This window comes from Annamia dubia NIES-4383 (assembly GCF_055394725.1).
Genome location: NZ_AP025630.1, coordinates 288,358 through 519,043, shown reverse-complemented (window position 1 = coordinate 519,043; position 230,686 = coordinate 288,358). Strand labels below are relative to the sequence as shown.

The window sequence follows — 230,686 nt, the reverse complement described above, 5'->3', positions numbered from 1 at the left end:
ATATTCCCTACGGTGTGGAAGGGGAAATCGGCTTAACTCGCCAAGCTATGGCCGATGCCAATGCTGGATCTCAAATCGTGACAAGGGGAACATCTAAAGTTTCTGAATTTTATAATAATGCTTCTTGGGACTTATTAGATGCTATTTCAGAAGAAGCAGTTAATTTAGAAACTTTAGAGGCGAATCAATTACCTCTTGAAATGCAAACTATGACAATAGATGAACAAAGAGAATATATAGAACAAAAACAAGATCAAAGGGTGCAAATTCAAGCTAGAATCAGGGAATTATCCCTTTTAAGGGAACAATATTTAGCTCAACAACAGGCTAATCAAAATCAAGAAGATACCCTTAATTTTGTGATGATTAGAACTTTAGAAAATCAATTAGAAAATCAAGGCTATACTATCAATAATTGATAATTGATAATTGATAATCAATAGTTTACAAATGACTAATTTATTTATTTCTTTTTACAGAATAGGTTAAAAAATCATAAGCTAATTTGGTATTAGGAAAAATTGCCCTCGCTTCCTCTAATAAATTATTTAATTGAATCGGATTTCCGGGGGCATAACGGGGGCTAAAATGGGTTAAAATTAATTTTTTTACCTGTGCCGCTAAAGCTACCTGCGCCGCCATCGTTGACGTTGAATGAAGGCGATCGAAAGCCATTTGAGCATCTTGATGGGAAAATGTGGCCTCATGGATTAAAACATCAGCATTTTGAGCTAGATCGATCGCCGACTCACAAAACACTGTATCCGTACAATAGACTACTTTTCTCCCAATTTCCGTTTCCCCACAAAAATCCGTACCCTTGATCACCCTCCCATCCTCAAGGGTGACAGTTTTACCCTGTTTTAACTTGCCATAAACAGGGCCGGGGGGAATATTCAACGCCTTCGCCTTTTCCAGATTAAAAGTACCCGGCCGATCCTTTTCCGTTATTCGATAGCCAAAAGCCGTCACCCGATGTTTTAAAGGTAAACAACTCACACTAAATTCTGAATCTTCATATAAAATTCCCGTTTGTGATACATGAACTTTTATAGGATAAGCAAAATGAGTTTGAGAATATTTAGTACAAGCACTCAGATAAGCCTCTAATCCGGGGGGGGCATAAATATCCATCGCTTCCACATTTCCCGCCAATCCACAACTGGCCAACAGCCCCATTAAACCGAAAATATGATCACCATGTAAATGGGTAATAAAAATACGCCGGATTTGAGAGGTTTTAATGTCACTGCGCAAAAGTTGATGTTGAGTGCCTTCCCCACAGTCAAACAGCCAAACTTCCGCCCTTTGAGGCAGTCTGAGCGCCACACTCGACACATTTCGGCTTTTTGTTGGTACGCCTGAACTTGTCCCTAAAAAAGTAATATCCACAATTAAAATTTAAAATTGACAATTCAAAATTGAAATAGCTATTAGCAATTAGCTTTAATTAGCAATAACCTGATTTTAGATGATAAACTTAAATTTTAACAAATTTCATTAACATTAATCAAATTTAATCATTTATGTCTAATATTTGGGAACTCGATTTTTATTCACGTCCAATTTTTGATGAAAATAATAAAAAAATTTGGGAAGTTTTAATCTGTGAAAGCCCTTTAACTGTTAATACTCCAGAGGATAATCTGTTTAAATATTCTCAATTTTGTTCTAGTAATGAAGTTAACTCTGTGTTTTTAGGTTCTGTTATTGAAAAAGCAATTGAGTTATCAGGTATTACTCCCAAAAAAATCAGATTTTTTCGCCGTCAAATGAATAATATGATTACTAAAGCCTGTGAAGATGCCGGAATAACCTCCGCACCTAGTCGTCACACCTATACTTTAGAAAAATGGTTAAAAGACAGAGCCGAAAATTTTTATCCCTTACAACAGGGTTATAATCAAGAAGCGGCCAACTCTCCATCGGTTCAATATCCAGATTTAAACGCCGTTGCTTTACCCGATGCAGTTAGAGGAGATAAAGGAGATAAATGGAGTTTTATGAGTCTTGAGGCAGAGGCTTTTGAGGAAATGCCAGAATGGGATATTAGTTTTGGTGAAGGTTTCCCCCTCTCAATGATGGGAATTACTCCTAATCTTAAAATTCCGGGTTTAATTATGTATTCAAAACGGGCTTTACCCTTAGCAGGATGGATGTCTGGCTTAGAGTTAGGCTATTTAATGTTAGAAGAAGGTAAATTTCCTCGAATACGTTTAGAAACCGGAGTAAGTGATAGTTGGATTTTAGCTAATTTAATTAATAACGATTTATTAACAGAAGCCCACAATTTTGAAAAGGCAAAAAAAGAAGCGAAAGGGGTACATTTTTTAGCAATACAAAGCGATCCTAATGCTGAATCTTTTGCAGGATTTTGGTTATTAAAAGATTAATTTTTTTGATTAAAAAGTTAGGTTTTGAATACTTAACTTTTTAATTTTTCCGATCATTTTACAGAAAAATATTAATTGATTTAAGATAACACACTAGAAGCCATTGCCACGTTTTTGATATGTTTTTCTGGCATTATAAGCATCTCTTAAATCTTCTCTTAATCGTAAAAAAGCATCTCTTTTTAAAAAAGGATAATCACCAATCCATAAATTATAACGGGGTAAATAAGCATCAGTAATTTGTTTAATATTAGCCAAATCTGGTTGATTTGATAAAACAATTAATTCCGCTTTTTCTCCAGATTTAATAACTTTATGAAGACGACTTAAAGGTGCTTTAATATTTGCTTTAAATCCCGTTTTATCAACTATTTCTAAGTTTAATTTTTTTTCTCTATTTTCCACAATAACTAATTGTCCTTTTTGATTAATTCTTTCCACTTCTTGCACCAATTCTTCTGTGATAAATACATCTAAAATTTGACATCTTAAAAAACCACTATAGGCAAAACTTCTCGATTTACTATTTTTAATACTAGCCCAATAAATAGGCGACCAAAACCAATATAAACCCCCGATTATTTGTAATAATAAAATAAATTGTTCTGCTGTTTTACCCGCAGGAATACCTAATAACAATAAAACAATTACAATCACAAATGAAACCAGCGATCTGCGTAAAAAATCATTTAATTTTCCCCAATAAAATAAATATTGTTGCCATGTGGCAATTAACGGCACAACATCTTCAAAAGATTGACGAGTAAGAGGAATTAACATAAAAATTAAAAAATTATCTTTCTTCTATCTAAATGCCGACAAAGTAGATCATTACACGAATATAGCAAAAAAACCACCCGTAGGGATGGTTTTTTTGTGTTAAAAAAGGAGCCTGGCATCGAACTATTTTCCCGTCCGGCAACCCGGAAAGTATCTTCGCCGCGCATTCGTTTCACCATCGAGTTCGGGATGGAATCGAGGTGGGACCAAAAGGCTCAAGACACCAAGCAATGGGTAAAAAACCCTCAAGATTACATAGAGTGAACAATAAGTCAGAAATTAAAATTAGGTCAAGCCCTCGGTCGGTTAGTAAGTCTCGACTTCATCCATTACTGGACTTCCATCTAACTCCTATCAACGGGTGGTCTGCCCGTGACCTTACCAGGTTAACCCTGTGAGAGTACTCATCTTGAGGTGGGCTTCCCACTTAGATGCTTTCAGCGGTTATCACCTCCGCACTTGGCTACCCTGCGTTTACCGTTGGCACGATAACAGGTACACCAGAGGTGCGTCCTTCCCGGTCCTCTCGTACTAAGGAAGACTCCTCTCAATACTCTTACGCCTACACCGGATATGGACCGAACTGTCTCACGACGTTCTGAACCCAGCTCACGTACCGCTTTAATGGGCGAACAGCCCAACCCTTGGGACCGACTTCAGCCCCAGGTTGCGATGAGCCGACATCGAGGTGCCAAACCTCCCCGTCGATGTGAACTCTTGGGGGAGATCAGCCTGTTATCCCTAGAGTAACTTTTATCCGTTGAGCGACGGCCCTTCCACTCAGTGCCGTCGGATCACTAAGACCGACTTTCGTCCCTGCTTGACTTGTAGGTCTTGCAGTCAAGCTCCCTTCTGCCTTTGCACTCCACGGCTGATTTCCAACCAGCCTGAGGGAACCTTTGTGCGCCTCCGTTACCATTTAGGAGGCGACCGCCCCAGTCAAACTGCCCACCTGAAACTGTCCTCCCCAGGTTGACGGGGGTGAGTTAGAATTCTAGCTTCCTGAGAGTGGTATCTCACCGTTGGCTCTGTTTTCCCCACAAGGAAAACTTCAACGCCTCCCACCTATCCTGCGCACAAGAAGCCCGAACACCATTCCAGGCTACAGTAAAGCTTCATAGGGTCTTTCTGTCCAGGTGCAGGTAGTCCGTATCTTCACAGACATTCCTATTTCGCCGAGCCTCTCTCCGAGACAGTATCCAGATCGTTACGCCTTTCGTGCGGGTCGGAACTTACCCGACAAGGAATTTCGCTACCTTAGGACCGTTATAGTTACGGCCGCCGTTCACCGGGGCTTCGGTCACTAGCTTCAGGATTGCTCCTGACCAACTTCCTTAACCTTCCGGCACTGGGCGGGCGTCAGCCCCATACTTCGTCTTACGACTTGGCGGAGACCTGTGTTTTTGGTAAACAGTCGCCTGGATCTCTTCACTGCGACCCCCTCTCAGGGGGTACCCCTTCTCCCGAAGTTACGGGGTCATTTTGCCGAGTTCCTTAGAGAGAGTTATCTCGCGCCCCTTGGTATTCTCTACCTCCCTACCTGTGTCGGTTTCGGGTACAGGCCTTTCTAATTTATGAAGTTTAGGGCTTTTCTTGGAAGCCTGAAATCATAGCACTTCCCCTCCTTAGAGGGTCGGACTCCCACCTTAGCTCAGTCTGTTTTCTCCAGACCTCATCACCTCGAATGGTTGCACTAGGTATTCCAACACCTAGCCACTTGATTCCTTCTCCGTCCTCCTGCTTCAATTAAAAAGGGTACGGGAATATTGACCCGTCGTCCATCGACTACGCTCTTCAGCCTCGCCTTAGGTCCTGACTAACCCTCCGTGGACGAGCCTTGCGGAGGAACCCTTAGGGTTTCGGGGTATATGATTCTCACATATATTTTCGCTACTTAAGCCGACATTCTCACTTCTATACAGTCCACATCTGCTCACCGCTAATGCTTCACCCCATATAGAACGCTCCCCTACCGATTTGTTGTTATACTAAATCCCACAGCTTCGGTAAATAGCTTAGCCCCGTTCATTTTCGGCGCAGGAGCGCTTGACCAGTGAGCTATTACGCACTCTTTTAAGGATTGCTGCTTCTAGGCAAACCTCCTGGTTGTCAATGCACTCCCACCTCCTTAATCACTTAGCTATTATTTTGGGACCTTAGCTGGTGGTCTGGGCTGTTTCCCTCTTGACGATGAAGCTTATCCCCCACCGTCTTACTGGTTAATTCCTCTGGGGTATTCTGAGTTTGCCTCACTTTGGTACCGCTCTCGCGATACGTGACGAAACAGTGCTTTACCCCCCCAGTCTTACTTTAACCGCTGCGCCTAAACACATTTCGGGGAGAACCAGCTAGCTCCGGGTTCGATTGGCATTTCACCCCTAACCACACCTCATCCGCTAATTTTTCAACATTAGTCGGTTCGGACCTTCACTTGGTTTTACCCAAGCTTCATCCTGGACATGGTTAGATCACCGGGTTCGGGTCTATAATCAGTGACTCTACGCCCTCTTCAGACTCGCTTTCGCTTTGGCTTCGTTCTCTAACTTAACCTGCCACTGACTATAAGTCGCTTACTCATTCTTCAACAGGCACACGGTTAGACGTTTAATCGTCCTTCCATTGCTTGTAAGCTAACGGTTTCATGTTCTATTTCACTCCCTTAACGGGGTTCTTTTCACCTTTCCCTCGCGGTACTTTACACTATCGGTCACACATTAGTATTTAGCCTTACCAGGTGGTCCTGGCTGATTCACACGGTATTCCACGAGTTCCGTGCTACTCGGGATTCACTCTAACTTAATTCAATTTTCGACTACAGGACTTTCACCTTCTTTGGTGTAGCTTTCAACTACTTCGTCTAACTGTTTTAAGCCGTTTTGAGTGTCCCACGACCCCAATCTCCTTAGACATTGGTTTAGGCTCTTCCCTCTTCGTCTCATGCTACTGGGGAATCACTGTTTTGTTTTCTCTTCCTCTAGTTACTAAGATGTTTCAGTTCACTAGGTTCGCTCGTTCCCACCTATGGATTCAGTGGGTCGTACAAGGGGTTTCCCCATTCGGATACCTCCGGCTCGATGCTTGTTTCCAGCTCCCCGGAGCGTTTCGTCGGTAACTACGTCCTTCTTCGCCTTTGTGTGCCTAGGTATTCCCCGTTAGCTCTTTGTAGCTTGACCTGTTTTTTGAGTTTCGTTCTTTGAGTTTTTTTGTTACTCTGTTTCGACTCTTTCTGACTTATTTTAGTTCTATGTAATTTTCAAGGTTCTTGACTGGATTTAACACCCAGCATTCGTTTTTTACAATTAAAAAAAACGGTGCTGAAGGTTCTTTTGGTGGAGGTTAGCGGACTCGAACCGCTGACATCCTGCTTGCAAAGCAGGCGCTCTACCAACTGAGCTAAACCCCCTTAGTGGGCCATCTTGGACTTGAACCAAGGACCTCACCCTTATCAGGGGTGCGCTCTAACCACCTGAGCTAATAGCCCCTTTGGTCGTACCCGACCTAATCTGCCGACCTAATCTATTGAAAACTTGATTACTGCCCTTGCCTGACCTTTGTTTTGTTGTCAGTTCTAGCTTTCTTACTTTTCCCTGACAAGAGGTCTCCTTTTAAGGAGGTGATCCAGCCACACCTTCCGGTACGGCTACCTTGTTACGACTTCACCCCAGTCATTGGCCCTGCCTTCGGCATCCTCCTCCTTTCGGTTAGAGTAACGACTTCGGGCGTGGTCAACTTCCATGGTGTGACGGGCGGTGTGTACAAGGCCCGGGAACGGATTCACCGCAGTATGCTGACCTGCGATTACTAGCGATTCCTCCTTCATGCAGACGAGTTGCAGTCTGCAATCTGAACTGAGGTAGGGTTTGCTGAGATTCGCTCACTTTCTCAAGTTGGCTACCCTTTGTCCCTACCATTGTAGTACGTGTGTCGCCCAAGACGTAAGGGGCATGCTGACTTGACGTCATCCCCACCTTCCTCCGAGTTCTCCCCGGCGGTCTCCTTAGAGTTCCCAACTTAATGATGGCAACTAAGGACGAGGGTTGCGCTCGTTGCGGGACTTAACCCAACATCTCACGACACGAGCTGACGACAGCCATGCACCACCTGTCACGATGCTCCCTAAGGCACTTTCTCCTTTCAGAGAAATTCATCGGATGTCAAGTCTTGGTAAGGTTCTTCGCGTTGCTTCGAATTAAACCACATGCTCCACCGCTTGTGCAGGCCCCCGTCAATTCCTTTGAGTTTTAATCTTGCGACCGTACTCCCCAGGCGGATAACTTAACGCGTTAGCTTCGGCACAGTCTGATTTGATACAGCCTACGCCTAGTTTCCATCGTTTACCGCTAGGACTACAGGGGTATCTAATCCCTTTCGCTCCCCTAGCTTTCGTCCCTCAGTGTCAGTTTCGGCCCAGTAGAGCGCTTTCGCCACTGGTGTTCTTCCCAATCTCTACGCATTTCACCGCTACACTGGGAATTCCCTCTACCCCTACCGCACTCTAGTTTTACAGTTTCCACTGCCTTTATGAGGTTAAGCCTCATCCTTTGACAGCAGACTTGTCTAACCACCTACGGACTCTTTACGCCCAATGATTCCGGATAACGCTTGCATCCTCCGTATTACCGCGGCTGCTGGCACGGAGTTAGCCGATGCTTCTTCCTTAAGTACCGTCAGAATCTTCCCTGGTAAAAGAGCTTTACAACCCTAAGGCCTTCATCACTCACGCGGCATTGCTGGATCAGGCTTTCGCCCATTGTCCAATATTCCCCACTGCTGCCTCCCGTAGGAGTCTGGGCCGTGTCTCAGTCCCAGTGTGGCTGATCATCCTCTCAGACCAGCTAAGGATCGTCGGCTTGGTAGGCCTTTACCCCACCAACTACCTAATCCTACGCGGGCTCATCCTTTGCCGATAAATCTTTGGTCTTTCGACATCATCCGGTATTAGCAGTCATTTCTAACTGTTATTCCGAAGCAAAGGGCAGATTCCCACGTGTTACGCACCCGTGCGCCACTAGACCCGAAGGTCTCGTTCGACTTGCATGTGTTAGGCATGCCGCCAGCGTTCGTTCTGAGCCAGGATCAAACTCTCCATTTTAACTAAATTAATTTCTTAAGTTTAGTTTTTGGTTTGAGTTGTTAAGCTCTTTTTTTAATTTGACTTTAGTCAAGTTTTTTGTTAAATTAGTTTGACTAAGGGCTAGTAATAAGTTTTCAATATATTGATTTGTCTAGGTTCGGTGCGCTCGGCTTCGTTTGTCTCTCTCAACCGCGCATTTATCAATATAGCCTACCTCTTTGGTTTTGTCAACACTTTTGACAAATTTCTTTTTTCTGTCTCTGTGTAAGCCTTTCAAGCTTTTTCTTCCTCTTTTTTCCTTTTTTTTGAGAATATTTTTTTTATTTGTTAGGTAAGCTTGTGGTTAAAAAGCTTGATTTATAAGCAATATAGGGTTTTAAAATTTTTTAGAAAATTTTTTTGGTTGTGCGATGAAACAAAAAAAAGCTGAAATCTGATACAAGTCAATTTCAGCTTGGGGCAAGTTAATTTATCTGATTGGGTTTTACATTCCCATTATTTCGTAGCCACTATCTACATAAATTATTTGTCCGGTGATGCCACTGGCTAGATCGCTACTTAAAAAGGTGGCGGTGTTACCTACTTCTAGTTGGGTAACTGTTCTGCGAAGGGGTGCGGTTGCTTCTACATGGTGGATCATATCTAAGATACCTCCAACGGCTGATGAGGCTAGGGTGCGGATCGGGCCTGCTGAGATGGCGTTAACTCTAATGTTTTTAGGGCCTAGTTCTGAGGCAAGGTAACGTACGCTCATTTCTAGGGCGGCTTTGGCTACACCCATAACATTATAGTTGGGGATCACTTTGACTCCCCCTAAATAGGATAGGGTGACGATGCTCCCGCCTTCTGTCATAAGGGGAACGGCGGCTTTGCTGAGGCTGGTAAGGGAGTAACTACTGATGTCTAGGGCGGTTTTAAATCCTTCTCGGCTGGTGTTAATAAATTCTCCGGTTAAGTCGTCTTTGTTGGCAAAGGCTAGACAGTGGATCAGGATGTCAATTTTATCCCAAATTTTGCCAATTTCGGTAAAGGTTTCGGCTATTTGTTGATCGTTTTGAACGTCACAGGGTAAGAAGACTGTAGGCTTAAGGGGTTCTACTAATTCTCCTACTTTTTTGGCAAAGCGTCCTTTTTCGTCTGGTAAATAGGTGACTCCAATATTAGCCCCAGCTTGATGGAGTTGTTGGGCTATGCCCCAAGCGATGGAGCGGTTGTTGGCAATGCCTGTGACAAGGGCATTTTTTCCGGTTAAATCTAACATAGTTTTTATATAATGAAAAAAAATAATGTTTTTTGTTAGGATGGTGAGTAGAATTTTATCATTGTTTTGTCAATAGCAATCGAATTTAGGGATTGAAAGGTTTTTTGGGGATTGGGAGCAGTGGATAGTAGCTTAAGTTTGTTATTTTTTGATCAGTATTTTTAAGCAAAAATGGCGCATATCTTGTTATTTTGTAAATGCTAGTTTAAGATAGCTAAAAAATAATTTTTTGATTTTTTATTTAATTTTTCCAGTTTTTGAGTGAATCCCCATGAGTCTTTCAGTAATTTCAGAAACAACTTTAGAAACGGTTTTTCGTCAAATCAGTAGTGGTGGTTATCCTCCGGTGGTGGAATTTTATGAGCGTGGTAAAACGATTTTTTTTCCGGGGGATCCGGCGGAAAAGGTTTATTTTTTGATGAAGGGGGCGGTTAAGTTATCGAGAGTGTATGAGGCGGGGGAGGAGATTACTGTGGCTTTATTGCGGGAAAATAGTGTGTTTGGGGTGTTGTCTTTGGTGACGGGGCAAAGATCCGATCGCTTTTATCATGCGGTGGCTTTTACTCCAGTGGAGTTGTTATCGGCGCCGATCGATCATGTGGAAAAGGCTTTAAATGAACATCCTGAGTTATCTATGTTGATGTTAAAGGGGTTGTCTTCTCGGATTTTACAGACGGAAATGATGATTGAAACATTAGCCCATCGGGATATGGGATCACGTTTGGTGAGTTTTTTATTAATTTTATGTCGTGATTTCGGCATTCCCACCAATGAGGGGATCCGCATTGATTTAAAGTTGTCTCATCAGGCGATCGCTGAGGCCATTGGCTCTACCCGTGTCACGGTGACAAGGTTATTAGGGGATCTAAGGCAGGATAATATGATTTCTATTTATAAGAAGAAAATAACAGTTCATAATCCGGTGGCTTTAAGTCAACAGTTTACTTAATAAACCCTAATTAATAGTTAATAATCTTTAATAAAGCTTCTTTTAAAGCCTCTATTTTAAGAGGTTTACTGAGATAGTCATTCATTCCGGCCTCTAAACAAATTTGGTGATCGCTTTCCATCGCATTGGCCGTCATGGCAATAATATAAGGTTGAGTTGAATCGTCAAAATGTTCACGAATCCAACGAGTAGCTTCTAAGCCGTCCATTTCAGGCATTTGCATATCCATTAAGATTAAATCGTAGGATTGTTTTTGTAAAGCGTTAATTACTTCTAATCCATTACCTACTATTTGCCCTGAATAGCCGAGTTTATTGAGTGTTAATAAAATAACTTTCTGATTTACTTTGTTATCTTCTGCTACTAATATTTTTAAATTATAATTGTTTTCCTCAGAAATAGTCGCAACAAAAGAAGAATTTAAAGAGTTTTGAGTTTGATTGACGTTGAATATTTGTAAGAAAATTTCATAAAGGTTAGATTGTTTAATTGGTTGAGTTAAAATATATTTTAAATTTAGTTGAGATTTTATTGAATCTGAAAGATGGGTAAAAGCATTTAAAATAATAATAGGAAAATGGCAAGTTTTAGGACTATTTTTGATGGTTTTGATTGTCTCTAAATTGTCTAAACTAAAATCTTGACAATCAAAAATAATTACGTCAAAATCTTGTTTTTGAGCGAGAATTACTAAGGCTTGATTAACTGTATTTGTTTCAGTATAAATCATACCTAATTTTGCAATTTGTTGAGTAATTAAATTACGAATGAGGGAATTTTCCCCGATAAATAAAATTTGTTTATTCTTAAAAATTTCAGAATTAAAAGTTACTTCTTGTTCACAATAATTCATTTTACTCATGAGTGTAAAGGAAAAAGTTGAGCCTTTTCCTAGTTCACTTTCTACCCACATTTGTCCACCCATTAATTCTGCTAAACGCTTACTAATAGACAAGCCTAAGCCTGTCCCTTCGTATTTTCGATTGCGGCCAGAGTCAACTTGAGAAAATGATTTAAACAGTTTATTTTGCCCTTCTTCAGATATACCTATTCCTGTATCTTTAACGGTAAATTTAATTTCACATTCACAGGTATTAGGATTACAACTAGGGCTAGAAATAGCTAAAATAATTTCACCTTTTTCGGTAAATTTTAGGGAATTACCAATTAAATTAACTAAAATTTGGCGAACTCTAGTAACATCTCCAATGAGTATTTTAGGAATGGAAAAATCCCAATAATAACCTAAGCCTAATTTTTTCTGGGCGGCCTGATGGGCAAATAAGTCTAAAACACCTTCAATACAATCTTGTAAATTAAAAGGATTTTTCTCTAATTCTAGTTTTCCTGATTCAATTTTTGATAGGTCTAATATATCATTAATAATAGTTAATAATGCGTCTCCACTATTACGAATTGTCTCCACAAAATCCTGTTGTTGTTCACTTAAAGAGGTGTCTAATAATAAATTTGTCATGCCGATCACCCCATTCATGGGGGTGCGAATTTCATGGCTCATCATGGCTAAAAACTCACTTTTAGCTCGGTTGGCATTGTCGGCTTCTTGTCGGGCTTGTTGTAAAGCCTCATTTTTGAGGGCTAATTCCTCTAAACGGATTTTTTCTTGTTTTAAGAGTTTTGACTGGGCGATCGCAATGCCTAACTGGGCGGCCACTTCTTCTAATAATTCTATTTCATCTTCTGTCCAATGACGGTAGCGATCACACTGATCCAAGCTGATCGCACCGTTGATCTGACCTTGGTAAAAAGTCCCGATCGCTAATAAGGATTTAATTCCCAATGCCTCTAAAAACTCTTTTTTTGGCTGTAATAAAGGACAATCATAGACGTTAGAAGCACAAATTGCTCGATCTTCTGAGATAATTTGTTGTAAATGGGGATTGCCTTCAACTGCTATTTTTAAACCAATTAAAGAGGGATAATTTCCATTTAAAGACTCAGATACGCATAAAATATGAGGTTCAGGATCATTAATATAGGTAAAAATAGTACAATAATTACTTTTAAAAACTTTCCCTAATTCAGAAGCGGCAGTTTGAAAAACCGTTTCAGGATCTAAACTTTGACGGATTTCATTGGTAATTTTCCTTAAGAGTAGGGCTTTTTCAAATTGGCGTTTTAATAATTCTTCACTCTCTTTACGCTCAGTTATATCCTCTGCATAGCCCGGCACTCGATAAAGTTGTCCCTGTTCATTGAAAACGGGAAAAGTGCGATCGTGAATCCAACGAATATTACCATCAGGTCTAATAATACGATAAATTTGATTAATTTGTTGTCCAGTTTCAAATCCATTTTGTGTATTGTTAATAACTGTGAGTCGATCTTCGGGATGAATAGAATCAAGCCAAGATAAAGAATTTTGATATAAACTTTCACAAGATTGACCCCAAATTTTTTCATAGGCGGGGGAAATATAAAGCGTTTTTCGAGTAGAATCAGTGAGGAAAAATACCTGATTAATATTCTCAGCTAATTCCCTAAATTTTTGTTCACTTTCGATTAAAGCTTGTTCAATTTTTTGTTTTTCCGTAACATCTTGAACAAGGGAAAGAATGGAGACAACTTGACCAAATTGATCCCTTAAAATTGAGTTATACCATTGACAATAAATCAGCCGATTATCTTTTGTATAATTACGATTATTACAGATAAAATGAATGGTATTTGTATTTAATGAATTGGTAATTATTTCTTCAACGGATTTGAGATCTTCTTGATGAACAAAATGCCAATCATTCCAATTTTTATTGAAAACTTCTTGTTCTGACCAGCCAAAAATTACTTCTGCTTGTTTTGACCATCTTGCTACTTTTGAGCCTAAACTCCATTCAATGGTGGCTAGGGGTGAATTATCAGTATGATAATTTAATTTTTGAATAAAATTATGTAATTCTTTTTCCTTTTCTTTCCTGTCTGTAATATCTAAAACAATGGCTAAAAATACCCTATCATCACCAATTTTTACTAACTGTAAATTAATTTCAACGGGATAGGAAGTTTGATCGGCTCTTTGATGAATTGTCTCAAAAATAACGATAGATTGTTGTTGGTCAATTAATAAATTAATGTTGGCTTCAAATTGCTCTATGGTTAAATTTTGAGTTAATTCAAAAGGGGTCATATTCTTTAAGGTTGCTAACTCATAGCCTAAATTTTTTAAAGCTCCTTGATTAGCATATTCAAATTTAAAAGTTTGAGGATTAAAGACATAAATTTCATTGAGACTAGCATCTAAAATATAACTTAATTGTGCTTGGATAAATTGACTTTTTTCATATTTTAAGTGTTCCTGTTCATATTTAATTTTTAATTCTTGTTGTGCCAGTTGTAATTGTTCAATTAACATCCCTTGTTTAATGCCAATTGTTAACTGAATTGATAAATTTTCTAAAAAATCCATTTCTTCTACTAACCAATAACGAAATTTCTCGCATTGATGCGCAACTAATAACCCCCATAATTTATCATCTATAATAATAGGAATAACTAAATTTGCTTTGATCTTAAATTTTTCTAAAAATTTAATATAACAATCACTTAAATTGGCTTGATAAATGTTAGAAATAGCTTTGCATTTAACGTAATTATATTTATGTTTTGTACATTGTTCTTCAAAACATAAATCCCTAATAATTTGATTAACTACGGAATATTCAGGCTTACTAAAAGCTTCCACTACAATTTCTCCTGACCAATCTTCTTTAAAACGATAAATTAAGACTCGATCGGTGCCTAAAAGTTCGTGAACTTCATTAACGGCGGTTTGTAAAATTGTTTGTAAATCTAAAGATGAACGAATCCTGAAAGCAATATCAGATAATAGTTTCTCCTGTTTTGATTGAATTTGTAAAATGTTATGTTGTTGATCAACTTTTTGTTGTAAATTTTGATTTAATTGTTCTAATAATTGATTTTTTTCTATTGTTAATTGTTGAACTTGTTCCCGTAAATTATTAATAATTTCATATAATTGTAAAGGATTAATTGCTTGTAAAATTGAAGTTTGTGTGATCAATCCTTTTAAAATTCCGCTTTGATCTACTACGATTAAATGCCTAAGTTGATGATCTAACATCATTTGATGAACTGTCCAAAGTGATTCATGGGGATAGGTTAAATTGAAACAATTTGTCATTACTTCCCCTACTTTAATTTTTGTAAAATCTAATCTTCTTTTTTGAAATTCAACTATATCTTTTTCCGTAATAATACTAACAGGAATAGGTTGATTAAATTGATTTTTTTCCGTGATGATAATACAATCAACTTGATATTCAACCATTAATTTAACAATCGTAATTAATAGTTCTTGTTTTCTTGCCGTAATAACTTCACTATTTAAAACTTCATTAACATAACGAGTTTTAAGAAGTTCGGGAGTTTTTAAAGTTTTTCTAATACTATCAGGAGTAATCACTGTAATGGGTTGATTATTATGATCTAAAATTGGTAAATGACAAATTTGACAACTTTCCATTAAGTCAATTAATTGAGTAATTGATGTTAATTGATCTTGATAATAGCTAATAACTGGATTAGTCATAATATCCTGAACTTTTAATTGTTCTAAATTAAAACCTTGGGCTGTTAAATTAACAATATCTTTTTGGGTAATTAATCCCTGTAAATGATTATTTTCCATGACTAAAATACAACTAGGTTTTACTTGATTGATAATTGATTTTTCTTCCAAATCAACAACAAAAGATGTATTGGTCATAATTGTAATTGCATCAAGAATTGAAGTATCAAAAGTGACCATCACAAAATTATTTTTCAATTGTTCTAGTTGTAATGACAACATAAGATTAACAGATTTCATTCTTTGAGTTAAAGATTTTAGGGATATTAATAAATAATAAATGAATTTAATCATAATTATCAATTGATAATTGATTAATAATGATTATTTTGTTACATTTTGGGGTAATAAGTTTTGGCTGAGTGGTTTTTTATTAATATTTAATATGTGCTATAAATAATTTAGGATTGCTATATTCAGGATTTAATACACAATAGTCAGTAGTATATCACAAAACAAGTTATATACTACCGACTATTTTTTATTTTGAAGATGATTAAAAATTTAGTAATTTTAATTAACGGATAAAATCCGCACATTTAAACCCTGTTCTGTTAATTCTTGTTGTAAATTTTCCGCACTTTGTCTATCTAAAAATAAACCTGCTTGTAAGACAACTTGATTATCAATTCTAGTACGAAAAGCATCGGGAGCAATGGTTTTAACTTTAGTTTCTTCTGCACTATTACGAGTATAAACGATGACCCGATAATTAAATCCTAAAGTAGAAGCTAAGGGGGAAGGAGAGGGGGTATTATTATTAGAATTAAGGGTTAATGGTGGCGGTTGGGGAACGGGTACAACATTAGGATTAGCACTAAAATCGGGGATTGTACGCTGATTACTATAATCAGTATTACTGTTTAAATTCTCTTGATTATTATTACCATAATCTTGATTTTCTTGGTTATTACTGTTATAATTATCTTGATTTATATTAGAATCATTACTATATTCTACCCAATTATTGTCTTGATTTGTATTGGTAGTAACTTGAATATTAGGAGTTAAATTATTAGAGGGATTAAAATTAGAATTATTGTTAAAATTTGAAGTAAAATTTTGATTTATGTCGGTGGAAACATTCGCAATTAAAGTATTAGAATTATCGTCATTTGTTAAATAAAAATGACCTAAAGTTTGACCTTCATAAACCCTTTTGGTAAAAGTCCAACCCTGATTTAAAATAATTTTAGAAAGATCATTACTAATACCATTAGTTTGACCAATTTCTAAACGTGGTAAAGAACGATCTTTAAAAGGAATACCAAATAATTTAAGATTATTTCCCACTTTGATAATTTGTAAACGATATTGATCCGCCATATCTTGGCCTCCCATTCTAATAGAATAACCATTACTATCCGTACTCCGTTCACAAATTCCTGTAAAATCAAATTGTAACAATAAAGGTACAACTGTAATAGGATTATTTCCGGCTTCTTGCCAACAGGGACGTTGATTACTAATTTGCTCAATAATAATTAAACTATAAGAGCCTCTGGCAGAGGGTTGAGCAATTGCAATTACTTGATTTTGATTCAATTGTGCATTATCAAAATTAAGGGCTATAGACTTTTTTCCCAAAGAATTACTAATAGTAAATAAGCTTAAACTAACAAAAAGTAATAATTTTTTTAGATTAAAATTATTGATCATAAATGTAAACCTCTAAATGAATTAATGATTGATTGTGAGAAAAGACGTTAATCTAAAATAATAAGTTTCATGATCAATTGTTAACTAAGTCAATTTTCTTATTTTTGAATTATTTTATGGTTTGAGTAGATTTTTCCCGAAAAAACTTAAACCTAATTCTGTCAATTGATAATTGTATTTTTTCCGGTATTTCAGGTATAACATTTGAAAAAGAACTATTAAATTTTAAATGGAGTTTGCTAAAATGTTAACAAAATGGACAAAAAAAGGATTGATTTTAAGCTTAATAACTGGGCTTTTTGCTAGTTTAGCTTCCAGCGCCCACGCACAAGATCAATTTGATAATAATGATATATCTTTTAGTCAGGATACCATTGTTGAATTTGAGTTTATTCGCTCTCACGGTTCAAATCAATCAACTTTTGGGGTTTTAAACATTACTACAGGGGTTGAAACTGTTTTCTTTCAAGAAATTAAACCCTATGATCAATATGGCAGTTATCGCCGTGATTTCCGAATAGAAGGACAAAATAATACCAATCAATCAATTGATTATGTAGGAACAATCGGTAATTCAGTTATATCCGGCCCTAATGTGACGGTTGTTAATTATCCAAATAAAACCAACGGAGCAGTAATTGAATTTTTATTTAAAGAAAATGAGAATTATGTCTTTTTTTTAGAGTCAAGAACACCTTATGGCCAAGTTCAAAGGACTTTTTTATCCACTCAAGCTTATACTCAGTTTGATGGGGATCTGGCCGGAGGGAATATGAGCGATCGCTACGGGCGCAATATTATTGGTAGTAGTATCGCATGGGAAGACGGAGGAGAAGAACTCCGAGCCGATTTAGATTTTGATGATTTTGTCGTAGAAGCGGGAGGAGTTTTAAGGGATAGTTGCAATTGTTATAACAATAATAATAATTTAATTACTCAATCCTCTTTAACTCAACAATATTATTTACCCTATTACTATTATAATCAGCATCAAAAACAACCGATGTATTATTATTATCAACCCCATTATTTATATTAAAAAAACTTTTTACCAAAATACAAAGTTCTGTTAGTCTCAAGTAAAGCCCCCATTGAGGGAAGACTCAGGAGTAATACTTCCCCACAGGGGCTTTAGCTCAGTATAACCTCCGATCAAAACAGCCTTTAAACCCATAAGTTTAACTTTACTGTCTCATTAGAAATTCTCAAAAAAAATTGATCTTTTTTGTCACTTCTCGTTTATGATTGAAAATTATCAATGAATTGTAACTATACATTGATAAAACTCAATGGTCAATTGAGAAAAAAATTATAGTAATACATTCTAATTAACTAAGCTTAAAATCTTAATTAGTAAATAATTACCTCAATTACAAAAACAAAAACAATTAACAATTTATCTGGAGATTACTAAAATGAAACAGCTAAAACTCAAAATTGCTCTGATTACCTCCCTTGCAGGGTTAACATTTGGCTCTATTTCCGTAGCGCAGCAATTAACCAATAACAATAATTTGGCGATGGAGTCACCCTCCGCCTCCACCACAACCTTAGTTAATTTAGCAATTACTGAGGCCGAAGTTTTAGCGGCTCAAGAAGCGTGGGGTGATGCTTTAGTCAAAATTTCCACCACCTACGAAGAAAAAGGCTTAGAAGCGGCCAAAGAGTTAGCACAGCAAGTTATTGATCAAGCTTATGGTTATGACTATGGCGCTGTGCTTTTCAAGCCAACTTTAACCACTGCCCCTCAAACTTTTCGCCTGACAAAAGAAGGAGCTTTAGCTTATTTTGTTGGTGATGATCCCAATTTCCCATCAGATAATGGTTTTGCCTTAAAAGGTTGGCGTGATGTTGAAATTAAAAATGCCGGAATTATTATTGCTGGAGATGTGGCAACTACAATGGGCAATGTTATGATTACAGATAAAAATGGTAAAGTCACAACAGTAGATAAAACTTGGCAATTTATCAAAGATGAAGAAGGTAAATTACGCATTATTCTTCATCATTCTTCTTTACCTTTTACTCCTAATTAAAATTAACTTTTTTGCCCTTTATTCTTGGGTTATGGCCTCTTTTGAGTTATTAATTTAATCCATAATTTAAACCAGAGGCCTCCCAGAATATAGATTAATCTAGTCAAATAAATTATGATTTTCTTAGAATAAATTAGATTACAAATTATTGCAGAAATTGCCCAGTTATAAAATTACTAAATAAACATTTAATTATGATTGTTTAGATGAGATCTAAAAAAATATTTTTGAAAAAGTTGAAGATTTGATCTGATAGTTTGCTACAATCAACAATGTTAATTTATGTAAAATTGTAATCTAAATGACTGCAACCGCAACCCGTCTTAATTACGAAATTAAAGACATTAATCTCGCTAATCAAGGTAAACAACGTATTGAATGGGCCGGACGTGAAATGCCCGTTTTAAAGCAAATTCAGGAAAGATTTGCCCAAGAAAAGCCCTTTGCTGGTATTCGTTTAATTGCCTGTTGTCACGTTACCACCGAAACAGCACACCTTGCGATCGCCCTTAAAAATGGAGGTGCTGATGCTTTACTGATCGCTAGTAACCCCCTATCTACTCAAGATGACGTGGCGGCGGCTTTAGTTAAGGAATACGGCATTCCCGTTTTTGCCATCAAAGGCGAAGATAACGCTACCTATCACCGTCATGTGGAGATCGCCCTTGATCACAAACCCAATATTATTATTGATGATGGTAGTGACGTTACTGCTACCCTTGTCAAAAATAGACAGAATCAGATTAAAGATATTATTGGTACTACAGAAGAAACTACCACAGGTATTGTACGTTTACAAGCCATGTTTAAAGATGGGGTGTTAAGTTTCCCCGCCATGAATGTCAATGACGCTGATACTAAGCATTTCTTTGATAATCGTTATGGTACTGGCCAGTCTACCCTTGATGGGATCATCCGTGCAACTAATATCCTTTTAGCAGGTAAAACGATCGTTGTAGTGGGTTATGGTTGGTGTGGTAAAGGTACAGCCATGCGCGCTAAAGGTTTAGGTGCTAATGTCATTGTAACTGAAATTGACCCCACCAAGGCAATCGAGGCGGTAATGGATGGTTTTCGTGTCATGCCCATGAGTGAGGCCGCGCCCCAAGGTGATCTATTTGTTACCGTAACAGGGAATAAGCACGTTATTCGTCAAGAACATTTTGATGTGATGAAAGACGGCGCGATCGTTTGTAACTCTGGACATTTTGATATTGAAATTGATCTTAAATCTTTAGGGGAAAAAGCAACCGAAATTAAAGAAGTTCGTAACTTCACTCAACAATATTTATTACCCTCTGGTAAGTCAATTATTGTATTAGGAGAAGGACGTTTAGTTAACTTAGCGGCCGCCGAGGGACATCCTTCTGCTGTAATGGATATGAGTTTTGCTAACCAAGCTTTAGCTTGTGAATATTTAGTTAAAAATCAAGGTAATTTAACCGCAGGTATTCATTCTATTCCTGAAGCAGTGGATAAAGAAATTGCTCGTTTAAAATTACAAGCAATGGGAATTTCTATTGATAGTTTAACCCCCGAACAAATTGAATATATTAATTCTTGGACAGTGGGAACATAAACCATAAATAATAAACAGTTATCAATTATCAGTTATCAGTTATCACCAAAATAATTGGCAAAATTGAACTATTTTTTTGATAATTTCTCTCAAAACTTGTTAAAATTGTGATAGGAATAAAATCCTGTTAATAGTTATCCTAATTAAACAAGTTGAAAAGTTATCAAAAAGCAGTTTGTTTTGTTTCTTTTAAATTTCCAAAAGTTGTGACTGTGTTGGGTAAAGTTAGTTTCTTAGAAATTCAGATTTTCAAGTTATTAATGTCACAAGTAATTAGATTTTATTCGGTTGTAGGTCATAACTTTATCAGTTAAAAATTGACAATTAACATTTAACAATTGTCAATGTTTGAACAGTTAATATTAATTAAATAATATTAATTTAATTAGGTTAAAAAACGCCAAAATGGGCAAAAATGAAAAATTATCTTTTAATTCCTTTATTTTTCCTAATATCTAGCTGTAATACCGCTGTTTTTTTAACTCCAACTATTCCATCGGGAGGAATTAATAGTAATGGTACAGATGAATCACCATCCTACAGTGGGGATGGGCGTTTTTTAGCTTTTACCTCCGATCGCAACGGACAAAAAGATATTTATTTACATGATTTACAACAAAAAACACTAATTAATTTACCTAATTTAAACCGTAGAGACTCAACTCAAGATCAACCGGCCTTAAACTTAGATGGGACTTATTTAGTTTATGTGTCTAATGAAAGGGGAAAATCTGATATATTGGTTTACAATCGTCAAAGCCAAAGATCAACCCTGTTAACAGGCAATATCAAAGGCTCAGTACGTCATCCCACCATCAACGCCGATGGCACTCAAGTGGCTTTTCAAACTAGCGAAACAGGCACATGGAAAATTGCGATCGTTGAAGTACCAAAAAATTAAAGATAGATTAATTTTTTACCCCAGAATAGGGCATAATAAGCTACAGGCTCGATATTATTGGAAATTATCAGGTAACTAAAGGAGACGAGAATGGATGCGGGAGAACTGTTAAAACGATATGCGGCCGGAGAAAGAGATTTTCGAGATGTCAACCTAGAAGGAGCGTTTTTAGGTGGATCAAATTTATCTGAAATAACTTTAAAAGAATCGGTGATGACTCGTGTTAATTTGGTTGGTGCATCCCTTATTAGAGCTAATTTTCGGGAGACGGATCTAAGTGGCTCTAGTTTACAAGCTGATTTTACCCAAGCGAATTTAATTCAGGTTAATCTGAGTGATTCTAACATGACGGCGGCCAAATTATTAGACGTGAGTTTAAGAGCTTCAAATTTAACTCGCACTAATTTAACCAAAGCGGATCTTAGTCGTGCTTTAATTAATGAGGCTATTTTAAGAGATGCTAATTTAAGTCGGGCTAAACTGATTCAATCTAGTTTAAGTCGGGCTAATTTAACTAAAGCTAATTTAGAAGGTGCTAATTTACAAGGTGCAAATTTAACTAATGCCATTTTAATTGATGCAAATTTGAAAGGTGCAAATTTAACTGATGCTATTTTACATGGTGTTAATGCTTCTGGTGTTAACGGTTGTGATGCAGATTTTAGTCGAGCAAATTTAAGTGGTGGCAACTTTACAAATGCTAATTTTACTAATGCTAATTTTCGTGCGGCCAGTATCTCATGGGCGACTTTAAGGGGTGTTAATTTTACTAAAGCTAAGTTATTTCGTGCTACTTTATATTGGTCAAATATGACCGGAGCGATCTTAGAAGAAACTATTTTAATTGATGCTCAATTAGATATGGTTAATTTTCGCAATGCTAATTTAAGTGGTGCTATTATGCCTAAAGGCGGAACACATCTTTAAATTAATTGATAATTAATAATTGATAATTGATAGTTTACAAATGACAAATAACAGTTGATAATTGACCAATGACCAAATTATATTTAGTAGGTACACCAATCGGGAATTTAGAAGATATTACTTTTCGAGCTTTACGCATTTTAAAAGAGGTTGATTTAATCGCTTCTGAAGATACCCGTCATACCGGAAAATTACTCCATCATTTTCAAATTGACACCCCCCAAATTAGTTATCATCACCATAATCGTCAACAAAGAATTGGTGAATTAATTGACTTAATTAAACAGGGGAAAACCTTGGCCTTAGTTAGTGATGCAGGGATGCCCTCAATTTCAGATCCCGGCTTTGAGTTAGTTCAAAGTTGTATTGAAAATCAAATTCAAGTAATACCTATTCCGGGGGTTACTGCGGTGATAACTGCTTTATCCGCTTCAGGAATATCAACCGAAAAATTTATTTTTGAGGGCTTTTTACCCCCAAAAACTCAAGCTAGATGCGATTATCTTCAAACTTTAAAAGATGAAACAAAAACCTTAATTTTTTATGAATCTCCCCATCGTTTAATAGATACTTTAGAGGATTTTTTAAAAGTATTTGAGCCAGAAAGAAAAATTGTTTTAGCAAGGGAATTAACCAAAATTCATGAAGAATTTTGGCGGGGTAGTTTACAAAATGCTTTAAATTTATATCACAATGAACGAAAACCGAAAGGAGAATATACTATTGTTTTAGAAGGAAAAAAAATAGTTAATAATTCCCTTGACGATGAAGAAATTAAGTTAGAATTGATTAAATTATTACAGGAGGGAATGAGTACATCTCAAGCTAGTCGTCATTTAGCTAATTTAACTAATCTTTCCCGCCGTCATATTTATCAAATTGCGCTTTCTTTATAGTTAATATTTTTTAAATTTTTAACCAATAATCAATCAAAAAATTATGTCTATTTTTAATACAAATAATCCAAAAATTTTAATTTTACAAGGAGATATTACCCAACAAAAAGTAGATGCTATTGTTAACGCCGCTAATACTTATTTAAAAGGTGGAAGTGGGGTTGATGGTGCTATTCATCGGGCGGCCGGGGCTGAATTATTAGCAGAATGTCGCACTTTAAACGGTTGTAAAACTGGTGAAGCGAAGATCACAAAAGGTTATAATTTATTTGCTAAATGGGTAATTCATGCCGTTGGGCCAATTTGGCGAGGTGGCCATAATAACGAAGATCAATTATTACAAAATTGTTATCATCATTGTTTAGAAATAGCGGTAAAAAATGAGATTAAAACTATTGCTTTTCCGGCCATTAGTACGGGTATATATTCTTTTCCTTTAGAAAGAGCAACTAGAATTGCAATGACAGAAGTTAAACAATTTTTAGAGCAAAATTCTACAATTGAAAAGGTTATCTTTGTCTGTTTTGGGGCAAAAAATTTTAACTGTTATTGTCAAATAAGTAAGGAAATTTTATCATAAAACAATGTTATATTTTGTAATTATTTTTAATCTTAGTTTAACGGTAATAAATATTTATATTTTACTCAAAGTTAGACAATGGACAAAAAATCTTAACATCACAAAGAAAGTATTAACTAACGTGGAATATCAGATCGATCGAGTCTTAAAACCTGCTCCAAAATCTGTTATGATCGCCCAAAAAGGAACTAATTATTTACGTTTTCGCTTACAAATTTTAGCCTATCAATGGCAACTATTACAAAATTTAGTTAATTTATTAATATGGTTGTCCCATCAAACTAAAATAAAAACATCTTCTAATTTAAAATTATAATATTAATCAAATTAATTATGAATAAACAAAAATCAAATGATCACTTAATTAAAGGTTTTTTGTTAGGTGGTGCGATTGGTACTATCATTGGTTTATTATTTTCTCCTCATCAGGGTAGGAAAAATCGCCAAATTATTAAAAAATCAATAGAATCTTTGCCACAATTATCTGAAGATTTAAGTTATAATTTACAATTACAGACTAAAATTTTATCAAAAAATACTTTGAAAAAATGGGATCATACGGTAGTACGTTTACAAAAAGCGATCGCCGCCGGAATTTCCGCCAGTCAAAAAGAGGCCGAAAATAAACATGATTAATTCAACTAATTAATTTCTCAATTATGACTTATTTTGATTTAAAATCAGCCTTGATCACCAATCCTTTAATGATCGAGTCGGATCGTCTTTTAACAGAGGCGATCGCCTTGATGAGTCAAGGCCAAAAATCAGATTATGTTTTAATCAAACAACAAGAAAAGGCGATCGGCATTATCACCCATAGTGATATTATAGATTTATTAATACAGCCACAATCTCTTGAGTTTTTAACAGTTAAAGACGTAATGAAATCACCCCTGATTACTATTTTTGAAACTGAAATAGCTGATTTTTTACACTGTTGGCAAATCTTAAAACAACATCAAATCAATCATTTACCCGTTATTAATCAAGAAGAACAAATTATTGGTTTATTAACATCAAAAAACCTACAAGAAATTAATTATTTAGAACAACAAAAATTACAACAAGAATTATCCAATTTAAAATATGCTTTAGATCAGGCCTGCATCGTTTCAATGACTGATGCTCAGGGTATTATAACTTATGTTAATGAGCATTTTTGTCAAATTTCTGGTTATACTCAAGAACAATTAATCGGTAAAACTCATCAATTAATTAAATCAGATTATCATTCACCTTGTTTTTTTCAACAACTTTGGCAAACGATTAGATCCGCAAAAGTTTGGCAAGGAGAAATTTGTAATCGCTCAAAATCTGGTAAACTCTACTGGGTAGAAACCACAATTGTCCCCTTTTTAGATCATAAAAATCGCCCGATTCAATATCTTTCCATTCGTTTTGATATTACCGCTACAAAATTAGGACAAAAAGCCGTTGATCAAGAAAATATTTTCCGGCGTAAAATTATGGAAAATATCGCAGAAGGTTTATGTGTTTGTCAAAGCATCACCGAATATCCTTATGTTCATTTTACCGTCTGGAATCAACAAATGGAAAAGATTACAGGCTATACCATTGAGGAAATTAATCGTTTAGGTTGGTATCAAACATTATACCCTGATGCGCAAATTCAAGCGAAGGTCATCGCTCGAATGGACAGAATGCGCCAAGGGGATAATATTAAAAATGAAGAATGGGAAATTCAATCTAAAGACGGGCAAAAACACATCATCTCTATTTCTACAACCATTTTGGCCGCTTATAATGAGCGCACCTATATTATGGCTTTAATGCAGGATATTACCGAGAGAAAACAAGCGGAAAAAGCCCTTAAAATCAGTGAAAATTGGTATCGTCAAATGTTTAATACCAGTGTGGTAGGAATGGTGATCGCCGATTTTCAAGGTAATATGATTGAAGCTAATGATTGTTTTTTAAAGATGCTTGGTTATACTAGGGCGGAGTTAGAATCGGGAATGATCCGCTGGAATGAAATGACCCCTCCAGAATATCACACCCAAGATCAAGCGGCCGTTGAACATTTTAAAAAATATGGTTATGTTAATCCTTGGCAAAAGGAATATTACCGCAAAGATGGCTCTCGTATTCCCATTTTAATCGGGGTGGCACTCTTGCCAGAGTCAGATCATGAGACTATTTCCGTGATCGTGGATCTGACTCAACAGAAAATCGCTCAACAGGAAAATCAAAAGTTAAAAGAAAGATTAGAATGGATCTTATGTACAACTCCGGCCGTTATTTATACTTGTCAACCTCATTCCCGTTCTAAAATCACTTTTATTAGTGATAATATTTATCATATTACGGGCTATCAATCAGAACATTTTTTATTAGAAGAAAATTTTTGGCTTAATCATGTTCATCCAGAGGATGCCAGTAAGATTTTACTTGATTTTACACAGATTTTTGAAAAAGGTTTATTTTCCTGTGAATATCGCTTTTTATGTGCCGATCAAACTTATCATTGGATCAGAGATGAATTACGTTTAATTAGGGATGATCAAGGTAATCCTTTAGAATTAGTTGGTTATTGTGCTGATATTAGCGATCGTAAAGAATATGAGGTAAAATTACAACAAACAAATTTAGAATTACAAAGGGCTACCCGTCTCAAAGATGAATTTTTAACTACCATGAGTCATGAGCTACGCACCCCTCTTAATGCTATTTTAGGCCTATCAGAAGCATTAGGAGATCAACTTTTTGGCACAATGAATGAACAACAATTAAAGGCGATTAAAACTATTATTGAAAGTGGCAATCATCTGTTAGCATTAATTAATGATATTCTGGATCTGGCTAAAATTGAAGCGGATAAAATTAAACTTAATCTTGCTCCCACTTGTATCAATAATTTATGCCAATCAAGTTTAAAATTTATTCAACAACAGGCTTTAGAAAAAAGAATTACTCTTAATAAGGAAATTCCCGAAAATTTACCAGATTTATTAATAGATGAACGGCGCATCCGTCAAGTTTTAATTAATCTTTTAAATAATGCCGTTAAATTTGCTCCCACCGGAGGAAAAATCTCTTTAAAAGTTGAGTTTTCTTCAGGTAATAATGATAGTTTAATAGTTAAAAATTCAAAATCAAAGCGTCAAATGTCTTTTACAATTACCGATAATGGCATTGGAATTAGTGAAGAAAATATAGCTAAATTATTTCAACCTTTCATGCAAATAGATAGCTCTTTAAATCGCCAATATAACGGGACAGGCCTAGGTTTGGCTCTTGTTAAAAAATTAGTTGAACTCCATGATGGGCAAGTTAAAGTAGAAAGTCAAATTGGAGAGGGCAGTAGTTTTACTTTTTGTTTACCTTGTGATCAATTATACTTAGAAAAGACTGAAAATTTAAAACAAATTACTTTAAAAAAATTAGAAAACAATCCAATTAATTATCAAATTAATCAAAATCCTTTAATCCTATTAGCAGAAGACAATGAAGCCAATATTTTAACCGTATCTAGTTATCTCAAAGCAAAAGGTTATCAAATGATTTTAGCTAAAAATGGTCAAGAAGCCCTTGATCTAGTTAATTCCCAAAAACCAGATTTAATTTTAATGGATATTTCCATGCCCAAAGTTAATGGTTTCACCGCTATTCAAACCATTCGTCAAAATTCTAATCCGGATCTTGCCAATATCCCCATTATCGCCCTAACCGCTTTGGCCATGCCCGGCGATCGACAAAAATGTCTTGAAGCGGGAGCTAATGATTATCTAGCAAAACCGATCAAATTAACTCAATTGTTTCATATAATACAAGAAGTATTAATCAAAATGAGTTAATAACAAATCAATTATGAATCAAGCTTCTATTTTAATTGTAGATGATGAGCCTCGTAATTTTGATGTAATTGAGGCATTTTTAAGCAATCAAAATTATGATTTACATTATGTTTCCAGTGGAGCCGATGCTTTTGAATTTCTTAATATTATGTCTGTAGATCTGATCCTATTAGATGTGATGATGCCAGAAATGGATGGGATTGAAGTTTGTCTGAAAATAAAAGCCAATCCTAAGATTAAACATACTCCTATTATCATGGTGACAGCTTTAACTGAAAAAGATGATCTCGCAAAATGCCTTGATGCGGGGGCTGATGACTTTATTAGTAAACCCGTTAATCAAATTGAACTTCGAGCTAGAGTCAATTCCATGTTAAGACTCCAAGAACAATATAAAAATATTCAAATGTTGTCTATTCTACAGGAGAATACCATACTTGTTTTAACTAAAAATTTAGAAGAATTAAGCAAAAATTTAACCACAACCTTACCCCATGAAATCAATACACCTTTAAACGGTGTTTATGGGGTTTTAGATCTATTAATTAATAAAAAACAAGAACTTTCTGAAGAAATAAATGATTTATTAATACTAGCCTTTGAATCCGTTAAAAGATTAAGAAAATTAACCCAAAGATTTTTAATTTATAGTCAATTAGAAATTAAAAATAGTAAAATTAATACTAAGCAATCAGTTGATTTAGAAATTCAAGATATTACTACTAAGAGTTTAATTGAAGATATTATTAGCTACCAAGCTAATAAAAATGAAAGAATCAATGATTTATTAATAGATTTTAACGATTTTCAAGCACCAGCTATTAAAAGTAAAGATTTCCAACATCTGATTATGGAATTAATAGATAATGCGTTTAAATTTTCTGAAGTTGGCACTCAAGTGACAGTCATTAGTAAAATTGTCAATAATCAATTTAATCTTACAATTACTAATCAAGGTAGAATTATGACAACAGAACAAATCGCTACTATTGGCCCTTTTAAACAATTTGAACGTCAATATTATGAACAACAAGGAGTAGGATTAGGCTTAAAAATTGCTTCTTTAATTCTTCAAATTTATCAAGGAAAATTATCAATTGTTAGTAATCATGAATTGGGTACAAAAGTTGAAATTCAATTACCTTTAATCAATAATTAATCATAATGAATGATCCCATTTTTTGGTTAGGTTTATCTATTTGTTTAGTGGCCATGAGTTTAACCGCCGTTTTAGTGGCGGCTTTACCTGCTTTACAAGAGTTAGGTAGAGCCGCCCGTAGTGCGGAAAAATTATTTGATACCCTCAGAAGGGAATTTCCCCCCACTTTAGAAGCGATCCGTTTAACAGGCTTAGAAATTAGTGAATTGACAGATGATCTCAATGAAGGGGTGAAAAATGCTTCCAATGTAGTCAAACAGGTAGATCAAAGCTTAAGCGAAACCAAACAGCAACTTAATAAAGTTAAACGTGGCACTCGTCAAGTGATCGCAGGGGTTAAGGCCGCCTATGAAACATGGCAACACGAAGGCCAAGGCACAAAGAAACAACTCAAACCCTTAAAATCGGCAAAAAATCAAGGTTTAGGTTTTTCCGCCCATCAACAGGATTTCATTAATTCAGATACCAATGAAAATGATGACTGAAATAAATTTTTAATATGCAATCTAATAAGATAGGGATCAACGGAGGTTGATCCCTAATCTTAATCATAATTATTATTTTTAATAATATTAAAAAACTATTAATCAAAAAGTTTTTTAATTTATTTTTAAATTTGTTTTTTAATTTATTTTTTAATTTAACTGGGGTGCTAGGATTCGAACCCAGGAATGGCGAGACCAAAACCCGCTGCCTTACCGCTTGGCGACACCCCACTGATGTCTTTCACGTTGATTAATATAACACAACCTACTGGGGTTTTGTCAAGGGTTTTTTAAAAAATTTTTTTAACTTTTTCCTTTAAAATAGAATTAAGTTAATTTAACCTTAAAACAAAAATGGTATCTATTGCAGTTATAGACTATGATATGGGCAATTTGCACTCTGTTTGTAAGGGTTTACAAAAAGCCCAAGCGACTACAAACATCACCGATCGCCCTGAAGATATTGAAAGCGCCCAAGCTATTGTTTTACCCGGTGTGGGTTCGTTTGATCCGGCTATGCAACATTTAAAAGATCGGGGTTTAGAAGAACCGATTAAAAGAGCGATCGCCAGTGGTAAACCATTTTTAGGAATTTGTTTAGGTTTACAGATTTTATTTGAAGCCTCAGAAGAAGGGCAGGAAAAAGGCTTAGGAATTATTGCGGGAAAGGTCAAAAAATTCAAGTCTGAGCCTAATTTAACTATTCCTCACATGGGTTGGAATCAATTAGAATTAAAACAAAAAGATTGCCCTTTGTGGCAAAATTTACCCACGGATCCCTATGTTTATTTTGTTCATTCCTATTATGTTGATCCCGTTGATCCCCAAGTAATTAGCGCTCAAACTACTCACGGTAGTCAAACCGTCACGGCGGCGATCGCTCAAAATAATTTAATGGCGGTACAATTTCACCCTGAAAAATCGTCTGATCAAGGTTTACAAATTCTCTCCAATTTTGTCAAATTAGCAAATAGTTGAATAAGTAATCGGGAATAGGTAATAAGTAGTAAATATTAAGTTAAAAGTTGACTAATGATCAATGACTAATCAAAATATGAGAATTAAAATTTGTGGGATTACAGATATTGAACAGGCTCAAGCGATCAGTTCAATGGGAGCAACGGATCTCGGTTTTATTTGTTATCCCAAATCTCCCCGTTATCTTGAGCTTAAATCAATCCAAATTATTATTAAAAACTTACCCCAATCTATAGGAAAAATTGGAGTTTTTGTTAATGAAAATATAACAATTATTGAAAAAGTTGTTAAAGAAACTAACCTAACAGCTGTACAATTACACGGAAATGAAACGCCCGAATATTGTGATCAAATTCGTCACATTCTACCAGAAATTGAGTTAATTAAAGCCTTAAGAATTAAAAATTCTAAATCATTAAAAATCGTTGAAAACTATTATAATCATGTCAACACATTATTATTAGACGCTTATCATCCCCAATTATTAGGAGGTACGGGTCATACAGTAGACTGGCAAATTTTACAACAGTTTAATTGTGCCTTGCCTTGGTTTTTAGCAGGAGGCTTAACTCCTGATAATATTCAAACGGCTTTAAGTGAACTTTCTCCTAATGGAATAGATCTATCTAGTGGAGTAGAAAAATCTCCCGGAAATAAAGATCTAAATAAAGTTTTTCAACTGTTTGAAAATTGCCTAATCTTAACGAAAAAAAATACTCTAAGTCCTTAGTTTGGGGGAGTTTTCAAGTTTAGAAAAAACCCCCTTCAACAAGGGAGGGAGAATTATTAAATAATTAAAATTCAGCCAATACAATTAATTTATCTTCAGGGCTAAATTTAATTAAATCTAATTTAGAAGGATTTAAGACAATACCATAATTTTTAGCTTTATTATTAGCATCGGCTTTGATTCGATAACCGATCGCCGATTCATTGCGTCTTTTCGCCGATTCCACCACCGTATAAAAATTAACAGTCTTTTCCACCATTATATAATTAGTGATGGGCTTTAAATAAATTTCTGAGCCTTCAGAGGTTAATAAGGATTGGAAAACTTGATTTAAGGTTTTAGTTTCGGAGATTTGAGCCATGAGTAAACTCACAATACGCTCACTAATTACAAAATCGTCAGGTCTAGCCACTGAAGCTAATTCTTGATTTCGCGCGTCTAACATTTCTGTAATAATTGACTGTGATCGCTGGGAATTTTTAGTTAAATTACGCAATTGTAACAGAGTAACTAAAGTTTGAGAATCAGCCAATTCTGGCTCAAGATAATCACAAGCCGTTAACAAAATTTGATTATATTTTGGTATATCTAATTGTGCTAACATCTCACTTTCAGTGGATTCTCCTTGATGATAGGTTAATTCTTGATTAACTAGATCACAGGAATTAATTTGTTTAATCGTTTGATCTTCAGGTAAACCTGCCATAATGGCGATAGAAGATCCCGCCTTAACATATTCATCTAATTGTTTAATCATGGCCGGAACTCTTAAATTCCATCCCAAAATTAAAGTATGTTCGGGCTGAGGGGCTGAGGGGGGGATAGTTTGAATGGCACTGGCATCAATTTGAGGTTTTAAAGCCGTAATTTGAGCGGTATCATCATCTTCAGCTAATAAAATTACCTGATCTTGTGCCGATAAAATTCGATCGCATGGGGGATTGATTTCAACTTCAGCTTGGGCATTTTTAAGACCAATTACGGCCGCATTTTGATAAGCTAAAAGAATTTCACCGTAAGTTTTACCCACTAAAGGCGAGGCCGATTGAACATAAATTTCATTACCGCTAAAATCAAATAAATCCATATAAACAGAGGATAAACCCGATTGACGACAGGTTTGGACAATAATGCGAGAAATAATATCATTTGTTAATAAAGTTTCTACTTGATTTCCTGCAATAATATTAATAATTTCTAAGCTTTTACTATCTTGAATTTCCGCTACAATATGATAGGGTTTAGAGTCAGTTCTAGGAATATTAGTAATACCTAAAAGGATTTTAATTAAATTAATATCACTATATTCAGAAGGGGGATTAAGAATAATAATTGAACGGGAATTTTGAATATTAACTAAGCCTAAATCACCTAAATCTGTACATTGACCAGTACGACAAACAATCCGATTGGGATATTTAAAGTTTAACCATTTTTGGATCGTTTCCTCCATTTCTACCTTATCTTCTTCACTTAAAATAACAATTACCCTTTCAGGATGATTAGCATTGGCCGCTAATAATTCCGATAACAAAGTAAAAATTTGATAAGACCAACCTAAAATTACAATATGATCATCTTCAATTACCCTTGATCTACCCTTGCGTAAATCCTGTAATTTGGCTTCAATACCACTACTGAGTAAACCGATCAGGGTACTAATAATGAAAATACCGCCAAAGGTCACAAATAACATAAATAGTCGCAATATCCACCCCTCATCACCCCCCACCGTGCCAGTATCAAGGGTACGCATTAACACCCCCCAGATCGCTTCAGGTAAACTATAACGGGGGGCATCAGGGGCTGAAATGCCTGTAATTACAATAAAAATGGCATTAGCCACAATAAAAATAGCGGAAACTAACGCTAAACCACCGATCAAAGAGACTGTCCCTTTTGACATAAAATTATCAAAAGCATAATGAAACCGATCTCTTAATTTAACTTTTTTCATCTTGGTTATAAATCATCAACAATTCTACCACTCAAATATAGTATGTTTCGGTGACAAGATCAGATTTTAGGAAAAATAAATTAACAAATTGTTGAGGGAAATATTATAATATTTTTGATCAAAATAGTTAAAATCTCAACTATGCTCTCTTAAAATTCAAAATTCCAAAATTAATCAGTCATAATTAATCTTAAACAATTGTCAATTTTCCACTGTTAACTGATAGAAATTTAGCCATTAACTTACATTTATGAACAGAGACAATCATCATAATTATTTAACCAATTGCGATCATAATTCTATTTATGATTATCCCGTTTTAAATAATATTGATTTTGGCAAACTTCAGGAAAAAATTAAAGAGCGTTGTCAAATAATTCAAGATGGGAAAAAATATCGGCGAGAATTATTTGGTTTGATGCGTCAAGCTGAAAATGTTAATTTTCAAGAGCGTTTTGACACGGTAAAAAATCTGATTCAAGATTATGATAATTGCTTATTATTAGTCAAGAAACATCGAGAAAATTATCAAAAATTTGTGGATCAATTAATTCAATATTTACAAACTAATTTTCTACAAGAAATTGAAAGTTTATTAGAAAAAGAGCAGAAACGTCAAGAAATGGAGCAAAGATTTCAAACGGATAATTTAGTCTCTGCTTTGAAAAATAAACATAAACAACAAATCTTAAAATTTCTCTTTCGTTTAGGGAGAATTGCTTTATTAAGTTTGGCCAAAATTGATTTATTAAATAAGAGAATTAACGTCTTAATTCAAGCTAATCAATCTCAACAAAAATTGGGCGATCGCTTGAAAAAACAAGTGAATGAATATGATGAATTTTATCAATTTCAATCAGAATTTCAACAAAAGGAAAATCAGGCTTTAATTAAGTTACAAAATATCGTTAATTTTGAAGCACATTTAAGCCCAATTTTAGGAGATTTTCAAAGTCTAACTAATCAATTACTTAATATAGATGGGCAATTACAACAAATAGTTAAAGATTTAGATAGTTTAGATCGTAATTTTCCTGATTTAGATTCAGAAGACTTACTAAGACTTGAATCTGATCAAATTTCCTATCAATTAATTAAACTATTAATTACCAATCAATTTAGTCAACAAAAATTGATTTTAGCATTAAAAGATTCTCCTACCCAAGACATTAATCTTGATCAATTTTCCTTAATTAATGATCTACCTTCTCTCATTAAAACAATTCAAACTTTTCAAGATTATTTGACTCAAAATTTTCAAAAATATCAGGGTAATTCTCCTAAATTAACTTCAAATAATCAACCAATTAATCAAAATAATTCTAATTCTAATTCTTCATTACCTGAAGTCAATTCTCAATCCATTCCTTTAATAAGTAAAAGTGGTATTAATTACAAAATATTAGAAGAATTATTATCACAAAATAAGTGGAAAGAGGCTGATTTTGAAACTTATAAATTAATGATCCAAGTTTTAAACAAAAAAGAAGGTGATAATATTTATCAAGAAGAATTGCTCAATTTTCCTTCAGAAGATTTTTTGATCATTGATCAGTTATGGATGAAGCACAGTCAAGGGCGTTTTGGCTTTACGAAACAAAAAGAAATTTGGTTGGATTGTGGAGGAAAAACAGAGGTTTATGAAGATAATATTGCTCAGATTTTTGGGGATCGGGTTGGTTGGAAACGGCGCAATTCATGGTTAAATTACAATGATTTAAGCTTTAATTTACAAGCTCCTTTCGGTCATTTACCGATTATTCGGGTGCAATATGGAGGTAAAAGTATTCTCTTTTCTCGCAAAATTATTTATATAATTGCTCAGAAAGTTGGGAAAAATAATTGATATTTTAGGAGTTAATCAATCTTTAATCGTCAATAATCGTCAATGGCTCAAAAATTCCTTTTTTCAGGGGAAGCAAATAACTTATTGAAATATATTTGCAATAATCTTGACAAAAATTATTAATAAGCCTATAGTAGTTATATCAAAAAAAGATTGTTCTTCTCTCAAGGATACAGCAGGTGAAGCCATCACCGAAAAATAGATGGTTTCTCTTGTTTATTTTTTTGGTTTTGATAGAATAAAAAAGTTAGAGATTTGTTGATATATTAAAGCTAATAATTAAAGTGAATTTTAAATTAAATTATTATGGTATTTTCCCTAACTCAAACCAGCGGCCGTCAAAGAGAAATATTAGAAATTATCCTCAGCAATGGCTGGGATTTTATGAAAGGAATTTTAACCAAAGGTAAAGCCGATCAACCTACTTTACCGCCTCCGGCCGTGTTGCGTAAAATATTAGTAGAATTAGGCCCTTTTTATGTTAAATTTGGGCAACTTTTAAGCACTCGCCCTGACTTGTTACCTCCCCAATATATCACTGCTTTAACGGCATTACAGGCTAGAGTGCCTACCTTACCTTGGAGTGAAGTTGAAGATGTTTTAAAGACGGAATTAAAGTTACCTTTAGAGGAGGTTTTTTCTAATATTAATCAACAACCGATCGCCGCCGGATCGATCGCTCAAATTCACAGGGCCACTTTAAAAAATGGGCAAGAAGTTGCGGTTAAAATTCAACGGCCGGGCATAGATTTAATAGTAGCACAGGATGTAAAATTAATTAAAGCAATTGCGGAATTAATCGCCTTAACGGATCTAGGAAAAGATTATGATATTGTGGCGTTAGCTAATGATTTTACCAGTGCGGTTGAGGCGGAATTAGACTTTAGAAAAGAGGGAGAATATACTAATCAATTAAGACAAAATTTAAAACAAAGTAAATGGTTTAATCCTGAAGATTTAGTAATACCAAAAATTTATTGGGAAATTACGACTAAAAAAATCTTAGGTTTAGAATGGTTAAATGGGAAGCCAATTTTAGAGGCTAATTTTTTAGAAATAAGCCCTTATCAAGGAATAGATCCACAAAGAAAAGATGTGACAACCCTTTTATTTAGGGCATTTTTTCAACAAATTTATGTTAATGGATTTTTTCATGCCGATCCCCATCCGGGTAATATTTTCTACTTAGAAAATGGTAAACTTGCGATGATTGATTGTGGTATGATTGGCAGATTGGATCCAAGAACTCAACGATTATTAACGGAATTACTATTAGCTATAGTTGATTTTGATGCGTTAAGATGTAGTGAATTAACGGTGGAATTATCAGAATCTGAATTAGAAACTACTAATTTAGAAAGATTAAAACATGATTATCAAAAACTGTTAAGAAAGTATTATAATTTAACCCTATCTCAATTAAATTTTAGTGAGGTATTTTATGAGATTTTACAGGTAGCAAGAAACAATAAAATTCAGTTACCAGGTAATTTAGGATTATATGCCAAATGTTTAGCAAATTTAGAAGGAGTAACTAGAAGTTTAAACCCAGAAGTTAATTTAATTGATGAATTTAAACCATTAATGACTGATATTTTTGCGCGTCAATTATTTGGAGATACCCCCACCCAAAGTTTATTAAGAATAGCCTTAGATCTGAAAGCGTTATCATTAAGATCTCCCCGTCAAATTGAGGTATTATTAGATCGTGTAAGTTCGGAAACTTTACAGTGGAATCTCAAGGTTAAAGAATTGGATAATTTAAGACGAAGTATTGATGATTCTGCTAATCGTTTATCCTTCAGTGTGGTGGTGGGATCTTTAATCATGGGGGCGGCGATTATTTCCACTGGTAGTAATATTAATAAATTTATTTTAATTAGTAATATTTTGTTTACAATTGCTAGTTTTTTGGGTTTTTGGTTGATTATTAAAATTATTAGATCAGGCCGTTTAAAATAAAAATAATTAATAAGTAATAATTAATTATTAATAATAACAAATGACTAATAACCCATTATATATATTTTTGTTGCAAATTTAGTAACAAACTCTTGTCAGTCATAAAAAATCTGGTATTATAGCAGTAACATCATCAAAATTGAAGAAAAATAATTAGGGATCAAAGGGATCACTTTTTAAAATAAAAAATACTGATTATAAATTATTGTTAAAAAAGGATAGGTGAAATGAGATGTCATCAGGAAAAGAAACACAATTAATTGATTTTTTGCAGAAAGAATTGGCTATTTCTCAAGATTCCATTGCCATCGCTCAACGAACAATGGAACAAAATTTAGGGCCTTTACCTATGGTATTATGGCAATATGGTTTAATTACCCTTGAACAATTAGACCGTTTATATGATTGGCTTGAACAGTAATCAGTCATTCTATGATATAAGTTGTTTATTTTGAATTATTGATATGGCTATAATACACGGGAATTGGATTAGTAATCACGGCAAAGAATACTTTTTGATCTGGGGTGAAACTTGGCGTAATTTAGATGATGAAATTATCGAGAATAATCTCATTAATTCTAAACTAAATAAGCAAGAATCATCTCAAATTTTTGCCCATCCTTTAACTTTAAATATTGAAGAAATAACAGAAATTATTAATAATAATAACTTATTAAATAAAGACATTTTCCCTTTAGAAAAAATACCAGAAAGACAGAAACAACAAATTATTACCCTGCCTAGTTACATCATTAATAAAAAGAAAAAAAACTATGCTTTACCCTTATTATCAGGGCAATTGAACAATTTAGAAATAACAGAAGATCAATTATTTTTAGCCAATTGGCAAATAGAAGGATTATATTTAACTCCCAAAGAAACAGTAAAATTAATTAGTAATTTGAAAATGGGAGAATTAAAAAATAATCCTATTTGGGGGGAAGAAATCTCTTTTTGGTGTCAAGTTTATCGCTGGAGTTTAGACTTGTTGGCTAGGGGTAAATTTATTCCTTCTTTAATTAATAAAAATGATGAACAAAATGAGGCCATTTGGTTGCCGATTTTAGATAGTTTTATTGATCAAACTCGTTTAGCAAAGTTTACTCAACAAATGCCCTCTATTTGTGTTAGTTATTGGCTAGAAAATGATAATTTACCGCCTAATCATAAATTCAATAATTGGGATCAAATTAAAGATGATCAAGCAATTTTATTAAATTATTTAAGTCATATTTTAACCAGTCAATTAAAAGATAGTCTCGACTGTAATATTCCTGTTAATAAAGAATTAATTACTTTACCTTGGTTGAAAGCCTTAAGTAAAAATAATTTAACTAATTTTAAACTAGATCAAAAAGACAGTAATAGATTAATTAATAGTTTTTATAATTGGGTATTTCCCATTAAAGATTATATCCCAAATCCTCAAACATTTCAACTTAATCAAACGGAATTTCGTACCGCTTTAAAATTAATTCCCCCCACCGAAAAACAAATCAATAATAAACAATTTAATTGGCAGTTAAACTATTATTTACAAGCGGTAGATCAAGAAGATTTATTAATATCAGCCGAGCAAATTTGGCAACATCCAGTAGATCAATTTATCTATCAAGAGCGAATTATTAAAAACCCCCAAGAAACCCTCTTAAAAGGTTTAGGTTTAGCCTCAAGAATTTATCCCCAAATTGCTCAAAGTTTAGAAAGTTCTAGCCCTAATTTCTGTCAACTTGATCCCATTCAAGTTTATGAATTTATTAGAACAATTGTCTGGCATTTAAAAGATAGTGGTTTAGGGGTAATTGTACCACAAGGTTTAGAATCTGGAGGTCAAGAAAATCGTTTAGGTGTTAATATTAATGCTCAAGTCATCGAGAAAAAAGGCACAAGATTAGGCTTAAAAAGTTTATTAAAATATAACTTAAATTTGGCCGTTGGTGATAAGATTTTATCTCAAGAAGATTTCCAAAAATTACTGGATCAAAAATCACCTTTAGTAGAAATAGATGGTCAATGGATTGCCTTACAACCGGCCGATGTGAGGGCGGCTCAAAGTATTTTAAATAAAACTAATGAAAAAATAGAATTATCCGTAGAAGATGCTTTAAGAATTGCCACCGGAGACACTAAAACTTTAGCAAAATTGCCTGTAGCGACTTTTAAAGCTGAGGGAATTTTAGAAGAATTGATCAATGCTTTTATTAATAATGAAACTATCAAAATTTTAGATACTCCTGAAACTTTAAAAGCCACTTTAAGACCCTATCAAAATCGAGGTTTTAGTTGGCTATCTTTCCTTGAAAAATGGGGCTTAGGGGCTTGTTTAGCTGATGATATGGGTTTAGGAAAAACAATTCAATTAATTTCATTTTTGTTAACATTACAAGAAGAAGAATTTTTAACTAATCCCGTTTTAATTGTCTGCCCTACCTCAGTTTTAAACAATTGGGAAAGGGAAATTAAAAAGTTTGCTCCCACTTTAAAAGTAATAATTCATCATGGGGAAAATAGAAAGAAAAATCAAGATTTTGTAAAGGAAGTTAGCTCAAAAAATGTAATTTTAACTAGCTATTCTTTAGTTTTTAGGGATGAGAAAACCTTAAATTTAATAGATTGGCAAGGGATAGTATTAGATGAAGCTCAAAATATTAAAAATTCCCAAGCAAAACAGTCTCAAGCGATTAGAAATATTAAGGCCGGTTTTCGTATTGCTTTAACAGGAACTCCGGTAGAAAATAGACTTTCTGAATTATGGTCAATTTTAGATTTTCTTAACCCTGGGATCTTAGGAAATCGGACATTTTTTCAAAAAAGATTTGCTATTCCTATCGAAAAATTTGGTGATCAAGATTCTTTAAAAACTTTACGATCTTTAGTGCAACCTTTTATTTTAAGACGCTTAAAAACCGACACTAATATTATTCAAGATTTACCCGAAAAACAAGAGATGAATGTTTTTTGTGGTTTATCATCTGAACAAGCCCAATTATATCAAAAATTAGTCAATGAATCATTAATTAAAATTGATGAAGCCACAGGTATTCAAAGACATGGTTTAATCTTAAATTTACTTTTAAAATTAAAACAATTATGCAATCATCCCGCTTTATTATTAAAAGAAAAACAATTAAAAGATAGCCATAGATCGGGTAAATTATTACGTTTAGAAGAAATGTTAGAAGAATTAGTTTTAGAGGGCGATCGAGCTTTAATTTTTACCCAATTTGCAGAATGGGGTAAACTTTTACAACCCTATTTAGCCAAAAAATTTAATTTTGAAATTCCATTTTTATACGGCTCAACTAACAGAAAACAACGTCAAGAAATGATCGATCGCTTTCAAAATGATCCCCAAAGTCCACCCTTATTTATACTATCCTTAAAAGCAGGGGGAACGGGTTTAAATTTAACCCGCGCTAATCATGTTTTTCATATAGATAGATGGTGGAATCCAGCAGTGGAAAATCAAGCAACCGATCGAGCTTTTCGCATTGGCCAAAAACGCAATGTTCAAGTGCATAAATTCGTCTGTACAGGCACATTAGAGGAGCGAATTAATGATATGATTGAAAGTAAAAAACAACTGGCTGAACAAACAGTTGATGCGGGGGAAAATTGGTTAACAGAAATGGATACTGATCAACTAAGAAATCTATTATTATTAAATAGTGAAACGATTATGGATGATGATTAAATTAGATAATTAAATTACAAATTATCTGTTAATTATTAATGATTAAATCGTAATGACGGGGGGTATAAAGCCATTGTTGATCGCCCTGTTTAACTAGGCGAGTTTGACTTGAGCCGATTAAAATTAGGGTGCGCATATCCCCATCGGATACCCTTAAATCAATTAAAGATTTAATGATAATTTTTTGTCCTGATCTACCTAAATTTTTGGCTAAAACGATTGGTGTTTCTGGTTTTCGCCATTTTAATAAAATTGCTTTCGCTTCTTCTAGTTGCCAAGTTCTTTCTTTTGAAACGGGGTTATAAAAGGCGATCGCCAAATCCGCTTGAGCGGCCAAATTAATGCGATCGCAGATCACTTCCCAAGGCTTAAGAATATTAGAAAGAGAAATCACACAAAAATCATGACCTAAAGGCGCACCCACTAAGGCGGCCGCCCCCTGCATGGCTGAGATCCCCGGACAAACTTTAATTTCCACTTCCTGCCATTTTGGATCGGCTTGATGATCTAAAACTTCAAACACGGCGGCCGCCATGCCATAAATACCCGCATCGCCAGAGGAAACAATCACGACTGATTTCCCCTCTTTAGCCAGATTTAAAGCATTTTCAGCCCTGATCAATTCTACTCGATTATCGGACTCATGACGAGTAATCTGAGGGTTTCTGAGGTGTTCCACTAAATCTAAATAGGTTTTATAGCCTACCCAGTCGGTAGCATGGAGTAATTCTTGATAAACTTGGGGTGACATCCATTCACGACTACCTGGCCCGATCCCCACAATGGTTAACTTTCCGGTTTTTTCCCTTGTATCTTTTTGATAAATTAAACAATTAGTTGAGGGGATAAATTCTGATTGATCTTCTTCACAAATAACAATAGTTAACTCACCATCCTCGGTAAATTTTAATTGACTATTTTCTAACCAAGGAGCATTACCTCTTAATTTAACTGATTTACCGCTTAATAAATCAGCAATAAAGCCTTTAGCCTGATCATGATTAACTAAATGATAACCTTTAGGGGGGTTAAGTAAGGTTGTTTGAAAACGAATCTCTCCGCTAGTGGTGATGGCCGGATCAACCCGTAAGATCACACTGATTTGACGGGCGAGATCGTTAACCCCCTGTAAACCTCCCAAGAGGGGAACGACCGCACTACCATCCTCTGCGATCGCTATGAGGGGGGGTTCTTGCCATTTATTTTGTAATAAAGGGGCAACAGTGCGAATTAAAATGCCACTAGCACAAATACCAATAATGGGAGTGCCATTTATAAATAAATCCCTGACTAACTCGCCAAACTGGTCATAAGTGCGATCGGCCGACACAGTACGACTAGCCAAACCATAAATAATAGCAGAAGGTAAAGCCATTTGTACCTGTCGAGCAATCTTAATACTTGTTTCGTTTAAAATAATAATTGCAGATGATGTCATAATAGCCTTACCTATTTCCTATTACCTGACTTTTAATTAGGTAAAACCCCACCCTCAACCGCTTGACGATAAGGTTCAACTTCTTTGGTATAATCAATTGGTAAAACAGCACAAACATTCTGATGGGGGCGAGGAATGATCACCCATGTTTCTAAAGTAGCACCTTCAGTACGTTTAACTGCTTCAATTCCGGCGTCCATTGCCGTTTTAACTTCAGAAACAGCCCCTCTAATATTGACCGTAAATCTAGCACTTCCGGCTCTAATATAACCCACAAGGGTAACTCGTCCCGCTTTCACCATTGCATCAGCCGCCGCTAATACCCCCGGAAAACCTTTTGTTTCAATTGATCCAACCGCAGATTGTGCTGGCATAAACTTTCTCCTTTAATATTTAATCTAAATGTCTTCAATTTATCATTAATTGGCAATTTTTTAGAAACGGAAAGGAAGATCCTGATCTGAATATTCAATGGGTAACACCCCTACCACGTTATCCGGTGGATTAGGTACAATATAATGGGATACCACTTCACCACCGAAGGTATTATTGGCCGCTTCGATGCCCTTAGTCATGGCTAGTTGGACTTCAGAGTTAGGGCCTCTGATCACCACCATAAACTCAGCCCTTTCCGCCAAACCATAATAAACAAGAGTAACTTTCCCACCTTTGACCATCGCATCGGCGGCGGCTAAGACGGCGGGAAAACCTACAGTTTGAATCACTCCTACTGCGTTTTGCATTGTTGATTTCCATACTTAAAATAATTTGAGTCAATCTTACCATTAATTGTCACCATTCTATGATCATGGTTTTAAGGTCATTTCCTCTCATACTACGGGTGTAGGAGGCTCAAGTCTCGAACCTCCTAAGCCCCCTCATCTAGTGATTATTGATTAATTCCTTGATCACCATTGGCGTTAACATTTCTACATTTTCTAAAACCACACAAGCCCCCACACTTTTTAAAAGATTGGCATAATTTTCCTTCAGACTTTGATCCTTTAAAACATGGGGCGGTAAAATGCCAACACCGATCCATAAACGATCAGGCTCTTTTTCTTTGGCCTGATTAACAGTATAAAGATCCGCCACCGTATCCCCCGCATAAATAACGGGAATTTTGTGATCACAATTAAGTTGATTCATCACCATAAATAAACCTGTGGGATCTGGCTTTTCTGGTGCGTCTTCCATGGCCACTAAAACAGGATTTTCTAAACCGATTCTTTTTTTCAAAATAAAATCCGCCGATCCTTGAGTCGCACCACTGAAAAAACCCCATTCAAAGTTATGATCCGTTAACATTTCAAAATAATTTTTAGTCGCTAACACAGGCTCACTGAGAATATAGCCATTAAAATTAACCGGATCCGTACCACGATAACGAGTTTGAAAAAATTTAACGATTTGTTCGTAATTTAAGTTAAGATTTTGACGAGTTTGGCCTTGTTGTTCAAAATAACGATAGGTTAATTCTTCTGACGCTTTCCAATCATTATTCCATTTTCCCTCTGATTTAATTTGATCAATATCGGTCATGGTAGGGCGATAAGCTTGATTGGTAAAATGTTCAACCGTATCGGCAAGCGCTCGGCGGTAGGATTGACTCACATCTCGGATCACCCCGTCAATATCAAAAACAATCGTTGCTAAATTTGTCATAGGTTATTCATTCTGGAAAATTACAAGATAGGTTACAATTAAGAGTTGTCAATTTTACATTTTATTAAATTATATTTGGAGGCTTAATTGTCAAGATTTTTATTAAAAGTTCTCTGGTTAGATAAAGACGTTGCGATCGCCGTTGATCAAGTTGTAGGAAAAGGAACAAGTCCTTTAACAGCTTATTTCTTTTGGCCTCGTAACGATGCGTGGCAACAATTAAAAGATGAAATGGATGCCAAACATTGGATCGCCGAGTCAGAAAAAATTGAAGTTCTCAACAAAGCAACAGAAGTAATTAACTTCTGGCAAGAACATGGAAAAACCACCTCTTTCGCTAGAGCGCAAGAAAAATTCCCTGACGTTGTATTCGCTGGTAGCAACTAATTTTAGTTACCAAAAACGATCTAAGCTTGTCCTGCAACGTCTGAGACAAGCTTAATTTTTTAGTTGTCAACTAATCAAGATTTTCTAATTCCCAACGAATTTGTTGAAGTTGAGTTTCTATTTTAATCTTCAGATCCGCAAAATTTGATTCTAAATTAATCTTTTCTTCAAAATTAAACCATTGATTTTGATCTTTATTTTCTAATTTTTGGAAAGCGATTTCAACCTGATCTAAAGGCCTTTTAGATAATAAACTATTTTGGGTTTCTAATTGCCATACCCGCTCCTCCATTTGCTCTAAAGCCCTAGATGAATGACCTTGTTTTAATTCAATTTTTAAAGCCTCAATTTCTTGAAATGTTAAAGCATTTTTATGTTGAGCTAATAACATTTCTTTTTTTCTTTTTAATTGATTATTTTTCAGTTCAAGATTACTTAAATCAACTTTTAATTTTTCAATCACATCTTTTTGTTGATTAATTTGTTTTTGTAAATTCTGAGCTATTTCTAAATCATATCTACAACGACTTAAGGCCAATTGTGCTAACTCTGAATTGTGTTGATTTAAAGCTAAATTAACTCGATGATACCAACTTTGAGCATCCTCTTGATATTGATTATAATGGCGTTCAGTCCGTTTTAAAGAAGCGATCGCTCCAGCAATGGCACTACGAATTAAAATTAACTCCTGTTGCATTTTAAAAAAAGAATTTTCTAATAATATTTCCGTATCTTCATTATTTTGATGCCAATTAGTTAAACTCGATCGTAAAAAATGCCAAAAAGTTTGTAATTTATTCATTTTCAGCTATCAATAATTATTTTTACTAAAAAAATTATAATAAAAATGATCAAAAATTAAATTTTGATTTAAAATTACCACAGAAATCAAAATAATTAACAAAAAATTCTATGGAAAATCAATTAGATTATTATACTCAATCTTCATTCAATTCATCCCTTGAATCATTAGAAAAATCACTTGAATCAATAGAAAAAGATGATTTAATCATTATAGACCTAGATGAAACTTTATTATTAAGAAATTCTACGGCCGAATATCTTAATCAAATTCAACCAAGATTGATCGGAGCAATTTTATATTTTTTACTTTCCTATCTTAAACCTTGGAATTTGTTACCCAAACCATATCAAGGAAAAATCTCAGAAGATTGGTTAAGAATCATAATTTTAACTTTAATTTTACCTTGGAATTTATGGTTATGGCAAGATCGAGCTAAACAATTAGCGATTAATTTTATCAATCAAGAATTAGCAGATTTACTTAAACAAAAGTCAAATCATAAAATTATTGTGGCCACTTTAGGATTTAATTTAATAGTTAATCCCATCATTAAACATCTTAATTTAAAAATTGATCAGGTTATTTCCTGCGATTTTTGGCAAGGCTTTAAAGATCGTCAAAGAGGAAAATATAAATTAGTACAGAAATACTTAACTAAAAATCAATTAAAAAATACTCTTTATATTACAGATAATGATAACAATGACGTTCAAATTTTAGCTACCGTAAAATCACTCCATTTAATTACTTTTGAAAATGCAGTTTATACCCATCCTCTAAGTAATATTTATTTGCCATTTTACTACATGGAAAAAGTTAAAAGACCTAATCAAAAATATGTTTTAACACATATTTTATTGGGAGACTTACCCATTATTTTAATTTCTTTTAGTTGGCTAAGTAATCAGCCAATTTTCCATAGTTTAAGTATGATCTTATTAACCTTATCTTTTTGGTGCATTTATGAAATTGGTTATTATGAAAATGATTTAATGGGAGAGCTTTATGAAGAAAAACCAATTTTATCAGAAGCCTATCAAAAATTTAAAAATCAAATTCAATTTGGAATAGCACCTTGGTTATTTTCTTTCTTCTTTGCATTTTTAGGGATTGTTATTTTAGAAAAAACCAAGATAAATTTACCTTTTGAGCAAATTTTAAACCTATTTAATGAGCAAAAATTAATTAATAATTTATTGATTGGTTTAGCCTCTTGGGGTGGATTTTTACTGTTAACAAGATTAATTTTTTGGATTTATAATCGAGTAGAAGTAGGAATAAGAATCGGAATTTATCCAATTTTACAAATGTTAAGATTATTTGGATTTAGTTTAATTACTATTACTAATTTTACTGGAGCAATTTTCCTAACCTCTCACTTAATAGGTAATCAATGGACACCTTATTTAGTATATAGATATGGTGGGAAAAGAGACATTATTTCTTCTCGATTGATCTGCTTATTTATTTTTGTCCTTTTAGCTTTAACCTTATTAATTGCTACTAGAAATTTAACAGTTTTTAATCCTATATTTCAATTTTTAATTGCATTAGGTTTTTTGACTTTTCGCAGTAGTAAAAATTTGATCAAAATCATCAATAATTTAAAAAGAAATAAAGCTTAAAAGATTAATTTTTTACCATTCTCACCATAAGTCTACCATAAAACGCCAAGAGACCCGTCCAAGGGGACAGGTCAAGGAATAAACAAGTGATTAATTTGGACTCCTGAAAAAATTGGTAAAACAAAAAATAGAATAAATTAGTTAAACAAAACGATCTCAACATTTTCCGGTTTTTTAATTATTAACAGGCCAACTCAGGCACTGATTATATTGAAAGGTTTATCTAGTAAAGAAAATATTGAGTGGACTTCGAGCCGATGGCACAAACTCTAATCCCTTCCTCTTTGGGAGTTCTTGTTTCTCCCCTGTGCCTTGATTTTTAATATAATCTTTTTTTTGCCCAATGGATCAATTTTGTTACAAAACTTTATATTTTGATCGGTTGACAGTTGACAATGGACAATTAACAATTAAAATTAATCAAAAATTATTATCTCTAACCTAAATTTTTAATGAATAATCAGATTTTAGTATTAATTGACGGACATTCCCTCGCTTTTAGGGCTTATTATGCTTTTATTAAAAATCCCCTACGCACTAGCCAAGGTATTCCTACTAGCGTTTGTTTTGGTTTTTTAAACTCTTTATTTGGGGTAATTAATGCTTATCAGCCCACAGCGATCGCCATTGCTTTTGATACTTCTGAGCCAACTTTTAGACATGAATCTGATCTTAATTATAAAGCCAATCGAAAAGAAACTCCTGAAGATTTTATCATTGATTTAGTCAATCTTCAAGTATTATTAAAAGCTTTTAATTTACCTGTTATTACCTATAGTGGATATGAAGCTGATGACATTTTAGGAACTTTGGCAATTGAAGGTAGTAAAGCCGGATATAATGTTAAAATTGTAAGCGGAGATCGAGATCTATTTCAGTTAGTGAATGAACAACAAAATATAGAAGTTTTATACCTAGATAAAAATGCAGTTAAAAGTACAACAAAATTAGGTATTACTGAATTTAATCCTGCTAAAGTTGAAGAAAGTTTAGGAATTAAACCACAACAAGTAGTTGATTATAAAGCCTTATGTGGTGATAAATCTGATAATATTCCCGGAGTGTTGGGTATAGGGGAAAAAACCGCAGTGAAGTTATTACAAGAATATGAAAGTTTAGAAAATATTTATCAAAATCTTGCTAATATTAAGGGTGCAATTAATAAGAAATTAGAAGCAGGGAAAGATAATGCTTTACATTCCCAAATGTTAGCCAAAATTATCACGGATATTCCCTTACAAATTGATGTTAAAAATTTAGAATTACAAGGGTTTAATTTAGAACAAATTAGACCAGTTTTAGGAGAATTAGAATTAAATAAATTTTTAAAAGAAATTGAAAAATTACAACAAAAATTAGGGGGAGAATCGGTTAAAATTGAAGAAGAAATTTTATTAGTTGAAAGTAAAACTAATTTAGAGGGTAATACCCAATTATCCCTATTTAATTCCATTAATAATAATCAGGAAACTTTAGCTGAAATTAGGCAAAATATCCCCATTAAACCAACTATTATTGATACAGTTGAAAAATTAGATCAATTAGTCAGTAATCTTAAAACATTGACTAATATTAATATTGCTTGGGATACGGAAACAACCGCTTTAGAGCCTAAAGATGCAAAATTAGTTGGAATTGGTTGTTGTTGGGGTAAAAATATCACCGATATGGCCTATCTTCCCCTTTATCATACATCAGGAACTTGTTTAAAACAAGAGGAAGTTTTAACAAAATTAGCCCCCATTTTAGAAAGTGAAAATTATCCTAAAGTTTTTCAAAATGCTAAATTTGATCGCCTAGTTTTTCTCAATCAAGGTATTAATTTAAAAGGCGTAGTTTTTGATACAATGTTAGCTAGTTATTTACTTAATCCTGAAGGAAAACATAATTTAACCGATTTATGTTATCAATATTTAGATAATATGATAGCCTTAAGTTATAAAGATTTAGCGATTCCTAAAGGTCAAACTATTGCTAATTTAGATATTAATATTGTGGCTAATTATTGTGGCATGGATGTTTATACAACCTTCCTCTTAGCGGAAAAATTACAAGCCAAAATTAAGGAAATTCCCACTTTAGAAAAACTATTATTAGAAGTTGAACAACCTTTAGAACCTATTTTAGCAAAAATTGAAGATTTAGGTATTACCATTAATACTAATTATCTTCAACAATTATCCCAACAATTAGAATTAGAATTAAAAGAAATTGAAACAAAAACCTATCAAGATGCGGGAGAAAAATTTAACCTTGCTTCCCCTCGTCAACTAGGGGAAATTTTGTTTGAAAAATTAGGTTTAAATAAGAAAAAAACTAAGAAAACTAAAACAGGTTATTCGACAAATCATGCTATTTTAGAAAAGTTACAAGGAGATCATCCCATTATTGATCATATCTTAGAATATCGTACCCTTGCTAAATTAAAATCAACCTATATTGATGCTTTACCTTTGTTAGTGAGGAAAGATACAAATAGAGTTCATACTAACTTTAATCAAACCATTACAACCACTGGTAGACTATCATCTAGCGATCCAAATTTACAAAATATTCCCATCCGCACCGAATTTTCAAGACAGATCAGAAAAGCCTTTATTCCAAGGGAAAATTGGTTATTAGTATCGGCCGATTATTCCCAAATTGAATTAAGAATTTTAACCCATTTAAGTCAAGAACCTGTGTTATTAGATGCTTATTATCATAACCTAGATGTGCATAAAGTAACCGCCCAATTATTATTTGAAAAAGATGACATTACATCAGAAGAAAGACGTTTAGGTAAAATTATTAATTTTGGGGTAATTTATGGCATGGGAGCGCAAAAATTTGCTAAAGAAGCGGGTGTTTCGGTGCAAGAAGGGAAGGAATTTATTGAAAAATATCGCTCCCGTTATGCCAATATTTTTGAATATTTAGAAACCGTTAAAAAATCGGCTATTGCTAATGGTTATGTAGAAACAATTTTAGGCAGAAGACGTTATCTTAATTTTGAAAGTGAGGCGGTTAAATTATTAAGAAATAAGCCCATTTCTGACATTAATTTAGATAGTATTAAAGATAATTACAATGATATTCAACTATTAAGGGGGGCGGCCAACGCACCCATTCAAGGATCAAGTGCTGATATAATTAAAATAGCCATGATTAAAATTGATCAAATATTACAAGATTTTCAAGCTAAATTATTATTACAAGTTCATGATGAATTAGTTTTTGAAATGCCCGTTGAAGAATGGGAAATTTTGCAAGTAAAAATCAAAGAAACGATGGAAAATGCGGTTAATTTATCTATTCCTTTAGTAGTAGATATTCATGCCGGAAATAATTGGATGGAGGCAAAATAATACTCAATTTTTTCCAGATTATCATAATATTTGTAGAGACGAAAGAGCCTACGTCTCTACAAAATTTAATCAATAAATTCAATTAATTGTTATCATTGTTAATTGGTAATTTTTTGTTATTTTCAGATTTTAACTGAAAATAAGATGCTAATAATTGGCCTACCATTGGGCCGGCCACTTTACCACCACCACCACCGGAATGTTCCACAAAGGCCACCACCACGATCTCCGGTTTATCATAGGGGGCAAAACCGCCAAACCAAGCATGGGAAGGACGGGGTGGGGCTTCGGCTGTACCACTTTTTCCGGCTACGGGGGGAACTCCCGGAAACTGAGCTTTTGTCCCTGTACCTGCGGAAACAACCGCTCTTAATCCTTTGTTAATAGTCTTTAATGTTTCCGGTTTAATATTTAAAGATTGACGATATTTTGAGTTATCACTACCTTTTAAAAGATGGGGAGTGATTTTATAACCGCCATTGGCCGGAACTGCAAACATAATGGCCACTTGTAAGGTACTCGCTTGGGTAAAACCTTGACCAATGGACATATTGATGGTATCACCCACACTCCAATCTAAATTATAATTTTCTTTTTTCCATTCGGGATCGGCGATCAAGCCGGCCGTATCTTCATAGAGTTCAATGCCCGTTTTTGAGCCAAAACCATAACGCCTTGACCAATCGATCAAGTTCTCACCACCTATTCCTCGGCCGATCTGGCCGAAAAAGGTATTACTACTCCATTGTAAAGCCCCAACATAACCTTGAGTCCCAAAACCCGCTTTATTCCATTCATAAAAACGCACTCCGGCCGCACTTAAATAGGGAAATGTACCAAGATAGGTATTGGGGGGATATTTGCCCGTTTCCATTCCGGCGGTAGCTGTGACAACTTTAAAGGTAGAGGCGGGGGGAAAACCTTGTAAAGCACGGTTAACAAAGGGATTTCCATAACTATTAATGCGATCCCATGTGGCTTGACTAATGCGCCCTGAAAAAATGTTTGGATCAAAAGTCGGACTACTGGCAAGGGCTAAAACCTCGCCATTTTGGGGGTTAATGGCCACAATACCTGCTTTTCTTTTACCCCCTAAGATTTTTTCGGCGGCCTTTTGCAACTCAAGATCAATGGTTAAAGTTAAGTCTTGTCCGGCTTGGGGGGGTTTTTCTTCTAAGAGGCGCACAATTTTCCCTTTTCCATTAACTTCCACTTGTTGAGCGCCCCAGTTTCCTCTCAATTCCTTTTCAAAATAGCTTTCCACCCCCATTTTCCCGATCACATCCCCTAAACGATAACCTTCCCCTTTGCGTTTTTTCAATTCTTCTTCATTAATTTCTCCCGTATAACCTAAAATATGGGAGGCTAATTCTCCATTGGGATAGTCTCTTGTGGGTTCAATATATAATTCCACCCATTCTAAGTCACTACGATATTCTTCTAAAGCAGTAATTTGGCCAGGGGTTAAATTTCTGGCTAAACGGATAATATTAGGAGAATCTTCTCTTGCTTTTCTGACTAATTTTTCTAATTCTTCTGCATTAATCCCTAAAATTGAAGATAATCGTTTTTTAGTTTGATTCCAGTTCGGTTGACTTTGGGCAAAAGGCCAAATATAAACGGAATAGGAAAGGTGACTGGTGGCTAAAATTTTTCCGTTGCGATCGAAAATATTACCCCTAACTGGCTTTTTCGGAATGGGACGGATTCGATTATCATTGGCTAATTGAAGATATTTTTGACCATTCATTACCTGTATATAAAAAAGTCGACCTCCAATACCACCCACAAAAAACAGGGTTACAAGAAACATAATTACAAATGATTGATGTTGTTGCCCTACGGTACGATTATTTCTACTAGATTTTGAGTCGCTAAGAAAAGGGAAAAAAGCCATAAAGTCAGAAAAACTTAAAATTAATAATTAATAATTATTTTAATCTTAATCATCTATTGTCTATCTTTAGTTATCAATTGTCAATTGTTAAAATTTTGGTCGAAGTTAAGTAATAATTAATCACCAATAAATAATAACTAATAAGTGTAAGAATTGATGGAAACAATATTATAATTAACAATTAGTTGAACTTGTGTCCATCGAACTATTCCCACTTGTGCAAAAACAACAGCCAAAACTAGAAAATAATCAAGCAAGAGAAATTAGGATTTTATTACCAATTAATGGCCAATAATGGTTTAAAATCAATCTAAATCACTCAACTACAGGCTAAAGAAGGTGAATTTTGACTAACGAGACACCTATTCAAACTATTTCCAGAAGTGAACTGCGTCAACTGGTGCGCACCCAATTACAATTGCTTTTAGAAAAAAACAATTTAGAGGGTGCGAAAGCCTTATTAGTTCCCGTTCAACCTGTTGATATTGCAGAAGCGATCGGGGATCTACCTGAAGCCATGCAGTTAATGACTTTTCGCCTTTTATCCAAAGCCGAGGCGATCGAGGTTTATGAATATTTAGATTCTAGCGTTCAACAGGCCTTAATTGAAGATTTTAAACGTCAGGAAGTGATTGATATTGTGGATAAAATGTCTCCTGACGATCGCGCCAGATTATTTGATGAATTACCTGCTAAAGTTGTTAAACAATTATTATCAGAATTAAGCCCCAATGAACGCAAAGCCACCGCTTTATTATTGGGCTATGAGGAAGATACGGCCGGGCGGATCATGACTCCCGAATATATTTCCCTCAAAGAAACTTTAACTGTTAGTCAAACTTTAGAGAGGATCCGCAGTTTAGCCAATGCTTCAGAAGTGGTTTATTATTTATATGTTACCGATGAGTCTCGTCATTTAACGGGCATCGTCTCTTTAAGGGATTTAGTCATTTCCGCACCTGAAAAAACCCTCAGTGATATAATGACCACCGATGTGGTTTGTGTTTATACGGAAACCGATCAAGAGGAAGTGGCTAGAATGATTCAAAGATATGATTTATTGGCACTTCCCGTAGTCGATCGAGAGCAACGCTTAGTAGGAGTTGTTACCGTTGATGATGTAATTGATATTTTAGAAAAGGAAACCACTGAAGACATTTATGCTTTAGGGGGTTTACAGTCGGACGGTGATAATTATTTTCAGACTAACTTATTAACCGTTGCCCGTCAAAGGGTTGTTTGGTTATTTGTGTTATTAATTACCAACACGGTAACGGGTACAATTATTAGATCCCAAGAAAGTTTATTACAACAGGTGGTGGCTTTGGCCGCTTTTATTCCTTTGTTAACGGGTACGGGGGGAAACGTAGGGGCGCAGTCTTCTACGGTTGTTATTAGGGGCTTAAACACTGAAGAAATTAATGCTTTGGGGCCTGGCCAAGTTGTATTTCGAGAAGCTTTAGCCGGAATTTTATTAGGTTTAATTTTAGGCACGGTGGCAACGATCTGGGCTTATTGGCTACAGGGAAAATTGGCGGTGGCAGTGGCGGTGGGTATTAGTTTAACGGCTATTTCTTTGTTGGCTTCGGTGGCGGGATCGGCTTTACCCTTTTTGTTTCGCAGTATCGGCTTAGATCCGGCTTTAATGTCAGCCCCTTTTATCACCACGGCCGTTGATGTGTTAGGAGTGTTGATTTATTTTAATATTGCCCGTTTAATTTTAGGTTTATAATTTAATTTGTTATTGGTCATTTGTCAATTCTTAATTATCCATTATCCATTATCAATTATCCCTTAAAATGAATCGTTCTTATTGGTTAGAGTTCTCGGAAAATTTGGCTTTATTTTTAGTTGGACTAGGTGCAATTATAACTCTAGTTTCTGATAATTTATTGTTTGTTATTTTACCAATGATCGCTACCTTAATTTTAAATAAACTTAATCGAACCACTAAAGAAAGACAAATTTATCATAAAACTTTAGGTAAATTAGAGCATTTACAAAGTCAAGTTTGGGGTGAACTCCAATCTTTACAAGAATTTATCAAAAATTTACAGCAACATGATTTTAATGAACAAGTTATAGCAAAAAATTCCGTTGAAAATGATCAAGAAATTCCAGAAATATCAAGCTTAAATAGTGATATTAATACTTCTAATACTTCAAATAAGGATAGTCAATTATTAATTAAAGATTATGAACAATATATTTTATCATTAGAAGAATCCCTTAATCATGTTATTCAATATTTGAATCAAGCGGGAATTAATCAAAGATTTGAACAAATAGAAGAATATTATCAAAATTTAAGTAATGATCTGGCCTATTTAACTCGAAAATTAAATTATAACTTTGAATTAGTTAATCATAAAAATTCTCAGCCTTCTCAGTTATTATTATTTGGACAAAATACCCAGTCTCCAACTGTTAATTTAGCGGAAAAATTAGGCGAAAATTCTTTAATTAATTCTGAAGAAACACCCATAAAAATAACAGAAAAATCACCAACGCAAAGAGAACTAATTGTAAATAATAAACCTAATCAATGGCAAAAAATAACTGAGTTTTCCGCCCATGAAAATGGAATTACAGATTTAATTATTAGCCCAGATAACTATTTTATTGCTACCGTTAGTTTAGATCAAAATTTAAAAATTTGGGGCTTAAAAAATGGAGAATTATTACATTCTAATTTAGCCCATGAAAAAGGAATTTTAGTTATTGCTTCTGAGATTAAAAATTCAGATCAAGCCGGAATGTTTCGTTATATATTAGCGACAGGTGGTTTTGATTATAAAATTAAAGTTTGGGAATTTTCAACCGATCAAATAGAAAGTTTTAATCTCAGTTTAGAGCAAACTTTAAACGGACATTTAGGCTCAATTCGGGCTTTAAAATTTAGTCCTGATGGTAAACTTTTAATTAGTGGAAGTTATGATAAAACTATTAAACAATGGTCAATTAATGACGGTAATTTAATTCAAAATTCCTTTGATAATTTAAGTTCTATTCAAAGTATTGCCCTCAGTTATGATGGTCAAATTATTGCCAGTGGTGGGGAAGGTGGTAAAATCTATTTTTGGGAAGCTCAAACAGGTGTCAAAAGGGGGTCTTTAAGTGGTAATAATCAAGCAGTAAAAGCCCTTGAATTTAGTGGTGATGGTCAATTATTAGTGGCGGGATGTAACGATGGTAGTATTAAATTGTGGCGTTTAGAACCAAAAATTTTTCGAGATGGTTTTCAAGCTGAACCTACTACTATTTTAACTGAACATTTTGGCGAAATTAAAGATGTAATTTTTTCTCCCTGTGGTCAATTTTTAATCAGCGCAGATATTTATGGGACTATTTTAATTTGGTCAATTGAAAAAGGTGAAATTATCGAAACTTTAAATCTTACTCAAATTCAAGAGGGCGAACAAATACGCTTATTATCTTTAAGTTTAAGTAAAGATGGTCAATTTTTAGTAGCAGGAGATGGCAAAGGTTATTTAACAATTTGGCAAAATAATTAGGGATAACGAAATGAGAAATTAGCCTCAATTTTGTTATTTTTAAAAACCAATTGCGATCTGTTTTTATTAACATCGGAATTGCTATGATCTATGCCTTAAAATTGTTAATAATTTTTCAAATTCTGGAGGTAAAGGCGCGATCGCCTGTAAAATTTCCCCCGTTACCGGATGGGTTAAAGTTAAGCGCCATGCGTGTAATACCTGCCCTGATAAATTAATTTTTAAATTTTTACCCCCAGAATAAAGGGGATCCCCCACGATCGGATGTCCCATAAAACTACTGTGAACCCTGATCTGATGGGTTCGCCCCGTTTCTAATTGAAAATGAATTAAAGTATAATTACCTAATCTTTCCTTAATTGTCCAATGGGTAACGGCTTTTCTCCCCCCTACCGGGATCACCGCCATTTTTTTGCGATCGCTCGGATGTCTGCCAATCGGTTGATCGATCGTTCCTGTTTCCGTTTTTGGATTGCCGTAAACCAGCCCTAAATATTCACGTTGAGCGGTTTTTGCCTTAATTTGAGCCTGTAAAGATTGATGGGCTAAATCGGTTTTTGCCACCACTAACACCCCCGTAGTATCCTTATCTAAACGGTGGACAATGCCTGGGCGCTCCACACCGCCAATTCCCGCTAGGCGATCGCAATGATATAATAAAGCATTAACTAAAGTACCCCCCTCATGTCCGGCGGAAGGATGAACTACCAAACCCGCAGGTTTATTAATTAAAATTAACTGATCATCCTCATATAAAATATCAAGATTAATATTTTCAGGCTCTAAATCTAAAGGTTGAGGAGGGGGAATTTCGATTTTGAGTTGATCACCCAATTGAAGTTTTCTTTTTTTCTGTAGACAAATTTGTTGATTAACTGTAACATAACCTTGTTCAATCAGCTTTTGTAGTTGAGATCTGGAAATTTCTGCCAATTGTTGAGCAAGATAAAGATCTAAACGTTCGCATTTTTGATTAACAATGAGATTAATCTTTTCAATAGTCATTTTTTTATCACAAATCACAATTTCAACCCTTGACAATTACCTTTACTTAAAAGTAAAGGATTTTAAACTTTGTTAATTAATTGTTAATTGTTAATTGTCAATTGTCAACCAATTAAGATAAAATTATTGTATTTCATTACTCAGATTTTATTATTCATCTTTAATGAACATAAACTTATGAATGATCCAACTCTAAATCAAGACATTTTAAACAATTTTTCCCGACTAGATGATATGGTCAACAAATTAAGTTTAAATCAAATCCAAAAACATTTATTTTTATGTGCGGATCAAACAAAACCGTTATGTTGTTCTCAAGAAATTGGTTTAGAATCATGGAATTATCTCAAAAAACGCTTAAAAGAATTAGGATTAGATACCCCCCATTCTAACACAAATCCTTATATTTTTCGCACAAAAGCTAATTGTTTAAGAATTTGTCAAGCCGGCCCTATTTTATTAGTTTATCCCGATGGAGTTTGGTATCATAGTGCGACTCCCGAAGTAATAGAAAGAGTGATTCAAGAGCATTTACTTAATAATAAAATTGTGGAAGAATACGTTATTTCAGTAAAAAGTGACCGGTAATCAGTGATTAAAAAACAATAACAAATAATCAATTTATATGAACATTAATCAATATTTAGATCAATCTAAACAAGTATTATTAGTAGATGATGATCCCAATCTAATTTTATTAGTTCAAGATTATCTTGAATTTCAAGGTTATAAAGTTAAAACAGCTAATAATGGCAAAGAAGCTTTAATCGTTTTAGAACAATTTATTCCCGATGTGATTATCTGTGATGTAATGATGCCAGAAATGGATGGTTATACTTTAATTGAACATCTAAGAAATAACTATAATTTTAATTGGATTCCGATTATTTTTCTCTCGGCAAAAGGGAGAACTGAAGATCGGATTAAAGGCTTACAAAAAGGGGCAGATGTTTATTTAATTAAACCATTTGAGCCTGAAGAATTAGTGGCGCAAGTTGAATCTTCCTTAAAACAAATTAAACGTATTTTAGATCATAATAATCAAGGAAAAGAATCTCAAATTTCCGCATCAGTTCCCCCCAATATTGAATTAACACCAACGGAAATTAAAGTTGTACAATTAGTGGCCAAAGGGTTAGGAAATAGGGAGATAGCTAAACAATTAAAAGTTAGTCAAAGAACGATCGAAAGTCATGTTTCAAATATGTTAAATAAAACCCATTTACACAATCGCACAGAATTGGCTAGGTGGGTAATAGAAACGAATCGGGTTTAAAAAACAGATAGATTTTTTAATAAATATCTACCTGTTTTTAAAATTTTATTTAAGTGCTAGTAAATGTAAATTTAAGAAAATAAAACTTAAATTTCATCCCAACCACCAATCCCAGAAGACATCACATAAGAAGTAACACCTGCCTCAAAAAAATTAGCTTTAGTGTGAGCCTCTTTTTTAGTATCAGCAAATCTTTCTAAGTGTTTATAAGGACTTTTACTAAATTTTTCATCCTTATATAAAGGCTCTAAACCAATCGCTTTTAAACGATTATTAGCCAAATACTTAGTATATTGCTCCGTACTATTTTCCGTAATTCCTAATATTTCATTATTCAAAATATGGTTAGTCCATTTAATTTCATGTTTAACCGCATGATTAAACATTTCATAAATTTGTTCAACGGAATAAGGAAAAATAGACATAGCTTCAGGGATTAATTTTTGAAATAAACGTACATGAGATAACTCATCACGGTTAATCATTTTAAAAATATCAGCCGAGCCGGGCATAAGTTGACGAGAGGCTAAATTATAATAAAAAATAAAGCCATTATAGAAGTAAATTCCCTCCAATAAATAATCAGCCATTAAAGCAATAAAATAATTTTCTTCAGTGGGATCATCAACGTATTGTTGATATAAACTAGCGATAAATTTACATCTTTCTCTTAATACATGATCCTCCCTCCAAAAATCATAAACTTGATTCCTTCTTTCACTAGGAATAATAGTTTCAATCATGTATTGATAACTCTGATCGTGTAAGGCTTCCTGTGATTGTTGTTCACTGAAAGTCATGTGTAATTCAGGCGCAGTAATTGGTAATTTTAAGTTAGGAATATTCATCACTTGAACTGAGTCAAGAAAGGTTAAATAACTTAAAATTCCCTCAAATGCCCGTCTTTCTGCCGGAGTTAAATTCCAATAATCGTTCACATCTTGGGAAATATCCAATTTCTCCGCTACCCAAAAGTTTTCGCGCATTTGTCGCCATAGCCCGATCGCCCAGTCATAGCGCACATTGTTTAAATTCATTAAATTGGTGGTATTTCCAAACCAAATTGAACGATGAGCTACATCATCTTGGCCTTGAGGATTAAAAATAGGATTAATCCTAATTTTGTGATAATTAGTCATAGTTTCTTGATCTTTTATTGAAGGAACAAAATTATAAATGAACAGTTTTTATTAAAACTGTTTTATTAAAAATAATCAACTTGATCTTAAGACTTTTTTATGCTAATCAAATTTGTAAGATTTTCCTTAATCTCAACTAACATTTTAATCTAATCTTTTTGATGATTAATTAATAGGATCAAAGTAAAATTTTCAACTTAAAATTAAAGTTCTCAATGACACAAAAATGAGATAATAAGAACAGTCTCAAAAACTATGATCTAAAAAATGACAAAATAGCTTATTCTTAAAAAAGTTAAAAATTTATTAAATTAAACTCAAGGAGAAAAAGATTGACTTCTTTCAATACCATTAAATCAGAAGAAATTTTCGCTAATGCCCAAAAATTAATGCCCGGAGGCGTTAGTTCCCCTGTACGCGCTTTTAAATCCGTTGGCGGCCAGCCCATCGTTTTCGATCGAGTTCAAGGGGCTTATGCGTGGGATGTGGATGGAAATAAATATATTGACTACGTTGGCACATGGGGGCCGGCGATCTGTGGTCATGCCCATCCTGACGTAATTTCGGCTTTACATCAAACTTTAGATAAGGGTACAAGTTTCGGCGCTCCCTGTATCCATGAAAATACTTTAGCAGAAATGGTGATTGATGCCGTGCCAAGTATTGAAATGGTGCGTTTTGTCAACTCTGGAACGGAGGCTTGTATGTCCGTTTTACGCTTGATCCGCGCCTTCACCGGACGGGAAAAAATTATTAAGTTTGAAGGCTGTTATCATGGTCACGCTGATATGTTCCTAGTAAAAGCGGGATCGGGAGTCGCAACTTTAGGTTTACCTGACTCTCCGGGAGTACCAAAAAGCACCGCCAGTAGCACTTTAACCGCTCCCTATAACGATTTAGAGGCAGTTAAGGCTTTATTTGAGGAAAATAAAGATCAGATTGCAGGGGTCATTTTAGAGCCTGTGGTGGGTAACTCCGGTTTTATCCCTCCAGACGCAGGATTTTTAGAAGGTTTAAGAGTTTTAACCGAGGAAAATGGCTCTTTATTAGTATTTGATGAAGTAATGACCGGTTTCCGGATTGCTTACGGTGGCGCTCAAGAAAAATTCGGTGTTACCCCCGATCTGACTACTTTAGGGAAGGTGATCGGCGGTGGGCTTCCCGTAGGTGCTTATGGTGGACGTAAGGATATTATGTCAATGGTAGCACCGGCCGGGCCTATGTATCAAGCCGGAACATTATCAGGTAATCCTTTGGCCATGATGGCCGGGATCAAGACCTTAGAATTATTACAACGCCCCGGCACTTATGAGCAATTAGAGAAAATTACTAAGAAATTATCTGAGGGTTTACTGAGTATTGCTAAAGAAACTGGTCATGCGGTGACTGGTGGTAATATTAGTGCCATGTTTGGGATGTTTTTCTCAGGGGATCCCGTCCATAATTATGAGGATGCGAAAAAAGCCGATCTCAATAAATTCAGTCGTTTTCATCGGGGAATGTTAGAAAGGGGTATTTACCTTGCGCCTTCTCAGTTTGAGGCTGGTTTTACTTCTTTAGCACATACCGAGGAAGATATTGATCAAACTTTAGGGGTGGCGAAAGAAGTTTTAGCTAATTTATAAAATAGACTTCTTGCACAATATAGGAAAAAGGGATAACAATTGATTAAAACTATTAAATAATTGATTGTATCTTCTTTTTTATTACTGTTGCAAAAAGGATAATATTTATTAGTTGATAGGGACAAATTTCTCAAAATACTATTAGTAAATATAACTAAAATTACCCCTAAAAATGAAAATACCCTGACCTTTTTGGCCAGGGTTAACTATTATAAAAAATAATGAACTTAACGAGAAATTAAACTTTGAAAAATAGGTAAATTTAAAGTATCTTTCACAATCAAAAACATACCTAAACCTAACAATAAAACTAAACCAGTTTGCATAATTCCTTCCTGTAATTTTAAAGGTAAAGGTTTACCCAATAGACCTTCAATCATAATGAAAACTAATTGTCCACCATCTAAAGCGGGTAAAGGTAAAATATTAATAATTGCTAAATTAATACTAATTAAAGCCGCAAATTCAAATAAACTTCCCGCATCATGTTGGGCAATTGTTGCTCCATATTGAACAATTTTAACAGGGCCAGAAACCTGTTGAGACATTTCTTGAAAATTGGTGATTAATTGCCAAAAACCTTGTACAGTTAAACTGGTTAATCTTTGAAATTCATCACTGGCAAAATTGACAGCCTCAGTAATAGTTAAGCGTTGACGGATTAATTCTCGATTGAAGTCAAGGGAAACTCCGATTTTTCCTTTTCCTTCACCATCTGCGGCGGGAATAACTTGTAAATTAAGAGTTTGATCTCCTCTTTTTACCGTTAAATTAATCTTTTGATCGGCTGAATTTTGAATAATTTGTTGAAATATATCTCTTACCTCGGGGGAAATACCTAATTCCTGTTGATTAACTTTTAAAATAACATCCCCAGCCTTAATTCCGGCTTGATCGGCGGGGAAATTTTCCACCACTTGAGGTATTAATACCCCCGCTTGAGTGGGTGGATAAATGCCAATTAAATTGGCTTGGCCTACCAACACAAAATAAGCAAAAATTAAATTAGCAATTACCCCCGCACTGATGACAATGGCTCGATCTAAAATAGGACGGTTGCGTAGTAAATTAGGATCATCGGCCGGTATTTCACAATCGGGATCATCGTCTGGAAAACCGACAAAACCCCCTAAAGGAAAGGCTCTTAAGGCATATTCGGTTTGTTCGCCTTGATATTTAAGTAAAACCGGGCCAAAACCAATGGAAAAACGGTTAACATGAATACCTTGTAGTCTTGCCGCCGCAAAATGCCCCAATTCATGTACCACGATTAAAATTCCTAAAACAGCGATCGCCGCTAAAATTGACATAATTGTTATTAATCCGTAACTAATCTTAAATTTTTAATTTATTGTTGATTGATCTCTATTGTAATATTTTTCTGTCTTTGTTTTCAGGTTTAGGGATGATCCCATCTCTAACAAGTAAAATTTTATTACCAAAACACCATCCTGTTTGACAAAAATAGGTACAATGAAAAATTAAGATTCAACAATTGACAATGGGCAGCAGGGTTTTAAACTAATTAATCAACTGTCAACTAATAATTAAAATAAATATTAATAACAATATTCGTCAAAGGGGAAAGATTTTGTGAGTTTATTCGATCAGGATCGTCAACAATGTTTAGATAAATTAATCTGGGCTACCAACAAACTACAGGTTAAGATAGAAGAAGCTCAAATGAATAAGATCGCTGAGTTAATTGTCCAGACTATGACTGGCCCTTGGCGATATTTCCATACTCCTGAGCATATTTTTGAAGTGGGGGGAGAAGACCACCCCATCGAGGTTTTAGCCGCTTTATTTCATGATGTGGTCTATGTTCAAGTTGACCAAAGTGTTAATTTTAATCTGAGTTATTATATCATTCCTTTTGTGAAGGAATACCGAGGACAATTATTAATTAGAGAACAATCTGAGTTACCTCAAGACCCTATTTTTGATCTAGTTTTAACCGTATTTGGTTTTAGTCAAGGTCAAGCCCTTTCGCCTTTTGCGGGTCAAAATGAATTTTTAAGTGCGGTGGTAGCGGCCAAAGTTTTTGAGTCTTTTCTGCCTTTAAATTTAATTTTACCTATTACAGCTTGTATTGAAGCTACAATTCCTTTTAGGGCAAAAAATAAAGATGGAGAAAGTGCCAGTCATCTGCTTTATAAAAGGGTGAAAATGGCCAACGAAAAATTTAACCTTGGCTTAAGTGATCAAGAAATTGTTACCACAATTCAACGTGCTGTTAAAATGGCTAATCGTGATGTGGGTAGTTTTGCCAACCCTAGTGCCGCTAAATTTTTAGATGGGACATGGAGTTTATTACCAGAAACAAATCATAATCTTCACAATCCGGCCTCCTATACTTTTTCGGAATATCGCATTGCCTTACAAAAAATGGAAGGTTTTATGAATTTTTTAAAACCAGAAGTTATTTTCCAACATTATCGCAATGTTCCAGATGATCAAGAATATCAGAGATTGTTAGAATTAGCCGATCGCAATTTAAAAATAGGACGTTTATATTTAGGTTGTAAACTGTTGAGTATTGGCTTTTTAGAAGCCTTATCTTTGCGTTTGGGGCGTGATATTCCTATTTCTAGTATGATGGGAGAATTACCAACCCAAGGTTTTACTTCCGATAAATTAGAAGATTTTATACCCCATCTTGATCAAGGTTATCAAACCGAAGACGAAATCGAAAAAGAAGTTTTAAATTTATTAGAGTTTGGCCGCACTAAAAATTCCAATTATGATTTAAAAAATTCTCCTTTAACTACTTATATGGTTAAAGTGATGGGTTTTGCCCAAATGCGTCAACAAAATGAGCGAGTTAAAGCTTTTTTTGACAAAAAAATTTCAGGAGAAGAATTTTTAGCAGGTTGTAACCATGAGACTTTGCGGGTGGTTACCCAAGGGTTAATCCAACTATTCGATCGCCGTAAAGCCTCTTTAAGTTTCACTAAGGCCTAAGCCTTATGAAAAAAAAACAAAGTCTGCCTGTGCAGACTCTGTTTAGATCGCCCTAACTTTTTGGGTTTAGGCTTGGTAAAATAGGCAAGATGCCCGTTTCACTGTTTTAAAGATTAATGATTATTGGTCACTCTGCACTCAAAATGACCAAAGATGTTATAATTTTACTATTGTTTACTTTTTCAGGCTTTTTAGTAAGAATCAGGGTTTAACCTTTGATCAGCTAAAAAGCTTATTTTTTAGATTTTATTCTTCAGATTCTTCTACTTGTTTAAGATGAATATGTTTACGGCCGAGGGTAATTTCAAATTCATCACCGGGTTTTAAATTCATTTTGCCAGTATAAGCAGAACCAATTAACAGATTACCATTAGACTGAACACTAATTTTATAACTAGCAGAACGTCCACCACGGCCTGTGCCATTAGCAGTGCTATCTAATTCAATACCTTCCGCATCAATTAAAGCATTGAGGAATTTCATCATATTAACTCGTTCAATTCCGTTTTTTGTGGTGGTATAGTAACCACATTGACGAGCTTTTTCTTCTTTACTAGCGTTGCCAAGTTGATTGACTTTATCTAATAAATCTTGACCCGTTAAAGGGGCGGGTTGAGCTTTTTTATTCATATTAGTTGTTTGTTATGTTGTAATTTACTTGTTAATGTTACAAAAATAGGAATTAATCAGGTCACAATTGACTTTAAAGATTTTAGTAATACTATAACAATTTATTAATATAGGACAATATCATTTATTAATGATTGTCTTACTAATAATTGTTGTAGGTTTAATGTTGATTAGTTTTAGGCTTCAACTATCAGCTAAATTTATTATCAGCTAAATTTATCAGCTAGATTTTGAGAAAATCTTGATTAAATTAAGCTCGATCGCTGACATAGATCATTGAAATAACTACTCAGAGGATCCACCTGTCAAGTATAACATCAATATTATTGATCTAATCTTCATTAAAGTCAAGTTATTTTATTGATTTTCCTATTCTTATAATAAACGATGATTGGACATTTTTAAAATATTTTTTTGAGATTATTTACAAAAGTTTTTTTTTTGACTTTTTGACGGTAAACTAAAATTAAATCAATCAAGGGACAAAAGCTAAAGTTGGGACATAAAAAAGGAGAAATGAAGTTAACAACTAGGGGACATTATAGTGTTAAAGCATTGCTTGATCTTAGTCTACAGTCTAAACACCGTCCTGTGTCTGTAAAATCTATTGCAGATCGACAAGATATTCCCGCACCTTATCTGGAAAAATTATTGATTAAAATGCGTCAAGCGGGTATTGTAAGATCAGTTAGAGGGGTACAAGGTGGCTATCAATTAGCCCTCGATCCTAGTCATATTTCATTAGGACAAATATTAGAAGCTGTGGGAGAAAATATAGATCCTTTACCTCATTATGAAGTTAATATGGCGCAGGCTGAAGATTGGGTAACAATTTGTTTATGGAGAAGAATTGATCACAAATTAAAAGAGGCACTTTATAGTATAACTTTAGCGGATCTTTATTATGATGCTCGAAGTTGGAAAGCGGCGCAAGGTGAAAAAACCAGTTTTATCATTTAACTTAAATTTTGTGGATCATTTTATACTCAACCGCTATAATTATCAACAAGCAATTGAAGGTCAATTTGCCCAATCTGCTTGTGATTAAAGGCTGATCGCTTTTATGGTAATTTTTTATTATAGCTGTGGCCTTTCAGGTAATTATGATATTTATAGAAAAAGCTTTGCTTGATGATCGCCATTGTGAACGGGATTTTATTATACTTGAAGATCGAGAAAATTTAATTACCCTTATGTTTAATAGTCTCAAGGCTAAAGATACTTTTAAGTCAAATTATCAGATCGATCGTTTTAATTACCCTGTCTTTGATCGGGGGGGAATAAATGTTAATCTTTTGATCTCAGATGAGGATCTTAAGAGCTATTTTTGTTTACAATTATTGAATAGACAAAATAGGGAATGTCTGATTGATCAGATTAAAAAATAAATGAAATTTTTAGATAGTTACCTCCCCCTTATTATTATATATCTTGCTTGTGCCTTAGATTATCTTCTAGCTGATCCCAAAAATTGGCTTCATCCTGTACAAGTGATGGGGATGATCATTAATTTTTGCACACAATTAATCTTAAAATATTGTTCTAACTCTAGGCAACGCCGTCTAGGGGGAATTTTATTAGGCATTAGTTTAATTTTTGGCGGTGGAATTTTAACGGGTTTGTTTTTACAATTGGTTGATCAAATTGCGCATTGGTTAGCTATAATCCTAGAGATAATTTTACTGGCTAGTTGTTTAGCAGGACGTAGTTTAAGACTGGCATCCCTTGATGTTTTAACCCCTTTACTAGAACAAAATATCATAAAAGCAAGGGAAAATCTCAGTCAATATGTGGGTAGAGATACCCAAAATTTAAACGAAAATGAAATGATGAGGGCGATCTTAGAAACAGTGGCGGAAAATGCTACCGATGGAGTAACAGCACCTTTATTTTATGCCCTAATTGGTTTATTTTTTGATCCAATTTTTGCCGTTTCTTTCGCCATTTCCTACAAAGCAGGAAGCACCTTAGATTCAATGATTGGTTATCAAACAGAACCATTTAAAGATTTAGGTTGGTTTAGCGCAAAATTGGAGGACATTTTAACCTATTTTCCTTGTCGTTTAACCGTATTAACTTTAGCATTAATTTCGCCAAATACCAAACAAATTTTACAAATTTGTCAAAGAGATGGTATTAAAGATCCTAGTCCTAATTCTGGTTGGAGTGAATCGGTTTATGCGGCCATTTTAAAGGTACAATTAGGAGGAATTAATACTTATCAAGGTGTCATCAAAGAAAAACCCTTATTAGGTGATAACATTGAACCTATTACACCTGAAAAAATTGATCAAGCCTTACAATTAACCCGTTATTGTTGTTTAATCTGGTTAGCGATCGCTTCAATTATTTTTATTTTTCATAAGTTATGAACCATCAAAATTTGATTATAATTAAATAACTAATCAGTAGAATATGCAAATTTCAACACCTGTTTTTTCCTTTTACTTTTTTTCAACAAGTTAAAATCATGATTAACGTCTAATATTAAAATCTAAGATTTTATTAGATCAAAGTGTAAAGCAATGATAGTCTATATAATAATCAAAAAATTTTATCTTTTAAGCAAACTATAGGAGACTATCTCACAATGTACAATCCAAACGCTGGATCCTACGGTACAGAGTTTAACAGTCGCATTTTTGTTTATGAAGTAATCGGTTTAGATTGTAATGATCTAACCCGCCGTAGTGGTAGTAAATTTTTCACCGTACCCTACGCCAGAATGAACCAAGAAATGCAACGTATTCTGCGTTTAGGTGGCAAAATTATTAGTATTAAACCTTTAAATGCTGAAACAGCCGCCGCCATGACACAGGCACAAACTCAAATCTCAACTGAGTCTAACCCTGTAGCTACTTCCAGCACTGCCGCCCCCTTTAAAGCTAAAAAAATCACTAAAGTTCCCGTTAATATTTATAAGCCAAATAAACCCTATATTGGTAAATGTATTGAAAATACGGAATTAGTTAGAGAAGGTGGTGTGGGTACAGTTAAACACCTAACCTTTGACATTTCTGGCGGTGACTTAGAATATTTAGAAGGTCAAAGTATTGGTATTATTCCTCCTGGTACAGATGCAAACGGAAAACCCCATAAACTTAGACTTTATTCCATTGCCTCCACCCGTCACGGTGATCACTTAGACGATCAAACCGTTTCTTTATGTGTACGTCAGTTAGAATATAAACACCCCGAAAGTGGTGAAACCGTTTATGGTGTATGTTCTACCCATTTATGTAACTTAAATGTGGGTGATGATGTGTCTATTACCGGCCCTGTGGGTAAAGAAATGTTATTACCTGAAGATGAAGATGCTACCGTGATCATGTTAGCAACTGGTACAGGTATTGCACCTTTCCGAGCCTTTTTATGGCGGATGTTTAAAGAAAAACATGAAGATTATCAATTTAAAGGTTTAGCTTGGTTAATTTTTGGTATTCCTTATAGTGCTAATATTCTTTATAAAGAAGAATTAGAAAAAATTGCCCAAGAATTTCCTGATAATTTCCGTTTAACTTATGCCATCAGCCGTGAACAGGAAAATGCTGACGGTAGTAAAATGTACGTTCAAAGTCGAGTGGTTGAATATGCTGACGAGATTTTTGAAATGTTACAAAAACCGAAAACTCACTTCTATATGTGCGGTTTAAAAGGCATGGAGCCTCCTATTTCTGAGACTTTCACCAAGGAAGCCGAAAAACGTGGTGTTAACTGGGATGATCTACGCAAAGATCTCAAGAAAAATCATAGATGGCACGTTGAAGTTTACTAATAACCTCAGTAAACCACTGGTTAAATTAGTCTAACTTTACCCTAAATCCCTCTCCCCTTAGCAGGGCGTTTTTTAAGTTAGGATTAAATTGATTTAACCTCACCCCAAACCCCTCTCCTTACTAAGGAGAGGGGCTTTTCTCTAATCTAGTTTAAAAAAGGAAAAAATTAAGCTATCCTAGATCAAGTATAGAATAATCATTCCCTCGCTGAATCAAAGGGCTTTGCTATGGATAAATCACAAGAACGCATTATTATTTTCGATACCACCCTACGAGACGGAGAACAGTCTCCGGGTGCTACTTTAAATGTAGATGAAAAGTTAACCATTGCCCGGGCTTTAGCAAGACTAGGAGTAGATGTGATCGAAGCTGGTTTTCCTTATGCAAGTCCGGGAGATTTTGAGGCGGTACAAAAAATTGCTCAAGCGGTAGGCACGGAACACGGGCCTACGATCTGCGGTTTGGCTAGAGCAACTCAAGCTGATATTAAGAGTGTAGGAGAGGCGATCAAGCCGGCCGCTAAGGGGCGGATCCATACTTTTATCGCTACTTCTGATATTCATTTAGAATATAAATTGAAAAAATCTCGCGCGGAAGTGTTAGCGATCGCGCCGGACATGGTGGCTTATGCTAAAACTTTTACCCCTGATGTGGAGTTTTCCCCCGAAGATGCGGGACGGTCGGATCCGGAGTTCCTCTATCAAATGTTAGAGGCGGTGATTGATGCGGGTGCAACAACGGTTAATATTCCTGATACGGTGGGTTATACTACCCCGGCCGAGTTTGGTGCTTTAATTAAAGGGATTAAGGAAAATGTACGCAATATCGATCGAGCGATCATTTCCGTACATGGTCACAATGACTTAGGTTTGGCGGTGGCTAACTTCCTTGAAGCGGTGAAAAATGGAGCAAGACAGTTAGAATGTACTATTAACGGCATTGGCGAACGTGCCGGAAATGCGGCCTTAGAGGAGTTAGTCATGGCTCTCCATGTGCGCCGTCAATATTTTAATCCCTTTTTAGGTCGTCCGGCCAATTCTGAAGCACCTTTAACTAATATTGATACTCAACAGATCTATAAAACTTCTCGCCTTGTTTCTAACTTAACGGGGATGTTTGTCCAGCCTAATAAGGCGATCGTAGGGGCGAATGCTTTTGCCCATGAGTCGGGCATCCATCAAGATGGGGTGTTAAAAAATAAGCTCACATACGAGATTATGGACGCTACTTCCATCGGTTTAACGGATAATCAGATTGTATTGGGTAAACATTCTGGCCGTCATGCTTTCCGTACCCGTTTAGAAGAATTAGGTTTTGAACTATCGGAAACTGACTTAAATAAAGCCTTTTTAAGTTTTAAAGATGTTGCTGATAAGAAGAAAACTATTACTGACTGGGATCTAGAGGCGATCGTCAATGATGAGATCCAACAACCTCCTGAGTTATTCCGTTTAGAATTAGTACAGGTGTCCTGTGGTGATCATGCTTGTCCCACTGCCACTGTAAAAGTTATTACTCCAGAGGGTCAAGAGTTAACGGATGCGGCCACGGGTACAGGCCCTGTGGACGCTATTTATAAGGCGATTAACCGTGTGGTGAATGTTCCCAATCAATTAATTGAATTTTCAGTACAATCTGTCACTGAGGGCATAGATGCGATCGGGGAGGTAACGATTCGTTTACGCCATGAGGATAAAATTTATTCAGGAAGGGCGGCCGATACGGATATTATTGTAGCCTCGGCGCGTGCCTATATTGGGGCTTTAAACCGTCTCTATGGGGCTTTGCATGAGCAAAAAGTTAATCAGGAGCGCCCGACTGCTACGGTTTAAGGATAGACTATCTGAGTACCAAAAGTCGGGGATTGGTTAAATCTCCGACTTTTGACATAATCATGATACAAATAAAGATAAAAAAGCAAATAATACATTACAATAACCATAAATATCAATTTATAGACACAGTAAAGGGCTAGTTATACTATTGAAATCTGATCAGGAACAATCTCAAGGGTTAAAAAAACAAACAAAAAGATGGTTTAATTTTGGTTTTGGCGGATCTTCTAAAGTTAATTTGAGCGATCGCCAAAATCAACAGCGTCAAACCAAAGGTCAATCCTTAGATCAAACTAATCACAATCAAAGTCGCCAAAGTCGCTCAACTCGACAGGAAATTTCTTCTTCTAGTTCAAAATTTAACCAAAATTTATCTATGCAAACTATTAAGCCTTCATCTTCTAGTATTAATCAAAATCAAAAGCAGAAAGCTCAAGCCATAGAACCAAAAAAAGGTCTATTGAATTTTTCCTCTCGACGTGAGACTAAGCAGTCTAATTCTAAAACTAAACGTAAAACAATCACTTCAGACCATTTTAATCCTTCCAATCCTCTTAATTCTGAGATTATTTCCAGACGGTCATCTCGCCGTCAAAAATCCAAAAGAATGGGGAGTTTATCTTCCAAGTCTACGCCTCATAATTCGGCTCAAAATGCCATTGTTAGGCGTTTAAAACCAAAACCTTCGATCCAACTTGCGCCTCAACTTTCCTCCCAAGGCAAAAATCAACCCAAACTGCGCAAAAAACAGCCTTCTTTGTTTCTTTCTTTAATCCGTCTCCTAATTTTAGGCATTGGGATCGGTGCGATCGTGGGGACAATTTTATCAATTTTTGATTCTAATCAGAATCTGTTAACTCAGAAGATGTCCTCAAGAAAAGAGATCAATCAAGAGCTTAATGGCGCGAATTTACAACTACCCCCCCAAACTCAAGAAATTACCCTTTTAAAACAAGAATTACAAGGGGTAACGAGTCAATATCCGGATCTCAATGCCGGAATTTTTATGCTTGATCTTGATACCCAAGGTTATATTGATGTTCAAGCTCAAAATATTTTTTCGGCTGCTAGTACGATTAAAATTTTTATTTTAATGGCCTTTTTTGAAGATGTGGATGGGGGAAAAATCCGTCTTGATGAACAATTAGTCATGGATCAAGATGTGATCGGTGGTGGCTCTGGTGATATGCAATATCAACAGGTGGGAACAATGTTTTCGGCTTTGGAAACTGCTACTAAAATGATTGTAATTAGTGATAATACTGCCACTAATATGTTAATTAAGCGTTTAGGTGGAAAAGAACTTTTAAATCAAAGATTTCAACAGTGGGGTTTGGCGAATACGAAAATTAATAATCTTTTACCTGATTTAGAAGGCACAAATACCACTACACCAAAGGATCTGGCGGTGATTTTAGGTTTTGTTAATCAAGGTGATATTTTATCCTTACGTTCAAGGGATCGGGTTTTAGAAATTATGCGTCAAACTAAAACCAGAACTTTATTACCCCAAGGTTTGGGGGAGGGTGCTAGTATTGCCCATAAAACGGGTGATATTGGTACGGTTTTAGGGGATGCAGGAGTTATTGATATGCCTAACGGAAAGCGTTATCTTGCTTCTGTATTGGTAACACGCCCCCACAATGATATTAGAGGCAGAACTTTAATTCAAGAAATTTCACGCACTATTTATAATTATTTAGAAACACATCCCGATCAACCCCTTCCAGCCTCAACTCCCACTCCTACCACTGATAATTAAATTAAAGTTGTTGTAAAAAAACCAGTAGATCCGCCATTTCTTGAGAAGTAGGCTGGAATTTTGGCATAGGTGGGGTTTTACCACTGGTAACTTGATAGATTAAACCTAGTTTCGATTTTCGTTTAGAAACGCCATGAAGATTGGGGCCGACTAAGCCGTCACCATTAACTCCATGACATCCGGCACAATTAATTTGAAAAATGGCTTCGCCTTGGTGAATTTTGCCTTGTAAAGAGATTACTTCTTGAATATAAGGATCCGAAATTCGATGTAAATGTATTCCCAATAGGGTTAAACCAATTACCATCAAAATAAGGACTAATCCTAAAATTAGTTGTTGTAAGGAAATCTTAGTTTGAATCAGTTGATTTTCCACGGTTGACGATTTTCATGGGTAAAACTTTAATTTTTAACTTTTTTAATTTTAATCAATTTTGGCCTGATTGTATATTTTTATTACGATTTTTAAAGATTTGTCAAAATTATGACCAATGATCGCAGACAATGAAAGATTGACCATTGTTGCTTTAGTGAGAAAAATTGAACTCCCAAACTTTGAAACCATTAAAAGAATTAATCGAAGCTATTTTATATTTAAAAGGTCAACCTCTTTCCGTTGAGGAACTGGTGGAATATGCGGGATGCGATCGCGCCGATGTTGAGGAGGCTTTAATGGAATTAATGAGTGATTATGCTCATCGCTCCAGTGCCTTAGAAGTGGTGGAAACTCCTACGGGTTACAGTCTTCAACTGAGGGAAAGTTATCAAAATTTGATGCACCGACTGATCCCGGCGGAGTTGGGGATCGGCTCTTTACGAACTTTAGCGGCGATCGCGCTTAAAAATCCCATTTTACAAACGGATCTAATTAATTTAAGGGGTAGTAGTGCCTATCAACAGGTGCAGGAATTAATTGAACTCGGTTTTGTGCGCCGTAGACGACAGGAGGAAGGGCGCTCCTATTGGTTAGAAGTAACTGATCGCTTTCATCAATATTTTGAATTAGATGATGTGTTGAAATTAAGTAATAAGTAGGTTTTGTAATTAGTGATCAACTCAAAAGTTTTGATGGACTTACTTAATTTTACTTAAAGATTAATAACATCGTAGCAAACAATTTATTAATTTTAATAATTAATCACTAAATGACGATCATTTGTCCATTTTATTTTACCTTGGCGTTGTAAATCTCCTAACATTTTAGTAGTAGTAACTCTAGTGGAATTAATCCCATTGGCTATTTGTTGATGAGTTAATCTTATCTCAATTTCTCTACCTTGATCCCTAGATTTTCCTAATTTTTGTGCTAATAAATCTAAAAATTTTTCTAGGCGATCTTCTACTTTTTTCATGGCAACAATTGTTAATAAAGTTTCTGTTTGTCTTAAATTTTCCATAACTTGAGTTAACATAAATTGTCCTAATTTATGATTAGTTTCAATTTCTTTTAATGAATACCAAATTAAATAAACATCCGATAAAGCGATCGCCCGATAAGGATAAATTCGATTTAACCAATTGCCAAAAAAATTATCAGGTTTTGCCCATCCTAATAATACTTCATCACCATTAGAATGTAAAGTTCCTAACTCAACAAAACCCCGATAAACTTGCCACATTCCCTGATCTAATAAGGGTATTTCTTCCCCCTTTTGATAAACTCTAATATGTTTACCATCTCGATAGTTTTTTTCTAATAAATAAGTAGAATTAGAAAAGGAAGAATAAGCTAAAACCATGATCAAAACTCCGATTAATTATGTGATTATTGTTTACCTTATCTTCCTTTCGTAAATAATCAGTAATGAAAAGATTAAAAATTTATTAATATTAAGATTAAGTTTTGTTTATGATTTGATAATGAAAAAGTTATTGTCAATTGTTCAAAGGTTAGTTTAATTTTGATGATCGTCTTTCATTAAATCATTAATGTTTTTTCGTTTATTATCTTCTATATTAACATATTGAATAATATCTCTAATTTTTTGTCTTTCTGTTAATAAAAGGCCGCTCGGAATTTCAAAGAAATATTTTTGCAAAATTACCCATTCTTGCCATTTTTGATAGCGAATTTCTTTAAAAATATTAACTAAATTTGGCATTTTATCTATTAAATCAAAGTCAAAAATTCCTGATAAAAATTCTGATAAAACATAACAATCTTGAATATCTCCTAAAATAGTTTGTAAGGCTTTAATATTTCCTACATAATCTTGATATTCTTCCCCATAAAAGTTAGTAAAAAGTTCCATATTATAACGGGATCTTTTCGCTTCTTTTCTGAGATCATGTAAAATTGTTCCCTCATGACTTAGGATTTTTTCTACTGTTTTAATCTCGATTTTTTCCTGAAATTTGATCTGGCCTTCTTCTATTTTTAGCCCTAATAACCAGCCCGGATGTAACAAAAATTTACTTAGTTGGGGAAATAATAAATCGGGTAAAATTGGATAAATAGAAAGATAAGCAATGGCCTGAAAATTAGGATTTTCTAACCAATTAGAATAGACTTTTTTAAATTTTTGATAACTATTACTTTTCAATAAATGTTTAACTTTTTTAAAGGCAAACTTTCGCTGATGTTTAAGGAAAAATAAGGCCTGTTTTAAATATTTTGATTCTGATTTTGGCAGTTTAGGTAAATAGATAGTTTCTAAGGTTTCTTTTAATACGTCTAGATCTCTTAATTTTCCTAAAATTTTTCCGATTTTACCTATTTGATCTTCTGCGGCACTTTTTGGTAAAATCAAAGCAGGAGAAAAGCCTGTAATAACACTTCTTAAGCGTCTCATAGATACGCGCATTTGATGGAGATTTTCTGGATCTTTATCTTTTAAAACTTCTATTTCATATTGTATAATTTTACTGAAATGTTTATCAATGGCAAGGTAAGCATATTCTCCAAAATAATGCGCATTTTCTTGATTTTTAGGTTTAAATTTATTACTCATATTATCCTCTTAATTGAGATTATTTGTTTGTTTTATATTCTAATATTTTAGAAGATTAGTTAAATTTTGAGAACTAAGAAAAGATTAAATATTGTTTATCAAAAGTTTTTGTTATTGGTTATTTGTAACACAACTTTGGAAAGTAATATCTCTATTCTCACTATTCCCTGATTTCTTTTAACTTTATTAAATTATAAATCCTAATGCTAATAAAATACCACTGATAAAATGAAATTTAACCGCAATAAATTTACAATTACTTACTTTTTCTGGTTGATTATGATATTTTCCTACATGATTAATTAATTGATAGGCAAAGGGAAAACTCAAACCAATTAAAGCGGTGGAAATGGGAAATATTTTAAGTAGAATTAAGGCAATTGGTATTATGAAAATAATTAAGGTTAAAACTGTTAATAATTGATAACCTTTTTTAGTGCCTAATCTGACAATAGGGGATTTTTTTCCTGCTTTTAAATCATCTTCGACTTGATGAAAATGGGAACATAATAAGATTAAAGCGGTGTTAATTCCGATTAATAAAGATGAGCTTAAAGCTGTTAGGGAAAAACTACCACCTTGGGCATAAATTGAGGCAATTACTACGGGAGGAAAGGTTAAAAAACAGATAATTTCACCTAAGCCATAATAACCTAATCGAAAGGGGGGAGCTTGATAGGTATAAGCTAAAAAACAAGCGGGTATAATTAAATAAATAATGATTAAACTTTTAATTAACCAACTAATTAAAATCAGGCCAGATATTCCTAATATTAAAAATAAATTACTTAACCAAAACATTAAATTTTTGTTACCAGTTAAATTAACGATCGAATGATGTTTATTAATATCAATACCCGTTTCAGCGTCAAAAACATCGTTACTAATATTCATCCAAGCGATCACAAAAATTGCCGAGATTAAAAAAATACTAAAAATGCTAAAATCAAATTGATTAGTTTGACGATAGGCGATCGCCGTTCCCAAAATCACCGGAATAACTGCTACAGTGTACATTGGGGGCTTGATCGCCGCCATCCATAATTGACGTTTTGAGGGAGTTTGAAGATTGTTAATCATAAATTTGTCAGAAATAATTAAAGTTAGTTAAAATTAACTGTCTTTTTCGATCAATTATCTTTAAAATAAAAACAAAAGTAGGTACAATTAACTAGAAATTATTGATTCCATGTCCACTCAATCCTTTGATCAAAATACTGTTTCCCTTTCAGATCGGGAAATTCAAATTATTGAGCTAGTCGCCACTGGCTTAACTAATCTGGAAATTTCACAAAAATTAGAAATTAGTAAACGAACTGTAGATAATCATATTAGCAACATCCTGACCAAAACACGCACAGATAATCGTGTTTCTTTGGTGCGCTGGGCGTTGCAATGGGGTAAAGTGTGTATAGATGAGGTAAATTGTTGCATTTTGCCCCAAAATGATCAACTATCCTAAAAATTTAACCTGTCTTTGGCTTATTTTCCTGACATTTTGTTTAAGTAGTTGTAGTGATGAAGGTTTTTTGACTCCCCCAACTACTTCTCTTGGTGCGACTTTAAATAGTCAGGGCAGTGACTCCCATCCCCGTTTTTCGGCCGAGGGTAATTTTTTAATTTTTGACTCCGATCGCGATCGGCAACAGGGCATTTTTTTATATGATGTGACTCAAGGGGTATTAATTCCGTTATCGGGTGTTAATCAACCGAATAGTTTTCAATCTCAACCGGATCTTAGCGCCGATGGCCGTTATATTGTCTATGTTTCAGAAGAAGAAGGAAAAACCGATATATTTTTTTATGATCGTATTAGTTTAGAAAAGAAAAATCTAACTAAAAATCAAGTTGGGGAAGTCAGAAATCCTACCATTAGCGGGAATGGCCGCTTTATTGCTTACGAATTAAATCGTAATGGTCAATGGGATATTATAATTTATGATCGAGGGGTAAATTCAATGATCAATGACCAATAACTAATTACTAATTACTAAGAAGAAAAGACTTATTAGGATGAACTAAAAAGCGTTTTTTTAAAGCCTGTCTTCCTAATAACATCCGAAAACCCATTAAATCACGATTAGTTAAAGTTAGATCAATTAACCATTTTTCCTGCCCTAATTCTACTAAAGTTTGAATCACTGGGCGCAGTTGAATCTGCCCCGTAGAGCTACGAATAAATCTTTTTCCAATTAAATCGGCTTCAGCTATAATTATATGTTTAGTTTCCCTTTGATAAGGGTTAACTTTAAAACTAACTTTTGATTTTCCGTGGTTTTCAAAAATATGAATATCAAAGGCATGAAGACAAGAAGTTTTTGCACCTGTATCAATTTTTGCTTTAATTTGATCAATATTTAATTCAGGCAAAATTAACCATTCTCTCCATCCGATCACATTTTCTCTTTTTTTTAACATGATTGATTTATCAAAAATTAATATTTCAATTTGATCTATTTTACTCAAATTTTGTTAAACTTTTTAATAATTCAAAAAGTAATGTTGAAAATAAGGAAAAATAGTTAATCTTTGAATAATTTTTTTTGGATCAACTATAATGAAGAATTATTAATTAAATAAGGTAAAAATTATGACTGAAACCATCAATTCTACCAAAAAATATCAACTAGCATTGGGAGCAACTTTAGGCGGTTTAATTGTCATCATGACAGGGGCTTATCTTTATACAAAATTAATTTTAGGAAAAGCCCTAACTCCCATTGATGCGGCCAAAGTCGTTCCAGAGTCTGCTTTAATGGCTACATATATTGTAACAGAGCCAAAAGCTTGGTCAAAAATGTCAAAATTTGGCACAACAGAAGCCCAACAAATTGTTACTAAAACATGGCAACAATTAAATCCTAATTTAAACATAATTCCTGATTTTAATTATGATCAAGATGTTAAACCTTGGTTGGGAAACATGATGTTTGCCGTTTTACCAAAAAGTCAAGGGCAAACGGAAAATAATGTTTTAATTGTGGTAGGTATTACTAATAAAGCTAAAGCCTTACAATTCGGCCTAAAAGTTAAAAAAGAATTAAAAAATTTAGAAGAAAAAGAATATAAAAAATATCCTATCACTAAAGGAAAAACCGCCGCTAATAATCAACTTAATTTAGCTTTTGTTAATGATTATTTAATTATTGGAAGTGAAGAAAAAATTATCAATTCTGCCATTGATTCTTTTAATAATCAATCATCTTTCGCTAATTCTCTGGAAAAAATGCCCCTTTTTCAACGTGATCTTGGCTTAAAAAATCCCCTTGCTCAAATTTATTTACCTAATTATTCTGTGTTAATTGAACAGGGTTTAGAGCAAATAGAAACTATTAATAATGATCAACAATTAGAGGAAATTCCCCAAGAAATATTCAAAGATTTAAAACAAATTGATTCGGCAATTATTGGGATGGGAATAGAAGATGATGGCTTACATTTTCAAGCTATTACCCAACTTAATCCTGATTATAAATTTGATTATTTAAAACCTTCAAATAATCAAATTTTAGATCAGTTTCCCCAAGAAACATTTTTATTATTTACGGGGCAAGGTATCAATCAAATTTGGACTGATTTAATTAAAGAATTGGAGGATCTACCGGAATTTAAAAGTAGTCTTGATCAAGCTAGAAAAGAAATTAAAAAAGAACTTAATTTAGACTTAGATCGAGACTTATTAAGTTGGTTAAATGGGGAAATTGCGTTAGGTTTAATTAATAGTAATCAAGGGGCTTTTGGTATGTTTGGAGTTGGTGGTGCTTTTGCTGTTCAAACCAGCGATCGCCCCACTGCTGAAAATACAATTAACACTTTAACAAATTATTTTAAAACACAATTAAAACCGTTTATTTTTCCCACAGAAAAGACAATTAATGAGCTAAAAATAACAGAATGGAAAACACCAACTCAAGAATATATGTTAGGTTATGGTTGGAACAAAAAAGATACATTTTTAATGACATTTGGTACACCTTTTCAGGATTTTTTAAACTTAACGAAAGCTAAAACTTTAAGAAGCAGTAAAAACTTTCAAAGTATCACAAAATCATTACCAACTAATAATTTAGGTTATTTATATTTTGATATGAAACAAGCTCAAAATATTATACAAAAAGGGGAACAATTTTCCGGTCAAAAGTTACCAAATGAAGCCCAAGCTTTCATTTATTCTATTAAAGGAATAGCCTTAACTTCTAGTTTACCAGAGGATTTAATTTTACAATCGGATTTAATTTTATCCTTAGAAAAAATTAAAAAATAATTCATAATTAATAGTTGATATATTTATTTTTCTATTTATAAAATAAAAATGAATTTACCAAAAACAGAAACCTTAAATTTTAGTACAAAACTTGCTTATGGTGCAGGTGATCTTGGGGCGGCCATCACTGCTAATATTTTAGTATTTTATCTATTATATTTCTTTACAAATGTAGCAGGTTTAAGCGCAGGTTTAGCCGGAAGTATTTTAATGATCGGGAAAATTAGTGATGCTATTAATGATCCCATTGTAGGCATTTTAAGCGATCGAACTAGAACCCCTTTAGGAAGAAGAATACCTTGGATGTTTTGGGGAACAATTCCCTTTGGTTTAATCTATCTTTTGCAGTGGATTGTACCAAAATTTAGTGACAATGTAACTATTAATAATTGGTTATTATTTAGCTACTATGTTTTAATCGGAATTTTGTTTAATATTGCCTATACTGCGGTTAATTTACCCTATACCGCTTTAACACCGGAATTAACTCAAGATTATAACGAAAGAACTCGTTTAAATAGTTTTAGATTTTCCTTTTCAATTGGTGGTAGTATTTTATCTTTAATCTTAGCTCAAGTTATTTTTGGTGAATATAAAAATCAAGAAATAGAAGCCTATTGGATTTTAGGTTTAGTTTGTAGTTTAATCTCTATTATTGCTATTTTTTGGTCAACTTTTCGCATTCAAGAAAGGGGAAAACAACCTCTTTTAAAATCTTTATACCGTAAATATTTAGGCTATAGTTTAATCAGTTTAAGTATAATTTTATTAGGTTATTTTATTAAAGTTTTGATCACAATTCAAAGTTTAAATACTATCGCCATTACTTCTTTAATTATTTGTCTTTTATTAGGGGGATTTGGCTTAACTTTACTCGATCTAAAAACAGAAGATCACCTATTAGCTCAAGAGGTAAATGTAACAACTAAAAATATAGAAATTGAACCTCAACTTTCCTTTTTTCAACAGTTAAAAATTGCCTTTAAAAATAGAGCCTTTTTATATGTAATCGGAATCTATCTTTGCTCATGGTTAGCAGTACAATTAACCGCCTCAATTCTAATTTATTATGTGGTAAATTGGCTCAAACAACCAGAATCAACTTTTCCCATCATTGCGATCGCCGTACAGGGTACAGCCTTACTAATGTTATTTGTGTGGAAAGCGGTCAGCACAAAATTCGGCAAAAAAGCCGTTTACTTTATGGGAAGCGGAGTTTGGATTATCGCCCAAGGTGGTTTATTTTTACTACAACCAGAACAAACCAATTTAATTTATATTTTAGCAGTTTTAGTAGGATTCGGAGTATCCGTTGCCTATTTAATCCCTTGGTCAATGATCCCCGATGTCATTGAATTAGACGAATTAGAGACAGGACAAAGAAGGGAGGGGATATTTTACGGATTTATGGTTTTATTACAAAAATTTGGGTTAGCATTCGCCTTGTTTATTGTGGGAATTGCCCTCGATTTAGCAGGATTTATCGAACAAATACCAGGGCAACCGATCCCAATTCAACCTGATTCTGCTTTATTAGCAATACGTTTAGCCATTGCACCCATTCCAACTGTAGCTTTAATTGGGGGGGTAATCCTCGCATATTTTTATCCCATTACCGAGTCAGTACATCAAGAAATCAGATTAAAATTACAAGCAAAAAAAGAAAAAACAATCAATAACTAATAAAGAAAAAGTATCTTTTTTAAGCTTAATTTAAGAAAATTAATATCTATCAGATATTGATCAAATTAGGATAATAAACATAGAAATTAAAATTTAATAAGTAAGTCAAAAAAGATGAAATTTATTAGCTCAAAAATCAATTTTGCTTTAAAAAAATCTTTGGTTTACCTGATAGGAAAGACATTTTTACTATAGAAATGATATAATCAAAGATTGCTAAAATAAATTATTTAAAATAATGCCTACTTTAATCAGACAAAATTTTCCGTTAACTGCTATAGTTGGGCAGGAAGCTATTAAAACAGCCCTGCTTTTAACGGCGATCGATCCTGCCCTTGGGGGCGTGGCGATCGCCGGAAGACGTGGCACGGCTAAGTCAGTGATGGCAAGGGCGATCCATGCTCTTTTACCTCCTATTGAAATTATTAAGGGAAATATTTACCATTGCGATCCCAATAATAAGGGTGAATGGGATGATTTAACTCGTAATCAATATGGAAATATTAACGAAATTCCCACAGAAATTATCCAAGCTCCTTTTGTGCAAATTCCGTTAGGAGTGACTGAAGATCGCTTATTAGGCTCGGTAGACGTAGAAGAATCAGTGAAACAAGGTGAGCCAATTTTTCAGCCCGGCCTACTGGCACAGGCACACCGAGGAGTTTTATATATTGATGAAATTAACCTCTTAGATGATCAAATTTCTAATCAATTATTAACCGTTTTAACTGAGGGAAGAAATGTAATTGAAAGAGAGGGAATTAGTTTTTCCCATCCTTGTAGACCGTTATTAATTGCTACTTATAACCCAGAAGAAGGAGCATTAAGGGAACATTTATTAGATCGTATTGCGATCGCTTTATCGGCCGATGGGGTTTTATCCCTAGATCAAAGGGTTTCGGCGGTTGATCAAGTGATAGATTATGCAAAATCACCCTCTGATTTTATCGCCCAATATGATGAAGATATAGATGGTCTGAAAACTCAGATTATTTTAGCCAGAGAATGGTTAAAAGAAGTTAATATTAGCCGTGATCAGATCAACTATTTAGTAGAAGAAGCGATCCGAGGGGGTGTAGAAGGGCATCGTGCCGAGCTTTTCGCCGTGCGAGTAGCCAAAGCCTGTGCCGCCTTAGATGGCCGTAATAGTATTATTGCCGAAGACTTAAAAGAAGCTGTAAAACTGGTCATTGTGCCACGTTCAACCACCATTGAAGTGCCTCCCGAAGATCAAATGCAACCGCCACCACCTCCACCGCCACCACCGCAAGATGAAAACGAGCCAGAAAGTGAGGATAATGAGGATGAAGATCAAGAGGATGAGGATCAGGAAGATGAACAAAAAGAGCCTCCCGGTATTCCCGAAGAATTTGTCTTTGATATTGAGGGGGCGGTATTAGATCCAGAAGTGTTGTATTTCGCTCAAATGGCTCAAAGACAGGGTAAGTCAGGAGCCAGAAATTTGATATTTTCGGACGATCGAGGGCGATATATTAAACCGATGTTGCCCAAGGGTAAAGTGAGACGGATCGCCGTTGACGCAACCCTCAGAGCGGCCGCACCCTATCAAAAATCACGCCGTTTACGCTATCCCAACCGTAAAGTGATAGTGGAACAGGGGGATCTGCGATCGAAACGGTTAGCACGGAAAGCAGGGGCGTTGATCGTGTTTGTGGTGGATGCTTCAGGCTCAATGGCTTTAAACCGCATGAATGCGGCCAAAGGTGCGGTAATGCGACTTTTAACGGAAGCCTACGAAAATCGAGATCAGGTATCACTGATCCCATTTAGAGGAGAACAAGCAGACGTATTACTACCCCCCACTCGATCGATCACTTTAGCGAAAAAACGCCTTGAAACCCTACCCTGTGGGGGAGGTTCGCCTTTAGCACATGGCTTAACACAGGCGGTTCATGTGGGTTTAAACGCGCAGATGTCAGGTGATATTGGGCAAGTGGTGATCGTGGCTATTACAGACGGGCGAGGCAATATTCCCCTATCTCGCTCTTTAGGAGAACCCCAAGAGGAAGGGGAAAAACCCGATATTAAACAGGAATTATTAGATATTGCGGCCAAAATACGGGCTTTAAATATCAAATTATTGGTAATAGATACGGAGAAAAAATTTGTTTCTACGGGCTTTGGAAAAGAGTTGGCAAAACAAGCCGGAGGTAAATATTATCAATTACCAAAAGCCACCGATCAGGCGATCGCAGGGATGGCCAAAACCGCTATTTCTGAGATGAGATAAAAGATGAATTTGTAGGGGTGGGCAATAATTTTTAATTTAATTTTTATTAGTTAAATTGGGTAAAGCTGCCCACCTCACAATTTTAAGTTATAATTATACTAACAATAATGAAAATAACAAAATAATGAGGTTTTTATTATGACTAAATGTTCTATTCTTCTTCCTTCTAATTTTGACCAAGAAAATGATTTCAAAAAATTTAAAAAGATAGATACAGAAACATATAATACATATAGCTTAAGAACTAAACAATTATTACAGTTATTAAAAGACATAGGAGCAATAATAATTGATTCAGACACGGATATCCCTGAATGGAATAGTTTTCTCCAAGGTAATGTAGAAAATTTAGTTCCTCGTTTATTAGGTTATACCATTTACAAAAAGTAAGTTCAGGGTTAGTATAGGAATAAATTAACAGGAGCAATAGTATGTCAGGAATATCAAAAATAGAAGTAATTGAATCAGCAGATACACTAAAAAATCTCATGAAACAACAAAAAACAGCTTTGAATTTTGCCAAAGTTCAAGCTTTATATCTTTGGAAAATTCAAGTGGCTGAAACGATCAGATACTTAGCGGTAATGATGGGGCGTAGTGAGAGAACAATTTACGAATGGTTTCACTTATATAAGACGGAAGGATTAGACGCATTATTACAAGAACATAATAAAACAGGAAGACCAAAAAAACTAGAGCTAGAAACAGTGGCTCTGGTCAAAAAGAATTAAGTGAGCCTCAAGGATTTAACAGTTACCAAGAAATAAAAATATGGTTATTTACTTGTCAAGATATTGAGATAAGTTATACCACAATACATCAATTAGTGAGATACGAATTAGGGGCAAAATTAAAAGTACCACGTCCTTATCATGAGTATCAAAATGAAGGGGTAATATCCGTATTTAAAGAGTATTTACCCATAAGATTAAAAGGCATAATAGCTCAAATAAAAGAGAAATGGGGTGATACTAAAAATATTTGTTACTGGTGTCAAGATGAAACTAGATTAGGTTTTAGAACAGAATTAGGAAGGAAAATAACTTTAAAAGGAGTCAAACCAGAACAAGAATTACAATGGCATTATGACTATTATTATCTTTATGGATTAATCGAAGTAGAAAATGGCAAAAGTTTTTTCTATGAACTATCTCATTTTAATAGTGAATGCTTTGGTAAATATTTAACAGAATTTAGTAAAGAATATCCCGATGAGGTTCATATAATACAGTTAGATAATGCACCCTGTCATACTGCCAAAAAGTTAGAAGTACCTGAGAATATAATTTTGTTATTTCAACCACCTTATTGTTCAGAAGTAAATCCGATTGAAAGACTGTGGTTATATATCAAACAACAGTTAAAAAATATCTGGTTTAAGAACTTAGATGATGTCAAAAATAAAGTAGCTAATATCTTAAATAATTTACAAGAAGATTTTATCCTGTCTTTAGCAGGTTGGGATTATATTGTTAATGCTTTATCTGTGTAGCTACTTTTTGTAAATGGTATGACTTTGAAAACCCCCTGATCCTTGATCGGACGAAAATAAAAGATTCTTCGCCGATCAAAGGCAGATTTTAAAGCTAATTATTCGATATTACATTGATTAGTACCAAGCATTTCATTAATTTTATTACAAGTATTTCTGGTTTCCCTTTCTAAGTCACTGGCAACACCGTCTGGAAGTTGATTTTTTAAAGTTAAAGCTTGTTGTAAAATCGGTAAAGCCTGTTGTAATAAACTAACACTATTAGCATTTAAACCTTGTTTACGAATAATTTGACCTTTTAAATATAAAGTTTCAGGATTATTAGGTGTTATTAATAAACTACGATTAGCATATTCTAAAGCTCGATCTAAATTGTCTAAATTACGGTAAGCTACGGCAATTCCACGATAAACTAAATAATCAGGAGAAGCATGACTTTGTAATTGAGAAATAGCTTGATCGGGGCTAGAAAAAGGCAAATAAAGTGATAAATTAAGATCCATATAACCTTTAATTAAATTTAATTCAGGATCATTTGCATCAACATTTTCTGCTTTATCTATATAGGAAAAAACTTGTTGAACTTTTGGTAAAGCGGCCAAAGGGCTATCGGTTTTAAAAATATAAGTTCCCTCTAAAAAATTACCAACTGCTAAATATAAATTACCCCGAACTTCATCATTAGCTTTAATATTATTAGCTAAATCAATGGTTTTTAAAGCATAATTATGTAAGGTTTGCCAATCTTGATCTAAATAGGCTAAAGCCGCTTTTAAAGCGGGTACAAGGGGATCATTAGTTTCAGTTTGTTCAGCTTGATTAATATATTGTTCTCCTAATGGATAATTCCCTTCTTTGAAAACTGCATTAAAAGCATTTTCAGTTTTTTGTCCAATATTACGGGGATTTTGAGAGGCTAAACGAAAAGGATCTCCTGCTAAAGCAGGGGTAAGATTACTCAAAGTAACTGTTAATAAACAAGATAAAGATAGAAGTAATTTTTTGTGATTAGATAACATTGATTTGAACATTTTTGTGACAAATTAAATTATAATTATACAAGATTTAGTTTTTAAGAGCAAAAATTAGATTAAAATTTAACTCTTTCTTGAAAAGACGTAATTTTAATATTAATAGTTCCTTGATCAATTGACAATTGACAATTAACAATGGACAATTGTTAATTTAACTTGTGATCAGTCAATAATTTTTATGTTATCTTTAGAAAATTTAACCTATCATCCAGCGGCCACAACTCAACCTATTTTAAAAGACATAAATTTACAGTTAATTCCTCAACAATTAGGTTTAATTGTGGGGGCTAGTGGCTCAGGAAAAACGACTCTTTTAGAAATTTTAGCAGGGTTGGCCGAACATACCAAAGGTCATATTTATTTGCATGATCAAGAATTAACTTATTTAGAATTACAACAATTAGGCGGTTTAGTTTTTCAATTTCCTGAGCGTCATTTTTGTGGTAATACTATTTTAGAAGAATTACGTTTAGGCCATCCTGAATTGGGATCAAATGAGGTAATAGAAGCGTTAAAAGAAGTGGGTTTAGATCATCTTTCTTTAACAACTTCTCCCCATAATTTAAGTGGTGGTCAACAAAGAAGATTAGCTTTAGCGGTACAATTAATTCGTCAACCTAATTTATTATTATTAGATGAACCAACGGCCGGCCTTGACTGGTCTATGCGCATTCAATTAGCTAAATTATTAGAAAAATTAAAAACCCATTGGACTTTATTAGTTGTTACCCATGATCCCACGGAATTATTGTCGATCGCCGATCAAGTTTGGACTTTAAAACAAGGAAAACTAAATAATGAATAATTGATAATTGATCATTAATAGTTGATCATTAACTAATGACAAATAACTAATCATAAATAACCAATAAACAATGACTAATTTATTTCAAATAGCAACGGGATCAGTAATAGGTAGAGAACATCAAAGATTAGGAAAAAATAATCAAGATGGGCATTATTTTTTAAGTAATGAAAATTACACTATTGCCCTTGTTTGTGATGGTTGTGGCAGTGGTTTACATAGTGAAGTAGGGGCAAAAATCGGAGCTAAATTAATCGTTGAAACTATTGCTCAACACTTAAAAAATGGGTTAGAAAATCCTAATTTTTGGAAGGATCTTTGTTTAGAATTATTATCAAAAATAGAAGTATTTGTTAATATTTTAAGCACAGAAACAGACAGAAAAGAGTTAATTTATAATTATTTTTTATTTACGATTATCGGAGTAATTATTACCCCTCAAAAAACAGTAATTTTTGCTAGTGGCGATGGGGTAATTTTTATCAATGGAAAACAAATTTTAATCGAAAAATTTGAAAATAACGCCCCTCCCTATTTTGCTTATGGTTTACTTAATTATCCCGAATTAAGTCAATTTAAAATCTATCAAGAAATAGATACAAAAGACGTTAAATCTATTTTAATTGGTACGGATGGATTGGATGATTTAATCTTAGCAGAAACTCGTAATTTTCCGGGTAAAAATGAAAAAGTTGGGGCTATTTCTCAATTTTGGGAAAATGATAATTATTTCAAAAATCCTGATTTAATTAGACGTAAATTAAATTTAATTAATCGAGAAGTAATTAAACCTAATTGGCCTGATCAATCTTTACAAAAAGAAGTAGGTTTATTATCAGATGATACTACTTTAATCGTCATCAGAAATTTAAACAATTAACGATTAAAACTGTTAATTTGATCTTAAATTAATTTAATTGTCAATGGCGACAATGGCCTAAAGTGACTAAAAAAATAAAATCTATTACAATTATTAAAGAAACTTAACATTTTTAGACAAATCAAGATATGGTAACAATTTCCCAACCTTCTACAACCGAAAAATCCTATAGTCAAGAAGACTGGAAACAAGGCTACGAGTCGCAAAAGGGCGAATATTCCTATTGGATCGATCGTGTGGAAGGGCAAATTCCCCCCGACTTAGAAGGCACTTTATTTCGCAATGGGCCGGGCGCTTTAGATGTTCATGGTACACCTGTACGCCATCCCTTTGACGGTGACGGCATGATCACAGCGATCGCCTTTAAAGAGGGTAAAGCTTATTTTCAAAATCGTTTTGTCAAAACTAAAGAGTTTTTAGAAGAACAAAAAGCGGGTAAAATGCTGTATCGTGGGGTATTTGGCTCACAAAAACCCGGCGGTTTATTTAATAATATTTTTGATATTAAGCTGAAAAATATCGCTAATACTAATGTTATTTATTGGGGAAATAAATTATTAGCTTTATGGGAGGCCGCCCAGCCCTATCGCCTTGATCCTTATACCTTAGAGACTTTAGGCTTAGATAATTTAGACGGTGCTTTAAAAAATGGCGAAGCTTTTAGCGCCCACCCTTGGGTGGATCCCCACTGTGAAATGGATAACGGCGATCCCTGTTTAGTTAATTTTGCGATCGCACCTGGCCCTCAAACTAAAATTAATATTTTTGAAATGTCACCTAGTGGTAAGGTTTTACGCCGTCATAGTCATACAGTTAAGGGCTTTGCCTTTATCCATGATTTTGCCATTACCCCTAATTATTGTATCTTTTTTCAAAATCCCGTTAGTTATAATCCTTTTCCATTTTTATTAGGTTTAAAAGGTGCGGGAGAATGTTTAGAATTTCGCAAAGATCAACCCACTTCAATTATTGTTATACCCCGTAAAGCTCCCTATCAGAATGTACAAGTATTTGAAGCTCAAGCCGGATTTATTTTCCATCACGTTAACGCTTTTGAAAAGGATGATCAGACTCTTTGTATTGATTCCGTTTGTTATGGTGAATTGAGTCAAATTAACCCTAAAGGAAGTTATAAAGATGTGGATTTTTCGAGCATTGCACCGGGGCAAATTTGGCGTTTTCAAGTAAACTTAAAAGAGCAAAAAGTAGACAAAGAAATGATCGATCCTTGGTGTGTTGAATTTCCCGTGATTCATCCTGAGAAAGTGGGGCGAGATTACCGTTATCTTTACATCGGAGCAACTCATAATCCTGAGATTAATGCACCTTTGCAGGGACTCTTAAAGCTCGATTTACTCACAAAAGAGCGTCAATTTTATTCCTTTGCCCCGAAAGGTTTTAGCGGCGAACCAATTTTTGTGCCAAAACCTAACGCTCAGAAAGAAGATGAGGGTTATGTCTTAGTTTTATCCTATAACTCAGCCTCTCATTCCTCAGATTTAGCGATTTTTGATGCTCAAAATATTAATCAAGGAGCGATCGCCACCTTAAAACTTAATCAACATATCCCCTACGGTTTACATGGTAGTTGGAGTGAGGAAATTTTTATTCCTCCAATGTCTGATTGCTAATATAATTAAGATAAAAGATAGGTGGGGGTGAACAGCAGTTCATCCCTATGGTTTGGAAATACAAAAAAGAACAAAACAATAAAAAAATCGGTTAAAACCGATTAATTTATGTTGATAAAAATGTCAGAAAAAATTAAATTGAATCTCTAACTTTTTGATCAATTAATATTCCCTGAGAATTGAATAATTCAATCTGTAAAGGCATTTGGCCGGCTGCATGGGTGGAACAACTTAAACAGGGATCATAACAACGAATACCGGCCTCCACACGATTTAAAAAACCTTCAGGTATTTCCTCACTTTTAATATAATATTCGGCAATTTGTTTAACAGTTTTATTCATAGCTAAATTATTATTGCCCGTTGCTACAATTAAATTAACTTTTTGAATTAAACCTTGACGATCTACTTGATAATGGTGGAATAATGTGCCTCTTGGGGCTTCACTGACTCCTATTCCCTCAAGTTGATTAACTGAGGCTCTGGCACGAGTTAGGGGATCCTGTACATCAGGATCATCTACTAACTGCTCAATTTGCTCGATCGCTGCTAAAATTTCGATTAAACGGGCATAATGATAGAAAAAGGAAGAAGTCGCTACACCCCCCGCCAAAAAGCGAAACTGGAATAACTCCTTATCGGCCGCAGGTGTCCCCATCTGGCTACAAATATTAATTCTGGCAAGGGGGCCTACTCGATAGATACCGTCTGGATAACCCATCGGTTTATAATAGGGGAATTTCAAATAAGACCAAGGTTCAACTGCTTCTCCAATAAAATCTCGATAATCGTCTTCACTCAGATTATCCGCTACAATTTTACCATTACTATCTACAAATCTTAAATGACCTCCGTAGTGTTCCCATTCACCATTTTTCCCCACTAATCCCATAAATAAGGAGGGAAATTTGCCAAAAACAGAAACTTCATCGGATAATTTCGGTAATAACTCTTTAAATAATTTTAAAGCCGCATCAATAGCTTCTCTTGCTTCGGGTAAACGCTCTTTAATCCACTGTTTACCCTCATTTGATAAAGGTGTTCTGACCCCACCCGGCACAGCCCAAGCAGAGTGAATTTTTTTCGTGCCTAAAATTTCTAAAATGGTTTGTCCAAACTGACGTAAACGGATGCCCATTCTAGCTAAATCAGGATCGGCGGCCATTAAGCCAAAAACATTACGAGTGGCCGGATCGCTATCCCATCCTAAGAGAAAATCAGGGCTACTGAGATGGAAAAATGAGAGGGCGTGAGATTGGGTAATTTGTGCTAAATTCATCATCCGGCGCAGTTTTTCCCCTGCGATCGGGATTTCAACTCCTAATAATTTATCCCCTGTTTTAGCGGAGGCTAGAAGATGACTAACGGGGCAAATGCCACAGATACGGGAGGTAATACCTGCCATTTCATACATCGGGCGACCCTCACAAAAACGCTCAAATCCTCTAAATTCAACCACATGAAATCTAGCATCGGAAACTTTTCCCTGATCATCTAAAAAGATGGAGATTTTAGCGTGTCCCTCAATACGAGTTACGGGATCAATAACAACAGTTTTAGCCATAATTTTTACCTTAATTATTATTAGTTATTCGTTATTTTTTTACAGGCAAGATGCCCGTCTTATGGGTTATTGTTTATTTGTTTTTGTTGTTAACTATCAACTAATTGCTGGTCATTGATCACTGGTTACTGGTCACTGAAATTATCCACTGCACCAATTATCTAACATTAAAGATTCTCGAAGTTCGGGGTATTCTTCAATATATTCTTCAAAAGCAGTTTTATTTAGTTTTTGGCCTTGTTGAAAAGCCGCTTCTGCTTGTAAAGCTTCTACTTTTTGCCATGCTTTTAAACAGTGCTGGGAATCAATATTTTCTTGATTAGATAAAGCTTTTGCTTCTTCAATTGCGAGGGCAATTTTTTCTTGAAAAATTTTAGCTTGTGGTTGATATAAAAAGTTACTTTTCTTTAAAAGATCGTCTTCTGAAATAATGCCAATTAAGTGATCTTTAATCACAGGAGCGGCACTAATTCCTGTATTTTTAAATAATCTAGCAATGTATTCTAATCCTAAACTGGGATTAATCACAATACAAGGTTTGGTCATTATTTCATATACTCTAATCTGAGATGGATCTAAACCATAAGCAATCACTTTATTAATAATATCGGTACGGGTAATAATGCCATAGGCATCATGATCATTTCGCCGTTCAATAATTAAAGTATTGACATTATTTTCCTCCATTAATTTAACGGCTTTAGTAATTTTAGCGACTCCTTGAATTGTAATTACTTTTGGAGTCATAATTTCGATTGCTGTAATCATTAATTAAGTAATAAGTGGGAAGTAATAAGTAATAAGTAATAAGTGGAAATTGGAAATTAATAAAATTAACGGTTAATTGTTAATTATCCATTAATTTATTAGCCAAATTTCAACATTTCTCGCCCTTCCATGACAGGAGTTTTGCCATTAACTAAAGCTTCTAAAGCTTCTTTAATGCGTGGGGCAGGGGGGGGACAACCCGGAATAAATAGATCTACGTCTATAATTTCATGGAGGGGGCTAACCCGATCTAATAAAGGGGGAACGATCCCAGGTTCGTTTGGTAACTGAGGAGTGACATTCCCTAGCTCTAAATAAGCCCTTCTCAAAACATGATCGGACTTTCCTAACATATTGCGCATGGCGGGAACATTGGCGGTAATGGCACAATCTCCAAAGGAAATGACAATTTTGCTTCTTTCCCTGATTTGATAGGCTAGTTCGAGATTTTCTTCATTGGCGATCGCCCCTTCAACCAGAGTTACGTCCACTTGATCGGGAAACTCCTTCACATCGGCGATCGGGCTATAAACAACATCCACATATTTGGCAAGTTCAAATAGCCATTCATCCAAATCTAAAAAACTCATGTGACAGCCCGAACATCCGGCCAACCAAACTGTTGCAACTTTAATTTTACTCATAATAATTTAGTTATTAATTATTTGTTAGCTATCAATAGTCACTCATTACTCATTACTGATTACTGGTCACTGTTGAGTGTTTTATCTTGTCCATTCGTGTTTTTGACGTGCGGTCACTAAGAAATCAAGGGTAGATTGATCCCTTTCCATTTCAGAAACGGCCGAACCTTTTTTAAATAAAGCGCCCGTTGGACAAGACTGGACACATTTGCCGCATTCCGTACAAGCGTCCACCGTACCCCAAGGTTGACTTAAGCCTGAGATAATACTAGATTTGTAGCCCCTACCTGCCACATCCCAAACGTGCGCCCCTTCGATCTCATCACAAACTCGCACACAACGAGTACATAAAATACAGCGATTTTGATCCTTGCCAAAAAAGTGATGAGAAAGGTCTACCTGACGTACAGGGAAACGATATTCAAAACGGGAATGATCGATCCCCACTTCAATAGCTAAATTTTGTAGTTCACAATTACCATTGACCACACAAACAGCGCAAACATGATTACCTTCGGCAAATAATAATTCTAAGATCATCCGCCGATATTCATTCAGTTTGGGGCTATGGGTATTAATGTTCATGCCATCTTCAATGGGGGTGGCACAAGCGGGAACAAGACGAGTATAACCATCATTCGTTTGTAGTTCCACTAAACAGACTCGACAGGCGGACACATCACTCACTCCGTCTAAATGGCAAAGGGTAGGAATATGAATATTTGCATCCTTAGCGGCTTGGAGAATGGACTCATCAATCCTAGCACTGATCGTTTTGCCATTAATTGTAATTTCTTTGACTGCCACGGGCTTCCTCCAAATTCTCTAATTGGTCATTATGTCGTTATCTAACAACTAATTTTAGTTTAATAATTAGTTTAGGATTAACTCTTTAAATTTTAATTAAGATTGAGCTAGTGAAAATCTACTTTTTACTGCAAACTTAATTTAATTATATTGTGCCACTATCTTGTTGTTTAGGATTAAATTAGTTATTTTACTTAACATTTGATTTCTTAACAAAATTTTAATAAACACTTTTTTTGTTGTTAAAATATTTTGTGGAGACTTTGGGATCAAGTCTCGATAGAATTTATACTTAAATGTTAGATTAAAGTTTTTACTTTAACAGTAGCTAAACCGCCTAAAGCGAACAACAAAATCCATGTTAAAACATTAACTCTTAAGTCAAATAAACTAACATCAAAACAATTAAATAACATACAACTAGCAAAAGCTATTAAATAGGTAAAAATTATTAAATAATCTTGATGTTTGGAGGTTAATTGTTTTAATAATAAAAGATTTTGATAGATAATAATTCCTATAAAAATTCCTAATAAAGCAATCCCAATTATACCAGTTTCCGCCGTAAACATTAAATAAAAATTATGGGGATGGCCTAACCATAAATTAGATGTTTGTTCGTAAAGTGGGGTAAAATTTCTTAAACCCCAACCTGTAAAAGGGTGTTCTTGAATTAAGTTAATTGTAAATTTCCATTGAGTTATTCTTAACATTTCTACGGGGCGATCGGGATACATTTCATCAGATAATCTACCCCAAATATACATCGGAATGATTTTTCTTAACCATGTTTTAACAGGATCAGCCCCGATCGCTGACCAAATAATAGTTAAAATCATAGATATTAAACCTAAAATTATTTGATATAAACCCCGATCAAATAAAAAACAAATAACAGCGATAAAACTAATTAACCAACTATTACGAGAACTGGTTAAAATTAAGCCAATAATATCTAAAATTAAGGTTACATTCAAAAAAATAAAGATTTGATTTTGATAAAAATTATTGAATTTTTCAGGAAAAATAAAAGGATAATTAGGATGATTAAGATTAGAGAACAGCGATTTTTTTTGTATTAAATTTTGATATATTTCAACCCATAAACCTAAAGCCAAAATGAAAGTTATTTGTAAATAAATAGCCAAAAAATTAGCATAAAGAAAAACAGATGACATTCTACCTTTAGGCACTCCACCTGTTACTAATTCCCAATCTAAAAGATAGGGAATATGCCAATTTAAAAATAATTGTCCTAGGCCTAAAATAACAACAAAAAAAGAAGGAATAACCATTAACCAAGCAATTTGTCGTAATTGACTAGGATGATTAAATAACAGATAAAGAGAAGAAAAAGCGAAGAAAAAAGGTAAATAATTAGCCAATCCTAAAAAAGCTTCTTGAGCATAGGTTGCAAAACAAGAAGTAATAATTAACCAAATACTTAAAACCGCTAAAATTTTATTTAACAAACTTTTTTGATTTATTTTATTATATTTAATCCATCTTAAAATCATAGTAATAAAAATTAACACCCCACCGAAAGAAGGAATTATGGGAAAAATTAAAACTCCAACTTGAAATAATATCCAAATTTTTGGAGGAGGGAACTTAATAGATTTTTGTGCAAAAGCTTGATCAATTTGTTCAGGCATTATTTAATATAAAAATTCTTAAATTATTTAATAATAGTGTTATAATCTTTAAAAGATTATACCTAAAATTTTAACATAGTTTTAAAATATTTCTTTGATCAAAAAATTAAAATCTATCAAAAAACTCGATCATAAATTAACTAAATTAAGTTAATATTAGTTGATGCTCATTATTAAATTAAAAATTTATGTCAAAATAAGATCAAAAAAATAAAATTCAAGCTCTGCCTTAAAATAGATTTTTAGACTAACATCAATAGTAGAAGAAATTAAACTATTTGTATTAGAAATTATCCATTATTTTCTAATTTTTAAGGTCTTAACATTAAAAATCAGTTAAAATTTTGATCAACAAAATCTTTTTTTTTGTCTAAGAAAATGTTAAAGTAGTAAATCTAAATTATATAAAAAAATACAGTAAATTATTATGTTTGACGCATTAGCCGATCGCCTAGAAAGTGCATGGAAAAAATTAAAAGGTCACGATAAAATTACCTCTGGCAACATCAAAGAAGCCTTACAAGAGGTGCGCCGAGCCTTATTAAGTGCCGATGTTAACCTTGAAGTTGTGAAAACTTTTATCGCCGAGATCGAGAAAAAAGCCCAAGGCGCAGAAGTTATCGCCGGAGTTAACCCCGGCCAACAATTTATTAAAATTGTTTATGATGAACTGGTAAAATTGATGGGGGAAAGCAATGTCCCCCTTGTCCAAGCCGACACCGCCCCCACCGTCATTTTAATGGCGGGGCTACAGGGTACGGGTAAAACCACCGCCACCGCTAAACTTGCCCTTTATCTGCGCAAACAGGAACGCACCGCTTTAATGGTGGCTACAGACGTTTATCGTCCGGCGGCGATCGATCAGTTGATCACCCTTGGAGAACAGATCGATGTACCAGTGTTTCACCTTGGCAATGATGCGGATCCAGTGGAGATCGCCCGTCAAGGTATGGAAAAAGCCAAAGAATTAAAGGTTGATACCGTTATTATAGACACCGCCGGCCGTTTGCAGATCGATCAGGATATGATGGCGGAGTTGGCAAATATTAAAGAAACCGTTAAGCCCGATGAAACCTTGCTTGTGGTTGACTCCATGACAGGGCAAGAAGCGGCCAACTTAACCCGTACTTTTCAGGATCAGATCGGTATTACAGGCGCAATCCTCACAAAATTAGATGGTGATACCAGAGGAGGGGCGGCCTTATCGGTGCGGTTAGTATCGGGTAAACCGATTAAATTTGTGGGGGTAGGGGAAAAAGTAGAGGCTTTAGAGCCTTTTTATCCCGATCGCATTGCGTCCCGAATTTTAAATATGGGTGACATCCTAACCTTAGTGGAAAAAGCACAGGAAGCCATTGATATTGGTGACGTTGAGAAAATGCAGTCAAAAATTTTAGAGGCTAAATTTGATTTTGATGATTTTCTCAAACAGATGAAATTAATGAAAACAATGGGATCATTTGGCGGCTTATTAAAAATGATTCCGGGGATGAATAAACTCAGTAATGCTGATATTGAAAAAGGAGAAAATCAGTTAAAAAGAGTAGAATCAATGATTAATTCTATGACGGTTGATGAGAGAAAAAACCCCGATTTATTAGCAAAAGAACCTAATCGCCGCCGCCGGATTGCTAAAGGTTCAGGTTTTGAAGAAAAAGATGTATCAAAATTAGTGAGTGATTTTACCCGTATGCGTAGTATGATGAAACAAATGAGTTTAGGGAATTTTCCCGGAATGCCCGGAATGCCCGGCATGGGTGGAGGTATGCCCGGAATGGGTGGAATGCAGGGAATGCAAGGTTTTCGAGGTGGCGCACCCACTAAGAAAAAGAAAAAGAAAAAAGGCTTTGGCACACTTTAAACAGTGATCAGTGACCAGTTACCAGTGACCAGTAAGTAGTACAGGTATCCTGCCTGTTTGATAATTTGTAACAGGCAAGATGCCTGTTCCACTAATAACAAATAACAAATGATCAATGACTAATAATAAATAATAAATAATATGGCGGACTTTCAAAAACCAGAAAATAATACATCAATTCCCCCCCAAAATATAGAAGCAGAATCGGCAATTTTAGGGGGAATTTTACTCGATCCTGAAGCAATTGGAAGAATTGTTCATATCCTAACAATTGAGGCATTTTATGTTAAAGCAAATCAACATATTTATGAAGCTTGTTTAACCCTTCATGCACAAGGAAAACCAACAGATTTAATGACAGTTAGCGCCCATTTACAAGATCATAATTTATTAGAAAAAATAGGGGGAATTAACACTTTAGCACAGTTAGTAGATCGTACTGTTTCAGCAGTTAATATTGATCGTTATGCTGACTTAATTATGGATAAATTTATCCGTAGAGAATTGATTAGTGCGGGGCATGAAATTACGGATTTAGGATATGATACAACGAAAGAATTAGAACAGGTTTTTGATGAAGCAGAACAGAAAATTTTTAAATTAACTCAAGAAAGAGTACAGGAAGGTTTAGTGCCAATTGCTGATACATTGATCCAAACATTTAATGATATTGAAAACTTACATCAAAATATTAGTTTACCCGGTATTCCTTGCGGTTTTTATGATTTAGATGCTTATACCAGTGGCTTTCAAAGATCTGATTTAATTATTGTAGCAGGAAGGCCATCAATGGGCAAGACCGCTTTTGCCCTCAATATTGCCTTTAATATTGCGAAAAGTGAGCTACCTGTGGCCATTTTTAGTTTAGAAATGTCACGGGAACAATTGGCACAAAGACTCCTATCTTCTGAGTCTGAAATTGAAAGTAATCGCTTAAGATCTGGGCGCATTAGTCAACAGGAATTTGAGCCTTTAAGCCTTGCAGTAGGAGAGTTATCCGGTTTACCCATTTATATTGATGATACCGCAAATTTAACTGTTACTCAAATGCGTTCACAAGTAAGACGTTTACAAGCAGAAAAAGGGGATTTAGGATTAGTATTATTAGATTATTTACAATTAATGGAAGGGGGGGGAGATAATCGAGTTCAAGAATTATCAAAAATTACCCGATCATTAAAAGGTTTAGCAAGGGAAATTAATGTCCCTGTGATTGCTTTATCTCAGTTAAGTAGGGGAGTTGAACAAAGAACAAATAAACGCCCAATGTTATCTGATTTGAGGGAAAGTGGAAGTATTGAACAGGATGCCGATATAGTTATGATGTTATATCGTGATAGTTATTATAATCCTGATTCGGTTGATAGAAACATCGCAGAAATTATTATTGCTAAACATCGTAATGGGCCTACGGGTACAGTTAAATTATTATTTAAACCAGAATTGACTAAATTTGATAATTTGGCTCATCATCATTAGATGATTGACTTAACAGCCAGATCAAGAGGCATTTTTTTGTAAAACTTTAATCAAATTCATTCAATTTTTGTTCTTTTAAATCTTTTAAATGTTGTTTGGCTTGATCCCAAAATTGATCTAATTCTTGTAATTTATATTCCGTTAAAGGGCGATCGGCAAATTTTTCCATTAAAGCAAGTCTTTTAATAAATTTTTGATTAGTTGCTTGTAAAGCAGAAAAAGGATCAAGATCATACCATCTTGCTACATTAATTAAAGTAAATAATACATCCCCTAATTCTTCTTTTTGATGTTCTTTATTATCCGTTTCTACTGCTTCTTCAAACTCTTTTAATTCTTCATGAAATTTATCCCAAACTTGTTCAATCTGATCCCATTCAAAACCAAATTGAGCGGCCTTTTTTGCCATTTTCACACTTGCCATTAAAGGGGGCATACTCCTTGCATAACGGCTTAATTGATAACTTAATAATTGAGTTTTTTCTTCCGTTTCCCCTTTTTCCTTCGCTTTAATTTTTTCCCAATTTTGATGGACTTCTTCTACATTTTTAATTTCTAAATTGCCAAAAACATGGGGATGACGGCGGATCATTTTTTCGGTAATTCCTTGCGCAATTTCTGTTAAACTAAAATGTTGTTTTTCACTAGCTATTTGTGCCTGTAATACTACTTGTAATAATAAGTCTCCTAATTCTTCAGCTATCTCTTTTTGATCACCCCTTTTAATCGCATCAACTACTTCATAAGCTTCCTCAATAATATAGGGAATTAATGTTTCTGAAGTTTGCTCAAGATCCCAAGGGCATCCCCCCTCTGGCTCTCTTAACTGTGCTACAACTTGAATTAAATTATTAATTGCTTCTAATACCGCTTGTGATTGATTTTGATTTAATGATTTACTCATAAATTAAAGTATTTAATTTAGTTAATTGAATTAAGATAATTGTTAACTGGTTACTGTCAAAAAAAGTTATCTTTCGTTGTTAATTAGATTTTTCGCTAAAATCTAAATCATAACTGATTATTATTGTTTTTCGTCAATTATTTACGGTTGGGGAATGATAGGTGTTTTGGGCGTATTTTGATTGTTATTTTGAAGTTTTTGTGTTTTCGCTGTGGTGGGCTGTAAAGCCATTTGTTTAATTTGATCTTTATATTTAGCCGGAGCTAATGACATGGCAGAAGTAAATAAGGGTTTCGCTTCTTCATTTTTACCCTGTCTTTGGAAGACAAAAGCCTTAGCTAAAACTGGGCGAAAATCAGTTTTATTATTTTCGATCGCCTGATCATAAACGGCGATCGCCTCAGTATAACGTGCCTGTTGCACATAAACCTGACCTAAAATCAATTGTACGGAGGTTAGATCAATTTGTTGAGTTTTCTGAGTATTTGCACTATTAGCAGTTTTAAGAGTTTCCTGTAAAAGAGCGATCGCACCTTCAGGCAAATTTTGAGCTAAATATAAATTAACAAGGCCATTTAAAGCTTTAATATTACCAGCATCATTAGTTAAAATATTACGATAAATTCGAGCAGAAGCCTCATAATCCTCTAAATGTTGTTTAGTTTGAGCTAATAAAATTTGATAATCTATTTGTTGAGGGTTTAATTGTGCTAATTTTTCTAAAGGAGTAAGCGCACCTTTGATGTCACCCTGTTGTAATCTAATTTGTAATAGACCTTTTAAAGCGGTTTGGTTATCGGGTTCTTGTTGTAAAAACATTTCATAACCTTGAGCTTGTTGGGTTAATTTTTCTTGTTCTTGGCTAGTGAGGGAAACAGTTTCGGCCGCAGGAGTTTGGGAGTTAACCCCATTAGTTTGAGTTTGTTGTGTTTGTAAAAACTCTTGAAAATAGGGATAGGCCGAAAAACCACCTAAAACTAAGATCATCAAGATTAATAAAAGATAAAGTCCTGTTTTGCCTTTACTTTGAGAATTATTCATCATTAATTTAAAATAAAATCTTATTTCAATAAAAAAACTTTCCTTAGTTTAATTTAATTTATTATATAGCAATTCTCAATGGTGTAGTGAAGATACGGTAAAATATAAATTTTGTTGTCCTTAGTAAATTTAATTGTAAATCATTGCGTAAAATTCGTATTCGTCAGCACGTTAACCCTTTAGCCAGAAAATTTCAACAAACTGTCACTTTTCCCGATTGGCAGAAAATTTATGCTAAAATCAATCAACCTTTACATCTTGATATTGGTTGTGCAAGGGGTGAATTTATTTTAGAAATGGCGAAAATTCATCCTGATTTTAATTTTTTAGGGGTAGAAATTAGAGAACCTTTAGTCAATGAAAGTAATTTAGAAAGGGATTATTTAAACTTAACTAATCTTCATTATTTATTCTGTAATATTAATGTATCTTTGGCTGATTTATTACAAACTTTACCCCTCGAAAATTTAAAATGGATTACAATTCAATTTCCCGATCCTTGGTTTAAGAAAAAACATTATAAAAGAAGGGTTGTTACTCCAGAATTTGTTAATATTTTAGCTCAATTTATCTTACCAGAAACTAAAATTTTTATTCAATCTGATGTTGAAGAAATTGCCCTCCAAATTTGCAGTTATTTTAATAAAAATCAGCATTTTATCTTACAACATTCAACCCCTTGGTTAGAATCTAACCCCTTGCCCATTGCCACCGAAAGAGAAATAGCAACTATTAATAAAAATGCCCCTGTTTATCGGGCTTTATATCTCAGAAAAATTGATTAATTATTTTTAAATTTATCCCCTAACCCCTTTAAATTAGGGCAGGGGGAAATTATTTACTAACTCTTAATCACCCATTGAGAATAGGGATTTTTAACTAAATTAACATTATAATATTGAGCTTGTCCTGATACTTCTTCCCCGATCCAAGCAGGAATTTCTATCTTTTGATCCTCTGATTTTAACTCAATTTCTGCCACAATTAACCCCTCATTTTCCCCCGTAAACTCATCTACTTCCCATGTTAAATTATTAATACAAATTTCATAACGAATTTTCTCAATTAAAGGGCGATCGCAAAGATGATCTAACATCTCTTGAGCATCAATTAGCCCAATGGGATATTCATATTCAGAACGAGTATTACCAATAGTTTTACCCTTAATCGTTAAAAAAGCATTTTCTCCCACAATTCTAACCCTAATCGTGCAATTTCCGGCGGTGGGAAAATAACCTTGGCGATAAACTTTTCCCTTTCCTAAATTACGCCATTGATCACCTTTAACTAAAAATTTACGTTCTATTTCAATACCCATGAAATTAAATAATAAGTAATAAATCTTAAATAATAATTAGGAACTATTAATTAATAAGTTAAAACTAATTTAATTAATAATCCTTAATCAAAAAAATAAAAAATAACAAATGAATGTTAACCCGTAATACTACGGGGAACACCCTCAAGAGCTTCTTCTTCAGTCTCCATAATTTCAAAAACAGTGTCCATCATTGTTACTTCAAAAACTAATTTCGCCTCTGGATGTACATTACAGATCCGAAAACTGCCTTTCACTTTATCCGCATCTCGCATTCCCGCCACAAGGGAAGTTAAGCCAGAACTATCAATAAAATTAACACTCCCTAAATTAACCACCAGATGGGGACTTAATTTTGAGATACACTCTTGCAATTTTAAGCGAAATTGCCAAGCGGTTGTAATATCTAGTCGCCCTCTAGGGCTTAAAACAATTACTTCCGTTCCATCTTGGGTGATATACCTTGTTTGGTCAATTTGAATCACTATTTCCTCCATGTTGATTTTGGTTAAAAATCAATAAAGTATAAAATTTATTTTTAAATAATTATAATATATTCTAACTTGATTTCTAGCAAAAAAATTAGTTCACTAACAGAAGATCAAAGCTTAAAATTAGATGTAAAATTTTAGTTTATTAATATTTTATAATAATTTTACTGTTGATAAATTTAATGTTAATCAATCTTGATTTTTTCTAATCATTAAGTTATCTTTTATCCCCATTTAAAAATTGCTCCTCCCCAACTTAACCCAGCCCCAAAACCGGATGTAGCAATAAGATGACCGTTTTTAATTTTACCTTGTCTAACCGCTTCATCTAAAGCTAAAGGTATGGAGGCGGCCGAAGTATTACCATAATGGCTTAAATTACTAATTACTTTTTCGTCAGGTATATTTAATCTTTTGGCCACGGCTTCTAAAATTCTTTGGTTAGCTTGATGTAAAATTAACCAGTCTATATCATTAGTATTAAGATTGGTTTGGACTAAGATTTTTTCTATTACCTCTGGGACTTTCGCTACCGCAAAACGATAAACTTCACGGCCATTCATCTGAATGGGCGCAAAATTGCCTTGACGAATAGATACATCATGAATTAAATATTTAGTTTTACCGTTATAAGCCAAATTTAAAGAGTGGTTTTGTGTGCCATCACTATTGAGATCAAAGCCCAAAAGGCGATCTTCTTTGTCCGATGCTTGACAAACTAAAGCCCCAGCCCCATCCCCAAATAACACGCAAGTGGTGCGATCGCTCCAGTCTACCCACCGTGACAGAATATCAGCCCCAATAATTAAAGCTTTTTGATAAACACCAGTCCGAATGAACTGAGAAGCCGTAGCTAAAGCAAAAACAAAACCAGAACAAGCGGCCGTTAGATCAAAAGCCACTGCATTTGTTGCCCCTAATAAGCCTTGAACTTGGGCGGCCGTGCCAAATAGATCATCCGCCGTTGAAGTGGCTAAAATAATTAAATCTAATTCAGAAGGGTGAATTTTAGCCATAGATAAAGCTTTTTGCCCGGCCTTAAGTGCTAAATGACTTAATGACTCGGTTTCCGAGGCCAGATGACGAGTTTTGATCCCTGTGCGAGTGCGGATCCATTCATCATTAGTATCCACTAAATGACTTAAATCTTGATTAACTAGCATTTTAGCGGGGGTAGCCGATCCCGTTCCCGTAAAACTAATTCCCATTTGTTTCAAGGTTTTTCTCCATCTTGATAATTTTAAATAATTAATTTTGAGTTTCGTCTTCAGACGTTGTTAACTGTTCACCGTGATGGTGAGTTTCTTCAAGATAAGCCTTCATTTTTGGCATAACTTGATTTTCAATGGCTTGTTTTCCATTGCGAATAGCACTAAAAATAGAAGCGGCCTTAGAACTACCATGACTGATAATACAAACCCCCGGAACCCCAAATAATAAAGCTCCTCCGTGTTCAGCATGATCAATTCTTTGTTTAATATTTCTTAAATTTTGTTTTAATAAAAGTGTCCCTATTTTGCCTTGAATACCTTTAGGTAACTCCTCTTTGAGAATTTGTAACATAACCTCGCCGATCGCCTCAGCAAATTTGAGCAAAATATTACCAATAAAACCATCACAAACGATCACATCAAAATCTGCTGATAAAACATCTCTACCCTCCGCATTACCACGAAAAGAAATTTGAGGATTATCTTTTAAAAGTTGATAGGTTTTAATGGCTAGATCATTGCCCTTGTTTGGTTCTTCCCCCATATTCAGTAAACCCACTTGGGGATTTTCAATCCCTAGCACATATTTACTATAAATCGAACCCATAATCGCATATTGTTCCAGATATTTAGGGCGACAGTCCACATTAGCACCCACATCAAGGATAATCACCGATTTATCAGGGCGGATCGTGGGAAAAACAGTACCGATGGCTGGGCGATCGATCCCCTTGATCCTACCTAACTGAAGAAAACCGGCCGCCATGGCCGCCCCCGAATGTCCGGCGGATACCACCCCATCGGCTAGGCCTTGTTTAACCAAGCTCATGGCCACATTAATGGAGGCTTGAGGTTTACGCCGTAAAGCCGTTAAGGGTTTTTCGTTCATATCTACCACCCCTTGAGCCTCAACTATTTGTAAATTAGCACAATCAGGATGATGTTGTTGTAAATAGGATTTAATTTGCTGAGTTTCACCCACCAAAATAATCTCTACATCTAATTCTTGGGAAGCTTTAACCGCTCCCTCGATGATTTCATTGGGGGCATAATCTCCTCCCATTGCGTCTATTGCAATTTTTACTCGCATGATTCAGTCATTGCTGTGTTTTTATGAAAGCCTTACTGATTTTACCAGCGATCGGGTCACTTTTAACAATTGTCAACTGAGAATGATTAGGGTAAAATAAATTAAGCTCAAAGGATGAGTGACTAATTTATTATGAAAAAATTGATTTTATTTTTAACTTTAATTTTGTTTAATTTATTGGGCAATTCTTCAATTTTAAAAGCGGCACAATGGTCTGAAATTGAGAAAAGAGGACAATTAATCATTGCTGTTAAAGATAATTATCGCCCTTTGGGTTTTCGTGATGATCAGGGTAATTTACAGGGTTTAGAAATTGATATTGCGAGGCGTTTGGCTCAAGACTTATTAGGAGATGGTAATGCGGTAGAATTGATTGCTGTGCAAAATCAAGATCGTTTAAATTTGGTCTTAAATGGAACGGTAGATCTAGCGATCGCGCGGGTAAGTATTACCCCTTCTCGCACTCGTGTGGTGAATTTTAGTTCTTTTTATTATTGGGATCCTACGGGTTTTATTACGAATAATGCTCAAATTCAATCTATTCAAGATTTAAGATTTAAAAAAATTGCCGTTTTAAATTATTCTAACACCATCCCAGTGGTCAGAAATCGTTTACCAGAGGCTCAATTAATTGGAGTTGATTCCTATTTAGAGGCTTTTTATGGGTTAGAATCAGGACAATTTGATGCTTTTGCAGGGGATTATAGTTTAATTACTGGTTGGATGCAAGAATTTCCGATGTATCATCGTTTAACTTCTGTGTTATCGGGGGAGGCTTTGGCCATTGTGATGCCAAAAGGTTTACAATATCTTGAGTTATCTCAAAAGGTTAACTCCGCCATCTCTCAATGGCAACAGGAAGGATGGTTAGAGGAAAGAATTAATTATTATCAGTTGACAATTGACGGTTGACAGTTAATAGTTAACTGATGACTAATAACAAATAACTAATAAAAATAACCAATTAAGTTTAAATTATGATGAATGAATCTTCAATTTTGTATCTAAGTTTATTAATAATAATATTGTTAATAGCGGCCTTTTTTATTGGGCAACAAATTATTAAAACCCGTAAAGTTCAATCTAATCTTTCCCGTTTACAAAAGAAACTACAATCGCAAAAAGGTACACCTCAAGAATATTATGAATTGGGGAGTATTTTCTTACAAAAAAAATTATTTGTTCAGGCCATTAGTTTGTTTGAAAAAGCTTTAAAAGATAAAGATGTTGAAGTAGAAAATCGGGCTTTAATTTATAATGCGATGGGTTATGCTTATTTTGCTCAAGAACACTATGACATAGCAATTAGACAGTATAAAGAAGCTTTAAAATTAAATCCTGAATATGTAATTGCTTTTAATAATTTGGGTAGTGCTTATGAGAAGAAAAAATTAGATGCTCAAGCCCTCGAAACCTATCAAGAAACTTTAAAATTAGACCCGGAAAATAAGACAGCTAAAAAACGAGTTGAATCTTTACAAAAACGCTATGTTCCTGTTAGTTAAATAGCTACAATTTAAAGTAATAATAATTGGCTAAACTGATGTAATAGAGCTAAAATCTTTTTAATTTTTAAATATTTATTTGGCTTCAGCCCCTCCCCCTATCACCATGAGAGGGGAGTTTTTTTATTGACAATTTTTGAGCGGATCTTGATTAAATTGGTATGACTTAATTGACAGTAATAAGTTACAATAATTTAAAATTAAATTTAACAAAAGATTAAAATTAATGACTAAATTACAAATTGGTTTATTATTTGGTGGGCGATCGGGTGAACATGAGGTATCAATTAGATCCGCACAGGCGATCGCCAAGGCTTTAACCGCTCCTGAAAATCAGACTAAATATGAGGTTATACCCTTTTATATTCAAAAAACAGGAGTTTGGACAAGCTCAGAAATAGCTCAGAAAGTATTAGAGACTGGGGAAGTTTTTGGAGAATCAGAAAAGGCAGAAAATAAAGATTTATGGAGTTTTCCCCCTGAAGTTAGTCAAATTGATCTTTGGTTTCCCATTTTACACGGGCCGAACGGTGAAGACGGCACAATTCAAGGCTTATTGACTTTAATGCAAAAGCCTTATGTGGGTAGCGGGGTTTTAGGTTCTTGTGTGGGAATGGATAAATTAGCGATGAAATCAGCCTTTGCCCAAGCCGGATTACCGCAGGTAAAGTATTTGGCCGTTACCCGTGATCAAGTCTATTCTAATCCCTGTGTTTTTCCTAAATTATGTGATGAAATTGAGAGTCTATTAGGCTATCCTTGTTTTATTAAACCTGCTAATTTAGGATCATCGGTGGGTATCAGCAAAGCTAAAAACCGTCAAGAATTGGAACAAGCCCTTGATCAAGCGGCCAGTTTCGATCGCCGTTTAATTGTGGAGGCAGGAGTTAAAGCCAGAGAAGTAGAATGTGCGGTTTTAGGAAATGAACAACCAAAAGCCTCTGTAATTGGAGAAATTACTTTTGAAAGTGATTTTTATGATTATGAGACAAAATATACAGATGGTAAAGCAAATTTATATATTCCGGCTAATATTCCAGAGGAAATAGCCTCACAAATTCAAGAAATGGCGATTAAAGCCTTTTTAGCGATCGACTGTGCAGGTTTGGGAAGGCTAGACTTCTTTTATATTGAGGAAACGGGCGAAATTTTAATCAATGAAATTAATACCCTGCCGGGCTTTACGGCTTTGAGTATGTATCCTCAGTTATGGGAAGCCACAGGCGTTCCTTTTTGCGATTTAGTAGATCAATTGATCCAATTAGCCTTAAAAAGACATAATTAAATAACCGTCTAGCCTTCCTTAGCCTTAGCAGGGTGTTTTCAATGTCGAGGTTAAAATACAATTTTTAGTTCAATTTATTGAACGATGACTGTTAGCTTTGAAATTTATTTCAAAGCGGGTAAATTACAAGGGGTTAACTCTTAAAGTATTGATACCGCCGTGAAATGAATTTCACGGCTAATAGCAAAAGTCGGTTAAAACCGACTGAACAATTGTAAAATTGATCTTATTTTTTCATGATTTTTGATTTATTAACATCAAAAATAAACCAAAAAATTGATTATCAAAAGATCACAGAGATCATAAATTTTGACTTTAAAAATACACTGTTGTGGGAGAGTTGTTAGGGGAAGATTACATTTTAATACTGATAGAAAAGCAATTATTTTATGACCTTAAAATTAAACAATCGTTTAACATCTTTAGATGTATTTAGAGGAATAACGATCGCCGCCATGATCTTAGTAAATCAAATCAGTTTAGAAGAAAAAGCCTATCCTTTTTTCTTACACGCTGACTGGAATGGCTGTAAATTTGCTGATTTAATTTTTCCTTTCTTTTTGTTTATTATGGGGGTAGCAATGGCTTTTTCTTTAAGTAAATATCAAGAAACATATAATATTAATAAAACAGTTTATTTCAAAATAATTTATCGTAGTTTAATTTTATTTATTTTAGGTTTATTATTAAATGGATTTTGGAATTATGACCTAAACAAAATCAGAATTTTAGGGATTTTACAACGAATTAGTTTAACATATTTTGGGGCAAGTTTAGCAATTTTACACTTACCTAAAAAAGTTTTATATCTATTAATAGGAATCATCTTAATCGCCTATTGGCTTTGTCTTATGTATATCCCTATTCCTGAAATTGGGGCGGGAAGTTTAACAAAAATTAATAATTTTTCTGATTATATTGATCGGTTAATTATTTCTAGTAATTATCTTTATCAAGGTGATAATTATAATGGCATGGGTGATCCAGAAGGATTATTTAGCACTTTACCAGCGATCACTACAGTTTTAATTGGTTATGTTACCGGAAATTGGCTTCAAAAACAAAAGCCAGAAACAAAAATAACCACTCAATTAATAATGTTTGGATTGAGTAGTTTAATGATCGGGAAATTTTGGGATTTAATCTTACCTATTAATAAAAAATTATGGACAAGTTCTTATGTTTTATTTACTGTTGGAATAGCCTTAATTTTATTAGCAATTTGTTATGAATTAATTGAAGTTAATCAAATCAAAAAATGGTCAAAACCTTTTGAAATTTTAGGCTTAAATGCCATCTTTATTTTTGTTAGTTCAATTTTATTGATAAAATTATTAGTAAAAATTAATTTTCAAACTATTGAAGGAAAAATTAGTCTTTATCAATGGCTCAATAATAATTTATTTTTAAGTTGGACAAATGCCCCTAATGGTAGTTTATTATTTGGCTTAATTACTGTTAGCTTTTGGGTAGGAATAGCCTATTTATTGTATTATAAAAAATGGTTTATCAAAATTTAAGATAAACTATAAAAGTAGGGATTTTTTTATATAGAGAAAATATAAAACTTAATATGTCAAAAGTTAAAGAAAAAAATCAAAAAGATCAGGCCATAACCATAGGACTTGTTACTGGTTTATTTTTCTTAATTTGTTTTTTATTATTAAAATATTCTTTATTATTAAGTCTTTTATTTGCCAGTTTAGTAACCACTTGTTTAATTTTAATTTCTTCTTGGTACTTACTTTCTGAAGAAAGTAACACAGAAGAAATATCTGAAGAAACAGAAACAGAAAAACAGAAAACTAAGCCAAAAAAATCGAGAAAAAATGCCCCTGGTATCGTTGAAGTACAACAAACAAGAAAATTAGAAATGAATCAAAAACAACAATATCAAAAGCAACTTAAACAGAAAAAAATTTTTGGCTTATTTTCCAGAAAAAAGAAATAAAAAAGTTAAAATTTTACATAATTTGCTAAAATTTCTGTTAATGCAGGGATTGATTCTTCAACCTCTCCTTTAACAGATGGACGCACTTTTTGATAAGAAATTTTGACAATTTTGTTTTGAGATTTTTCGATTTTAGCATCAGTAATACTTAAGATAACATCAGCCGTATTTGACTTATTTTGTTGTAAATAATTAAAAGGATTTCCTGTGGCTAAACCTTCATTCCAAATAGGATCTAATGCCATAGAAACCTGTGGTAATAAACGGGAAATTGCTTCTGAAATATAATTAGGGCTAACCCCTTTTAAAGCATTAAAAACAGCCTTAAAAGCTAACCCCTTAATACCCGTTTTTTTATTAACTTGATCCTCCATTAATTTAGTACAATCAATTGCAATTTTAGATTGTATTTCTTGAGGGTTAATTTGTTCACTTAATGTCATCATAATTATTTTAATTTAAAAATGTTCTTTTCTATTATAAATATAATGCTCTCGATCATTTATAATTATTTCTTATGATTCATTATGGAAAAAATCAAAGATGAAAATACTAATCTCAAAACTTAAACCCTATTTACGTTGGTTTATTCTCGGCTTAATTTTATTTTATTTAATTAAAACCGTTGAGAATAATTGGAGTGCAATTAAATTAATACAATTTAATTACAATGATTATTTATTAATTAGTTTTGCATTTTTAGTAATACTTATATCCCATATTTTTGCTGGAATAATTTGGTTTTTGATGTTAAGAAAAACCTTTAATCAAGTAATTAATTTTTTTGAAATAGTCAAAATTTATTTAATTACTAATATGGCTAAATATTTACCCGGAAATATTTGGCATTTTTACGGTAGAATTAATATTATTTACCAACAAGGTTGCTCTTTAGGGATTGCTAGTATTAGTGTTTTATTAGAACCGTTATTAATGGCCGCTTCAGCTTTATTAATTACTTTAATAAGTCACAGTATCGGCCTAATATCTATCTCTAAAAATAATAGTTTATTCTGGTTAGAATTAATCATTTTAATCCTTACTTTAATCTCATTTCATCCTAAAATTATTAACCCAATTATTCATTTTATAAGTAAGCTTAAATTCACTAATCAAAAACAAGAAATAGAAGCAGAAAAAACCTATTTAAAATATTATCCTATTTGGCCTTTAATGGGAGAATTAATCTTTGTAATTTTAAGAAGTATGGGCTTTCTATTAATTATTTTGGCTTTAACTACTCTTAAAATATCCCAAATTCCCATTTTAATGAGTGCTTTTTGTTTTGCTTGGTTATTAGGTTTAATTGTTCCAGGCGCTCCAGGAGGATTGGGCATTTTTGAAGCGACAATTATTACTTTATTAGATCAATTTTTATCAGGAGAAATTATTATTATTAGTGTGGCAATTTACCGCATCACTACTATCTTAGCAGAAGCCACCGGAGCAGGTTTAGTTTATATTCCAAAATTATTAAATTTCAAACAAAAAAATTATTAATAATTGAGAATTTCCCTATTTTACTTGAAAATTTTAAACTTAATGCTATAATTAAAATTAATTAAAAAATTTTAATCAATCAATGCCATTTAAAATTAATTATGTTTAATCTAAAAATAGAAAATAGACAATATCAAACCTATATTTTAGAAGATAATCAAGCTCAATCATGGTTAGAAATTGTACCAGAAAGGGGCGGAATTATTACCCAATGGGGAGTTAATCAAAATTCGATTTTATATCTTAATCAAGAAAGATTTAATGATCCCAACCTTAGTATTAGGGGAGGTATTCCTATTTTATTTCCTATTTGTGGCAATTTACCGGATAATTCCTATCAGCTTGATGGTCAAAAATTTACTTTAAAGCAACATGGTTTTGCCAGAGATTTACCTTGGTTAGTAACAAAAACAGATACTAATAATCAAGCTAGTTTAACTTTAACCTTAAGCAGTAATGAAGAAACATTTAAAGTTTATCCTTTTGAATTTACTTTAGAATTTACCTATATTCTTAAGGGTAATTCTTTAAAAATTATCCAAAATTTTGTTAATAATTCTCACAAAAAAATGCCATTTTCGATCGGGCTACATCCCTATTTTCAAGTTAATAATAAAACTGATTTAATCTTTGATATTCCTTCCCATCAATATCAAGATCAACAAACTAAAGAGATTTTCCCTTTTAATAATTCATTTGATTTTGAAAAAGATGAAATTGACGCAGGTTTTACCTATCTTGTCAGCGATCAAGCCAGTTTTACCAATTCTCATCAAAATTTGACAATTTCAATTAATTATTCAAAAATTTACGCCCATCTTGTTTTTTGGACGTTAAAAGGGCAAAATTATATCTGTCTTGAGCCTTGGAGCGCACCTCGTAACGCCTTAAATACAGGGGAATCATTGATCGAACTTGAGCCGAAAACTAGCCTCACAGCAGAAGTTGAGATGATTGCTAAAAAAAATTTGTAAAAATACTTGCTTTTTTTAAAAAGGTGCGCTATATTTATAAATTGTGTGAAGGAAACAAAACCTCTCACGGGTCGCTAGCTCAGCGGTAGAGCACTCGGCTTTTAACCGAATGGTCTTGGGTTCGAATCCCAGGCGACCCATTTTTAAAATTTCAATTTATAGTTTAATTAGGCGTTACTGAATTATTTTGGCTGTGTGAGTTTGATTATACTATATCAAATCACTTTTATAAAGTGGTTTTGCTTCAATTGAACGGCAAATTAAGGAAATAGAAATTGATTTAGAAAACTTTGAACAACAATATCAATTATCATCTGAACAATTTTATCAACAATTTAAAGCGGGTAAATTAGGTGATAGTATGGATTTTGTTGAATGGAGTGCATTTTATCAGATGTGGTGTTCATTACAAGAAAAATTAAATATTTTTCAGGTTCAAATTTAATATGATTTCTCAAAATTATCTCACAGAAATTAAAACCAAATTAAATAGTAATCAAATTATTGAGAATATCAAAATTATTAAAGAAAGAGCAATCTCTGATCAAGGTTTTTTTCGAGCAAGATTAATACCATTTACATAAAGTAACTTCAGACTGAGGCTTAATAGAATAGTTTATTCACAAAGATTTCAGGGGTTTAACGATGTAACTACTAAATGTAAATGGTATAATGTTAAAAAATGGTGATTTTTTAGAAGTAGCTGAATTTTTTAAAGTAGAAAATGAACAATGTGTGACAATAACTTATAGTTATCAATGGATGGATTCATCTCAAACTAAATTAAAGAAAAGATGGGATAATGTTGAGCATTTTCCTGACTTAGCAAATTTTCCTCATCATCTTCATGACGGCGATGAGTTTAATGTTAAGCCTAGTGAATCAAGAAATATTTTACAAATTATTACTTTAATTGAACAGGAAATAAATAATAGTTCTAAAATGCTATAATAGCAATATAAATTTACTTTAAATTTTTCGGTCAATCATCAATTAAAATTATGTTGGAGGATATTTAAACTATGACTCAAGTAATTAATTATCAATCTAATTGTCAGAAATTAACGAAAATTGTTGAAACTTTAATTAATAATAATCCGATTTATCAAGAAAACCTAAATGTAGAGGAAATGATCACAGTAATTAATGAAACTTTTACCCCTATAGCAGTGCCAGATGTTAATAGTATTTCTGAAGAAGAATTAACTAAAAGAATAAAAAGTATTTTATCATTACATTTAGTTTCAGGAATGTTAAATGATTTTACTCCTGAAGAAATGGCACTTTTTGATGATTCAGTTAAAAGAGGAAATTAAATGGGTTACTTATTAGATACAAATATCGTTTCAGCATCACTAAAACAGAATCTTAAAGTAGAATTAAAAATCTCAGAAATACGCCGTCAAGGTAAAATTATTGGTATTAGTGCCATGACTTATTATGAGATAAAAAGAGGTCTTTTAAGAACAAATGCTACCCGAAAATTGACATTATTTCAACTATTTTGTCAAGATTATCCGATTTTGTATTTAGATGATCTCAGAATTTTTGAAAAAGCATCAGAAATTCATGCAGATTTAAAAAGTAAAGGTAAAATTATTCAAGATGCTGATATTTTAATCGCCGCCACAGCGATCGTTCATGATTTAATTTTAGTTTCTCATGATAGTGATCTTACTAGAGTTAAAGATTTAAAATTAGAAAACTGGTTAATTTCTGAATAAAATCAATTCAAAAATATAGTTTCAAAAGTCGGGGATTTTTTATGATGTTAGTTGATAATTTCGTAAAGAGATTAAAATTGTGGTAGAATTAGGAAAAATATCATTAAATATTAACTATGAATATTATTAATATTAATCAAGTTAAGGAACAAATTGAAAAGTTAGTTCATCAAACTAATCAAACTCATCAACCTATTTTATTAAAAGGTGAAGTAGAAAGTGCCGTTTTGATTTCTGAAAGTGATTGGAATGCTCTACAAGAAACTTTATATTTAAAGTCTATTCCGGGGATGACTCAATCTATTCAAGAAGGAGGAAATACTCCCATAGAAGACTGTGTTGATGAAGAAACAATTAGGAATATTTTAAATGGCTAACTGGCAATTAATTTTTACTAAACAAGCCGAAAAAGATAGTAGAAAAATTGCTTCGGCAGGATTAGGAAAACAGCTAATAAAGTTACTTGATCTGATTAAAAATAATCCTTATGAGTCTTATCCTCCTTATGAAAAATTAACTGGAGATTTAGCGGGTTATTATTCTCGAAGAATTAATATTCAACATCGGTTAGTTTATCAAGTTTTAGAGAAAGAAAAAGTGATCAAAATAATTAGGATGTGGACTCATTATGAGTAATTTGTAATTTTTTTTGATCTATTTCAAAAGTGATCGCTTGTTTTAAAAAGTCGGGGATTTTCCTTAATATCTAAATTTAACTTTCAATATTTAACAAGGTGGGCAACTCTTAAAATTTATTGGTAAAAGAAACTTAACAATAGTTATGTCTCCTCCAAATAATTAAAAATTAATATTTAATATCTGCTCTAAATCTCTCAAATCTTTTTCTAAAATTAAATTATAAATTTTATCTGCTCCTCTTTTGATGGTATCAGTTAACAAATTAAATCCTATATCCATCTTTATACTATTATCTTCTCGCCATCGAATAACAATAGAATCAGTGTTTTTATTAAAGGATTCTGTATCTTTATCCAATTGATAATTATGAACAAGAGATGATCTATATTTTTTATAGATAAGGTTACAATATCTAAAATGTTTAATATAATTTTTTATTGTATCAAATAAATTTTTATTCTTTTCAAAAGGTTGCTTGGTTTCTTGATACCAAATGTTAGAAAATATATTTAATATTTCTTCCAAGTTTGGATCACTTTTAGCTGAATGACTTTGATGTTTTGATTTTAAGTCTGAAACATTACGATATTGCAAATATTTTTTTTCTATTTCTTCTATAAATTTACTTTTTATAGTTGGTAAATGTTGTTGAATTTCTTTATTAATATCTTTTTTATCCTTACTTATTGTTTTTTGTAAATTGTTAAATTGTTCAGGAATTGCTTGATAGAAAAATGGAATACTTACATTTTGTAAATATGAATATTTTTCCTCTCCATCAAATATGTTAATAACAAATGAGACAAACCTTTCTCCATTTTTTCCTTCTGGTTGATTGGTTAATTTTTGCTCTAAATATGACAAGCTATCTATTAGACAAAATGCCAAAATATAAGACTCATTAAAAAGATTAGTAAAAGGATCATAATCAAAAGGAGTCATTTCTAATAACTCTAATGAATGGCAATTTTCTTTTACATATTGACTAAAATTTTTATTATCAAATTGCTGATAATATTCACATAATAAAACTCTTGAATAATAGAATTTTCTTAGACGTTCAGCATAATCTTTAATTTTTTCATTATTATTCATAATAAACACCAATTTTATTTTTTTATAGTTTTGAGAAAAGATAAACTAATCTCTTTCCTATTAAATTTACGGAAATAAATCCTTTTTCTTTTAATGTTGGAAGATGACCTAATGGTGCATTTTTATTAAAGTTTAAGTCAGAATAATTACGCCATTTTCTATCTTTTTGCCAACCTACTCGCTCAGCGAATTTATAGAAAATAGCTGGATCATAAGCATCATAAGTTGTGCCTAACATTTTTTCTAATGGAACTTGTTGTATTAGTCTTATCTGCTGTTGAATCCAAATTTTAAACCAAATGCTTTTTTGTACAGAAAAGCCAAAATTTCCCCCGGAATATTTTAACCATAATTTATCAATTAAATGTAAATGGAAATCTTCGTTTAATACGTTTAATATCATATTTGTTGTTTCTTGATCTGCATCTTTCCATGCTCCTTGTATTAATAAATTTTCTAATCTTTGCAACCTTGTATTACTAATTGAAAGCAATTTTATAAATGCTGTTGCTTCTTTTTCATTCGCAAATACATTAAATATATCTCCTGCTTTTGGTACATTATTTAAACCTAAGATTTCCACTACAAAAGAGGGGGTAGCTTCTTTTAGTTGATTCCCAATATTATCAATCATAGCAGAAACTTTACCATACACAGAACCGGCGACAATAGTATCGCCCAGTTTTAATGTACCATTTTGAACTAAAAGAGTAGCAACTGAACCACGAGAAGTATCTAAATATGCTTCAATCACTGTCCCTTTTGCTGGACGCTCGGGGTTAGCTCCAAATTCTTCCACTTCCGCCACTAAAAGGATCATTTCTAATAAAGTATCAAGATTTTCCCCTTTTAAGGCACTGACAGGCACCATAATGGTATCACCACCCCATTCTTCAGCCACTAAACCTAATTCTATTAATTCCTGTTTAATGCGATCAGGTTCAGAATCTGCTTTATCTAGCTTATTAATAGCCACTAATAAAGGTACTTCAGCCGCTTTAGCATCACTAATCGCTTCTCTGGTTTGGGGTTGGATTCCATCATCTGCCGCTACCACTACAATAGCAATATCCGCTACACTTATAGCTCTTGCTCTCATATCGCTGAAAGCATCATGTCCAGGAGTATCTAAGAAAACAATTTTTTCTATCTTCCCATTATGTTCTAAATCTACATGATAAGCACCAATATGTTTAGTAATACCTCCAACTTCAGCTTGTGCTACTTTTGTTTTACGAATAGAATCTAAAAGAGTTGTTTTTCCATGATTCAAATGACCTATAATGGCAACAACAGGAGGACGACGATGAAGATTATCTAGATCCTTCACATCTAACATTGCTGTATCTAACATTGCTTTAATTTTTGACGGTGATATCCATTGAAAAAGTTTTAATTCTTCATCTTCAAATTGATTATTTTGTGTTTGAGTTTTTGTCAAACTAGCAAAACTTGAACTTCTTTTTTCTTGCTCAACTAAATTCATAATTCTTTGAAAATCTTGGGGATAATTCTCTTTTAAATAATTCCAACCTAATTTTGCTAATTCTTGATCATATTTATTTTTTGTAGCTTTTAAAAAGTCTAAATTATCCCCACATTTAATAAAAGCTTCCGCAATTTCCTTAAGTTCTAATTGTTTCTTTAAATCTGATAAATTATTTAATTCTTTTAAAACTTCTTTAGCAGATTGAAAACGCTCCTCAATTGAAGTTTTTAACATTCGATCTAAAATATCAGCTAAATTATTATTAATAATAATTTTATTTTGTTGACAATATTCTCGCCATTGCCATTGATTTTTCATCACATTATAAATCTGATCTTCGGTGGGTAAACATCCCGTTAATAAATGGATTGCTGATACTGCTAAACTATATAAATCACTAGAAGGAAAAGCCCTTCCTGTAAACATTTGTTCCGGTGCAGAATAACCCACTGTACCCGCAATTGTTCCCATCGCCATTGTACTTTTAATAATTTTCGCTACGCCAAAATCTATTAATACTAAATTGCCATTTTTACTATGAATAATATTTTCCGGTTTAATATCACGATGAATCGTATTTTTTTGATGAATAAAATCAAGTACAGGCAATAAATTGATCAGAAAAAAATAAACCTCTAATTCTGTTAATTTTCCTTTATAATTTACTTGCTTTAATAAATCTTGACCATCAATAAATTCCTGAACTAAATATAATTTATCATTTTGTTTTGGATATGCTAATAAATCAGGAATTTGAGGATGTTTTCCCAATTCTAAAAGACGATGAGCCTCCTGTTCAAATAATTCTTCAGCCCTTTTAATATTTTTGGGATCATTATTTTGTGGGGCAAATTGTTTGATCACACAAAAAGTATTTAAACGCTGTTGATCAATGGCTTTAAAAGTACGCCCAAAAGCCCCTCGACTAATATATTCAATCGCACGGTAGCGATCACATAATAACAATTTTTCACCACATTTAATACAAAACTTCTCATTGAGGGAGTTTTGTTGTTGACAATTAGGATTTAAACATTGACTCATTTTTTCTACTAAGATCAAGTTAGTGTTTAACCATTATTTTAGCAAATAAGGTGATAAATCAACTAATTTAGCCACCATTTTATCGTAAATAATATTAATCCTATGATTATCGCTCCACAAGAAATAAAATAAACTTTTTTTAATTGTTGTTTCCTATTATTTTAAGATAAAATTAATTCAAATTATCAAACAATCAAAAAATAAATTAACAAAATGTTTTTTTTTATTAATCCTTTTAAATGCTCAAATATTAAGTACCTAAGCAAAATTAATTACATAATGTGGAATGGGCATCCTGCCCGTCACAGGCTAGAAGCCTGTGCCACCATTGAGTAATTAATTACACACATCTACTTACAACTAGAAAAAACAGATCAAGGTAACAAAATTTATTATTAATATAATCAAAAATAAGCTTCAATTATCGTTAAAGATTATGTTAAAGTTTAATTTTTAAAGAGAATACTATTGAGTAAATTTAACTCAGAAGAAACTATAAAATAACGATTATCAAATATTTGTTCTAATTGAGGACGATAAATTTAATTTAATTGATAATAATATAAAGCAAAGGGTTGATTTTGATAGCCTTGTTTACCACTAAGTAACTAAAGTATAGTATAATCATAGTAAGAACATTTACTCTACAATTTGTTTTTTATTATGGAAAATAATCCCCATTGTCAGAATTTATCGGAATCTGTTAATCTTTTACTCGATTTACTCAAATCTGAGCCTACTCTGCGATCGCAACAGGAAACCAGCAATATTGAGGCTTCCTTAAATAAAGCGATTTCCCCTGAATTTGAATTAGTATTTGCCGGAGCTTTTAGCGCTGGTAAATCTATGTTAATCAATGCTATTTTAGAGCGTGAACTCCTTTATAGTGCGGAAGGCCACGCCACAGGCACGGAATGTTATATCCGTTATTCTGAGCCGGATCAGGAAAGAGTTGTTTTAACTTTTTTAAGTGAAGTTGAAATCAGAGAACAAGCCTTAACTTTATCTCAAAAATTAGGCTTTAATACTCCTTCTAATATTAATCAAACTGAGGTTATCAATCTTTTATTAGAAGGTTGTGATACCATTATTCAAAAGGAAGGCGGAGAAAGTAAATCAGACCGTGCTAAACAGGCCAATGCTCTTAAATTACTCTTAAAAGGTTATATTGAAAATCGGGATCGCATTCATACAATTCACAATAATACCTATTCTATGGAGCAGTTTAATTTTTCTAACCTTGCAGAAGCGGCCACTTATGCGCGTAGGGGCAGTAGTAGCTCAGTCTTAAAACGCCTAGAATACTACTGTTATCACCCTTTATTAGAGGATGGTAATGTCTTAGTAGATCTCCCTGGGATAGATGCCCCCGTGAAAAAAGATGCTCTGTTAACCTACGAAAAAATTGAGCATCCTGACACCTCCGCTGTGATCTGTGTCTTAAAACCTGCTTCTGAGGGTGATATGACAACGGAAGAAACTGAGCTTTTAGAAAAAATGCGCCTTAATCCTAGTATTCGAGATCGAGTTTTTTATGTATTTAATCGCATTGATCAGACTTGGTATAATGCCCAACTACGCCAACGCTTAGATCAGTTGATCCAAACTCAGTTTAGGGATAATCCTCATATTTATAAAACCAGTGGTTTATTGGGTTTTTATGGTAGTCAAATTAAGAAAACTCACGGCGGCGATCGCTATGGTTTAAATAGCATTTTTGAACAGAGTGTTAAGAGTTTAGGCGGTGGGGAAGAAACCCCTCAGTTTGTGAGCGAATTTAACAATTATTGCGCTAATTCTGGCAAATTAACCCGTACTAATTTTAAAGTTTCTGTTAATAGTTATGAAACGCCCAATGAGAATTATGTGCGCATTTTAAGCGAATGGGGTACACCTTTAATAAATCAATTAATTGCTGATAGTGGAATCGAGGAATTTCGAGAAGGAATTACCCGCTATTTAACGGAGGAAAAACGCCCTCAATTATTTGCAACTTTAGCCGATGATTTACAACCTCTTTGTATAACTTTACGGAAATATTATATCACGAAATGGCAAGAATTAGACAGTCAACCCCGTGAAATTGAAGCCATGAAATCTCAAGAATTAACTCGTTTAAATCAGGAGTTACAAGAGGTGGGAAATGATTTTCGTAATTATATTTCTGAGCAGATTAATTTAATTGTTGTCAATGAAGATTTACCCTTTGAAGATGACTTTAAAAATCTCAAAACAAGGTTAGTTAATCGTTTAGATTATCTGTTACAAAACTTCTCAGTTGCTAATGCTTATAGTCGGGCAACAATGAATCATCCACGCAACGCAACTGCCCCATTAATTGCCATTTTAGTTGAGGCTTTATATTATCTTTCTAACGAGTTAGAAGATATTTTAGTAGAAGACTGTCAAAACTTAGTTAAAAATTTCTGTCAACGGCTCTTAGATCGCCTCAAAAAAGAGGATTTTTACCGCAAAATTTATCGTTTATTAGGCAATGATGGTGGTATTGAAAAACAAATTCAATTAATAGAAACTAAGCTCATTCAAGCCTTAACCAGTGAAGCACGTACCGAATGTGATCGCTATGTGCGAGAAAGCCCTAGTTTTTATAATGAAGATACCTTTTCGATCTATCAATTTCGGCAGACTTTATTACAAACATCTTCCGGTTATGATTGTGAAAGTATGGTAGAGGCTGAACCTGCTATACGTCAACTTTTGAAGTTAGATTTTGAGCCTAAACTTTTGGCAACAGTAAGACGCAATTTTCGTCAAACTATTAATCAAACTTTCAAAACTCAACTATTACCAATGGCACAACAACAAGCTAATGGAATTTTACAAGAGTATAATTCGGCAAGGGCATTTTTAGAGAAAACTTTAGAGAAGGAAGCTCAAGAAAAAATTGCACGAAATCAAGAATCTTTAACCCATATTCAGCAAAAAATTGAGCAATATAATCAAGGGGTAAATGAGATTAATAGCTGTTTACAATTCTATCAGTTATATGAGTCACAATTACCGATTATTGCCCAATCTGATCTGTTCTATACTATTAGTAATAGTCAGATAATAAATGCGGAAATTGAGGGAGAAGAAAATCAAGATTTAGAATTAGTAGAATAGGCTTTTTAAAAGTAGGTTATTTAAAAAATAATCTACTTTTTAATCTTGATATTTATGGTTGGTTATGGTATTATGTTAATTATTTAATCATAAAAAGGAGTTTATACTATTATGACAAATGAATTTAAACCAATTAAAGCAAATGATGATGATGTAATTTGTTTTGGCGAACATACTTATAAATTTAGTAAATTTAATAAAGTATTAAATTTATCTTTAAATCAAAGTCTTGCTAATCAAATTGTAGCAGAAATGAGAAATCGTCAAGTAAAAATAATTCAAGATAAGCAGCAATTTAGTGATAATTCATTATTTACAAAAGGAATAGATGCTGAAATAATGACAACAGAAAAAAAAGGTTGGATCAAAGGAAAATTTAGATTAAAAGTTAACTTAGAATTTTGTGAATATGAACCAGAAATAAATGAATATGAATCACCTTTAGATGAATTTCGTCAATAATTAAAATATATTTCTTAATCGGTTTTAACCGATTTTTGTTATTAGCAATGAAATTCATTTCATTGCAAGTCAATTATTAACAGTGATCCCTAAAAGTATTATTCCCGCCGTGAAATTAATTTCACGGCTAATAGTAAAAGTCAACTAAAGTTGACTAAATACTTAAGAAATTAATGAATTTTGAAATAATTTTAATGTTGTAATACTTGAGATATTTGATTAAGTTTAATTTGCTTAAGGGTTTGTTTTATGATTTTAATTTTAAATTTGATGGTATTTTTAGAGTATAAAATAAAAAAAGTAAGTGATTTTAAAAATCCCCCACTTTTGAAAGAAAAATATGATTAATTTAATCAAAACTATGTCAAAAACTCCAAGAATACCGATCCCTGACTCCGTAAGAGAATATGTATTTAAACGAAATAATTATCAATGTCAAAGCTGTTTTAAAACTAACAAAGAAACACAATTAACGATCGATCATATCATCCCTTTAGCCAAAGGAGGAAGCAATGATCTTAGTAATTTACAAACATTATGTTTACAATGTAATCGTCAAAAATTGCATCATCTTGATCCACGTTTTAAACGCTATTATAGTTAAATAGGGCAAGTTTACTTTCAGACTTGAATAGACAAGTATCTTATTAAACAATCTTAATTTTTCCCATAAATTAAAGAAAGAGTATATAGTTAAATTAATAACAAATGATCGGTGACTAATGGCAAAAATATTTAATTATAGATCCTATCTAAAAATAGGGATAAAATAGATTTATTATGAAAGAGCCATTAAAAAATATTACACAAGAATTAAAAACCCAAATGATTATTTTGGGCAGTTGTATCTTTTTATTTTGGGGAATAGAAATAATTGATCAATTAATATTTCGGCAAAGATTAGATCAATTTGGGGTTAATCCTCGCACTTTAGAAGGGTTAATTGGTATTATTTTTGCTCCTTTTTTACATGGAGGTTGGCAACATTTAATCGCTAATACTTTTCCTTTTTTAATATTAGGTTGGTTAACAATGCTTCAAGAAACCAGTGACTTTTTTATTGTAACAATTATCACCACTTTTGTTGGTGGTTTGGGAATTTGGTTATTTGGCCAAGCTAATACTACCCACATTGGAGCAAGTATTTTAATCTTTGGTTATCTTGGTTTTATGTTATTAAGGGGTTATTTTCAACGCAATTTTACCTCTATTTTTCTATCAGTTTTAGTCGCCCTTCTTTATGGAAAATTAATTTTTGGGGTTTTTCCTTCTAGTGCCGGAATTTCTTGGGAAGGCCATTTATTTGGTTTTCTAGGGGGAATTTTCAGTGCTAGAATGATCGGTAAAAGATCACAACCTTTATAGTTAATTAAAAATAATAAATTACAAACTCTTATTATAATTATGTCAAAAAAAGATAATCCTTTAGTTTTAATAATTACCCTAATTATTACTTTAATTATTCTTGGCGGTGGTTTTTTTGTAATTAAAAATTTCTTGCCTTTAGGAATACTTGGTAATCAAACTTCCCAAACTCAAAGTAATAATAAAAATGCTCATATTCCCTTAAAAGAGCGTCTAAGTAGTGGTCAAAAACTGCTTATTTCTTCTCAAAATAACCCAGAAAAACAAGCAGGAATAACCGCTTTAATTAATCAAAATTATGCAGAAGCGATCGCCAATTTAGAAGCTTCTCTCAAAAAAAATCCTAACGATCCTGAAGCTTTAATTTATCTCAATAATGCTAAAATTGGTAATAGTTCATCCTATAGCATTGCCGTAGCTGTACCCACTACCACCGATGTAGACGGCGCACAGGAAATATTAAGGGGAGTTGCCCAAGCCCAAAATCAAATTAATTTTAATAACGGCATCAAAGGTATTAAATTAAAAGTTTTAATTGCCAATGATGACAATGATCCCCAAGTGGCGAAACAAGTCGCCCAAGCCCTTGTAGATGACTCTAGCGTGTTGGGAGTGGTGGGGCATTGGGCGAGTGATGTGACTTTAGCCACAGGTGAAATTTATCAACAAAAAAAATTAGTAGCCATTTCACCCATTAGCACCTCAGTTAAATTATCCGGTTTTGGTAATTATATCTTTAGAACAGTCCCAAGCGATCGCTTTGCGGGAAGTGCCTTATCTCGCTATCAACTCCAAAAATTAAACAAACAAAAAACCGCCGTTTTTTATAATTCTCAAAGTAATTATAGTTTATCCCTCAAAGATGAATTTACTACCGCCCTATATGGAGATGGTGGCACAGTGGTGGCAGAATTTGATTTTCAAGATCCTAATTTTAACGCCGCTAACGCCTTTCAAGACGCTAAAACTAAAGGTGCGCAAGTTTTAATGTTAGCCACCAATACCGCCACTTTAGATCAAGCCTTGCAAGTCATACAAGTCAACGATGGAGAGTTGGCACTTTTAGCAGGGGATGATGCCTACGCCCCCAAAATCTTACAAATAGGCAAAAGAGGCGCTATCGGCATGATCGTGGCGATCCCTTGGCATATTTTAGCCCATCCCCAAGATCAATTTACCTTAAAATCGCGCCAATTATGGCAAGGGGATGTAAGTTGGCGCACGGCCATGGCTTACGATGCCACACAAGCCTTAATTCAAGCCATTAATTTAAGTAATAATCCCACCAGAGAAGCGATCCAACAAGCCCTTGCTAACAGTAATTTTACGGCGATCGGGGCTGGTGGTGAAATTCGTTTTTTACCATCGGGCGATCGAAATCAAGCAGTGCAATTAGTAAAAATTGTAGAGGGAAAACGCTCTGGTTTTGGTTATGATTTTGAGCCAATTAAATAAATAATTTAACTTTGTGATCACCCCCCACCTTGACAAACTTATTTTTTTCTGTCATATATTAAATATGAAAAAAATATGAAAGAAAAATTGTACAAATATGAAAGGAGGCTCTCTATCAAAAATCATCAGAAAAAATAATCAAAATCAAAGTTTTTTTATTGTTGTAATAACTATTTTAACTCTGATTTTTGGTTTAACTAGCTGTGTTTATTCTCCTGATCACAACAATAATAATCAAAATAATAATAAGCAAATATCTCAAAATCAAGATCAAAAAGTAATTTTAACAACTTTTAGCGTGTTGGCTGATCTGGCTCAAAATGTGGCAGGGGAAGCCGCTGTGGTAGAATCATTAACTAAAATAGGCTCAGAAATTCACAGTTATGAACCTACCCCAAGTGATTTAATTCGAGCGCAAAAAGCTGATTTAATTTTAGATAATGGTTTTGGGTTAGAAAAATGGGCAGAAAAATTCTATCAAAATGTAGAAAATGTGCCGCATATTACCCTCAGTGAAGGCATTACACCCATTAATATTGCTGAAGCTGATTATATGGGAAAACCTAATCCCCATGCTTGGATGTCTCCAAAATTAGCTTTAATTTATGTGGAAAATATTAGAAAAGCTTTAGTTAATTTAGACCCTAAAAATACAGCTATTTATAATCGAAATGCCCAAATTTATAGCCAAAAAATTAAAGCTATTGATCAGGAATTAAAAAGCAAAATTTCAACGATTCCACCCCAAAAAAGATATATTGTAACCTGTGAAGGTGCATTTTCTTATTTAGCTAAAGATTATGGTTTAAAAGAGGTTTATTTATGGGCTGTTAATGCGGAAAAACAGGCTACCCCTAAACAAGTTCAAAAGGTCATTGATACAGTTAAAAATAACAAAATTCCTGCTGTTTTTTGTGAAAGTACGGTTAGTGACGAAGCACAACAACAGGTAGTTAAAGAAACTGGAGCAAAATTTGGAGGTGTTTTTTATGTTGATTCTTTATCAAAAAAAGATGGTCAAGTTTCCACCTATTTAGAGTTATTAAAATATAATGTAGATACTTTAGTCACAGGCCTTACCGAATAAAAAATAAATAAACAAATAACTAAAAAAATGAATAATCAAAGAAATAGTATTAATCTCAATAATGTAACAGTTGCTTATAACGGCAAAGTGGCTTTAAATGGAGTTAATCTTAACTTAAAATCCGGTTCAATTTGCGGTTTAGTGGGCATGAATGGCAGTGGAAAATCAACTTTATTTAAAACAATTATGGGTTTTTTAAAACCACAACAGGGTAAAGTTTCCGTTAACCAAATGCCAGTAAAACAAGTGCAAAAACAAAATTTAATTGCCTATGTACCCCAAACGGAAGAAGTTGATTGGAATTTTCCCGTTAACGTCTGGGATGTGGTGATGATGGGGCGTTATGGCTATCTTAATTTTATGAGAATACCCCGTCAAAAAGATCAAGAAATTGTTAGGGAAAGCTTGGAAAGATTACAAATGTTAGACTATCAAAAACGTCAAATTGGCGAGTTATCAGGAGGGCAAAAAAAACGGACTTTTATTGCGAGGGCTTTAGCACAAAAAGCGGAGATTATTTTATTAGATGAACCCTTTAATGGAGTTGATATTAAAACCGAAAGAATTATTATTGATTTATTAGTTGAATTGAAAGAATTAGGTAAAACAATTTTAATTTCAACCCATGATTTAGAATCTATTAATACTTTTTGTGATCAGGTTATTTTAGTTAATAAAACCGTCTTAGCTTATGGTGCTATTAAAGATGTTTTTACCGAAGAAAATTTAACTCGAACTTTTGACGGAATGACACCTAAAATTAATTTTTTATGTTAAAAATAACAACTTAACAATTATCTTATTTGCCACGATTAATTTTGGACTGCTATAATTTATTTTTAGGATATAATTAAACTTAATTTCACCTCAAAATAGAGAGAAAATAACTAGAAATGATTGATGGGTAATAACAAAATGTGGCAAAGGCACAAGATAATGAAACACTCATTTAACTTTAATCAAGTTAAGAAAAATTTTTACTATAGCATATCTTTAAAATGGGTGTTAATTATTCCCTTTTGTCTGGAAATTTTAGGGGCTGTGGGCGTGGTTGCTTACCTATCTTACCGTAGTGGAGAAGAATCGGTGCGCCGTTTAACTACAGAAATTAGAACTCAAACGACTCAGAATATAGTACAATATTTAGATAATTATTTAGATAATCCTGTTTTAATTAACCGAGTCAATGCTGATATTTTCCGTTTAGGTTATTTGAATCTTAATAATCCCTCTCAATTAGAGCAGTATTTATATACTCAACTGCAAGAATTTCCGAGGGTAAGTCATATTATGGTAGGCACGGAATCGGGTTTTTTCAGAGTGGCGAATCGCAATCCTAGCCCCAGTTTATTAGAAGTTAATCCTTCCCAACCAGATCAATTAAAAGTTTATCAGGTTGATAAAAATGGCCGCAAAATCAAGTTAATTAATACTTTTGGCGACTTTAATCTTAAATCTCGCCCTTGGTATCGCACGGCGGTGGAAGCAAAAAAACCCGTCAGAGTTCCTATTTTTCAATTATCAGATAATTCAGATTTATCTCTTAATAGTAGTCACCCCATTTATGAGCCAAAAACGGGTAAATTGTTGGGTGTTTTTTCGGCCGCCTCTGATCTTACCTTTTTACGTCAATTTATTGCTAATCTTAAAGTTGGCCAAACAGGGCAGGTTTTTATTCTTCAAAAAAATGGTTTATTAATTGGTAGCTCAACCAATCAACTTCCCTTTCAAAAAAAGATGAAAAATGGTCATATTACCCTTGAACAAATTAAAGCTAATGAAAGTAAAAACCTTTTAATAAGACATACTAGCCTTTATTTATTAAGTAAATTTAATAACTTTCAACTAATCAAAAAACCCTTACAATTAGATTTTGTAGAAAAGGAAAATAATCAGCGCCATTTTGTGCAAGTTGTTCCCTATCAAGATGATTTAGGTTTAGATTGGTTAATTGTGGTAGTGCTTCCTGAATCAGATTTTACAGCAGAAATAAGAGTTAACAATCAACGAACATTAGCTTTATGTTTTTTAACTTTTGTAATAGCAACTGCTCTGGGAATTTTAACTGCTAAATGGATTAATCTTCCTATTTTTAAAATTAGTAAAGCTAGTAAAATTTTAGCTCAAGGAGCGAGTTGTGAACCTTTATCTGAAGATTTATTAATCTCAGAATTACAAATCTTAACTCACTCTTTTAACCAAATGTTAGAGCAGGTTAAACAATCTTTTGAGCAAAAAGAATACCGTTATCAAAAATTAGTTGAACAACAAAGGGATTTTATTTTAAGATCCCACCCCGATACCACCATTACTTATGCCAATGAAGCCCTGTGTCAAGCCCTTGGCTTTAATTTAGAACAGATCATCGGTAAAAAATGGACTGACTTTGTTTCCTCTCAAAATTTAGAACAAAATTATCAGAAAATCTCAGTTTTAACACCAGAAAATAGTAGTTTTGTCACAGAAAACCGTGATTTACGTCAAAATGGCACGGTAGGCTGGACTCAATGGTTAAATCAGGGGATTTTCAATGAACAAGGGGAATTAATTGAGATTCAATCCGTTGGCCGTGACATTACGAAATTAAAAGAGATAGAATCCGCTTTAAGAGAAAGTGAAGCCCGTTGGCAGTTGGCCATCGAAGGGGTGGGAGACGGCACATGGGACTGGAATCCCCAAACCAATGAAGTCCATTTTTCCCGTCAATGGAAAGCCATGTTAGGCTATGAAGAATATCAGATCGGAGATCATTTAGAAGAATGGAGTAGTCGAGTCCATCCCGAAGATTTAGCCAAATGTTATACTGATATTGCGCGATATTTGCGAGGAGAAACAGAAATTTATTATAATGAACATCGTATTCGTTGTAAAAATGGTACTTATAAATGGATTTTGGATCGGGGAAGGGTGATCGAAAGGGATGATCAAGGGCAACCAGTTCGCTTTATTGGAACTCATAGTGATATTAGCGATCGCAAAATGATCGAACTAGCCTTACAAGAAAGTGAGGCCACTTTCCAAAAAATTGCCATGTCATCCCCCGGAATTATTTATATTTTAGTTCAACCGTTAAACAATCAAAGATATTTTGAATATATCAGTCCGGCCACCCAAAACATTTATGAGTATAGTGTGACTCAACTTTTAGAAAATTTTAGCCTGTATGATCAATTGATTTATTCTGAGGATTTAGAGGGTTATGAACAAGCAGTCGCCCATAGTGCGGAAAATTTAGCTCCCTTTTATTATGAATGGCGCATTGTTACCCCTAGCGCCAAACTTAAATGGATCCAAGCCAAATCTAACCCCGAACGGCGCAAAAATGGCGATGTTGCTTGGTATGGTTTTATTACGGATATTAGTGAACGTAAAGAAACAGAAATTCAAATGAGGGAAATCCAAATTTTTCTTAACTCAATTATTGAAAATATCCCTAATATGGTTTTTGTTAAAGATGCAAAAAACCTAAGATTTATCCGGTTTAATAAGGCAGGAGAAGAATTATTAGGATATAAAAGAGAGTTTTTAATAGGAAAAAATGATTATGATTTATTCCCCCCACAACAAGCACAATTTTTCACCTCTAAAGATCGGGAAGTCTTAAACAGTGGTAAAGTCTTAGATATTAGCCAAGAAACAATCCAAACCAAAAATGGTTTTAGAATCCTTCATACAAAAAAATTAGCAATTTTAGACGAATATAATCAACCTCAATATTTATTAGGTATTTCCGAAGATATTACAGAAATTAAACAGGCTGAAATCGCCCTCAAAGAAAGCACCGCCCGATTTGAAAAAATCTCCGCATCATCCCCGGCCGTAATTTATATTATTGTGCAACGTCCCGATGGTTTTCGATATTTTGAATATGTAAGTTCGGCCGTAGAAAAAATCTTAGAAATTACCGTAGATGAACTTTTAGCCGATGCCAATATTCATCTTCAACAAATTCACCCAGACGATCTGGCCGGGTATCAACAAGCCGTTAAACAAAGTGTTAAAAATCTATCACCTTTAAACCATGAATGGCGCATTATCACCCCTAGTCAAAAAATTAAATGGCTTCAAGCTAGTTCAAGTGCAGAAATCAGAGAAAATGGCGATGTCGCTAGATATGGAGTCCTCTTAGATATTACCGATCAAATTGAATTGAAACAACGCTTAGAAGAAATAGCCCGTCATATTCCGGGGATGATCTATCAATATCGCCTACGCAAAGATCAAACTTGCCATTTTCCCTATTCTAGTGAGGGGATCAAAGAAATTTATGAAATTACGCCCGAACAAGTAAAAGAAGATGCCGCCCCTATCTTTAATGTTCTCCATCCCGATGATCTTGAGTTTGTGAGTCAAACCATCACCGAGTCGGCGACCCATCTTACCCCTTGGTATTGTGAGTATCGAGTTTGTCACAGTGATGGGCGTATTAACTGGATTTTAGGTCATGCCACACCACAAAAACAAGTTGATGGTAGTATTATTTGGCATGGTTATATTAGTGATATTACTGATCGTAAACGCTTAACCGATGAATTAATTAATAAAACCGAAGAATTAGAACGCTTTTTTAATACCACTTTAGACTTACTTTGTATTGCGGATTTGGAAGGATATTTCCGTAAAGTTAGCGTTTTATGGTCAGAAGTTTTAGGTTATAGTATCGAAGAATTAAACGGCCATAAATTTTTAGATTTTATCCATCCCGATGACTTACAATCTACTCTTAAGGCAATAAAACAACTTGAACATGGAGAGGATATTTTAAATTTTACCAATAGATACCGCAAAAAAGACGGTTCATATATTGATTTAGAATGGAGATCCAAACCTAAAGGACATTTGATCTATGCCGCCGCTAGGGATATTACCCAACGCATCGAAGAACAAAAAGCCTTGGCACAAGCTAAAGAGGCCGCCGAGGCCGCCACTAAAGCTAAAAGTGAATTTTTGGCGAATATGAGTCATGAGATCCGCACCCCCATGAATGGAGTTTTAGGCATGGCACAACTTTTAGCCACCACTACTTTAACAGAAGAACAACAAGATATTGTTCAGACAATTTGTGATAGTGGGGATGCTTTATTAGTTATTATTAATGATATTTTAGATTTTTCTAAAATTGAATCAGGTAAATTACAATTAGAAGAAAATTCTTTAATTTTAAAAGATATTCTTAAATCAGTTTGTACCCTTCTTTCTAAACAAGCAAAGAATAAAAATATTAATCTTCAATATCAAATTGATCCCCAATTACCTCAACAATTTTTAGCAGATACTGCACGTTTACGTCAAATTCTTTTAAATTTAGTGGGCAATGCCCTTAAATTTACCCATCAAGGAGAAGTTTTAATTTGTGTAGAAAAATATCACACTACCTCTTTTAATTATTATGATTATAATAATCATAATAATTATGATCAAAAACTAATGACTGATGAGTGTTTACTTTTCACTGTCAAAGATACAGGGATCGGTATTAAGAGCGATCACATCAATCAATTATTTGATCCCTTTACCCAAGCCGATGCCTCCATCAGTCGTAAATATGGCGGAACAGGCTTAGGTTTAGCCATTAGTAAAAGTTTAGTTAATTTAATGGAGGGAACAATGTGGGTTGAAAGTTTAGGTAATATTGGGGGTTTTCCCCCCGAAAATTGGCAAATAGAAACTAATAAAACTCCAATTCAAGGTTCTATTTTTTACTTTACAATTAAACTTAAAACTATTAGTGATCTAGCCATTAAACCAGAGAAAAAATCAAGTTTATTACCTTCACTTAGCAAAATAATTAACAACTCTGAATTAAAAATATTGTTAGCTGAAGATAACAAAGTTAACCAAAAAGTTGCCCTTTTAACCCTCAAAAAGTTAGGTTATGATGCCCATATTGCTAATAACGGTTTAGAAGTTTTAACTATGTTAGAAAAACAATTTTATGATGTAATTTTAATGGATATGCAAATGCCAGAAATGGATGGAGTTACCGCCACTAAAATTATTCGTCAATCCCATCAACCTCAACCCTATATTATTGCTTTAACTGCTAATGTTTTAGAGGAAGATCGTCAAATTTGTATCGAGGCCGGGATGAATAATTATATCCGTAAACCCATTGCGATCGCCCAACTTAGGGAAGCGCTCTCAGTGATCAGTGACCAATAACCAATTACCAATAATGAATATTTTAGGATTTGATCCCGGCAAAAATAAATGTGGGATCGCCATTTTAAACCAAAAACAAACCATTTTATATCACCAAATTTTAACATCAGATCAAACCCTTGATCACCTTAAAATACTCTGTGAAAAATACCAAATTAAAACCATAATTATGGGAGATCAAACTACTTCTAAACAATGGCATCAACAACTAAAACAACAATTAAACCCTCAAATTTCTATTATTAAAATTGACGAAAGAAATAGTAGTTTAGAAGCCCGTGATCTCTATTGGCAAATGTACCCACCCAAAGGCCTAACCAAATTGATCCCCCAAGGCTTAAGAATACCCCCACGTCCCATTGACGATCTCGTAGCGATTTTATTAATCAAAAAATATTTATCAATTAATAATTAACATCTTAATTATGAAATTATCTCATCTAGCAAAAATTAAGTTAAAATAAAAACCAAAATTAATTAACCCTTAAACACATTAATCCTATGACTACCAACGAATTATTAATGTTAGTATTATTACTAAGTCCTGGAATCTTATTATCCGCTTTTGTGATGGCCACTTTTGCTAAAGGCGGTTAAATCGCAAATTTAATCTTATTTGATCTGAATCAAAAACAAGATCAAGCCATTGGTGGGTATTCAACAATTGTCAATTGTCCCCTGTCAATTGTCAATTGATAACCCACCCCAATCACAATTATTTTTGATTATTTAATCGAATCAGAATCTAATAAAGTAGACTCTAAATTCATTCTCTGTTCCATTTGATGAAGAAAATAACCCGTCATCATCGCCGATGCTAAAAGCGTACCAAGATTTTCCCGATCCGTCATAATGTGAACATTAAAGCCCTCCGGCGGAAGCATCCCGATCAAGCCTTTAACATTATTAGAAATAATTTCCTTAATTTCTGGACTAGCAGACTGTGCCACCCTGGCCAAAACTTCAGGATTTTGTTTTTGGAGATATTGGATTAATACGTTTGCTTCCTGTTCCTCGGAATTAGAATTGAAGTAATTTGAGTTAAATACCATTGATTGCCACTTAGTTTGATGGACTTAATTATTAATGTAAACTATTTCTTAACTTTTAGGAAAATTTTAACATAAATTGGAAAAAGACCGTCAAAGACTATACACAAAAACAGTGTAGGGGTCAACAATTGATTATTGACCCCCAGCAAAATTATTTTATAATTTTAATTTTATAATTTTAGTTTTATAATTTTATAATTATAATTTTATTTAAACTCCCCGGGTGGGATTCGAACCTACGACCAATCGGTTAACAGCCGACCGCTCTACCGCTGAGCTACCGAGGATTGAGTGATTTCTAAAACTTTTGTTTTTTCATCACAACTACCTATTATACACAAAAAAAATTTTTTGGCAAGGGGTTTGTTTAAATTTTTTTAAGTTTTTGGTAAAATAATGGTTGAACAGGTATCTTTAAGATATATTTCTAATCCTTTAACATTGCCTGAACTGCTTAAATGTTAGCTCACCATCAAACTTCTATCTGTTTATCTTTTCTATCTAAAGACCTTTTAGTTTGTTCCACTTTAGAAGCGCTCGGCACACTTTACCAAAAAGATCAACAGCGTTTTCACTTAGTTTTTACCGAAACTAATGCTCCAGTTTCGATCGCCAATTCTTTACCCGATCACACAAAAGATATTCTACAGCCCTTTAACGGTGATCATCGTTTACTTTGGTTAGACATTTCTCCTTTTCGGGTAATTATGACGACTCAAGATCAAGCAAAAACGGGTTATCGTCATTTTTGGGAAAGGGGTGTTTATGGAAGAAGTCGTTTTTGGTTGCAGGATCTGGAAGATAATCGAGATTATGCTTTTGAGTTGCGCAATTATACTCGTTATTTAAACATGGAAGGTTATCCTTTGTTAAGTTCTCTGCGTTTAGAATATGAATTATGGTCTTCTCATTTTAAACTTGGAGAATACATTTTACATCTGGAAATTAGTCATTAGTCGTTAGTCATTGGTCATTGGTTTTTGATGAAAAAAAGAAATTAGATCAATCAACATCAAAAATATTAACTAATTAATGAATACTATTATTATTAATCAAATTCTTTCTAAAAATCAACAAGTTAAAGTTAATTTAAACTTAGAATTAACCGCAGAAGAAAGACAAAAATCTCGTCAAATTATTGAAATAAATGACTTAAAAATTTATTTACAATTACCGAGAGGAACTGTTTTAAATCAAGGTGATTTGATTAGCAATGAAGATCAAAATTTTATTATTAAAATAGTCGCCAAATCTGAATTAATTATTACGGTTACTTCACCCGATCAATTAAAATTAATTAAGGCCGCTTATCATCTTGGTAATCGTCATATTCCTTTAGAATTAACCCCTAATTATTTAAGATTCTTACCCGATCCTGTTTTAATCAATATGTTATTAAAATTAGGCTTAGAAATTAAAGAAGAAATTGCTCCTTTTTGCCCTGAAATTGGGGCTTATCATCATCATTAAATAAGTGATAAGTAATAGGTAATAAGTAATAAATATCTCACTTTTTATTATGTCTATTGAACAATTAAAAATATTAAAATTATTACAATTAGCTAGTCCTAATTTACCATTAGGGGCTTATGCTTATTCAGAAGGGATCGAAACCTTAGTAGAACAAAACATAATTACTTCATCAGAAACTCTTTTTAATTGGTTATCACAACAGTTAAAATTTAGTTCTATTAGAATAGAAACAGCTTTAATGATCCGTAGTTATCAAAATTTTATTAATCATAATATTGAACAAATTAACTATTGGAATCAATATAGCAGTGCCACTAGAGAAAGTAAAGAATTAAGACAACAAAGTTGGCAGATGGGTAATAGTTTAATTAAATTATTATTACAGATCGAAGCTAACGAAAATTTAACACAAATAATTAATCAAATTAACTTACCTTGTAATTATAATATCGCCTTTGGAATTACTGGCCAATGGTGGCAATTAAACTTAGAAGATGTGACTTTAACTTATCTACAAAGTTGGGCGAATAATTTAATAATGGCAGGGATAAAATTAATCCCTTTAGGACAAACTCAAGGCCAACAAATTCTAGCAGAAATTAATCAAACTATCAGCAAAATTTACCCAGAAATAATTAACTTAAAAGATGATCAATTATTTAGTTGTAATTTTGGTTTAAGTTTAGCTTCAATGGAACATCAATTATTATATAGTCGTTTATTTCGTAGTTAAATTAATCCTATTTTGATAACAAACAATTAAAAAATCAATAACTAATTACTGTTCACTGTTCCCTGTTGACTGTACTACACCCCTATTCTAAAAATTAACTCAAATAAGGTTTAAAGCGAAATTAACCGCAATATGTTATAATTTTTGATAAATTTGTCCTAAAGTGGAAAATCAACTTTAAAGCTTTTATTTTTGGAGATAAAACATGACGACTCAAGAACAAACAAATAATTATGGTGCAGAACAGATCCAAGTTTTAGAAGGTTTAGATCCGGTGCGCAAACGGCCGGGGATGTATATTGGTACAACAGGGCCTAGAGGTTTGCATCATCTCGTTTATGAAGTGGTAGATAACTCCATAGATGAAGCTTTAGCCGGATATTGTACCCATATTGAAGTTGAAATTAATCAAGATGGTTCTGTCAGTGTAACCGATGATGGGCGGGGTATTCCCACCGATATTCACCCCACCACTAAAAAATCTGCTTTAGAAACCGTTATGACAGTGTTACACGCCGGAGGAAAATTTGGCGGCGGTGGCTATAAAGTGTCTGGAGGTTTACACGGGGTAGGGGTATCAGTAGTTAATGCCCTGTCAGAATGGGTTAATGTGTCGGTGTGGCGCAATGGTAAAATTTACACCCAACGCTATGAAAAAGGGATCCCCGTCACATCTTTAGAAGAAAAGCAAGATGGTGATCATCCCACAGGTACACAGATTAGATTTTTACCTGATAATACGATTTTTACAGAAACTACCAATTTTGAATACAACATTTTACAGGGTAGGTTAAGGGAGTTAGCCTATCTTAATGCAGGTGTTAAAATTACTTTCAGCGATCTACGTTTAGATACCCCCAGAGTTGAAACTTATTGTCATGAGGGGGGGATCAAAGAATATGTATCCTATATGAATAGGGATAAGGAGGCTTTACACCCCGAAATTATTTTTGTACAGGGCGAAAAAAATGGTATTACCGTAGAGGTGGCTTTACAATGGTGTGTTGATGCTTACAGTGATAACTTACTCGGTTTTGCCAATAATATTCGTACCATTGACGGCGGTACCCATTTAGAGGGTTTAAAAACGGTTTTAACCCGTACTATGAACGCTTTTGCCCGTAAACGCAACAAAATTAAAGAAAATGAGGCTAACTTAGGGGGTGAAAACGTCAGAGAAGGCTTAACGGGGGTTATTTCCGTTAAAGTACCCGATCCAGAGTTTGAAGGGCAAACTAAGACAAAACTGGGTAATACGGAAGTTAGAGGTATTGTAGACTCCCTTGTGGGCGAGGTTTTAAACGAATATTTAGATTTTAATTTAGCCGTTGGGGATGCGATCATCGAAAAAGCGGTACAGTCATTTAAAGCGGCCGAAGCGGCCAGACGGGCGCGGGAGTTAGTGAGAAGAAAATCAGTTTTAGAGTCTTCTCCCTTACCCGGAAAATTGGCCGACTGTAGCGAAAGAGATGCATCAAGGTCTGAAATCTACATCGTAGAGGGAGATTCGGCGGGCGGCTCGGCCAAACAAGGGCGCGATCGCCAGTTTCAAGCGATTTTACCTTTACGGGGTAAAATTTTGAATATTGAAAAGACTGATGATGCTAAAATTTATAAAAATAATGAAATTCAATCCCTAATTACAGCGTTAGGATTAGGAATTAAAGGTGAGGAATTTAACCCAGAAAACCTACGTTATCACCGTGTAATTATCATGACTGATGCTGACGTTGATGGGGCGCACATCAGAACATTATTACTAACTTTCTTCTATCGTTATCAACGGGATCTGGTGGATCAGGGTTATGTTTATATCGCTTGTCCTCCTCTGTATAAGTTAGAAAGGGGGCGTAATCATTTTTATTGTTACTCCGATCGGGAGTTGCAACAAAAAATTGCTGAGTTTCCAGCCAATGCTAACTATAATATTCAACGCTTTAAAGGTTTAGGGGAGATGATGCCTACCCAGTTATGGGAAACCACCATGAACCCTGAAACCCGTATGTTGAAGCAGGTTGAGATTGAAGATGCGGCCGAAGCTGATCGCATTTTTACCGTTTTAATGGGCGATCGAGTTGCACCCCGCCGAGAGTTTATTGAGACTCATGGGCCTCGTTTAAATTTAACGGATCTTGATATATAAATAACTCAAATTCCTCCTTTTTGGCAAGGAGTTTTCATCGTGGGAGATCTAAAATCAAGAAAGAGCAAAATTTTAATTTTTATTAGCTCTTTCTTTTTGTTATTTAAGATTCTCAAAAAAGCAAAAAATGATAATATCAATTCTCAATTTTTAAAATATGTCTCAATCAATTAATTATCAAGATTATGCTAGTTTTTTTCCGAAAAGAATCGTGATGGTTTGCGATCATACTTCTTGTGTTAAAGCAGGATCTCATAAGGTATTTGAAGCATTTTTAAAAGAAAATTTACCCTTAGATGTGGAAATTCAAAAATGTGAATGTCAAGGTCAATGTAGTACCAGTCCAACTGTTAGAATCATACCCGAAGAAACTTGGTATTATAGGGTTAAAGTGGCTGATGTTCCCTTAATTGTTAAACAACATTTAATTGAGGGAAATAGGGTTAAAGCAAAATTAAATCCCCGTATTCACTTATATGGTTAATTATGGGTTATTTGTTATTTTTTAGCTGAACTTTTCCCCATTTAGTAATTACTATCTAACCAACTTTGTAAAATAATTTGTGCCGCCACTTGATCGATCATACCTTTATCACGGGAATTAAATCTTTTTTGATTTTTTAATTGTTCTTCGGCTTCAATTGAGGTCAATTTTTCATCTACATATTCCAAGGGTAAATTTAAAGCGTTGGCTAATCTTTGCCCATATTTTTTGATTTTTTGGCCTTGTTCTCTTAAACTTCCATCTTGAGAATAGGGTAAACCAACTATTAAAATTTCAGCTTCCCTTTCTATTACTAATTCCTGAAAAATTGCTAAATCTTGATAAAAATTACCTCTTTTAATTGTGGTTAAAGGTGTGGCCAGTAATCCTAATTTATCACATCCGGCCACACCTATTCTTTTATTCCCAATATCTAATCCTAAAGCTGATTTATTTTTCATTTTTGTTAATAATAAATAACCTCAAAGTCTGTTACAGGCAAGATGCCTGTACTACAGATAATTTACTTAATTTGTCTCAAAACAAGGTTCACCATGACAATGATTAACTTCAACAATAATATGGGATAGTTTGGGAATATCTTTAAGTAAATTTTTATAATATTCTGGTGGTTGGGGATCATGGGTAACAAGGGCGATCATTGCTGATAAATGATTTTGACTAACATTCCAAATGTGTAAGTCTGTAATACGATTATCAGCATCATTTTCAATCTTATTAATAACCGCTAATTTTACCTGTTTATTCACAGATCCATCTAATAAAATTGATCCGGTTTCTTTAATTAAATTATAAGCCCATTTTGTAATCACAATTGCACCCACTACCCCCATCATCGCATCTAACCAGATCCAACCTAAATATTTTCCGGCAACTAAAGCCACGATCGCAAAAACTGAGGTTAAAGCATCGGCTAAAACGTGAATATAAGCGGCCTTAAGATTATGATCTTCATGATGGTGATCATCATGGTGATGATTATGATCTTTCAATAATAAAGCACTGCCAAGGTTAACCACCAAGCCGATCACAGCCACATAGAGGGCATGGTTAAACTGGATCTGTTGGGGATCAACAAGACGCATTAACGACTCGATCATCATCAAAAAAGCCACCACTCCCAAGGCTACCGCACTCGCAAAACCTCCTAATATGCTCACTTTACCTGTGCCAAAAGTATACTGAGGATTATTGGTATGATTTCGAGCATATTGATAGGTAAAAATTGCGATCGCAAAAGCCCCCACATGGGTGGCCATGTGCCAACCATCGGCTAATAGTGCCATTGAGCCAAAAATAATTCCGGCGGCAATTTCTCCAATCATGGTTACTAAGGTTAGTAACATCACAATTTTTGTATTTTTTTCGGCTTGAGATTGATCTACGGAAAAATTATGGGAATGTTGCCATTGTTCAAGATTATGAATGTGCATAAAATCAGTGGATAATAGATAATTGATAATACATTAAATTCCTTTTAATTGTTTAAACCTTCTTGATCTTCAGAATTATCACAATTATTTAAAGATTTTGACTCAAAAGGTTGAAAATAATTAGCAGGGGAAGAATATCTTAACCATGAGATCTGACTAGGAATAGGAGTTTGCGCACTTTGTAAGCCCTGTAAAACATCGGAAAAGGCTTCAAGGGGCTTAATTTCCCGTAATTTATGCCACACTGATCGAGACATTAATAAAGTATTTTGTATTCTTTTTGCTCCGATTTTATCTAAATATTCTTCTCTTTCTGGTTGGTAATCGGCTGATTTTAACTCTAAAGATTGGGGTTTATAATTTTGAACAATTTGCGCCATTTTACTTAATAACTGAGGATAAAGCCATGTATACGCAGGATGGACGGTTAATTTTGCCTGATGGGCGCGACTGCCATCTTGACAGACATTTAATCTAAAATAGCCGATCGCCGCCTTACGTTGAGGCTCAAACACATAACCTTGAGTTATTTCCTGATGATCCGCCCATGACTGCATTTGTTGCAACCCTGACAATAGTACATTTGTTTTAAAATCGTCAATATGGCGATCGAAAACTTGACGCAATAAAGGGGGCATGGAAACCGTATCTAATTGATATAATAAATGGGCATCGGCGTTATTAACAGGTAAAAGATTGGGTAAATCTACGTCATTTTGTGCTAATTGTTGTAATAATTGAGGGGCGATCTGCCAATAAGTTTTTTGTGCCAAAGGTTGAAACCCATTTTGACGATATAAAGCCAAAGAATTTTTATAATTAATATTAACTTCTAACACCCATGTCCGAGCTTCCCAAATTTTTTCAAAACAATAACGTAAAAGTTTAGAGCCGATCCCTTTTGTGCCGATTAAAATATCATTTTGACTTTGATGATTAACTATTACTCGATCAACCGCCCAAGTGCTACGGGTACTATTGATTGGCTTAATTGAAATTAAGCCTTGAAGATGGTTATTTTGCTCGGCAACATAAAGTTGAAAATTAGCTTGATTTGGATTAGGAAATAAGCTTAAAAACTTATAAAAACCATACCAATTTTTAACTTGTTCAATTTGTTTTTGTAACGAACCAGAATTAGGATTTTGATCCACTTCTTCAGCTTGACTAATTAACTGAGAAATTAAATCTAAATCTCGATATTGTACAAAACGAATCTGTTGTTGATTGAAATGATTAAATGGGGAATTCATAGCAGTTATAATTTAGTGATGATATTTACAATCATAACCTAATCTTGAAAAAATGGCGTTGCTTGATTAAAATATAATTATTCCCCGTACAGATAGCAGTGCTATATTTGTACAATTGTTTGATCTTTAAAGAAAACTTTTATAACAAAAAAGAGTTAATTTTAGATTATTCCGAATAACAAATAATAAATAACGAAGATTGTTTAATTATGAATAAAAATGTATTTGAACAAAAACAAAAATTTTTTGATCAATGGGCTTCTAATTATGATATTTTAATCACCACAGTTTTTTATCAAGCAGTACATCAACGCTTATTAGAATATGTTAATCTTCCCGATCAAGCTAACATTTTAGACCTTGGTTGTGGCACAGGAAAACTATTAAATCGAATTTTAAAGCAATTTCCTGATGTTTTCGGCATAGGAGTAGATCTCTCACCCCAAATGTTACGTCAAGCCAGAAAAAATAAACAATTTCCAAAAAGAGAAATTTTTGTCAAAGGAAATGCAGAAAATTTACCATTTGTAGACAATCAATTTAATGCAGTTTTTAATACAATTAGTTTTCTTCATTATCCCAATCCCCAACAAGTTTTTAAAGAAATTTATCGAATTTTAAAACCTCAAGGCTATTATTATTTAGCTGATTATAGCCGTTATTTTTATCAAAATCAAATCCCTTTTTCCCCCGGAGGACTTAAATTTTACAATCTTGAAGAACGGGAAACAATGGCACAAAATAGCGATCTAAAATTAGTAGATCATCATTATCTTTTAAATAATGTAGTTCTCTCTATTTTCAAAAAATAGTTATTTGTTATTTAGACCTCTTGCCAAAGTAATAAATATTAACTAATAAAATCAATTTTTCTCAAGTTTTTATCAATTTTTATACTTATTACTGATTAGTAAATTAATTATTTAATTATGTTATTAGAACTTCCGGGATCCCCCCTAGCCATCAACTCCCCCTTTTATATTGAAAGATACCCAGTGGAAAAATTGGCTTATCAAGAAATAATAAAACCGGGAAGTTTATTAAGAATAAAAGCCCCTAACACAATGGGAAAAACCTCTTTAATGTTGAGATTAATTAACTATGGAAAAGCTCAAAATTATGCCACCGTTGTCATTAATTTTAAACAAGCAAAAAGAGAAACTTTTAACAGTTTAGATCAATTTTTACGATGGTTTTGTGCTAACATTTCCAATCAATTAGATTTACCATTAAAAATAGATGATTATTGGGATGAAAATTTTGGCAGTAAAATAAGTGCAACTCTTTATGTTCAAGGTTATATTTTAGAACAAATTGATCAGCCTATTTTACTTTGTTTAAATCAAGTTCATACTATTTTTAAATATCCCACAATCGCCCAAGATTTTTTAACATTATTACGTTCATGGCATGAAGAAGGAAAACAATTAGAAGATTGGTTAAAATTACATTTAGTCGTCATTCATAGCACGGAAATTTATATTCCTTTAAACATTAATCAATCACCTTTCAATGTGGGAACTTTCCTAAATATACCCCCTTTTAATCTTGAACAAATCCAAAAATTAGCTTTAAAATATGGTTTTTTGTGGGCAAAAGAAGAAAATTATCAAGAACAATTAAAATTATTATTAGAACTGGTAGGAGGCAATCCTTATTTAATAAACTTAGCATTTTACGGTATTTATCAAAATCATCTTTCCATAGAAAAAATATTAAGAGAAGCTCCTACTATGTCAGGCCTATATCAAGATCATTTACAACCATTATTACAAGCAATCAAAGCCTCTCCAGCTTTAGAAAATGCTTTTAAAAAAGTTATTAACACAGTATCTAAAACAAATTTAGATACCCTTACTTGTTATCAATTAGAAAATTTAGGTTTAATTACAATTAAAAGTGATAAAATTGAACCCAGTTGTGGGCTTTACCGTCTTTTTTTCCAAAATCAATTATATTAAACTTATTACTTATTAATCATTACTTATTACTTGACTTGCGCAACAAGTCTATTAACTCAGCAACCCCGAAAACCCATAGTTTGACAAAAATATAGGTGTTTTACTCCTTTTGGTAGGAAAAAGAGTTAATAGATTAGCAAAAATTGTAAAAAAAGAATGGCATAATTTTGATCAAAAAGATCGTGATTTTTTAGTAGAATTTGCTTATGATTTAATTGAGCAAAATAATACTATTTGGAATTTACCTAAAAAGTTTTGGTCTTTAATATATTTATTAATAATTAAAATTACTGGAGAAGAAAAAGAATTTCTTTTTTGTGTTAATGCTGTTGATTGCTTAGTTGATAATATTCTTGATGCGATCGAAACAGAAAATATTAACTATCAAAAGATATTATCTGAAACATTAAAAGAGGTTAAAGAAAATCCTAAAATTTCTTATTTAATCAAATCTTTTTAAATATAGGATGCTGTTTAAAATTAATTTCATGTATGATTTTATAGTTATCTTTTTCCAAAAATAAATCATTAGAAATTTTCTTTAATTGTTCTTCTAAATATTGATAAATGATCGGATCAGAATCACTAATAATACTATGCCTTTTTTCTTGAATAGCAACACGACTTGTAATACAACTTCCCGCAAAAAAATCAAGAATAGTTGATCCTTCATAAGATAAAGATTTTACCAATCTTTCAATGATTTGATAAGGTTTTTGCGTTAAATGACCAACTCTTTCTTTAGAATTTCTATTCAGACGATTAATTGGCCAAACATTAGTAGGATTGCGTCCTTTTTCAATAGTTTCTGGTCTTAATCTTGTATCTTTAAAATATACCTGTTTCTTTTTATCTTCATATTCTTCTCTAACAGAATCAAGATCAAAATAATATTGTTTCGTTTTAGAAAACCAAGCAATTTCTTCATGTCTATTCGCAAAAAAACGCTTTGCACTTTTACCGTTAGGATAGTGCCAAATAATTAAATTAATTAATAATAAATTACTATTTTTTCTTAAATAAGAGATGATTTCTAATAGATCACCTGTACCTGCTTGATCTTGATATTGTAAACCGCCAAAAATAACTAAATTACCCGTTTTAGATAAGACTCTTTCTGCTTCTTTTAACCATTGAGAAGCCCAATAAATATAATTATTAAAATTATCCCATTCAGAGATATTAATATTATAAGGGGGATCACAAATGATTAACTGAATTGACTCATCAGGTATTTTTTTTAATGTTTCTAAACAGTCATTAACCATGACACAATGAACGGTAGATTGAGTTGAATTACTATTAATAATTTCTAAAAAAGAATGATTATTATTTTCTTTTTTTAACTCCTTAATTTCGATATTATCTGTATTATTAAGTGAAGAATTTGCTAACTTTTCTTTTAATTGTTGATTTTCTTTTTGCAATTGTTCTACTAATAATAGTAAATCAGTTTCAGGCTTGACTAAAGTTTCTGGATCATCCCATTTCTTCGCAATAGTCAATAAATCTTTTTTAAATTTGGCTGGAATGCGGATCGCTGTTGTATTTCCGCTTTTCCATTGCGGGGGACGACCGGATTTTTCTCTCTTTCCACCTCTTCCTGATTTTTTTGTAGTCATAGTTATTCTATTTTGATTTTGTACTTTTTCATTTAAAGCCCTTAATTTTAATTATATAAGGTTTACAAACTTAATAAGCTTAAAGTTTAAATTGCCTGAAATCCAGATGTAATAAGGCTTTCAGCGAATTGATAAGATTGATTAATGGATTTAAGAGGGCTGAAATCCTGAATTTTCGTCAAAAGTTTAATGACCCCTCTAATAGATCAGGGTTTATTAAGTTTTGTTACAATATTGTAATTTGAAGCCAACTAAAAAAATACCTAACTACTTATATAAATGAGGATACTGAAGATTCTCCTCTAAGAACAAGGAGGTAAAATTCTATCCTAAAAAGAAGATTAGGTAATTTGAAGTCAACTAAAAAAATACCTAACTACTTATATAAATGAATTTATGCAAAATCTAGCTCCTAAAGCATTATGTTTGTAATGTAGTTTTTTATTCTAGCTATAGCAATCCTAAATAGGTCATAACAGATATAATATTAATTATAATCTAAATTCAAGGAAAAAAAAATGAACATTATTTCTGAGTTAAATGATTTTATCAATCAAACAAAAGAGGCTAAAGAAATAAAAAGGGCTTTAGCTGTCAAAATGATTTTAGAAGGAAAATCATACCATGAAGTAAAAGAATTATTACAAGTTTCTCATAGCTTTATTAGTATGTGGAAAAATCAAGCTCTTTTTTGTGGAGTAGAAAGCTTGAAATTACAGTTTAAAGGAACTAAAAGTGAATTAAAACCAGAAGAAAAAGACCAAGTTATTAATTGGTTAAGAGAGCAAGAATATTTAAGATTATCAGATTTAAAAATTTATTTAGAGCGAGAATATAATATTATTTATAAATCCAATCAAAGTTATTATAGTTTGCTCAAAGAAGCGAAAATAAGTTGGAAAAAACTCAAAAAAGAATCCGGCTAAAAATGACGAATTAGTCGAAGCTAAAAAAAAAGAAATCAGTGAAAAATTAGAGATTTGGAAAGAAGAAATAGAGAGTGGAGAGCTTGTAGTGTTTATGATTGATGAATGTCATTTACTTTGGGGAGACATTTTAGGTTATGTTTGGGGAAGAACAGATCAAAGAATAGAAATTCCCATTAAAAATGAAAAAGCCGACAAACTTATTATGGGGCATTAGACTATCAAACTAAAGAATTTATTGTCAAAGAATATGAAAGTGGAAATACAGAAAATACGATCAAATTTATCAAGTATTTACTATCAAAAAGAAAAGGAAAAAGATTAGCAATATTTTGGGATGGAGCAACCTATCATGACTCAAAAGAATTTAGGGAGTATTTAACTATAATAAATCAAGATTTATTGGAAGAAGAATGGTTAATTACTTGTCATAAATTTGCCCCTAATGCTCCAGAACAAAATCCGGTAGAAGATATTTGGCTACAAGTGAAAAATTTTATTAGACAATTCTATCATTTATGTAAATCATTTAAAATAGTAAAGTGGCTATTTAAGTTTTTTGCGCATGGTCAAATATTTGATTTCCCCAAACTTTATCAATATGGAATTTTGCCACAACCTATTTAGGATTGCTATATCACCTAGTTATATAAGTGGGAGGTAAATTTTCTTCCTAATCATAAAGGAGGATTTTTATTCATGCTCTAATTAGTTGGAGCTTAAATTCTATCCTAATTAGTTCTAGGATCATTCAGATGCTAATAGTTCTAGGATCATTCAGGTGCTAATAGTTCTAGGATCATTCAGGTGCTAATAGTTCTAGTCATTCAGGTGCTAATAGTTCTAGTCATTCAGGTGCTAATAGTTCTAGTCATTCAGGTGCTAATAAAAACTAATTTTGTTCAGATTATTATTTAAAAGTAATTGGCTCTAATCTCATAATATCAATATTTCTGAACTTATTATTGTATAATTAAGCGTGTAGACCTACTAATGCCTTGCTCACAAAATAAACAAAAAAATATTTGGATTTTGCTTGATATTTTTTGATATTTATGTTATGTTATATTTAACATGGATTATAGCAACAATCTATGTTTAAAAGATGACTTTAATTTATCTATTAAACATAGACAAATTTTAAGCTTTATCTAGTTAGTTTTTGTTTATTTTTTATTACATAACAATTAAATCATGATGAGAGAGAAAACGATTTTAACCTCTAAGGTTAAAAAGGTCTTGATTTCCCAAGGATTGAAACCTGTTAAAGGAAAAAGTGGCGGACATGACATCTGGGCTGATCTTAAAGGTCGCACTTGTCGCCCTGTATTAAGGAAGAAAGAAATTTCACTAGGAATTTTATATAGCTTAGGTTATGAGCTAGAGAATAAGGGAATTATGCCTCGTAAAGCCTTTCTCTCAGCACTGAAACAAGCCTAAAAAATAAAAACAGGGTAGGCTATTTGCTCCGCCGTACCCATTAGTTTTGTTTATTTTTTATTACTGCATTTAATACTATCATCTTTATCCTACAAAGACAAGGATAGTATTGTTTGGCAGTCAAAATTGTCATGACCATTTTATAAAATATAAGGAGACAATAATGACTAATTTTCATCCCCAAAATCAACTTTTAATTAAGGCCAAAATCGAGTTAGATTGTGCTAAATATTTCTTATCTCAAGATAATGTTCCTAACCTTTTAAAGAGAAAGGGTAATCTCTATGCTAATTCTTTAGAAACTGAAATTAATTATCTTTCAGTTGTTGATCATCCTATTGTTTTTATTGGTGACATTGGTGTTGGTAAAACTAGCGGAATTTCTCAACTTTTTAATCTGATTATTGAGCAACAAAAGTCATTGCAACAACGAGTTATTTTGACTACCGGAGGCGGTGGTACAACTATTTGCGAAGTTAGTATTAATTCCGGTTCAAACTATAGTATTAAACTTGAGCCTTTAGTAGAAGATCAAGTTCAATTATTAGTTAATGACTGGGTTACTAAATTCTTTTCAAAAGATAATAATGTCGGGGTTTCCAAAGAGGTTGACCGTGCGATCCGCAATATGGCTAATTTAGTATTACCTAAAGCGATCAAGATTGATGGTAAATTAGTTAAAGCCGAAGATCCCGCCGTTATTTTAGCTCAAGAATGCAACGATCCTGAGCTAATGATTAAAGAAGTTTGGCAACGGATTGATTATTTAGCGCGATCGCAGACTGAGATTGCTTACTCAGATCATCAGCAAACTGGCGAGGAGTGGCTTAAATCAAACTTTAAAGACATTAATAATGGTGCTAAAGCTCATTTTCCTTTACCTCAACGGATTAATATTACTATTCCTCAATCTCTTTTACCCTCATCTCCGTATGATATTGAAATTATAGATACTAAAGGAATTGATAAAACTGCTATTCGGGAAGATTTAACGGAATGGGTTAAAAATCCTTATAGTGTGATTGTACTTTGTACCCGTTTTAACTCTGCACCTGATATTTCTATCCAACAATTCCTTGAATATTTAAACGAAATTGGCTTACAAAAAGCCATTAAAGAGCGAGTCCGTTTATTAGTCTTACCTCGTGCTGATGAGGCTTTAGCCGGAGATGCAGGTGAAATGGTAGAATCCGTTGAGGAAGGCTATTTATTGAAAGAAACTCAAATCCGAGATCGTTTACAGGAATTTGGAGCAATTAACTTTTTTAATGCTGAAAGTGACGATTCTCAAGCAATTTTATTAGATTTTGCTCATCATATTGACAACTTGCGTAATACCCACGTTAAACGCCTTAATAGCCAAATTTCAGCCATGAATGAGTTAATGGAAAATACCGACACTCAACTGGCTTTAGCTTCCCAAGATTTTGTTAATCAACGCTTACAAAGTTCCGTTAAACATTATCATCGCCTACCTTTTGCTCAAAACACTATTCCATCTTATCTTACAAAAGAACTTGAAAAGACGCATCAGCGAAAAGTTTGGGCAATGGTTAAACGGAATGGAGATTGGGATCCTAGTATAAATTTCTTGATTGGTTATGCTTCAAGAGCGATCGCTCAACAACAAAGCGAGAAAGCTGTAGGTGGTTTCAAAGAATTACTGACAATTTTACTTGATGACTGTGAATTTGCAACTACCCATACCTTTATGAATCAGTTGTTACAAAATATTGATCAATGGCATAATACTTTTTTGAATGACATTGAGGAATTTGGTAAAGCTCTTTTTTACCATATTTCTAACGCTGACTTTTGGGAAGAATGTCTTGAAATTTATGGTAGTGGACAACCTTTCCGTAAAAACGTAATTGAATCAATTGAAGCATGGTTTGAAGAAGAAACTCAAGCGAAATATCAAGATGCTTTTCTTCAAATGGTACAAACTTTGTGGGAACAAAAGGTATTAGTACCCATCAAGGAATTATGCCAAGATGAGGAAATTGAAGAATATCAAGAGGCGGCTTAAGTAATAACTTAAATTATCTTGAATCATTTAATAATTAATAAGGGTAAAGCTTTTTTACCCTTATTAATTTAAGACAAAAATGTTGATTATAGTTCCTTGGTACTTAATTTTTATTAAGAACAATACTGTTTATTTCTTTAAACCTTTAATTTTTCTTGTAATTGTTGATAAATCTCATCTAACCATAAAGGAATAACCGCTTTACCCTTCTCTAAAAAAGAGATCGCCCTTTCCTTACTAAAAGTTTCTAACTCAAACCTTTCACCATTCCAACATAACATTAGGCGTTGAGGCTCTTGATCCTCCGCTAAATTAAGTTTTGGACTTTGGACAAAAAGAAATTGGTAGAGGTTAAAATAGAAGATAAAAAAATAGACAAAGTAAAACTAACCTAAAATAATTTTAGGGGAAAAAAGATTAATTAACAGTCGTTTCTAACAGCAATTTAGCTATTTTGTTGACATTTTTGATTCTTTTTTATAACCTGATAACGTGGTCTTTTCACTTGTATTTCACCTTTTTTCCGTCCAGAAGAATAACCACGGGGTTTGGGAAAATTAGAATTGATCTCAATGGTGCTAATAATTCTATAAAAGTCTCTCTGAACAGCACTGGGGTAATCTTACTCTCACGAAAATTAGGCAAATATTTCTCCCAAGGGCGGGGTAAGCAAACAGCTAAATTCCTTGCATTCCACAATTGAATATAAGCAATTAAAATTAGGTTCATCCAGTTTTCTTCATAACTTGTATGAGAGGTTAAATAGTCGTTCATTAATAATCTTTGTTTGCCAAATCGAAAAAAGTGTTCCAAGTCAAAACGTTGACGATAAGATTGATAAATTTCAAGCAAAGTTAATTCGTTACGGCGTTTACCAATGGCAATTAACCACATTGGTTTCCAAATAGAATTACCTTCTTGATCAGTAACAGTAATTTCCAATAATGTAAAGGGATAATCATGCAATTTATGTTCCTTTGTTCCCTTCATTAACATATTATTCCAACCCTTAATTTTGACATTTAATAATTTACCACGTTTCGTAGTAAAATTAGTTTGAATTAAATCATCAGGGGGATGCCAAGAAGTTGAATCTTTTAAATCAAATTTATCACCATACCAACGTGGATGTCCACTTTTTAACTCAGAAGAATCTTTGACAAAAGGACGAAAAAAAACACGATTACTTTTAACTCTGGTGACAACAAGTCGATCTTGATTAAGAACTTGTTTGCCAATAAAATCTTTTTGACTATAAAGACAATCTACGACAATAACTGATAGAATTATCTTAAATAATAATGAATCTGTCAAAACTTTATTAATCTGTTTATGAGCAACAGAAACATCTTTTTCATCGCTTTTTACTCGTTGAACTGATAAAGGAATTGTCCAAGAAGCATCACAATTAGATATTTTTTCAGGTAAGTAAAAAAGCCAAGAATAAGCATGACCAATATTGATGGGTTTATTGCCTTTAATACTGTTAGGTTGATGAATAAACGTTTTATCAGATACAGTAGGAGAAAACTGGCGTGAATTAGGGGTTACATCAATGCCAAATAGATGAAACTTTCGCTGATTATTTTGAGGAATACTCTCTAAAATAATCTTAGATATTTCGGCTTTATTTGTGATTTGTGATTTCTTTTTTCCCGCTTTATTAAAATCAGCAATTGCTCGATAAATACTTTGGTATTTATGTTTAAATAGAGGATTTAAACTTAATTCCACGACTGTTTTAGCATCTTGATTACTACTAAGAGCATCGAGTAAATTCATCAAGGCATCTTTTCTTAAACCAAGACTTTGATATAATCGTTGACGACCTTGAATAAATTGTTCAACTTCTTGGTAATTTTTATTTTTGATTTTCATATTATTTTGAATAATAAACTATCTATTTATTCTAATCTATAGAACAAACTTGTTGAGAAAGAAAGTTTATTATTTGACATTATGCTATTAGACAATATTCAATTTCTCTTAATATAAATATCTTATTTTAATTTTTTCGGTCTGATGTGAGCTTCATTAAATCTAATTTTTTGTCCAAAGTCCAATAAGTTGATGAGAACGTAAATCAATTAAAATATCCATCCCCATTTGAAAAGTTAAACCCAAAGATAAAAGATACAGCATCACGGCAATTTCTGACAACTGCTCCTGAGCATAATAAATACTTCTGCCCGTACCAGTCGCATTAACCATAGGCACAATAACCTCTCTTTCTCGCCAATATTGCAATTGGCGAAGACTACAGCCCGTAATTTTTGCTACCTCTTTTGTCGTAAAAAATTTTTCTGTCATAGTGACAATTCTAGCAAAAATACCTATAATACATTCATGTTAGTATTAAAACAACAATGTATATAAAATGAGCATAATTTGTCAAGACGACATTAATTTGACAAAAATAAAAACGAACACGGAGGGATTTGAACCCCCGACCCTCAGAACCGGAATCTGATGCTCTATCCACTGAGCTACGTGTCCTCGTTCTCCCTTATTATACCATAGAGGGAGAAAATATCTCGAACAATTTAGATCTTATTCTTCAGGTTCTTTGGGAACAGATGGAGAAGAATTATAAATTTGATCTAACTTTTGACGGGCTTCTTCTACACTAACAGAACGCATTACTAATAATGGTTCATTGACTGGTCTTCCCAGATCATCTAATAATTCAGGATGGGGAACTGATTTACCATTACGCCCAGTTGTGCCATGATTGCTAAAGCGTCCATCTTGATATGATAAACGTCTAGCATCACTATTGACAGCAATTAAATTACGAATTAAATTACTAATTGCGAAAAATGCAATAATGGTAAAAGCTAAAACATATATGATATGAATCATTAAAAAATTCTCCTAAAGATTTTTCATAATTGTTTAAATTGCGATTTTAAAGACTGATGACTGATGACTGATTATGATTGACTGTTTTTGAGAGATCGCCATTGAAAGGAGATTTTCCAACATTCGGCCACAAGTTGATGCCAAGGAAAGACAGTGGATAGATTAACTCCCACTTGTCCTTCTGTGGCTTGAAACATCATTTTAGTAGTATTTACTTCTTGTTGTGCTTGTTTGACTCGTTCTAATAGTTCCCCCTGTTCTTCTGGAGTTAAAAATGAGATCATCTCATTTTCTAATAATTGACGAGTACGGGCAAACCAATATTGGAAATCTTCCAATAATGGCTCTAGCACTTTTGACAAGAGTTCTTTGTCATTTTGTTCAAAAGATGGCATTCTTTCTTTTCTAGTTTACTATTTTAATTAATATCTTAGCGTTATTTACAAATCTTTAGATTTTTCCCTCAACTAATTTGATTTGTTCGACTTTTGTTTATAATAGTGAAAATTTAGAATATTTGTCGGTACTTATGAAAATATTGGTACTCGCTTGGGAGTTTCCACCTCGCATTGTTGGCGGGATCGCCCGTCATGTAGCAGAACTATATCCAGAAATAGTCAAGATGGGTCATGAAGTTCATTTAATGACAATGGAGTTTGGTCATGCTCCTGCTTTTGAAAAAGTTAATGGGATCTATGTGCATCGAGTGCCTGTACAACATAATGAGCATTTTTTTACATGGATCGGCAATATGAATCATAGTATGGGGAGCTATGGTGGTCAATTAATAAAAGAATCTGGTAATTTTGATCTAATTCATGCCCATGACTGGCTGGTGGCTGATGCGGCCATCGCCTTGAAACATCATTTTAAATTGCCTTTGGTAGCTACTGTCCATGCAACGGAGTACGGCCGGCATAATGGCATTCATAATGACATTCATCGTTATATTGCGGATAAGGAAAGATATTTAACGGGGGAGGCGTGGCGTGTGATTATTTGTAGTAATTATATGCGTCATGAACTACAACGGGCTTTAGGGACACCTTGGGATAAATTAGATGTGATTTATAATGGTATTTGTCCTGAAAAAAAACAGCCTGATCCTAATTTTGATGCTGTTAGTTTTCGTAATCGTTTTGCGAAAGATGACCAAAAAATTATTTATTATGTGGGGCGCATGACTTATGAAAAGGGTGTTTCAGTTTTATTAAATGCTTCTCCTAAAGTTTTATGGGAAATGGGAGGCAAGGTTAAAGTTGTCATTATTGGCGGTGGGAATACTCATCATTTACAAAATCAGGCTTGGCATTTGGGGATTGGTCATCAATGTAATTTTACCGGATTTATGAGTGATGATGACCTTGATAAGTTTCAAACCATCGCCGATTGTGCTGTGTTTCCGAGTTTATATGAGCCGTTTGGGATTGTGGCCTTAGAAAGTTTTGCGGCGCGTGTTCCCGTTGTCGTGTCTAGTACAGGAGGCTTGCCTGAAGTGGTGCAACATGGTAAAACGGGCATTGTGACCCATGTGAATAACCCTGATTCTTTGGCATGGGGGATTTTGGAAGTTTTAAAAAATCCTGATTATGGTAAATTTTTAACGGAAAATGCTTATCGAGATTTAAAAGAGCGTTTTGATTGGGCTAAGTTGGCTCAACAAACCACTGATGTGTATGAGTTAATATTAGATCAACGGTCTAAAATTATCTGGTAATTTAACAGTGAACAGTGACCAATGACTAATGACCAGTGACCAATAACGAATAACAAATAACCAATGAAAACGATTAGAAATCGCCCTCGTAATGATTGGAAAGCAAATCTTTTAAGACTGGTCAACTTAAGGCCAGAAGAAGGGGAACGCACTTTTTTAATGTTCATTTTTTATACCATGACCTCCATCGGCATGGTCTGGTTTGAACAGTCTGTGGTTTCACTATTTTTAGAAAAATGTGGTGCTGAAAATTTACCCTTTATTTATATTGCTAGTGCTTTAATGGGATCGGGGTTGGGTTTTCTCTATTCATGGTTACAAAAAAATCTACCTTTAAGACAGGTTTTTATAATTATTGTCCTTTTAATGTCTTTACCTTTGGTTATTTTTAGAATTACCATTGATTTAACTTATTTTGGTGAATTTATTGCGATCGCAACGATTTTTATTTTGCGTTTATGGTTAGATGCACAGGATACCCTCAATGATCTTAATACTCAAGTGGCCGCCAATCAAATTTTTAATATTCGGGAAATAAAACGCACCTATCCTATTATTTCTAGTGGTTTATTAGTGGGAGATGTAATCGCAGGATTTTCTTTATCTCTAATTTTACTGCCTTTATTAAAGAATGTAGAAAATATCTTATGGGTATCAGCCTTTATGATCCTTGTTGGTGGGGGGATTTTGTTCTATTTAACTAAGAAATATAAACAGGCATTTCCTGATAGTCCAGTCAAAGAATTAGAAGAATTAAAAGGTGGTTTTGCCTCGAAAAAAACTTCATCTTCTCTGCAAAAGTATATTATACCTTTATTCGCTTTTTTTGTGATGGGAGAAGTTTTATATTTATTAGTTGAATTTCAATATTTAGGAGAATTAGAAGCTAATATTAAAGCCGATGATATAGCCAAATTTTTAGGGATTTATTCGGGGGTTTTAGGCCTAGTTGAATTAATGACCCAGTGGTTTGTTTCTAGTAGGGCAGTTGAGCGTTTAGGGGTATTTGTAGCGGCCATGTTTTTGCCGATTTCCCTATCGGTTTTAGGTTTTACCACCTTAATTTTAAATCAATTTTTAGGGTTTAATGCTGTGATTACGGCCGCCCAAATTATCTTTTTTGGTTCAATTATTCTGCGCTTTTTTGATGAATTATTACGTTATACTTTAATTGCCGGAATTGAACCATTTTTATTTCAACCTTTACCTAGTGAAATTCGCAGTTCTATTCAAACTTTTGTGCAAGGGGTGGCGCAACCCATCGCCACAGGTTTAACAGGGTTAAGTATTTTTGCGGGAATTAACCTTTTAAAATGGTATTTTCCCGAAAAAAGTGAAAGTTCTTTTCGAGAGTTACAAGGGGGTATTTTTATCGCTGCGATCGTGGTTTTTGCTTCCGTCTGGGCGTTAAGTGCATGGTTATTAAGATCAAATTATGTCAGTTTATTGATCCAAGATGCGGAAAAAGGACGTTTAGGTTTTGGCGATGTGGACTTAAAAGCCTTTAAACGGGCGATTTTAGAGTCTTTAGCACAGAAAACCACCGAGGCTGATCAAAGATCCTGTATTCAATTATTAGAAAGAATTGATCCCATGAATGCGGGGGAAGTGTTATCACCGTTATTAACTACCTTATCTGCGGCCTTACAGAAACAAAGTTTAGAGGCGATGTTAAAAAATCCTACTGCTAACTATCGTTTAGAAGTTCAGCGTTTAGTGGAGAAAAAACCGCCGATCGAGGTTTTAGGCTTGGCTTTGCGTTATTTATGGTTATCCCAAACGGATCTAGATCCGCAAATTTTAAAACCTTATTTAAACGATCGAGTTGATGTGGTAGTCAGAGCTACGGCGGCCAGTTTATTATTCCGTCAAGGTAATTCTAATGAAACGGAAATAGCCCAAACTACCCTTGAAAAAATGTTAACTTCTAAACGTGAAAGGGAAAGGATGGTTGGAACTCAATCTTTACAAGATATTACGGATTTAGATTTTATTATTAAATATATTCCCCAATTATTACAGGATGAATCACCTAAAGTTAGGGCGGCTTTATTAGAAGTAATCGGCATAAAACGGATTAATAGTTATTATCCCTCTTTATTAAAGGGTTTAAGTTATAAATCTACAAGGGAAATAGCCAGACATACTTTAATAAAAATGGGCAATGATGCCTTACCTTTATTAATTGAATTATCGGTTGATCTTCGTCAACCGGATTTTCTTCGCTCTCAAATGTGGGGCATTATGGCCGAAATTGCTTCACCTGAAGCTTTAAGCGAGTTAGTACAACAGTTAATTAGTAGTTGGGGTATTTCTCGCCGTAATATTTTACGCATTCTCCTCAAAACAGGGGGAGAAGTAGGCATTGAAACGGTTTTAGATCAGGTGGGACGCAGTGGCATTGAAACCTTAATTGATCAAGAATTGTTATTATTAGGACAGATCTACAGTGCGAGATTAGACTTAAATCGAGATCGGGTACAGGGTGAAGAAGTTGATCTGCTTGACTCGGCCTTGATGGGTATGCAAAAAGATATTTTAGAGCGTTGTTTCCTGTTGATGCAGTTTTTATACCCTTTATCCTCTATTCAAGCGGCCTTGTTAAATTTAGATTCTGATCATCAAAATAGTATCGCTTTAGGTTTAGAACTGTTAGATAATACCTTAGATCTACCCCAAAAAGCTTTAATTTTAGAATTATTAGAGGGTGGTATAACTTTAAGTTTAAGTAAAATGGCGATTATTGATACAATTGTACCCTATAAACCCATGAAACCGAGCGATCGCCTCCGTCATTTAATCACTTTTCGTCATTTTCTGTCAGACTGGACATTAGCCTGTTGTTTTCATTTGGGGCGATCGCAACGGTGGACGATCACCAAAGAAGCTACTTTAGTTTGTTTAAGACATCCCAGTAATATAGTCAGAGAGGCGGTTTTATGGTATTTGAAAGAAGCTAGTCCGCGCATTTGTTTAGAATTATTGCCCGTCTTAAAATATGATCCTAACCCCATTGTTTGCGCTCAAGTTTCAAAATTTCAACAAGAGTTAGAACAAATGACCAGTTAACAAAAGAGATAATTTTTTGATCGGCCTTTACCCTCATATCATAAGAGTTTTCAGTTATTTTCTTTGACTTTATTCCCGTTTTGATGGTATGATTTTGCTGTCCTGATGGCATTTTTAACTTTAACTAAATCTGTTTTTAGGGAATAACTCAAAAACTCTCTTTTATAACTTTTTATCATTATATTATTATCTCAATCGGAGCAAAAAAATAATGGCTGACAGAGATCCATATGTCTATAAAATAAAATCCGTTCAGAAAGTAGTAGATGGTGATACTATTGATGCGGAAATTGATCTTGGTTTTGATATAAGCCTTACTAAGCGAATCCGTCTTTCTGGTATAGATACCCCAGAAAGCAGAACGACTGATGCTTATGAAAAGAAACTTGGGCTTGAAGTGAAAGAGTGGCTTAAAAAGAAAGTAGAAGGAGAACACGAAATTCTTATTAGGACACAGCTTCCCGATTCCACTGAAAAGTATGGCCGAATACTTGGTAGGTTATATGTTGATGGTGTATGCCTTAACGACTCTATGGTTGCTGAGGGTTACGCATGGGAATATGATGGTGGAACGAAGAAAAAAGATTTTGCTTTACTAGAATCCAGAAGAAAGAAATGATATATTTTCACTTTTACCTCTCCCTTTAAGGGAGAGGTTTTAATAAAAATAGTTCAATTTTAGGATAAAATGAGCTAATTTTTTGTTTGTGTTTAATTATTTTACGGGAACATACTATAAAACTTTAGCTAATTTAGGACGAGTTCCTCTTAAACCTGTCATTAGTTTTAAGGCAAATAGTCTCAACATGGGTAATTTACTCATTAACCATAAGCCGAAACGCCGTACTAAAACAATGGGGAAAAATCCTGTGGAAAAAAGACGATCTAAAAAGTCTGTAAAGCCTAAAATTACCCAGTTTTCCTTTTTGCGCCAATTTTGATAGCGTTTTAATACGGAGATTGAGCCAATATCTTCTGCTTTTAATGCGGCCTCCTCTAAAATTTGAGCGAGGGCGGCAATATCTCTAATCCCTAAGTTTAAGCCTTGCCCTCCTACGGGGTGACAACAATGGGCGGCATCTCCCACCAGTGCCAAACGGTTTTGGACATAACGATCGCTCTGCATTAATTGTACGGGAAATAAAGCCCTTTGACTCACTAAAGTTAGATCACCAAAATAATCACCCGTGCGCAATTTTAAACGCTCTAAAAACTCAGTTTCTGACATTTCCACTAAGGCTTTGGCTTCATCATGGGGATTCGTCCAAACAATTTGACAACGATGATCAGGTAGGGGTAAAATGCCCATTGGCCCGTTATACCAGAATTTTTCAAAAGCAATATTATTGACTGGTGCGGTGTGTTTAATGGTAAAGGCGACACAAGACTGCCAATATTTCCAGCCTTTTGTGGGAATGTTCGCCCATTGACGCACCTGAGATTTTGCCCCATCTGCTCCAACTATTAATTTGGCGCTTAATTTTTGTTGTTGATTTTCTCTCTCAATTGTTACAGTAATATAATCTTTTTCTTCAGAAATATTGATTAATTTACTGTTTTCAAACCAAGTAATATTAGGATTATTTTGAGATAATTTTTGGAGTGGTTTTAAAATAGATTGATGTTCGCCTACATAGCCTAAAAATGGACTATTTAAGTCTTGTTTTTCAAAATGAATAATATTGGCATGATCCGCATCAGAAAGCCTAATTTTCTCAAATTTGCCGATTTGGGGAAAGATTTGATCCCAGACTCCAATTCCTTTCAAAATTGCACTAGACATTAAAGATAAGGCGTATGCAAATTTTTTATTAACGACATTTCCTAAAGATTGGGCTTCAATAATGACGATTTTTAAATGAGTATTTTTTAAAGCACAAGCTAAGGCAGTTCCGGCAATACCGCCTCCCACAATGATTACATCAGCATCTAATTTGAGATTATTAGTCATATTTAAAATTTATTATTTATTATTTTATTTATTACTTATTGCTTATTACTTATTGCTTATTAATTGCTTATTACTTATTACTTATTATTTATTCTTCTTCATCTTGAACGGCGGAGCTTATCGGATTAACACATTGAGGATTATTTGCAAAAGTTTCTCTGACTTTTACCTCTATTTCTTCGGCAATTTTGGGATTTTCTTCTAAATAAATTACCGCATTATCGCGCCCTTGAGCAATATTTTCCCCGTTATAACTATACCATGCACCTTTACGCACGATAATATCGTTAGCTTCGGCAATATCTAACATACAACCTAAACCGGAAATTCCTTTGCCAAAAATAATGTCAAATTCGGCAATACGGAAGGGGGGAGCGACTTTGTTTTTGGCCACTTTAACTTTCGCACGAATCCCATATTCCCCTTCACTCCCTTTTTTGAGGGTTTGAATCCTCCGAATATCTAAGCGCACAGAGGCATAAAATTTAAGAGCATTTCCCCCTGTGGTTACTTCGGGATTGCCGTAGGTAACGCCAATTTTTTGACGTAATTGGTTTAAAAAGATGACTGTTGCGGCTGATTTGCCGATATTTCCGGCAATTTTGCGCAAAGCTTTACTCATTAAACGAGCTTGTAAACCTACTTGCACATCCCCCATTTCACCCTCGATCTCCGCTCTTGGCACAAGGGCGGCCACTGAGTCAACTACCACAATATCAACGGCGGCCGATCGCACCAATTGATCCACAATTTCTAAAGCAGATTCACCCGTATCAGGTTGAGCCACTAAAAGATTATCAATATCAACCCCTAAAATCTTAGAGTAGGTGGGATCTAAAGCGTGTTCCGCATCAACAAAGGCCGCTACTCCTCCTCTTTTTTGGATCTCGGCGATGGCATGGAGAGCTAAAGTTGTTTTCCCTGAACTTTCTGGCCCGTAAATTTCAATAATACGCCCCTTGGGAAGCCCACCGCCAAGGGCAAGATCCAGAGTTAAAGCACCACTGGGGATGGTTTCCACCTTCATCTGAGCCGCATCCCCTAAACGCATGATCGAACCTTTCCCGAAACTTCTTTCAATCTGTTTTAAGACTAAACCGAGAGCTTTTTCTTTATCTGGATTATTACTAAGTGTACTGGTACTAGCCGCCATAAATGGTTCTCTTCTTTAAAATACAAATAAAATTAATTAAGATTAACTGATTACCGATTCCTGTTGTTTCCTATGCTAACCAATGTTGACGAAAAAATCAAGTTTTTTTCAAAAAAACCTCAAAATAGCTAAGATTAAGGCTTTTTGAGTAATACACCAAGGGGATCACCAATCATATTTTTTGCCGTGATGTGGTATTTCAACAATTGTTAATTGTGATTTTAAGGGGATGTTATGGTCAAGTCTCCAGTGTCAATTGTCAATTGTTGAGGGATATTTTCTGTTATTATTTAACAGGTAACTTTTGAGATCAAAACAGCTATGAAAATTTCTTTAAATTGGTTAAAAGAATTAGTTGAAATTAATTTAACAGCAGAAGAATTAGCCAAAACCTTAACTATTGCAGGTTTTGAGGTGGAAGATATTGAAGATCGCCGGACTTGGGCTGATGGGGTGGTGATCGGAAAAGTGATCGAGCGTCAACCTCACCCTAATGCGGATAAACTGAGTGTTTGTCAGGTGGATATTGGTGAGGATACTCCCTCTCAAATTGTCTGTGGTGCATCCAATGTGAGAGCGGGTATCTATGTTCCCGTAGCCACTTTAAACACCTATTTACCTAATATTGATTTAAAAATTAAAAAAGCTAAATTAAGGGGAATAGAATCATCTGGAATGATTTGTTCTTTAAAAGAATTAGGCTTAGAAAAAGAGTCAGATGGTATTTATATTTTCCCTGATACTGAGTTAAAAACTGGTTGTGATGTGCGCCCTTTATTGGGTTTAGATGATGTAATTTTAGATTTAACTGCTACTGCTAACCGTGCCGATGCTTTAAGTATGGTGGGAGTAGCCCGTGAAGTAGTTGCTTTAACCGGAGCAACTTTAAGAATGCCCCAAGCTCCTAATCCTCAAATTCCTCACAATCAAGCTAATTTAACAATTAATCTCCCTGATACTAAAGCCTGTATCGCTTATATTGGCACGGCGATGGAGAATTTAAAAATTGCCGATTCTCCCGATTGGCTCAAATGGCGCTTACAAGGGGCGGGGATCCGGCCGATTAATAATGTGGTTGATGTGACTAATTATATTTTATTGGAATGGGGGCAACCTTTACACGCCTTTGATCGAGACCGTTTACAGGCTTTAACTAATTCTAATGATCTAACTATTTCTGTCCGTTTTGCGAAAGAAAAAGAAATTTTAACCACTCTTGACGGACAAAAAAGAGAGTTAAATCCTCAAAATTTAGTCATTACGGCCAATGATCTCCCCATAGCTTTAGCCGGAGTGATGGGAGGAGAGCAAAGCGAGGTTTATGAGGAAACTAAAAATATTATTTTAGAGGCCGCTTTATTTGAATCCGTTACCATTCGGCGATCGGCGCGTAGTCAAAGTTTAAGAACTGAGGCTTCTACCCGTTATGAGAGGGGAGTTAATCAGGCTGAATTTCCCCTTGCCTTAAACCGAGCGATCGCACTGTTAGAGCAGTTAGCACAAGGTCAAAGCACCAATCAAGCCAAAGCCGATCACCGTCCCGATCTGAGTAAAAAAGAGCAAATTAAGTTACGTTTAAGCCGAATTCATCAAATTTTAGGACAGGTGAAAGTAGATGATCAGATTACCGATATTGCCGCCGCCGATGTGGAAAGAATTTTAACCGTTTTAGGTTGTGAGTTAAAGCCCCTTGATCTTGATATATGGAGCGTTAAAGTGCCTCCCTACCGTTACCGTGACTTAGAAAGGGAAATTGACTTAATAGAAGAAGTGGCAAGGCTTTACGGCTATGACCATTTTTGTGATACCTTACCCCGTAAAACAGAGGCCGGATATTTGTCTGAGCCGGAAAAAGTTCGCCGTCAAATCCGAGAAGCCTTGCGTGGCGTGGGTTTGACCGAATTAATGCAATATTCCCTTGTTAAGCCCGAAGGTAAGGAAATTACCATTGCAAACCCTCTATTTAGCGAGTATTCAGCCCTGCGCACCGATTTAATCTCGGGTTTAATCTCGGCTTTCCGCTATAATTTAGCCCAAGGTAACGGCGGTTTAAACGGTTTTGAGATCGGGCGTATTTTCTGGAATAGTGACACAGGTTTTCAAGAGGGGGATGCGATCGCAGGTATTATGGGGGGTGATATTAGCCCCCAAGGCCGTTGGACAAGAAGCGGAAAACCTGATTTAATGACATGGTATCAGGCTAAAGGTCTCTTAGAGACGGTATTTCAACGATTAGGTTTAAAGATTGAATATCAGGCGGATCAAAGTGATCAAAGATTACATCCTGGCCGCACTGCTTCCCTCTGGTTAAATGGTGAAAAACTCGGTATTTTTGGACAAATTCATCCCCAACTACGTCAAGAAAAAGATTTAATTGATGAGGTTTATGTATTTGAAGTGAGTTTTGATATTTTATTTAAAGCTTTAACCTCAGAAAATTTAATGATTTCTCGTTTTAAAGCTTATTCTACTTATCCCGCTTCTGAGCGTGATTTAGCCTTTTTTGCTGATAAAAATATTACGGTTGCTGAGTTAGCTCAAACCATGACGAAAGTGGGAGGAGAATTATTAAATCAAGTGGAATTATTTGATCAATATCAGGGTGAAAATGTGCCAGAAGGTAAGCGCAGTTTGGCTTTCAATCTGGTTTATCGTTCAGGCGATCGCACCTTAACCGATGAAGATATAGAGCCGATCCATCAAAAAGTAAGGGAAACTTTAACGGAAAAATTTAAAGTTAATTTGAGAAGTTAAGGCAATTCAAGTAATAAGTAATAAGTCTAAAAAAAGTCTTAAATGATCAATTTTGATGTTCAATTTTAACAAATTCTGGGCAATTGTTCCCCACTTAACATATCAACAATTCTATTACTTCCTATGGTATTTTTAAGAGTAACTAAAGCCATAGTTCCCGATTCAATTTTATCAGTAACTTGACCAATAATTGAAGCATTTTGATTATATTTTTGTAATAAAATTAGAGCTTTATTAATATCTTTTTCAGGAATAAAAGCAATAAATCTTCCTTCATTAGCCACATATAAAGGATCAAATCCTAATAATTCACAAGCCATCATTACATTAGTTTGAATTGCTATCTTTTTTTCTTCAATTGTTATTTTTAAATTCGCACTTTGAGCAATTTCATTTAAGGCACTAGCTAAACCTCCCCTTGTTAAATCTCTTAAACAATGTATTTCAATTTGATGATTTAATAAATCTAAGATTTCTTGATGAAGGGGCGCACAATCACTCATAATTTCACTTTCAAATTCTAGGCCTTCTCTTGTGGCCATGATGGCAATTCCATGACGACCTAAATCCCCATTTAATAAGATAAAATCTCCCTTTTCAATGGAAATTGGGGCGATAATTTGCTCATGTTCAACTAGGCCTATACCTGAAGTATTGATAAAAATTTGATCTCCTTTTCCTTTATCTACAACTTTAGTATCTCCGGTTACAATTTGCACATTAGTATTAAGAGAAGCTTGTTTTATTGATTGGATTATTTGCCATAAAATTGCCATGTCTAAACCTTCTTCTAAAATTAAGCCAAGGCTTATATATAAAGGTTTTGCCCCACTCATTGCTAAATCATTAATTGTGCCATAAATAGCTAATTCTCCGATATTTCCACCCGGAAAAAATAGGGGATTAATCACATAGGAATCCGTAGTAAATGCTATTTTATTGGTAGGTAGATTTAATAATACTGAATCATGTTGAATTATGTGATCTGGTGTTAAATTTGGGGTGAACATTTGGGAAATTAATTGATTCATTAATTTACCCCCCCCACCATGAGCTAATAATACTTGGGGATAATTTTGAATTGGTAAAGGACAATTTAAGTTAAAATCAGTCATCTATAATATTATCCTCTTGATTTTCCATTGGATTTTCCGTTAAGAAATGTAACAATAACAGAATGATATTCATTACCTATATTCCATTCCCAAGTATAAACGGTGGAAACATAACCACTAGATTCTCCTTCACTAATAAGTTTCCCTTTTCCTAAAATTTGTTCAACTTCTAATAAAGTCATATTATCTTTTACTTTACTATAAGCTTCATCAGAAATAGGGATACCAGATGAGGGTTGAATGTAGGTTGTTTGGGTAACTACGGGCGGAATATAAATATTATTTCTTTGTTTGTATCCCCACCATTGATAACCTGCAAAAGAAAGTATACTAAGTAAAAATATTAATCCTGAATAATTTGAGTTTTCCATAATAAAAAAATTAGAATTCTTACATTGTAAAACTTGGATTAGCACTATTTTTAAATAGTTGCTAATAATTGACAAAGGACAATAATTTTTAGTTGTTAATTGTTAATTTTTAATTGTCCATTGTCAATTGTTAATTGATATTTAGTTTGCTTTAGAAAAACCTAAATCATTTTGCTGTGCATAACGCTCCATAAAGCGCATAAAACGCTCCCATTCTTCAGGAGAAGACATAATATATTTAGCCTCGATCGCGCGGGCTTTACCATTAATAAATTTACCTTTAACATCTCTTGTAATGATTTCACCTTCTTCATCAATCATATACATTCCGGTAATTTCATTGGTGTTATCTCCATCTAAAATCTTAGGAGAATTAAAATAAAAAGTAGCTGTGCCAGTATCACCTCTTTTGGAGCGAGTTAGTCTCACCTCGGGGATGACAGTCTCATCTAAGCCTCTGGAAAATTGAATTTGAGCCATATTTTTAATAAAATTTAATCATTACAATTTGTGTTTAATTTGATTATCTCATAAAAGGGGAAAAATTAATCTTTTAATCTTAACCATTCTAAAAAAATTACTCGACATTGCCCACAGGTTAACTGTTTTAATAATTTCTTTAATTTCTTCTTTTTTATTAGGATAAGTTACTCCAATAAAATTATGATTTAATTGAATATTATGATCAATTTCTGCACAAAGTCCATCTAATTTTTAATGATAAAATTAACTATTAATTGCCCAAGAATTTCGATTAATTTTTTTTTATTTTTGAGGTTTTATTTTTACAAATTTATTGATTTTTGCCATTGGTTCATTTAATTAAATTGATAATTAAATAGTTAGTTTAAAAGTGAACAGTTGACAATAACTTTATTAATTAATTGTCAACCGTTCATTTAATTTTTAATTAATTGTTATTACCATTTACCATCGGTGGCCGGATTATCAATTTTAGGTAAACCCATACTGTAATTTAAAACCCTTGCCCCTAGATTATAACTAATAGTTCCTTGTAATAATAATTGACGAATAAAATGCTCTAAGTCTGAGCCAATTCTTCTTAAATTATATTCACTTAAATCTTCACCACTACTAGCTTCTACTAATTGATCAAATTTCTGATAAACCATTTGTAAAGCATCAGTAGTCCAGTTAAATTCATTATCTGGATCCACATCTAAAGTTAATACATTTTCACTGGGAATTAATTGATTATTTTTAACTTCCGCAGTATATAAACGAATATGACGAGTTGTAGATTTGACTAGCATAATTGTTGTTAATTTATTGGATTAAATAATTACAAATTTAACAGTGAATTTTCAATAATTGGCAATGATCGCAGACAATTGACAATTAATTAAATTATAGAATAATTAAGTAGAAATCATCCCTGTTTTTCTAGCATAAGCAAAAATTCCTCCCGCATCAATTACCGGAGCAATATCACCTAAAGATTTTAACGAATAAACTTGATTTAAAGTATGATTAATTAATTGATCATTTTCAAAATCAATGGTTACTTCTTGACCTGTTTTAAATAGATCACAGAGCCGATCTTGCGACTCCCAAGGATATAATTCCCCCGTAGCGGAGCAGTTGCGGAAAAAGATCCGAGCATAAGACTGAGCCACTACGGCCTTAACTCCAGACGCTCCAAGGGCGATGGGGGCGTGTTCCCGTGATGAACCACAACCAAAATTTTCTCCGGCAATAATAATCGGATACTGAGTTTTGATCTGTCCTTCTTCGATAAATTTATCATAGCGATCGGGTAAACCAATCAGAGCATAACTGCCTAATTTTTCATATTCATCTGGTTTTGAAGGTACAAGGGTTAAATATTCGGCCGGAATAATTTGATCGGTATCAATATTATCATCTAGGACAAAAATTTTGCCTTTAATAACTTTAGTCATAAAGCTTTAACAATTTTGAGAAAATAACAATTTTTATTTTATCTTAATTTTATCGCAAAAGGTTAAAACCTTTTGCTACATAAACAAAACCTACTTTGTGCAGGTTAATTTAACTCATTCTTGCCATAATAGCGGCCATTAAAGGAATCAAAATAAAACCAATTAATTCCCCTTTAATAGACCATGAAATGATCTGATATTGGTTATTTGTGATAGTTGGAGCTTGTTCTTTTATTAAGTCTTTAACCCACCAAACAATAAAAGTAATAGTAGGATAAAGGGATAATAAACCAACAATAATAAATAAGGTAATTTTGACCCAGAAAAAATTATTATTTAAGTAATATTCCGAGCCTTTCCCAAAATACATTACTCGTAAAATTCCGGTAACTAAAATAGTAGTTGCTGAAATGCCATAAATGCCATCAGCAATTCCAACAATTTTGGCATCTTTAACATTAATTTCTTTTTTAAAAAAGAAATATTCAACGATTAAAGAGGCAAAACTTAACATTAAACCAAGATAGTGAAGATAGGCTACAATGGCACTTTTTAACATAATTTGACAATTTCGTGATCGTTTTTATTGGTACAATTTTTTAAATTATATCAAAATTATATCAAAAAGTTTACATTTTTGTTATTATTTATTGATTCTCATTGATTGATCACAACAATTTAAACTTATTTTCTAATTATGAAAATTTAGTATTAGCCACTAACCAATTAAATTTAACTTGGGCAATTTCTAAGTTATTTACAATATAGGGATTTAATTGATCTAAAGGATTTTCTTCTTCATTTTTCTTATGATTACGATTAGTTTGATCCCTACCTAATTGACTGATCATTGTGTGCATTCGATCGGCTAAACACATTGATAAACCACGATAAAAACGAGAGGCAAAACCAATATTGCGAAATAGTTTAAAATTTAATTCTAGTCGGGATATTTCCAACACAATTGAATCTTCTAAGGCTGTTACAGTGGCAAGGGGAGGGCGTGGATCAATAAAAGAAATTTCCCCTAATAATTCCCCAGTACCTACTTTTGCAATGATTTTATTACCTGAAGCTTTGGTTGTAATTTTAAATAATCCCTCTAAAATAATATAAAAACCATTAATATTTGTTCCTTCATAAATCAGAGTTGTATCTTTTTTTATGATTTTTTTTCTACCTTTTTGTGCGATCCAATCCAGATCATCATTATCGAGTTCAGTTAAAATAAAAATTGATTTAAACATCAATGGATCTCCTTTTTAAAATACAAATTAAATCTATGATAATTCATTATTAACCTCCTCATCGTTTTTGAAGAAGATGATTTTGAATATTATATTAATTATAAACTAAAATAATTTAAAATTAATCAAATAAATTACGTTTATTAAAAGGAATACAAATCACTCTTTGTAAAACTTTAGGAATAGTTAACCATGCAATACGCGCTCCATTTTGCTGATTTTCTAATATTTTTTCTACTAAATAAGGGGTAACAGTTTCCACATAATCAGCTAAAATATTAAAAACTTTTTTCGCATTTTGCCATAATTTTTGTTGTTCTTCACTATCATCATATTCCCCTTTTAATAAGTCTGTAACGACAATTCCCGGACTAATTGCCCCCACAATAATATTAGTATTTTTTACTTCATCAACTAAAGAATCTTTTAAAAATCTAATAGCATATTTAGTCGTACCATAAAGGCTTAAATATTTAACTTTCATGCCATCACTACCTGATCCTTCCATTAAATAAACTGCTCCAAAACCTTGTTTTTTCATCTGGGAAATAGCAACTTTAACACCGTAAATCGTGCCTGTTAAATTAGTATTAATAATTTCATTAATTCTTTCTGGGTTTTGTTCCCAAATGGGAAATCTTGGTAAATTTAAACCTGCATTATTAATGAAAATATCAACTTTTTGAAAACGGTTTATAGTTTGATTCTATAAATTTTGTACATCTTCAAATTGACTGACATCACAGTTAACTGCTAGGATTTTTTCCCTTGAAAATTCTTGACAAAAAGCTTGATAGACTTGCTCTAATTTTTGGGAATTTCTACCACAAATAGTTACTTGACAACCTTGTTTTAAAAATTCTTTAGCTAAACCGTAGCCGATTCCCCTCGTTGATCCTGTAATAATAATTGTTTTCATAAATGTAAAGATTTTAACTCTTATTTTCTGTTTGGATCATAACAGAAGTATGAGCAAAATTCAATTTTTTGGATTTGCGTCACCACTAATATACTTGTTTTACCTGATTATTTTTTTAGCACTTAACAATTATTAATAATTAAGCTGTAACTTTTATGGTAAAAATGATTATTCTCTGATTTTATCAATTCAATTATTTAGGTAAAATATTTAGGTACAAGATGAATTTAATCAATCAAGGTCTTAAAAAAAGTTTAATAAAGTTTAATGATGAACAAACATCTATTACTTATCTTCATCAAAATAAGCAAAGAAATTATAACAATCCTGAAGAAAAAGTACAAGCTGAAACTTTTTTAAAATTGGTTTTAATTTATGGTTATTCCCCTGATAAAATTTTACAATTTGTTCCTGTCACGATGGGATCAACTACTAAAGAAGCTGATATTATTGTTTATAATGATGATAAAAAAGAATCTCCTCATATCTTAGTTGAATGTAAAAAACAAGATGTTTCAGAATTAGAATTTAAACAGGCGATCGAGCAGGGTTTTAGTTATGCTGTAGCGGAAGGTGCTAAATATGTTTGGGTAACTTCTGGCATTAAAGATGAATATTTTGAAGTGCCAAAGGAAAAGCCTAAAGCGCGCATTTCGATCCCTGATATTCCCCAATTTGGTGTTACTAAATTGGCTAAATTTAAGTATGCAAAAAATGGCGGTGAGGTTAATGGGCAAAGATTATTTGAGTTAGAAATTGTGACAGAAGATGATTTAACAAGACGATTTAAACAGGCTCATAATGCCCTTTGGGGTGGTGGTGAATTGAATCCTTCTAGCGCTTTTGATGAGTTAGATAAATTGATTTTTTGTAAGATTTGGGATGAGAAAAAACCTCGTAAACAGGGGGAAGCTTATGATTTTCAAATCTTTCGAGAAGACACAGAAGAAAAAACAAATACTGAATTAATAAAAAGGATTAAATCTCTTTATGATGAAGGGCGAAAAAAAGACCCTGAAGTTTTTAAAGATGATATTCGTTTAAGTGCGGAAAAATTGCGCACTGTGGTGGGTTATTTAGAGGGAATTAATTTAGGTGATACGGATTTAGATAGTAAGGGTAGGGCTTTTGAGACTTTTATGGGTTCATTTTTTAGGGGTGATTTTGGACAATATTTTACTCCTAGAAATATCGTTAAATTTATTGTTGAGGTATTACCAATAACTAATAATTCTTTAGTTTTAGATACTTCTTGCGGTAGTGGTGGTTTTTTACTTCATGTATTAGATAAAATTAGGCAACAAGCTAAGGAATATTATGCAGAAAATTCAATTGAACATTATAAATATTGGCATGATTTTGCTGAAAAAAATCTGTTTGGGATTGAAATTAATGAGCAAATTGCCCGTACTGCTAAAATGAATATGATTATCCATGATGATGGGCATACTAATGTTATTTCTGCCGATGGTTTGTTACCCAGTGAGGAAATAAGAATTAAGACAAATAATCAAGGTTTTGCTAATAATAGATTTGATTTTATTATTACTAATCCTCCTTTTGGTTCAACTGTTAAGCAAACTGAACAAGCTTACATGAATAATTATGATTTTGCTTGGAAAGAAATTGACTGGTTAAATCCTAAAAGTATGCGCAAAGAAAGGGAAAATCAAAATACTGAAATTCTCTTTATTGAACAATGTTATCTATATTTAAAAGAGGGTGGTTATTTAGCAATTGTTGTCCCTGATGGTATTTTAACTAATTCTAGTTTACAATATGTGAGGGATTGGATTGAGGAAAAATTTAGAATTGTAGGGGTAATTTCTTTACCTCAAACTGCTTTTCAAGCTACGGGGGCGGGGGTTAAAAGTTCTATTTTATTTCTGAAAAAACATGATTTTACTACTACGAAAAAGATCCAAGAACAAAAGTTAAATTTACAAGATGATCTTAAATCTAAGATTAATTATTTTGATTTATTAAAGCAACTTGAGAAAGAGAAAAAAGAGAAAATTAAAAATTTAGATGGTTTTGAAAATGTGGAAGGTTTAGAGGGTAAAGCTTTACAAAATTCTGATCTTTTTAAGGAATGGAAAACGGAGGTTAATAATGAATTTCGGGAGCGGATTGATGAGATTAAGGCTAATTTATTAGATGAATATTTAAGTTCAAAACAAGATTCTTTACCTGATTATGCTATTTTTATGGCTATAGCTGAAGATATTGGTTATGATGCCACAGGAAAGGAAACTAATCATAATGAATTAGATTTTATTGGTGAGGAATTAAAAAGATTTATTGAAGCGATTGAAAGGGGTGAGGATAGTTTTTTTTTAGGTGAAAATGTTGATCAAAATAAAATATTTTTGGTTAAATTGAGTGAGATTAATGGAAGAATAGCACCTCATTTTTATCAATTAAAGTTTATTGAAAATGAGAAAAAACTAAAAAAAATTAATTGTGTAACATTAGGCAGTCAAAGTATATCAATTTTTTCGGGTATAACACCTAAAAGTGGTGGTGATGCTTATTGTGAAAAAAATGAAGGAATTGCTTTTATTAGAAGTGGTGATTTTTCTGAAGATGGCAGTATTAATTTAGCTCAATTATTGTATATAAAATCAAATATTCATAATAATTTAATGAAAATTTCTCAACTAAAATATAATGATATTTTAATTGCAATTGTTGGAGCAACAATTGGGAAAGTAGGTGTTTTTAAAGGTCAATATGAAGCAAATATTAATCAAGCGATCGCAGGAGTTAGACTAAAAAAAACTTTAATTCCAGAATTTGTAAGAACATTTCTGCTTACTCCTGTAGGTCAAGATGTTTTGGAAAGAATAAAAAGACCTGTAGCAAGAGCTAATATTAATTTAGACGAGATTAGTTCTTTAAGCATTCCTTTGTTATCCATAACAAAACAAAATCAAATAGTAGCTAAAATGGATAATGCTTACAATTCTAAAAAAGAAAAGGAAGCGGAAGCACAAAGATTACTTGATAGTATTGATGATTATTTATTAGACATCTCTATAATATAATAGAAATAAAAAAATTAAGCTATCATCAACAAAGATTTTAAGGAGAAATAACAAAAATGAGTAATTATACTTGGCAATATATTCAAGATCACAAACAAGCAACTAAAAGATTATTAGGAATTAATTATGAACAATTACAACAGCTAATCGCACATCTTTTGATCTTGGAGAAACAAGCAAAAGAAGAATCCGAAAAACAAAAAACTAGAATTATCAATTCCGGTGGTGGTAGAGAGAGTAAGCTTTCAAAAGAAAACCAGATTATTTTGACTTTAATTTATTTAAGACATCACCTGAGTTTTCAACTATTAGGTATCATCTTTCAAGTAAGTGAATCAACGGCGAATAATTTGTTTGATTATTGGCAAAAAATTATGAGAGAAGCTTTGCCATGCTCTTTACTAGAACAAGTAAAAAAGTCCCCAGAAAAAATAGAAGAAATGTTGGAAAAATTGAAGGAAAATGAATTATTAGTAGATAGTGAAGAACAGCCAAGAGAAAGACCTTTAGACTATCAAGAACAGAAAAAATATTATAGTGGAAAAAAATGTGAACATACTTTTAAAAATCAATTAATTAGTCTTCCAAAAGGCCGAGATATTGTGGATGTAGTGGCGGGAAAACCAGGGCGCTTCAAGTGATATTAACATTTGTCGTCAAAATCTCAAGAAGTTTGGGATAGATCAAAGGTTTAAAGGGGATAAAGCTTATGTGGGAGAGCCACAAATTATTACCCCGAAGAAAAAACCGAAAAAGGAGTATTAACTCAGGAAGAAAAAGAAGAAAATAAAAAGATTTCATCGGTCAGAATATTTATAGAACATTTAATTAGAATCATAAAAATATGGCGAGTAGCAAGAGAAAGATTTAGATTAAGAAAAGACAAATATCAGTCAGTATTTTTAACAGTTTGTGGGTTAGTGAGATTAAGAATTAAGAGTTTAGTTTTAGAAATAGTAAAATCATCGTCATCAAATGAAGTAATTGATGTTTTAATTAGTCATACTTTTGGGACGAAATTAGATTTAGACGAAATTTTGACGTGAAATTAACTTTACAGGGATTGATTGCTGAGTGCTGATTAAAGATGAAACTGTTACCATATAAGCTTTATCATTTATTGGAGATGTCTATTAGGGGAGTTAGGAATAGAATTACCTCAACCTGAAGAAAATAATATTAATAATCGCATTTTTTGCCGTAAATTAAGCGATATTTCAGGGGGTAGATTTGATGCACCTGCTCATCATAAAAAATTTTCTTTAGAAACAAAATTTTATCGAATGGAAAAATTGTCAAATTGGGTATTTATTAATCCATTAACAAGATTTACAGGATATAAATTAGATGATAAAGCTACTTTTATCCCAATGGAATACATATCAGAAATTTATGGAGAAGCAGAAACATCTCAAATAAGAAACATTCAAGAATCAGAAGGATATACTAAGTTTTTAGAAAATGATTTAATTTGGGCAAAAATTACCCCTTGTATGGAAAATGGAAAATCTGCTGTTGTAACAAATTTAATCAATAATATTGGCTTTGGTTCAACAGAATATCATGTTTTTAGAGCGAAAAAGAATATTAATATAAAATATATTCATGCTTTATTACGCCTTAAATCATTAAGAAGTTATGCAAAATTATATTTTTCAGGTTCAGTTGGACATCAAAGAGTATCAGATCAATTTTTTAAACAGTTATTAATTCCAATTCCACCGATTGAAAAACAAAATGAAATAGCAGAAAATATCACAAAAATTAGAGAGAAAGCTAAACAATTACAAGAGGAAGCAAAAAGAGAATTAGAGGAGGCTAAAATTGAAATTGAAAAGATGATTTTAGGAGAATAAACAATGCACACGATAAAAGTCCAAATTAATCATAAAGAAACTATAACAATTAATGAATTAGCTACATTATTATTTAACCAAATAGGTGAAGAATATGATTTGACTTTAGAAGATATAAAAGAATATTTTTTAAGAGATGTCTATTGTTGATGTTATCCTTCATCTTTTTGTAATAAAAATCCCCCTATTCCTATGCCTAAAAAATTAGGAATCCATGCGGCTAAAATCGGAGAAATTACACCAGTAATACCAAAACCTCCAATCATAAAACTAGATAAATAATAACTAAAAATAATGGCAATACTTAAGCCAAAACTGGTGGCTTTACCTTTATTTTGAGGCTTAATTCCTAATCCTGTGCCGATTATTCCAAACACTAAACAAATAAAGGGAAAAGCAATTTTTTGTTGCATTCTTACCTTAAACATTAAAATTTTCTTTTCATCTTGACTAAATTTTAATAATTTTAAATAATTCAAAGATTGGGCTATATTCATTTCGTAAGGATCTCTACTTTGAGAAGCTAACTCAAAGGGTTCTTTTGGTAAAGATATTTTAGTTTTTTCAAAATTATTAACCGCTTCATAACCGTTATTTTTATTAATTTTAATTATTTTACCTTTTTCTAAATTCCAAACTTTTTCAGTTTCATTCCACTTGGCTATTTTTGCTAAAATAATTTGATTTAATTCTTGATTAGATAAACTTAAAACAGTTAAATTTCCTAATGATACTCCATCAAAATTTTGAGCATAAAATAATCTTTTTAATTGCTTAGGGTGATTATTGATTTCTTCTAATTTTAATTCATATTCAGGGTAAAAAATATCTTTTTCATCTAATAAAGGAGTCTCAATTTCTATGGCTTCTTTTAATAATTTAGTTGCGGTATAATTGGCATTAGGTACAATTATTTCATTAAAAGCAAAAGTTAAACAGGAAATAATTAAACTTAAAATAATAGCAGGAGTGGCTAAACGATAAACACTAATTCCACAACTTCTTAAAGCCACAATTTCACTATCACTACTCAATCTTCCGTAAGTTAAAAGGGTAGCTAATAAAATAGAAATTGGCAAAGCATAGGCTACAAATTCAGGAATTTTTAATAGTAAAACTTGAAGTGCAATCAAAACTGATAGGCCTTCCTCCGTTACTTTATTGACTAAATCAAATAAAACTCCGGCCGCTACTCCTAAAGATGAAAACATCCCTACTCCAAATAAAAAAGAAGTCATTAATTCCCGACTAATATAGCGATCCATCACCGAAATCTTTAAAGAGTAGATGCTAGTTTTTTTTTTCATTATTAATCATTAATTATTTTAAAATTTATCTTTAATATTTTATAATATAAAATGCCATTTACCAAATATTTGTTAAATCTAAACTAAAATCTGGTAAAATATCTTCACCCGATAAAGATTGAGGATTATTTAAGATTTCTTTTTCTTGATCTTGGCGATAAATTTCTATTATTTTTTTATTTCTATCTATTAACCAAGCTAATTTTACCCCATTTTTAATATATTCAATCATTTTATTTTGAGTATTAATTAAGGTGTCACTAGGGGACATTAATTCTAACACAAAATCAGGGGCGATCGCCGGAAATGTCTCCCTTTCTTGTAATGTTAATTTTTCCCATCTTTCTAATTTAATCCATGCTAGATCTGGCGAATATTTAGCATTATTAGGGAACTTAAAACAAGTAGAAGAATCAAACACTTTTCCTAATTTTTTTTGACGATTCCATAAAATAAATTCTGCATTAATTTCAGCATTAATAATTCCAGTTTCTCCGCCAGTTGGGGGCATAATAATCAATTCTCCTTTACTATTTAACTCAAATTTAACATCAGGATTATTACGACAAAGTTGATAAAATTGATCATCATTCATTGTCAAAACTGAAGTCATATCAATAGTATAATTCATGATAGCATTCCTCTTAAAATTAATTATCAATTGTTAACTGTTAACTGATAAACTATCTAATTATCTCCATTATCTAAATATAATATAATGCAAAAAATTCAAAATTGGTTCACTCAAAAAGAACACAAATTAATGATCTCAATTTTAGCTTTAGGGTTGCTAATTCGCTTAATTATTGCTATTTTTTTGACCCCCGGTTATGACGAGGCTTATTATTATCTTTATACCGAACATTTAGACTGGAGTTATTTTGATCACCCCATTTTAGTGGCTTTAACCACAGGCTTTGGCCGCTGGATCACCGGCCACACCTCTATTTTCACCCTCAGACTTGGCGCGGTTTTACTCCATACAGGTAGTTTATTTTTACTATATTTAACAGGTTCTCATCTTTTTGGCAAAAAAACAGGTATTTATACCCTTGCGATCGCCACGATCATTCCCATGTTTCAGATAGCCTTTGGTACAATTACACTACCAGATAGCCCTTTAATCTTTTTTTGGAGTGCCTCCCTCTATTGTGCCAGTTTAGAGTTTTTTCCTCTTAATAATTCAGAACATAGACAATATAAACCTACTTATAAAATCGTAATCTTAGCAATTTTAACAGGCTTAACTTGTTTAGGAAAATATCACGGTTTTTTATTAGCTTTTGGTATTTTCCTATTTTGTTTAATTAATCCCCGTTATCGTCATATTTTTCTATCAAAATGGGCAATTATTGGAATTATTATATTTTTTATAACACTTTTTCCTCTGTGGATTTGGAATATTAATCATGATTGGATTACTTTTAAATTTCATTTATCAGAAAGATTTGAACCCGATCCAGATGAGCCATTACCCGTTTATAAATTACCTAATTTAATCGGAGTATTTTTAGCTAACATTGGTTATCTTTTCCCTACAATTGGTTTTCCCCTGTGGTGGGTAAGTCTGAAAACTCTTTTTCAACAATTGCCAACTTTTCTTAATCCTCAGAAACTAAAAAATAGAACAATTTTAGAGGATCAACAATGGTTTATCCTCTCAGTTTCCCTACCTTTAACCCTTGGTTTTACCCTCTTAGGCTATTTTCAACAAATCCTTGCCACATGGGCAATGCCGGGCTTTTGGGGCTTAACCTTACTTTTAGGACAACAAGCCGTTATTTGGTCTGAAAAATATTCCCGAAAAAAAGTGATTTTATGGTTAAAAAGTACAGCAATTATTGTCAATATTTTATTATTAATTTCCCTACTTCATGTAACCACCGGAACATTTCAAAAAGGCAGTCAATACGCCTTATTTGGCGGTTTTATCTCCGCTAAAAATGATCCGTCTACCGAACTTTTAGACATTAACCAACTACGCCAAGGGTTTGAAAAATCAGAATTATTAAAAAACTATTTACATAAATCAACATTTATATTTACTAATACATATTATTTAGGAGGCTTAATTGACATGGCCTTACGCCCTCTCACAAACTTACCAATCACCTGTTTTAGTGATGATATGAGGGGTTATTTATTTTGGGATCATTCAGAGGATTGGGTAGGAAAAGACGGATTATATATCACTTTAGAGCGTTTTCGCAATAAATCTAAATTTATCAATGACTATCGCCATTATTTTCGGGAAATCAGGGAACTTACCACCATTGCTTTAAGTCGTGGGGGAGTGACAACAGAGGTATTTTATGTTTACTCTGCCCAAAATTTAATTCAAGCTTATGATCCTTTAAAATCAAAGCAAAAATTAAAAGAATAATCAATCAAAATTCTTGCAATTTTGCCAGAATAAATTACAATAAACACTAGACTTATTATTCAAAAAGGAAGTGACTTAAACATGAAATTTAACATTAAAAATGTAACTTTAATTGCGGTGTCTATTTGTACATTGTTACCCGTATCTTTGCCCCAAATAAACACGGTTAAAGCCGAAAGTTTAACCCCTGATCACAAACAAAATCAAGCTATTCCTTATCCGATTAATGATCCTGATGTTATTGCTTTTCGTAATAGTTGTAAAGACAGGGTATTAAGGGAGTATGAAGGGGCTTCCCAAGCTGATGCGACTAATATTTGTAATTGTATTTTAAACAAACTCAATAATAATTATAGATACCATAATTCAGCGATCAATTTAACTCATTTTAGACATTTAAGACGTGATGCAGTTAATGGGAATAGACAAGCTCTTGATATTATGGAAGATGCGGGATATGATTGTGCGGTTGAATCGGATCTTTTATATGAAAATTAAAAATATTAATACTTTTAACTTTTAAAAGTTGGGGTTTTTCTTAACAGATAAAGAGCATTCTTTAATTACTAAGAAAATACCCAACTTTTTGTTTTAAACTTGTTAAGATTGATTGAGAACTATTATATGATAAAATAAATCTAGTATTTAAACTATTAATTATTATAATAAAAATATATGCTAGATTTTCGTAATACTAATACACTTTGGGCATCAATTTTAGTAGAAACCTTATTTCAATTAGGTTTAAAAACCGCAATTATTTGCCCCGGATCTCGGTCAACTCCTTTAACTTTTGCTTTTGCTAATCATTCTAAAATTGAAACTATACCAATTTTAGATGAAAGATCCGCCGCTTTTTTTGCTTTAGGAATAGCTAAAAAATCAGGTATTCCTGTTGCTTTAATTTGTACTTCTGGCACGGCTAGTGCTAATTTTTATCCCGCAATTATTGAAGCAAAATATAGTCATGTTCCCCTCTTAATTTTAACAGCCGATCGCCCTTCAGAATTAAGAGATTGTCACGCCGGCCAAACCATAGATCAGTTAAAATTATACGGTAATTATCCCACTTGGCAAACAGAATTATCCCTCCCCAATATAGATATTAATTTATTAAATTATTTAAGACAAACTTTAATTTTTGCATACGAAAAAACCTTATTTCCAGTTAAAGGAGTGGTGCATTTAAACTGTCCTTTTTCTAAACCTTTAGAACCCTTAAAAGAAGATAATCAAAAACTTTTATTATTACAAAATTCTTTCGATCAAAACAAGTTTTTTAGTAATCTTAAACCAGAAAAAATTAAAATTAATTATAGTATTAATCAACCAGATCATGGCTTAATTAATCATTGGAAAAATTGCGAACAAGGAATTATTATTGCAGGAGTAGATCACAGTAATCAACCTTGGGAATATTGCTATTTAATCGCTTGTTTATCCCAATATTTGGGCTGGATAGTATTAGGAGAAGGGCTATCACCCATTAGAAATTATGCCGAATTAAATCCCCATTTAATTAATAATTATGATCTGATTTTAAGACATAGTAAATATGGGGAAAAACTAACCCCAAAAATGGTAATTCAAATAGGAGAATTACCCACCAGCGTGGTATTAAGAGAATGGTTAAAAAAAGCCAATCCTCAACGATGGATTTTTGCAGATTATTATGAAAATTTAGATCCTTTACATAGTAATAGTAATCATCTGAGAATTACAATAGAAGATTTTATTAATTGTTATCCAGAAATTAATCAAGGTGTTAATAAATCTCAATTATCAACCTATTTAAAAGAATGGAAATTTCTCAATCAAAAAACCCAAGAAAAAATTGATCAAACTATGTCAAAAATGACAGAATTATTTGAAGGAAAAACCGCTTGGCTATTATCAAAAACCTTACCTTCAGCCACTCCAATTTTTATCGCTAATAGTATGTCAGTCAGAAATGTAGAATATTTTTGGAGTCCAAAAAATAGCGCAATTTTACCATTTTTCAATCGAGGGGTTAACGGAATTGATGGCACTTTATCCACCGCTTTAGGCATAGGCCATGATAGCAAAAGTAGCATTTTATTAACAGGAGATTTAGCTTTTTTACATGATCTTAATGGCTTATTAATTAAAGATAAATTTCGAGGCCATTTAACCATTATTTTAATTAATAATAATGGGGGAGGCATTTTTGAAACTTTACCGATCGCCCAATTTGAAGAACAATTTGAAGAATATTTTGCCACACCCCAAAATATTAATTTTGAACAGTTATCAAAAACTTATCAAATAGAATATTTTTTAATAAAAACATGGCAAGAATTAGAAAAAATGTTAAACCCTTTACCAGATACGGGAATTAGATTATTAGAGATACAAACTAATCGTAAAAAAGATGCCCAATGGTTAGAAAATAACTTAAAAAAAATGAGCTTATTTTAACATAAAAATTAACAAGTTTAACGATGGTAAAATTAACTTAAAGTTCTTCAATTTTGATAGTTTCATAGGTTTCAAAAGGTTGAATTAACCAAGGATTATCTGTTAAATAATCAACATAAAAATCGGGGATAAAAGTTGAACAACTTTTATAAAAAATTACAGCAGTTTTTAATTCTTGAATTTGATGGGGATAATGTTGATTTAACCAATCAATTGTAGCAGATAAACTTACACCTGAATCTACTAAATCATCTACTAATAAAACTTTATTTCCTAACTGGGGCGTAGTCATAGATAAATTTTGAGAAAATATAATATTTCCCCTTTTTCTATTATCTTGCCCCCGATAAGATTGGGCTGATAAAATAGCTAAAGGAACATCATATAAACGACATAAAATGTCGCCTACTCTTAACCCTCCTTTAGCTAAACAAATAATTTGATTAAATTGCCATTTTGATTGATATATTTTTCGCGCTAATTGTTCAATTTTAGCGTGATATTCGTCCCATGAAATAATTAATTCATTCATAATTAGTTATTAGTAATTAATCAATTATCAATTATTAATTAGTTTAGTCTTGTTTTCTACGGCGGGGAGTTTGTAACCAGATCATAATACCAGTAATACACAAAAATAAAGCCCCGAAACCATTTAAAAAAGGATAAATTTTATCTAAATGAAGACTCCCAAAATTACCGATATGTGCTTTAATTAACCAGCGAAATTCTTTAGCATTTCCAGTTAAGTCAGCAAGTTGAAATAAAACGCCACTGATCACCGTTAACAACAGAGGTAAAATCATAATGGGGGCTAGTTGAAAATGAAGACGACGTAAACGGGCTTTAGTTAAGATATTCATAAATTTAATTAATTTTCTGTTTTTATTTTGACAAAAGGGCAACAATTAAGTTATAATGCTAGATTGTGTGTCTAACTCCTGCTCGGATCAGGTTAAGACATTCTAAAAGCATTAATTGTTATTAATTTGTGGATTATTTTTATTAGTTATTAAATTCTAACTAAAATTAGAATTAAGATAATAAAAGATTACAAATATTTAACAATTGCTACCTGTACGGCACAAATTTATTGAGGCAATTTATGACTTACGCTATTATTGAAATTGGTGGAACACAACTAAGAGTTGAACCGGGTCGTTTTTATGACATTAATCAATTAAACGCTGAAATTGATTCTAATTATACTGTGGATAAAGTGTTATTAGTTCACCATGAAAATGATATTCACATCGGTCAACCTTATGTGAGTGGTGCTACCGTAGAAGGCACAATTTTATCAAATTTACGGGGTAAAAAGGTTTTAGTTTATAAAATGAAACCGAAAAAGAAAACCCGCAAAAAACGTGGTCATCGTCAAGAATTAACCCGTTTAATGATTAATTCTATTAAAGTAAATGGTAATGAATTAGCTTCTGCTTCCTCAGCTAATAAAGAAGAAGTTAGTGCTAATTCTTAATCAAAAATAAGCGAAAATTCCGAAATTTGTTAAGATAAAAATTGCGGAATTTTCCATTTTTCAAAACTAATCATTTAAAATAAAAATTAACTATTATTTGAGGATCAAACAATGGCTCATAAGAAAGGTACTGGTAGTACAAGAAACGGACGTGACTCTAATTCTAAACGTCTAGGTGTTAAACGCTACGGTGGTCAAGTTGTAACCGCAGGTAGCATTTTAATTCGTCAAAGAGGTACAAAAGTTCACCCCGGAAACAATGTTGGTCGGGGCAATGATGACACTTTATTTGCTTTAATTGATGGGGTTGTTACCTTTGAATATAAGGATCGTAGCCGCCGTAAAGTGAGTGTTTATCCTGTTGAACAAACTGCTTAAATTTGTTAGCCCCTCTCCTAAAAAGGGGGGCTTTTTTAATGTCAAATTTTATGTTTTTTGTAAGCTTTTGATCATCAATTTTTTTGCTTGTTTTTGATGTTAATAAATCAAAAATTATTTTAAAATAATTTTATTTACTAAATAATCCTTGAGGGCGAAATAATAGAATTAAAATCATAATTAATAAGGCTACCCCTAGTTTATACTCAGCACCGAAAAAGGGAACGGTTAACTCCTGTGCCACCCCTATCACTAACGCTCCGGCGATCGCACCGTAGGGATTACCAATTCCTCCTAAAATAATTGAAGCAAACATTGGTAGGATTAAGAGCCACCCCATTAAAGGACGAACGGCAATAAAACCATACATCGCACCACCTAAGGCCGTTAAAGTTCCCGTAATTATCCATGTCCAAAACACAACTTTTTCCACATTTATGCCTGAAACCCTTGCTAATTCAAGATTATCAGCGACAGCCCTCATGGCCTTACCAATTTTAGTTTTTGTGAGTAAAAAATGTAAAGCAATCATCGCAATTAGAGCTAAAATCATAATTATAATGCGATTCATCGGTATTTTAACCGAGAAAAAATCTAAAGCCTCAGCAATAGGTAAATTATAGCGTTGGTTACTACTCCCCCAAATAAATAAAATGGCACTGCGAATAAATAAAGCTAAACCAATGGAAATAATAATTAAAGTGGTGGGAGTAGCCCTACGTTGACGCATTTTTTTCCACAATAACTGTTCAGAAATTAACATTGCCGCCACCGTGCCAATAATACCAATCATAATTGAAATGACAATGGGTAAACCACTAGCATTACTAGCATAAGTTAAATAAGCCCCTAGAGTCATAAAATCTCCATGAGCAAAATTAGAAAGATTTAAGATACTATAAGTTAAAGTTAAACCAACAGCGGCCAAAGCGATAATACAGCCAACCGCAATACCATTAACTAATAATTGTGAAAATTCGGTTAAATCCATATTTAATTAATCATAAAATAATAATTAGAATGATCAAATAGTAACTGTCCACTGTCCATTGTTCAATGTTTAAATTTTCCAATTTTGGGGTATAATGAATTTAATTGCGGGTATAGCTCAGTTGGTAGAGCGTCAGCTTCCCAAGCTGAATGTCACGGGTTCGAGTCCCGCTACCCGCTTGATCAAAAAGAAACCGAGCCTCTCAAGGAAACTCGGCTTCTTTTTGATTTTATCAATTAAAAAAATCTGAAAAAAATTTATGATAGTCAAAAAAATTTTATTGAAGATGTAAATAACTTGCTTCGGCTTCTAACTGACGTAACAATTTTTCATCATCTTTTGCTCTAGCGAGTTCTAAACGGCGTTCTAAACTTTTGCGTAAACTAGCACGATGAGCGGATGCGGCATTTTTTAAGGTTTCTTGACGATTCATAGTTGTTTTATCCTCTTTTTTTCAATAATAATTTTTTAGATAGCTTTCTATTTAACAGATTAGCATATCCTTAGCAAATAGTATTATTTGTTACAAAAAATTCATAATCCCAATTTGATAATTAACCATGATCAATATTTTTGATACAAGCCGATTAACTCGGCCGTTGCTAAAATATGCCCTTTGATGGCATTTTCTAGCTGTTTTTTAGTTGCTCCACTGTTTAAATTAACCATTGTATTAAGGGCATAGAGTTTAAAAAAATAGCGATGAGTTCCACTGGGGGGACAAGCTCCACCATATTCATTTTTACCCCAACTGTTACGCCCTTGGGTTCCAGGGGTGCTATTTTCTTTAATTTCATCAGTGGGTTTAATATTCCAGATTAACCAATGATCCCAAGTCCCCATGGGAGCGTCTGGATCGTCATGTATTAATGCTAATGAGATTGTACCCTCTGGCAGATCTTTTATGATTAAAGGGGGACTGAGATCCTCCCCTTGACAAGTGTATTTTGAGGGCATCATGGTATTATGGGCAAAAGCAGGGCTTGAAAGTTCCATCTTAACCTCCGGTGATTTGATCAAGTGATAAACAAGAAAAACAGAACCAGCGATCGCCGCCAATAAAAATAAAATTAAATTAAATTTTGATTTAAGGTTGATTGAGATCATGTTGAAGTTTGTCGGTTTGATTTTCAACAGTTTCAGCCGCTTTATTGGCTTTATCAATGGCTGTTGTGGGAGCAGATGACTGTAACTGCTTGATCATTAGCCAACCGCCGAGTGCCGCCACGATTAAAAGTCCAATCATTGATAAACTACGAGTCATCTAAATTACTCTTACCTATTAATTATTTTAATTTATTCAATTATAACCCTTAAAAAATTGTTTTAATCAATAAGTGCATCGTGCTATAAAATGGGTAGAAATTATGGCAAAAACTAGGTAAAATGATTAAAATAAACTTCAACCATAGGAGATAACAATTGATAAGTTTAAGAGAAGTAGAAAACCGCATTAAAAATCAATTACCCGATGCTCAAGTCATGGTCAATGACTTAACAGGAGGTGGTGATCATCTTGAGGCGATCGTCATTTCTTCCGAGTTTGAAGGGAAAACCAAAGTTAAACAACATCAATTAGTTTACAGTGCCTTAAGCGAGGAAATGGCAACTGAGGCGATCCATGCTTTAGCACTCAAAACCTATACTCCTTCTGCTTGGCAACAAGCAGGACAAAGGGTTTAATTTTCTTTAAAATAAAACTAAAATTAAACTTGATTTTGTTGTAATTATAATCATTATTAAATAAAAACTATGACTCCAGAAACAAAAGATCGTATTAAGAAACTGATCGAAGAAAATAAAATTATGATTTTCATGAAGGGAACAAAATTAATGCCCCAATGTGGTTTTTCTAACAATGTGGTGCAGATTTTTAATGTTTTAGGTATTCCTTTTGAAACCTTTAATGTTTTAGAAGATTTTGATATTCGTCAAGGTATTAAGGAATATTCTAAATGGCCTACCATTCCTCAAGTTTATATTAATGGGGAATTTATTGGCGGTTCAGATATTATGGTTGAACTTTATCAAAGCGGTGAACTTCAACAAATGGCTGAAGTAGCTCTTGCTTCTTAAGTTTTTGTCAATAAACCTGTAGAGACGTACCATGGTACGTCTCTACTATGTTTTAATTTAATTCTTCTTCATATTCAGGTCTTTTTTGACGTTCAGGAATATTAATGCGAGGGGCATTATAATTATCCTGACTATCATCATCCCAAACATCTTCATTTATATCATGATCCCCTTGATAATCATAGCGTTTTGAACGGGAAGGTGTGCTGTAGTTAGGTGGTTGATAATTTTTAGCGGCGCGACTTTCACCCCAATTATCTTCCTCTAAATTATCATCATAATCATCATAGGCGATCGCCTCCATTTGACGGGGTTTAACGGGGGCGCGATTTTCCCGCCAGTCATCATCTTCATCCCATGTCGCTTCACGGATCGGTTGTGCCTCTTTAATGGGAGTAGCTACGGGAGTACGCACGGGAATACCCGTACCTAATTGATTTTCAGGGCGTACCGTTGGGGGATAATACATTTCTTCTTCTTCCCTTTCCCAAGGGGGACGGCCGATCCCTAAGCGTTCTAATAATCCTACCGTTAATTGAGTAATGCGATCTTCCGCACCTTCAAAGACAATTAAACGGTTAGGGCCACTACTAACAACTTCATCAATGGGTATTTCGTAGGTACTAATTAACTGATCAGGAATTTGGGGTAAACCGATGGAAGCAATAATTAAAGAAGAAACTCGCCCTTGACTAACATCAAATTGAAAATCTCTGACTCGTCCTAAAGGTTCACCTGTTTCTGTAATCACTTCACAGTTAATCAGCTTATTATAAGCCTCTGCATCAATATCTTCAATCACATCCTCGTCTTCTACGAGTACCACATCACCACTATTAATAATGCTATTGAGATACATATATTTAGGCATTCCAGAGACAGATAAAGCACTATCTCTTAATCCTAAAGCTACCACCTCACGGCGATCTATATCTACTAATAATTCTTTAACTACCCCCAAGCGTTTACCACTATTGCGGGTAATTACTTGAGTATTGATAAATTCATTGCGTAAGCGTATGTTTTCGGTTGCCATTTGATTTTAATTAAAATTTTAGATTTAGATTATTAGTTTAAGATTTTCTTTTAGTTTAAACAATTAAAGTTAATTTTGATTTGTTATCTGATAACAGTAATAATAACTTAATTATAGCAATTCTTAATACTGGTCATTGGTCATTAGTCATTAGTCATTGATAACTGTTTACTGTTTAGGTGTGATGAGCCTACGGATCTCAGAATAAAATGCTGTTTGTGTACATTTTTGACCTTGATTGACAACGGTGTTACGCAGTTTTAAATTATCACTGGCAAACCATTGACGTTCTTCCAATTGTAGATCCTCTTGTTGCAAAGATAAAGTTAAAACTCCATCTTCTTGAAATGAATAATTAGCAATGCTTGTAGAAGATGGATTACTACTAAGATAGCGTAAAACTTGACCCTGATTGATTTGCTCCCCATCGGGAATAAAGACTAATAAAGATGATCCCTCAACTTTAGGTTTTCCCCAGTCTACGGAATTATTCCAAGTAGATTTAATTGCTCCAAGACTTTGATCGCCTGAAAAATTAGATTTTTGACATAGTTGGATCACTTCGGGATGATCGGCATTTAATAACTCAGTGGTAATTTCTGCCTTACTATTTTCCACTTGTTCATCAGTTAAAAGATAACTGGTACGTTGGGTAAACCATTGACCAGCAGTTAATTTTAAAAATTCTTCAATAGTCATATTAGTTAATCAATTACAAAAATGTTAATAATTTTTAGCCTTTCAAATTTTATCAGTAATCAGTAGTTAAAAGTCAAATGCTTTTAATGCGATCGCCCTTTTATTATAAATTATCCAGTTTTTAATATTGTTTGATTTATTAATCTTAAAATTAAGCTAAAAAGCTTAACCTAAAAATATTACTAATTTGATCTTCAGATCAAGATTCAATTTTATTTAATAATTTTGGTTTGACAGCTAAATTTAGACCCATAGTAAAAGTACCTAATTTTCCGCCAATTTTCAAAAATATAAAAAAAAGATTAAGATATTAAGGATTAGGTCAAAAATATAGTATGCAGATTGAGTTTAAGAATTAACCGAATATTTATCTATCAATACTAAAAGAAATATTTAAACAAATATTTAGAGATTGGTAGTATTATTTACAGAGTCGGGGATCGCTTAGTGCTAACGTAAAAATTATTAGTTTAGTAAACTCTCTATTGATTAAATTCCTCGGTTATTATGGCTCAGATCCTTGATCCCATCCCCAATGATGATAAAAATGTTTTACTTTGTTGTTATGTTAATGCTACCAGTCAAATCCAAGTAGCAAGAATTACAAACATTTCTAATTGGTATTTTGAAAGGGTAGTATTTCCGGGACAAAGATTAGTTTTTGAATCTGTTCCCGAAGCTTTATTAGAAATTCATACTGGTATGATAGCAAGTGCTATTTTATCTGATAAAATTCCTTGTAAAAGTTTAGCTATTAATCTTGATCCTGTATCTGACAATAATAGCAATTCAGAAAGTAACCAAGACAATCTTAATGATAATTTTAGTGAAAACATTAGTCAATCTATTACAGAAAATACTAATGGTGATCCTATCAATAATTCTAAAATTGAAATAAAAGAAACATCTACTATAAAATCTAGTTATTCTCTTAATTCTAGTGTCGTTAATGTACCTAGTTTGTGTTAATTTTGTGATCAATTTAGTTGTTGTAACTAATTACAACAACTAAGCTATATTTTTTAGTTGAAATTGTTGATAAATTTCCCATTTTCTATCCTGATGTAATAATAAGGTTAATTCGGAAACTATAAATTCAAAATGAATAGTTTTATCTTGATATTTTTCCCATGCTTGATCATAATTACGAGGGGTTAAATCCTTATGGGCAAGGGTTAAATGGGGGTTAAATGCTCGATTTTTTGAACGATGATCAATAATATTTAAGTTAGAGGCTAAGTTTAAACTTAATTCTTGTTGTATTTTTAATAATTCCGTTGTTTTCTCTACATTGATATAAATAACACGGGGTTTAAATGAGCCAAAATTATCTAAAATAATGGGGATTGATGTTTGATTTTGACAGAATTTTTCTAAATTTTCACTTAATAGGTTAATCTGATTAATTGGCCATTTAAAAGGGGCTTGTAAAGTAATATGGGGTGGTGACTTTAAACCGTTTTTACTATGATAAAGATTCGCAAATTCTTCTTTCATTGCTTGGGCTATTTTTTGCACTTGTAAAGGGGGTAACAGTGCAATAAAAAAGAGTCTTTTTTCTGTGGAATTAGGTTTTAAATTGTTGATCATCAGGAACTATTTAATAATTTGATCAATATTCATGGTATAATCAAGAAATATTACTAATAACAAATAACAAATAACTAATAACCAATAACTAATTTTATTTTAAATTTTTTTATGACAGACTGGTTAAAACATAGTATTGAAATAGAAGTTAATGTGCCGATCGAGTTTGCTTGGAGTTTATGGTCAGATCTTGAGCAAATGCCCCGTTGGATGAAATGGATCGAGTCGGTTAAAATATTAGAAGATCGCCCTGATTTATCCCGTTGGAAGTTGGCCAGTGGTAATTTTGAATTTAGTTGGTTATCGCGCACTTTAAAAGTCATTCCCAATCAAATTATACAATGGGAATCTATAGACGGTTTACCCAATAAAGGAGCAATTCGTTTTTACGATCGCCATGAACGTAGTATTGTTAAATTAACCATCGCTTATGCTATTCCGGGAATGTTAGGTAAAATCATGGATAATTTATTTTTAGGGCGTTTAGTTGAGTCAACGATTAAGGCAGATTTGGAACGATTTAAGGTTTATTCTGAAAAAAAACATAAAAGGTAAAAAGATAATTTTAAACTTGAAAAATTAAAAATCAATCGCCATATTGATTAGGAAATTAGACTTAATTTCCGTTAAAAATGATCAGGCTTTTCATAATATTTGATTTCTTAACATCAAATATTATTAAATAACCCCCTTTCACCTTTAGGAAAAGGATTAGGGGGCAAAATATAACAAATTTACCCTGCAACAGAAGCCGTAGAACGTCTACGGCGACGACGTGCGGGGGTATTCGTCACAGGAGATTTAACTAACGGTTGAGTCGAGGTGATTTCAACAGGGTTGACGGGAATCTCCAAAGAAGATTTAAGTTTGATTTTTCCATTGGGGCGAGGATTAGGAGTTTTAACTGAGGATTGGGAAGCGGAAAACTCAGATTTAACCTCTGGGCTTTGCATTAAAAAGACCACGAGGGGACGACTGCGTAATTCCCGTTTGATCAGCCTTTGCATGGCTTGATCTAACTCTAAACGTAAGCCAGTCCAATCAATTCCATCTTCTTTACTATATTTACCCCAATAATCATTTAAAGTCTGATCTAAAGTCTTTAAAATCATTTTATTTAAGAATGAATGTTCTATTCCCGTCACAACTCCTCTTAAATGTATTTCTGGGGGAACTAACCATTTTCCACCTTCATCAATGGCGGTGGCAATGGTGATAATGCCATCTTCAGCCAGTTGTTGACGCTCTTTCATCACCACATCGTGAACAATACCCGCATGATCCACTAACTCAATCCCCGAAGGTACTTGACCTGCGATTTTGATCTCATCTTGGGTTAATTCCACAATATCACCATTATCAATAATGACCATATTTTGGGGGGCAATACCCAAAGATTGAGCGGTTTTAGCGTGTTGCACTAACATCCGATGTTCCCCATGCACAGGCATGAAAAATTTAGGTTTAGTTAAAGCCAACATCAGTTTATGATCTTCCTGCGCCCCATGGCCGGAAACGTGAATGCCCTGATTTCTGCCATAAACCACGTTTGCACCTTGTATCATCAAGCGATCGATGGTATTGACCACCGCAATGGTATTGCCCGGAATGGGATTGGCGGAAAAAATCACCGTATCACCTTGACGGATTTTAATTTGGGGATGATCACATTTTGAAATGCGAGTCATGGCGGCTAAAGGCTCTCCTTGACTGCCTGTGGTTAAAATTACCACTTTGTCAGCGGGTAAACTGTGAACCCGTTTTAAAGGTTCAAATAAATCGTCAGGACATTTGATATAACCGAGATTGCGACAATGGGCGATCACATTTAACATGGAACGGCCGACTACTGCCACTTTGCGGTTATGTTTTAAGGCTAGTTGTAAAACGATATTGACCCGATGGACGGATGACGCAAAGGTTGTCACCATGATGCGGCCGGGGGCTTGGGCAAAAATTCGATCTAAGTTGGGAACTACTGAGGATTCTGAGGCGGTATAACCAGGAATTTCCGCATTAGTTGAATCACTAAGCAGACATAATACTCCTTTTTCGCCATATTCGGCTAGTCTTTGTAGGTCAAATTTTTCGCCATCTACGGGAGTATGATCTATTTTAAAATCCCCACTATGGATAATAATACCGAGGGGAGTATGAATTGCTACGGTAAAACTATCGGCGATCGAGTGGGTATTGCGGATAAATTCAACAGTAAAAGATTGTCCTACTTTCACCTTATCTCTAGGTAATACGGTTTTTAAGGTGGTGCGATCGACAACTCCGGCCTCCTCAAGTTTATCCTGTAATAGTAACATGGCTAAACGAGGCCCGTAAATAATGGGTATATCAAACTGTTTGAGGTGATAGGCGATCCCGCCGATATGATCTTCATGGCCATGGGTAACGATCATCCCTTTGATTTTATGGCGATTTTCCAGTAAATAGGTAATATCGGGCAAAACGATATTAATACCGTGCATTTCATCCGTAGGAAAGGCTAAACCCGCATCTAATAACAAAATTTCGTCATTATATTCAAAAATACAGGTATTTTTGCCAATTTCATGTAATCCACCGAGGGGAATTATTTTAATTGATGGTTTTTGTGAGGTTTCAATCATGTTTTTTTCTGAATTTTTAATTATTTTTTTAGGTGAAAAACCAATAGCACATAGCTATGGTAGGGATTGAGATTATTATTTGACAGTAAACAATTGATAATTTTAATTTGTGGAAAATTTTTAAGAATTTTCCTGATTATCAATGCACTGTTAATCTTCAATTTTTGATCATTTAAGACCCTAAGATGAGCTTAAATTGTGTAAATCATTAAAGTTAAATTGATAGTTTTTTTGGTTCATATAGATAAAAAATAAGATGGGTAAAATTTTTATTGAAATTTTTAGTAGAAATAACTGACTGATTAATGATAATTAATTTTTAAAAGTAAATTAGATTTTTGGAAAGAAAAGAAAAGATTTAAGTAAAAAAATTGAAACTATAATTATTAATTGGCGATCGAAAAATTAAGCATATTAGATCAAATATTATCTGATTTATTTATATTTAGTCTGAGGGCGGGAGTCTGAAAACAAATTTTGTTTAATTACAATGATCATTATACTTTTTAAAACTTACCTATTTTATTTTTAGCATAATTAATAACATCAGTCAATTATTTAGGTAAGTTTTTGCGTTCTCAAAAGTTATTAATTTAGCTTAAGGAAGTCAATAGATTAATTGATTGATGGGGGAGAGAACGCATTTTACCCTTAAAATTTTGGTTAAGATTTTTCGCTAAAAATTTGGTCAATTTCTTTTAAAACTCCCTCCACTTTATGGGTAAGTTCTGGTGATAATTCGCTTAAAGGTAAGCGAAAACCTCCTAAATTCCAACCTTTTAAATTTAAAGCTGTTTTAACAGGAATGGGATTAGTTGTACAGAAAATTACTTCAAATAAAGGACATAATTTTAAGTGTATTTCTGTTGCTAATTGATGATTTCCATTGACAAAAGCTGTAATCATTTGTTTCATTTGATTGCCTACTAAATGGGAGGCAACGCTCACAACTCCCGCTCCCCCAATACTCATTAAAGGCAGTGTCATAATATCATCACCTGAATAAATCAGAAAGGAAGGGGGGGTTAAATTGCGAATTTTACAGGCTAAATCAATTTTGCCACTAGCCTCTTTAATGGCCACAATATTCTCAATTTTTGCCAATTTAGCTACGGTGGAGGCTTCCAAACTACAGCCCGTCCTACCCGGAACATTATATAACATCATCGGAATATCAGGACAAGCTTGGGCTATTGCCTCATAATGAAGGTATAAACCATCTTGGGGGGGCTTATTGTAATAGGGCGTAACTTGCAATGTGCCGTCCACTCCGATCTTCTGAGTTTTCAGAGTCAAATCGATCACGTTTTGAGTACAATTTCCACCTGTTCCGGCGATTAATTTACCTTTTCCGGCGATCGCATTTTTGACGGCGGAAAATAAATTCAATTTTTCTTGAGAGTTAAGGGTGGGAGACTCGCCCGTAGTGCCACAGACAACGATCGCATCACTCCCATTTTGAATTAAATAATCAGCCAATTTTTCGGCTTCTGAATAGTTAACTTCTCCCTCTTGGGTAAAGGGAGTGATCATCGCAGTTATGACTTGACCAAAAATCTCACTAGACATAAATCAATGTTGTAATTAGTTATTAGTAATTGGTTATTGGTTATTAGTTATTCATTATTAGTATTTTATCAGTTGATAGTTGAAAATGGACAATTTACCATTAGTTATTTTGGTTTAAAATTTGTCCTTTACTAATAATAAATAACGAATAACAAAATTATAATAATTCAGCAATTTGAATAGCGTTAAGAGCCGCCCCTTTTCTAATTTGATCACCACAAAGCCATAATTCTAAGGCATTAGGATTAGATAGATCTTGACGGATTCTTCCCACTAAAACTTCATCTTTTCCGGTGGCATCTATGGGCATAGGAAAATAATTTTTTGCCCAATCTTCTATTAATTTTACTCCGGGGGCTTGAGCTAAAATTTCCCTAGCCTGAGCCACCGCAAAAGGTGAGGCAAATTCTAAATTAATTGCTTCTGAATGCGCCCTTAATACGGGTACTCTTACACAAGTAGGACTAATTTTTATCTCAGGAGCATTAAAAATTTTACGGGTTTCATTAACCATTTTCATTTCTTCCTCACAATAAAAAGTTTCCGTCATAGGAGAATTGTGAGGAAATAAATTAAAAGCTAAAGGATAGGGTAAAATTTCCGCTTTCGGCGTTTCTTGATTTAAAATAGCTTGAGATTGAATTTTAACCTCCTCCATTGCCCTAGCACCTGCCCCACTAGCCGACTGATAGGTAGAAACAATAATTCTTTGAATGGGTTGAACTAAATGGAGAGGATAGATCCCCACCCCCATAATAATAGTGGTACAATTGGGATTGGCAATAATACCTTGATGGTTTTTGACTTCTTGGGGATTAATTTCGGGTACAATTAAGGGTACATTGGGATCCATGCGAAAAGCACTGGAATTATCAACCATTACCGCACCTGCATCAACGATCGCTTTAGCGTATGCTTTAGAAGTTGAGCCACCGGCCGAAGCCAACACTAGATCAATGTTAGCAAAAGATTCTTCTGTAACGGCTTCAACCGTTAAACTTTCCCCTTTAAAAGTTAATTTTGTGCCGGCCGAGCGCTCAGAAGATAATAATTTTAATTCAGATAAGGGAAAATTGCGTTCTTCTAAGAGAGTTAGTAATTCCGTACCTACTGCTCCGGTAGCCCCTAAAATCGCAACACGCATTGAATTAGACAAAAGATAAACCTCCTTGTAAGTGATTAGAATAAAAGATTTTCAATAATTTTTTTTATAATATTTCTTAAATAATAATTAAGTTGCTAATATATCAGAATTTTAGTATTTTGTGTTAAATTTTGCCTAATTTTCCGATCGAGTTGATGGAGATCGGGGTGAAAGGGGAAAATGATATTTAAACATTGCGAATAAAAGTATTAATTTGATCATCAAGGGGAGAGCCTTTTCTGTTGCCTTTTTTATTTGAAGCATCGGGATCAACTTTTCCTAATTTTACTTGAATTTTAGGCCCCGTATCAGCCAAACGAATAACCATTCCATCTTCTAACTCAATTTGAGAAACTTTTTCCCCTTTGATAAAAATACCATTAACACCCATATTAATACATTGCCATTGTTCTCCGTTTCTTTTTAACTTGGCATGGTGACGGGATACTACCGCACTATAAACCACAATATCATTATCAGTTGATCTTCCAATACTCAGAGTTTCCTGTTGATCAAATGACCAACTTTGTAAAGGAATATTTTGACTAGGATGAAGTAATATAATAGTAATCACAAGCTTTTTAATGAAAATCTAAAAATAAATAGGAATATTTCAATCATTGACAGTGGACAATGGATAGTTAACAGTGATTTTTTTTGTTGTCAATTGTCAATTAATAAATATCATAAACGGTTATTAACTATTTTGATCTTGATTTTAGATTTTGCCTAGAAAATTGCTTAATAGGTTGAGGTAGTTCCCTAATCATTAAATAATCTTTGTTAAGATAGAATAAAAAGATTAGGTCTTTTATTTTTATGCTTAATCAAACAGTTAGCACTTTACCTTATCACGGTTTGACCTCACAGGAAGTCAAACTTAACCGTCAAAAATACGGGATCAATGTTTTAACTCCTCCTCAACGAGATCCTTGGTGGAAATTATTTGCCCAAAAATTTGATGATCCAGTTATTCGCATTTTAATGATCGCCGCTTTAATTGCCATTTTAGTGGGCATTTTTCAAGGGGAATATATTGAGGGGGTGGGAATTATAATTGCTATTTTTTTAGCCACAACTTTAGCTTTTTTTAATGAATATAAAGCCGATCAAGAATTTGATTTATTAAATCATGTTTACGATGAAATTAAAGTTAAAGTGATTAGAAATAATAGTTTTGTTAATATTTTACGCAAAGATTTAGTCGTAGGTGATATTGTTTATATTGAACAAGGAGAGGAAATTCCTACTGATGGTGAAATTCTCGAAACAAGATCTCTTTTAATTGATCAATCTAAGTTAACAGGTGAATCTGAACCCATTGCTAAATATACCCAATCTTACACCCAAATTCATCAAATTGAAGGGGGAATTTACCCTCTTTTTCATCTTTATCGTAGCACTTTAGTTATTCAAGGATCGGGTTTTTTTCAAGTTACGGCCGTAGGCGATCTAACGGAAATTGGTAAATTAGCTCAGGCAATGATCAGTGTGGAAAATGAAGTTAATACCCCCTTAAATTTACAATTAGAAAAACTATCTCAATTAATTGGCGTAGTTGGTTTAATGGTGGCAGGATTAACTTTTTTAGCCTTAATAATTAGGGGCTTATTGAGCCAAGAATTTAATTTGACTAATCAACAAATTTATTTATTAATATTAATAATTATTGCCATTGTAATCATGTTAGCTCAAGTTTGGCTACCCATTATTTATGATGCCCTTAATTTAGCTTTTACTAAGATCAAAAAACCTCTTTTTTTAACAGAAAATAATTTAACCTCATGGCTTTTAACCATTATCACCGGATTGGGAGTTTTCGGAGCAGGGATCATCTTGGGTTATCCCTTTAATCTCATTCCCCCTCAAGGGCAAGTCTGGCTACCTTCTGAGGTTATTACCACTTTAATTAATTACTTTATGGTGGCCGTAACCATCATTGTGGTGGCCGTGCCGGAAGGCTTGGCCATGAGTGTTACCCTCTCCCTCGCCTATAGTGTGCAAAAAATGGCAAAATCCCATAATTTAGTCAGAAAAATGCACGGTTGTGAAACTATTGGAGCGGCTACGGTGATCTGCTCTGATAAAACAGGTACTTTAACTCAAAATAAAATGAAAATTTATGAGTTTAATTTTCCTTATTTAAAAGAAAATTTAAGTCTTCATCAACAAAATTTAGAGCTAATTGCCGAAGCCATGGCCGCTAATAGTACGGCTGACCTAGAAAAAAAACCCCAAGCCACTCCTCAAGGGATTGGAAATGTGACAGAAGGGGCGTTATTATTATGGTTAGATCAGCAAAAAATAGATTATTTAGCCTATCGCAATCAATTTTTAATTCATGAACAATTTGCTTTTTCTACTGATAAAAAATACATGGCCACTTTAGGAAAATCAACTATTTTTAATCAAAATTTATTACATTTAAAAGGTGCGCCAGAAATAGTTTTAAAACGATGTAATCGAATTTTAACCGATCAAGGAGTCAAAAATTTAGAGAATCAAAACGTAATTTTAGAACAATTAAAACAGTATCAAACTAGAGGAATGAGAACTTTAGGTTTTGCGTATTTACCAATAGATATTCCTCTATCTGAATATAACCTTGAAACCATAGATCATTGTTTAATTTGGTTAGGTTTTGTGGCAATTTTAGACCCTTTAAGAGTTGAAGTACCCTCGGCCATTCATACTTGTTTAAAATCAGGCATAGATGTTAAAATAGTCACCGGAGATAGCCCTGAAACTGCTCAAGAAATTGCCAATCAAATAGGTTTAGTTACTCCTTTACAAGTCAAAAAATATCCCTTTTTTCACTTAACAGGAACTCAATTTAATCAACTAGATGATCCCAAAGCAAAAACCATGATCAAAGACCTAAAAATTTTATCAAGGGCTTGTCCTTTAGATAAATTAAGATTAGTTAAACTATTACAAGAAAATGGAGAAGTTGTAGCCGTAACAGGTGATGGTACAAACGATGCGGCCGCTTTAAAACAAGCTCAAGTAGGCCTATCTATGGGCAGTGGAACAGCAATTGCAAAAGAAGCAAGTGATATTATTTTATTAGATGATTCCTTTAAAAGTATCGTTAATGCTATCATTTGGGGACGCTCTTTATACGATAATATTCAAAGATTTATCCTCTTTCAATTGACCATTAATGTGGTAGCATTAGGCACAGCTTTATTAGGCCCTTTTATTGGCATTGAATTACCTTTAACCGTAACACAAATGTTATGGGTAAATTTAATTATGGATACATTTGCGGCCTTAGCTTTAGCAAGTGAACCCCCCCATCAAAGTGTAATGGATCGGCCGCCCCGTAACCCCCATAGTTTTATAATTTCTCCGATAATGAGTAAAAATATTTTAATTATGGGCTTAAGTTTTTTATTATTTTTAATTAGTTTTTTATTATATCTTAAACAAGATAATTTAATCACAGATTATGAACTTTCGAGCTTTTTTGCTGTTTTTGTATTTTTGCAATTTTGGAATTTATTTAATGCGCGTTGTTTAGGCTTAAAACAGTCAGCTTTTCAAGGAGTTTTTGCCAATCAAAGTTTTATTTTAATTGCCGTAACAATTTTTTTTGGACAAGTTTTAATCATTCAATTTGGTGGTACAATTTTCCGTACTGTACCCCTTTCAATTCTTGATTGGTTAATTATTATTGTGGGTACATCTATTGTATTATGGCTTGGTGAATTATCCCGTTTTTATCAACAATTAAAATAATAATTGTGTCATTTGTAATCAAATTTTAATTAAATTTTTCCCTGATCAATCTATGCTTAATTGGAGGCTAAAATCACCTCATTTCTAACAATATATCAATGAATTAATTGAGGTTTTGCTGTTGCTTTATTCATTATTTTCCCCCCTTTTTTGTTTAATTATTTTCAATTTTTCAAATATAGATTATAATAAAATATCTGTAAAAAAATTAAGGAGGTGGCGTGTTTTTTAGTATTGTTATTCCCACTTATAACCGAAAACCGATTTTAGAAAAATGCCTTAAAGCCTTGGAAAATCAGGTTTTTGAACCCCAATTAATTAATAATTATGAAATTATTGTGGTGGATGACGGCTCGACTGATGGAACATTATCATGGTTAGGTGAGAATCCTCACAAATTTCCCCATGTCAATTTATACTCACAAAATCACCAAGGGGCGGCGATCGCGCGAAACCTTGGAGTAAATCAAGCTCAAGGTGACTTTATTATCTTTATTGATAGCGATCTGGTGGTGACGGAAACTTTTTTACAGGCACACGCCAAAGCCTTAAAATTAGGGGAAAAACAGTTAAACAGCGATCGCCTTTTTACCTATGGGGCGGTGATAAACACCAATAATTTTGATAATCCTACCTCAGAAAACTATAAAATAACTGACTTTTCCGCCGCTTATTTTGCAACAGGAAATGTAGCAATTGCTAAAAAATGGTTAGAAAAAGTCGGATTATTTGATATAAAATTTAAACTTTATGGATGGGAAGATCTGGAATTAGGGGTTAGATTAAAAAAATTAGGTTTAAAATTAATTAAATGCCCCGAAGCCGTAGGCTATCATTGGCATCCCGCCTTTAATTTAGCACAAATTCCCCACTTAATAGAGCAAGAAATTCAACGTGGTAAAATGGGCATTTTATTTTATCAAAAACATCCAACTTTTGATGTTAAAATGATGATTCAAATGACAATTTTCCATCGTTTATTATGGGGACTTTTATCCTTAAATGGTTTATTAAATGAAAAAACTTTAGCCCCTCTTTTGCAGTGGTTAATTAATCAAAATAAACCACAATTAGCATTAGAAATAGCCCGTATTTTTCTAAATTGGTATAATGTCAAAGGTGTTTATCAAGCTTATGATGAATTTCAACGAGAAAACAATCTTAAATAATCCAAAAGTGACGACAAAAACAGATTTTACTTCAGAACAAATTAAAGAAAAAAAACAAGTTAAAAAGCCAAAAAAGTTATCAGAAAAAACTTTTTTTGGCATTAGTTTTTTAAGCATTTTTCTCTGGGCTTTTAGTGCGGTTTTCTTAAGTTCATGGATCGGATATATTTTAATTTTAGATCCTAATTCTGTATTGTGGATCAACAATTTTCTACCGAAAAATTGGCAAATTCCGATCGCCCTTCAAAGCGCCCCCCAAACCTTAGAAATAATTAAAAAACAAGCTACCAATGAAAATTTAATTGTTGGTGATACTATCCCCTTGGGAGAAGAAATTTTAATCCCTTTTTATCAAATTTTAAAAAGTTGCACAGAACATTGTCAAGTAATAGTTGAAATTAGGATTTATTCCCCTATTTATGTTAATAATCAAGAGTTAAAATATAGTTTAATAGACATAATTACTATTGGTGAATTAAATGGTGCTTTTAGCGATCGCTTTAGTGATTTTTCCGAAAATTTAAAATTAACAAAAATAGAATTATTAGAAAATTCTCCCGATCTGGGTGGCTTATGGTTTAATCTATTAGGAGAAACTCAAGATCAAAGTAAAATTTATGGAGAAATATTATATTATGATCCTGCTCAAAAAAATCTCAGTTTAATTTTACCTTGGCAAAGTCAAGCCAAAGAAATGCCAAAATGGAAAGAAATTACGGGCAAAAAAAATCCAGAATTATTAATTAATCAAAGTCAATTATTTAAACCACTTTTTGAAGTTTATCAGCTTAAAATTAATCCCAATTATAACAAATATGAATTAGAAAATGATCGTAAAAGTTCCTATTTATTGTTAGAAGAAATTAGCTTAAAAGAACCTGCCATTATTTTACCAGAATATGAAAAAATAATGCCCCAAATTGAAGCTAAATTATGGAATTTAGCCTTCCAAAATTTAAACGCTTTGGCTAAAGAAATTCACCCTTCAATATGGACAGAAACAGCCGATCAACAAAGGGATATAATTGCTTTTCATGGTAAACTAGCCGAACAAGAATGTTCACAACAACAAGACACTATTGAAAATCAAATTGCGGCCTGTTTATTTAATAGTAATGGTGCAGTGGCTTTAGAATATTTTGAGCCAATTTTAAAAAGTAAGAAAAAAAGAAGATTGACTCTTATTTTAAATTGGTTAAAAGAAGATAATTTTAATTTACAAAAATATTTAGAAACCGCTATTAAATTAAATCAATTTAATGAAGATTTAAAAATTTGGCAAGGTTTAATTATTTATAGTAAACAAGGGAAAGATCAGGCGATGAAATGGATTAAAAGTGTAGATAATACCAATCAAGAAACTGTTAATAAATTAACAGAAATTTTTAAAGAAATTGACCTAACTTTGACAGAAAATATTAATTATAAAGGTCATAATAGTCGTATTATTGGTACGGGGATTCCCCTAAAAAATATTGAACTTTATCAATGGCAAAATCCAAATTCTTCTACTCCATTAAAACCGATTAAACCCCCTCAAAAGTGGTATATGATAGATGTTAATTCTTTTTTTGATGGTCAAGAATGGAATCATTTTCCCTTTGAATATATTAATATTAAACAATATTCTAATGATCTATTAAATTTATGGAAAATGTTAGGATTAGATCTTAATTCTCAGTTAACAATTATTACGAAAAAACCCCAAGGCAGGGAAGAAATTACTTTAACTAATATTAAAGGAATCAGAATTAATAATGATAAAATTCAACTATTAGGGGTGGGTATTCCCGTTGACGCAAATCAAACTATTACCCCTCAAACTTTGCCTTTAGCCTATAGTGAATCGGCATTTAATAATATAGAGTTTGGAGAAATAACTTTATTAGAATTATATCAAATTCAACCTGAATTAATCAATAACTTTTTACCTAAATTATGGCAAGTTTTACCCAAACAAATTAAAGATAATAATGTAAAAAATACCGAAGATATGTTAACAAAAATTGGTCATTGGAAAGTTAAAACAACAGATTTAACAGGTAATAATCAACTAGAAGGAATCTTAACTTTATATAGTGATGATCAGGGAAATTTAGATCATATTCCTCTGCCTAATAACAAGAAAAAAGCATCAGATGTATCACAACATACAATTATTTTTTCAGATCAGGGTGAGATTATTTATAATGAATTAAAAGAAAATTCGGCGGAATTTTTAATGACAACGATTGAATTAGACAAAAATAAAAATCCCGTTTTATTAATTGATAATGGAGAGGGTAAATATCAGATGAAAATTTGGTCATCTTCTCAACAAAAATTGATTAATTTTAATTAAGATTAATTTCATTTAAGAAAATTAAAACACATTTAAGTATGTTAATCTTAACAATTTAACTAACACTTTTAGCATTATAAATACTCATGGCTTTTTCAATTCCTTCTTTTAAACTTAATTCGATCGCTTTATTTGTTAAATCTAAAACTTCATTCATTACCTTAATTTCATCAGGTGCAAACTTTCCTAAAACATGGGAAATTGTCTCTTTTGTTGGATGAGATTTCCCGATTCCAATGCGCAAACGGGGGAATTTTTCTTGATTAAGATGGGAAATAATTGATCTCATGCCATTATGGCCGCCGGCCGATCCTGATAAACGGATTCTTAATCTTCCCACAGGCAGATCCATGTCATCATAAATAACTAAAATTTTCTCTGGAGAAATTTTATACCAATCAGTCACAGCCCTTACAGATTGCCCTGATCGGTTCATATAAGTTAAAGGTTTTAACAGTCTAATTTTATGGCCATTTGGAGAAATTCCCTCCCCATAAAAACCATGAAAACGACTATGATTTTGTAAAGAAAAATTCCAATCTTTGGCAAGATTATCTATTGCCTCAAAACCGATATTATGTCTAGTTTGATCATATTTTGGTTCGGGATTTCCTAAACCAATAATTAATTCAGGTTTAATAATTTGATTAGTTTTTGTTTGCACCATAAAGTTATTTTATTATAGAAAAATCAATTGTGATACAGGCATCTTGCCTGTAACCTAGCCCGACTTTTGTTTCCCTACTTGAAAAAGATAGCAACGGAATTAATCTTAAAATCCGTTGCTAATTAAGTTAAATTAAGTGTAAAACTTAACGTAATTGAAGATAACGAGGTTGATCAAATAAGTGAATAGTATCAACAAAACGGGCAGTTTTAGACTGGGAAGAAATAACTAAACTTTGGGTTCTGGCACCGCCATTAAATAAGCGTACACCGTTCATTAAAGTACCGGGGGTAATACCACAAGCCGCAAATAATACGGTTTCACCAGAAGCTAATTCTTCCGCATTGTAAACTTTATCAGGATCAGTGATACCCATATCGCGCAGACGAGCAAGGTTGCCCTCTTTGCTTTCACCGATTAAACCAGTTTGGACAACTTCAGGATCATAGATTAATTGTCCTTGGAAGTGACCGCCTAAACAACGCATGGCCGCCGCAGAAATTACACCTTCAGGAGCCGCACCAATACCCATTAAGGCATGAATATTAGTACCAGAGAAAGCACAGGAAATAGCGGCAGAAACGTCACCATCACTGATTAAACGCACTCTTGCACCCGCTTGACGAATTTCATTGATTAAACCTTTATGGCGAGAACGATCCATTACAACCACCACTAACTCCTCAATGGAGCGGTTTAAACAATCAGCTAAAATTTGTAAATTTTGGGTAGGAGTTTTATTGATGTCCACATGATTACGAGCGGCCGGGGGAGCGGCTAATTTTTTCATGTAGAAGTCAGGAGCGGCAAATAAACCACCACGCTCAGAAATAGCTAACACAGCCATAGAGCCATTTTGACCATAAGCCACAAGGTTTGTACCCTCACAAGGATCCACAGCGATGTCAATTTCCACTAATTCACTGAGATTGCAAACTTCGTGGGCATTTTCTTGATTACAAATACCCACTTCTTCACCGATGTAAAGCATAGGAGCGTCATCTCTTTCGCCTTCACCGATTACGATGCGTCCTTTCATGTGGATTTTGTTCATGCGTTCACGCATCGCTTCTACTGCCACTTGGTCAGCAATATCTTTTTCGCCTTTACCCATCCATTTTGCGGAAGCAAGGGCGGCATTTTCCACAACTTCAATAATTTCTAAGCCAAGGGTGGTTTCTATCATAAATTTCCTCTTATTAGTTGTTTTTTTTATATTCCGTTAGCTAAAATCAAGATTAATCAAGGTTTTTCAGTGATGATGAACCGATAGCTCATCGCTGATCTTTCCTTTATAATGATTTACCTTCTTAAACGGTATTACTCAAGAGTTTATCAGACTAGGGGATCGCTTAAAAATTTTTCTGGAAAAAAAACCAAAAATCGAAAATAATGGATAATTGATAATGGATAATTGATAATTAACGAATAACAAATAACGAATAAATAATGTTTTTATTATTATTAAAAATTTTACTTTGGCTAATTTTATTGGGAACGGTTTATTTTGTCGTTGCTAAATTTTTACCTAAATTTGTATTAGCATCTATTGGAACGGCGATTATTCTGGTTATTATTGCTTTAGCTTTTTATAATCCTAATAATATTTTAGTTTTGCCTACTTTTGATTTACTATTTTTTCCCTTTAAACCTATTGGGATTAGTTTAATTTTATTAATTTTAGGAATTACTAAAATTAAAAAGGATAAAATCGAAAAAATTGGCAAAATTTTAATTATTAGTTCCCTGATTATTTTATTATTATCAAGTATGCCGATTTTAGCTTATCAATTAGCTAAAACGATGGAAAAAGAAGGATTAGGAATTAAATCTCCTCCTGCTAAATGTTACAACCGAGAAAATCCAGAAGTTCTCTCTCCAGAAGATTTTGCTGATTGTTTTCAATACGATTTTATGACTCAAGATTTTGCGGGTTTAATTGTTTTATTAGGCCGACATACCACTGAACCAAATTTACCCTATCGCACTCAAATTCAAGTTAATAATGCGGGCGATCGGATCTTATATACGGCTGAATTATATAAGCAACAAGTACAATTAGGTACAAATCCCTTAATTGTGGTCAGTGCCGCTCCTAGAGAAGATTTTACGGGGGATCAACTCAATCGTTCAGAAACTAATGATCTGGCAATTTTATTGCAAAATTTAGGCGTACCATTAGAACAAATTATTTTAGATTATAAAGGATATAATATTAGAAATTCAGCTTTAGAACTGAAAAACATTATTGAAGATCGGGGCTTAAATAATCAAAGAATTTTATTAGTAACATCCGCACTTAATATGCGTAGAGCGAAATTAACTTTTACTAATTTAGGTTTAAATATTATACCACGACCAACGGATTTTTATGGAATTGAATCTAATGGTATTTCTGGAAAAAAATTCACAATTAAAGATTTTTTCCCCTCGGCACAAGCCTTAGTCATCACAACGGAGGTAACGGATGAATTTTTCGCTACTCTTTATTACTTTTTAAGAGGTTGGTTATCTCCGCCGATTAATTAGTTTTTAATAATTTCTCATAAAAACTAAGTTTAATGTCATAGATCACCCCTAATAATTAATAATTATTGAGGGATAAATTTTAACTTTTAATTGTTAATTTTGACCCATCTTTTTTTCCATTGACTGGTAGTTTCTAAATTAGATTTTTCCTGTTCAATCGTTCTTCTTTCTAAGATAATTGAAGCCGTATCATTAAGATTAGGATCTCGATAGGGAATAGCTCCACGAGTGTTTAAATATTCTTGTTCTTGAGTTGATAATGGCTCAAATTCTTCATTAAAACTGGCAATTGTACTGGGGGATTTTCGCCCAATACTAGGGGTAGAACCGATCTTTAATCCTGCTAATAATAAAGCTTTTCTCACTGCTCCGGCACAGGAATAAGTAGCTAATTTTCCATTATTTTTTAAACAAAGACTGACCAATTTTAAAAATTCCACTGTCCATAATTGGGGACATTTTGGAGGAGAAAAAGGGTCTAAAAAAATGGCATCAAATTTTAAGTTTAAATTAACTATTTCTTGAATTGAAATTCTAGCATCATTGATTAATAATTTACCTTCAAAATTGTTATATTTAACTGTTTTTTGATTAGCTATTTCCGTTAAAATATTAATCACAATTGATGAATAATCAGAGAATAAATTACATTCGATCGCCGATAAAGGCACAGTGGGATCAAATTCTAAACCGATCCAATTAATTTTACAATTAGGGTTAATTTTCCAAATAGTTTCTAACGCAGAAGCCGTATTATAACCCAAACCATAACAAATATCTAAAATAAATATTTCCGGTTCAAACTGTGCTTTTTGAGCCAGATTACAAGGCTCAACAAACTTCATTTGGGCTTCCTGTTTTGCCCCATAAATAGAGTGAAAAGCCTCATTAAAAGTATTAGAAAAAAAGGTATAAGAACCGTCAGCCGTTTTTTGAGGATTAAAATTATTAATTGTCATTGGTCATTGCTCACTGGTCAAGGTTTAAGGCTCTACCCAACGGCCATCGGCTTTAATTAAATTAATTAATTCCGTTACCCCCTGCTCCTCTGGGACTCGTTTAATTTCTTCTCGCCCACGATAGAGAGCAATTGTACCAGCTTGTTTACCCACATAACCATAGTCAGCATCGGCCATTTCCCCCGGCCCGTTAACAATACAGCCCATCACGGCAATATCTAAGCCCGTTAAATGTTTGGTGGCCTCTCTGACTTTGTGTAAAACTTCCTCTAAGTTGAATAAAGTACGACCGCAGGAGGGACAAGCCACATATTCCACCATCGTTTTGCGCAACCCTAAAGCCTGTAAAATGCTATAACAAACGGGAATTTCCTTTTCTGGGGCTTCGGTTAAAGAGACTCGGATCGTGTCGCCGATGCCTTCCGCCAATAAGGTTGCGATCCCGGCCGTAGACTTAATTCTACCGTATTCCCCGTCACCGGCCTCCGTTACCCCTAAATGGAGAGGATAGTCCATGCCTAACTCATCCATACGCTTAACCATTAAACGATAGGCCGCCAACATCACAGGCACACGGGAAGCCTTCATGGAAATAACTATATTATAAAACTCTAAAGACTCACAAATTTTAATAAATTCAATCGCCGATTCTACCATTCCTTCTGGGGTATCACCGTAGGTAAATAACATTCTTTCTGCTAAAGAACCATGATTAACTCCTATTCTCATGGCTTTGCCCTGATCCCTTAAAGAGATAACTAAAGGCTCTAAAGTTTCCCTAATTTTAGCTCCGATTTCCTCAAATTCCGATTGTGAGTATTCAGTGGGATCACTCTTAGGTTTTTCAAACACATATAGGCCGGGGTTAATTCTGACTTTATCAACGTGCTTGGCCACTTCTAAAGCAATTTTCATCCCATTGTGATGCACATCGGCCACAAGGGGAACGGGTTGATAAGTTTGTTCTAATTTAGCTTTAATTTCAGCTAAAGCCTTAGCATGAGCCATACTCGGCACGGTAACACGCACGATCTCACAGCCAACTTCATGTAAACGACGAATAGCGGCCACCGAGCCATCAATATCAAGGGTATCCTCATTAATCATAGACTGAACCACCACAGGATAACCGCCGCCGATGGTGACATTTCCCACTTTAACGGGGCGAGTTTTGCGGCGGTGGATGGTAGTATCAAAGGCAGAGTCAGTGTTTAAGGGTTTATCGATCGTTTGCATAAAAAGTTAAATTTTGAGTAATTTTAATAATAATTATTTTATTATAATATTAAAGGGAAAGTTAGTTAAGAGAGGTCAAAATTATGGTGACAACCACTGTAAAAAATCAAACAATCAAACAGAGATTAGAAAAAACAGTTACTATTTTAATGGAGGAGCGACCTTTATTTAAAGCGGAATTAAATTTTGCTCAAATAGTTGAGGATTTATATAATGTAGTTATGAGAAATTTAACCATTAATCAATTTCAAGAATTATCAGATCAAGAATTAAAAGAAAATTGTAGTTTTGTGATGTCTACTAAACTAATTTCTGGCTTACTAGATGACTTAACACAGGAAGAAATTGCAATTTTTGATTCTGCTATTAAAAGAAAATAAAAATTATGAGTTATTTATTAGATACTAATATTGTTTCATATTTTATGAAAAACAATATTTATATTAATCAAAAATTAGAAGATTTAAAATTTAAAAAGCAAAAAGTTTATATTAGTTGCATTACCTATTTTGAAATTAAAAGAGGTTTAATGGCGGTTAATGCCACTAAACAAATGCAAAAATTTGCTGAATTTTGTCAAGATTATCAAATTATCTTTTTAGATGATTTAGCAATTTTAGAAAAAGCCTCGGAAATTCATGCTAATTTAAGAAGTAGAGGTTTAATGATTCAAACTGAAGATATTTTAATCGGTGCTACTGCTATCATTAAAAATTTAATTGTTGTTTCTAATGATGAAGATTTACTCAGAATTAATGATTTAAAAGTTGAAAATTGGCTTGTCTATAATTGACAATTATAGCAGTCCTAAATTGGTCGTGACAAAAAAAGTTAACGATTTTGTTATTCGTTATTCGTTATTTGTTATTCGTAACAAAACTTTAACAGTCTTTTTTCTAATCATTCATCTGCTACAAGCTATTTAGGATTGCTATATCTTTAGAATTAGATTAATTTTAGATATATTTACTTAAAATTTCGATAGTTTGATTACCCGTTTTTTCCCAACTAAATTGACTTGCTCTTTTTAAACCTAATTCTTTTAATTGTAACTTTAAATTATCGTCATTAATTAAACTTTCCATTGCTGAAGTTAACTCATTAATATTATAAGGATCAATTAAAATAGCCCCATCTCCAGCCACTTCTGGCAAAGATGAAATATTAGAAGTTATAACAGGTGTACCACAAGCCATTGCTTCTAACACAGGTAAACCAAAACCTTCCCATAAAGAAGGAAAAACTAACGCTAAAGCTTGACTAATTATTACAGGTAATTGATCATAATTTACATAGTCTAAAAATTTAATTTGTTGTTCTATATTTAATTCTTTTGCTAATAGTTTTAATTGGGGAGTATAACGATCATCTTGAGAACCAACTAACCATAATTCATAATTTTTATTGTTAGATAAATTAGCAAAACTTTTAATTAGTCTGGTTAAATTTTTATGGGGATCATGTCTTCCTAGATATAAAAAATAAGGTTTTTGATTATTATTTAATTGCTGATGATTAAGGGGTTTAAAATGATTATGATCAAAAGCTAATAAAATTGGAGTTATTTTATTAGCAGGAATTTGATAATAATTCATAATATCATTAGCGGTTGCTTGAGAATTACAAATAATGTGTTTTGCTTGTGTTAAAACTTGAGGAATATAGTATTTAAAATAAGGAGTCAAAGGTGATAACTTTTGGGGAAAACGTAAGGGAATTAAATCATGTACTGTCACAATAAATTTACATTTATGATGATATAATGGCGCTTCAGGAATAGGAGAAAAAATTAAAGAAGCTTGTAATTTTCGATAAATTTTGGCAAGTTTAAACTGTGTCCATAATATGCGATTAAAGTGGCCTTTACTTCCCTGTGCAGGTGTTAAATTATTGGGTATTTGATAATAATTAAAGTCTGGTATTTTTTGCACTATTAATAAGGTGGGATCGAGTTGTTTTAAATAGGGAAATAAATTTTGAGCATAAACACTTAAACCTGTAGGTTTATCAAAAATAAAAGATAAATTTATTAATAATTTTCTTGGCTTTAAAGATTGATTCATTTTTCTATTTTTCCCATTTTAGTTATGATTTTTTATCATAAAGACAAGACTTAGAAATTATGACAAAAATATGAATTAAAAATATTATTCAAAGGGAATTACCTAATTTAATTATTGAAGTGTTTAGTTATGAGGAAGATGGGATTATTTAATATTAACAAAAAAGTTGAACATTTTAATTAAGTATAATCTTATATATTAAAAATTTTGTCAAATCTCCGACTTTTGATAACTATATTTTTATTTAGATTTTCTAGTTAACTTTTAATCAACCAAATTGCCCATTTTTCTAATAAAAGCAATATCATTTAAGATTTGTGGATTATTAATTTGATTCCCTGAAGATAAGCCTAAAACTGCCAAATCTGACTCAACCATTAACTGTACTAATTCTTCAAAAGTTACTGAAGGTTGCCAACCTAATTTAGTTTTAGCTTTAGTGGGATCACCTATTAATAAATCCACCTCGGCCGGACGCAAATAACGGGGATCAAATTCTACATAATCTTCCCAGTTTAAATTAACATAATTAAAGGCTAATTTTAAGAATTGCTTAACAGAATAAGTCTCGCCAGTAGCCACTACATAATCATCTGGCTGATCTTGTTGTAGCATTAACCACATAGCTTTGACATAATCTTTAGCATAACCCCAATCCCTTTTTGAATCAAGATTTCCTAAATATAATTTCTTCTGTTTTCCGGCCGCAATATTAGCGATCGCTCTGGTAATTTTTCTCGTTACAAAAGTTTCGCCACGACGTGGACTTTCATGGTTAAAAAGTATGCCATTACAAGCAAATAAATCATAAGATTCTCGATAGTTTACCGTTTGCCAATGGCCATAAACTTTAGCACAAGCGTAGGGACTTCTGGGATAAAAAGGAGTTGTTTCTTTTTGGGGAATTTCTAACACCTTTCCGAACATTTCTGAGGATCCGGCTTGATAATATCTTACTTCAATTGCCGTTCTTTGTTGATAGTCTCGGATCGCTTCTAATAATCTTAAAGTACCCATTCCTACCGCATCAACTGTATATTCAGGACAATCAAAACTCACTTTAACATGAGATTGCGCCCCTAAATTATAAACTTCAACGGGCTTAACTTTTTCTAAAATACTTCTTAAAGTTGTACCGTCACTTAAATCTCCATAGTGAAGAAATAACTTAGTATCAGGTAAATGGGCATCTTGATATAAATGATCAATTCTATCAGTATTAAAAGTAGAAGAACGGCGAATAATACCGTGAACTTCATAACCTTTTTCTAATAATAATTCACTTAAATATGAACCATCTTGACCGGTTATTCCTGTAATCAAAGCTCGTTTTGTTTCTGTCATTTTCAAAGAAAAGATGATTTTTTAGTAATAAAACAATAGATAAATTGAGATTTGTTGCTATCTGATTAATTAATTGTCTATTGTTTAATGTCAATTGTCAATTTAAGTTAAGACGCATTTAACTTTCATAAATCTTTTAAGTCAATTATTATGTAATATAAATGCGTCTTAGCTTAAGGCTTTTCATCTTTATCCCCGACTTTGAAAACCCTTGGCTCAAGGGCTAGGAATGGGATTATAATTTCTCAGAAAGTTTAACCCCTAAAGAAGATTTACCGCCGAAAACAGTGCCAAAAGTTTTATTATCAAATCTTGCTTTAGCTTTCGTTACAATATCCGTAGGTAAAGCGATATAACCAACTTCATCCACCAAATTTTGATGAGCTTGATCTAAGTGATATTCCACAAACGATTTAACCTTAGGTTTATCTAAGGCCGCTTTGCTAACATAGATGAAAATAGGACGTGATAAGGGATTATAACTACCATCGGCGATCGTTTCTTTAGTAGGTTCAACACATTTGCCCTCTTTATTTTCAATCTGGACAATTTTCAACTTATCAATATTTTCCTCATAATAGGCAAAACCGAAAAACCCTAAACCAGCCGGATCCGCCGAAACACCTTGTACAATCACATTATCATCCTCACTGGCGGTATAATCACCCCGACTTTCCCCTTCTTTACCCGTGATCGCATCGGTAAAGTAATCATAAGTACCGGAGTCCGTACCCGCTCCAAATAAATCTAAATCTTTATCAGGAAACTGAGGATTAATTTGATTCCATTTCTTAATTTTACCCTCGGCCGCCGTTTCCCACATTTTAGCCAATTCTTCTACTTTTAAACAAGTAGCCCAATTATTTTCCTTATGGACAACTACGGATAAACCATCATAAGCTACAGGAATTTCAATATATTCAATTCCTTTTTCTTTACAAAGATCAATTTCACTTTGTTTGATCGGGCGCGAAGCATTAGAAATATCCGTTTCCCCCGCACAGAATTTTTTAAAACCGCCACCCGTGCCAGAAATACCAACAGTAACTTTTACATCTTGGTTAGCTTTCATAAATTCTTCGGCCATGGCTTCAGAAATGGGAAAAACCGTACTTGAGCCATCTATTAACACATCTGCCCCCGATGTGCTAGGGGTATTTTGGGAGGTGGTTTCGGTGGTTGTCGGAGCGGTGGTTTCCTGTGTGGTTGTTTGTTGTTGGTTACAACTAGCTAACCCAACAGATAATAGGGAAGCCATTAAAAACCCTGTGGGAAATTTTAATAAAGTTTTAGTTTTCATTTAAAATTATACTCCTATGAATATTTGTAAAAATTTAGTCATAATCAAGTTGAAACAATGGACAATAATTTTTTAATTGTTCATTGTTAATTAATAAACAGTTTTTGATTATATACAGTTTTAAAATATATACAAGTGGATTTACCAAAATATAAACAAAGTTTAATTTAACCTTAATATTTGCTTATAAGTTAACAATTTAAAATCTAAAAATAGCTTTTACTTATCATCTTTACGCTAATTTTTCCTCCTTTAAAGTAGTGTTAGATCATCTTCAAAATAAAAAGATTGACCCCGTTATTTTTTGAGATATTTAGTATAAAGAGAAGACCATGATCATGAGGTTTTCAAATTAATTAAAGAAAAAAATTATTTGACAGGGAGAGCAATAATGATCAAATTAAAGGAGATCTTTTACCAGAGGTGTGAAATAAACCATTTGTTAATTAATCAGTAATAATTTTAAGAATTGTGAAAATAATCAATCTAAAGTTAATTAATCTTGTATATTAACAACATAGATCAAAGTTTTAAGCAGAATTAAGAGAATAAATTTTTGTTATGAAATTAAGAACAAAACTACAAATAGGTTTTATTGTTCCTGCTTTATTGTTAAGTTTAATTGGTGGAACTTCCATAATCGCTTTTTTTAGAATTAATGATCAAGTCGAAACTATTTATGATGATCGAGTAGTACCGTTAAAACAACTAAAAGTTGTCTCAGATGCTTATTTAGTGGGAGTTATTGACACGGTAAATAAAACTCATGCTAAATTAATAACTCGTGATCAAGCCTTAGAATATATTGATAAAGCCGAAGATAAAATTAAAGAAAATTGGACTACCTACCGCCAAACTTATTTAACTTCAGAGGAAAAACTATTAGCAGATGAAGTGCAACAATCAGCTAATGCGATGGATCGAGAAATTGTTAAACTTAAAAATACTTTACGAACTTATCAAGGTGAAGCTTTAATCAAACAATTAAATAAATTTGATGGGCCTTTATATGATTTAACGGATCCTCTTTCACAAAAAATTGATCAATTGATTGAATTACAATTAGATATTGCCAAACAAGAAAGAGAAAAAGCCTATTCTCTTTTTAGTTTAATTATTTGGACTTTTATTCCCTTTTTAGGGATTACAATTATTTTAATTGTTTCTCCTTTGAGAACTTTTATTACTAAAGCGATTATTGCCACTTTTGAAACTACAATTAATTCGATCGCTAGTGCTTCTAATCAAATTGCGATCGCCTCCGAAGAACAGGCCAGAATTGCCCAACAACAGGCTAATTCTGTGACAAAAACTTGTTCAACGATGGATGAACTTCAGGCCAGCGCCCAACAGTCGGCACAACAAGCGCAAAATTCGGTTTTTAGTGCCAAAGAAGTTTTTGCTTTATCTCAAGCCGGAGATCTATCGGTGGCTGATACTTTAACTCAAATGTCAGACTTACAACTGCAAGTAGAGGCCATCAGCACCGCTATTACCCAATTAAATCAACAAATTGCTCAAATTGACACCTATCAAAAATTAGTAGGAGAAATAGCCAATCAAACTAATATGTTAGCTTTAAATGCGGCGGTGGAAGCGGTTAGAGCCGGAGAACATGGGAAGGGTTTTTCGGTGGTAGCTATGGAAATTCGCAAATTAGCAGATCAAAGTAAAATTTCTGCTAATAAAATTAATCAATTAATTAATGATATTCAAAAAGCAATTCAAGGTACAATTATGGCAACGGACTTAGGCACTCAAAAAGTTAAACAAAGTGCTAAAATTACCCAGAATACCGCTCAAACTTTTAGAAAAGTAGGAAAAGCAATTGATTTAATAGTAGTTAATAGTCAACAGATTTCTTTAAATGCTAAACAACAGGTCATCGCTATTACGGAGGTTGTTACCGAGATGAACTATTTGACTCAAGCGGCCAAGGAAACGGCCACAGGTATTAATCAAACTAAACTCGGCACACAAAAATTAAATCAAGCGGCTAATCAATTAAAAGAAATGGTTTAATCTGTCAACAGTGAACAAATGACCAATGACCAATGACCAATCAATAATTTCAAAAGGTTAATAATTATGACAAATCGAAGAAAAATAGCTATTAGATTTCAAATTTTAGGCGGGTATACCATACCTATTATTCTATCAATGGTTTCGGGAATAATTGTCTTTTTTAAAGTGCAGGAAGTTAGAAAAGAAATTATTAATTTAGATCGATCAGTTCAAGTTCAATCTAATATTGGAGATCTGGGGATTGAAATTCAAATTCTTTCCCGTGCTACGAGGGGTTATATCTTAGATAAAAATCCAGAATCAGTTGATTCTTTTAAAACAGCACAAGAGGCAGTTGACAGTTATTCTAGTCAACTTGATAATTTAATTAAAGATCAAAAGCAAAAACAAATTTTTGCACAACTAAAAACAGAAGTGGCCGATCTTGAAAGAATTAATAGTGAATTAATTAATTCAATAGATCAAGGTTTAACGAGGGATAAAGTGATTGAATTATGGAAAAAAGATGCAGGTCGTACTCAAATTCAAAAAATCTCTAAATTATTAATAGATTTTAAAGAAAGACAGAGTGAATTGGTGAATCAAAGTATAACTAATCAAGAATTAGCATTAAATAATCTAATTTTAATTTTAGTTATTTCTACCATTTTGGCCTTATTTTTATCTATTAGTTTAGGCTTAATCATTGTCTCAGGTATTGCTACACAAATGAATGAAACGGCCAATGTTTTAGCCACTTCTTCCAATGAAATTGCCTCCACCGTTGAACAACAGGAGCGCACGGCCTCGGAACAGGCGGCCTCGGTAAATGAAACCACTACTACGATGGAGGAGTTAGGGGCTTCTTCCCGTCAATCGGCTCAACAAGCGGATTCTGCTTCTAATGCCGCCACACAGGCCTTAGAGATGACGGAAATGGGCAATCGTACCGTTGGCACGACTTTAGAAAAAATGGTTTCCTTAAAGAATAAAGTGGGAGCGATCGCGCAACAAATTTTACTTTTAAGTGAACAAACTAATCAAATTGGGAATATTTCCCAATTAGTCAGTGATATAGCGAATCAAACTAATATGTTAGCTTTAAACGCTTCAGTTGAAGCGGTCAGGGCGGGAGAACATGGCAAAGGATTTTCCGTTGTGGCTTCAGAAATTAGGAAATTAGCGGATCAATCTCGCCAGTCAGCGGAAAAAATTAACTTATTAGTAACAGAAATTCAAAAAGCAATTAATTCTACGGTGATCGTTACTGATGATGGGACAAAAACCGTAGATCAAGGCATGGAAATGACAAAAGAAACTGCTCAAGCCTTTGCCGGAGTAGCTGATGCTGTTAATAATGTAGTTATTAATAATCAACAAATTTCTTTAAATATTCGTCAACAAGTCACGGCGATCGAACAAGTAGTATCAGCCATGAATATTATTAATCAAGGTGCAAAAGAAACCGCTACGGGTATTAGTCAAACTCGTGGCGGTGTGGAACAATTAAATCAAGCCGCCCAAGAATTAAAAACTTTAGTGTAAATTGTTATTAGTTATTAGTTATTAGAAAATATACCAATCCTAAATTACCTCTGGCCGATCAATTACTTGTTACGAATAACCAATAATCAATAACAAATAACCCATAATTAAGGAGTTTTATTATGATTGAAGATGATGAATTACGCAATTTATATAAAGTTTCTAGTGAAGAACATATCCAAAAATTAGAAGCGGGGATTCTTCATTTAGAAAAAAATCCTGATGATCAATTTCCCTTTACGGATTTAATGCGAGAAGCTCACTCTTTAAAAGGTGATTCTCGAATGTTAGGGGTAGATGGGGTTGAAATTATCAGTCATAAAATTGAAGATATTTTAGGCGCAATTAAAACCAAAGAAATTACCCTGACAAGTGATTTAAGCGATCGCCTCTATCACAGTTTAGATGCTTTGCGTAAATTAGTTCATGAAGCCGTCACGGGGGAAGATTCCCACGTTGATGCTAAAAAATTTAGGCTCTATTTAGAAGGGGAAAAAACCGATCTAATTATTACAGAAAAAGAACAAAAAAATGGAGCTATTATTGACGAAATACCCCTAGCAAAGGCTAAGATTGAAGTTAAAAAATCTAGTAATAATACTAATCTTTCTGAAGAAGAACAGGAAGCAAATTTACGTCAAACTTTTTCCAATCATAGGGCTTTAATTGCCGAATATATTGCTCAATTTAAAACTACCTTAAATCAATTTATTGAAAATAATCAAGATCAAGAAATTTTAACAAAACTTCAACAAATTAATCAATCTATTCAACAAGAAGCTAACAGTTTACAAATAGATTTAATTACACCTTTCTTAGAGCAACTTCAATTTATTTTAAGTGATTTAAAGCAACATAAAGTTACTTTTAATGATAATATTCAAGGACGACTAACTGAGGGAATTAAAGGAGTAGAAAGCCTATTAGAACAGGCTTTGACTGGTAAACCTGCTAATATTAATACCTTCCATTTACTCGCCTATTTAATGGGCGCTAATAGCACCCCGACTAAAACCGATTACCCCGATCTTCCCCCCGAAGAAGTCACCCCAAGCAAAAATGAGCCTACCCAAAAAACTCTTAAACCTCTTATTCCTGCCAAGCCCGAGAATCAAGCTCCCGTTAAAACAACAATTAAAACCACTGCACCCCCTCTGAAAAATCAAAGCATTGAGCCTTCTAGCTCAAAAATGGGCGAACCTTACCGCATTGATACCATTCGAGTCAAAACCAGTCATTTAGATGCTTTAATGACCCAAACAGGGGAGTTAACCGTCACAAAAATTAGAATTGCCCACACCGCCAACGAAATTGAGGAGGCGATCGCCCTTTGGGAAGATTGGAAAAATAATCGGCGAGTTCATCATTTTAGCCAACAAAATTCCCAGTTAGAAGCCTCTCAACTTTATGAAAATAAATTAGATAAAATTTTTCAAAATTTACGCACTTCTAGTAGTGAAAATAGTACAAGATTAGAGTTAATTGCAGGAGAATTAGAGGAAAAAATTAGAACTTTACGATTATTACCGTTATCAACGGTATTTACCCTCTTTCCCCGTATGGTGAGGGATCTGGCTAAACAGGAAGGAAAAGAAATTGAATTTTTGATTGAAGGGGGTGAAACCTGTGCTGATAAGCAGATTTTAGAGGAAATTAAGGATCCTTTAATGCACATGATCCGCAATGCGGTTGATCATGCGATCGAAACTCCGGCCGAAAGAACACAAAAAGGTAAAAATCCCTGTGGAAAAATTAAACTAAAAAGTTATCAAACAGCTTCAAGTATTATCATTGAATTGAGTGATGATGGCCGAGGTTTAGACATCAAAAAAATCAAAGAAACTGCCATTAATAAAGGCTTATATACCCATGAAGAATTAGAAAGTATGACAACAAATCAGATCTATTCTATTATCTTAACTCCGGGTTTTTCTACTCGTAAATTTATTACGGAAGTTTCCGGCCGAGGTGTAGGATTAGATGTGGTTAATACCAATGTGGAAAGATTAAAAGGCAATATTACCATTGAATCAACACAGGGGCAAGGCTGTACTTTTCGCATTCAACTGGGTACAACTTTGGCTACGGCCAATGTTTTATTAGTCTCTATTCAAGGCATTATCCACGCCATTCCTATTGAATATGTACAGACTACTTTATTAATTGCTTCTCATCAAATTTTCACCATTGAAGGGCGTGATACAATTGCTTTAAATAATCAAGCCATTTCTGTTGCTTATTTAGCGGATTTATTAGAATTTTCCCATGATTTTAGTTTAGATAATGGGCAAAATTCCCATCAAGATCAAGATAATTTGTTATGTATTTTATTAGATCTGGCTGGGGAAAAATTAGGTTTATTTGTAGATCGTTTATTAGATACTCAAGATGTGGTAATTAAACCCCAAAGTATTCTCTTAAAAAGAGTTAGAAATGTGGCAGGAGCAACAATTTTAGGCACTGGTGAAGTTTGTATGATTCTTAATCCTTTAGATTTATTAAAAACGATCCAGAAAAAACACAGCCCTAATTTTTCTAAAATTACTAATCTTCCCAATAAACCTAATTTTAATCCTGAAGCAAATATTAAACATAAAAAAGTAGTATTATTAGCTGAAGATTCCATTGCCACACGCACCCAAGAAAAACGAATTTTAGAAAGTGCAGGGTTTGAAGTAGTCACGGCCGTGGATGGAGTAGATGCTTTTAATAAGTTAATTTCCCGTGATTTTGACGCTATTATTTCCGATATTCAAATGCCTAATATGGATGGTTTAACCTTCACTGAAAAAATACGTCAACAAACAAAATATAATGAATTACCGATTATTTTAGTCACATCTTTAGCCTCCGATGAAGATAAAAAACGGGGCGCACAAGCAGGAGCGAATGCTTATATAACTAAAGATCGTTTTAATCAAGAAATGTTGATTGAAACCTTAAATCGTTTAATATAATTATTAGTCATTATCCATTATCCATTATTACTCAACTATGACAATTAAAGCTTTAACTTGGCAAGAATTAGAAAGATTAACTAATTTTAATCCCGATCGCATTAATGGAGAGACAAACTCCCAAGCCCGTTTACGTCTTTTTGGTCAAACAGAAAGCGATGTTAGAGTAACATTATATCGGGATCATCATGCTTGGTGTCCCTATTGTCAAAAAGTTTGGTTATTTTTAGAAGAAAAACAAATTCCCTATAAAATAGAAAAAGTAACCATGTTTTGTTATGGAGAAAAAGAAGCTTGGTATAAGCAAAAAGTACCTTCTGGGATGCTTCCTGCTTTAGAATTAGATGGTAAAGTAATCACAGAAAGTGATGATATTTTATTAGCTTTAGAAAAAACTTTTGGCGCTTTAACCTATAGTTTGACAGATGAAAAAGTTTTACCTTTAAGACGTTTAGAAAGAATTTTGTTTAAATATTGGTGTAGTTGGCTTTGTTATCCGATCCATTCTTCCCAACAGGAAAAACGCAATAAAGAGCAATTTATTAAAGCAGTTGAAATGGTGGAAGATGCTTTAAATCAAACTTCTAGCCCTTATTTCTTAGATCAATTTAGTGTGGTTGATGTAATTTTTACCCCCTATGTTGAACGGATGAATGCTAGTCTTTATTATTATAAAGGTTACTCTTTAAGACAAGAAAATCCCCATTTATCAACTTGGTTTGATGCTATGGAAACTCGCCCAACTTATCGAGGAACTCAGAGTGATTTTCATACCCATATCCACGATTTACCCCCACAAATGGGAGGATGTTGGGAAAATCATGAGCCTCAAATGTTACTTAATAAGCATAAAGTGGATCATGGCTCATGGTTTGAGTTACCAGACGTTACCTATCCAGAGCCAGAAAACTCCCGTGAGGAAGCCCTTGCCCGTATTCTTAAACATCGTGATAATTTAATTAAAGTCAATCCGGCCGATCCCCAGATCTTTGATGAGGCTTTACGTTGTGCCTTAACTTATCTGATGACAGGGGAAGAATGTCAACCCCCACAGGGATCAGACTCGGCTTTAAGATATTTGCGCGATCGCATTTGTGTGCCAAGGGATATGACTATTTATCCGGCCAAAAGGTTAAGGGAAGCCTTAGAAAAAACTGCCAGTTTAGTGGGCGATCGCCAAGGAGAGCCGATCCCCTTTAAACATCGGCGAGATCAGGATCCCACCCGATTTATAGCAGGGGGTTTTCAAAGTCGGGGGTAAAATGCAATTCTAAGTTCAATTTATTGAACGATCATTGTTAGCTTTGAAATTTATTTCAAAGTTGGTTAAATCCTAAAACCCTTAACTCGCCTTGAACTTAAGTTCAAGGCTAACATAAATCGTTCAATAAATTGAACTAATTTTTGTTAGAAATTATCTCTTTTTTAATAATTTTTGATTTATTAACATCAAAAATAAACTAAAAAATTGATTATCATAAGTACCTAAGCAAAATTAATTACATAATGTGGAATGGGCATCCTGCCCGTCACAGGCTAGAAGCCTGTGCCACCATTGAGGGCAAACTTACTCCCTCACCCTACGGTTACGCCACACATACCAACTGAGATAGGATAATAACATCGTGGCACATAACACATAAGCACCACCACCGGGTAAACCAGAAATGGCCATTGCTAAACTACCTACCCATAAAGTCAAAGCATAGATAAATACTACCGTCATTTTTTGGGAAATACCCGCCTGTAATAACCGATGATGAAGATGTCTTTTATCCGCCGTAAAAGGTGATTTTCCGTGTTTTAAACGGGAAATAATCACCGCCGACATATCTAATAAAGGTACAGCTAAAATTAAATAGGGTAATAAAACCGCCGTCACAGCAGTGGTTTTAACCAAGCCGATCACAGCTATTCCGGCTAAAGTAAAGCCCATAAAATAAGAGCCACCATCCCCCATAAATATTTGAGCTGGATTAAAATTATAACGCAAAAAACCTAAAGCCCCTCCAGCTAAGGCCGCCGCTATTAAAGCCGCCGCATTTTGATCCATAAATAAAGTTACAATTAACATCACCACGGCCGCAATGCCTGAAACGCCGGCCGCTAAACCATCTAAACCATCAATCCAATTAATTGCATTAGCCATTCCCACCAACCAGATCACCGTGGCCGGTAAACTTAACCAGCCCATTTGAATTAAACCATCAAAAGGAATAGATAAAAATTCAATTTTCACCCCCATAAACCAACAAATCGTAGCGATAATGATTTGCATAATCAGTCGAGAGAGGGGGGTTAAATTAAATAAATCATCCGCTAAACCAATCAAGAAAAAGGCACAACCTCCTAATGTTACTCCCCAGATACCCCATTCCATATCAACGGGCAAAGCAAAAAAACCGCCTAATCTCCAGATAATTATTAAAGCACAAACTGTTCCGGCAAAAATTGAGATTCCACCTAAGCGCACCATTGGCCTTTGATGTACTTTTCGCTCATTGGGATGGTCTACATAGCCACTTTTCACACCAAGGGTTTTGATCACGGGGGTAGACCATAAAACCACAGTCATGGATAGAAGAAAAGCAATTAAATGATAAAGATGTATAGGCATCGAAAAAGGTTTAATTGTTATGGTAAAAAGTTAATTGAGAAAAATTTAAGATTGATGTTAAAGATTGTCTACTTATTGATCAATATACTAATATTATCTTGTAGAGGTCATTGTCAACTGAACGGGGTCAATTGTCAATTGTTGAATATTCATTTCAACAATTATTAACGACTTGAAAGATTTATGTCATGATTAACCAAGATAAATCTTGTAAACTATGATCTTAGTTGAATGATCAAAACTCAAATTAGATCTAGTTACCCCTAGTTATTGCTGAGTATATCATCATCGTTTATGATTGTATTTGAATGAGAAATAGAGCTACTACTAAACCTCAAATTCTGGTTGTTGATGACGAGCCAGATAATCTTGATCTGCTCTGTCGTACTTTTCGCCGTGATTATAAGGTTTTGCGCGCTGATAATGGGCCTGATGCTTTACAACTACTAGCTCAACAGGATCACGAGGTAGCTGTAATTATTTGTGATCAAAGAATGCCCACCATGAGTGGTACAGAGTTATTAAGTTTAACGGCTGTTCAATATCCTAACATGATCCGAATTATTTTAACTGGTTATACGGATGTGGAGGATCTGGTTGAGGCTATTAATGCGGGAAAGGTTTTTAAATATGTAACTAAGCCTTGGGATGCGGATAATCTCAAGGAAATTGTCAAACAGGCTTTAGATACCCATAATGTGTTAAAGGTGCGCACGGAAGAATTAAGACGCAGTTTAAGAAGGGAATCTTTATTAAATACGGTAACTAATGCCATTCGTAATTATCAATATGGATCGGGGGGGGATTCGCCTTTAAGGGATGTCTTACAACGGATTGTGGATACGGTAGGGCAGGTTTTGGAGATTGATATTTGTATTTTACGCCCGATCGAGCAGGATCATTTAGCGGATCAATGGTATGTTTATCAAAAACCGGAATTGGCTCAATTAGGGAATAATAGCTCACTGTCATTAGAGTTAACGGTGTGGCAAACTTTTGAAACTCAGGTGATCCATGATGTGGCCAATGGTGACAATTTAACGGAGTCTAACCATGAAGTGCAAGAGCGTCTAAAGGCTTTTCAAAAAGCGAATATTGCTTCTAGTTTAACTGTTCCTTTGATTGTGCAATCTGAGTTATTAGCTGTGTTGGGCTTACATCGTTGTGGTGAGGCGATCGCATGGGAAGACGATGTAATTTCCATTACTAGCATCGTGGCTGATCAGGCGGCCTTGGCTATTGCTCAGGCTAGGGCTTACGAAAAAATACAGGCCTTGGCGAAACGGGAAGCGTTGATTAATACGATCACCAGTGCGATCCGTTCAACTTTAGAGCCTCAATCTATTTTTCGGGCGATCACTAAGCAACTTGGTCAAGCCTTAGAGGTGCAGGGCTGTGCCTTATCTTTATGGACAAAAGAGGATCAATTTGTGCAATGTGTGGGGCTATATGATGCTCAAAAACATTTAGAAGATGACCTAGATGAGATGATTTTACCCCAATCCGTAGCCCCGATCGCTGAAAATCCGGTTTTACAAGAATTATTAAACACTTTAAAGCCTGTGGTTTTAGAAGATTTAGCTCAACATCAGGAGGTTCAAGGTCATGATCTGCCCTTAAGTCATCCGGCCAAGGCTTTATTAGTTGTTCCCTTAATTGTGGATGGTGAGTTAATTGGGAGTATTTCTTTAAAACAAAATGAGGGATCACGGCGTTGGTTCAAAGAGGATATTGAGTTAACTCAGGCGGTGGCTTCTCAAGCGGCGATCGCTGTGCAACAGGCTAGACTTTACGAAAAAACTTGTCAACAGGCGCAACAATTGCGGGAAAATGAGGCACGGGTAAAACAGTTAAATACCTATCTCACGGAATCGGTGTTAAAACGCTTTTTACCTCAAGCGATGGTGAATAAGGCGGCCACGGGGGAATTAGTGCTTGATTTAAGCCCTGAGCCTCGTTTGGTGACGATTTTATTTAGTGATATAGTCGGTTTTACCCCTTTATCTAGCAAGTTAGGCCCTCGCAAAATTGCTGAGTTATTAAATGAGTATTTAGAGGCTATGACTCAAGCGGTGTTTGCCAATGGTGGCACGGTGGATAAATTTATTGGAGATGCGGTGTTGGCTTTATTTGGTTCTCCTGAAGAATTACCTCCGCAGGAACAGATCACAAGGGCGATCGCTGTGGCAAGGGCGATGTATAAGACTTTAAATGGATTAAACCAAAAATGGACGGAAAAGGGGATTATTGACAATATTAATATTAATCCGATTAAATTTCGTTGTGGGATTCATCAGGGGAATGCGGTGGTGGGGATGTTTGGCGGTGGTCAACGCTCTGATTATACGGCGATCGGGCCGGCCGTGAATATGGCCGCCCGTTTACAAGAGGCCGCCACCCCCACAAAAATTTTAGTTTCTCAAGCAGTGGCGCAATATCTTGATCCGGCGGAAATTATTGAACACAAAGAATTACATTTAAAAGGTATTGAAGAAAATGTGATTGGTTATTTTGTAAAAGTGGAGTAAAGTTAGCTTTTTGTGATCTTTTCAAGATGGAAGATTTATTTCTAATGAGGATAATTCAATTTCTTTTCCCTCTAAAATTTTACTGGTTAATTGATGACATTGGGGACATTCATAAATCCAATTATTAGGTTTAAATTCAATTTTACAAGTATTACAATAACATTTGACGGGGATAGTTTCAATTTCTAATGTAGCACCTTGAGCGATCGTGTTTTGAGTGACAACATCAAAAGCAAATTCTAAAGCTTCGGGTACAACTCCAGATAATTCACCTATTTTCATTTTAAAATGATTAATTTTAATTGCACCTTGATCTTTAGCATTTTTTAATGCTATTTCTAAGGTGTTTTCCATAATACTAACTTCGTGCATTTTAAATAATTGATAATGGATAATTGATTATTAACAAATAACGAACTAAATTAGTTTCATTTTTTGTAATTGTTCTTTTAATCTTAAAGCTTCAGGATTATTATTTTGTTGATGTAAATTAATCGCTTTTTGGAAGATTTCTAAACCCTCTTTAATTCTAGCACATTTAAACAAAACAACCCCTAAATTTTGATAATAATAACCATTTTGAGGATTTAATTTGATCGCTTTTTCATAGGCTTCGATCGCTTGTCTATATTGTTTTTGGGCTTTAAAAACAATCCCTAAATTATAATAACCAATGGGTAAATCTGGGGCAATATCAATCATATTTTCATAGGCTTGTTGGGCATAATTATAAGCACCCATCTTGATCAAAACATTACCTAAATTATTATAAGCCCCAATTTTTAAAGGTTCTAAAATTGGTTGTCTTAAGGCATTTTGATAATTTTTAATCGCCTTATCTAACTCTTGATTTTTTTGATAAGCATTAGCTAAATGATAATATAGTTCATATAAAGTAATCGGATCGGCTTTGTGGGTATCAATACCCGTTTTTAATAGTTTAAAAGCTTGTTTAAGATTACCTTCTTCTAAATATAAAGCCCCTAATTTATTACAAGTATAAGGGTCTTTGGGAAACTGTTTTAAATAACTTTCTAAAGCTTTTCTAGTACGATTAAATTTATCAAAATTTTTAATATTTTGCTCTTGATAACCATAATGAAAAATAGCAGGAATGGGAAAATTAACAATTTTCCAATGATTTTCTTGCTTTAAAATTTCCGTAACACTATCATCTATTAAACTATGATAAGGACGATTAAATTTTATGTTTGGATGGTTTCTAAATAACCTTGAAACTAAAGAATACGGTGATTGAGAAGCCCCTATTTCATAACGAATTAAATTAATAACAATAGTATCTTTACTATCAGTATGATCTAAGGTTTCTTGTAAAGATTTAATAATATTAGGGTTTAATTCTTCATCCCCATCTAATATTAAAATCCAGTCACCTGTAGCATATTTTAAACTTTCATTTCTGGCATCGGAAAAATTATCATTCCATTGAAAAGAAAAAATTTTAGCGTTAAATTCTTGAGCAATTTTAACAGTATTATCAGTTGATCCCGTATCTAATAAAATAATTTCATCTACGATATTTTTAACACTATTTAAACAGCGTTGTAGATTTTTTTCTTCATTTTTAACAATGATACACAAACTTAATTTAGACATGATTTTTTAATAATTTTTAATTAGTTTATAGTTAAATTGTTTTAAAAGGGTGGCAATGGGTTTAAAGCAATTTTTAGTTAAATTAGGAGGTTTTGATGTTAATAATATCATAATTTTTAACCTCATTTATTATTAATAAATAATTAATAATGATCACAGGCAAGATGCCTGTGCCACAAATAACCAATAACCAATAACCAATAACTAATAATTATTAATTATTTTAACAAAACTTTTTTCAAGTTCGGTAAAATCTTCAAAATTTTCCTGTTGTTGTTGTAATAAATTAACTGTTGCATCGGAAATATCTCCCTTTCTTTGTTCAAGTCGATCGCACAAAATTTCCATCGGAGCAGTACAATAATTAATTTCAAAATTAATATTATTATTTTGGGCAAATTCTAACACAGGTTGACGTAAATTAAGGCGATCATATTTAGCATCTAAAATTACATTAAAACCATGTTTAATTAACATTTTTGCTAACTCTAATAAACGCTCATAAGTTTTAATTGTCATTGCTTCAGAATAGATACTTTGATCACCTTTTTCCGCTAAAGAAATACCTGCTAAATGTTTTCTAACCGCATCCGATCGAAGGTGAATAGCGTTAATTTCTTGAGCCAAATTTCGCGCTGTGGTACTTTTTCCAGAGCCTGATAAACCGGACATTAAAATTAATTTACTTTCATGTCTTTGGGTATATTTCCAAGCTAATTGATAATAGTCAGAAGCAGATTTTTGAGCCTCATCTTTTTCTTTTTGAGGTACGGCTGGATCATCTAATAAAAATGAAGTAACTTTTGCTCTCACATAAGCTTGACGACTTAAATATAAGGGTAAAACTTGTAAACCTTCCCAGTCTCCAGTCGTCTCTACATAAGTATTTAAGAAGATATTTCCAAAGTCTTGTTTCCCCCTTGCATCTAAGTCCATTACCGCAAAAGCTATATCATACATTACATCTACAAAGCGGAAAGGTTCATTAAATTCAATGCGATCAAATAGTTGGATTTTATCATCTAATAAACAGATATTTTTTAAATGCAAATCGCCATGACATTCCCTAATTTTACCTTGATTTTGTCTTTCTTGAAAAAGCTCTTGATTATTATTTAAAAAATCATCGGTAAAAGCCTTAGTTTCTTCGTAATGTTGTTGAGTTTGTGCTAAACCAATATATTTAGCGGTTTGTTCATAATTTTGGGTAATTGATTCATTAATTTTTTCAATCGTACCAAAGGATTTAATATAATCATTAGTAATAGTTTTATTTTGATGAAATTCTGCGACTATTTTCCCTAATTTTACCATATCATCTGCTGTTAATTTCCCAGATTCAAACATATTTATAAATAGATTTTCTTGGGGAAATTGTCGCATTTTTAAGGTAAATTCTACCGTTTCTTGATCATCATTTAAACTGAAATTTTCTTCAGTTTGACTAATCGGTAAAATTTCTAAATAAAGACTAGGAGAAATATCTTTATTCATGCGTAATTCTTCTTCTAAAAAATGCTTTCTTTTATCTAAACTTGAATAATCTAAAAAACCAAAATTAACAGGTTTTTTCAATTTATAAGCATATTCTCCCGTTAAAAATACCGTAGAAACGTGAGTTTGTACAACTTCAATGGGTAATGTTACCGGATGGGGATAAAATTCCGGCGTTTGCATTTGTTTAATTAATTCTGTTTGAGACATGGTAATTTTTTGATTTAAGATTAAGAATTTTTTTGACTAAATTATTATAGTAAAATAAATCACATAAAAACTATTTTTGATCAAAAATTAAAAAAATTTAAAGTGTGATCGCTTTTCGCTATTCAAAATTGGGCAATTAATTGCGGTTTTTTAATTAAAAAATTGCCCATTTTCAAATTATTTGTTTTTAACAACCTTGATTAATTTAAGTTCAGTTAACAACAAATAATGAGGTTATTTTTTAACAAAAAATAGCTCCTTTTCGATCTAATTCTAATGCTTTAACTTGGGGATTAATCCCCATTTCTAACCATGTTTGAGCGATCGCTGTTATCACTTTTTGTGCATTTTGCTCATTGGTTAAAGCTAATAAAGTTGATCCCGCTCCACTGATCACCATGCCATAAGCCCCCGCTTTTATTGCTGATTTTTTAACATCTGAATAACCTTTAATTAAACTTTCACGGTAAGGTTGATGTAACTGATCTTCTAAGGCAACTTTTAACCAATTTTGATTGTTATTTTCTAAACCTTTAATTAATAAACCAAGGTGTGCAATATCAAAAATTGCGTCATGATAACTTAATTGTTTAGGTAAGACTGATCGAGCTTCTTGTGTTGATAATTCAAAATTAGGAATTGCCACAATGGGAATAATATCTTGATGCCAATTAATTTCACAAATTTCCCATTTTTCTTGATTAGAAACTGATAGTTGACATCCACCTAATAAGCAAGGTACAACATTATCAGGATGCCCTTCCATTTTTATTGCCATATTCATAATTTCGGTTTTAGTTAATGGGTTTCCTGCTAATTCATTTGCTCCCATTAAACCAGCAATAATCGCTGTAGCAGAGCTTCCCAAACCCCTCGCTAAAGGAATTCCTAACTCAATTTCCATCTGGATAGAGGGAACAGGTTGATTTATTTCTTGATAGAAATTGTGAAAAGATTGATAGAGTAAATTAGTTTCATCCGTACTTACTCTTTGAGCTTCTTCTCCTGTGACTATAATTTTTAGTTCGGGATTTTTTGAGGTTTCAAGGGGGGTAAATTTAAAATAATTATACAGGCTTAAGGCCGCCCCTAAACAATCAAATCCTGAGCCAATATTAGCGGTAGTTGCTGGTACTTTAATCGTAATTGTTGACATTTTTCCTAATCAAAAATAAATAATTATAATATCATAAAATAACTAATAACAAATAACTAAAGAAATTGATCTAAAATTGCTTCAAGGGCGATCGCAATGTGACTCCAATGAGTGCCACCTTGACAAAAAGCAATATAAGGTTTTCGTAAAGGCCCATCAGCAGAAAACTCTGATGTACTCCCATCAATAAAAGTTCCTCCGGCCATCACTAACTGACTCTCATAACCGTGCATTTCTGAGGGAATAGGAGTTACATAAGAGTCAACAGGTGAATGCTTTTGAATCCCATGACAAAAGGAAATTAAGTTTTCCGGTGAACCAAATTTCACTGCTTGAATAATATCACGGCGTTTTTCAAAAGGTAAAGGATTCACCGCATAACCGAGTTTGTCAAAAATATAAGCAATTAAATGACTACCTTTAACTGCTTCTCCCACCATTTGAGGAGCTAAAAATAATCCTTGAAATAAGAGGCGATTCTGAGCAAAAGTAGCTCCCCCACTGCTCCCAATGCCCGGAGCGGTTAAACGACAGGCTGAAGCCTCTACATATTCAGCTTTTCCGGCAATATAACCTCCGGCCGTCACGATTGTTCCTCCCGGATTTTTAATTAAAGATCCCGCCATCAAATCCGCCCCTACATTGGTAGGCTCTCTATCCTCTATAAACTCGCCATAGCAATTATCAACAAATACCACAACTTCCGGTTTTTGTTGTTTAACTATTTTAATAATCTTTTCAATTTCATCAATTGAGAGGCTTTTTCGCCATGAATAACCGCATGATCTTTGAATTGCAACTAATTTAGTTTCAGGTTTAACGCAATTTTGTAGAGCTTCCCAGTTTACTGTGCCTTCTGAGGTTAAATCTATTTGACGGTAGGAAATGCCAAAATCTTTTAATGAGCCTTGTGAGTCTCCCCTGATCCCGATCACTTCTTCAAGGGTATCGTAGGGAGCGCCCGTTACTGCTAACATTTCATCCCCCGGACGTAATACTCCGAATAAACAAGAGGCGATCGCATGGGTACCGGAAACGATTTGTACACGCACGGCGGCGGCTTGCGCCCCCATCACTTGAGCAAAAAGTTGATCGAGGGTATCACGGCCTAGATCATTATGACCGTAGCCACTGACGGAGCTAAAATGATGAGTGCCAACCCGATGATCCCGAAAGGCTTGTAAAACTTTTTTTAAGTTAATTTTGACCAGTTGATCTATTTCGGAAAAAGTAGGAATTAATGCTTGTTCTGCTGATTTAATTAGGTCTAATTTATTCATTAAATGGATATAACTTTAATTAATAATTTAAAATGGTAATTTTAATTTTTTTTATATCATATGTTTTAAGATTTTTTTAGTTAATAAATTAACATAAATTTGATTAAAAACCCAAAAATATTGTACGGACGTAGCAGTGCTATGTCCGTACGGAATAATCATACCTTAATCTGTTGGAAAAACCTTATTTTTGGAACATTTTTAACATTCTTTGGGTAACAAGAAAACCGCCGGAAATGTTAATTGTACCCACTAAAATGGCGATCGCGCCTAAAATGGTTGTAGGCGAATTAATTGATCCGGAAATTTGCACCATCCCGCCTATAATGATAATCCCACTGATGGCATTTGTGACACTCATCAAAGGGGTATGTAGTGCGGGAGTAACATTCCAGATTACTTGCCACCCCACAAAAATGGCTAAGACAAACACCGTAAAGTGAGACAGGAAGGAGGAAGGCGCACTCACGCCCACTAAAATTAAAGCAGAGGCAATTATCACTGGAAATAACCAACTATTGCTTTTTTTCTCATTTTCAGTGGCTTTTACTGAGGGTATTTCTTTCGTTTGAACTGCTTGGGGGGAAGGTTGACTGATTTTCGGCGGTGGATAAGTAACATTTCCATCATGAATAATTAAAGCCCCCCTCACAACTTCATCATCATAATTAACTTGATAATTCTCATAACCTCCCATATCTTTTAATAAATGCCAGAGGTTAGTGCCATAAAGTTGACTAGCTTGGGATGCCATCCGACTAGGCAGATCCGTTAAACCAATGATCGTTACACCATTATCAGTCTTGTAAACTTCACCCGGCCTTGTAAGTTCACAATTACCGCCATTTTCGGCCGCTAGATCCACAATGACTGAGCCATCTTTCATTGACTTAACCATGTATTCCAAAATAAGTTTGGGAGCAGGGCGGCCAGGAATTAAAGCGGTGGTGATGATAATATCAACTTCCTTGGCTTGTTGGGCAAATAAAGCCATTTCAGCCTCAATAAACTCCTTACTCATCACTTTAGCATAACCGCCTTGCCCTGTGCCGTCTTCCTCAAAGTCTAACTCTAAAAACTCAGCACCTAAACTTTGTACCTGTTCTTTCACAACGGGACGGGTATCAAATGCCCTCACAATAGCTCCTAAACTCCGAGCCGCACCGATCGCCGCTAAACCGGCCACCCCTGCCCCAATGATTAAAACCTTGGCCGGTGGCACTTTTCCGGCGGCCGTGATCTGACCAGTGAAGAAACGGCCAAAATTATTGGCCGCTTCCACCACCGCGCGATAACCCGCAATATTAGCCATAGAGCTTAAAGCGTCCATTTTCTGAGCGCGACTAATGCGAGGGATGGCATCCATCGCTAACACAGTCACTTTTTTTTGGGCTAATTTATCAATTAATTCAGAATTTTGCGCCGGATAAAGAAAACTAATTAAGGTTTGTCCTTCTTTTAATAAATCCGTTTCATGTTTGCCTAGTGCGGGATGATCTTGGGGCTGTCTTACTTTTAAAATCAGATCGGCCTCTTGATAAAGTTTTTCCGTCCCCTCAATAATCTCACAATTTGCGTTACGGTAAGCCTCATCGCTAAAATTAGCATTAATACCAGCCCCCGACTCGATCAGCACCTCAAAGCCCAATTTTTGCAGTTTTTGGGCGGTGTCAGGGGTGGCCGCTACCCGACATTCATTCGGGTAAATTTCTTTAGGAATGCCAATTTTTTTCGGTTTGGCTCGATCGCTCGTGGGAGTCTGTTCTTTTTCGATCGCAATAGTCATAATTTCTCCATGTAAGTAGTTAATTTAAGCTTAAAGCTAGTTTTGACTAGATCATTTAATATTGCATTGTAATAACAATCTCAACGGATTGTGATCAATATTTGTTAACATTTGCGTGATCTAAGGATTGAGATTTTGCTTTAATTGACTAAATTAGCTATTTTAGCTAAAATTTGTCTTAAAAAAGATTTTAAGGAGAAAAAATGAAGATATTAAGTGCATCAGAGGCTAAAAATCGTTTTGGGAAACTGTTAGACTTGGCTAGACGTGAGCCTGTACAGATCGAGAAACAAGGGCGCACAGTAACAGTGATGTTATCCATTGAAGAATATGAGCGTTTATCTGCTTTAGAATCTGAGATTTTAGGATTAAAAGCACAAGAAGCAAAAGAAGAAGGTTTTATTGGTATCAAAGAAAGTGAAGATTTATTAGAGGAATTACTGAATGCTTAGATTAAATATATCTCGAAAAGCTAGTAAATTCCTCACTAAATTACCTTTAAAACAAGCGAAACAAATTGCTTTAAAAATTCAACAACTTCGTCAAGATCCTTTTCCTCAAGACTCAATTAATCTAAAAGGATTTCCTTTTAGACGTACAGATATGGGAGAATATAGAATTATTTATGATATTCAAGCCGATGTGTTAGAAATATTAATTATTGGAAAAAGAAATGATGATGATGTTTATAAGCAATTAAAACGTAAATTTTAATTAATATAATTTTAATTGTTGGATCATGCGAGAAGCTTGTGAGCCATAACCGCCACCAAATAAATTAAAATGGTTAAGAATATGATAAAGATTATATAAAGTTTTTCTTTGTTGATAACCGCTATCTAAAGGCCAAATTTCATTATAACCACGATAAAAAGCCGCCGGAAAACCTCCAAAAAGTTCTGTCATGGCCAGATCCACCTCTCGATCGCCGTAATAGGTAGCCGGATCTAAGATCACAGGCTCACCCGTCACAGTTACGGCCGCATTACCTGACCATAAGTCCCCATGTACTAACGAAGGTTGGAGATTATGAGGTTTTAAGAGGTTTCTTACTCCCTCAATAATTTCATCAACGGGCGGAAAACTGCCCCCTTTACGTTTTGCTAATTTTAATTGATAACCGATGCGATGTTGTGCAAAAAAATCAGCCCAATTACTTGTCCAAGTATTAATTTGTGGAGTAGATCCAATCGTATTATTAACATCCCAACCAAATTGATCCCCGATAGCTTTTTGGTGCATTTTCGCCAATTTTTGACCCATTTCCACCCATGCCTGACCATTAGCCGAAGCAAATTCTAACCATTCTAACACTAAAAAACTACTTTGATCCCCAATGCCATAACAGATCGGTTTAGGTACACGAATAGTTTGAGTATTAAATATTTGTTGTAAACCTAAAATTTCTGCTTTAAACATTTCCACTTGATCTGCGCGATTAATTTTAATAAAATAAGTTTTACCATGACCAGAAATAGCATAACCTTGATTAATACAACCACCACTAACAGAAAGACGATTTTCTATTTCAAAATATTGGCCAGTAGTTTGACTAATCTTTTGGGCAATTTGATTCCACATAATTTTAAAAATAATTGATCTTTAATCTTTTTATTATATTAAGATGATTTTATCATTAAAAATAACCCTTGAAACTTTTATGCGAAAATTATGATTCCCTTAAAATTAACTTTAAAAAATTTCTTAAGTTATCGTCAAGCAACTTTAGATTTTCGGGGCTTACATACTGCCTGTATTTGTGGTGCTAATGGTGCGGGAAAATCCTCATTATTAGAGGCGATCACATGGGTGATCTGGGGTAAAACTCGCGCCGTTAGTGATGATGATTTAGTTTATCATGGGGAAAAAATGGTAAGAGTTGATTTTGAATTTATTAGTAATGATCAATATTATCGCATTATTCGTAATCGTTCAAAGGGAAAAAATAGTAGTTTAGATTTTCACATTAAAAATGAAGATGATCAATTTATTGTGTTAACAAGTAAGGCAATTAAAGACACACAAAAAGATATTATTTCTACTTTAAAATTAGATTATGATACTTTTGTTAATTCGGCCTATTTAAGACAGGGACGAGCCGATGAATTTATGTTAAGAAAACCTAATGAAAGAAAACAAATTTTAGCTGATTTATTAAAGTTAGATCATTATGAAGAATTAGCTGATCAAGCTAAAGATTTTGCTAGACAGTTTAAAGGTCAAGCTGATCAATTAGCTTCTACTTTAGAACCGATTGAAAAACAATTAGAAACTTTTTTAAATGTGGAAGACGAAAAAGAAATTTTAAGCAAAAAAATTGAATTTTTACAAGAATTACAAAGTCAAGATCAGGAAAAATTAATCAATTTACAAACTAGCCAAAATCAAAGGGAAACTTGGTCAAATCAAGTTAAATTACAACAAAATCAATTGGAAAAATTATTGGAATATAGTCAAGAATTAACTAAAGAAATTGAAGATATTAAACAACAATTATTACAATTAGAGCAATTATTAAATCAAGGGGAACAAATTAAAGCAGATTATGAAAAATTAATAGATTTAAGAGAGAAAGAAGAACAATTATCACACCAATTTCAAGAACAACAAAAGTTACAACAAACAAAAATTAAATTAGAACAGGAATTATTACAACAGGAAAATCAAATTAAATTACAATTAAGCAAAATTCAAACTAATTTAGAACATTTAGAAAAACAAAAACAGGAATTAAGCAATTCGTTAAATAGACAAGATGAAATTAATCATAATTTATTAAAATTAAATAATTATCGTCAACAATTAGAGGAATTAGATCAAATTCAACATCAAATTTCACCTTTATTACAACAACGTCAAATTTTAATTAATGAAATTAAAAATGCTGAAACAAAATTAAACTTAAAATTGGAAAAATTAAGATATGACTCAGAAAAATTGTTAATAGAAATTAAAAAAGTTCCTGAAACTCGCAAACTTTTTTTAAGTATTGAAGAACAATTAGAACAATTAAAAAATAAACGTAATTATCAGCAAAGAGTTTTAGAAAAAGGGCAAGATAAAGGTAGTTCTAAAGAACAATTGAAAGAACAACATAAAAATTTAGAAAAACAATTAAATGAGTTACATCAGAAGTTAATTTTATTACAACAACCTGATGTGGTTTGCCCTTTATGTGAACAGGAATTAGATGAACATTATCGCCATAAAGTTATTAATAAAACGGAAGAACAACATCAAGAAAGTCAACATCAATTTTGGGTAATTAGTGAACAATTAACTTTATGTGAAAAAGAATTAAAAAATTTGAGGGATGAATATAGTAAAATTAATCAAGAGTTAGCTTGTTATGATAGTTTACAACAAAAATATGTTAATTTGGAAAATCAATTAATGAGAACAGAAGAAATTTATGATGAATTGGCTAAAATTGAGGAAGAAATGCAAGAGTTAGAGCGAAATTTAACTTTAGAAAATTATGCTAATGATTTAAAATTTGAGTTACAACAATTAGAAGTAAAAATTAAAGAATTAAATTATAATGAGCAAACTCATGCGTTAGTTAGATCTCAAGAAAAATCTTTACGTTGGGCTGAATTTGAACAGCGAAAAATTGAAGAATCTTTAAGGCGTTTAGATAAAATTAATCAAGATCAACCTTATTTATTAGAACAATTTACTCATCTTAAAAATCAATTAGAACAATTATATGAAAATTCAGAAATTAAACAACAAATTCAAGAAATTAACTTAAAAATTGAGGGTTTAGGTTATAATTTTAATGAACATGAAAAATTGCGTCAATATTTGCGTCAAAGTCATAATTTACAATTAAATTATGAAAAATTAAAACAAAGTAAAGATCACTATCCTTTATTACAAAATAATTTAAAACAAAGGGAAGAAAAATTAAATAAATGTTTAGGAGAACAAACTACAATTAAAACTAATTTAGAGAATTTAAGACAACAGATGAACCAATATAATGATTATGGTTTAGAAATTGAACAATTAAACTTAAAAATTAAACAAAATAATCAAGAATTAAATAATTTATTTAGTCAAAAAGGCCAATTAGAACAAACATTAATTCATTTAGAAAAATTAAGGGAACAATATCAAGAAAATCAAACTAAATTAACAGAAGTTAATCAAAAATATCGTATTTATCAAGAATTAAGTTTAGCCTTTGGCAAAAATGGCATTCAAGCGGTAATGATTGAGAATATTT

General features: G+C 33.4%; 193 protein-coding genes, 7 tRNA genes, 3 rRNA genes and 9 pseudogenes (2 of these 212 running past the window's edge). 116 read left to right on the top strand and 96 right to left on the bottom strand.

The window, feature by feature from the left end; genetic code table 11:
• A protein-coding gene (locus Anndu_RS02525) for a vWA domain-containing protein (RefSeq protein ID WP_464102852.1) crosses the window boundary here: on the top strand, nt 1–419 show its 3' end. Its footprint begins 700 nt before the window's first position; the window shows 419 of its 1,119 coding nt (coding positions 701–1,119); the start codon falls outside the window, past its left edge; it ends in the stop codon at nt 417–419.
• A 40-nt stretch (nt 420–459) separates the two neighbouring features.
• Here Anndu_RS02525 and Anndu_RS02520 read toward each other — a convergent pair whose 3' ends face one another.
• Entirely contained in the window at nt 460–1,392 is a 933-nt protein-coding gene (locus tag Anndu_RS02520; RefSeq protein ID WP_464102851.1) for a ribonuclease Z, read from the bottom strand.
• A 134-nt stretch (nt 1,393–1,526) separates the two neighbouring features.
• Here Anndu_RS02520 and Anndu_RS02515 point away from each other — a divergent pair, with 134 nt between their 5' ends.
• Complete coding sequence (locus Anndu_RS02515; RefSeq protein ID WP_464102850.1) at nt 1,527–2,393, top strand: Tab2 family RNA-binding protein; 867 nt, start codon at nt 1,527–1,529, stop codon at nt 2,391–2,393.
• 93 nt (nt 2,394–2,486) lie between these two features.
• Here Anndu_RS02515 and Anndu_RS02510 read toward each other — a convergent pair whose 3' ends face one another.
• The 7 genes from Anndu_RS02510 to fabI all read right to left on the bottom strand — a co-directional run bounded on the left by Anndu_RS02510 (nt 2,487) and on the right by fabI (nt 9,508).
• On the bottom strand, nt 2,487–3,173 hold the full coding sequence (locus Anndu_RS02510) for a phosphate ABC transporter permease (RefSeq protein WP_464102849.1): 687 nt from the start codon (nt 3,171–3,173) through the stop codon (nt 2,487–2,489).
• 110 nt (nt 3,174–3,283) lie between these two features.
• Nucleotides 3,284–3,401, bottom strand: a 5S ribosomal RNA gene (rrf, locus tag Anndu_RS02505).
• Nucleotides 3,402–3,459: 58 nt separating this feature from the next.
• Nucleotides 3,460–6,346: ribosomal RNA gene (locus Anndu_RS02500) — 23S ribosomal RNA — on the bottom strand.
• Nucleotides 6,347–6,500: 154 nt separating this feature from the next.
• A tRNA-Ala gene (locus Anndu_RS02495) sits at nt 6,501–6,576 on the bottom strand.
• 4 nt (nt 6,577–6,580) lie between these two features.
• Nucleotides 6,581–6,654: transfer RNA gene (locus Anndu_RS02490), tRNA-Ile, on the bottom strand.
• Nucleotides 6,655–6,779: 125 nt separating this feature from the next.
• Nucleotides 6,780–8,265, bottom strand: a 16S ribosomal RNA gene (locus tag Anndu_RS02485).
• Together the 16S, 23S and 5S rRNA genes with 2 tRNA genes alongside form the textbook arrangement of a ribosomal RNA operon.
• A gap of 466 nt (nt 8,266–8,731) precedes the next feature.
• Nucleotides 8,732–9,508, bottom strand: coding sequence for an enoyl-ACP reductase FabI (fabI, locus tag Anndu_RS02480; RefSeq protein WP_464102848.1), 777 nt, complete (start codon nt 9,506–9,508; stop codon nt 8,732–8,734).
• A 271-nt stretch (nt 9,509–9,779) separates the two neighbouring features.
• On the opposite strand from fabI, the gene ntcA reads away from it, so the two are divergent.
• A complete protein-coding gene (gene ntcA / locus Anndu_RS02475; RefSeq protein ID WP_464102847.1) occupies nt 9,780–10,457 on the top strand; it encodes a global nitrogen regulator NtcA in 678 nt (225 codons plus the stop codon).
• A 10-nt stretch (nt 10,458–10,467) separates the two neighbouring features.
• Here ntcA and Anndu_RS02470 read toward each other — a convergent pair whose 3' ends face one another.
• Nucleotides 10,468–15,285, bottom strand: a complete 4,818-nt coding sequence (locus tag Anndu_RS02470; RefSeq protein WP_464102846.1) for a PAS domain S-box protein — start codon at nt 15,283–15,285, stop codon at nt 10,468–10,470.
• A 291-nt stretch (nt 15,286–15,576) separates the two neighbouring features.
• Complete coding sequence (locus Anndu_RS02465; protein ID WP_464102845.1) at nt 15,577–16,722, bottom strand: DUF3747 domain-containing protein; 1,146 nt, start codon at nt 16,720–16,722, stop codon at nt 15,577–15,579.
• A 244-nt stretch (nt 16,723–16,966) separates the two neighbouring features.
• Between Anndu_RS02465 and Anndu_RS02460 the strand changes: the two genes are divergently transcribed.
• The 12 genes and pseudogenes from Anndu_RS02460 to Anndu_RS02405 all read left to right on the top strand — a co-directional run.
• Entirely contained in the window at nt 16,967–17,761 is a 795-nt protein-coding gene (locus tag Anndu_RS02460) for a hypothetical protein (RefSeq protein ID WP_464102844.1), read from the top strand.
• Between the two features lie 376 nt (nt 17,762–18,137).
• On the top strand, nt 18,138–18,758 hold the full coding sequence (locus tag Anndu_RS02455; RefSeq protein ID WP_464102843.1) for a hypothetical protein: 621 nt from the start codon (nt 18,138–18,140) through the stop codon (nt 18,756–18,758).
• A gap of 301 nt (nt 18,759–19,059) precedes the next feature.
• Nucleotides 19,060–20,337: an adenosylhomocysteinase gene (ahcY, locus tag Anndu_RS02450; protein WP_464102842.1), complete on the top strand. Its 1,278-nt coding sequence runs from the start codon at nt 19,060–19,062 to the stop codon at nt 20,335–20,337.
• A gap of 415 nt (nt 20,338–20,752) precedes the next feature.
• Nucleotides 20,753–21,238, top strand: coding sequence for a TolB family protein (locus Anndu_RS02445; RefSeq protein WP_464102841.1), 486 nt, complete (start codon nt 20,753–20,755; stop codon nt 21,236–21,238).
• 90 nt (nt 21,239–21,328) lie between these two features.
• Nucleotides 21,329–22,165 carry a pentapeptide repeat-containing protein gene (locus Anndu_RS02440; RefSeq protein ID WP_464102840.1) on the top strand — a complete coding sequence of 279 codons (837 nt, stop codon included), beginning with the start codon at nt 21,329–21,331 and terminating at the stop codon, nt 22,163–22,165.
• 68 nt (nt 22,166–22,233) lie between these two features.
• Nucleotides 22,234–23,061: a 16S rRNA (cytidine(1402)-2'-O)-methyltransferase gene (rsmI, locus tag Anndu_RS02435; RefSeq protein ID WP_464102839.1), complete on the top strand. Its 828-nt coding sequence runs from the start codon at nt 22,234–22,236 to the stop codon at nt 23,059–23,061.
• Between the two features lie 43 nt (nt 23,062–23,104).
• Nucleotides 23,105–23,641 (top strand): O-acetyl-ADP-ribose deacetylase, encoded by a 537-nt coding sequence (locus Anndu_RS02430; RefSeq protein ID WP_464102838.1) that lies wholly within the window; start codon nt 23,105–23,107, stop codon nt 23,639–23,641.
• Nucleotides 23,642–23,645: 4 nt separating this feature from the next.
• A complete protein-coding gene (locus tag Anndu_RS02425) occupies nt 23,646–23,957 on the top strand; it encodes a hypothetical protein (protein WP_464102837.1) in 312 nt (103 codons plus the stop codon).
• A gap of 17 nt (nt 23,958–23,974) precedes the next feature.
• Nucleotides 23,975–24,277: a YtxH domain-containing protein gene (locus Anndu_RS02420; protein ID WP_464102836.1), complete on the top strand. Its 303-nt coding sequence runs from the start codon at nt 23,975–23,977 to the stop codon at nt 24,275–24,277.
• A 23-nt stretch (nt 24,278–24,300) separates the two neighbouring features.
• Nucleotides 24,301–27,456: a PAS domain S-box protein gene (locus tag Anndu_RS02415; RefSeq protein WP_464102835.1), complete on the top strand. Its 3,156-nt coding sequence runs from the start codon at nt 24,301–24,303 to the stop codon at nt 27,454–27,456.
• Between the two features lie 13 nt (nt 27,457–27,469).
• On the top strand, nt 27,470–28,615 hold the full coding sequence (locus Anndu_RS02410; protein ID WP_464102834.1) for a hybrid sensor histidine kinase/response regulator: 1,146 nt from the start codon (nt 27,470–27,472) through the stop codon (nt 28,613–28,615).
• A gap of 5 nt (nt 28,616–28,620) precedes the next feature.
• Nucleotides 28,621–28,977: pseudogene (locus Anndu_RS02405) on the top strand (hypothetical protein); the annotation flags it as partial.
• A gap of 282 nt (nt 28,978–29,259) precedes the next feature.
• On the opposite strand, the gene Anndu_RS02400 reads toward Anndu_RS02405, so the two are convergent.
• Nucleotides 29,260–29,331, bottom strand: a tRNA-Gln gene (locus Anndu_RS02400).
• Between the two features lie 123 nt (nt 29,332–29,454).
• On the opposite strand from Anndu_RS02400, the gene hisH reads away from it, so the two are divergent.
• Nucleotides 29,455–30,078 (top strand): imidazole glycerol phosphate synthase subunit HisH, encoded by a 624-nt coding sequence (hisH, locus tag Anndu_RS02395; RefSeq protein ID WP_464102833.1) that lies wholly within the window; start codon nt 29,455–29,457, stop codon nt 30,076–30,078.
• Between the two features lie 76 nt (nt 30,079–30,154).
• Complete coding sequence (locus Anndu_RS02390) at nt 30,155–30,808, top strand: phosphoribosylanthranilate isomerase (RefSeq protein ID WP_464104024.1); 654 nt, start codon at nt 30,155–30,157, stop codon at nt 30,806–30,808.
• A 64-nt stretch (nt 30,809–30,872) separates the two neighbouring features.
• Here the strand turns inward: Anndu_RS02390 and Anndu_RS02385 are convergent, their stop codons facing one another.
• Complete coding sequence (locus tag Anndu_RS02385) at nt 30,873–32,765, bottom strand: CASTOR/POLLUX-related putative ion channel (RefSeq protein WP_464102832.1); 1,893 nt, start codon at nt 32,763–32,765, stop codon at nt 30,873–30,875.
• Nucleotides 32,766–33,015: 250 nt separating this feature from the next.
• Between Anndu_RS02385 and Anndu_RS02380 the strand changes: the two genes are divergently transcribed.
• From Anndu_RS02380 to Anndu_RS02365, 4 genes are all read left to right on the top strand, one after another.
• Entirely contained in the window at nt 33,016–34,611 is a 1,596-nt protein-coding gene (locus Anndu_RS02380) for a GUN4 domain-containing protein (protein WP_464102831.1), read from the top strand.
• Between the two features lie 306 nt (nt 34,612–34,917).
• Nucleotides 34,918–36,573 carry an ABC1 kinase family protein gene (locus tag Anndu_RS02375; RefSeq protein WP_464102830.1) on the top strand — a complete coding sequence of 552 codons (1,656 nt, stop codon included), beginning with the start codon at nt 34,918–34,920 and terminating at the stop codon, nt 36,571–36,573.
• 232 nt (nt 36,574–36,805) lie between these two features.
• On the top strand, nt 36,806–36,994 hold the full coding sequence (locus tag Anndu_RS02370) for a DUF2949 domain-containing protein (protein ID WP_464102829.1): 189 nt from the start codon (nt 36,806–36,808) through the stop codon (nt 36,992–36,994).
• Nucleotides 36,995–37,037: 43 nt separating this feature from the next.
• Nucleotides 37,038–40,268: a DEAD/DEAH box helicase gene (locus Anndu_RS02365; protein WP_464102828.1), complete on the top strand. Its 3,231-nt coding sequence runs from the start codon at nt 37,038–37,040 to the stop codon at nt 40,266–40,268.
• A gap of 28 nt (nt 40,269–40,296) precedes the next feature.
• On the opposite strand, the gene cobJ is transcribed toward Anndu_RS02365, so the two are convergent.
• From cobJ to Anndu_RS02345, 4 genes are all read right to left on the bottom strand, one after another.
• A complete protein-coding gene (cobJ, locus tag Anndu_RS02360) occupies nt 40,297–41,706 on the bottom strand; it encodes a precorrin-3B C(17)-methyltransferase (RefSeq protein ID WP_464102827.1) in 1,410 nt (469 codons plus the stop codon).
• 32 nt (nt 41,707–41,738) lie between these two features.
• Nucleotides 41,739–42,080: a carbon dioxide-concentrating mechanism protein CcmK gene (locus Anndu_RS02355; protein ID WP_464102826.1), complete on the bottom strand. Its 342-nt coding sequence runs from the start codon at nt 42,078–42,080 to the stop codon at nt 41,739–41,741.
• A gap of 60 nt (nt 42,081–42,140) precedes the next feature.
• Nucleotides 42,141–42,449 (bottom strand): carbon dioxide-concentrating mechanism protein CcmK, encoded by a 309-nt coding sequence (locus Anndu_RS02350; RefSeq protein ID WP_464102825.1) that lies wholly within the window; start codon nt 42,447–42,449, stop codon nt 42,141–42,143.
• Nucleotides 42,450–42,588: 139 nt separating this feature from the next.
• On the bottom strand, nt 42,589–43,371 hold the full coding sequence (locus Anndu_RS02345) for a TIGR01548 family HAD-type hydrolase (protein ID WP_464102824.1): 783 nt from the start codon (nt 43,369–43,371) through the stop codon (nt 42,589–42,591).
• 87 nt (nt 43,372–43,458) lie between these two features.
• Here Anndu_RS02345 and Anndu_RS02340 point away from each other — a divergent pair, with 87 nt between their 5' ends.
• Entirely contained in the window at nt 43,459–43,758 is a 300-nt protein-coding gene (locus Anndu_RS02340; RefSeq protein ID WP_464102823.1) for a 30S ribosomal protein PSRP-3, read from the top strand.
• A 70-nt stretch (nt 43,759–43,828) separates the two neighbouring features.
• Here the strand turns inward: Anndu_RS02340 and Anndu_RS02335 are convergent, their stop codons facing one another.
• On the bottom strand, nt 43,829–44,560 hold the full coding sequence (locus Anndu_RS02335; protein WP_464102822.1) for a PspA/IM30 family protein: 732 nt from the start codon (nt 44,558–44,560) through the stop codon (nt 43,829–43,831).
• A 110-nt stretch (nt 44,561–44,670) separates the two neighbouring features.
• Between Anndu_RS02335 and Anndu_RS02330 the strand changes: the two genes are divergently transcribed.
• Both Anndu_RS02330 and polA read left to right on the top strand, forming a co-directional pair.
• Nucleotides 44,671–46,188, top strand: coding sequence for a hypothetical protein (locus tag Anndu_RS02330; RefSeq protein WP_464102821.1), 1,518 nt, complete (start codon nt 44,671–44,673; stop codon nt 46,186–46,188).
• A gap of 452 nt (nt 46,189–46,640) precedes the next feature.
• Nucleotides 46,641–49,535 (top strand): DNA polymerase I, encoded by a 2,895-nt coding sequence (polA, locus tag Anndu_RS02325; RefSeq protein WP_464102820.1) that lies wholly within the window; start codon nt 46,641–46,643, stop codon nt 49,533–49,535.
• 82 nt (nt 49,536–49,617) lie between these two features.
• On the opposite strand, the gene mrdA is transcribed toward polA, so the two are convergent.
• The gene (gene mrdA / locus Anndu_RS02320; protein WP_464102819.1) at nt 49,618–51,432 is read right to left on the bottom strand and encodes a penicillin-binding protein 2; all 1,815 of its coding nucleotides are present in this window, start codon (nt 51,430–51,432) and stop codon (nt 49,618–49,620) included.
• Nucleotides 51,433–51,775: 343 nt separating this feature from the next.
• Here mrdA and mgtE point away from each other — a divergent pair, with 343 nt between their 5' ends.
• Together mgtE and Anndu_RS02310 are read left to right on the top strand one after the other, a co-directional pair.
• The gene (mgtE, locus tag Anndu_RS02315) at nt 51,776–53,164 is read left to right on the top strand and encodes a magnesium transporter (RefSeq protein WP_464104023.1); all 1,389 of its coding nucleotides are present in this window, start codon (nt 51,776–51,778) and stop codon (nt 53,162–53,164) included.
• A gap of 67 nt (nt 53,165–53,231) precedes the next feature.
• Nucleotides 53,232–54,947: a WD40 repeat domain-containing protein gene (locus tag Anndu_RS02310; RefSeq protein WP_464102818.1), complete on the top strand. Its 1,716-nt coding sequence runs from the start codon at nt 53,232–53,234 to the stop codon at nt 54,945–54,947.
• Nucleotides 54,948–55,028: 81 nt separating this feature from the next.
• Here Anndu_RS02310 and Anndu_RS02305 read toward each other — a convergent pair whose 3' ends face one another.
• Complete coding sequence (locus tag Anndu_RS02305) at nt 55,029–55,952, bottom strand: RluA family pseudouridine synthase (protein WP_464102817.1); 924 nt, start codon at nt 55,950–55,952, stop codon at nt 55,029–55,031.
• A 177-nt stretch (nt 55,953–56,129) separates the two neighbouring features.
• Between Anndu_RS02305 and Anndu_RS02300 the strand changes: the two genes are divergently transcribed.
• Nucleotides 56,130–56,540, top strand: a complete 411-nt coding sequence (locus Anndu_RS02300; protein ID WP_464102816.1) for a (2Fe-2S) ferredoxin domain-containing protein — start codon at nt 56,130–56,132, stop codon at nt 56,538–56,540.
• Nucleotides 56,541–56,577: 37 nt separating this feature from the next.
• A complete protein-coding gene (locus Anndu_RS02295) occupies nt 56,578–57,228 on the top strand; it encodes a response regulator transcription factor (protein ID WP_464102815.1) in 651 nt (216 codons plus the stop codon).
• Between the two features lie 86 nt (nt 57,229–57,314).
• Here the strand turns inward: Anndu_RS02295 and Anndu_RS02290 are convergent, their stop codons facing one another.
• Nucleotides 57,315–58,367 (bottom strand): ribonucleotide-diphosphate reductase subunit beta, encoded by a 1,053-nt coding sequence (locus Anndu_RS02290; RefSeq protein WP_464102814.1) that lies wholly within the window; start codon nt 58,365–58,367, stop codon nt 57,315–57,317.
• 389 nt (nt 58,368–58,756) lie between these two features.
• Here Anndu_RS02290 and hemL point away from each other — a divergent pair, with 389 nt between their 5' ends.
• Entirely contained in the window at nt 58,757–59,992 is a 1,236-nt protein-coding gene (hemL, locus tag Anndu_RS02285; RefSeq protein ID WP_464104022.1) for a glutamate-1-semialdehyde 2,1-aminomutase, read from the top strand.
• Between the two features lie 227 nt (nt 59,993–60,219).
• Here the strand turns inward: hemL and rseP are convergent, their stop codons facing one another.
• The gene (rseP, locus tag Anndu_RS02280; RefSeq protein WP_464102813.1) at nt 60,220–61,302 is read right to left on the bottom strand and encodes an RIP metalloprotease RseP; all 1,083 of its coding nucleotides are present in this window, start codon (nt 61,300–61,302) and stop codon (nt 60,220–60,222) included.
• Nucleotides 61,303–61,585: 283 nt separating this feature from the next.
• Between rseP and Anndu_RS02275 the strand changes: the two genes are divergently transcribed.
• Complete coding sequence (locus Anndu_RS02275) at nt 61,586–62,956, top strand: hypothetical protein (RefSeq protein ID WP_464102812.1); 1,371 nt, start codon at nt 61,586–61,588, stop codon at nt 62,954–62,956.
• A 246-nt stretch (nt 62,957–63,202) separates the two neighbouring features.
• Here Anndu_RS02275 and Anndu_RS02270 read toward each other — a convergent pair whose 3' ends face one another.
• The gene (locus Anndu_RS02270) at nt 63,203–63,586 is read right to left on the bottom strand and encodes an AbrB family transcriptional regulator (RefSeq protein WP_464102811.1); all 384 of its coding nucleotides are present in this window, start codon (nt 63,584–63,586) and stop codon (nt 63,203–63,205) included.
• 516 nt (nt 63,587–64,102) lie between these two features.
• Between Anndu_RS02270 and Anndu_RS02265 the strand changes: the two genes are divergently transcribed.
• The 6 genes from Anndu_RS02265 (at nt 64,103) to Anndu_RS02240 (ending at nt 70,959) form a co-directional block, all read left to right on the top strand.
• A complete protein-coding gene (locus tag Anndu_RS02265; protein ID WP_464102810.1) occupies nt 64,103–64,546 on the top strand; it encodes an Rrf2 family transcriptional regulator in 444 nt (147 codons plus the stop codon).
• Nucleotides 64,547–64,689: 143 nt separating this feature from the next.
• Complete coding sequence (locus tag Anndu_RS02260) at nt 64,690–64,974, top strand: hypothetical protein (protein ID WP_464102809.1); 285 nt, start codon at nt 64,690–64,692, stop codon at nt 64,972–64,974.
• Complete coding sequence (gene cbiB / locus Anndu_RS02255; RefSeq protein ID WP_464102808.1) at nt 64,975–65,958, top strand: adenosylcobinamide-phosphate synthase CbiB; 984 nt, start codon at nt 64,975–64,977, stop codon at nt 65,956–65,958.
• Nucleotides 65,959–66,176: 218 nt separating this feature from the next.
• Entirely contained in the window at nt 66,177–67,361 is a 1,185-nt protein-coding gene (gene petH / locus Anndu_RS02250) for a ferredoxin--NADP reductase (protein ID WP_464102807.1), read from the top strand.
• A 228-nt stretch (nt 67,362–67,589) separates the two neighbouring features.
• Complete coding sequence (locus tag Anndu_RS02245; RefSeq protein ID WP_464102806.1) at nt 67,590–69,194, top strand: 2-isopropylmalate synthase; 1,605 nt, start codon at nt 67,590–67,592, stop codon at nt 69,192–69,194.
• 151 nt (nt 69,195–69,345) lie between these two features.
• Complete coding sequence (locus Anndu_RS02240) at nt 69,346–70,959, top strand: serine hydrolase (protein ID WP_464102805.1); 1,614 nt, start codon at nt 69,346–69,348, stop codon at nt 70,957–70,959.
• Nucleotide 70,960: 1 nt separating this feature from the next.
• Here Anndu_RS02240 and Anndu_RS02235 read toward each other — a convergent pair whose 3' ends face one another.
• Entirely contained in the window at nt 70,961–71,335 is a 375-nt protein-coding gene (locus Anndu_RS02235) for a c-type cytochrome (protein ID WP_464102804.1), read from the bottom strand.
• Between the two features lie 164 nt (nt 71,336–71,499).
• Between Anndu_RS02235 and scpB the strand changes: the two genes are divergently transcribed.
• Nucleotides 71,500–71,994: an SMC-Scp complex subunit ScpB gene (gene scpB / locus Anndu_RS02230; protein ID WP_464102803.1), complete on the top strand. Its 495-nt coding sequence runs from the start codon at nt 71,500–71,502 to the stop codon at nt 71,992–71,994.
• A gap of 92 nt (nt 71,995–72,086) precedes the next feature.
• Here the strand turns inward: scpB and Anndu_RS02225 are convergent, their stop codons facing one another.
• The 3 genes from Anndu_RS02225 to menA all read right to left on the bottom strand — a co-directional run bounded on the left by Anndu_RS02225 (nt 72,087) and on the right by menA (nt 74,990).
• A complete protein-coding gene (locus Anndu_RS02225) occupies nt 72,087–72,698 on the bottom strand; it encodes a Crp/Fnr family transcriptional regulator (RefSeq protein WP_464102802.1) in 612 nt (203 codons plus the stop codon).
• Between the two features lie 156 nt (nt 72,699–72,854).
• Entirely contained in the window at nt 72,855–73,910 is a 1,056-nt protein-coding gene (locus Anndu_RS02220) for a CHAD domain-containing protein (RefSeq protein WP_464102801.1), read from the bottom strand.
• A 186-nt stretch (nt 73,911–74,096) separates the two neighbouring features.
• Nucleotides 74,097–74,990: a 2-carboxy-1,4-naphthoquinone phytyltransferase gene (gene menA, locus Anndu_RS02215; protein ID WP_464102800.1), complete on the bottom strand. Its 894-nt coding sequence runs from the start codon at nt 74,988–74,990 to the stop codon at nt 74,097–74,099.
• Between the two features lie 109 nt (nt 74,991–75,099).
• On the opposite strand from menA, the gene pedR reads away from it, so the two are divergent.
• Both pedR and Anndu_RS02205 read left to right on the top strand, forming a co-directional pair.
• A complete protein-coding gene (gene pedR / locus Anndu_RS02210) occupies nt 75,100–75,372 on the top strand; it encodes a photosynthetic electron transport-dependent transcriptional regulator PedR (RefSeq protein ID WP_464102799.1) in 273 nt (90 codons plus the stop codon).
• The gene (locus Anndu_RS02205) at nt 75,356–75,886 is read left to right on the top strand and encodes a TolB family protein (RefSeq protein WP_464102798.1); all 531 of its coding nucleotides are present in this window, start codon (nt 75,356–75,358) and stop codon (nt 75,884–75,886) included. The genes pedR and Anndu_RS02205 overlap by 17 nt, the downstream gene beginning before the upstream one ends.
• Nucleotides 75,887–75,893: 7 nt before the next feature.
• Here Anndu_RS02205 and Anndu_RS02200 read toward each other — a convergent pair whose 3' ends face one another.
• A complete protein-coding gene (locus Anndu_RS02200; protein ID WP_464102797.1) occupies nt 75,894–76,328 on the bottom strand; it encodes an ATP-dependent zinc protease family protein in 435 nt (144 codons plus the stop codon).
• Between the two features lie 172 nt (nt 76,329–76,500).
• Here Anndu_RS02200 and Anndu_RS02195 point away from each other — a divergent pair, with 172 nt between their 5' ends.
• From Anndu_RS02195 to Anndu_RS02175, 5 genes and pseudogenes are all read left to right on the top strand, one after another.
• Nucleotides 76,501–78,174 carry a DUF3352 domain-containing protein gene (locus Anndu_RS02195; protein WP_464102796.1) on the top strand — a complete coding sequence of 558 codons (1,674 nt, stop codon included), beginning with the start codon at nt 76,501–76,503 and terminating at the stop codon, nt 78,172–78,174.
• A 48-nt stretch (nt 78,175–78,222) separates the two neighbouring features.
• Nucleotides 78,223–79,857: an MFS transporter gene (locus Anndu_RS02190; protein ID WP_464102795.1), complete on the top strand. Its 1,635-nt coding sequence runs from the start codon at nt 78,223–78,225 to the stop codon at nt 79,855–79,857.
• Between the two features lie 238 nt (nt 79,858–80,095).
• Nucleotides 80,096–82,108 carry a magnesium chelatase ATPase subunit D gene (gene bchD / locus Anndu_RS02185; protein WP_464102794.1) on the top strand — a complete coding sequence of 671 codons (2,013 nt, stop codon included), beginning with the start codon at nt 80,096–80,098 and terminating at the stop codon, nt 82,106–82,108.
• A gap of 138 nt (nt 82,109–82,246) precedes the next feature.
• On the top strand, nt 82,247–82,498 hold the full coding sequence (locus tag Anndu_RS02180) for a hypothetical protein (protein WP_464102793.1): 252 nt from the start codon (nt 82,247–82,249) through the stop codon (nt 82,496–82,498).
• 41 nt (nt 82,499–82,539) lie between these two features.
• Nucleotides 82,540–83,600 (top strand): annotated as a pseudogene (locus Anndu_RS02175) (IS630 family transposase).
• A 98-nt stretch (nt 83,601–83,698) separates the two neighbouring features.
• Here the strand turns inward: Anndu_RS02175 and Anndu_RS02170 are convergent.
• Nucleotides 83,699–84,562, bottom strand: a complete 864-nt coding sequence (locus Anndu_RS02170; RefSeq protein WP_464102792.1) for a Sll0314/Alr1548 family TPR repeat-containing protein — start codon at nt 84,560–84,562, stop codon at nt 83,699–83,701.
• A 250-nt stretch (nt 84,563–84,812) separates the two neighbouring features.
• Here Anndu_RS02170 and Anndu_RS02165 point away from each other — a divergent pair, with 250 nt between their 5' ends.
• The 3 genes from Anndu_RS02165 (at nt 84,813) to Anndu_RS02155 (ending at nt 87,950) form a co-directional block, all read left to right on the top strand.
• The gene (locus Anndu_RS02165) at nt 84,813–85,439 is read left to right on the top strand and encodes an ABC transporter ATP-binding protein (protein WP_464102791.1); all 627 of its coding nucleotides are present in this window, start codon (nt 84,813–84,815) and stop codon (nt 85,437–85,439) included.
• Between the two features lie 70 nt (nt 85,440–85,509).
• Nucleotides 85,510–86,319 carry a protein phosphatase 2C domain-containing protein gene (locus Anndu_RS02160; RefSeq protein ID WP_464102790.1) on the top strand — a complete coding sequence of 270 codons (810 nt, stop codon included), beginning with the start codon at nt 85,510–85,512 and terminating at the stop codon, nt 86,317–86,319.
• Nucleotides 86,320–86,447: 128 nt separating this feature from the next.
• Nucleotides 86,448–87,950 (top strand): carotenoid oxygenase family protein, encoded by a 1,503-nt coding sequence (locus Anndu_RS02155; RefSeq protein ID WP_464102789.1) that lies wholly within the window; start codon nt 86,448–86,450, stop codon nt 87,948–87,950.
• A 133-nt stretch (nt 87,951–88,083) separates the two neighbouring features.
• On the opposite strand, the gene Anndu_RS02150 is transcribed toward Anndu_RS02155, so the two are convergent.
• The 5 genes from Anndu_RS02150 to Anndu_RS02130 all read right to left on the bottom strand — a co-directional run bounded on the left by Anndu_RS02150 (nt 88,084) and on the right by Anndu_RS02130 (nt 93,388).
• Nucleotides 88,084–89,514: a Ni/Fe hydrogenase subunit alpha gene (locus Anndu_RS02150; protein ID WP_464102788.1), complete on the bottom strand. Its 1,431-nt coding sequence runs from the start codon at nt 89,512–89,514 to the stop codon at nt 88,084–88,086.
• Between the two features lie 141 nt (nt 89,515–89,655).
• Nucleotides 89,656–90,261 carry a CBS domain-containing protein gene (locus Anndu_RS02145; protein WP_464102787.1) on the bottom strand — a complete coding sequence of 202 codons (606 nt, stop codon included), beginning with the start codon at nt 90,259–90,261 and terminating at the stop codon, nt 89,656–89,658.
• Nucleotides 90,262–90,380: 119 nt separating this feature from the next.
• Nucleotides 90,381–90,926 carry an NADH-quinone oxidoreductase subunit B family protein gene (locus Anndu_RS02140; RefSeq protein WP_464102786.1) on the bottom strand — a complete coding sequence of 182 codons (546 nt, stop codon included), beginning with the start codon at nt 90,924–90,926 and terminating at the stop codon, nt 90,381–90,383.
• Between the two features lie 81 nt (nt 90,927–91,007).
• Nucleotides 91,008–91,733 carry a bidirectional hydrogenase complex protein HoxU gene (hoxU, locus tag Anndu_RS02135; RefSeq protein ID WP_464102785.1) on the bottom strand — a complete coding sequence of 242 codons (726 nt, stop codon included), beginning with the start codon at nt 91,731–91,733 and terminating at the stop codon, nt 91,008–91,010.
• A 299-nt stretch (nt 91,734–92,032) separates the two neighbouring features.
• Nucleotides 92,033–93,388 (bottom strand): O-antigen ligase family protein, encoded by a 1,356-nt coding sequence (locus Anndu_RS02130; RefSeq protein ID WP_464102784.1) that lies wholly within the window; start codon nt 93,386–93,388, stop codon nt 92,033–92,035.
• Between the two features lie 427 nt (nt 93,389–93,815).
• On the opposite strand from Anndu_RS02130, the gene ffh reads away from it, so the two are divergent.
• Both ffh and dnaB read left to right on the top strand, forming a co-directional pair.
• A complete protein-coding gene (ffh, locus tag Anndu_RS02125) occupies nt 93,816–95,249 on the top strand; it encodes a signal recognition particle protein (RefSeq protein ID WP_464102783.1) in 1,434 nt (477 codons plus the stop codon).
• 141 nt (nt 95,250–95,390) lie between these two features.
• Nucleotides 95,391–96,728, top strand: a complete 1,338-nt coding sequence (dnaB, locus tag Anndu_RS02120; RefSeq protein WP_464102782.1) for a replicative DNA helicase — start codon at nt 95,391–95,393, stop codon at nt 96,726–96,728.
• A gap of 46 nt (nt 96,729–96,774) precedes the next feature.
• Here the strand turns inward: dnaB and mazG are convergent, their stop codons facing one another.
• Both mazG and Anndu_RS02110 read right to left on the bottom strand, forming a co-directional pair.
• Nucleotides 96,775–97,632 (bottom strand): nucleoside triphosphate pyrophosphohydrolase, encoded by an 858-nt coding sequence (gene mazG / locus Anndu_RS02115; RefSeq protein ID WP_464102781.1) that lies wholly within the window; start codon nt 97,630–97,632, stop codon nt 96,775–96,777.
• A gap of 141 nt (nt 97,633–97,773) precedes the next feature.
• Entirely contained in the window at nt 97,774–98,676 is a 903-nt protein-coding gene (locus Anndu_RS02110; RefSeq protein WP_464102780.1) for a tetratricopeptide repeat protein, read from the bottom strand.
• Between the two features lie 140 nt (nt 98,677–98,816).
• Between Anndu_RS02110 and trmB the strand changes: the two genes are divergently transcribed.
• Nucleotides 98,817–99,458 carry a tRNA (guanosine(46)-N7)-methyltransferase TrmB gene (gene trmB, locus Anndu_RS02105; RefSeq protein WP_464102779.1) on the top strand — a complete coding sequence of 214 codons (642 nt, stop codon included), beginning with the start codon at nt 98,817–98,819 and terminating at the stop codon, nt 99,456–99,458.
• A 56-nt stretch (nt 99,459–99,514) separates the two neighbouring features.
• Here trmB and Anndu_RS02100 read toward each other — a convergent pair whose 3' ends face one another.
• The 4 genes from Anndu_RS02100 to plsX all read right to left on the bottom strand — a co-directional run bounded on the left by Anndu_RS02100 (nt 99,515) and on the right by plsX (nt 102,783).
• Nucleotides 99,515–99,991 (bottom strand): CYTH domain-containing protein, encoded by a 477-nt coding sequence (locus tag Anndu_RS02100; RefSeq protein ID WP_464102778.1) that lies wholly within the window; start codon nt 99,989–99,991, stop codon nt 99,515–99,517.
• Between the two features lie 116 nt (nt 99,992–100,107).
• Entirely contained in the window at nt 100,108–100,476 is a 369-nt protein-coding gene (locus Anndu_RS02095; protein ID WP_464102777.1) for an STAS domain-containing protein, read from the bottom strand.
• Between the two features lie 230 nt (nt 100,477–100,706).
• Nucleotides 100,707–101,690 (bottom strand): beta-ketoacyl-ACP synthase III, encoded by a 984-nt coding sequence (locus Anndu_RS02090; protein WP_464102776.1) that lies wholly within the window; start codon nt 101,688–101,690, stop codon nt 100,707–100,709.
• Nucleotides 101,691–101,730: 40 nt separating this feature from the next.
• Complete coding sequence (plsX, locus tag Anndu_RS02085; protein ID WP_464102775.1) at nt 101,731–102,783, bottom strand: phosphate acyltransferase PlsX; 1,053 nt, start codon at nt 102,781–102,783, stop codon at nt 101,731–101,733.
• A gap of 132 nt (nt 102,784–102,915) precedes the next feature.
• Between plsX and Anndu_RS02080 the strand changes: the two genes are divergently transcribed.
• The 5 genes from Anndu_RS02080 to Anndu_RS02060 all read left to right on the top strand — a co-directional run bounded on the left by Anndu_RS02080 (nt 102,916) and on the right by Anndu_RS02060 (nt 107,524).
• Nucleotides 102,916–103,695 carry a transporter substrate-binding domain-containing protein gene (locus tag Anndu_RS02080; RefSeq protein ID WP_464102774.1) on the top strand — a complete coding sequence of 260 codons (780 nt, stop codon included), beginning with the start codon at nt 102,916–102,918 and terminating at the stop codon, nt 103,693–103,695.
• Nucleotides 103,696–103,760: 65 nt separating this feature from the next.
• Nucleotides 103,761–104,288 (top strand): tetratricopeptide repeat protein, encoded by a 528-nt coding sequence (locus Anndu_RS02075; protein ID WP_464102773.1) that lies wholly within the window; start codon nt 103,761–103,763, stop codon nt 104,286–104,288.
• Between the two features lie 226 nt (nt 104,289–104,514).
• Complete coding sequence (locus Anndu_RS02070; protein WP_464102772.1) at nt 104,515–105,573, top strand: D-alanine--D-alanine ligase family protein; 1,059 nt, start codon at nt 104,515–104,517, stop codon at nt 105,571–105,573.
• A 389-nt stretch (nt 105,574–105,962) separates the two neighbouring features.
• Nucleotides 105,963–107,093, top strand: coding sequence for an acyltransferase family protein (locus Anndu_RS02065; protein ID WP_464102771.1), 1,131 nt, complete (start codon nt 105,963–105,965; stop codon nt 107,091–107,093).
• A 53-nt stretch (nt 107,094–107,146) separates the two neighbouring features.
• Nucleotides 107,147–107,524, top strand: a complete 378-nt coding sequence (locus tag Anndu_RS02060) for a hypothetical protein (RefSeq protein ID WP_464102770.1) — start codon at nt 107,147–107,149, stop codon at nt 107,522–107,524.
• Between the two features lie 5 nt (nt 107,525–107,529).
• Here Anndu_RS02060 and Anndu_RS02055 read toward each other — a convergent pair whose 3' ends face one another.
• Nucleotides 107,530–107,970: a DUF6918 family protein gene (locus Anndu_RS02055; RefSeq protein ID WP_464102769.1), complete on the bottom strand. Its 441-nt coding sequence runs from the start codon at nt 107,968–107,970 to the stop codon at nt 107,530–107,532.
• A gap of 97 nt (nt 107,971–108,067) precedes the next feature.
• Here Anndu_RS02055 and Anndu_RS02050 point away from each other — a divergent pair, with 97 nt between their 5' ends.
• From Anndu_RS02050 to Anndu_RS02015, 8 genes are all read left to right on the top strand, one after another.
• On the top strand, nt 108,068–109,024 hold the full coding sequence (locus Anndu_RS02050) for a lysylphosphatidylglycerol synthase domain-containing protein (RefSeq protein ID WP_464102768.1): 957 nt from the start codon (nt 108,068–108,070) through the stop codon (nt 109,022–109,024).
• 98 nt (nt 109,025–109,122) lie between these two features.
• Nucleotides 109,123–109,998 carry an aldose epimerase family protein gene (locus Anndu_RS02045; protein WP_464104021.1) on the top strand — a complete coding sequence of 292 codons (876 nt, stop codon included), beginning with the start codon at nt 109,123–109,125 and terminating at the stop codon, nt 109,996–109,998.
• 68 nt (nt 109,999–110,066) lie between these two features.
• Nucleotides 110,067–110,138 (top strand) — tRNA-Lys (locus tag Anndu_RS02040).
• Between the two features lie 532 nt (nt 110,139–110,670).
• Nucleotides 110,671–110,949, top strand: a complete 279-nt coding sequence (locus tag Anndu_RS02035; protein ID WP_464102767.1) for a toxin-antitoxin system TumE family protein — start codon at nt 110,671–110,673, stop codon at nt 110,947–110,949.
• A 71-nt stretch (nt 110,950–111,020) separates the two neighbouring features.
• Entirely contained in the window at nt 111,021–111,314 is a 294-nt protein-coding gene (locus Anndu_RS02030; RefSeq protein WP_464102766.1) for a hypothetical protein, read from the top strand.
• On the top strand, nt 111,315–111,722 hold the full coding sequence (locus tag Anndu_RS02025) for a PIN domain-containing protein (protein WP_464102765.1): 408 nt from the start codon (nt 111,315–111,317) through the stop codon (nt 111,720–111,722).
• Between the two features lie 116 nt (nt 111,723–111,838).
• Entirely contained in the window at nt 111,839–112,099 is a 261-nt protein-coding gene (locus Anndu_RS02020; RefSeq protein WP_464102764.1) for a type II toxin-antitoxin system Phd/YefM family antitoxin, read from the top strand.
• Nucleotides 112,092–112,358, top strand: a complete 267-nt coding sequence (locus tag Anndu_RS02015; RefSeq protein ID WP_464102763.1) for a Txe/YoeB family addiction module toxin — start codon at nt 112,092–112,094, stop codon at nt 112,356–112,358. Before Anndu_RS02020 ends, Anndu_RS02015 begins: the two co-directional genes overlap by 8 nt.
• A 162-nt stretch (nt 112,359–112,520) precedes the next feature.
• Here the strand turns inward: Anndu_RS02015 and Anndu_RS02010 are convergent, their stop codons facing one another.
• The 4 genes and pseudogenes from Anndu_RS02010 to Anndu_RS01995 all read right to left on the bottom strand — a co-directional run.
• Complete coding sequence (locus tag Anndu_RS02010; RefSeq protein WP_464102762.1) at nt 112,521–113,456, bottom strand: hypothetical protein; 936 nt, start codon at nt 113,454–113,456, stop codon at nt 112,521–112,523.
• Nucleotides 113,457–113,478: 22 nt separating this feature from the next.
• Nucleotides 113,479–113,874, bottom strand: a pseudogene (locus Anndu_RS02005) (GUN4 domain-containing protein); the annotation flags it as partial.
• 42 nt (nt 113,875–113,916) lie between these two features.
• Nucleotides 113,917–114,813 (bottom strand): annotated as a pseudogene (gene infB / locus Anndu_RS02000) (translation initiation factor IF-2); the annotation flags it as partial.
• Between the two features lie 372 nt (nt 114,814–115,185).
• Nucleotides 115,186–115,989 (bottom strand): annotated as a pseudogene (locus Anndu_RS01995) (protein kinase domain-containing protein); the annotation flags it as partial.
• A gap of 660 nt (nt 115,990–116,649) precedes the next feature.
• Between Anndu_RS01995 and Anndu_RS01990 the strand changes: the two are divergent.
• The 9 genes from Anndu_RS01990 (at nt 116,650) to Anndu_RS01950 (ending at nt 130,061) form a co-directional block, all read left to right on the top strand.
• The gene (locus Anndu_RS01990) at nt 116,650–119,115 is read left to right on the top strand and encodes a dynamin family protein (protein ID WP_464104020.1); all 2,466 of its coding nucleotides are present in this window, start codon (nt 116,650–116,652) and stop codon (nt 119,113–119,115) included.
• 111 nt (nt 119,116–119,226) lie between these two features.
• Complete coding sequence (locus Anndu_RS01985) at nt 119,227–119,577, top strand: KGK domain-containing protein (protein ID WP_464102761.1); 351 nt, start codon at nt 119,227–119,229, stop codon at nt 119,575–119,577.
• 361 nt (nt 119,578–119,938) lie between these two features.
• Nucleotides 119,939–120,181 (top strand): HNH endonuclease, encoded by a 243-nt coding sequence (locus Anndu_RS01980; RefSeq protein ID WP_464102760.1) that lies wholly within the window; start codon nt 119,939–119,941, stop codon nt 120,179–120,181.
• 176 nt (nt 120,182–120,357) lie between these two features.
• On the top strand, nt 120,358–120,942 hold the full coding sequence (locus Anndu_RS01975) for a rhomboid family intramembrane serine protease (RefSeq protein WP_464102759.1): 585 nt from the start codon (nt 120,358–120,360) through the stop codon (nt 120,940–120,942).
• A gap of 39 nt (nt 120,943–120,981) precedes the next feature.
• Nucleotides 120,982–122,397: an ABC transporter substrate-binding protein gene (locus tag Anndu_RS01970; RefSeq protein WP_464102758.1), complete on the top strand. Its 1,416-nt coding sequence runs from the start codon at nt 120,982–120,984 to the stop codon at nt 122,395–122,397.
• 97 nt (nt 122,398–122,494) lie between these two features.
• Nucleotides 122,495–123,484 carry a metal ABC transporter substrate-binding protein gene (locus Anndu_RS01965; RefSeq protein ID WP_464102757.1) on the top strand — a complete coding sequence of 330 codons (990 nt, stop codon included), beginning with the start codon at nt 122,495–122,497 and terminating at the stop codon, nt 123,482–123,484.
• 27 nt (nt 123,485–123,511) lie between these two features.
• Entirely contained in the window at nt 123,512–124,261 is a 750-nt protein-coding gene (locus Anndu_RS01960) for a metal ABC transporter ATP-binding protein (RefSeq protein WP_464102756.1), read from the top strand.
• Between the two features lie 159 nt (nt 124,262–124,420).
• Nucleotides 124,421–129,646, top strand: a complete 5,226-nt coding sequence (locus tag Anndu_RS01955) for a PAS domain-containing protein (RefSeq protein ID WP_464102755.1) — start codon at nt 124,421–124,423, stop codon at nt 129,644–129,646.
• Nucleotides 129,647–129,659: 13 nt separating this feature from the next.
• Complete coding sequence (locus Anndu_RS01950) at nt 129,660–130,061, top strand: pre-16S rRNA-processing nuclease YqgF (protein WP_464102754.1); 402 nt, start codon at nt 129,660–129,662, stop codon at nt 130,059–130,061.
• Between the two features lie 310 nt (nt 130,062–130,371).
• On the opposite strand, the gene Anndu_RS01945 is transcribed toward Anndu_RS01950, so the two are convergent.
• Nucleotides 130,372–130,698, bottom strand: coding sequence for a DUF760 domain-containing protein (locus Anndu_RS01945; protein WP_464102753.1), 327 nt, complete (start codon nt 130,696–130,698; stop codon nt 130,372–130,374).
• Nucleotides 130,699–130,913: 215 nt separating this feature from the next.
• Nucleotides 130,914–130,985 (bottom strand) — tRNA-Asn (locus Anndu_RS01940).
• A gap of 171 nt (nt 130,986–131,156) precedes the next feature.
• Between Anndu_RS01940 and Anndu_RS01935 the strand changes: the two genes are divergently transcribed.
• From Anndu_RS01935 to Anndu_RS01915, 5 genes are all read left to right on the top strand, one after another.
• Nucleotides 131,157–131,654, top strand: coding sequence for a hypothetical protein (locus Anndu_RS01935; protein WP_464102752.1), 498 nt, complete (start codon nt 131,157–131,159; stop codon nt 131,652–131,654).
• Between the two features lie 76 nt (nt 131,655–131,730).
• A complete protein-coding gene (gene ureE, locus Anndu_RS01930) occupies nt 131,731–132,168 on the top strand; it encodes an urease accessory protein UreE (RefSeq protein ID WP_464102751.1) in 438 nt (145 codons plus the stop codon).
• A 49-nt stretch (nt 132,169–132,217) separates the two neighbouring features.
• Nucleotides 132,218–132,904: an urease accessory protein UreF gene (locus Anndu_RS01925; protein ID WP_464102750.1), complete on the top strand. Its 687-nt coding sequence runs from the start codon at nt 132,218–132,220 to the stop codon at nt 132,902–132,904.
• A gap of 205 nt (nt 132,905–133,109) precedes the next feature.
• On the top strand, nt 133,110–135,047 hold the full coding sequence (gyrB, locus tag Anndu_RS01920; RefSeq protein WP_464102749.1) for a DNA topoisomerase (ATP-hydrolyzing) subunit B: 1,938 nt from the start codon (nt 133,110–133,112) through the stop codon (nt 135,045–135,047).
• A gap of 157 nt (nt 135,048–135,204) precedes the next feature.
• Nucleotides 135,205–135,531, top strand: a complete 327-nt coding sequence (locus Anndu_RS01915; protein WP_464102748.1) for a (2Fe-2S) ferredoxin domain-containing protein — start codon at nt 135,205–135,207, stop codon at nt 135,529–135,531.
• A gap of 41 nt (nt 135,532–135,572) precedes the next feature.
• Here Anndu_RS01915 and ruvX read toward each other — a convergent pair whose 3' ends face one another.
• The 3 genes from ruvX to Anndu_RS01900 all read right to left on the bottom strand — a co-directional run bounded on the left by ruvX (nt 135,573) and on the right by Anndu_RS01900 (nt 138,238).
• Complete coding sequence (ruvX, locus tag Anndu_RS01910; RefSeq protein ID WP_464102747.1) at nt 135,573–135,992, bottom strand: Holliday junction resolvase RuvX; 420 nt, start codon at nt 135,990–135,992, stop codon at nt 135,573–135,575.
• A gap of 66 nt (nt 135,993–136,058) precedes the next feature.
• Nucleotides 136,059–136,985, bottom strand: a complete 927-nt coding sequence (dmeF, locus tag Anndu_RS01905; protein ID WP_464102746.1) for a CDF family Co(II)/Ni(II) efflux transporter DmeF — start codon at nt 136,983–136,985, stop codon at nt 136,059–136,061.
• A 44-nt stretch (nt 136,986–137,029) separates the two neighbouring features.
• Nucleotides 137,030–138,238, bottom strand: coding sequence for a GNAT family N-acetyltransferase (locus tag Anndu_RS01900; RefSeq protein WP_464102745.1), 1,209 nt, complete (start codon nt 138,236–138,238; stop codon nt 137,030–137,032).
• A 209-nt stretch (nt 138,239–138,447) separates the two neighbouring features.
• On the opposite strand from Anndu_RS01900, the gene Anndu_RS01895 reads away from it, so the two are divergent.
• From Anndu_RS01895 to Anndu_RS01885, 3 genes are all read left to right on the top strand, one after another.
• Entirely contained in the window at nt 138,448–139,050 is a 603-nt protein-coding gene (locus Anndu_RS01895; protein WP_464102744.1) for a class I SAM-dependent methyltransferase, read from the top strand.
• A gap of 117 nt (nt 139,051–139,167) precedes the next feature.
• On the top strand, nt 139,168–140,199 hold the full coding sequence (locus Anndu_RS01890) for an AAA-like domain-containing protein (RefSeq protein WP_464102743.1): 1,032 nt from the start codon (nt 139,168–139,170) through the stop codon (nt 140,197–140,199).
• Nucleotides 140,200–140,308: 109 nt separating this feature from the next.
• Nucleotides 140,309–140,659 carry a hypothetical protein gene (locus Anndu_RS01885; RefSeq protein WP_464102742.1) on the top strand — a complete coding sequence of 117 codons (351 nt, stop codon included), beginning with the start codon at nt 140,309–140,311 and terminating at the stop codon, nt 140,657–140,659.
• On the opposite strand, the gene Anndu_RS01880 is transcribed toward Anndu_RS01885, so the two are convergent.
• Nucleotides 140,646–141,821 carry a DNA-methyltransferase gene (locus Anndu_RS01880; protein WP_464102741.1) on the bottom strand — a complete coding sequence of 392 codons (1,176 nt, stop codon included), beginning with the start codon at nt 141,819–141,821 and terminating at the stop codon, nt 140,646–140,648. The genes Anndu_RS01885 and Anndu_RS01880 overlap by 14 nt on opposite strands.
• Nucleotides 141,822–142,348: 527 nt before the next feature.
• Here Anndu_RS01880 and Anndu_RS01875 point away from each other — a divergent pair.
• The 3 genes and pseudogenes from Anndu_RS01875 to Anndu_RS01865 all read left to right on the top strand — a co-directional run bounded on the left by Anndu_RS01875 (nt 142,349) and on the right by Anndu_RS01865 (nt 146,216).
• Nucleotides 142,349–143,374 (top strand): annotated as a pseudogene (locus Anndu_RS01875) (IS630 family transposase).
• Nucleotides 143,375–143,941: 567 nt separating this feature from the next.
• Nucleotides 143,942–144,187 (top strand): hypothetical protein, encoded by a 246-nt coding sequence (locus tag Anndu_RS01870; protein WP_464102740.1) that lies wholly within the window; start codon nt 143,942–143,944, stop codon nt 144,185–144,187.
• A 163-nt stretch (nt 144,188–144,350) separates the two neighbouring features.
• On the top strand, nt 144,351–146,216 hold the full coding sequence (locus tag Anndu_RS01865) for a hypothetical protein (protein ID WP_464102739.1): 1,866 nt from the start codon (nt 144,351–144,353) through the stop codon (nt 146,214–146,216).
• A gap of 137 nt (nt 146,217–146,353) precedes the next feature.
• On the opposite strand, the gene Anndu_RS01860 is transcribed toward Anndu_RS01865, so the two are convergent.
• The 6 genes and pseudogenes from Anndu_RS01860 to Anndu_RS01835 all read right to left on the bottom strand — a co-directional run bounded on the left by Anndu_RS01860 (nt 146,354) and on the right by Anndu_RS01835 (nt 149,473).
• A complete protein-coding gene (locus Anndu_RS01860; RefSeq protein ID WP_464102738.1) occupies nt 146,354–146,497 on the bottom strand; it encodes a hypothetical protein in 144 nt (47 codons plus the stop codon).
• A gap of 164 nt (nt 146,498–146,661) precedes the next feature.
• Nucleotides 146,662–148,094, bottom strand: a pseudogene (locus Anndu_RS01855) (NF041680 family putative transposase).
• A 162-nt stretch (nt 148,095–148,256) separates the two neighbouring features.
• Entirely contained in the window at nt 148,257–148,526 is a 270-nt protein-coding gene (locus Anndu_RS01850; RefSeq protein WP_464102737.1) for a MerR family transcriptional regulator, read from the bottom strand.
• A gap of 113 nt (nt 148,527–148,639) precedes the next feature.
• Nucleotides 148,640–148,712 (bottom strand) — tRNA-Arg (locus tag Anndu_RS01845).
• Between the two features lie 54 nt (nt 148,713–148,766).
• Nucleotides 148,767–149,078: a DUF2973 domain-containing protein gene (locus Anndu_RS01840; RefSeq protein WP_464102736.1), complete on the bottom strand. Its 312-nt coding sequence runs from the start codon at nt 149,076–149,078 to the stop codon at nt 148,767–148,769.
• Nucleotides 149,079–149,149: 71 nt separating this feature from the next.
• Entirely contained in the window at nt 149,150–149,473 is a 324-nt protein-coding gene (locus Anndu_RS01835; protein ID WP_464102735.1) for a DUF2605 domain-containing protein, read from the bottom strand.
• 134 nt (nt 149,474–149,607) lie between these two features.
• Between Anndu_RS01835 and Anndu_RS01830 the strand changes: the two genes are divergently transcribed.
• The 3 genes from Anndu_RS01830 to Anndu_RS01820 all read left to right on the top strand — a co-directional run bounded on the left by Anndu_RS01830 (nt 149,608) and on the right by Anndu_RS01820 (nt 154,483).
• Entirely contained in the window at nt 149,608–150,795 is a 1,188-nt protein-coding gene (locus Anndu_RS01830; protein ID WP_464102734.1) for a glycosyltransferase family 4 protein, read from the top strand.
• A 63-nt stretch (nt 150,796–150,858) separates the two neighbouring features.
• Nucleotides 150,859–153,864 (top strand): hypothetical protein, encoded by a 3,006-nt coding sequence (locus Anndu_RS01825; protein ID WP_464102733.1) that lies wholly within the window; start codon nt 150,859–150,861, stop codon nt 153,862–153,864.
• 211 nt (nt 153,865–154,075) lie between these two features.
• The gene (locus Anndu_RS01820; protein WP_464102732.1) at nt 154,076–154,483 is read left to right on the top strand and encodes a thermonuclease family protein; all 408 of its coding nucleotides are present in this window, start codon (nt 154,076–154,078) and stop codon (nt 154,481–154,483) included.
• 114 nt (nt 154,484–154,597) lie between these two features.
• Here Anndu_RS01820 and Anndu_RS01815 read toward each other — a convergent pair whose 3' ends face one another.
• Both Anndu_RS01815 and recA read right to left on the bottom strand, forming a co-directional pair.
• Nucleotides 154,598–155,815: an FAD-dependent hydroxylase gene (locus tag Anndu_RS01815; RefSeq protein ID WP_464102731.1), complete on the bottom strand. Its 1,218-nt coding sequence runs from the start codon at nt 155,813–155,815 to the stop codon at nt 154,598–154,600.
• A gap of 88 nt (nt 155,816–155,903) precedes the next feature.
• A complete protein-coding gene (gene recA, locus Anndu_RS01810; protein WP_464102730.1) occupies nt 155,904–156,968 on the bottom strand; it encodes a recombinase RecA in 1,065 nt (354 codons plus the stop codon).
• A gap of 321 nt (nt 156,969–157,289) precedes the next feature.
• Between recA and pheT the strand changes: the two genes are divergently transcribed.
• The gene (pheT, locus tag Anndu_RS01805; RefSeq protein WP_464102729.1) at nt 157,290–159,722 is read left to right on the top strand and encodes a phenylalanine--tRNA ligase subunit beta; all 2,433 of its coding nucleotides are present in this window, start codon (nt 157,290–157,292) and stop codon (nt 159,720–159,722) included.
• 65 nt (nt 159,723–159,787) lie between these two features.
• On the opposite strand, the gene hypE is transcribed toward pheT, so the two are convergent.
• The 8 genes and pseudogenes from hypE to Anndu_RS01765 all read right to left on the bottom strand — a co-directional run bounded on the left by hypE (nt 159,788) and on the right by Anndu_RS01765 (nt 165,296).
• Nucleotides 159,788–160,837, bottom strand: coding sequence for a hydrogenase expression/formation protein HypE (hypE, locus tag Anndu_RS01800; protein WP_464102728.1), 1,050 nt, complete (start codon nt 160,835–160,837; stop codon nt 159,788–159,790).
• 8 nt (nt 160,838–160,845) lie between these two features.
• Nucleotides 160,846–161,208 carry a hypothetical protein gene (locus Anndu_RS01795; protein WP_464102727.1) on the bottom strand — a complete coding sequence of 121 codons (363 nt, stop codon included), beginning with the start codon at nt 161,206–161,208 and terminating at the stop codon, nt 160,846–160,848.
• A gap of 141 nt (nt 161,209–161,349) precedes the next feature.
• A complete protein-coding gene (psb28, locus tag Anndu_RS01790) occupies nt 161,350–161,688 on the bottom strand; it encodes a photosystem II reaction center protein Psb28 (protein ID WP_464102726.1) in 339 nt (112 codons plus the stop codon).
• 440 nt (nt 161,689–162,128) lie between these two features.
• Nucleotides 162,129–162,482 (bottom strand): NAD(P)H-quinone oxidoreductase subunit M, encoded by a 354-nt coding sequence (gene ndhM, locus Anndu_RS01785; RefSeq protein ID WP_464102725.1) that lies wholly within the window; start codon nt 162,480–162,482, stop codon nt 162,129–162,131.
• Between the two features lie 105 nt (nt 162,483–162,587).
• Nucleotides 162,588–163,130 carry a LeuD/DmdB family oxidoreductase small subunit gene (locus Anndu_RS01780; protein ID WP_464102724.1) on the bottom strand — a complete coding sequence of 181 codons (543 nt, stop codon included), beginning with the start codon at nt 163,128–163,130 and terminating at the stop codon, nt 162,588–162,590.
• A gap of 109 nt (nt 163,131–163,239) precedes the next feature.
• Nucleotides 163,240–163,689, bottom strand: coding sequence for a DUF2214 family protein (locus tag Anndu_RS01775; protein ID WP_464102723.1), 450 nt, complete (start codon nt 163,687–163,689; stop codon nt 163,240–163,242).
• 136 nt (nt 163,690–163,825) lie between these two features.
• Nucleotides 163,826–164,377: a cyclic nucleotide-binding domain-containing protein gene (locus tag Anndu_RS01770; protein ID WP_464102722.1), complete on the bottom strand. Its 552-nt coding sequence runs from the start codon at nt 164,375–164,377 to the stop codon at nt 163,826–163,828.
• Nucleotides 164,378–164,498: 121 nt separating this feature from the next.
• Nucleotides 164,499–165,296 (bottom strand): annotated as a pseudogene (locus Anndu_RS01765) (SDR family oxidoreductase).
• Between the two features lie 221 nt (nt 165,297–165,517).
• Between Anndu_RS01765 and Anndu_RS01760 the strand changes: the two are divergent.
• From Anndu_RS01760 to Anndu_RS01740, 5 genes and pseudogenes are all read left to right on the top strand, one after another.
• Nucleotides 165,518–168,343, top strand: coding sequence for an N-6 DNA methylase (locus tag Anndu_RS01760; RefSeq protein WP_464102721.1), 2,826 nt, complete (start codon nt 165,518–165,520; stop codon nt 168,341–168,343).
• 56 nt (nt 168,344–168,399) lie between these two features.
• Nucleotides 168,400–169,206 (top strand): annotated as a pseudogene (locus Anndu_RS01755) (transposase); the annotation flags it as partial.
• Between the two features lie 57 nt (nt 169,207–169,263).
• Complete coding sequence (locus Anndu_RS01750) at nt 169,264–169,389, top strand: hypothetical protein (RefSeq protein ID WP_464104148.1); 126 nt, start codon at nt 169,264–169,266, stop codon at nt 169,387–169,389.
• Between the two features lie 237 nt (nt 169,390–169,626).
• Nucleotides 169,627–170,199: a restriction endonuclease subunit S gene (locus Anndu_RS01745; protein WP_464102720.1), complete on the top strand. Its 573-nt coding sequence runs from the start codon at nt 169,627–169,629 to the stop codon at nt 170,197–170,199.
• Between the two features lie 3 nt (nt 170,200–170,202).
• Nucleotides 170,203–170,349: a hypothetical protein gene (locus Anndu_RS01740; protein WP_464102719.1), complete on the top strand. Its 147-nt coding sequence runs from the start codon at nt 170,203–170,205 to the stop codon at nt 170,347–170,349.
• A gap of 2 nt (nt 170,350–170,351) precedes the next feature.
• Here Anndu_RS01740 and Anndu_RS01735 read toward each other — a convergent pair whose 3' ends face one another.
• Nucleotides 170,352–171,506, bottom strand: a complete 1,155-nt coding sequence (locus Anndu_RS01735) for an LptF/LptG family permease (protein ID WP_464102718.1) — start codon at nt 171,504–171,506, stop codon at nt 170,352–170,354.
• 58 nt (nt 171,507–171,564) lie between these two features.
• Nucleotides 171,565–172,137, bottom strand: a complete 573-nt coding sequence (locus Anndu_RS01730) for a Uma2 family endonuclease (protein ID WP_464102717.1) — start codon at nt 172,135–172,137, stop codon at nt 171,565–171,567.
• 87 nt (nt 172,138–172,224) lie between these two features.
• Between Anndu_RS01730 and Anndu_RS01725 the strand changes: the two genes are divergently transcribed.
• The 3 genes from Anndu_RS01725 to menD all read left to right on the top strand — a co-directional run bounded on the left by Anndu_RS01725 (nt 172,225) and on the right by menD (nt 176,328).
• Nucleotides 172,225–173,889 carry an ArnT family glycosyltransferase gene (locus tag Anndu_RS01725; RefSeq protein ID WP_464102716.1) on the top strand — a complete coding sequence of 555 codons (1,665 nt, stop codon included), beginning with the start codon at nt 172,225–172,227 and terminating at the stop codon, nt 173,887–173,889.
• A gap of 81 nt (nt 173,890–173,970) precedes the next feature.
• Complete coding sequence (locus Anndu_RS01720) at nt 173,971–174,387, top strand: hypothetical protein (protein WP_464102715.1); 417 nt, start codon at nt 173,971–173,973, stop codon at nt 174,385–174,387.
• A gap of 177 nt (nt 174,388–174,564) precedes the next feature.
• Nucleotides 174,565–176,328 carry a 2-succinyl-5-enolpyruvyl-6-hydroxy-3-cyclohexene-1-carboxylic-acid synthase gene (menD, locus tag Anndu_RS01715; protein WP_464102714.1) on the top strand — a complete coding sequence of 588 codons (1,764 nt, stop codon included), beginning with the start codon at nt 174,565–174,567 and terminating at the stop codon, nt 176,326–176,328.
• A 37-nt stretch (nt 176,329–176,365) separates the two neighbouring features.
• Here the strand turns inward: menD and Anndu_RS01710 are convergent, their stop codons facing one another.
• Nucleotides 176,366–176,860, bottom strand: coding sequence for a phosphoribosyltransferase (locus tag Anndu_RS01710; RefSeq protein ID WP_464102713.1), 495 nt, complete (start codon nt 176,858–176,860; stop codon nt 176,366–176,368).
• 43 nt (nt 176,861–176,903) lie between these two features.
• The gene (locus Anndu_RS01705; RefSeq protein ID WP_464102712.1) at nt 176,904–177,191 is read right to left on the bottom strand and encodes a PepSY domain-containing protein; all 288 of its coding nucleotides are present in this window, start codon (nt 177,189–177,191) and stop codon (nt 176,904–176,906) included.
• Nucleotides 177,192–177,433: 242 nt separating this feature from the next.
• Here Anndu_RS01705 and rplU point away from each other — a divergent pair, with 242 nt between their 5' ends.
• Nucleotides 177,434–177,808, top strand: a complete 375-nt coding sequence (gene rplU / locus Anndu_RS01700; RefSeq protein ID WP_464102711.1) for a 50S ribosomal protein L21 — start codon at nt 177,434–177,436, stop codon at nt 177,806–177,808.
• Nucleotides 177,809–177,919: 111 nt separating this feature from the next.
• Complete coding sequence (gene rpmA, locus Anndu_RS01695) at nt 177,920–178,186, top strand: 50S ribosomal protein L27 (protein ID WP_464102710.1); 267 nt, start codon at nt 177,920–177,922, stop codon at nt 178,184–178,186.
• Nucleotides 178,187–178,316: 130 nt separating this feature from the next.
• Here the strand turns inward: rpmA and Anndu_RS01690 are convergent, their stop codons facing one another.
• On the bottom strand, nt 178,317–179,177 hold the full coding sequence (locus Anndu_RS01690) for a branched-chain amino acid ABC transporter permease (protein WP_464102709.1): 861 nt from the start codon (nt 179,175–179,177) through the stop codon (nt 178,317–178,319).
• Nucleotides 179,178–179,283: 106 nt separating this feature from the next.
• Here Anndu_RS01690 and Anndu_RS01685 point away from each other — a divergent pair.
• A tRNA-Gly gene (locus Anndu_RS01685) sits at nt 179,284–179,356 on the top strand.
• A gap of 98 nt (nt 179,357–179,454) precedes the next feature.
• Here Anndu_RS01685 and pirA read toward each other — a convergent pair.
• From pirA to Anndu_RS01670, 3 genes are all read right to left on the bottom strand, one after another.
• Nucleotides 179,455–179,610: an arginine synthesis PII-interacting regulator PirA gene (gene pirA / locus Anndu_RS01680; RefSeq protein ID WP_464102708.1), complete on the bottom strand. Its 156-nt coding sequence runs from the start codon at nt 179,608–179,610 to the stop codon at nt 179,455–179,457.
• A gap of 131 nt (nt 179,611–179,741) precedes the next feature.
• The gene (locus Anndu_RS01675; protein ID WP_464102707.1) at nt 179,742–180,284 is read right to left on the bottom strand and encodes a YbhB/YbcL family Raf kinase inhibitor-like protein; all 543 of its coding nucleotides are present in this window, start codon (nt 180,282–180,284) and stop codon (nt 179,742–179,744) included.
• A complete protein-coding gene (locus tag Anndu_RS01670; RefSeq protein WP_464102706.1) occupies nt 180,265–180,441 on the bottom strand; it encodes a hypothetical protein in 177 nt (58 codons plus the stop codon). The genes Anndu_RS01675 and Anndu_RS01670 overlap by 20 nt, the downstream gene beginning before the upstream one ends.
• A 218-nt stretch (nt 180,442–180,659) precedes the next feature.
• On the opposite strand from Anndu_RS01670, the gene Anndu_RS01665 reads away from it, so the two are divergent.
• Both Anndu_RS01665 and grxD read left to right on the top strand, forming a co-directional pair.
• Nucleotides 180,660–180,860, top strand: a complete 201-nt coding sequence (locus Anndu_RS01665) for a BolA family protein (protein WP_464104019.1) — start codon at nt 180,660–180,662, stop codon at nt 180,858–180,860.
• Nucleotides 180,861–180,929: 69 nt separating this feature from the next.
• Nucleotides 180,930–181,253 carry a Grx4 family monothiol glutaredoxin gene (gene grxD / locus Anndu_RS01660; RefSeq protein WP_464102705.1) on the top strand — a complete coding sequence of 108 codons (324 nt, stop codon included), beginning with the start codon at nt 180,930–180,932 and terminating at the stop codon, nt 181,251–181,253.
• 52 nt (nt 181,254–181,305) lie between these two features.
• On the opposite strand, the gene Anndu_RS01655 is transcribed toward grxD, so the two are convergent.
• Together Anndu_RS01655 and Anndu_RS01650 are read right to left on the bottom strand one after the other, a co-directional pair.
• Nucleotides 181,306–182,289 (bottom strand): PRC-barrel domain-containing protein, encoded by a 984-nt coding sequence (locus Anndu_RS01655; RefSeq protein WP_464102704.1) that lies wholly within the window; start codon nt 182,287–182,289, stop codon nt 181,306–181,308.
• Between the two features lie 168 nt (nt 182,290–182,457).
• Entirely contained in the window at nt 182,458–182,988 is a 531-nt protein-coding gene (locus tag Anndu_RS01650; RefSeq protein WP_464102703.1) for a phycobiliprotein lyase, read from the bottom strand.
• A gap of 507 nt (nt 182,989–183,495) precedes the next feature.
• Here Anndu_RS01650 and Anndu_RS01645 point away from each other — a divergent pair.
• Nucleotides 183,496–183,957, top strand: coding sequence for a DUF1830 domain-containing protein (locus Anndu_RS01645; protein ID WP_464102702.1), 462 nt, complete (start codon nt 183,496–183,498; stop codon nt 183,955–183,957).
• 39 nt (nt 183,958–183,996) lie between these two features.
• Here Anndu_RS01645 and Anndu_RS01640 read toward each other — a convergent pair whose 3' ends face one another.
• Nucleotides 183,997–184,578, bottom strand: a complete 582-nt coding sequence (locus tag Anndu_RS01640) for a 2'-5' RNA ligase family protein (RefSeq protein WP_464102701.1) — start codon at nt 184,576–184,578, stop codon at nt 183,997–183,999.
• A gap of 111 nt (nt 184,579–184,689) precedes the next feature.
• On the opposite strand from Anndu_RS01640, the gene Anndu_RS01635 reads away from it, so the two are divergent.
• Nucleotides 184,690–185,133, top strand: coding sequence for an SRPBCC family protein (locus Anndu_RS01635; RefSeq protein ID WP_464102700.1), 444 nt, complete (start codon nt 184,690–184,692; stop codon nt 185,131–185,133).
• Nucleotides 185,134–185,312: 179 nt separating this feature from the next.
• On the opposite strand, the gene Anndu_RS01630 is transcribed toward Anndu_RS01635, so the two are convergent.
• The 4 genes from Anndu_RS01630 to Anndu_RS01615 form a co-directional block, all read right to left on the bottom strand.
• A complete protein-coding gene (locus Anndu_RS01630; protein ID WP_464102699.1) occupies nt 185,313–187,199 on the bottom strand; it encodes a ribonuclease J in 1,887 nt (628 codons plus the stop codon).
• Between the two features lie 663 nt (nt 187,200–187,862).
• Nucleotides 187,863–188,768: a 4-hydroxy-tetrahydrodipicolinate synthase gene (gene dapA, locus Anndu_RS01625; protein WP_464102698.1), complete on the bottom strand. Its 906-nt coding sequence runs from the start codon at nt 188,766–188,768 to the stop codon at nt 187,863–187,865.
• A gap of 157 nt (nt 188,769–188,925) precedes the next feature.
• Nucleotides 188,926–189,924 (bottom strand): aspartate-semialdehyde dehydrogenase, encoded by a 999-nt coding sequence (locus Anndu_RS01620; RefSeq protein WP_464102697.1) that lies wholly within the window; start codon nt 189,922–189,924, stop codon nt 188,926–188,928.
• A gap of 175 nt (nt 189,925–190,099) precedes the next feature.
• Complete coding sequence (locus Anndu_RS01615; RefSeq protein ID WP_464102696.1) at nt 190,100–190,486, bottom strand: FHA domain-containing protein; 387 nt, start codon at nt 190,484–190,486, stop codon at nt 190,100–190,102.
• Nucleotides 190,487–190,731: 245 nt separating this feature from the next.
• Between Anndu_RS01615 and Anndu_RS01610 the strand changes: the two genes are divergently transcribed.
• The 3 genes from Anndu_RS01610 to Anndu_RS01600 all read left to right on the top strand — a co-directional run bounded on the left by Anndu_RS01610 (nt 190,732) and on the right by Anndu_RS01600 (nt 197,163).
• Nucleotides 190,732–193,653 (top strand): calcium-translocating P-type ATPase, PMCA-type, encoded by a 2,922-nt coding sequence (locus Anndu_RS01610; RefSeq protein WP_464102695.1) that lies wholly within the window; start codon nt 190,732–190,734, stop codon nt 193,651–193,653.
• 221 nt (nt 193,654–193,874) lie between these two features.
• Nucleotides 193,875–194,822, top strand: a complete 948-nt coding sequence (locus Anndu_RS01605) for a glycosyltransferase family 2 protein (RefSeq protein ID WP_464102694.1) — start codon at nt 193,875–193,877, stop codon at nt 194,820–194,822.
• Complete coding sequence (locus Anndu_RS01600) at nt 194,788–197,163, top strand: hypothetical protein (protein WP_464102693.1); 2,376 nt, start codon at nt 194,788–194,790, stop codon at nt 197,161–197,163. Before Anndu_RS01605 ends, Anndu_RS01600 begins: the two co-directional genes overlap by 35 nt.
• Nucleotides 197,164–197,218: 55 nt before the next feature.
• Here Anndu_RS01600 and pth read toward each other — a convergent pair whose 3' ends face one another.
• Complete coding sequence (gene pth, locus Anndu_RS01595) at nt 197,219–197,830, bottom strand: aminoacyl-tRNA hydrolase (RefSeq protein ID WP_464102692.1); 612 nt, start codon at nt 197,828–197,830, stop codon at nt 197,219–197,221.
• 145 nt (nt 197,831–197,975) lie between these two features.
• Nucleotides 197,976–199,013 (bottom strand): class II fructose-bisphosphatase, encoded by a 1,038-nt coding sequence (gene glpX, locus Anndu_RS01590; RefSeq protein WP_464104018.1) that lies wholly within the window; start codon nt 199,011–199,013, stop codon nt 197,976–197,978.
• Between the two features lie 266 nt (nt 199,014–199,279).
• Here glpX and Anndu_RS01585 point away from each other — a divergent pair, with 266 nt between their 5' ends.
• Complete coding sequence (locus tag Anndu_RS01585; RefSeq protein ID WP_464102691.1) at nt 199,280–200,359, top strand: YdcF family protein; 1,080 nt, start codon at nt 199,280–199,282, stop codon at nt 200,357–200,359.
• Between the two features lie 86 nt (nt 200,360–200,445).
• Here Anndu_RS01585 and Anndu_RS01580 read toward each other — a convergent pair whose 3' ends face one another.
• Both Anndu_RS01580 and ispG read right to left on the bottom strand, forming a co-directional pair.
• Nucleotides 200,446–201,318: a tRNA (5-methylaminomethyl-2-thiouridine)(34)-methyltransferase MnmD gene (locus tag Anndu_RS01580; protein ID WP_464102690.1), complete on the bottom strand. Its 873-nt coding sequence runs from the start codon at nt 201,316–201,318 to the stop codon at nt 200,446–200,448.
• 24 nt (nt 201,319–201,342) lie between these two features.
• Nucleotides 201,343–202,554: a (E)-4-hydroxy-3-methylbut-2-enyl-diphosphate synthase gene (ispG, locus tag Anndu_RS01575; protein WP_464102689.1), complete on the bottom strand. Its 1,212-nt coding sequence runs from the start codon at nt 202,552–202,554 to the stop codon at nt 201,343–201,345.
• Nucleotides 202,555–202,637: 83 nt separating this feature from the next.
• Here ispG and Anndu_RS01570 point away from each other — a divergent pair, with 83 nt between their 5' ends.
• Both Anndu_RS01570 and Anndu_RS01565 read left to right on the top strand, forming a co-directional pair.
• On the top strand, nt 202,638–202,934 hold the full coding sequence (locus Anndu_RS01570; RefSeq protein WP_464102688.1) for a hypothetical protein: 297 nt from the start codon (nt 202,638–202,640) through the stop codon (nt 202,932–202,934).
• Between the two features lie 5 nt (nt 202,935–202,939).
• Nucleotides 202,940–203,347, top strand: coding sequence for a PIN domain-containing protein (locus tag Anndu_RS01565; protein WP_464102687.1), 408 nt, complete (start codon nt 202,940–202,942; stop codon nt 203,345–203,347).
• Nucleotides 203,348–203,510: 163 nt separating this feature from the next.
• Here Anndu_RS01565 and Anndu_RS01560 read toward each other — a convergent pair whose 3' ends face one another.
• The 3 genes from Anndu_RS01560 to Anndu_RS01550 form a co-directional block, all read right to left on the bottom strand.
• Entirely contained in the window at nt 203,511–204,617 is a 1,107-nt protein-coding gene (locus tag Anndu_RS01560; RefSeq protein ID WP_464102686.1) for a glycosyltransferase family 4 protein, read from the bottom strand.
• 264 nt (nt 204,618–204,881) lie between these two features.
• The gene (gene gmd, locus Anndu_RS01555) at nt 204,882–205,961 is read right to left on the bottom strand and encodes a GDP-mannose 4,6-dehydratase (protein ID WP_464102685.1); all 1,080 of its coding nucleotides are present in this window, start codon (nt 205,959–205,961) and stop codon (nt 204,882–204,884) included.
• Between the two features lie 235 nt (nt 205,962–206,196).
• A complete protein-coding gene (locus Anndu_RS01550) occupies nt 206,197–207,261 on the bottom strand; it encodes a PstS family phosphate ABC transporter substrate-binding protein (protein ID WP_464102684.1) in 1,065 nt (354 codons plus the stop codon).
• Between the two features lie 561 nt (nt 207,262–207,822).
• On the opposite strand from Anndu_RS01550, the gene Anndu_RS01545 reads away from it, so the two are divergent.
• The 4 genes from Anndu_RS01545 (at nt 207,823) to Anndu_RS01530 (ending at nt 215,028) form a co-directional block, all read left to right on the top strand.
• On the top strand, nt 207,823–209,283 hold the full coding sequence (locus tag Anndu_RS01545) for a HAMP domain-containing methyl-accepting chemotaxis protein (protein ID WP_464102683.1): 1,461 nt from the start codon (nt 207,823–207,825) through the stop codon (nt 209,281–209,283).
• Nucleotides 209,284–209,349: 66 nt separating this feature from the next.
• A complete protein-coding gene (locus Anndu_RS01540; RefSeq protein WP_464102682.1) occupies nt 209,350–210,810 on the top strand; it encodes a HAMP domain-containing methyl-accepting chemotaxis protein in 1,461 nt (486 codons plus the stop codon).
• Between the two features lie 122 nt (nt 210,811–210,932).
• A complete protein-coding gene (locus Anndu_RS01535; protein WP_464102681.1) occupies nt 210,933–213,767 on the top strand; it encodes a hybrid sensor histidine kinase/response regulator in 2,835 nt (944 codons plus the stop codon).
• A 37-nt stretch (nt 213,768–213,804) separates the two neighbouring features.
• Entirely contained in the window at nt 213,805–215,028 is a 1,224-nt protein-coding gene (locus tag Anndu_RS01530; protein ID WP_464102680.1) for a glutathione S-transferase family protein, read from the top strand.
• Between the two features lie 306 nt (nt 215,029–215,334).
• Here the strand turns inward: Anndu_RS01530 and Anndu_RS01525 are convergent, their stop codons facing one another.
• The gene (locus tag Anndu_RS01525; protein WP_464102679.1) at nt 215,335–216,384 is read right to left on the bottom strand and encodes a glycosyltransferase family 4 protein; all 1,050 of its coding nucleotides are present in this window, start codon (nt 216,382–216,384) and stop codon (nt 215,335–215,337) included.
• Between the two features lie 308 nt (nt 216,385–216,692).
• On the opposite strand from Anndu_RS01525, the gene Anndu_RS01520 reads away from it, so the two are divergent.
• Nucleotides 216,693–218,912, top strand: a complete 2,220-nt coding sequence (locus Anndu_RS01520) for a GAF domain-containing protein (protein WP_464102678.1) — start codon at nt 216,693–216,695, stop codon at nt 218,910–218,912.
• A gap of 21 nt (nt 218,913–218,933) precedes the next feature.
• Here the strand turns inward: Anndu_RS01520 and hypA are convergent, their stop codons facing one another.
• The 6 genes from hypA to pntA form a co-directional block, all read right to left on the bottom strand.
• Nucleotides 218,934–219,284 (bottom strand): hydrogenase maturation nickel metallochaperone HypA, encoded by a 351-nt coding sequence (hypA, locus tag Anndu_RS01515; protein ID WP_464102677.1) that lies wholly within the window; start codon nt 219,282–219,284, stop codon nt 218,934–218,936.
• A 45-nt stretch (nt 219,285–219,329) separates the two neighbouring features.
• Nucleotides 219,330–220,529 (bottom strand): glycosyltransferase family 2 protein, encoded by a 1,200-nt coding sequence (locus Anndu_RS01510; protein ID WP_464102676.1) that lies wholly within the window; start codon nt 220,527–220,529, stop codon nt 219,330–219,332.
• A 204-nt stretch (nt 220,530–220,733) separates the two neighbouring features.
• On the bottom strand, nt 220,734–222,233 hold the full coding sequence (locus Anndu_RS01505) for a bifunctional aminoglycoside phosphotransferase/ATP-binding protein (RefSeq protein WP_464102675.1): 1,500 nt from the start codon (nt 222,231–222,233) through the stop codon (nt 220,734–220,736).
• Nucleotides 222,234–222,474: 241 nt separating this feature from the next.
• Nucleotides 222,475–223,389, bottom strand: coding sequence for a homoserine kinase (gene thrB / locus Anndu_RS01500; RefSeq protein ID WP_464102674.1), 915 nt, complete (start codon nt 223,387–223,389; stop codon nt 222,475–222,477).
• A gap of 56 nt (nt 223,390–223,445) precedes the next feature.
• On the bottom strand, nt 223,446–224,669 hold the full coding sequence (locus Anndu_RS01495) for a methionine gamma-lyase family protein (protein WP_464102673.1): 1,224 nt from the start codon (nt 224,667–224,669) through the stop codon (nt 223,446–223,448).
• Nucleotides 224,670–224,853: 184 nt separating this feature from the next.
• Nucleotides 224,854–226,455 (bottom strand): Re/Si-specific NAD(P)(+) transhydrogenase subunit alpha, encoded by a 1,602-nt coding sequence (gene pntA, locus Anndu_RS01490; RefSeq protein WP_464102672.1) that lies wholly within the window; start codon nt 226,453–226,455, stop codon nt 224,854–224,856.
• A 203-nt stretch (nt 226,456–226,658) separates the two neighbouring features.
• On the opposite strand from pntA, the gene Anndu_RS01485 reads away from it, so the two are divergent.
• On the top strand, nt 226,659–226,907 hold the full coding sequence (locus Anndu_RS01485; RefSeq protein WP_464102671.1) for a type II toxin-antitoxin system Phd/YefM family antitoxin: 249 nt from the start codon (nt 226,659–226,661) through the stop codon (nt 226,905–226,907).
• Nucleotides 226,900–227,169 (top strand): type II toxin-antitoxin system RelE family toxin, encoded by a 270-nt coding sequence (locus tag Anndu_RS01480; protein ID WP_464102670.1) that lies wholly within the window; start codon nt 226,900–226,902, stop codon nt 227,167–227,169. Before Anndu_RS01485 ends, Anndu_RS01480 begins: the two co-directional genes overlap by 8 nt.
• On the opposite strand, the gene Anndu_RS01475 is transcribed toward Anndu_RS01480, so the two are convergent.
• Nucleotides 227,170–228,036, bottom strand: a complete 867-nt coding sequence (locus Anndu_RS01475; RefSeq protein ID WP_464102669.1) for a fructosamine kinase family protein — start codon at nt 228,034–228,036, stop codon at nt 227,170–227,172. It lies immediately after the preceding gene.
• A 90-nt stretch (nt 228,037–228,126) separates the two neighbouring features.
• Between Anndu_RS01475 and sbcC the strand changes: the two genes are divergently transcribed.
• Nucleotides 228,127–230,686, top strand: partial view of an exonuclease subunit SbcC gene (sbcC, locus tag Anndu_RS01470; RefSeq protein ID WP_464102668.1) — the 5' portion only. The gene runs 470 nt beyond the window's last position; 2,560 of the gene's 3,030 nt are visible here — the first part of the coding sequence; its start codon is at nt 228,127–228,129; the stop codon falls past the right edge of the window.

What these genes read in the sequence shown, in the direction of transcription:
- Anndu_RS02515 (WP_464102850.1), top strand. Translation starts at nt 1,527, where the DNA reads ATGTCTAATATTTGGGAACTCGATTTTTATTCACGTCCAATTTTTGAT.
- Anndu_RS02510 (WP_464102849.1), bottom strand. Translation starts at nt 3,173, where the DNA reads ATGTTAATTCCTCTTACTCGTCAATCTTTTGAAGATGTTGTGCCGTTA.
- fabI (WP_464102848.1), bottom strand. Translation starts at nt 9,508, where the DNA reads ATGTTAGATTTAACCGGAAAAAATGCCCTTGTCACAGGCATTGCCAAC.
- ntcA (WP_464102847.1), top strand. Translation starts at nt 9,780, where the DNA reads ATGAGTCTTTCAGTAATTTCAGAAACAACTTTAGAAACGGTTTTTCGT.
- Anndu_RS02470 (WP_464102846.1), bottom strand. Translation starts at nt 15,285, where the DNA reads ATGTTGTCATTACAACTAGAACAATTGAAAAATAATTTTGTGATGGTC.
- Anndu_RS02465 (WP_464102845.1), bottom strand. Translation starts at nt 16,722, where the DNA reads ATGATCAATAATTTTAATCTAAAAAAATTATTACTTTTTGTTAGTTTA.
- Anndu_RS02460 (WP_464102844.1), top strand. Translation starts at nt 16,967, where the DNA reads ATGTTAACAAAATGGACAAAAAAAGGATTGATTTTAAGCTTAATAACT.
- Anndu_RS02455 (WP_464102843.1), top strand. Translation starts at nt 18,138, where the DNA reads ATGAAACAGCTAAAACTCAAAATTGCTCTGATTACCTCCCTTGCAGGG.
- ahcY (WP_464102842.1), top strand. Translation starts at nt 19,060, where the DNA reads ATGACTGCAACCGCAACCCGTCTTAATTACGAAATTAAAGACATTAAT.
- Anndu_RS02445 (WP_464102841.1), top strand. Translation starts at nt 20,753, where the DNA reads ATGAAAAATTATCTTTTAATTCCTTTATTTTTCCTAATATCTAGCTGT.
- Anndu_RS02440 (WP_464102840.1), top strand. Translation starts at nt 21,329, where the DNA reads ATGGATGCGGGAGAACTGTTAAAACGATATGCGGCCGGAGAAAGAGAT.
- rsmI (WP_464102839.1), top strand. Translation starts at nt 22,234, where the DNA reads ATGACCAAATTATATTTAGTAGGTACACCAATCGGGAATTTAGAAGAT.
- Anndu_RS02430 (WP_464102838.1), top strand. Translation starts at nt 23,105, where the DNA reads ATGTCTATTTTTAATACAAATAATCCAAAAATTTTAATTTTACAAGGA.
- Anndu_RS02425 (WP_464102837.1), top strand. Translation starts at nt 23,646, where the DNA reads ATGTTATATTTTGTAATTATTTTTAATCTTAGTTTAACGGTAATAAAT.
- Anndu_RS02420 (WP_464102836.1), top strand. Translation starts at nt 23,975, where the DNA reads ATGAATAAACAAAAATCAAATGATCACTTAATTAAAGGTTTTTTGTTA.
- Anndu_RS02415 (WP_464102835.1), top strand. Translation starts at nt 24,301, where the DNA reads ATGACTTATTTTGATTTAAAATCAGCCTTGATCACCAATCCTTTAATG.
- Anndu_RS02410 (WP_464102834.1), top strand. Translation starts at nt 27,470, where the DNA reads ATGAATCAAGCTTCTATTTTAATTGTAGATGATGAGCCTCGTAATTTT.
- hisH (WP_464102833.1), top strand. Translation starts at nt 29,455, where the DNA reads ATGGTATCTATTGCAGTTATAGACTATGATATGGGCAATTTGCACTCT.
- Anndu_RS02390 (WP_464104024.1), top strand. Translation starts at nt 30,155, where the DNA reads ATGAGAATTAAAATTTGTGGGATTACAGATATTGAACAGGCTCAAGCG.
- Anndu_RS02385 (WP_464102832.1), bottom strand. Translation starts at nt 32,765, where the DNA reads ATGAAAAAAGTTAAATTAAGAGATCGGTTTCATTATGCTTTTGATAAT.
- Anndu_RS02380 (WP_464102831.1), top strand. Translation starts at nt 33,016, where the DNA reads ATGAACAGAGACAATCATCATAATTATTTAACCAATTGCGATCATAAT.
- Anndu_RS02375 (WP_464102830.1), top strand. Translation starts at nt 34,918, where the DNA reads ATGGTATTTTCCCTAACTCAAACCAGCGGCCGTCAAAGAGAAATATTA.
- Anndu_RS02370 (WP_464102829.1), top strand. Translation starts at nt 36,806, where the DNA reads ATGTCATCAGGAAAAGAAACACAATTAATTGATTTTTTGCAGAAAGAA.
- Anndu_RS02365 (WP_464102828.1), top strand. Translation starts at nt 37,038, where the DNA reads ATGGCTATAATACACGGGAATTGGATTAGTAATCACGGCAAAGAATAC.
- cobJ (WP_464102827.1), bottom strand. Translation starts at nt 41,706, where the DNA reads ATGACATCATCTGCAATTATTATTTTAAACGAAACAAGTATTAAGATT.
- Anndu_RS02355 (WP_464102826.1), bottom strand. Translation starts at nt 42,080, where the DNA reads ATGCCAGCACAATCTGCGGTTGGATCAATTGAAACAAAAGGTTTTCCG.
- Anndu_RS02350 (WP_464102825.1), bottom strand. Translation starts at nt 42,449, where the DNA reads ATGCAAAACGCAGTAGGAGTGATTCAAACTGTAGGTTTTCCCGCCGTC.
- Anndu_RS02345 (WP_464102824.1), bottom strand. Translation starts at nt 43,371, where the DNA reads ATGACAAATTTAGCAACGATTGTTTTTGATATTGACGGGGTGATCCGA.
- Anndu_RS02335 (WP_464102822.1), bottom strand. Translation starts at nt 44,560, where the DNA reads ATGAATAAATTACAAACTTTTTGGCATTTTTTACGATCGAGTTTAACT.
- Anndu_RS02330 (WP_464102821.1), top strand. Translation starts at nt 44,671, where the DNA reads ATGGAAAATCAATTAGATTATTATACTCAATCTTCATTCAATTCATCC.
- polA (WP_464102820.1), top strand. Translation starts at nt 46,641, where the DNA reads ATGAATAATCAGATTTTAGTATTAATTGACGGACATTCCCTCGCTTTT.
- mrdA (WP_464102819.1), bottom strand. Translation starts at nt 51,432, where the DNA reads ATGGCTTTTTTCCCTTTTCTTAGCGACTCAAAATCTAGTAGAAATAAT.
- Anndu_RS02310 (WP_464102818.1), top strand. Translation starts at nt 53,232, where the DNA reads ATGAATCGTTCTTATTGGTTAGAGTTCTCGGAAAATTTGGCTTTATTT.
- Anndu_RS02305 (WP_464102817.1), bottom strand. Translation starts at nt 55,952, where the DNA reads ATGACTATTGAAAAGATTAATCTCATTGTTAATCAAAAATGCGAACGT.
- Anndu_RS02300 (WP_464102816.1), top strand. Translation starts at nt 56,130, where the DNA reads ATGAATGATCCAACTCTAAATCAAGACATTTTAAACAATTTTTCCCGA.
- Anndu_RS02295 (WP_464102815.1), top strand. Translation starts at nt 56,578, where the DNA reads ATGAACATTAATCAATATTTAGATCAATCTAAACAAGTATTATTAGTA.
- Anndu_RS02290 (WP_464102814.1), bottom strand. Translation starts at nt 58,367, where the DNA reads ATGACTAATTATCACAAAATTAGGATTAATCCTATTTTTAATCCTCAA.
- hemL (WP_464104022.1), top strand. Translation starts at nt 58,757, where the DNA reads ATGCCCGGAGGCGTTAGTTCCCCTGTACGCGCTTTTAAATCCGTTGGC.
- rseP (WP_464102813.1), bottom strand. Translation starts at nt 61,302, where the DNA reads ATGTCAATTTTAGCGGCGATCGCTGTTTTAGGAATTTTAATCGTGGTA.
- Anndu_RS02270 (WP_464102811.1), bottom strand. Translation starts at nt 63,586, where the DNA reads ATGAATAAAAAAGCTCAACCCGCCCCTTTAACGGGTCAAGATTTATTA.
- Anndu_RS02265 (WP_464102810.1), top strand. Translation starts at nt 64,103, where the DNA reads ATGAAGTTAACAACTAGGGGACATTATAGTGTTAAAGCATTGCTTGAT.
- Anndu_RS02260 (WP_464102809.1), top strand. Translation starts at nt 64,690, where the DNA reads ATGATATTTATAGAAAAAGCTTTGCTTGATGATCGCCATTGTGAACGG.
- cbiB (WP_464102808.1), top strand. Translation starts at nt 64,975, where the DNA reads ATGAAATTTTTAGATAGTTACCTCCCCCTTATTATTATATATCTTGCT.
- petH (WP_464102807.1), top strand. Translation starts at nt 66,177, where the DNA reads ATGTACAATCCAAACGCTGGATCCTACGGTACAGAGTTTAACAGTCGC.
- Anndu_RS02245 (WP_464102806.1), top strand. Translation starts at nt 67,590, where the DNA reads ATGGATAAATCACAAGAACGCATTATTATTTTCGATACCACCCTACGA.
- Anndu_RS02225 (WP_464102802.1), bottom strand. Translation starts at nt 72,698, where the DNA reads ATGGTTTTAGCTTATTCTTCCTTTTCTAATTCTACTTATTTATTAGAA.
- Anndu_RS02220 (WP_464102801.1), bottom strand. Translation starts at nt 73,910, where the DNA reads ATGAGTAATAAATTTAAACCTAAAAATCAAGAAAATGCGCATTATTTT.
- menA (WP_464102800.1), bottom strand. Translation starts at nt 74,990, where the DNA reads ATGATTAACAATCTTCAAACTCCCTCAAAACGTCAATTATGGATGGCG.
- pedR (WP_464102799.1), top strand. Translation starts at nt 75,100, where the DNA reads ATGTCCACTCAATCCTTTGATCAAAATACTGTTTCCCTTTCAGATCGG.
- Anndu_RS02205 (WP_464102798.1), top strand. Translation starts at nt 75,356, where the DNA reads ATGATCAACTATCCTAAAAATTTAACCTGTCTTTGGCTTATTTTCCTG.
- Anndu_RS02200 (WP_464102797.1), bottom strand. Translation starts at nt 76,328, where the DNA reads ATGTTAAAAAAAAGAGAAAATGTGATCGGATGGAGAGAATGGTTAATT.
- Anndu_RS02195 (WP_464102796.1), top strand. Translation starts at nt 76,501, where the DNA reads ATGACTGAAACCATCAATTCTACCAAAAAATATCAACTAGCATTGGGA.
- Anndu_RS02190 (WP_464102795.1), top strand. Translation starts at nt 78,223, where the DNA reads ATGAATTTACCAAAAACAGAAACCTTAAATTTTAGTACAAAACTTGCT.
- bchD (WP_464102794.1), top strand. Translation starts at nt 80,096, where the DNA reads ATGCCTACTTTAATCAGACAAAATTTTCCGTTAACTGCTATAGTTGGG.
- Anndu_RS02180 (WP_464102793.1), top strand. Translation starts at nt 82,247, where the DNA reads ATGACTAAATGTTCTATTCTTCTTCCTTCTAATTTTGACCAAGAAAAT.
- Anndu_RS02165 (WP_464102791.1), top strand. Translation starts at nt 84,813, where the DNA reads ATGTTATCTTTAGAAAATTTAACCTATCATCCAGCGGCCACAACTCAA.
- Anndu_RS02160 (WP_464102790.1), top strand. Translation starts at nt 85,510, where the DNA reads ATGACTAATTTATTTCAAATAGCAACGGGATCAGTAATAGGTAGAGAA.
- Anndu_RS02155 (WP_464102789.1), top strand. Translation starts at nt 86,448, where the DNA reads ATGGTAACAATTTCCCAACCTTCTACAACCGAAAAATCCTATAGTCAA.
- Anndu_RS02150 (WP_464102788.1), bottom strand. Translation starts at nt 89,514, where the DNA reads ATGGCTAAAACTGTTGTTATTGATCCCGTAACTCGTATTGAGGGACAC.
- Anndu_RS02145 (WP_464102787.1), bottom strand. Translation starts at nt 90,261, where the DNA reads ATGACTCCAAAAGTAATTACAATTCAAGGAGTCGCTAAAATTACTAAA.
- Anndu_RS02140 (WP_464102786.1), bottom strand. Translation starts at nt 90,926, where the DNA reads ATGAGTAAAATTAAAGTTGCAACAGTTTGGTTGGCCGGATGTTCGGGC.
- Anndu_RS02130 (WP_464102784.1), bottom strand. Translation starts at nt 93,388, where the DNA reads ATGCCTGAACAAATTGATCAAGCTTTTGCACAAAAATCTATTAAGTTC.
- ffh (WP_464102783.1), top strand. Translation starts at nt 93,816, where the DNA reads ATGTTTGACGCATTAGCCGATCGCCTAGAAAGTGCATGGAAAAAATTA.
- dnaB (WP_464102782.1), top strand. Translation starts at nt 95,391, where the DNA reads ATGGCGGACTTTCAAAAACCAGAAAATAATACATCAATTCCCCCCCAA.
- mazG (WP_464102781.1), bottom strand. Translation starts at nt 97,632, where the DNA reads ATGAGTAAATCATTAAATCAAAATCAATCACAAGCGGTATTAGAAGCA.
- Anndu_RS02110 (WP_464102780.1), bottom strand. Translation starts at nt 98,676, where the DNA reads ATGATGAATAATTCTCAAAGTAAAGGCAAAACAGGACTTTATCTTTTA.
- Anndu_RS02100 (WP_464102778.1), bottom strand. Translation starts at nt 99,991, where the DNA reads ATGGGTATTGAAATAGAACGTAAATTTTTAGTTAAAGGTGATCAATGG.
- Anndu_RS02090 (WP_464102776.1), bottom strand. Translation starts at nt 101,690, where the DNA reads ATGGGAATTAGTTTTACGGGAACGGGATCGGCTACCCCCGCTAAAATG.
- plsX (WP_464102775.1), bottom strand. Translation starts at nt 102,783, where the DNA reads ATGCGAGTAAAAATTGCAATAGACGCAATGGGAGGAGATTATGCCCCC.
- Anndu_RS02080 (WP_464102774.1), top strand. Translation starts at nt 102,916, where the DNA reads ATGAAAAAATTGATTTTATTTTTAACTTTAATTTTGTTTAATTTATTG.
- Anndu_RS02075 (WP_464102773.1), top strand. Translation starts at nt 103,761, where the DNA reads ATGATGAATGAATCTTCAATTTTGTATCTAAGTTTATTAATAATAATA.
- Anndu_RS02070 (WP_464102772.1), top strand. Translation starts at nt 104,515, where the DNA reads ATGACTAAATTACAAATTGGTTTATTATTTGGTGGGCGATCGGGTGAA.
- Anndu_RS02065 (WP_464102771.1), top strand. Translation starts at nt 105,963, where the DNA reads ATGACCTTAAAATTAAACAATCGTTTAACATCTTTAGATGTATTTAGA.
- Anndu_RS02060 (WP_464102770.1), top strand. Translation starts at nt 107,147, where the DNA reads ATGTCAAAAGTTAAAGAAAAAAATCAAAAAGATCAGGCCATAACCATA.
- Anndu_RS02055 (WP_464102769.1), bottom strand. Translation starts at nt 107,970, where the DNA reads ATGATGACATTAAGTGAACAAATTAACCCTCAAGAAATACAATCTAAA.
- Anndu_RS02050 (WP_464102768.1), top strand. Translation starts at nt 108,068, where the DNA reads ATGAAAATACTAATCTCAAAACTTAAACCCTATTTACGTTGGTTTATT.
- Anndu_RS02035 (WP_464102767.1), top strand. Translation starts at nt 110,671, where the DNA reads ATGTTAAAAAATGGTGATTTTTTAGAAGTAGCTGAATTTTTTAAAGTA.
- Anndu_RS02030 (WP_464102766.1), top strand. Translation starts at nt 111,021, where the DNA reads ATGACTCAAGTAATTAATTATCAATCTAATTGTCAGAAATTAACGAAA.
- Anndu_RS02025 (WP_464102765.1), top strand. Translation starts at nt 111,315, where the DNA reads ATGGGTTACTTATTAGATACAAATATCGTTTCAGCATCACTAAAACAG.
- Anndu_RS02020 (WP_464102764.1), top strand. Translation starts at nt 111,839, where the DNA reads ATGAATATTATTAATATTAATCAAGTTAAGGAACAAATTGAAAAGTTA.
- Anndu_RS02015 (WP_464102763.1), top strand. Translation starts at nt 112,092, where the DNA reads ATGGCTAACTGGCAATTAATTTTTACTAAACAAGCCGAAAAAGATAGT.
- Anndu_RS02010 (WP_464102762.1), bottom strand. Translation starts at nt 113,456, where the DNA reads ATGAATAATAATGAAAAAATTAAAGATTATGCTGAACGTCTAAGAAAA.
- Anndu_RS01985 (WP_464102761.1), top strand. Translation starts at nt 119,227, where the DNA reads ATGACAAATGAATTTAAACCAATTAAAGCAAATGATGATGATGTAATT.
- Anndu_RS01980 (WP_464102760.1), top strand. Translation starts at nt 119,939, where the DNA reads ATGTCAAAAACTCCAAGAATACCGATCCCTGACTCCGTAAGAGAATAT.
- Anndu_RS01975 (WP_464102759.1), top strand. Translation starts at nt 120,358, where the DNA reads ATGAAAGAGCCATTAAAAAATATTACACAAGAATTAAAAACCCAAATG.
- Anndu_RS01970 (WP_464102758.1), top strand. Translation starts at nt 120,982, where the DNA reads ATGTCAAAAAAAGATAATCCTTTAGTTTTAATAATTACCCTAATTATT.
- Anndu_RS01965 (WP_464102757.1), top strand. Translation starts at nt 122,495, where the DNA reads ATGAAAGGAGGCTCTCTATCAAAAATCATCAGAAAAAATAATCAAAAT.
- Anndu_RS01960 (WP_464102756.1), top strand. Translation starts at nt 123,512, where the DNA reads ATGAATAATCAAAGAAATAGTATTAATCTCAATAATGTAACAGTTGCT.
- Anndu_RS01955 (WP_464102755.1), top strand. Translation starts at nt 124,421, where the DNA reads ATGAAACACTCATTTAACTTTAATCAAGTTAAGAAAAATTTTTACTAT.
- Anndu_RS01950 (WP_464102754.1), top strand. Translation starts at nt 129,660, where the DNA reads ATGAATATTTTAGGATTTGATCCCGGCAAAAATAAATGTGGGATCGCC.
- Anndu_RS01945 (WP_464102753.1), bottom strand. Translation starts at nt 130,698, where the DNA reads ATGGTATTTAACTCAAATTACTTCAATTCTAATTCCGAGGAACAGGAA.
- Anndu_RS01935 (WP_464102752.1), top strand. Translation starts at nt 131,157, where the DNA reads ATGTTAGCTCACCATCAAACTTCTATCTGTTTATCTTTTCTATCTAAA.
- ureE (WP_464102751.1), top strand. Translation starts at nt 131,731, where the DNA reads ATGAATACTATTATTATTAATCAAATTCTTTCTAAAAATCAACAAGTT.
- Anndu_RS01925 (WP_464102750.1), top strand. Translation starts at nt 132,218, where the DNA reads ATGTCTATTGAACAATTAAAAATATTAAAATTATTACAATTAGCTAGT.
- gyrB (WP_464102749.1), top strand. Translation starts at nt 133,110, where the DNA reads ATGACGACTCAAGAACAAACAAATAATTATGGTGCAGAACAGATCCAA.
- Anndu_RS01915 (WP_464102748.1), top strand. Translation starts at nt 135,205, where the DNA reads ATGTCTCAATCAATTAATTATCAAGATTATGCTAGTTTTTTTCCGAAA.
- ruvX (WP_464102747.1), bottom strand. Translation starts at nt 135,992, where the DNA reads ATGAAAAATAAATCAGCTTTAGGATTAGATATTGGGAATAAAAGAATA.
- dmeF (WP_464102746.1), bottom strand. Translation starts at nt 136,985, where the DNA reads ATGCACATTCATAATCTTGAACAATGGCAACATTCCCATAATTTTTCC.
- Anndu_RS01900 (WP_464102745.1), bottom strand. Translation starts at nt 138,238, where the DNA reads ATGAATTCCCCATTTAATCATTTCAATCAACAACAGATTCGTTTTGTA.
- Anndu_RS01895 (WP_464102744.1), top strand. Translation starts at nt 138,448, where the DNA reads ATGAATAAAAATGTATTTGAACAAAAACAAAAATTTTTTGATCAATGG.
- Anndu_RS01890 (WP_464102743.1), top strand. Translation starts at nt 139,168, where the DNA reads ATGTTATTAGAACTTCCGGGATCCCCCCTAGCCATCAACTCCCCCTTT.
- Anndu_RS01880 (WP_464102741.1), bottom strand. Translation starts at nt 141,821, where the DNA reads ATGACTACAAAAAAATCAGGAAGAGGTGGAAAGAGAGAAAAATCCGGT.
- Anndu_RS01870 (WP_464102740.1), top strand. Translation starts at nt 143,942, where the DNA reads ATGATGAGAGAGAAAACGATTTTAACCTCTAAGGTTAAAAAGGTCTTG.
- Anndu_RS01865 (WP_464102739.1), top strand. Translation starts at nt 144,351, where the DNA reads ATGACTAATTTTCATCCCCAAAATCAACTTTTAATTAAGGCCAAAATC.
- Anndu_RS01860 (WP_464102738.1), bottom strand. Translation starts at nt 146,497, where the DNA reads ATGTTATGTTGGAATGGTGAAAGGTTTGAGTTAGAAACTTTTAGTAAG.
- Anndu_RS01850 (WP_464102737.1), bottom strand. Translation starts at nt 148,526, where the DNA reads ATGACAGAAAAATTTTTTACGACAAAAGAGGTAGCAAAAATTACGGGC.
- Anndu_RS01840 (WP_464102736.1), bottom strand. Translation starts at nt 149,078, where the DNA reads ATGATTCATATCATATATGTTTTAGCTTTTACCATTATTGCATTTTTC.
- Anndu_RS01835 (WP_464102735.1), bottom strand. Translation starts at nt 149,473, where the DNA reads ATGCCATCTTTTGAACAAAATGACAAAGAACTCTTGTCAAAAGTGCTA.
- Anndu_RS01830 (WP_464102734.1), top strand. Translation starts at nt 149,608, where the DNA reads ATGAAAATATTGGTACTCGCTTGGGAGTTTCCACCTCGCATTGTTGGC.
- Anndu_RS01825 (WP_464102733.1), top strand. Translation starts at nt 150,859, where the DNA reads ATGAAAACGATTAGAAATCGCCCTCGTAATGATTGGAAAGCAAATCTT.
- Anndu_RS01820 (WP_464102732.1), top strand. Translation starts at nt 154,076, where the DNA reads ATGGCTGACAGAGATCCATATGTCTATAAAATAAAATCCGTTCAGAAA.
- Anndu_RS01815 (WP_464102731.1), bottom strand. Translation starts at nt 155,815, where the DNA reads ATGACTAATAATCTCAAATTAGATGCTGATGTAATCATTGTGGGAGGC.
- recA (WP_464102730.1), bottom strand. Translation starts at nt 156,968, where the DNA reads ATGGCGGCTAGTACCAGTACACTTAGTAATAATCCAGATAAAGAAAAA.
- pheT (WP_464102729.1), top strand. Translation starts at nt 157,290, where the DNA reads ATGAAAATTTCTTTAAATTGGTTAAAAGAATTAGTTGAAATTAATTTA.
- hypE (WP_464102728.1), bottom strand. Translation starts at nt 160,837, where the DNA reads ATGACTGATTTTAACTTAAATTGTCCTTTACCAATTCAAAATTATCCC.
- Anndu_RS01795 (WP_464102727.1), bottom strand. Translation starts at nt 161,208, where the DNA reads ATGGAAAACTCAAATTATTCAGGATTAATATTTTTACTTAGTATACTT.
- psb28 (WP_464102726.1), bottom strand. Translation starts at nt 161,688, where the DNA reads ATGGCTCAAATTCAATTTTCCAGAGGCTTAGATGAGACTGTCATCCCC.
- ndhM (WP_464102725.1), bottom strand. Translation starts at nt 162,482, where the DNA reads ATGCTAGTCAAATCTACAACTCGTCATATTCGTTTATATACTGCGGAA.
- Anndu_RS01780 (WP_464102724.1), bottom strand. Translation starts at nt 163,130, where the DNA reads ATGACTAAAGTTATTAAAGGCAAAATTTTTGTCCTAGATGATAATATT.
- Anndu_RS01775 (WP_464102723.1), bottom strand. Translation starts at nt 163,689, where the DNA reads ATGTTAAAAAGTGCCATTGTAGCCTATCTTCACTATCTTGGTTTAATG.
- Anndu_RS01770 (WP_464102722.1), bottom strand. Translation starts at nt 164,377, where the DNA reads ATGTTTAAATCAATTTTTATTTTAACTGAACTCGATAATGATGATCTG.
- Anndu_RS01760 (WP_464102721.1), top strand. Translation starts at nt 165,518, where the DNA reads ATGAATTTAATCAATCAAGGTCTTAAAAAAAGTTTAATAAAGTTTAAT.
- Anndu_RS01745 (WP_464102720.1), top strand. Translation starts at nt 169,627, where the DNA reads ATGGAAAAATTGTCAAATTGGGTATTTATTAATCCATTAACAAGATTT.
- Anndu_RS01740 (WP_464102719.1), top strand. Translation starts at nt 170,203, where the DNA reads ATGCACACGATAAAAGTCCAAATTAATCATAAAGAAACTATAACAATT.
- Anndu_RS01735 (WP_464102718.1), bottom strand. Translation starts at nt 171,506, where the DNA reads ATGAAAAAAAAAACTAGCATCTACTCTTTAAAGATTTCGGTGATGGAT.
- Anndu_RS01730 (WP_464102717.1), bottom strand. Translation starts at nt 172,137, where the DNA reads ATGAATTATACTATTGATATGACTTCAGTTTTGACAATGAATGATGAT.
- Anndu_RS01725 (WP_464102716.1), top strand. Translation starts at nt 172,225, where the DNA reads ATGCAAAAAATTCAAAATTGGTTCACTCAAAAAGAACACAAATTAATG.
- Anndu_RS01720 (WP_464102715.1), top strand. Translation starts at nt 173,971, where the DNA reads ATGAAATTTAACATTAAAAATGTAACTTTAATTGCGGTGTCTATTTGT.
- menD (WP_464102714.1), top strand. Translation starts at nt 174,565, where the DNA reads ATGCTAGATTTTCGTAATACTAATACACTTTGGGCATCAATTTTAGTA.
- Anndu_RS01710 (WP_464102713.1), bottom strand. Translation starts at nt 176,860, where the DNA reads ATGAATGAATTAATTATTTCATGGGACGAATATCACGCTAAAATTGAA.
- Anndu_RS01705 (WP_464102712.1), bottom strand. Translation starts at nt 177,191, where the DNA reads ATGAATATCTTAACTAAAGCCCGTTTACGTCGTCTTCATTTTCAACTA.
- rplU (WP_464102711.1), top strand. Translation starts at nt 177,434, where the DNA reads ATGACTTACGCTATTATTGAAATTGGTGGAACACAACTAAGAGTTGAA.
- rpmA (WP_464102710.1), top strand. Translation starts at nt 177,920, where the DNA reads ATGGCTCATAAGAAAGGTACTGGTAGTACAAGAAACGGACGTGACTCT.
- Anndu_RS01690 (WP_464102709.1), bottom strand. Translation starts at nt 179,177, where the DNA reads ATGGATTTAACCGAATTTTCACAATTATTAGTTAATGGTATTGCGGTT.
- pirA (WP_464102708.1), bottom strand. Translation starts at nt 179,610, where the DNA reads ATGAATCGTCAAGAAACCTTAAAAAATGCCGCATCCGCTCATCGTGCT.
- Anndu_RS01675 (WP_464102707.1), bottom strand. Translation starts at nt 180,284, where the DNA reads ATGATCTCAATCAACCTTAAATCAAAATTTAATTTAATTTTATTTTTA.
- Anndu_RS01670 (WP_464102706.1), bottom strand. Translation starts at nt 180,441, where the DNA reads ATGACTCGTAGTTTATCAATGATTGGACTTTTAATCGTGGCGGCACTC.
- Anndu_RS01665 (WP_464104019.1), top strand. Translation starts at nt 180,660, where the DNA reads ATGGTCAATGACTTAACAGGAGGTGGTGATCATCTTGAGGCGATCGTC.
- grxD (WP_464102705.1), top strand. Translation starts at nt 180,930, where the DNA reads ATGACTCCAGAAACAAAAGATCGTATTAAGAAACTGATCGAAGAAAAT.
- Anndu_RS01655 (WP_464102704.1), bottom strand. Translation starts at nt 182,289, where the DNA reads ATGGCAACCGAAAACATACGCTTACGCAATGAATTTATCAATACTCAA.
- Anndu_RS01650 (WP_464102703.1), bottom strand. Translation starts at nt 182,988, where the DNA reads ATGACTATTGAAGAATTTTTAAAATTAACTGCTGGTCAATGGTTTACC.
- Anndu_RS01645 (WP_464102702.1), top strand. Translation starts at nt 183,496, where the DNA reads ATGGCTCAGATCCTTGATCCCATCCCCAATGATGATAAAAATGTTTTA.
- Anndu_RS01640 (WP_464102701.1), bottom strand. Translation starts at nt 184,578, where the DNA reads ATGATCAACAATTTAAAACCTAATTCCACAGAAAAAAGACTCTTTTTT.
- Anndu_RS01635 (WP_464102700.1), top strand. Translation starts at nt 184,690, where the DNA reads ATGACAGACTGGTTAAAACATAGTATTGAAATAGAAGTTAATGTGCCG.
- Anndu_RS01630 (WP_464102699.1), bottom strand. Translation starts at nt 187,199, where the DNA reads ATGATTGAAACCTCACAAAAACCATCAATTAAAATAATTCCCCTCGGT.
- dapA (WP_464102698.1), bottom strand. Translation starts at nt 188,768, where the DNA reads ATGTCTAGTGAGATTTTTGGTCAAGTCATAACTGCGATGATCACTCCC.
- Anndu_RS01610 (WP_464102695.1), top strand. Translation starts at nt 190,732, where the DNA reads ATGCTTAATCAAACAGTTAGCACTTTACCTTATCACGGTTTGACCTCA.
- Anndu_RS01600 (WP_464102693.1), top strand. Translation starts at nt 194,788, where the DNA reads ATGATGAATTTCAACGAGAAAACAATCTTAAATAATCCAAAAGTGACG.
- pth (WP_464102692.1), bottom strand. Translation starts at nt 197,830, where the DNA reads ATGGTGCAAACAAAAACTAATCAAATTATTAAACCTGAATTAATTATT.
- Anndu_RS01585 (WP_464102691.1), top strand. Translation starts at nt 199,280, where the DNA reads ATGTTTTTATTATTATTAAAAATTTTACTTTGGCTAATTTTATTGGGA.
- Anndu_RS01580 (WP_464102690.1), bottom strand. Translation starts at nt 201,318, where the DNA reads ATGACAATTAATAATTTTAATCCTCAAAAAACGGCTGACGGTTCTTAT.
- ispG (WP_464102689.1), bottom strand. Translation starts at nt 202,554, where the DNA reads ATGCAAACGATCGATAAACCCTTAAACACTGACTCTGCCTTTGATACT.
- Anndu_RS01570 (WP_464102688.1), top strand. Translation starts at nt 202,638, where the DNA reads ATGGTGACAACCACTGTAAAAAATCAAACAATCAAACAGAGATTAGAA.
- Anndu_RS01565 (WP_464102687.1), top strand. Translation starts at nt 202,940, where the DNA reads ATGAGTTATTTATTAGATACTAATATTGTTTCATATTTTATGAAAAAC.
- Anndu_RS01560 (WP_464102686.1), bottom strand. Translation starts at nt 204,617, where the DNA reads ATGAATCAATCTTTAAAGCCAAGAAAATTATTAATAAATTTATCTTTT.
- gmd (WP_464102685.1), bottom strand. Translation starts at nt 205,961, where the DNA reads ATGACAGAAACAAAACGAGCTTTGATTACAGGAATAACCGGTCAAGAT.
- Anndu_RS01550 (WP_464102684.1), bottom strand. Translation starts at nt 207,261, where the DNA reads ATGAAAACTAAAACTTTATTAAAATTTCCCACAGGGTTTTTAATGGCT.
- Anndu_RS01545 (WP_464102683.1), top strand. Translation starts at nt 207,823, where the DNA reads ATGAAATTAAGAACAAAACTACAAATAGGTTTTATTGTTCCTGCTTTA.
- Anndu_RS01540 (WP_464102682.1), top strand. Translation starts at nt 209,350, where the DNA reads ATGACAAATCGAAGAAAAATAGCTATTAGATTTCAAATTTTAGGCGGG.
- Anndu_RS01535 (WP_464102681.1), top strand. Translation starts at nt 210,933, where the DNA reads ATGATTGAAGATGATGAATTACGCAATTTATATAAAGTTTCTAGTGAA.
- Anndu_RS01530 (WP_464102680.1), top strand. Translation starts at nt 213,805, where the DNA reads ATGACAATTAAAGCTTTAACTTGGCAAGAATTAGAAAGATTAACTAAT.
- Anndu_RS01525 (WP_464102679.1), bottom strand. Translation starts at nt 216,384, where the DNA reads ATGCCTATACATCTTTATCATTTAATTGCTTTTCTTCTATCCATGACT.
- Anndu_RS01520 (WP_464102678.1), top strand. Translation starts at nt 216,693, where the DNA reads ATGAGAAATAGAGCTACTACTAAACCTCAAATTCTGGTTGTTGATGAC.
- hypA (WP_464102677.1), bottom strand. Translation starts at nt 219,284, where the DNA reads ATGCACGAAGTTAGTATTATGGAAAACACCTTAGAAATAGCATTAAAA.
- Anndu_RS01510 (WP_464102676.1), bottom strand. Translation starts at nt 220,529, where the DNA reads ATGTCTAAATTAAGTTTGTGTATCATTGTTAAAAATGAAGAAAAAAAT.
- Anndu_RS01505 (WP_464102675.1), bottom strand. Translation starts at nt 222,233, where the DNA reads ATGTCTCAAACAGAATTAATTAAACAAATGCAAACGCCGGAATTTTAT.
- thrB (WP_464102674.1), bottom strand. Translation starts at nt 223,389, where the DNA reads ATGTCAACAATTACGATTAAAGTACCAGCAACTACCGCTAATATTGGC.
- Anndu_RS01495 (WP_464102673.1), bottom strand. Translation starts at nt 224,669, where the DNA reads ATGAATAAATTAGACCTAATTAAATCAGCAGAACAAGCATTAATTCCT.
- pntA (WP_464102672.1), bottom strand. Translation starts at nt 226,455, where the DNA reads ATGACTATTGCGATCGAAAAAGAACAGACTCCCACGAGCGATCGAGCC.
- Anndu_RS01485 (WP_464102671.1), top strand. Translation starts at nt 226,659, where the DNA reads ATGAAGATATTAAGTGCATCAGAGGCTAAAAATCGTTTTGGGAAACTG.
- Anndu_RS01480 (WP_464102670.1), top strand. Translation starts at nt 226,900, where the DNA reads ATGCTTAGATTAAATATATCTCGAAAAGCTAGTAAATTCCTCACTAAA.
- Anndu_RS01475 (WP_464102669.1), bottom strand. Translation starts at nt 228,036, where the DNA reads ATGTGGAATCAAATTGCCCAAAAGATTAGTCAAACTACTGGCCAATAT.